General features: G+C 59.9%; 213 protein-coding genes and 4 pseudogenes (2 of these 217 only partly in view). 124 read left to right on the forward strand and 93 right to left on the reverse strand.

Translation table 11 applies throughout. The annotated features are described in order from the left end of the window. Positions 1-656: the 5' portion of a cardiolipin synthase gene (gene cls / locus D8U60_RS12960; protein WP_130900250.1), read on the reverse strand. Its footprint begins 784 nt before the window's first position; only the first 656 of its 1,440 coding nucleotides appear in the window; the start codon lies at positions 654-656; its stop codon lies off the left edge, out of view. Positions 657-787: 131 nt separating this feature from the next. Here cls and D8U60_RS12965 point away from each other — a divergent pair, with 131 nt between their 5' ends. Then, complete coding sequence (locus D8U60_RS12965) at positions 788-1,306, forward strand: DUF3617 domain-containing protein (RefSeq protein WP_016772436.1); 519 nt, start codon at positions 788-790, stop codon at positions 1,304-1,306. An 83-nt stretch (positions 1,307-1,389) separates the two neighbouring features. Here D8U60_RS12965 and D8U60_RS12970 read toward each other — a convergent pair whose 3' ends face one another. The 5 genes from D8U60_RS12970 to D8U60_RS12990 form a co-directional block, all read right to left on the reverse strand. After that, complete coding sequence (locus D8U60_RS12970; RefSeq protein WP_130900251.1) at positions 1,390-2,265, reverse strand: metal ABC transporter substrate-binding protein; 876 nt, start codon at positions 2,263-2,265, stop codon at positions 1,390-1,392. Between the two features lie 11 nt (positions 2,266-2,276). Then, entirely contained in the window at positions 2,277-3,146 is an 870-nt protein-coding gene (locus tag D8U60_RS12975; RefSeq protein ID WP_122751256.1) for a metal ABC transporter permease, read from the reverse strand. Continuing rightward, positions 3,146-3,814: an ATP-binding cassette domain-containing protein gene (locus tag D8U60_RS12980; RefSeq protein WP_122698756.1), complete on the reverse strand. Its 669-nt coding sequence runs from the start codon at positions 3,812-3,814 to the stop codon at positions 3,146-3,148. The genes D8U60_RS12975 and D8U60_RS12980 overlap by 1 nt, the downstream gene beginning before the upstream one ends. Beyond that, positions 3,811-4,707 carry a GTP cyclohydrolase FolE2 gene (gene folE2 / locus D8U60_RS12985; protein WP_130900252.1) on the reverse strand — a complete coding sequence of 299 codons (897 nt, stop codon included), beginning with the start codon at positions 4,705-4,707 and terminating at the stop codon, positions 3,811-3,813. The genes D8U60_RS12980 and folE2 overlap by 4 nt, the downstream gene beginning before the upstream one ends. 83 nt (positions 4,708-4,790) lie before the next feature. Then, positions 4,791-5,168, reverse strand: a complete 378-nt coding sequence (locus D8U60_RS12990) for a glutamine synthetase (RefSeq protein WP_073470857.1) — start codon at positions 5,166-5,168, stop codon at positions 4,791-4,793. Between the two features lie 209 nt (positions 5,169-5,377). Here D8U60_RS12990 and zigA point away from each other — a divergent pair, with 209 nt between their 5' ends. Next, positions 5,378-6,583, forward strand: coding sequence for a zinc metallochaperone GTPase ZigA (gene zigA / locus D8U60_RS12995; protein WP_130900253.1), 1,206 nt, complete (start codon positions 5,378-5,380; stop codon positions 6,581-6,583). Then, a complete protein-coding gene (locus tag D8U60_RS13000; RefSeq protein ID WP_130900254.1) occupies positions 6,583-7,233 on the forward strand; it encodes a DUF1826 domain-containing protein in 651 nt (216 codons plus the stop codon). The genes zigA and D8U60_RS13000 overlap by 1 nt, the downstream gene beginning before the upstream one ends. Positions 7,234-7,237: 4 nt before the next feature. Here the strand turns inward: D8U60_RS13000 and D8U60_RS13005 are convergent, their stop codons facing one another. Beyond that, entirely contained in the window at positions 7,238-7,594 is a 357-nt protein-coding gene (locus D8U60_RS13005) for a hypothetical protein (protein ID WP_016772443.1), read from the reverse strand. A gap of 40 nt (positions 7,595-7,634) precedes the next feature. On the opposite strand from D8U60_RS13005, the gene D8U60_RS13010 reads away from it, so the two are divergent. Next, positions 7,635-8,600 (forward strand): CobW-like GTP-binding protein, encoded by a 966-nt coding sequence (locus D8U60_RS13010; protein WP_130900255.1) that lies wholly within the window; start codon positions 7,635-7,637, stop codon positions 8,598-8,600. 6 nt (positions 8,601-8,606) lie between these two features. Here the strand turns inward: D8U60_RS13010 and D8U60_RS13015 are convergent, their stop codons facing one another. Further along, positions 8,607-9,020: a DUF3301 domain-containing protein gene (locus D8U60_RS13015; RefSeq protein ID WP_130900256.1), complete on the reverse strand. Its 414-nt coding sequence runs from the start codon at positions 9,018-9,020 to the stop codon at positions 8,607-8,609. A gap of 117 nt (positions 9,021-9,137) precedes the next feature. Between D8U60_RS13015 and pdxY the strand changes: the two genes are divergently transcribed. Then, a complete protein-coding gene (pdxY, locus tag D8U60_RS13020) occupies positions 9,138-10,010 on the forward strand; it encodes a pyridoxal kinase PdxY (protein ID WP_042608042.1) in 873 nt (290 codons plus the stop codon). A gap of 107 nt (positions 10,011-10,117) precedes the next feature. Here the strand turns inward: pdxY and D8U60_RS13025 are convergent, their stop codons facing one another. Continuing rightward, entirely contained in the window at positions 10,118-10,600 is a 483-nt protein-coding gene (locus tag D8U60_RS13025; RefSeq protein WP_016772447.1) for an acyl-CoA thioesterase, read from the reverse strand. 278 nt (positions 10,601-10,878) lie between these two features. Here D8U60_RS13025 and D8U60_RS13030 point away from each other — a divergent pair, with 278 nt between their 5' ends. Continuing rightward, positions 10,879-12,642 (forward strand): cation:proton antiporter, encoded by a 1,764-nt coding sequence (locus tag D8U60_RS13030; protein ID WP_130900257.1) that lies wholly within the window; start codon positions 10,879-10,881, stop codon positions 12,640-12,642. A gap of 21 nt (positions 12,643-12,663) precedes the next feature. Here the strand turns inward: D8U60_RS13030 and D8U60_RS13035 are convergent, their stop codons facing one another. From D8U60_RS13035 to uvrD, 3 genes are all read right to left on the reverse strand, one after another. After that, positions 12,664-13,071 carry an SMI1/KNR4 family protein gene (locus D8U60_RS13035; protein WP_038359443.1) on the reverse strand — a complete coding sequence of 136 codons (408 nt, stop codon included), beginning with the start codon at positions 13,069-13,071 and terminating at the stop codon, positions 12,664-12,666. A gap of 135 nt (positions 13,072-13,206) precedes the next feature. Beyond that, positions 13,207-14,082, reverse strand: coding sequence for a Tim44 domain-containing protein (locus D8U60_RS13040; protein ID WP_130900258.1), 876 nt, complete (start codon positions 14,080-14,082; stop codon positions 13,207-13,209). Between the two features lie 239 nt (positions 14,083-14,321). Then, complete coding sequence (uvrD, locus tag D8U60_RS13045; RefSeq protein WP_016772450.1) at positions 14,322-16,505, reverse strand: DNA helicase II; 2,184 nt, start codon at positions 16,503-16,505, stop codon at positions 14,322-14,324. Positions 16,506-16,761: 256 nt separating this feature from the next. On the opposite strand from uvrD, the gene D8U60_RS13050 reads away from it, so the two are divergent. The 3 genes from D8U60_RS13050 to D8U60_RS13060 all read left to right on the forward strand — a co-directional run bounded on the left by D8U60_RS13050 (position 16,762) and on the right by D8U60_RS13060 (position 21,008). Further along, positions 16,762-19,635, forward strand: a complete 2,874-nt coding sequence (locus D8U60_RS13050; protein ID WP_130900259.1) for a GGDEF domain-containing phosphodiesterase — start codon at positions 16,762-16,764, stop codon at positions 19,633-19,635. 127 nt (positions 19,636-19,762) lie between these two features. After that, positions 19,763-20,629, forward strand: a complete 867-nt coding sequence (gene hexR, locus D8U60_RS13055) for a transcriptional regulator HexR (protein WP_007962240.1) — start codon at positions 19,763-19,765, stop codon at positions 20,627-20,629. 175 nt (positions 20,630-20,804) lie between these two features. Continuing rightward, on the forward strand, positions 20,805-21,008 hold the full coding sequence (locus tag D8U60_RS13060; RefSeq protein ID WP_125916905.1) for a hypothetical protein: 204 nt from the start codon (positions 20,805-20,807) through the stop codon (positions 21,006-21,008). On the opposite strand, the gene D8U60_RS13065 is transcribed toward D8U60_RS13060, so the two are convergent. Continuing rightward, a complete protein-coding gene (locus D8U60_RS13065; protein ID WP_130900260.1) occupies positions 20,950-21,912 on the reverse strand; it encodes a LysR family transcriptional regulator in 963 nt (320 codons plus the stop codon). The genes D8U60_RS13060 and D8U60_RS13065 overlap by 59 nt on opposite strands. 190 nt (positions 21,913-22,102) lie before the next feature. On the opposite strand from D8U60_RS13065, the gene D8U60_RS13070 reads away from it, so the two are divergent. Together D8U60_RS13070 and oadA are read left to right on the forward strand one after the other, a co-directional pair. Continuing rightward, positions 22,103-23,518 (forward strand): acetyl-CoA carboxylase biotin carboxylase subunit, encoded by a 1,416-nt coding sequence (locus tag D8U60_RS13070; protein WP_024014853.1) that lies wholly within the window; start codon positions 22,103-22,105, stop codon positions 23,516-23,518. Between the two features lie 101 nt (positions 23,519-23,619). Then, positions 23,620-25,428, forward strand: a complete 1,809-nt coding sequence (oadA, locus tag D8U60_RS13075; protein ID WP_122506268.1) for a sodium-extruding oxaloacetate decarboxylase subunit alpha — start codon at positions 23,620-23,622, stop codon at positions 25,426-25,428. 210 nt (positions 25,429-25,638) lie between these two features. On the opposite strand, the gene D8U60_RS13080 is transcribed toward oadA, so the two are convergent. Next, complete coding sequence (locus tag D8U60_RS13080) at positions 25,639-27,858, reverse strand: autotransporter outer membrane beta-barrel domain-containing protein (protein WP_130900261.1); 2,220 nt, start codon at positions 27,856-27,858, stop codon at positions 25,639-25,641. Between the two features lie 56 nt (positions 27,859-27,914). Between D8U60_RS13080 and D8U60_RS13085 the strand changes: the two genes are divergently transcribed. From D8U60_RS13085 to D8U60_RS13095, 3 genes are read left to right on the forward strand one after another with little or no spacing between them, the layout of a single operon-like run. Further along, positions 27,915-28,199 (forward strand): hypothetical protein, encoded by a 285-nt coding sequence (locus D8U60_RS13085; RefSeq protein WP_130900262.1) that lies wholly within the window; start codon positions 27,915-27,917, stop codon positions 28,197-28,199. A gap of 28 nt (positions 28,200-28,227) precedes the next feature. After that, complete coding sequence (locus D8U60_RS13090; protein ID WP_130900263.1) at positions 28,228-29,577, forward strand: HipA domain-containing protein; 1,350 nt, start codon at positions 28,228-28,230, stop codon at positions 29,575-29,577. Then, entirely contained in the window at positions 29,574-29,852 is a 279-nt protein-coding gene (locus D8U60_RS13095) for a helix-turn-helix transcriptional regulator (protein WP_071171374.1), read from the forward strand. The genes D8U60_RS13090 and D8U60_RS13095 overlap by 4 nt, the downstream gene beginning before the upstream one ends. A gap of 7 nt (positions 29,853-29,859) precedes the next feature. On the opposite strand, the gene D8U60_RS13100 is transcribed toward D8U60_RS13095, so the two are convergent. Further along, entirely contained in the window at positions 29,860-30,696 is an 837-nt protein-coding gene (locus tag D8U60_RS13100) for an amino acid ABC transporter permease (protein WP_130900264.1), read from the reverse strand. Then, positions 30,693-31,511, reverse strand: a complete 819-nt coding sequence (locus D8U60_RS13105) for an ABC transporter substrate-binding protein (protein ID WP_016772458.1) — start codon at positions 31,509-31,511, stop codon at positions 30,693-30,695. The genes D8U60_RS13100 and D8U60_RS13105 overlap by 4 nt, the downstream gene beginning before the upstream one ends. 113 nt (positions 31,512-31,624) lie before the next feature. Between D8U60_RS13105 and D8U60_RS13110 the strand changes: the two genes are divergently transcribed. Then, complete coding sequence (locus tag D8U60_RS13110; protein WP_024014847.1) at positions 31,625-32,527, forward strand: homocysteine S-methyltransferase family protein; 903 nt, start codon at positions 31,625-31,627, stop codon at positions 32,525-32,527. Between the two features lie 119 nt (positions 32,528-32,646). On the opposite strand, the gene D8U60_RS13115 is transcribed toward D8U60_RS13110, so the two are convergent. The 3 genes from D8U60_RS13115 to D8U60_RS13125 are packed head-to-tail and all read right to left on the reverse strand — an operon-like array spanning position 32,647 to position 34,411. Beyond that, positions 32,647-33,318, reverse strand: coding sequence for a GNAT family protein (locus D8U60_RS13115; RefSeq protein WP_071171378.1), 672 nt, complete (start codon positions 33,316-33,318; stop codon positions 32,647-32,649). A gap of 12 nt (positions 33,319-33,330) precedes the next feature. Next, on the reverse strand, positions 33,331-33,777 hold the full coding sequence (locus D8U60_RS13120) for a GNAT family N-acetyltransferase (RefSeq protein WP_130900265.1): 447 nt from the start codon (positions 33,775-33,777) through the stop codon (positions 33,331-33,333). Between the two features lie 10 nt (positions 33,778-33,787). Next, the gene (locus tag D8U60_RS13125; RefSeq protein WP_122880335.1) at positions 33,788-34,411 is read right to left on the reverse strand and encodes an FMN-binding negative transcriptional regulator; all 624 of its coding nucleotides are present in this window, start codon (positions 34,409-34,411) and stop codon (positions 33,788-33,790) included. Positions 34,412-34,504: 93 nt separating this feature from the next. Here D8U60_RS13125 and D8U60_RS13130 point away from each other — a divergent pair, with 93 nt between their 5' ends. After that, entirely contained in the window at positions 34,505-36,055 is a 1,551-nt protein-coding gene (locus tag D8U60_RS13130) for a PLP-dependent aminotransferase family protein (RefSeq protein WP_130900266.1), read from the forward strand. On the opposite strand, the gene D8U60_RS13135 is transcribed toward D8U60_RS13130, so the two are convergent. The 7 genes from D8U60_RS13135 to aspA all read right to left on the reverse strand — a co-directional run bounded on the left by D8U60_RS13135 (position 36,012) and on the right by aspA (position 48,669). After that, positions 36,012-40,616: a DUF6543 domain-containing protein gene (locus tag D8U60_RS13135; RefSeq protein WP_130900267.1), complete on the reverse strand. Its 4,605-nt coding sequence runs from the start codon at positions 40,614-40,616 to the stop codon at positions 36,012-36,014. The two genes, D8U60_RS13130 and D8U60_RS13135, sit on opposite strands and share 44 nt — an antisense overlap. Before the next feature lie 141 nt (positions 40,617-40,757). Further along, positions 40,758-41,852 (reverse strand): polyamine ABC transporter substrate-binding protein, encoded by a 1,095-nt coding sequence (locus D8U60_RS13140; protein WP_122705509.1) that lies wholly within the window; start codon positions 41,850-41,852, stop codon positions 40,758-40,760. Next, positions 41,849-42,874 (reverse strand): histone deacetylase family protein, encoded by a 1,026-nt coding sequence (locus D8U60_RS13145; RefSeq protein WP_122612782.1) that lies wholly within the window; start codon positions 42,872-42,874, stop codon positions 41,849-41,851. Before D8U60_RS13145 ends, D8U60_RS13140 begins: the two co-directional genes overlap by 4 nt. A gap of 155 nt (positions 42,875-43,029) precedes the next feature. Further along, a complete protein-coding gene (locus tag D8U60_RS13150) occupies positions 43,030-44,025 on the reverse strand; it encodes an AraC family transcriptional regulator (RefSeq protein WP_130900268.1) in 996 nt (331 codons plus the stop codon). 172 nt (positions 44,026-44,197) lie between these two features. Beyond that, positions 44,198-45,202 (reverse strand): asparaginase, encoded by a 1,005-nt coding sequence (locus D8U60_RS13155; protein WP_122880275.1) that lies wholly within the window; start codon positions 45,200-45,202, stop codon positions 44,198-44,200. 109 nt (positions 45,203-45,311) lie between these two features. Beyond that, complete coding sequence (locus tag D8U60_RS13160; protein WP_016772471.1) at positions 45,312-46,760, reverse strand: alanine/glycine:cation symporter family protein; 1,449 nt, start codon at positions 46,758-46,760, stop codon at positions 45,312-45,314. Between the two features lie 484 nt (positions 46,761-47,244). After that, entirely contained in the window at positions 47,245-48,669 is a 1,425-nt protein-coding gene (gene aspA, locus D8U60_RS13165) for an aspartate ammonia-lyase (RefSeq protein ID WP_016772472.1), read from the reverse strand. A gap of 180 nt (positions 48,670-48,849) precedes the next feature. On the opposite strand from aspA, the gene D8U60_RS13170 reads away from it, so the two are divergent. From D8U60_RS13170 to D8U60_RS13195, 6 genes are all read left to right on the forward strand, one after another. Then, positions 48,850-49,758, forward strand: a complete 909-nt coding sequence (locus D8U60_RS13170; protein WP_016772473.1) for a LysR substrate-binding domain-containing protein — start codon at positions 48,850-48,852, stop codon at positions 49,756-49,758. Then, positions 49,730-50,011 carry a hypothetical protein gene (locus D8U60_RS13175; protein WP_130900269.1) on the forward strand — a complete coding sequence of 94 codons (282 nt, stop codon included), beginning with the start codon at positions 49,730-49,732 and terminating at the stop codon, positions 50,009-50,011. The genes D8U60_RS13170 and D8U60_RS13175 overlap by 29 nt, the downstream gene beginning before the upstream one ends. Before the next feature lie 37 nt (positions 50,012-50,048). Next, positions 50,049-50,540, forward strand: coding sequence for a 5-(carboxyamino)imidazole ribonucleotide mutase (gene purE, locus D8U60_RS13180; RefSeq protein ID WP_007920220.1), 492 nt, complete (start codon positions 50,049-50,051; stop codon positions 50,538-50,540). A 10-nt stretch (positions 50,541-50,550) separates the two neighbouring features. Continuing rightward, positions 50,551-51,633, forward strand: a complete 1,083-nt coding sequence (locus D8U60_RS13185) for a 5-(carboxyamino)imidazole ribonucleotide synthase (RefSeq protein ID WP_073470876.1) — start codon at positions 50,551-50,553, stop codon at positions 51,631-51,633. A 111-nt stretch (positions 51,634-51,744) separates the two neighbouring features. Then, positions 51,745-51,990, forward strand: coding sequence for a GlsB/YeaQ/YmgE family stress response membrane protein (locus tag D8U60_RS13190; RefSeq protein ID WP_016772475.1), 246 nt, complete (start codon positions 51,745-51,747; stop codon positions 51,988-51,990). 93 nt (positions 51,991-52,083) lie between these two features. After that, complete coding sequence (locus D8U60_RS13195) at positions 52,084-52,620, forward strand: DUF3299 domain-containing protein (protein ID WP_130900270.1); 537 nt, start codon at positions 52,084-52,086, stop codon at positions 52,618-52,620. Between the two features lie 85 nt (positions 52,621-52,705). Here D8U60_RS13195 and D8U60_RS13200 read toward each other — a convergent pair whose 3' ends face one another. Both D8U60_RS13200 and D8U60_RS13205 read right to left on the reverse strand, forming a co-directional pair. Next, a complete protein-coding gene (locus D8U60_RS13200) occupies positions 52,706-53,605 on the reverse strand; it encodes a D-hexose-6-phosphate mutarotase (RefSeq protein ID WP_130900271.1) in 900 nt (299 codons plus the stop codon). Positions 53,606-53,662: 57 nt separating this feature from the next. After that, positions 53,663-54,067, reverse strand: a complete 405-nt coding sequence (locus tag D8U60_RS13205) for an acyl-CoA thioesterase (RefSeq protein ID WP_003229628.1) — start codon at positions 54,065-54,067, stop codon at positions 53,663-53,665. 377 nt (positions 54,068-54,444) lie between these two features. On the opposite strand from D8U60_RS13205, the gene D8U60_RS13210 reads away from it, so the two are divergent. The 8 genes from D8U60_RS13210 to D8U60_RS13245 all read left to right on the forward strand — a co-directional run bounded on the left by D8U60_RS13210 (position 54,445) and on the right by D8U60_RS13245 (position 65,189). After that, positions 54,445-55,743, forward strand: a complete 1,299-nt coding sequence (locus D8U60_RS13210) for an MFS transporter (protein WP_016772479.1) — start codon at positions 54,445-54,447, stop codon at positions 55,741-55,743. Positions 55,744-55,994: 251 nt separating this feature from the next. Next, entirely contained in the window at positions 55,995-56,993 is a 999-nt protein-coding gene (locus tag D8U60_RS13215; RefSeq protein ID WP_016772480.1) for a phosphate ABC transporter substrate-binding protein PstS, read from the forward strand. Between the two features lie 472 nt (positions 56,994-57,465). Further along, positions 57,466-59,499 carry an ABC transporter permease subunit gene (locus tag D8U60_RS13220; protein WP_177435468.1) on the forward strand — a complete coding sequence of 678 codons (2,034 nt, stop codon included), beginning with the start codon at positions 57,466-57,468 and terminating at the stop codon, positions 59,497-59,499. A 16-nt stretch (positions 59,500-59,515) separates the two neighbouring features. Beyond that, a complete protein-coding gene (gene pstA / locus D8U60_RS13225) occupies positions 59,516-61,186 on the forward strand; it encodes a phosphate ABC transporter permease PstA (protein ID WP_016772481.1) in 1,671 nt (556 codons plus the stop codon). A 95-nt stretch (positions 61,187-61,281) separates the two neighbouring features. After that, the gene (gene pstB / locus D8U60_RS13230) at positions 61,282-62,115 is read left to right on the forward strand and encodes a phosphate ABC transporter ATP-binding protein PstB (RefSeq protein ID WP_016772482.1); all 834 of its coding nucleotides are present in this window, start codon (positions 61,282-61,284) and stop codon (positions 62,113-62,115) included. 119 nt (positions 62,116-62,234) lie between these two features. Further along, positions 62,235-62,996 (forward strand): phosphate signaling complex protein PhoU, encoded by a 762-nt coding sequence (phoU, locus tag D8U60_RS13235; protein WP_016772483.1) that lies wholly within the window; start codon positions 62,235-62,237, stop codon positions 62,994-62,996. A 176-nt stretch (positions 62,997-63,172) separates the two neighbouring features. Beyond that, positions 63,173-64,105: a response regulator gene (locus D8U60_RS13240; protein WP_041476598.1), complete on the forward strand. Its 933-nt coding sequence runs from the start codon at positions 63,173-63,175 to the stop codon at positions 64,103-64,105. A gap of 187 nt (positions 64,106-64,292) precedes the next feature. After that, complete coding sequence (locus D8U60_RS13245; RefSeq protein WP_016772485.1) at positions 64,293-65,189, forward strand: M23 family metallopeptidase; 897 nt, start codon at positions 64,293-64,295, stop codon at positions 65,187-65,189. Between the two features lie 102 nt (positions 65,190-65,291). Here D8U60_RS13245 and D8U60_RS13250 read toward each other — a convergent pair whose 3' ends face one another. From D8U60_RS13250 to phoB, 3 genes are all read right to left on the reverse strand, one after another. After that, positions 65,292-66,632 carry a hemolysin family protein gene (locus D8U60_RS13250; RefSeq protein ID WP_110644534.1) on the reverse strand — a complete coding sequence of 447 codons (1,341 nt, stop codon included), beginning with the start codon at positions 66,630-66,632 and terminating at the stop codon, positions 65,292-65,294. A gap of 123 nt (positions 66,633-66,755) precedes the next feature. Beyond that, complete coding sequence (phoR, locus tag D8U60_RS13255) at positions 66,756-68,042, reverse strand: phosphate regulon sensor histidine kinase PhoR (RefSeq protein ID WP_241149644.1); 1,287 nt, start codon at positions 68,040-68,042, stop codon at positions 66,756-66,758. Positions 68,043-68,180: 138 nt separating this feature from the next. Further along, positions 68,181-68,870 (reverse strand): phosphate regulon transcriptional regulator PhoB, encoded by a 690-nt coding sequence (gene phoB / locus D8U60_RS13260; RefSeq protein ID WP_007896474.1) that lies wholly within the window; start codon positions 68,868-68,870, stop codon positions 68,181-68,183. Between the two features lie 151 nt (positions 68,871-69,021). Here phoB and D8U60_RS13265 point away from each other — a divergent pair, with 151 nt between their 5' ends. Beyond that, positions 69,022-69,405 (forward strand): hypothetical protein, encoded by a 384-nt coding sequence (locus D8U60_RS13265; protein WP_071172081.1) that lies wholly within the window; start codon positions 69,022-69,024, stop codon positions 69,403-69,405. An 83-nt stretch (positions 69,406-69,488) separates the two neighbouring features. Here the strand turns inward: D8U60_RS13265 and ubiA are convergent, their stop codons facing one another. Next, entirely contained in the window at positions 69,489-70,379 is an 891-nt protein-coding gene (ubiA, locus tag D8U60_RS13270; RefSeq protein WP_024014831.1) for a 4-hydroxybenzoate octaprenyltransferase, read from the reverse strand. Next, complete coding sequence (locus D8U60_RS13275; RefSeq protein ID WP_122612777.1) at positions 70,379-70,939, reverse strand: chorismate lyase; 561 nt, start codon at positions 70,937-70,939, stop codon at positions 70,379-70,381. Before D8U60_RS13275 ends, ubiA begins: the two co-directional genes overlap by 1 nt. 201 nt (positions 70,940-71,140) lie before the next feature. Between D8U60_RS13275 and D8U60_RS13280 the strand changes: the two genes are divergently transcribed. The 3 genes from D8U60_RS13280 (at position 71,141) to D8U60_RS13290 (ending at position 72,943) form a co-directional block, all read left to right on the forward strand. Further along, a complete protein-coding gene (locus D8U60_RS13280) occupies positions 71,141-71,308 on the forward strand; it encodes a rubredoxin (RefSeq protein WP_053148867.1) in 168 nt (55 codons plus the stop codon). 20 nt (positions 71,309-71,328) lie between these two features. After that, positions 71,329-72,477: an FAD-dependent oxidoreductase gene (locus tag D8U60_RS13285; protein WP_130900272.1), complete on the forward strand. Its 1,149-nt coding sequence runs from the start codon at positions 71,329-71,331 to the stop codon at positions 72,475-72,477. Between the two features lie 190 nt (positions 72,478-72,667). Then, the gene (locus D8U60_RS13290; RefSeq protein WP_003213368.1) at positions 72,668-72,943 is read left to right on the forward strand and encodes an HU family DNA-binding protein; all 276 of its coding nucleotides are present in this window, start codon (positions 72,668-72,670) and stop codon (positions 72,941-72,943) included. A gap of 97 nt (positions 72,944-73,040) precedes the next feature. Here D8U60_RS13290 and D8U60_RS13295 read toward each other — a convergent pair whose 3' ends face one another. Next, entirely contained in the window at positions 73,041-73,397 is a 357-nt protein-coding gene (locus D8U60_RS13295; RefSeq protein WP_122612775.1) for a hypothetical protein, read from the reverse strand. A 672-nt stretch (positions 73,398-74,069) separates the two neighbouring features. Here D8U60_RS13295 and tssA point away from each other — a divergent pair. The 35 genes from tssA (at position 74,070) to D8U60_RS13475 (ending at position 112,790) form a co-directional block, all read left to right on the forward strand. Beyond that, positions 74,070-75,632, forward strand: coding sequence for a type VI secretion system protein TssA (gene tssA, locus D8U60_RS13300; protein ID WP_056790892.1), 1,563 nt, complete (start codon positions 74,070-74,072; stop codon positions 75,630-75,632). A gap of 32 nt (positions 75,633-75,664) precedes the next feature. Then, the gene (gene tssB, locus D8U60_RS13305) at positions 75,665-76,168 is read left to right on the forward strand and encodes a type VI secretion system contractile sheath small subunit (RefSeq protein WP_016772498.1); all 504 of its coding nucleotides are present in this window, start codon (positions 75,665-75,667) and stop codon (positions 76,166-76,168) included. A gap of 28 nt (positions 76,169-76,196) precedes the next feature. Beyond that, positions 76,197-77,672 (forward strand): type VI secretion system contractile sheath large subunit, encoded by a 1,476-nt coding sequence (tssC, locus tag D8U60_RS13310; RefSeq protein WP_016772499.1) that lies wholly within the window; start codon positions 76,197-76,199, stop codon positions 77,670-77,672. Positions 77,673-77,681: 9 nt separating this feature from the next. After that, positions 77,682-78,089, forward strand: coding sequence for a type VI secretion system baseplate subunit TssE (gene tssE / locus D8U60_RS13315; RefSeq protein WP_007920274.1), 408 nt, complete (start codon positions 77,682-77,684; stop codon positions 78,087-78,089). Between the two features lie 11 nt (positions 78,090-78,100). Then, complete coding sequence (locus D8U60_RS13320; protein WP_076564582.1) at positions 78,101-78,604, forward strand: PAAR domain-containing protein; 504 nt, start codon at positions 78,101-78,103, stop codon at positions 78,602-78,604. A 5-nt stretch (positions 78,605-78,609) separates the two neighbouring features. Beyond that, the gene (locus D8U60_RS13325; protein WP_130900273.1) at positions 78,610-79,461 is read left to right on the forward strand and encodes a hypothetical protein; all 852 of its coding nucleotides are present in this window, start codon (positions 78,610-78,612) and stop codon (positions 79,459-79,461) included. Then, positions 79,458-79,841: a hypothetical protein gene (locus D8U60_RS13330; RefSeq protein WP_110599800.1), complete on the forward strand. Its 384-nt coding sequence runs from the start codon at positions 79,458-79,460 to the stop codon at positions 79,839-79,841. Before D8U60_RS13325 ends, D8U60_RS13330 begins: the two co-directional genes overlap by 4 nt. 101 nt (positions 79,842-79,942) lie before the next feature. Then, positions 79,943-81,730 carry a type VI secretion system baseplate subunit TssF gene (gene tssF, locus D8U60_RS13335; RefSeq protein ID WP_130900274.1) on the forward strand — a complete coding sequence of 596 codons (1,788 nt, stop codon included), beginning with the start codon at positions 79,943-79,945 and terminating at the stop codon, positions 81,728-81,730. Beyond that, positions 81,694-82,701 carry a type VI secretion system baseplate subunit TssG gene (tssG, locus tag D8U60_RS13340; RefSeq protein WP_056790879.1) on the forward strand — a complete coding sequence of 336 codons (1,008 nt, stop codon included), beginning with the start codon at positions 81,694-81,696 and terminating at the stop codon, positions 82,699-82,701. The genes tssF and tssG overlap by 37 nt, the downstream gene beginning before the upstream one ends. 11 nt (positions 82,702-82,712) lie before the next feature. Beyond that, positions 82,713-85,370 (forward strand): type VI secretion system ATPase TssH, encoded by a 2,658-nt coding sequence (gene tssH, locus D8U60_RS13345; protein WP_073470892.1) that lies wholly within the window; start codon positions 82,713-82,715, stop codon positions 85,368-85,370. A 10-nt stretch (positions 85,371-85,380) separates the two neighbouring features. Further along, a complete protein-coding gene (locus D8U60_RS13350; RefSeq protein WP_130900275.1) occupies positions 85,381-86,901 on the forward strand; it encodes a sigma 54-interacting transcriptional regulator in 1,521 nt (506 codons plus the stop codon). Positions 86,902-87,198: 297 nt separating this feature from the next. After that, positions 87,199-87,339, forward strand: a complete 141-nt coding sequence (locus D8U60_RS13360; RefSeq protein WP_003229566.1) for a hypothetical protein — start codon at positions 87,199-87,201, stop codon at positions 87,337-87,339. A gap of 18 nt (positions 87,340-87,357) precedes the next feature. After that, entirely contained in the window at positions 87,358-88,554 is a 1,197-nt protein-coding gene (gene tagH / locus D8U60_RS13365; RefSeq protein ID WP_016772508.1) for a type VI secretion system-associated FHA domain protein TagH, read from the forward strand. 5 nt (positions 88,555-88,559) lie between these two features. Further along, positions 88,560-89,060, forward strand: coding sequence for a type VI secretion system lipoprotein TssJ (gene tssJ, locus D8U60_RS13370; RefSeq protein ID WP_016772509.1), 501 nt, complete (start codon positions 88,560-88,562; stop codon positions 89,058-89,060). A 2-nt stretch (positions 89,061-89,062) separates the two neighbouring features. After that, positions 89,063-90,394, forward strand: coding sequence for a type VI secretion system baseplate subunit TssK (gene tssK / locus D8U60_RS13375; RefSeq protein WP_016772510.1), 1,332 nt, complete (start codon positions 89,063-89,065; stop codon positions 90,392-90,394). Between the two features lie 5 nt (positions 90,395-90,399). Further along, entirely contained in the window at positions 90,400-91,275 is an 876-nt protein-coding gene (gene icmH, locus D8U60_RS13380; RefSeq protein WP_016772511.1) for a type IVB secretion system protein IcmH/DotU, read from the forward strand. Positions 91,276-91,289: 14 nt separating this feature from the next. Beyond that, on the forward strand, positions 91,290-94,829 hold the full coding sequence (tssM, locus tag D8U60_RS13385; RefSeq protein ID WP_016772512.1) for a type VI secretion system membrane subunit TssM: 3,540 nt from the start codon (positions 91,290-91,292) through the stop codon (positions 94,827-94,829). After that, positions 94,829-95,557 carry a PP2C family serine/threonine-protein phosphatase gene (locus tag D8U60_RS13390; protein WP_041476618.1) on the forward strand — a complete coding sequence of 243 codons (729 nt, stop codon included), beginning with the start codon at positions 94,829-94,831 and terminating at the stop codon, positions 95,555-95,557. Before tssM ends, D8U60_RS13390 begins: the two co-directional genes overlap by 1 nt. After that, a complete protein-coding gene (locus D8U60_RS13395; RefSeq protein ID WP_130900277.1) occupies positions 95,554-96,555 on the forward strand; it encodes a serine/threonine-protein kinase in 1,002 nt (333 codons plus the stop codon). Before D8U60_RS13390 ends, D8U60_RS13395 begins: the two co-directional genes overlap by 4 nt. Positions 96,556-96,583: 28 nt before the next feature. Further along, positions 96,584-98,620, forward strand: coding sequence for a type VI secretion system tip protein VgrG (locus tag D8U60_RS13400; RefSeq protein WP_130900278.1), 2,037 nt, complete (start codon positions 96,584-96,586; stop codon positions 98,618-98,620). Between the two features lie 40 nt (positions 98,621-98,660). Next, positions 98,661-101,051 carry a M23 family metallopeptidase gene (locus tag D8U60_RS13405; protein WP_130900279.1) on the forward strand — a complete coding sequence of 797 codons (2,391 nt, stop codon included), beginning with the start codon at positions 98,661-98,663 and terminating at the stop codon, positions 101,049-101,051. Next, positions 101,038-101,595 carry a hypothetical protein gene (locus tag D8U60_RS13410; RefSeq protein ID WP_130900280.1) on the forward strand — a complete coding sequence of 186 codons (558 nt, stop codon included), beginning with the start codon at positions 101,038-101,040 and terminating at the stop codon, positions 101,593-101,595. Before D8U60_RS13405 ends, D8U60_RS13410 begins: the two co-directional genes overlap by 14 nt. An 829-nt stretch (positions 101,596-102,424) precedes the next feature. After that, positions 102,425-102,949: a tetratricopeptide repeat protein gene (locus tag D8U60_RS27650; RefSeq protein WP_177435466.1), complete on the forward strand. Its 525-nt coding sequence runs from the start codon at positions 102,425-102,427 to the stop codon at positions 102,947-102,949. Next, on the forward strand, positions 102,949-103,539 hold the full coding sequence (locus tag D8U60_RS13420; protein ID WP_130900281.1) for a hypothetical protein: 591 nt from the start codon (positions 102,949-102,951) through the stop codon (positions 103,537-103,539). Before D8U60_RS27650 ends, D8U60_RS13420 begins: the two co-directional genes overlap by 1 nt. 177 nt (positions 103,540-103,716) lie before the next feature. Continuing rightward, positions 103,717-104,640: a hypothetical protein gene (locus tag D8U60_RS13425; RefSeq protein ID WP_177435467.1), complete on the forward strand. Its 924-nt coding sequence runs from the start codon at positions 103,717-103,719 to the stop codon at positions 104,638-104,640. Positions 104,641-104,678: 38 nt separating this feature from the next. After that, entirely contained in the window at positions 104,679-105,140 is a 462-nt protein-coding gene (locus tag D8U60_RS13430; RefSeq protein WP_130900283.1) for a hypothetical protein, read from the forward strand. A 20-nt stretch (positions 105,141-105,160) separates the two neighbouring features. Continuing rightward, the gene (locus D8U60_RS13435) at positions 105,161-106,525 is read left to right on the forward strand and encodes a lysozyme inhibitor LprI family protein (protein WP_130900354.1); all 1,365 of its coding nucleotides are present in this window, start codon (positions 105,161-105,163) and stop codon (positions 106,523-106,525) included. A gap of 140 nt (positions 106,526-106,665) precedes the next feature. After that, on the forward strand, positions 106,666-107,154 hold the full coding sequence (locus D8U60_RS13440) for a cell division protein (RefSeq protein WP_130900284.1): 489 nt from the start codon (positions 106,666-106,668) through the stop codon (positions 107,152-107,154). After that, on the forward strand, positions 107,147-107,899 hold the full coding sequence (locus tag D8U60_RS13445; RefSeq protein WP_241663540.1) for a hypothetical protein: 753 nt from the start codon (positions 107,147-107,149) through the stop codon (positions 107,897-107,899). Before D8U60_RS13440 ends, D8U60_RS13445 begins: the two co-directional genes overlap by 8 nt. An 88-nt stretch (positions 107,900-107,987) precedes the next feature. Beyond that, positions 107,988-108,443 (forward strand): hypothetical protein, encoded by a 456-nt coding sequence (locus D8U60_RS13450; RefSeq protein ID WP_130900356.1) that lies wholly within the window; start codon positions 107,988-107,990, stop codon positions 108,441-108,443. 4 nt (positions 108,444-108,447) lie between these two features. Continuing rightward, the gene (locus D8U60_RS13455) at positions 108,448-108,993 is read left to right on the forward strand and encodes a hypothetical protein (protein ID WP_130900285.1); all 546 of its coding nucleotides are present in this window, start codon (positions 108,448-108,450) and stop codon (positions 108,991-108,993) included. After that, positions 108,980-109,828: a tetratricopeptide repeat protein gene (locus D8U60_RS13460; RefSeq protein ID WP_130900286.1), complete on the forward strand. Its 849-nt coding sequence runs from the start codon at positions 108,980-108,982 to the stop codon at positions 109,826-109,828. The genes D8U60_RS13455 and D8U60_RS13460 overlap by 14 nt, the downstream gene beginning before the upstream one ends. Beyond that, a complete protein-coding gene (locus tag D8U60_RS13465) occupies positions 109,825-110,580 on the forward strand; it encodes a lysozyme inhibitor LprI family protein (RefSeq protein WP_130900287.1) in 756 nt (251 codons plus the stop codon). Before D8U60_RS13460 ends, D8U60_RS13465 begins: the two co-directional genes overlap by 4 nt. 71 nt (positions 110,581-110,651) lie before the next feature. Then, positions 110,652-111,623 (forward strand): hypothetical protein, encoded by a 972-nt coding sequence (locus D8U60_RS13470; RefSeq protein WP_223630434.1) that lies wholly within the window; start codon positions 110,652-110,654, stop codon positions 111,621-111,623. A gap of 78 nt (positions 111,624-111,701) precedes the next feature. Continuing rightward, entirely contained in the window at positions 111,702-112,790 is a 1,089-nt protein-coding gene (locus tag D8U60_RS13475) for a hypothetical protein (RefSeq protein WP_236248973.1), read from the forward strand. A gap of 62 nt (positions 112,791-112,852) precedes the next feature. Here the strand turns inward: D8U60_RS13475 and D8U60_RS13480 are convergent, their stop codons facing one another. Then, entirely contained in the window at positions 112,853-113,215 is a 363-nt protein-coding gene (locus tag D8U60_RS13480; RefSeq protein ID WP_130900288.1) for a DUF6124 family protein, read from the reverse strand. Between the two features lie 433 nt (positions 113,216-113,648). Here D8U60_RS13480 and D8U60_RS13485 point away from each other — a divergent pair, with 433 nt between their 5' ends. Together D8U60_RS13485 and D8U60_RS13490 are read left to right on the forward strand one after the other, a co-directional pair. Beyond that, positions 113,649-114,032, forward strand: a complete 384-nt coding sequence (locus tag D8U60_RS13485; protein ID WP_007920327.1) for a hypothetical protein — start codon at positions 113,649-113,651, stop codon at positions 114,030-114,032. Positions 114,033-114,219: 187 nt separating this feature from the next. Beyond that, complete coding sequence (locus tag D8U60_RS13490; RefSeq protein WP_130900289.1) at positions 114,220-116,787, forward strand: hypothetical protein; 2,568 nt, start codon at positions 114,220-114,222, stop codon at positions 116,785-116,787. 87 nt (positions 116,788-116,874) lie between these two features. Here D8U60_RS13490 and D8U60_RS13495 read toward each other — a convergent pair whose 3' ends face one another. The 6 genes from D8U60_RS13495 to exbB all read right to left on the reverse strand — a co-directional run bounded on the left by D8U60_RS13495 (position 116,875) and on the right by exbB (position 123,778). Then, complete coding sequence (locus D8U60_RS13495; protein WP_130900290.1) at positions 116,875-118,275, reverse strand: aminoacyl-tRNA deacylase and HDOD domain-containing protein; 1,401 nt, start codon at positions 118,273-118,275, stop codon at positions 116,875-116,877. A 79-nt stretch (positions 118,276-118,354) separates the two neighbouring features. Beyond that, complete coding sequence (gene recG, locus D8U60_RS13500; protein ID WP_024014806.1) at positions 118,355-120,430, reverse strand: ATP-dependent DNA helicase RecG; 2,076 nt, start codon at positions 120,428-120,430, stop codon at positions 118,355-118,357. A gap of 9 nt (positions 120,431-120,439) precedes the next feature. Then, complete coding sequence (locus D8U60_RS13505; RefSeq protein ID WP_016772533.1) at positions 120,440-121,369, reverse strand: hydrogen peroxide-inducible genes activator; 930 nt, start codon at positions 121,367-121,369, stop codon at positions 120,440-120,442. 277 nt (positions 121,370-121,646) lie between these two features. Continuing rightward, positions 121,647-122,393, reverse strand: a complete 747-nt coding sequence (locus D8U60_RS13515) for an energy transducer TonB (protein ID WP_042608108.1) — start codon at positions 122,391-122,393, stop codon at positions 121,647-121,649. After that, on the reverse strand, positions 122,390-122,818 hold the full coding sequence (exbD, locus tag D8U60_RS13520; RefSeq protein WP_016772535.1) for a TonB system transport protein ExbD: 429 nt from the start codon (positions 122,816-122,818) through the stop codon (positions 122,390-122,392). The genes D8U60_RS13515 and exbD overlap by 4 nt, the downstream gene beginning before the upstream one ends. A 6-nt stretch (positions 122,819-122,824) precedes the next feature. Next, positions 122,825-123,778, reverse strand: coding sequence for a tonB-system energizer ExbB (gene exbB, locus D8U60_RS13525; protein WP_130900291.1), 954 nt, complete (start codon positions 123,776-123,778; stop codon positions 122,825-122,827). A gap of 188 nt (positions 123,779-123,966) precedes the next feature. Here exbB and D8U60_RS13530 point away from each other — a divergent pair, with 188 nt between their 5' ends. Beyond that, positions 123,967-124,821, forward strand: coding sequence for an SDR family oxidoreductase (locus D8U60_RS13530; protein ID WP_130900292.1), 855 nt, complete (start codon positions 123,967-123,969; stop codon positions 124,819-124,821). 87 nt (positions 124,822-124,908) lie between these two features. Here the strand turns inward: D8U60_RS13530 and D8U60_RS13535 are convergent, their stop codons facing one another. The 6 genes from D8U60_RS13535 to D8U60_RS13560 all read right to left on the reverse strand — a co-directional run bounded on the left by D8U60_RS13535 (position 124,909) and on the right by D8U60_RS13560 (position 130,210). Next, the gene (locus D8U60_RS13535; RefSeq protein WP_071172109.1) at positions 124,909-125,649 is read right to left on the reverse strand and encodes a hypothetical protein; all 741 of its coding nucleotides are present in this window, start codon (positions 125,647-125,649) and stop codon (positions 124,909-124,911) included. Positions 125,650-125,714: 65 nt separating this feature from the next. Further along, on the reverse strand, positions 125,715-126,095 hold the full coding sequence (locus D8U60_RS13540; RefSeq protein ID WP_014340863.1) for a RidA family protein: 381 nt from the start codon (positions 126,093-126,095) through the stop codon (positions 125,715-125,717). 24 nt (positions 126,096-126,119) lie between these two features. After that, positions 126,120-128,225: a bifunctional GTP diphosphokinase/guanosine-3',5'-bis pyrophosphate 3'-pyrophosphohydrolase gene (spoT, locus tag D8U60_RS13545; RefSeq protein ID WP_007920338.1), complete on the reverse strand. Its 2,106-nt coding sequence runs from the start codon at positions 128,223-128,225 to the stop codon at positions 126,120-126,122. Positions 128,226-128,282: 57 nt separating this feature from the next. Further along, on the reverse strand, positions 128,283-128,546 hold the full coding sequence (rpoZ, locus tag D8U60_RS13550) for a DNA-directed RNA polymerase subunit omega (protein ID WP_008030604.1): 264 nt from the start codon (positions 128,544-128,546) through the stop codon (positions 128,283-128,285). Positions 128,547-128,714: 168 nt separating this feature from the next. Beyond that, on the reverse strand, positions 128,715-129,335 hold the full coding sequence (gmk, locus tag D8U60_RS13555) for a guanylate kinase (protein ID WP_039757364.1): 621 nt from the start codon (positions 129,333-129,335) through the stop codon (positions 128,715-128,717). A gap of 11 nt (positions 129,336-129,346) precedes the next feature. After that, positions 129,347-130,210, reverse strand: a complete 864-nt coding sequence (locus D8U60_RS13560; RefSeq protein WP_073470913.1) for a YicC/YloC family endoribonuclease — start codon at positions 130,208-130,210, stop codon at positions 129,347-129,349. Positions 130,211-130,478: 268 nt separating this feature from the next. Between D8U60_RS13560 and rph the strand changes: the two genes are divergently transcribed. The 3 genes from rph (at position 130,479) to gltS (ending at position 133,173) form a co-directional block, all read left to right on the forward strand. Next, positions 130,479-131,201: a ribonuclease PH gene (gene rph / locus D8U60_RS13565; protein ID WP_024014799.1), complete on the forward strand. Its 723-nt coding sequence runs from the start codon at positions 130,479-130,481 to the stop codon at positions 131,199-131,201. Positions 131,202-131,225: 24 nt separating this feature from the next. After that, positions 131,226-131,594, forward strand: coding sequence for a DUF4870 domain-containing protein (locus D8U60_RS13570; protein ID WP_016772541.1), 369 nt, complete (start codon positions 131,226-131,228; stop codon positions 131,592-131,594). Between the two features lie 370 nt (positions 131,595-131,964). Then, entirely contained in the window at positions 131,965-133,173 is a 1,209-nt protein-coding gene (gltS, locus tag D8U60_RS13575; protein WP_130900293.1) for a sodium/glutamate symporter, read from the forward strand. A 65-nt stretch (positions 133,174-133,238) separates the two neighbouring features. Here gltS and D8U60_RS13580 read toward each other — a convergent pair whose 3' ends face one another. Then, positions 133,239-134,018 carry an exodeoxyribonuclease III gene (locus D8U60_RS13580; protein WP_016772543.1) on the reverse strand — a complete coding sequence of 260 codons (780 nt, stop codon included), beginning with the start codon at positions 134,016-134,018 and terminating at the stop codon, positions 133,239-133,241. An 83-nt stretch (positions 134,019-134,101) separates the two neighbouring features. On the opposite strand from D8U60_RS13580, the gene pyrE reads away from it, so the two are divergent. Further along, positions 134,102-134,746, forward strand: coding sequence for an orotate phosphoribosyltransferase (pyrE, locus tag D8U60_RS13585; protein ID WP_027616815.1), 645 nt, complete (start codon positions 134,102-134,104; stop codon positions 134,744-134,746). Between the two features lie 102 nt (positions 134,747-134,848). Here the strand turns inward: pyrE and D8U60_RS13590 are convergent, their stop codons facing one another. The 7 genes and pseudogenes from D8U60_RS13590 to coaBC form a co-directional block, all read right to left on the reverse strand. Further along, positions 134,849-135,241: a hypothetical protein gene (locus D8U60_RS13590; protein ID WP_130900294.1), complete on the reverse strand. Its 393-nt coding sequence runs from the start codon at positions 135,239-135,241 to the stop codon at positions 134,849-134,851. Beyond that, a complete protein-coding gene (locus D8U60_RS13595) occupies positions 135,228-135,800 on the reverse strand; it encodes a hypothetical protein (RefSeq protein WP_130900295.1) in 573 nt (190 codons plus the stop codon). Before D8U60_RS13595 ends, D8U60_RS13590 begins: the two co-directional genes overlap by 14 nt. 18 nt (positions 135,801-135,818) lie before the next feature. Then, positions 135,819-136,049 carry a hypothetical protein gene (locus D8U60_RS13600; RefSeq protein WP_016772547.1) on the reverse strand — a complete coding sequence of 77 codons (231 nt, stop codon included), beginning with the start codon at positions 136,047-136,049 and terminating at the stop codon, positions 135,819-135,821. A 208-nt stretch (positions 136,050-136,257) separates the two neighbouring features. Beyond that, positions 136,258-137,163, reverse strand: coding sequence for an acetylglutamate kinase (gene argB / locus D8U60_RS13605; RefSeq protein ID WP_016772548.1), 906 nt, complete (start codon positions 137,161-137,163; stop codon positions 136,258-136,260). A 17-nt stretch (positions 137,164-137,180) separates the two neighbouring features. Continuing rightward, positions 137,181-138,584 (reverse strand): annotated as a pseudogene (locus D8U60_RS13610) (phosphomannomutase/phosphoglucomutase); the annotation flags it as partial. 240 nt (positions 138,585-138,824) lie between these two features. Beyond that, the gene (dut, locus tag D8U60_RS13615; RefSeq protein WP_016772550.1) at positions 138,825-139,280 is read right to left on the reverse strand and encodes a dUTP diphosphatase; all 456 of its coding nucleotides are present in this window, start codon (positions 139,278-139,280) and stop codon (positions 138,825-138,827) included. Positions 139,281-139,285: 5 nt separating this feature from the next. Beyond that, positions 139,286-140,494, reverse strand: coding sequence for a bifunctional phosphopantothenoylcysteine decarboxylase/phosphopantothenate--cysteine ligase CoaBC (gene coaBC / locus D8U60_RS13620; protein ID WP_016772551.1), 1,209 nt, complete (start codon positions 140,492-140,494; stop codon positions 139,286-139,288). 133 nt (positions 140,495-140,627) lie between these two features. Between coaBC and radC the strand changes: the two genes are divergently transcribed. Next, entirely contained in the window at positions 140,628-141,302 is a 675-nt protein-coding gene (radC, locus tag D8U60_RS13625; protein WP_130900296.1) for a DNA repair protein RadC, read from the forward strand. A gap of 91 nt (positions 141,303-141,393) precedes the next feature. On the opposite strand, the gene D8U60_RS13630 is transcribed toward radC, so the two are convergent. After that, a complete protein-coding gene (locus D8U60_RS13630; RefSeq protein WP_130900297.1) occupies positions 141,394-142,983 on the reverse strand; it encodes an ABC transporter substrate-binding protein in 1,590 nt (529 codons plus the stop codon). 446 nt (positions 142,984-143,429) lie between these two features. Here D8U60_RS13630 and rpmB point away from each other — a divergent pair, with 446 nt between their 5' ends. Beyond that, complete coding sequence (rpmB, locus tag D8U60_RS13635; protein ID WP_007920377.1) at positions 143,430-143,663, forward strand: 50S ribosomal protein L28; 234 nt, start codon at positions 143,430-143,432, stop codon at positions 143,661-143,663. An 11-nt stretch (positions 143,664-143,674) separates the two neighbouring features. Next, positions 143,675-143,830 carry a 50S ribosomal protein L33 gene (gene rpmG, locus D8U60_RS13640; protein ID WP_016772554.1) on the forward strand — a complete coding sequence of 52 codons (156 nt, stop codon included), beginning with the start codon at positions 143,675-143,677 and terminating at the stop codon, positions 143,828-143,830. 186 nt (positions 143,831-144,016) lie between these two features. Here the strand turns inward: rpmG and D8U60_RS13645 are convergent, their stop codons facing one another. Further along, positions 144,017-144,379 (reverse strand): cupin domain-containing protein, encoded by a 363-nt coding sequence (locus D8U60_RS13645; protein WP_073470919.1) that lies wholly within the window; start codon positions 144,377-144,379, stop codon positions 144,017-144,019. A gap of 236 nt (positions 144,380-144,615) precedes the next feature. Between D8U60_RS13645 and D8U60_RS13650 the strand changes: the two genes are divergently transcribed. After that, positions 144,616-146,109 (forward strand): aldehyde dehydrogenase, encoded by a 1,494-nt coding sequence (locus tag D8U60_RS13650; RefSeq protein WP_130900298.1) that lies wholly within the window; start codon positions 144,616-144,618, stop codon positions 146,107-146,109. A 260-nt stretch (positions 146,110-146,369) separates the two neighbouring features. Then, entirely contained in the window at positions 146,370-147,512 is a 1,143-nt protein-coding gene (locus D8U60_RS13655; RefSeq protein WP_130900299.1) for an MFS transporter, read from the forward strand. A gap of 87 nt (positions 147,513-147,599) precedes the next feature. Here D8U60_RS13655 and D8U60_RS13660 read toward each other — a convergent pair whose 3' ends face one another. Beyond that, positions 147,600-149,168 (reverse strand): phospholipase D family protein, encoded by a 1,569-nt coding sequence (locus D8U60_RS13660; RefSeq protein ID WP_024014795.1) that lies wholly within the window; start codon positions 149,166-149,168, stop codon positions 147,600-147,602. Positions 149,169-149,229: 61 nt separating this feature from the next. After that, the gene (locus D8U60_RS13665; protein ID WP_041476641.1) at positions 149,230-150,651 is read right to left on the reverse strand and encodes a PLP-dependent aminotransferase family protein; all 1,422 of its coding nucleotides are present in this window, start codon (positions 150,649-150,651) and stop codon (positions 149,230-149,232) included. Positions 150,652-150,826: 175 nt separating this feature from the next. Here D8U60_RS13665 and D8U60_RS13670 point away from each other — a divergent pair, with 175 nt between their 5' ends. Further along, the gene (locus D8U60_RS13670) at positions 150,827-151,069 is read left to right on the forward strand and encodes a DUF1127 domain-containing protein (protein WP_073470922.1); all 243 of its coding nucleotides are present in this window, start codon (positions 150,827-150,829) and stop codon (positions 151,067-151,069) included. A gap of 120 nt (positions 151,070-151,189) precedes the next feature. Here the strand turns inward: D8U60_RS13670 and D8U60_RS13675 are convergent, their stop codons facing one another. After that, entirely contained in the window at positions 151,190-152,500 is a 1,311-nt protein-coding gene (locus tag D8U60_RS13675) for an FAD-binding oxidoreductase (protein WP_130900300.1), read from the reverse strand. Between the two features lie 146 nt (positions 152,501-152,646). Between D8U60_RS13675 and D8U60_RS13680 the strand changes: the two genes are divergently transcribed. Then, positions 152,647-153,000: a YkgJ family cysteine cluster protein gene (locus tag D8U60_RS13680; RefSeq protein ID WP_071172244.1), complete on the forward strand. Its 354-nt coding sequence runs from the start codon at positions 152,647-152,649 to the stop codon at positions 152,998-153,000. 43 nt (positions 153,001-153,043) lie between these two features. On the opposite strand, the gene D8U60_RS13685 is transcribed toward D8U60_RS13680, so the two are convergent. Next, complete coding sequence (locus D8U60_RS13685; protein ID WP_010465173.1) at positions 153,044-153,532, reverse strand: Lrp/AsnC ligand binding domain-containing protein; 489 nt, start codon at positions 153,530-153,532, stop codon at positions 153,044-153,046. Between the two features lie 153 nt (positions 153,533-153,685). Between D8U60_RS13685 and dadA the strand changes: the two genes are divergently transcribed. The 5 genes from dadA to D8U60_RS13710 all read left to right on the forward strand — a co-directional run bounded on the left by dadA (position 153,686) and on the right by D8U60_RS13710 (position 157,714). Continuing rightward, entirely contained in the window at positions 153,686-154,990 is a 1,305-nt protein-coding gene (gene dadA, locus D8U60_RS13690; protein ID WP_130900301.1) for a D-amino acid dehydrogenase, read from the forward strand. Beyond that, positions 154,962-155,315, forward strand: coding sequence for a RidA family protein (locus tag D8U60_RS13695; protein WP_041476645.1), 354 nt, complete (start codon positions 154,962-154,964; stop codon positions 155,313-155,315). Before dadA ends, D8U60_RS13695 begins: the two co-directional genes overlap by 29 nt. A gap of 93 nt (positions 155,316-155,408) precedes the next feature. Continuing rightward, positions 155,409-156,482 (forward strand): alanine racemase, encoded by a 1,074-nt coding sequence (gene alr / locus D8U60_RS13700; protein WP_130900302.1) that lies wholly within the window; start codon positions 155,409-155,411, stop codon positions 156,480-156,482. A gap of 88 nt (positions 156,483-156,570) precedes the next feature. After that, positions 156,571-157,119, forward strand: a complete 549-nt coding sequence (locus D8U60_RS13705; protein ID WP_016772566.1) for a cupin domain-containing protein — start codon at positions 156,571-156,573, stop codon at positions 157,117-157,119. A gap of 181 nt (positions 157,120-157,300) precedes the next feature. Next, the gene (locus D8U60_RS13710; RefSeq protein WP_125925557.1) at positions 157,301-157,714 is read left to right on the forward strand and encodes a c-type cytochrome; all 414 of its coding nucleotides are present in this window, start codon (positions 157,301-157,303) and stop codon (positions 157,712-157,714) included. 55 nt (positions 157,715-157,769) lie between these two features. Here the strand turns inward: D8U60_RS13710 and D8U60_RS13715 are convergent, their stop codons facing one another. From D8U60_RS13715 to D8U60_RS13725, 3 genes are read right to left on the reverse strand one after another with little or no spacing between them, the layout of a single operon-like run. After that, positions 157,770-158,489, reverse strand: coding sequence for an AAA family ATPase (locus D8U60_RS13715; RefSeq protein ID WP_130900303.1), 720 nt, complete (start codon positions 158,487-158,489; stop codon positions 157,770-157,772). Continuing rightward, positions 158,482-159,363 carry an ABC transporter ATP-binding protein gene (locus D8U60_RS13720; protein ID WP_130900304.1) on the reverse strand — a complete coding sequence of 294 codons (882 nt, stop codon included), beginning with the start codon at positions 159,361-159,363 and terminating at the stop codon, positions 158,482-158,484. Before D8U60_RS13720 ends, D8U60_RS13715 begins: the two co-directional genes overlap by 8 nt. A 3-nt stretch (positions 159,364-159,366) precedes the next feature. Beyond that, complete coding sequence (locus D8U60_RS13725) at positions 159,367-160,245, reverse strand: ABC transporter transmembrane domain-containing protein (protein WP_130900305.1); 879 nt, start codon at positions 160,243-160,245, stop codon at positions 159,367-159,369. 305 nt (positions 160,246-160,550) lie between these two features. On the opposite strand from D8U60_RS13725, the gene D8U60_RS13730 reads away from it, so the two are divergent. Beyond that, positions 160,551-162,473 carry an acetyl-CoA hydrolase/transferase C-terminal domain-containing protein gene (locus D8U60_RS13730; RefSeq protein ID WP_130900306.1) on the forward strand — a complete coding sequence of 641 codons (1,923 nt, stop codon included), beginning with the start codon at positions 160,551-160,553 and terminating at the stop codon, positions 162,471-162,473. Positions 162,474-162,599: 126 nt separating this feature from the next. Here the strand turns inward: D8U60_RS13730 and D8U60_RS13735 are convergent, their stop codons facing one another. Further along, positions 162,600-163,172: a xanthine phosphoribosyltransferase gene (locus D8U60_RS13735; RefSeq protein ID WP_016772573.1), complete on the reverse strand. Its 573-nt coding sequence runs from the start codon at positions 163,170-163,172 to the stop codon at positions 162,600-162,602. A 57-nt stretch (positions 163,173-163,229) separates the two neighbouring features. Beyond that, complete coding sequence (gene rep, locus D8U60_RS13740; RefSeq protein ID WP_016772574.1) at positions 163,230-165,239, reverse strand: DNA helicase Rep; 2,010 nt, start codon at positions 165,237-165,239, stop codon at positions 163,230-163,232. Between the two features lie 272 nt (positions 165,240-165,511). Here rep and D8U60_RS13745 point away from each other — a divergent pair, with 272 nt between their 5' ends. Then, positions 165,512-167,182 (forward strand): bifunctional diguanylate cyclase/phosphodiesterase, encoded by a 1,671-nt coding sequence (locus D8U60_RS13745; RefSeq protein WP_130900307.1) that lies wholly within the window; start codon positions 165,512-165,514, stop codon positions 167,180-167,182. Between the two features lie 78 nt (positions 167,183-167,260). On the opposite strand, the gene D8U60_RS13750 is transcribed toward D8U60_RS13745, so the two are convergent. Beyond that, positions 167,261-168,655, reverse strand: a complete 1,395-nt coding sequence (locus D8U60_RS13750) for a NorM family multidrug efflux MATE transporter (RefSeq protein WP_125925375.1) — start codon at positions 168,653-168,655, stop codon at positions 167,261-167,263. A gap of 159 nt (positions 168,656-168,814) precedes the next feature. On the opposite strand from D8U60_RS13750, the gene D8U60_RS13755 reads away from it, so the two are divergent. From D8U60_RS13755 to D8U60_RS13765, 3 genes are all read left to right on the forward strand, one after another. Next, positions 168,815-169,735, forward strand: coding sequence for a LysR substrate-binding domain-containing protein (locus D8U60_RS13755; protein WP_071172126.1), 921 nt, complete (start codon positions 168,815-168,817; stop codon positions 169,733-169,735). Between the two features lie 188 nt (positions 169,736-169,923). Continuing rightward, the gene (locus tag D8U60_RS13760; RefSeq protein ID WP_016772578.1) at positions 169,924-171,900 is read left to right on the forward strand and encodes a methyl-accepting chemotaxis protein; all 1,977 of its coding nucleotides are present in this window, start codon (positions 169,924-169,926) and stop codon (positions 171,898-171,900) included. A 195-nt stretch (positions 171,901-172,095) separates the two neighbouring features. Next, positions 172,096-173,310, forward strand: coding sequence for an aldose 1-epimerase family protein (locus D8U60_RS13765; RefSeq protein ID WP_122612288.1), 1,215 nt, complete (start codon positions 172,096-172,098; stop codon positions 173,308-173,310). On the opposite strand, the gene D8U60_RS13770 is transcribed toward D8U60_RS13765, so the two are convergent. Then, positions 173,307-174,800 carry a YifB family Mg chelatase-like AAA ATPase gene (locus D8U60_RS13770; protein WP_016772579.1) on the reverse strand — a complete coding sequence of 498 codons (1,494 nt, stop codon included), beginning with the start codon at positions 174,798-174,800 and terminating at the stop codon, positions 173,307-173,309. The genes D8U60_RS13765 and D8U60_RS13770 overlap by 4 nt on opposite strands. A 325-nt stretch (positions 174,801-175,125) precedes the next feature. Here D8U60_RS13770 and D8U60_RS13775 point away from each other — a divergent pair, with 325 nt between their 5' ends. Then, the gene (locus D8U60_RS13775; protein WP_082228595.1) at positions 175,126-175,404 is read left to right on the forward strand and encodes a type II toxin-antitoxin system RelE/ParE family toxin; all 279 of its coding nucleotides are present in this window, start codon (positions 175,126-175,128) and stop codon (positions 175,402-175,404) included. Between the two features lie 7 nt (positions 175,405-175,411). Then, a complete protein-coding gene (locus D8U60_RS13780) occupies positions 175,412-175,717 on the forward strand; it encodes a HigA family addiction module antitoxin (protein WP_051600808.1) in 306 nt (101 codons plus the stop codon). A gap of 114 nt (positions 175,718-175,831) precedes the next feature. Here the strand turns inward: D8U60_RS13780 and D8U60_RS13785 are convergent, their stop codons facing one another. Further along, positions 175,832-176,092, reverse strand: a complete 261-nt coding sequence (locus D8U60_RS13785; protein ID WP_122603430.1) for an accessory factor UbiK family protein — start codon at positions 176,090-176,092, stop codon at positions 175,832-175,834. 394 nt (positions 176,093-176,486) lie between these two features. Between D8U60_RS13785 and glnK the strand changes: the two genes are divergently transcribed. From glnK to D8U60_RS27875, 5 genes and pseudogenes are all read left to right on the forward strand, one after another. Further along, a complete protein-coding gene (glnK, locus tag D8U60_RS13790; protein ID WP_002555808.1) occupies positions 176,487-176,825 on the forward strand; it encodes a P-II family nitrogen regulator in 339 nt (112 codons plus the stop codon). A 37-nt stretch (positions 176,826-176,862) separates the two neighbouring features. Beyond that, positions 176,863-178,200 carry an ammonium transporter gene (locus tag D8U60_RS13795; RefSeq protein WP_041476939.1) on the forward strand — a complete coding sequence of 446 codons (1,338 nt, stop codon included), beginning with the start codon at positions 176,863-176,865 and terminating at the stop codon, positions 178,198-178,200. 214 nt (positions 178,201-178,414) lie between these two features. Beyond that, on the forward strand, positions 178,415-178,840 hold the full coding sequence (locus D8U60_RS13800; protein WP_024014775.1) for a secondary thiamine-phosphate synthase enzyme YjbQ: 426 nt from the start codon (positions 178,415-178,417) through the stop codon (positions 178,838-178,840). 101 nt (positions 178,841-178,941) lie between these two features. Further along, complete coding sequence (sutA, locus tag D8U60_RS13805) at positions 178,942-179,268, forward strand: transcriptional regulator SutA (RefSeq protein WP_016772583.1); 327 nt, start codon at positions 178,942-178,944, stop codon at positions 179,266-179,268. 78 nt (positions 179,269-179,346) lie between these two features. Beyond that, positions 179,347-179,448 (forward strand): annotated as a pseudogene (locus tag D8U60_RS27875) (metal ABC transporter ATP-binding protein); the annotation flags it as partial. Positions 179,449-179,457: 9 nt separating this feature from the next. On the opposite strand, the gene D8U60_RS13815 reads toward D8U60_RS27875, so the two are convergent. From D8U60_RS13815 to D8U60_RS13840, 6 genes are read right to left on the reverse strand one after another with little or no spacing between them, the layout of a single operon-like run. Further along, positions 179,458-180,165, reverse strand: a complete 708-nt coding sequence (locus tag D8U60_RS13815; protein ID WP_130900308.1) for an HAD family hydrolase — start codon at positions 180,163-180,165, stop codon at positions 179,458-179,460. Continuing rightward, positions 180,162-181,061: a tyrosine recombinase XerC gene (xerC, locus tag D8U60_RS13820; RefSeq protein ID WP_130900309.1), complete on the reverse strand. Its 900-nt coding sequence runs from the start codon at positions 181,059-181,061 to the stop codon at positions 180,162-180,164. Before xerC ends, D8U60_RS13815 begins: the two co-directional genes overlap by 4 nt. Before the next feature lie 2 nt (positions 181,062-181,063). After that, positions 181,064-181,789: a DUF484 family protein gene (locus D8U60_RS13825; RefSeq protein ID WP_122612292.1), complete on the reverse strand. Its 726-nt coding sequence runs from the start codon at positions 181,787-181,789 to the stop codon at positions 181,064-181,066. Positions 181,790-181,802: 13 nt separating this feature from the next. Then, the gene (dapF, locus tag D8U60_RS13830; protein WP_016772587.1) at positions 181,803-182,633 is read right to left on the reverse strand and encodes a diaminopimelate epimerase; all 831 of its coding nucleotides are present in this window, start codon (positions 182,631-182,633) and stop codon (positions 181,803-181,805) included. Positions 182,634-182,636: 3 nt separating this feature from the next. Then, entirely contained in the window at positions 182,637-183,884 is a 1,248-nt protein-coding gene (gene lysA, locus D8U60_RS13835; protein ID WP_056791636.1) for a diaminopimelate decarboxylase, read from the reverse strand. A 9-nt stretch (positions 183,885-183,893) separates the two neighbouring features. Continuing rightward, positions 183,894-184,064: a lipoprotein gene (locus tag D8U60_RS13840; RefSeq protein ID WP_016772589.1), complete on the reverse strand. Its 171-nt coding sequence runs from the start codon at positions 184,062-184,064 to the stop codon at positions 183,894-183,896. Between the two features lie 324 nt (positions 184,065-184,388). Between D8U60_RS13840 and cyaY the strand changes: the two genes are divergently transcribed. The 3 genes from cyaY (at position 184,389) to rnk (ending at position 185,620) form a co-directional block, all read left to right on the forward strand. After that, positions 184,389-184,721 carry an iron donor protein CyaY gene (gene cyaY / locus D8U60_RS13845; RefSeq protein ID WP_024014770.1) on the forward strand — a complete coding sequence of 111 codons (333 nt, stop codon included), beginning with the start codon at positions 184,389-184,391 and terminating at the stop codon, positions 184,719-184,721. A 3-nt stretch (positions 184,722-184,724) separates the two neighbouring features. Beyond that, the gene (locus D8U60_RS13850; protein WP_110599860.1) at positions 184,725-184,946 is read left to right on the forward strand and encodes a DUF1289 domain-containing protein; all 222 of its coding nucleotides are present in this window, start codon (positions 184,725-184,727) and stop codon (positions 184,944-184,946) included. Between the two features lie 254 nt (positions 184,947-185,200). Then, complete coding sequence (gene rnk, locus D8U60_RS13855) at positions 185,201-185,620, forward strand: nucleoside diphosphate kinase regulator (protein ID WP_130900310.1); 420 nt, start codon at positions 185,201-185,203, stop codon at positions 185,618-185,620. A gap of 9 nt (positions 185,621-185,629) precedes the next feature. Here rnk and D8U60_RS13860 read toward each other — a convergent pair whose 3' ends face one another. From D8U60_RS13860 to D8U60_RS13870, 3 genes are all read right to left on the reverse strand, one after another. Beyond that, the gene (locus D8U60_RS13860; RefSeq protein ID WP_130900311.1) at positions 185,630-188,473 is read right to left on the reverse strand and encodes a class I adenylate cyclase; all 2,844 of its coding nucleotides are present in this window, start codon (positions 188,471-188,473) and stop codon (positions 185,630-185,632) included. Between the two features lie 182 nt (positions 188,474-188,655). Continuing rightward, positions 188,656-188,901 (reverse strand): TIGR02647 family protein, encoded by a 246-nt coding sequence (locus D8U60_RS13865; RefSeq protein WP_039757399.1) that lies wholly within the window; start codon positions 188,899-188,901, stop codon positions 188,656-188,658. Positions 188,902-189,098: 197 nt separating this feature from the next. Further along, positions 189,099-189,389, reverse strand: a complete 291-nt coding sequence (locus D8U60_RS13870) for a hypothetical protein (protein WP_122612295.1) — start codon at positions 189,387-189,389, stop codon at positions 189,099-189,101. Positions 189,390-189,512: 123 nt separating this feature from the next. On the opposite strand from D8U60_RS13870, the gene D8U60_RS13875 reads away from it, so the two are divergent. Next, positions 189,513-190,172, forward strand: a complete 660-nt coding sequence (locus tag D8U60_RS13875; RefSeq protein WP_122698689.1) for a glutathione S-transferase — start codon at positions 189,513-189,515, stop codon at positions 190,170-190,172. Between the two features lie 119 nt (positions 190,173-190,291). On the opposite strand, the gene argH is transcribed toward D8U60_RS13875, so the two are convergent. After that, on the reverse strand, positions 190,292-191,686 hold the full coding sequence (gene argH / locus D8U60_RS13880; protein ID WP_016772597.1) for an argininosuccinate lyase: 1,395 nt from the start codon (positions 191,684-191,686) through the stop codon (positions 190,292-190,294). A gap of 311 nt (positions 191,687-191,997) precedes the next feature. Here argH and D8U60_RS27880 point away from each other — a divergent pair. From D8U60_RS27880 to D8U60_RS13915, 8 genes and pseudogenes are all read left to right on the forward strand, one after another. Further along, positions 191,998-192,159, forward strand: a pseudogene (locus D8U60_RS27880) (sensor histidine kinase); the annotation flags it as partial. Continuing rightward, positions 192,156-192,902 (forward strand): LytTR family DNA-binding domain-containing protein, encoded by a 747-nt coding sequence (locus tag D8U60_RS13890; RefSeq protein WP_016772598.1) that lies wholly within the window; start codon positions 192,156-192,158, stop codon positions 192,900-192,902. The pseudogene D8U60_RS27880 and the gene D8U60_RS13890, both read left to right, overlap by 4 nt. Before the next feature lie 137 nt (positions 192,903-193,039). Continuing rightward, the gene (gene hemC / locus D8U60_RS13895) at positions 193,040-193,981 is read left to right on the forward strand and encodes a hydroxymethylbilane synthase (RefSeq protein WP_130900312.1); all 942 of its coding nucleotides are present in this window, start codon (positions 193,040-193,042) and stop codon (positions 193,979-193,981) included. Beyond that, positions 193,978-194,724, forward strand: a pseudogene (locus D8U60_RS27885) (uroporphyrinogen-III synthase); the annotation flags it as partial. The gene hemC and the pseudogene D8U60_RS27885, both read left to right, overlap by 4 nt. Positions 194,725-194,760: 36 nt before the next feature. Beyond that, positions 194,761-195,903, forward strand: coding sequence for a uroporphyrinogen-III C-methyltransferase (locus D8U60_RS27890; RefSeq protein WP_241663541.1), 1,143 nt, complete (start codon positions 194,761-194,763; stop codon positions 195,901-195,903). After that, positions 195,900-197,138, forward strand: a complete 1,239-nt coding sequence (locus D8U60_RS13905; RefSeq protein WP_130900314.1) for a heme biosynthesis protein HemY — start codon at positions 195,900-195,902, stop codon at positions 197,136-197,138. The genes D8U60_RS27890 and D8U60_RS13905 overlap by 4 nt, the downstream gene beginning before the upstream one ends. Before the next feature lie 216 nt (positions 197,139-197,354). After that, entirely contained in the window at positions 197,355-197,906 is a 552-nt protein-coding gene (locus tag D8U60_RS13910; protein WP_130900315.1) for a disulfide bond formation protein B, read from the forward strand. Between the two features lie 181 nt (positions 197,907-198,087). Beyond that, the gene (locus D8U60_RS13915) at positions 198,088-198,546 is read left to right on the forward strand and encodes an Rsd/AlgQ family anti-sigma factor (protein WP_016772602.1); all 459 of its coding nucleotides are present in this window, start codon (positions 198,088-198,090) and stop codon (positions 198,544-198,546) included. Positions 198,547-198,604: 58 nt separating this feature from the next. Here the strand turns inward: D8U60_RS13915 and D8U60_RS13920 are convergent, their stop codons facing one another. Then, a complete protein-coding gene (locus tag D8U60_RS13920) occupies positions 198,605-199,270 on the reverse strand; it encodes an FKBP-type peptidyl-prolyl cis-trans isomerase (protein ID WP_130900316.1) in 666 nt (221 codons plus the stop codon). Between the two features lie 192 nt (positions 199,271-199,462). On the opposite strand from D8U60_RS13920, the gene D8U60_RS13925 reads away from it, so the two are divergent. Further along, positions 199,463-200,641, forward strand: a complete 1,179-nt coding sequence (locus D8U60_RS13925) for an AlgP family protein (protein WP_130900317.1) — start codon at positions 199,463-199,465, stop codon at positions 200,639-200,641. Here D8U60_RS13925 and D8U60_RS13930 read toward each other — a convergent pair. Beyond that, on the reverse strand, positions 200,638-201,099 hold the full coding sequence (locus D8U60_RS13930) for a TIGR02444 family protein (RefSeq protein WP_110599882.1): 462 nt from the start codon (positions 201,097-201,099) through the stop codon (positions 200,638-200,640). The two genes, D8U60_RS13925 and D8U60_RS13930, sit on opposite strands and share 4 nt — an antisense overlap. Positions 201,100-201,149: 50 nt before the next feature. Here D8U60_RS13930 and D8U60_RS13935 point away from each other — a divergent pair, with 50 nt between their 5' ends. The 3 genes from D8U60_RS13935 to rhtB all read left to right on the forward strand — a co-directional run bounded on the left by D8U60_RS13935 (position 201,150) and on the right by rhtB (position 204,420). Continuing rightward, positions 201,150-203,060 (forward strand): ATP-binding cassette domain-containing protein, encoded by a 1,911-nt coding sequence (locus D8U60_RS13935; protein ID WP_122751198.1) that lies wholly within the window; start codon positions 201,150-201,152, stop codon positions 203,058-203,060. Further along, positions 203,060-203,641 (forward strand): mechanosensitive ion channel family protein, encoded by a 582-nt coding sequence (locus D8U60_RS13940; RefSeq protein ID WP_024014760.1) that lies wholly within the window; start codon positions 203,060-203,062, stop codon positions 203,639-203,641. Before D8U60_RS13935 ends, D8U60_RS13940 begins: the two co-directional genes overlap by 1 nt. Before the next feature lie 146 nt (positions 203,642-203,787). Continuing rightward, entirely contained in the window at positions 203,788-204,420 is a 633-nt protein-coding gene (gene rhtB / locus D8U60_RS13945) for a homoserine/homoserine lactone efflux protein (RefSeq protein WP_016772608.1), read from the forward strand. Between the two features lie 218 nt (positions 204,421-204,638). On the opposite strand, the gene D8U60_RS13950 is transcribed toward rhtB, so the two are convergent. From D8U60_RS13950 to D8U60_RS13970, 5 genes are all read right to left on the reverse strand, one after another. Further along, the gene (locus tag D8U60_RS13950; RefSeq protein ID WP_122698683.1) at positions 204,639-205,385 is read right to left on the reverse strand and encodes a penicillin-binding protein activator LpoB; all 747 of its coding nucleotides are present in this window, start codon (positions 205,383-205,385) and stop codon (positions 204,639-204,641) included. 3 nt (positions 205,386-205,388) lie between these two features. Beyond that, positions 205,389-205,976, reverse strand: a complete 588-nt coding sequence (gene lpoB, locus D8U60_RS13955; protein ID WP_016772610.1) for a penicillin-binding protein activator LpoB — start codon at positions 205,974-205,976, stop codon at positions 205,389-205,391. 36 nt (positions 205,977-206,012) lie between these two features. Next, a complete protein-coding gene (locus tag D8U60_RS13960; protein ID WP_016772611.1) occupies positions 206,013-206,384 on the reverse strand; it encodes a YcfL family protein in 372 nt (123 codons plus the stop codon). A 16-nt stretch (positions 206,385-206,400) separates the two neighbouring features. After that, positions 206,401-207,795, reverse strand: a complete 1,395-nt coding sequence (locus D8U60_RS13965; protein ID WP_016772612.1) for a hypothetical protein — start codon at positions 207,793-207,795, stop codon at positions 206,401-206,403. Between the two features lie 206 nt (positions 207,796-208,001). Continuing rightward, positions 208,002-209,408, reverse strand: coding sequence for a hypothetical protein (locus D8U60_RS13970; protein ID WP_016772613.1), 1,407 nt, complete (start codon positions 209,406-209,408; stop codon positions 208,002-208,004). Between the two features lie 242 nt (positions 209,409-209,650). Here D8U60_RS13970 and D8U60_RS13975 point away from each other — a divergent pair, with 242 nt between their 5' ends. Beyond that, positions 209,651-211,549, forward strand: coding sequence for an FTR1 family protein (locus tag D8U60_RS13975; protein ID WP_130900318.1), 1,899 nt, complete (start codon positions 209,651-209,653; stop codon positions 211,547-211,549). Between the two features lie 102 nt (positions 211,550-211,651). Continuing rightward, on the forward strand, positions 211,652-212,107 hold the full coding sequence (locus tag D8U60_RS13980; protein ID WP_042607095.1) for a YaiI/YqxD family protein: 456 nt from the start codon (positions 211,652-211,654) through the stop codon (positions 212,105-212,107). Positions 212,108-212,211: 104 nt separating this feature from the next. Here the strand turns inward: D8U60_RS13980 and elbB are convergent, their stop codons facing one another. Together elbB and D8U60_RS13990 are read right to left on the reverse strand one after the other, a co-directional pair. Next, positions 212,212-212,880 (reverse strand): isoprenoid biosynthesis glyoxalase ElbB, encoded by a 669-nt coding sequence (gene elbB / locus D8U60_RS13985; protein ID WP_101161526.1) that lies wholly within the window; start codon positions 212,878-212,880, stop codon positions 212,212-212,214. Positions 212,881-213,047: 167 nt separating this feature from the next. Continuing rightward, a complete protein-coding gene (locus D8U60_RS13990) occupies positions 213,048-213,707 on the reverse strand; it encodes a DedA family protein (RefSeq protein ID WP_110644478.1) in 660 nt (219 codons plus the stop codon). A gap of 207 nt (positions 213,708-213,914) precedes the next feature. On the opposite strand from D8U60_RS13990, the gene hemB reads away from it, so the two are divergent. Further along, entirely contained in the window at positions 213,915-214,928 is a 1,014-nt protein-coding gene (hemB, locus tag D8U60_RS13995) for a porphobilinogen synthase (protein WP_016772618.1), read from the forward strand. Positions 214,929-214,946: 18 nt separating this feature from the next. Beyond that, the gene (gene ppk1 / locus D8U60_RS14000; protein ID WP_016772619.1) at positions 214,947-217,172 is read left to right on the forward strand and encodes a polyphosphate kinase 1; all 2,226 of its coding nucleotides are present in this window, start codon (positions 214,947-214,949) and stop codon (positions 217,170-217,172) included. A gap of 170 nt (positions 217,173-217,342) precedes the next feature. Here ppk1 and ppx read toward each other — a convergent pair whose 3' ends face one another. The 5 genes from ppx to D8U60_RS14025 all read right to left on the reverse strand — a co-directional run bounded on the left by ppx (position 217,343) and on the right by D8U60_RS14025 (position 221,890). Further along, positions 217,343-218,845, reverse strand: coding sequence for an exopolyphosphatase (ppx, locus tag D8U60_RS14005; protein WP_130900319.1), 1,503 nt, complete (start codon positions 218,843-218,845; stop codon positions 217,343-217,345). Between the two features lie 198 nt (positions 218,846-219,043). Beyond that, entirely contained in the window at positions 219,044-219,781 is a 738-nt protein-coding gene (locus tag D8U60_RS14010; protein WP_007911148.1) for an amino acid ABC transporter ATP-binding protein, read from the reverse strand. Then, the gene (locus tag D8U60_RS14015; protein WP_130900320.1) at positions 219,768-220,418 is read right to left on the reverse strand and encodes an amino acid ABC transporter permease; all 651 of its coding nucleotides are present in this window, start codon (positions 220,416-220,418) and stop codon (positions 219,768-219,770) included. The genes D8U60_RS14010 and D8U60_RS14015 overlap by 14 nt, the downstream gene beginning before the upstream one ends. Next, positions 220,415-221,083, reverse strand: coding sequence for an amino acid ABC transporter permease (locus D8U60_RS14020; protein WP_110599892.1), 669 nt, complete (start codon positions 221,081-221,083; stop codon positions 220,415-220,417). The genes D8U60_RS14015 and D8U60_RS14020 overlap by 4 nt, the downstream gene beginning before the upstream one ends. A 21-nt stretch (positions 221,084-221,104) precedes the next feature. Next, positions 221,105-221,890, reverse strand: coding sequence for a transporter substrate-binding domain-containing protein (locus tag D8U60_RS14025; RefSeq protein ID WP_016772623.1), 786 nt, complete (start codon positions 221,888-221,890; stop codon positions 221,105-221,107). A 256-nt stretch (positions 221,891-222,146) separates the two neighbouring features. Here D8U60_RS14025 and D8U60_RS14030 point away from each other — a divergent pair, with 256 nt between their 5' ends. The 4 genes from D8U60_RS14030 to D8U60_RS14045 form a co-directional block, all read left to right on the forward strand. Beyond that, on the forward strand, positions 222,147-222,854 hold the full coding sequence (locus tag D8U60_RS14030; RefSeq protein ID WP_073471078.1) for a FadR/GntR family transcriptional regulator: 708 nt from the start codon (positions 222,147-222,149) through the stop codon (positions 222,852-222,854). Between the two features lie 120 nt (positions 222,855-222,974). Continuing rightward, positions 222,975-223,304, forward strand: coding sequence for a thioredoxin TrxA (gene trxA, locus D8U60_RS14035; RefSeq protein WP_003206727.1), 330 nt, complete (start codon positions 222,975-222,977; stop codon positions 223,302-223,304). A 248-nt stretch (positions 223,305-223,552) separates the two neighbouring features. Next, a complete protein-coding gene (gene rho, locus D8U60_RS14040) occupies positions 223,553-224,812 on the forward strand; it encodes a transcription termination factor Rho (protein ID WP_003229334.1) in 1,260 nt (419 codons plus the stop codon). A gap of 138 nt (positions 224,813-224,950) precedes the next feature. Beyond that, a protein-coding gene (locus tag D8U60_RS14045) for an acyltransferase family protein (protein ID WP_130900321.1) crosses the window boundary here: on the forward strand, positions 224,951-226,468 show its 5' portion. The gene runs 438 nt beyond the window's last position; only the first 1,518 of its 1,956 coding nucleotides appear in the window; the start codon lies at positions 224,951-224,953; the stop codon falls past the right edge of the window.

The raw sequence follows: 226,468 nt of genomic DNA on the forward strand, positions 1-226,468 counted from the left end.
TTGACCTGAAAGCGGTTGAGCCAGCCGCTGCGCGTGGCAAAGGCTTTGACCTCGACGCCGGCATCACGCAGCGCCTGCACGTAATGATGGGGCAGGGCATGGCTGCCGATGCGGTCGTAGAGCAAATGAATTGATACGCCTTCGGCGGCTTTCTTCAACAGCAAATCACGCAAGCGCTGGCCGAGCCGATCGTCGTGAATGATGAAGAACTGGATCAGCACGGCTGCCTTCGCTTGTGCGATCGCCTGAAAAATCGCATCGAAAGTCGCGGTGCCGTTCACCAGCAGTTGCACCTCGTTGTTCGCCAGGCACGGCATGCGCCCCAGTTTCGGCATTGCGCGCAGTGAGGCGTAGGCACTCGACGCGCGAGCGGCCAAGGCTTCTTCCACCCACGGGCGCCAGTTCAATTCGGAAATGGCCAGGCGCATCTGCTCGTTGGCCTGGCGCCGCGCCTTGATGTAGCCATCGAAGGTGCTGCGACCAAATACCAGATATGGAATAAGCGTGAGGTAGGGAATAAAGATCAGCGACAATGCCCAAGCGATCGAGCCTTGCGCTGTGCGCACGGTGAGCACCGCATGGATCGCAGCGATCGAACCGAGTGTGTGCAACAGGGCGATCAGGTAACCGAAAATGTGCGGTCCAAAAAAATCCATGGGGCAGCCTTGCTCCGCGAGATGCAATGCTTAACAGACCATGTTCTGCGCCGAATGTCTCTATTTAATCGGCGCATGAACCGACACAATCGGCCGGCGTCTAACGGCCACAACTGATCAGGAGTTTCTCGATGAACGTTCGTCTGCTGGGTTTGGCGCTGGGCCTGGGTTTGGCATTGCCGGTGGTTGCGCAGGCGCAAATGCTGCAGCCGGGGTTGTGGGAAATGTCTTCGAGCAATCTGAAGGTCGATGATCAGGCCATGGATGTGCAATCGATCCTTGGCCAGATTCAAGGCCAGATCACCCCGCAGCAGCGCGCGGCGCTGGAGAAGAACGGCATCAACATCGGCGGCAAAGGCATCCGCGCTTGCCTGACGCCGCAGCAGGTGGCGACCAACGACATCCCGTTGGCCGACCCGCAATCGGGCTGCAAGCAGCAGATCACCGAGCGCACCGGCAACCAGTGGAAATTCCGCTTCAGCTGCCCGAAAGCCCAGGGCACTGGCGTGGCGACATTCCTCAGTGACCGCGAATTCACCACCGTCGCCAATGGCACCTTCAACGCCATCGGCATCAACCAGAAGGGCAGCCTGGAAACCCGTGCGGTGTGGCTGGGTCAGGATTGCGGCACGGTAAAACCCCGCGCTTGAAACCTCTGTGACGCCCACAGTTGGAAGCCATTCCAACTGTGGGAGCGAGCCTGCTCGCGAATAGATCGAAAGCGCACCTCAGGTCATGGCTTACTCAACGCCTTGTACAGCGTATTAAGGTTGTACTCGAACAGCCCGGTAAAAGTGCTCGCAGGCCCGGTGGAAGCCAGTGCATCCGAGTACAGCGTGCCACCGATGTGTGCGCCGCTTTCATCCGCGATCTGCTTGAGCAGACGCGCGTCCTTGATGTTTTCCATGAACACCGCTTTGACCTTCGCCTGGCGAATCTGCGTGATCAGCGCAGCGACTTCAGCGGCGGAGGGTTCGCGTTCGGTGGACAAACCCTGTGGCGCGATAAAGTCGATGCCATAGGCCTGACCCAGATAGCCAAAGGCATCGTGGCTGGTGACGATCTTGCGATTGCCCGGCGGCAGCGCGCCGAGTTTGTTTTTGGCCTCGGCGAGCAGGGCATAGATCTGCTTGAGGTAAGTCTGGCTGTTGCGCTCGTAGTCAGCCTTGTTAGCCGGGTCGGCGGCGATCAGCGCCTTGGTGATGTTGGCGACGTACAACTCAGCGTTCGCCAGATTGTGCCAGGCGTGTGGATCCGGAACGGTTTCGCCATCTTCATCGAGCGAACGTGGAATCACCCCGCGACTGGCACTGATCACCGTTGCCTTGCTGTCGGTGCTGATCACCAGGCGATCCAGCCAAGGTTCGAAACCGAGGCCGTTCTTGATGATCACTTTGGCTTTGAGCAACGCCTTGGCATCGTCCGGGGTCGGCTCGTAGGTATGCGCATCGGCATCCGCGCCGACCATGTTGGTGATCTCAACGTGCTCGCCGCCGACCTGATGAACCATGTCGGCAAGGATGCTGAAGCTGGTGACCACCGGCAGTTTTTCGGCGGCTGACAATGACATCGACAGCATCAGGCTGAACAGCACGAGTAGAGCGCGCATCGGGAAACACCTCATTGGGATGTGAGCAAAGGCGGGCGGCGCAGCAAACCGTGAACCGGTCCGAACACCACCGACAGCAGATAGCCGACCCCCGCGACCAGCACAATGGCCGGGCCGCTGGGCAGCGAGTAGTAGAACGACAGCAGCAAACCCAGCCACACCGACAGGCAGCCCATGACGGCGGCGATGGCGATCAGTAGCGGTAGGCGGCGACTCCAAAATCTCGATGCAGCAGCCGGAAGCATCATCAGGCCGACTACCATCAGTGCGCCGATGGCCTGAAAGCCGATCACCAGATTCAGCACGACCAGAGTCAGGAACACGCCATGAGCCAGTGGTCCGAGACGACTGACCGTGCGCAAGAACAATGGGTCCAGTGTGTCCAGCAGCAGAGGTTTGTAGATCGCCGCCATCGCCATGAGGCTGACCGCCGAGACCCACAGCATGCCGGTCAGTGTCGGCCCGTCTACGGCCAACGCTGAGCCGAACAGCAAGTGCAGAAGGTCGAGGCGCTTGCCGGCGATGCCAAGGATCAAAACGCCGCTGGCCAGTGAGATCGGATAGATCGCGGCGAGGCTGGCATCTTCTCGCAACCCCGTTCGCCGGGTGATCCAGGCCGCGAGTCCGGCCATGCTCAGCCCGGCTCCCAAGCCACCGAGGGTGAGTGCGGGAAGACTCAAACCGGCAAACCAGAATCCCAGCGCTGCACCAGGGAGAATGCCGTGGGCGACAGCGTCGCCGATCAGGCTCATCCGTCTGAGAATCAGAAACACGCCCAAGGGCGCCGTGCTGCATGCCAGCACCAGGCCGCCGAGCAAGGCGCGGCGCATGAACACGAATTCGCTGAACGGCTGCCAGAAATGGCTGACGGTGGCGAGCATCAGGCGACCTGCATGTGCGGTGTTGGCTGGATCAGTTCTCGGCTGGTTCCGTACACGCAGTGGCCGTTTTTGATCAGCAGGGTATGCGGAATGTGTTGGCGGACAGCCGCCAGGTCATGGCAGACCACAAGCAGTGTCCGGCCCTCGGCGTGCCAGTGGTGAATGTGTTGCCAGAGCAATTGCTGGCCGAGTTCGTCGAGTGCGGCGTGCGGTTCGTCCAGCAACAGCACCGGGGCGTCAGCAAGGCTCAGTCGCGCGAGCAGGGCACGTTGTAGCTCACCGCCGGACAGGGCCATCAACGGGCGCTGTTCGAGTCCACTCAAATGCCAGTCTTCCAATGCGTTTTTCAGTCGCTGCGTGCGCAGCTGTGTCGAGAGCCGACGGCCCCAGAAACCTGCGGCGATGAGCTCTTCGAGGCTGATTGGAAACTGCCGATCCAAATGTTGCTGTTGCGGCAGAAAGGAAATGCCGCTTTGGCGTGGAACAGCCATTTCCACCTTGCCGGCCAAGGGCTTCTGCAAACCGGCGATGACTTTCAGCAGACTGCTTTTGCCGCAGCCGTTGGCGCCGATGATTGCGGTCAGGCTGGCGCTTTCGAACTCAAGACTCAGAGGCGTCGTCAGCGGTTGGCCGGGTGCGCCCCAGACCAAGGATTGGCAGCGGATCATTTTTGCTCCCGTCGCCAGCTGCTTTCGGCGACGGCGTCATGGGCATGCAGGCTTTCGGCATGGATCACGCGGATGTGGAATTGGTTGATGCCGGGTGTGCGTTGCAGTGCCAGGTTGAGGCGGCGGGCGGCGTCTTCACAGAACATCAGGTTCTGCCCATTGGCGAGAGCGAATGCTTGCTCGTCGGGTCGCTTTACTGCGGTCTGCACGGCGGTGCCGAGGGCTGCTTCAGCGTCATCGATGATCGCGGTCAGCGGTAGCTCGTCGATGAAACTGTCGAGATGCAGGTGCAATTGCGCATAGCTGCGTTGGCTGTGCGGCGTCGCTACGATCCCTTTGGTTGAGCCAAGCCATGCCAAAACATCTGCGTGTTGCAGAGCCTTGTTGGCGAAATCGTCGACGAATTGCTGCTGGATCAATTGCCTTGCCAAGGCTGCGGAGCATGGGCACGTCGAGGAATAGGGCAGTTCAATTTTTAGTTCCACGTGGAACATTTGCTGTTTCAGGCTCGCTGAAATGGACGCCGGATAGGATTTCCAGCCGGCCAAGGGGCTGACCAACGCGGGTCGTTTCAGCAACAATTCGGTGTGAATATTCAGATACGCGCAGGCGGATAGACCTTGATGGCTTGTCAGAAAACACTTGAGTACCTGATGCAGCAAAGCGGGAGAAAGGCCTCGCTGTACGAGGGTTTCGAGTGCCAGATACAAGCGCGACATGTGAATACCACGCGCTTCACCATCATCGAGACTCACGCCAGCGTCGACTCTGGCGCTGAGGCATTGGCCTTCAAGCACAACGGGTAGAGCAATCCCACGCATGCCTACCCAGTCGAGGGGCAGTGCCAAGCGTGCAGATTGAGCGGCGATATCCGGGAGAGTAAGAGCATTCATGGTTGAGACCGTCGTATTGATCTCTATTTACGTTACATTATAACAATCCATTCAGCGATGCTTTTTTCATGAAAAGGATTTCACTAGCAGCCCGTCATCCGGCTGCAAGTGAACCTTGCGCTGCTCCCTCCCGAGCTGGAGAAGCGGTTGATGGTTGTCCAACCGACACGGCGGGTATAGCCAACCCACGCCTCGCCATCGGAGGCAATGCCGGTAAAAAAGGTTAATTGGCCGAAGCGGCTGTTGGTCTGCGCCCAATAGCGATGGCCGTCCTTCTCGAATCCGCGCAGGTAAAGCGTAGTGCCTACCGTATTGACGCTATAGGCATTGCCGTCGACGTCTACACACGCCAGCAGATTAGCACTGCGTGTGCAGTGCGCCGGCCCCGGCATGTGCGCCTGTGCTTGGCTGGCCAGCGACATGGCAAAGCTCAAAAGCAGGCATTTCAACCCCTTGTTCATTGCGAGTTTCCACGATCGGTGGTGCAGCAATTTGCGAAATCTCCTGTGTCGGACTGGCAAACTCAAGTTGTTATACTATAACATAAATCGCAACCAGCCTGAGCTGCCGATCACAATCGTATGCCTTCTTTGACCCGGTTAAATGAAGCGCAACACGCCAAGCGCACACCTAAAAGCGTAAATCGGCTGCCATTTATGAGGATTATCCAATGTCAGCCAAATTGCCCGTCACCGTAATTTCAGGATTTCTTGGCGCCGGAAAAAGTACACTTTTGAATTACGTACTACGTAACCGAGACGGCTTGCGCGTAGCGGTGATCGTCAACGATATGAGCGAGATCAACATCGATGGTAGCGAAGTCCAGCGCGATGTCAGCCTGAACCGCGCTGAGGAAAAACTCATCGAAATGAGCAATGGCTGTATCTGCTGTACGTTACGTGAAGATTTACTGGAAGAAGTCAGCAAACTCGCCCGCGAGGATCGTTTTGATTACCTGCTGATCGAATCCACCGGCATTTCCGAACCGCTTCCGGTCGCTGAAACCTTCACCTTCCGCGATGAACAGGGGCAAAGCCTCGCCGACATTGCTCGCCTGGATACCATGGTCACCGTGGTCGACGGTGTGAATTTCCTGCTCGATTACCAGGCGGCCGAAAGCCTCGCCTCTCGCGGCGAGATTCTCGGTGAAGAAGACGAGCGCTCCATCACCGATCTGTTGATCGAGCAGATCGAGTTCGCCGACGTCCTGCTGATCAGCAAAATCGACCTGATCAGCCAGCACGAGCGTGAAGAACTCACCGCCATCCTCAAGCGCCTCAATGCCCAGGCTGAAATCATTCCAATGGTGATGGGCGAAATCCCCCTGGAGAAAATCCTCAATACCGGTCGTTTCGATTTCGATCAGGCCGCACAAGCGCCCGGATGGCTACAGGAATTGCGCGGTGAGCACGTCCCGGAAACACAGGAATACGGCATCGCCTCGACGGCCTACCGCGCGCGCCGGCCATTTCACCCGCAACGCTTCTTCAGCTTCATCGATCGGCCTTGGCTGAACGGCAAGCTGCTGCGCTCCAAAGGCTTCTTCTGGCTGGCCAGCAAACCCACCGATGCCGGTAGCTGGTCGCAGGCTGGTGGCCTGATGCGGCATGGATTCGCCGGTCGCTGGTGGCGTTTTGTGCCAAAGAATCAATGGCCGCAGGATCAGGAAAGTGTCCAGGCGATCATGGGAAACTGGATTCCAAGCGTAGGAGATTGCCGCCAGGAGCTGGTTTTCATCGGTCAGAACATAGATTTCCTACAGCTCTCCGCCGAACTCGATGCCTGTCTGCTGACCGACGAAGAAATGGCAACGGGTGTAGAAGGCTGGCGCTTGCTGCCTGATCCATTCGGTCCTTGGCACGAAGAGGCCGCCTGATGCTCGCACTCCAAGATCAGCCGCTGCTTACCCGTCATCAGCACCAGGGCGTGACCCCGCAAACGTTGACGCGAATCCTGGAAGACCAGACCAATCTCGCCGTCTGGCAACGTCAGCTGCCCGTGCACATTGCCGATTTTGCGCAATTGGTGCTGTCGCTCAACGAGCCCTTGGCCGAGTCGCTGTGTCTGGAATTGCCCGACGAAGATGCCGAACCGGATCTCGCCGGTCTGGCTGCAGGGCTGCGTGATCTGCAAGGTTTCGAAGGTTTCATGAGCGATCTTAAATGGCTGATCAGTGCCTTCGCCTGCCTGCTCGGTGCGCGGCGTATCGGCGTGCGTTTGCGTGTGCTGGACAAGGCCATGTGTCCGCGTTTCCACGTCGATCACGTGCCGGTGCGCTTGATCACTACTTACGCTGGCATTGGCAGCCAATGGCTTGAGGAGGGCGCGATGGATCGCCTGCAACTTGGCCAGGCCAATGCCGAACCGCAAGATCCAGCGTCGATTCGTCAGCTCAACAGCGGCGACGTCGCGCTGCTCAAAGGCGAAAAATGGCACGGCAATGAAGGCTTCGGCCTGATCCATCGTTCGCCGCAACCGGCACCCGGTGAACGCCGTCTGTTGCTGACCCTCGACTGGCTCGGCTGACACATCAGGGCTTGCGCCAGGCGCCCTGGCTCTGGCCTTCGCAATACGGCTTGAGATACGCCGCATCAGTGGCCACGCCGTAATAGTGGATATCCTGGCGATAGGGCATATTGGCGACTTGCGCGTTGCTGCACACGCCGAAAGCGCCGCTGGGGCACTGGTCGACGTATTGCACCTCGACCTTCTGCCCGGCCAGCGTCGGTTGGCAGAAGCCGTCATTGAACAATTTCTGCGGAATCGTCCGGTTCTGCTGACAGACTTTGACGTCGAGCCGTTCGCCCTGTGTGTGCACCACGCAGGCCTGAGCCCACGCTTCACTCGACAGCAGCGCCAACAGCAACGACCATCCCGACCAGCGCATCTTCGATCTCCTCAATAACTGTCCGCAGAAAGTACCCGCCATGTTGCAGAACATTCCGACCCACGTCATCGCCGGCCCGTTGGGCGCCGGCAAGACCAGCCTGATTCGCCAGTTGCTGGCGCAACGGCCTGCGGACGAACGCTGGGCGGTGCTGATCAACGAGTTCGGCCAGATCGGTCTGGATGCTGCATTGCTGACGAATGACGCCGATGGTATCGCACTGGGTGAGGTGGCCGGGGGCTGCCTGTGTTGCGTCAATGGTGCGCCATTCCAGATCGGCCTCGGCCGCCTGCTGCGCAAGGCCAGACCGGATCGACTGTTTATCGAGCCATCCGGGCTGGGCCATCCGGCGCAGTTGCTCAAGCAATTGAACGAGGCGCCGTGGCTGGGCGTGCTGGCGGTTCAGCCCTGTGTGCTGGTTCTGGACGCTCAGGCATTGCACGCGGGTAGAACCCTGCCGGACGCCCAGCAGCAAGCGTTGGCCAGCGCGGGTTTGCTGCTGTTGAACAAGGCGGAAAATCTCGATGAAGCGGTTCGAGAGACAATTGCCAGTCGGTTACCGCCCGTCAGACTGATCTGGACGCAGCAAGCCCAGCTATCTCTGAGCGAGCTTCCGGGGCTGGCAGTAAAAGCCAACGAAGGCGCAGGGCATCTGCCGCTGCCCACTGGATTGGCACAGCTGCCAGCGGTCTGGAGCGATCCGGCCGAACCGATTTGCCTGAGTCAGGCGCAGGAGGGTGGGTGGAGCATCGGTTGGCGCTGGCATCCGCGGCAGGTATTTGATCAAGCACGCATCGCCGATTGGCTGAGCGCGCTCGACTGGAAGCGGGCCAAACTGCTTATCCACAGCACGGATGGCTGGGTCTCGGCCAATGCGCTGGAGCATGCCGAGCTGAGTTGGCAAGCCAGCGAATGGCGAAAAGATTCAAGAATCGAGCTGATCTTCGCTGAACCGCAGAACATCGAACAGCTGCAAGCCGGTTTGGCGGAATACCGGATTCAGTGAGTCAGCTCAGGGCTTCCACTTGGTATGTTCCTGGCGCCACTGGCTCAGCTCGATGACTTCGGCGCGAGGCTTGTGGACTTCGACCACCGGCGGCGTATCGTCGAACGGCGCCGGGTAGGGTGCCAGTTCAATCTGCGCACTGTGCGCGCCGAACTGGGTGATGGTGCCGTTGTGGCGGCTTTCGCCGGTCACGGTGAACTCGAAGTTGTAGACCCGCGCCAGTCGTCGGCGACCGTTGGCATCCTTGATCAGACCGATCTTTTTCAGCGCGACGTTACCGTCCAGCAGCTCCACGCCGACGTTGGTGCAATGCTGTTTGACCCGCTCCAGCGCGCGCTCGCGCAAGCCGTGGTTGTGCCATAGCCAAGCACCAGCGGCGGCGAACAGCATCAGCACGAAGATGTTTTCCAGGGTCAGCATCTACATCGAACTCCAAATGATGGCGTCAGCTTAACTGTCTCGCCGGTCTGTCGTACAGGCTGTGTTTCGTCGCATACTGCGCGGCTTGAATTTCAATCGTTTTACGGAATGACCCGAATGAAACGTACGCCTCATCTGCTCGCCATCCAGTCCCACGTGGTGTTTGGCCACGCCGGCAACAGCGCTGCGGTTTTTCCGATGCAGCGCGTCGGGGTCAACGTCTGGCCGCTCAACACCGTGCAGTTCTCCAACCACACCCAGTATGGTCAGTGGGCCGGTGAAGTGCTGGCGCCGCAGCAGATTCCCGAGCTGATCGAAGGCATCGCCGCAATTGGCGAGCTGGGTAACTGCGACGCGGTGCTGTCCGGCTATCTCGGCAGCGCCGCGCAGGGACGGGCGATTCTCAGCGGTGTGGCGCGGATCAAAGCGGTCAATCCGAAGATGCTGTACCTGTGTGATCCGGTGATGGGCCATCCGGAGAAAGGCTGCAGCGTGCCCACCGAGGTCAGCGATTTCCTTCTTGATGAGGCCGCGGCCGTGGCGGACATCATGTGCCCGAACCAATTGGAGCTGGACAGTTTTTCCGGGCGCAAGCCGCAGTCGCTGTTCGATTGCCTGGCGATGGCACGAGCGCTGCTGGCGCGCGGACCGAAAGCGGTACTGGTCAAGCACCTGGATTACCCGGGCAAACCGGCGGATGGGTTTGAAATGCTGTTGGTGACCGCCGAGGGCAGCTGGCATCTGCGCCGTCCGTTGCTGGCGTTTCCGCGTCAGCCGGTGGGCGTCGGCGATCTGACCTCTGGTCTGTTCCTGGCGCGGGTACTGCTGGGCGACAGCCTGCTGGCGGCATTCGAATTCACCGCAGCAGCGGTGCATGAGGTGTTGCTGGAAACCCAGGCGTGCGCCAGTTATGAGCTGCAACTGGTGCGGGCGCAGGATCGCATTGCGCATCCGCGGGTGAAGTTCGAGGCTACAGCGATCAGTCTCTGAGACCGAGTCGTCTTTATTCGCGAGCAGGCTCGCTCCCACAGGAAGAATGCATTCCAGATGTGGGAGCGAGCCTGCTCGCGAAAGCGATCAATTGAGCGCTACCCGTTTCAGGCGTCGCCCTTGATCTCCTGATAACGCTTCTCCAGCTCCTGACGAATCTGCCGGCGCTGCTGCGCCTGCATGAAGCGGCGTTTGTCTTCGCTGTTCTGCGGTTGCAGCGGTGGCACGGCGGCCGGTTTGCGCTGATCATCCACCGCGACCATGGTGAAGAAGCAGCTGTTGGTGTGGCGCACCGAGCGTTCGCGGATATTTTCGGTGACCACTTTGATGCCAACTTCCATCGACGTGTTGCCGGTGTAGTTGACCGAGGCGAGGAACGTCACCAGTTCGCCGACATGAATCGGCTCGCGGAAAATCACCTGATCCACCGACAGGGTCACCACGTAGCGCCCGGCATAACGGCTGGCGCAGGCGTAAGCCACTTCGTCGAGGTATTTGAGCAGGGTGCCGCCGTGGACATTGCCAGAGAAGTTGGCCATGTCGGGGGTCATCAGTACCGTCATCGACAGCTGGGCGTTTCCGGGTTCCATAACGTTCTCACGGATCAAGGCTGATTGCAGGAAGCGCCTCTGCGGGCACCTGGTGGCTTTTCAAAAAGCACCGTTATCGGGACGCCGCGCGGCGGGCCGCCGTCACGCCGGTAGCGATCTGTTTCCATATATTGCACCGGCTTCCAGAGCGAAGTCGCGGTGTTAACCTGCAAAAGCCCTGCCCAAGGGCAATTCCTACATTAAAAGCGGATTTTTACCCTGCTCGCGCAGAACGTCTGACGTCTGTCCGCGCGCCTCGTCATCAAGGAGCCCACGCCATGCATGCCATCAGTTTCATTCAGGATCTGGCAGTGATCATGCTGGTCGCGGGCGTGGTAACCGTGCTGTTTCATCGTTTCAAGCAACCGGTGGTGCTCGGCTACATCGTCGCCGGCTTCATCATCGGCCCGCATACGCCGCCGTTCGGCCTGATTCACGACGAAGAAACCATCAAGACCCTGGCCGAACTCGGGGTGATCTTCCTGATGTTCTGCCTTGGTCTGGAGTTCAGCCTGCGCAAGTTGTTCAAGGTTGGGGCAACGGCGTTCATTGCCGCGTTTCTCGAGATCATCCTGATGATCTGGATCGGCTACGAAATCGGCCGCTGGTTCGACTGGAACACCATGGATTCGTTGTTCCTCGGCGCGATTCTGGCGATCTCTTCAACCACCATCATCGTCAAAGCGCTGAATGACCTGAAGATGAAGAACGAGCGCTTCGCGCAGTTGATCTTCGGTGTGCTCATTGTCGAGGACATCCTTGGCATCGGCATCATTGCGCTGCTGTCGAGCATCGCCGTCAGCGGCACGGTGAGCTCGGGCGAAGTGTTCTCCACGGTCGGCAAGCTGTCGCTGTTCATGATCGTTGCGCTGGTCATCGGCATTCTGTTGGTGCCGCGTCTGCTGGCTTATGTGGCGAAATTCGAAAGCAACGAGATGCTGCTGATCACCGTGCTCGGCCTGTGTTTCGGCTTCTGCCTGCTGGTGGTCAAGCTTGAATACAGCATGGTGCTCGGCGCTTTCCTGATCGGCGCGATCATGGCCGAGTCGCGGCAATTGCTGAAAATCGAACGGCTGGTCGAGCCGGTTCGCGACCTGTTCAGCGCAATCTTTTTCGTCGCCATCGGGCTGATGCTCGATCCGCTGATTCTCATCGGATACGCCTGGCCGATTGCGGTAATCACCGTGGCCGTGGTGCTGGGCAAGATGTTGTCCTGCGGCCTCGGTGCGTTTATCGCTGGCAATGACGGACGGACCTCACTGCGGGTCGGCATGGGTCTGTCACAGATTGGCGAATTTTCCTTCATCATCGCCGCGCTGGGCATGACCTTGCAGGTCACCAGCAACTTCCTCTATCCGGTCGCTGTAGCCGTGTCGGTGATCACCACGCTGCTGACGCCGTACCTGATTCGCGCGGCGGATCCGTTGTCGATCAAGCTCTCGGCCGCTGTGCCCAAGCGGCTCGGGCGGGTGCTGGGCATGTATGGCGAATGGTTGCGCAGTATTCAACCGCAGGGCGAGGGTGCGCTGCTGGCGTCGATGATCCGGCGGATCCTGTTGCAGGTCGGGGTCAATCTGGCGCTGGTGATTGCGATCTTCTTTGCCGGCGCATACTTCGCCGAGCGCATGTCGTTGTGGCTGCAGGACTGGATCAGCGATCCGAGCTGGCAGAAGGCATTGATCTGGGGCGGTGCGTTGCTGGTCTCGCTACCGTTCCTGATTGCGGCTTATCGCAAGCTCAAGGCGCTGTCGATGCTGCTGGCGGAGATGGGCGTCAAGCCGGAGATGGCCGGGCGTCACACGCAGCGAGTGCGCCGGGTGATCGCCGAAGTGATCCCGATTCTCTCGCTGCTGGTGATTTTCCTGCTGTTGGCAGCCTTGTCGGCCAGTATCCTGCCGACCAACAAGCTGCTGGTGCTGATCGCCGTCGTCGCGGCCGCCGTAGCGGCGCTGCTGTGGCGCTGGTTCATCCGCGTGCATACGCGGATGCAGGTAGCCTTGCTGGAAACCCTCGACAATCACAAGGAGTCGTCGGGGCATTGACCAGCCGGGGCGTGTGGCGGATCAGCTTTCCAGCCAGACGTCCCGCGCCCAGTGCCACACCGATTCCCAGGTTTCTTCGGCAATCAGTTCTTCTTCGGCCTGCCACAGCACCACGGTGCCGTCTTCTTCGACACAGTAGTAGTCATCGCCGTCCTGACAGATCGGGATCAGGCTGCGATCAACACCCACGTCCCATGCATTGGCCGCCACGTCCGGCAGATAGGTGTGCGATTGCGGATCAGTGACGGTCACCGGCTCGAGGCTGCCATAGACCACATCGCTGACGGTCAGCAAAAATTCTTTGAAGACGAATGGAATGTCGATGAACAGTTGTTCTTCGATTTCCACCAGCAGGTCTTCGTCAGGCAATTCCAAAGGAACCGGTACGGGTTCGTTGGCTTCGCGCAGTTGTTCGATGATTTCTTCCACGTCCGGGATCCTCTTGCTGAATGGCGCGGTTTATATGGGCCGGTTTATACAGTAGCTCGCCATAGATGCAACCGTGAAATGAAAAACCCCGGCCGAGGCCGGGGTTCTGTTACCGCAAGTGAAGCGCAGCAGGGATCAGCCGTTCTGGCGGATACCGGCGACCAGCCAAGGCTGGTTGTCGCCCTGCGGACGTTCCATGTTCCAGCTTTCGCTGAACACTTCGCCCTGGTCGAAACGCGAGGTTTTCGACACGCCGGTGAAGGTCAGGGTGGCGATGGTCTTGTCGGCACGATCGTCGACGCCGTCTAGCTGCACCTGCAGGTTGTCGATGTAGGTCGACTGGAAGCCGTCGCCCAGATCCGCACGCTCACGCTTGAGGAACTCAAGCATTTGCGGGGTCACGAACTCGGCGATCTTGTCCATTTCGTTGGCGTCCCAGTGCTGCTGCAGCGACTGGAAGTGGCTGCGCGCAGCTTCAAGGAAGCGCTCTTCGTTGAACCAGGCCGGTGCGTTGATCACTGGGCGGGCGGCAGCCGGAGCAGCCGAACCACCGAAGATCGAACCCATGGCGGCAGGCTTCTGCTCGAACACTTCACGCTGCATTGGCGCGCCGGCCGGAGCGAATTGCTCCTGCTGCTTGCGACGACGGGCGGCGATGAAGCGGAAGATCACGAACGCGATCAGGGCCATGATCAGGATGTCGAAGATCTGCATGCCCTGGAAGCCGTCGCCCATGAACATCGACGCGAGCAGGCCACCGGCGGCGATGCCCGCCAATGGGCCGAGCCAGCGCGACGCACCGCCGGCCTTGGCCGCGGCGCCAGTAGCACCGGCAGCGCCAGCGGTCGCTGCTGCGCCGCCCACGCCTGGAGAAGAAGGAGCCATCTGGCTGGTCTGGTGCGTCGGCGCAGCGCCGGCGCTTTTGCCACCACCAAAGCGCTTGGCGTTGGCGTCGAGGCTCATCGTCAGGCCGATGCACAACGCCATGGCGATGCTAAGAAAACGTTTCATAAAGGGTATTCCCGTTTTGTGGAGACACGCGCGCCATGTTGCACAGCTGAAGTGTTACTGGCTAGCGAGAGAGTGTTTCGGGCTTTTGCCTGACAGGTCGCGTTCAGCTTGGCGAGGCAATCAGCCGATGTACTTTTGTCTGTAGGAAAAGGCGATAGGTTCAGAGGGATTGATGTACTTGCGTCGCATAACCTGCGGGAGCGAGCAGGCTCGCTCCCACATGGGTTCAGTGCCGGTGGTTAGATCGCTTCCAGCTTGGCATAGCCGAGCATCAGCCACTTGCTGCCTTCGCTGAAGTTCACCTGCACCCGGGCCTGGGCGCCGGAGCCTTCGAAGTTGAGGATCACGCCCTCGCCGAAGATCGAGTGACGTACGGCCTGACCGAGTACAAAACCGGTTTCCGGAATCTCGCTGCCGCTGAACAGGCTGCTGCCGCTCATCGACTGGTTGCCGCCGAACGGTCGGCTGACGCTATTGGACAGGCGCACTTCCTGAATAAGGCCTTTGGGCACTTCGCGGACGAAACGCGACACCTTGTTATAGGTTTCGCTGCCGTACAGGCGCCGGGTTTCCGCGTAGGTCATGACCAGATTCTGCATCGCCCGGGTGATACCGACGTAAGCCAGACGCCGTTCCTCTTCAAGACGCCCCGGTTCTTCCAGGCTCATTTTGTGCGGGAACAGGCCTTCTTCCATGCCCACGAGGAACACGTAAGGGAATTCCAGGCCTTTGGCGCTGTGCAGGGTCATCAGCTGCACGCTGTCTTCGTGCTCGTCGGCCTGAGTGTCGCCGGCCTCCAGCGAAGCGTGGCCGAGGAACGCCGCCAGTGGCGTCAGTTCTTCGTCTTCTTCGGTGTTCTCGAAGTTGCGCGCGGCGCTGACCAGTTCCTCAAGGTTTTCCACCCGGGCCTGGCCTTTCTCGCCTTTTTCCGCTTCGTGATAAGCGATCAGACCGGACTGCTCGATGACGGTTTGCGTCATCAGGTGCAGCGGCATCTCGGCGCACTTGGCGGCGAGGTTCTCGATCAGCTCGATAAACGCACCGAGCGCACTCGCTGCACGGCCGGTCAGGCCTTTGTTGGCCACCAGTAGGCGCATCGCTTCCCACATCGACACGTCGCTGTGTCGCGCATGCTCGCGAATCGCTTCGACGGTTTTCTCGCCGATGCCCCGCGCCGGTACGTTGATCACTCGCTCCAACGCCGCGTCGTTGCCGCGACCCTCAAGCAAACGCAGGTATGCCATGGCGTTCTTGATTTCCGCGCGTTCGAAGAAGCGCTGACCGCCATAGATGCGGTACGGGATGCGCTCGCGCAGCAGGGCTTCTTCAAGCACCCGCGACTGGGCGTTGGAGCGGTACAGAATGGCGATATCGCTACGGGCCAGACCGGTTTTCAGCGCGCTTTCGATAGTTTCCACCACGTAACGCGCTTCGTCGTGCTCGTTGAACGCGGCGTACAGGTTGATCGCTTCGCCATCGCCACCGTCGGTCCACAGCTCTTTACCGAGACGCCCGGTGTTGTTGGCGATCAGCGCGTTGGCGGCTTTGAGGATGCCGGCAGTGGATCGGTAGTTCTGCTCCAGGCGAATCGTTTCGGAGTCCGGGAAGTCGGAAGAGTACTGATGGATGTTCTCGATCTTCGCCCCGCGCCAGCCGTAAATCGACTGGTCGTCGTCGCCGACCACCATCAGGCTGTCGCCGCCCTTGCCGAGCAGGCGCAACCAGGCGTACTGCACGGCGTTGGTGTCCTGGAACTCGTCGACCAGAATATGCCGGAAGCGCTTTTGGTAGTGCGCCAGCAGGCCGGGGTGATCGCGCCACAGATCGAGCGCGCGCAGCAGCAGTTCGGAGAAATCGATCACGCCAGCCCGCAGGCACGCCGCCTCGTAGGCTTCGTAGATGCCGCGCATGGTGGCCAGGAACAGGTCGCCGCTGGCCTGAATGTGTTGCGGCCGCAGACCTTCGTCTTTCTGGCCGTTGATGAACCACTGCGCCTGACGCGCCGGCCAGCGTTGCTCGTCCAGACCGAGCTCGCGGATCACCCGCTTGACCAGACGCTGCTGGTCATCGCTGTCGAGAATCTGGAAGGTCTGGCTCAGGCCCGCTTCCTGCCAGTGCGCCCGCAGCAAGCGGTGCGCGAGGCCGTGGAAGGTGCCGACCCACATGCCGGCCGGGTTGATGCCCAGCAACTGCTCGATGCGATGGCGCATCTCGGCAGCGGCCTTGTTGGTGAAGGTCACCGACAGGATGGAGTGAGGCGAGGCGTTTTCGACCTGGATCAACCAGGCGATACGGTGCACCAGCACTCGGGTTTTACCGGAACCGGCGCCGGCCAGGACCAACTGACGGCCAACGGGGGCTGCTACGGCCTGGCGTTGGGCATCGTTGAGGGAGTTCAGCAGAAGGGAGAGATCATCGCGCATCGGGGCATTCTAGGGTGCGCCGCAGGCCCGGGCAAACCGTGCGTTGCATTAGCCGATGAAAGTGCTGCCGATGACGACCGGTCGGTCACTGGCTGCAGGCTTCGGCCCGTCTCGCCTGAGGGGTTGCAGCGGTGCGCAAGCGGCGGAAAATTTCCCTGCAATAGTGATCCGTAGCAGTTTGGCATCGGGATCGGCTTGTGTATGCTCCGTGCACGTTTCGGGCGCACGCCCTCCTATAAGAACAAGAACGTTGCCCATGATCCTCAGCGCCGAACTGTCGGGGCCCTCCGTGGACCCCCGGGTGATCCGCAAGCACTATGCCGTCGAAATGGCGGTGGAGCGCACGCGTCTGCTGTATCAGGGCTCGTTGTTGCCCACGCTGTTCATGTTGATCAATGGTCTGGTCTGCGCCGCTTTGCTCTGGAGCCCGCAGCGCTACTTCGTGGTCAGCGTCTGGCTGGTGTGGCTGCTGTCGCTGGTCGCGCTGCGGGTGATTCAGGTAGCCGCGTTCGATTCGGCGATTCCTGATCGTCAGGCCCAGCCGATCTGGTTCCGCATGTTCCTGCTCGGTTCGACCATGACCGGCCTGACGCTGGCCGGAGCCGGCATCGCTCTGGTACCCGCTGACAACTTCATGCAGCAAGCCTGGGTGTTCGGCCTGATCGGCGCGGCAACGCTGTCGGCCAGCGTCGCCTACGCGGTGAGCCTGCCGGCGTTCCTCTCGTTTACCTTGCCGTGCCTGCTGCCAGCGATCGGCTACCTGTTCTGGGGCGGCGACGATCAGGCCCGGGGCTGGGGCTGGCTGGGTCTGATCCTGCTCGGTTCGTTGAGCGTGGTGGCGTGGCAGGTCAATCGGCTGATCGACCGTGGATTGCTTCGGCGTTTCCAGAATCAGCACCTGATCGAGCATTTGCAGCAAGCGCAGACGCGCAGCGAACAACTCAATCAGGAGCTGGGCAAAGAGATCGAACAGCGCCGCTGTGCCGAGGCGCAGTTGCGTGAAGCGCAGGTCGATCTCGAAGATCGCGTGGCCCAGCGCAGCCGCGAACTGGATGCCGCCAATCAGGCCCTGAGCAAAAGCGAAGCGCGCCTGGCGCTGGCACTCAAGGCCAGTGAACTCGGATTGTGGGACTGGAACCTGCAGACCGACGAAGTCCACCACACACAGATTCAGGAACTGTTCGGCCTCGCCCCGGAATACGTCACCGCGCTGCTGCGCGACCTCAAGCCACGACTGCACCCTGAAGATGTGCCGTCACTCAAGTTCGCCCTGGTCGAGCATTTGAAGGGGCGCACCGAGGATTATCAGGTCGAATATCGCCTGCGCCATGGCGACGGCCACTGGGTGTGGATCGAGGACCGTGGCCGCGCCGTAGAGCGCAGCGCCAGCGGCCGGGTGATCCGCATGGTCGGCACTCGCCGCGATATCAGCGCCAGCAAAAGCCTTGAAGAGCAGCAGCGGCTGGCGGCCACGGTGTTCGAAGCGGCCAGCGAAGGCATCGTGATTCTCGACCCGGATTACGCGCTGATCGCGATCAACCAGGCTTTCAGCCGGGTTACCGGTTACGAGATCGACGACATGCTCGGGCGCAACGTCGTCGAGTTGCCCTGCAGCCGCGATGCCCGTCGTCACTATGTGGCGATCCGTCATGCGCTGGAGCAGCACGGCAGTTGGCAGGGCGAGCTCGTGGAAACCCGCAAGAACGGCGAGCTGTATCCGCAGTGGCTGCAACTCAATGCCGTGCGTGATAGCCGTGGCAATGTCAGCCATATCGTCGGCTTCTTCGCCGATCTCTCGGCGCGGCGGGCCTCGGAAGAACGCCTGCGCTATTTGACCCATTACGACGAGCTCACCGGCCTGGCCAACCGTTCACTGTTCCGCGAACGCCTGCACGAAGCCCATCAGCGGGTGCGCCAGGGCGGGCGCCGCAGTCTGGCGTTGCTGCACATCAATCTCGATCGCTTCAAATTGCTCAATGACAGCCTTGGCCATGAAGTCGCCGATCAGCTCCTGCAGAAGATGGCCCGGCGGCTGGTCAATGCCTTGCCGGAAGCCGACACCATTGCGCGCTTGTCCGGTGACGAATTTGCCGTGCTGTTCGATGCCTACGGCAATCTGTCGAGCCTGGCACGGGTAGCGACGCGGTTGTCGGCCAAGCTGCGTTTGCCGCTGAGCGTTGACGGGCATGAACTGGTGGTCAGCGCTTCGATGGGCATCAGCCTGTTGCCGGACAACGCGCGTGAGATCTCGGCGCTGGTCAGCCAGTCGAACATGGCCATGCAGCATGCCAAGCATCTGGGCGGCAACAATTTCCAGTTCTTCACCGACAGTCTGCAAGCCAGCACACTCGAGCGTTTGCAGCTGGAAAACCACTTGCGCAGGGCCATTGAAGAACAGCAACTGACGGTGTTCTACCAACCGAAACTGTGCCTGCAAACCGGCCGCATGAATGCCGCTGAAGCGCTGGTGCGCTGGGATCATCCGAGCATGGGCCAGGTGCCGCCGGCGGATTTCATTGGCCTGGCTGAAGAGACCGGTCTGATCGGGCCGATCGGCGAATTCGTTTTGCGTCAGGCGTGCTGGCAAGCATGCGAATGGCAGCGCCAGGGCCTGGCGCCGATCCGCGTGTCGGTGAACCTGTCGGTGCATCAGCTGCGTCAGGGCAAGCTGGTCAGTCTGGTCCGGCAGGTGCTGGAAGAAACCGGGCTGGCGCCGCATTATCTCGAGCTGGAGCTGACCGAAAGTCATTTGCTCGACAGCGTCGAACACATCATTGCGACGTTCCAGCAACTGCGCGATCTGGGAGTGAAACTGGCGATCGATGATTTCGGTACCGGGTATTCGTCGTTGAGTTACCTCAAGCGCATTCCGGTGGATTACGTGAAAATCGATCAGGCGTTCATTCGCGGCTTGAGCGAGGGCAGTGCGGACGCGGCGATCACTCGCGCGATCATCGCCATGGCCCACGGGCTGGCCCTGAAAGTCGTGGCCGAGGGCGTCGAGCGTGAGGATCAACTGGCATTTCTGCGCGCCGAACACTGCGACGAAGTGCAGGGTTATCTGATCAGCCGGCCGGTAGACGCTGCTTGTCTGGCCGGCCTTTTGCGTGATCAGAAAAACCCGCAGTAAGGGCTACATGCTCCTCAGCGTGCCTGCCGCCGGGACATCGAGTTACGCATTGAGCAGGCAAAATGCCCATTCATGTAGTATAACTACAAGCTTGCTACATCCTTGCCCACAAGAAGAGTCCAGCCCCTTGAATCTGCTGCAACACATCGCCCAGTCACGTCACCTGTTACGCAAGTCGGAGCTCAAGGTCGCCGACCACGTGCTGCTTGACCCTGCGGCAGTGATGCACAGTTCCATGGCCGACCTGGCTCACAGCGTCGGCATCAGCGAGCCGACCATCGTGCGCTTCTGCCGCGCCATCGGTTGTTCCGGCTTTCAGGATCTCAAACTGAAACTGGCGCAAAGCCTGGCCGCCGGCGCCAGCTTCGGCCAGTTCGCGATCCACGAAGATGACTCCGTCGCCGACTACAGCCTGAAGATTTTCGACACCACGCTGCACACCCTGATGGAAGTGCGCGAGAAGCTCGACCCGGTGGAGTTGCAGCGTGCGGTGACGTTGATGTCCCAGGCGCAACGTGTCGAGTTCTACGGCTTCGGTGCCTCGGGCGCGGTGGCGGCGGATGCGCAGCACAAGTTCTTCCGGTTGCTGCTGACCGCGGCGGCGTACTCCGACCCGCACATGCAGGCCATGTCAGCCGTTACCTTGAAACCGACCGATGTGGCGATCTGTATTTCCCAGTCAGGGCGCTCCAAGGATTTGCTGATCACCGCTAACCTCGTTCGCGAGAGCGGGGCATCGCTGATCACCCTGTGCCCGAGCCAGACGCCGTTGGCCGAACTGTCGACCGTCAATCTGGCGATCGATGTGCACGAAGACACCGAAATCTACACGCCGCTGACCTCGCGAATCGCCCACCTGGTGGTGATCGACGTGCTGGCGATGGGCGTGGCCATGGCGCGCGGGCCGAGCCTGGTCAATCACCTCAAGAGCGTGAAGCGCAGTCTGCGCAGTTTGCGTTTGTCGCCCAAGGCCGTGAAAGCTCTGGACGATTAAGATCAAAAGATCGTCCGATCGCGGCCCGAGCCTTCGGCAGCTCCTACATTTGGAATGCGTTCCCGGTAGGAGCTGCCGAAGGCTGCGATCTTTTGCTTTTCGACGGAAACTTTCATCAAACCGTCATCCCCCACGCCTATCGTGAAACTCCCGTACTCGCCCTGGGAGACTCGAAATGGCTCAGCCCTACGAAGAACGCAACAGCGCCGCGAAAACCCGTCGTCAGCAGGAAGACCAGCGCCGCATGGAATTTCGCCGCGCAATCGAAGATCGCTTCGAACTTCGCCAGCTTCAGGCCGAGATCGGCGATTTTCCCGAGATCACGCACTGGCAGGCGACGCCCGCAGCTTCCCGTCGAAACGCTCAACCATCGCAATAATCTGCGCCCGCTCGCTGCGGATAAACGCCAGGAAGGCGTGCGCCACCGGTGACAGCCGCTTGGCTTTGGCCTGCACCAGACACCAGCTGCGCAGCAGCGGCAACTCTTCGACCGGCAGCTCGACCAGGCCGCCGGTCGCCAGCTCCAGGTTCAGGGCGTGGCGCGTCAACAGCGCCAGGCCCAGACCCGCCACCACGCATTCGCGCTGGGCTTCGGCGGACGCTACTTCCTGGGTCTGGGTGAAATGCACGCGCTTTTCCTTGAAGTATTCCTCGCAGGCCAGACGCGTGCCAGAACCCGGCTCGCGGACCAGCAGCGTATACGGCTCCAGATCCTGCAAGCGCAACGGGCCCATGTGCGCCAGCGGATGATCCGGGCGCGCCACGGCGACAATCGGATTGTTGAGAAACGGCAGAAATTCCAGGCCCATGTCCTGCGGCACCATCGACATGATCACCAGATCATCGCGGTTGTCCGAGAGGCGGCGGATGACCTGGCCACGGTTGACCACAGTCAGCTGCAAATTGACTTCCGGATGCTGGCGCTTGAACGCAGCAAACAGATGCGGCACGAAATATTTCGCGCTCGATTCCACTGCCAGTTTCAGCTGACCCTGCAGCGAACCCTGCATGTCCGACAGTTGCATATCGAGGTTTTCCAGTCGTCCGAAAATGTCGCGACTGGCACGTTGGAGCGCTTCCGCCGCCTCGGTCATGTAGAGTTTTTTGCCGACATAGTCGAACAGCGGCTGACCGATCAGCTCTTCAAGCTGACGAATCTGTAGGCTCACGGCCGGTTGTGTGAGGGACATTTCCTCGGCGGCGCGGCTGTAGGAGCGTAAATCACACACCTCATTGAAGATCTGCAACTGACGCAATGTCATACGCATCAATGACTTACGCATTCTATTCAGGCTCTCACGGCACACGGATGTTCCGACTATAAGTGTTTACTTATGCCTGACCCAATTTTTATTCATTTTTGTTAATCCCTCAGCAGCGCTAGTGTGGACCTGCGACTGAATTGAAACATTTGGTCACGCGTCGACCTGGGTCTAGCAGGTCGTGGTGCCACCGGCTCAAGGGAACCTCCAAGTGATAAAAAAGATCCTGATCGCCAACCGTGGTGAGATTGCCGTACGCATCGTACGAGCCTGCGCCGAAATGGGCATTCGCTCGGTTGCGATTTTCTCCGATGCCGATCGCCATGCCTTGCATGTGAAGCGTGCGGACGAGGCCCACAGCGTGGGTGCCGAGCCACTGGCCGGCTACCTGAACCCGCGCAAGCTGGTGAACCTCGCCGTGGAAACCGGCTGCGATGCGCTGCACCCCGGCTACGGTTTCCTGTCGGAAAACGCCGAGCTGGCGGAAATCTGCGCTGAGCGCGGTATCAAATTCATCGGCCCGTCGGCGGAAGTCATCCGGCGCATGGGCGACAAGACCGAAGCGCGGCGCAGCATGATCAAGGCCGGCGTACCGGTGACGCCCGGCACCGAGGGCAACGTCTCCGGCATCGAAGAAGCCTTGGTTGAGGGCGACCGCATCGGTTACCCGGTAATGCTCAAGGCCACCTCCGGTGGTGGCGGTCGCGGTATCCGTCGCTGCAACAGCCGCGAAGAACTCGAACAGAACTTCCCCCGGGTCATCTCCGAAGCCACCAAGGCGTTCGGTTCGGCGGAAGTGTTTCTGGAAAAATGCATCGTCAATCCCAAGCACATCGAAGCGCAGATCCTTGGCGACAGCTTCGGCAACGTCGTGCATCTGTTCGAGCGTGACTGCTCGATCCAGCGCCGCAATCAGAAGCTGATCGAGATCGCGCCGAGTCCGCAACTGACCCCGGAACAGCGCGCCTACATCGGCGACCTGTCGGTTCGTGCGGCCAAGGCAGTGGGTTACGAGAATGCCGGCACCGTGGAGTTTTTGCTCGCCGAGGGCGAGGTGTACTTCATGGAAATGAACACGCGGGTGCAGGTGGAACACACCATCACCGAAGAAATCACCGGCATCGACATCGTCCGCGAACAGATTCGCATCGCTTCCGGCCTGCCACTGTCGGTGAAGCAGGAAGACATTCAGCACCGTGGCTTTGCGTTGCAGTTCCGTATCAACGCCGAAGACCCGAAGAACAACTTCCTGCCGAGCTTCGGCAAGATCACCCGTTACTACGCCCCCGGCGGCCCGGGCGTGCGCACCGACACGGCGATTTACACCGGTTATACCATTCCACCGTTCTACGACTCGATGTGCCTGAAACTGGTGGTCTGGGCGCTGACTTGGGAAGAGGCGATGGACCGTGGTCTGCGGGCGCTGGACGACATGCGTCTGCAGGGCGTGAAGACCACCGCCGCGTACTACCAGGAAATCCTGCGCAACCCGGAATTCCGTAGCGGCCAGTTCAACACCAGCTTCGTTGAAAGCCACCCCGAACTGACCAACTACTCGATCAAGCGCAAACCCGAAGAGCTGGCCCTGGCCATCGCCGCCGCCATTGCCGCCCACGCAGGCCTATGAATGAAGCAGCTGCGAGCTTTCAGCTGCAAGCGGCAAGTAAAAGCAGATTGGCTTTTTCTTGCTGCTCGTAGCTTGAAGCTTGCCGCTATGAGGAGATACCAATGACTAAGAAGATCTTCGTTACCGACACCATCCTGCGCGACGCTCACCAATCGCTGCTCGCCACCCGCATGCGCACCGAAGACATGCTGCCGATCTGCGACAAGCTCGACAAGGTCGGCTACTGGTCGCTGGAATGCTGGGGCGGCGCGACGTTCGACGCCTGTGTGCGCTTTCTCAAGGAAGACCCGTGGGAGCGCCTGCGCCAACTGCGTGCGGCGTTGCCCAACACCCGTCTGCAAATGCTCCTGCGCGGGCAGAATCTGCTCGGCTATCGCCATTACAGCGACGACGTGGTTAAAGCTTTCGTCGCCAAGGCAGCGGTGAACGGCATCGACGTGTTCCGCATTTTCGATGCGATGAACGATGTGCGTAACCTGCGCGTGGCCATCGAAGCGGTGAAGGCTGCCGGCAAACACGCACAGGGCACCATCGCCTATACCACCAGTCCGGTGCACACCATCGAGGCCTTCGTCACCCAGGCCAAGCAAATGGAGTCCATGGGTTGCGACTCGGTGGCGATCAAGGACATGGCCGGTCTGCTGACTCCATACGCCACCGGTGAACTGGTGCGCGCGTTGAAAGCCGAGCAGTCGCTGCCGGTGTTCATCCACTCCCACGACACCGCTGGCCTGGCCGCCATGTGCCAGCTCAAGGCGATCGAAAACGGTGCCGACCACATCGACACCGCGATCTCCAGCTTCGCCTCGGGCACCAGCCACCCGGGCACCGAATCAATGGTCGCCGCGCTCAAGGGCACCGAGTACGACACCGGCCTGAATCTGGAGCTGCTCCAGGAAATCGGCCTGTACTTCTATGCCGTGCGCAAGAAGTACCACCAGTTCGAAAGCGAATTCACCGCCGTCGACACCCGTGTGCAGGTCAACCAGGTGCCGGGCGGGATGATCTCCAACCTCGCCAACCAGTTGAAAGAGCAGGGCGCTCTGAACCGCATGAGCGAAGTGCTCGCAGAAATCCCGCGCGTGCGTGAAGACCTTGGCTTCCCGCCGCTGGTGACTCCAACCTCGCAGATCGTCGGCACCCAGGCATTTTTCAACGTACTGGCCGGCGAGCGCTACAAGACCATCACCAATGAAGTGAAGCTGTATCTGCAGGGCGGCTACGGCAAGGCACCGGGCGTGGTCAATGAAAAACTGCGCCGTCAGGCGATCGGCAGCGAAGACGTCATCGACGTGCGCCCGGCCGATCTGCTCAAGCCGGAAATGACCAAGCTGCGTGCCGATATCGGTGCACTGGCCAAGTCCGAAGAAGACGTACTGACCTTCGCCATGTTCCCGGACATCGGCCGCAAGTTCCTCGAAGAGCGTGCCGCCGGCACCCTCACGCCGGAAGTGCTGTTGCCAATCCCGGAAGCGGGCGCCGTTGCTTCGGCGGGCGGCGAAGGCGTGCCGACCGAGTTCGTCATCGACGTCCACGGCGAAACCTATCGCGTCGACATCACCGGTGTCGGCGTCAAGGCTGAAGGCAAGCGCCACTTCTATCTGTCCATCGACGGCATGCCGGAAGAAGTGGTGTTCGAGCCGCTCAACGAATTCGTTGGCGGCGGCAGCAGCAAACGCAAACAGGCCTCGGCGCCGGGCCACGTGAGCACCACCATGCCCGGCAACATCGTCGATGTGCTGGTCAAGGAGGGCGACACCGTCAAGGCTGGCCAGGCGGTACTGATCACCGAAGCGATGAAGATGGAAACCGAAGTCCAGGCCGCCATTGCCGGCAAGGTCACCGCGATTCATGTGGCCAAGGGCGACCGGGTCAACCCGGGCGAAATCCTCATCGAGATCGAAGGCTGAGATAACAGTCGCGATCCAACGCTTTAAACCTCGGGGGAGCATGTGCTCCCCTTTTTTTTGCCTGTGATTTTCGACCTTGTCAGGTCATTGCCAAGGATCACATGTGGGAGCGAGCCTGCTCGCGAATGCGCCAGGTCAGCCAATAGTATCTTTGCATGATGCACCGCTTTCACGAGCAGGCTCGCTCCCACAGCAGGCGTGCTTGATCCATCAGAACGCCATGCACCATTGACCCGCCACGCCATACGATCGGCTGTCATTACCCAGCTCACCCGTTAAGCCCACGCCCAGTGTGTGCGCCGCCGAAAGACCAAGGTCGAGCCCCGCATCCACCGCGAGGCTGTTCCGATCCAGCGCCGCCCCGGTCACTTCAAAGCGCTTGCCGCCCTTGCGCAGTTGCTGGCGGGTGTCGCTGTCGATCTCGCCGAAGGTATGTTTCCAGCCTGCGCTCAAGCGCGGGGTCAAATGCATGCCGTTATCCAGCGTATTGACCTGCGCAAGCCGCAGGCCAAAGGTGCTGCTGAAGTTGTCGCGGGTCTGGCCGTAGACTTTCAACGCCGCGTCGCCGCCCTTTTCGTTGTAGTTGTCGCGTTGATAGCGCTGGTAGCCGAGGCTGGCGTAGGGCTCGAGTGTGACGCTATCCCGGCCCAGATTGAACCCGACTTCGGCGAATGCCTGTTGAGTATGGGCGTCGTAGTTGCCCTTGAGACGATCGCTGAAACCCTTGAACGCGACCCGCCGTGTGCTGCTGCCGTCATGGCTGGCGTAGGTCGCGCCGAGGCGCAGTGACAGCGGGCCATCCTGACGCATGGCGTAGGCGCCGAGGTGCCAGCTGTCGAGGTCGCCGTCGTACTGGCGGGCATCGAATTTCGTCTGCGATTTGCCGCCAATCAGGCCGACATGCCAGTGCTCGTCGAGTCGCCAGTCAGCGCCCACGACCAGCCCTTGCGTGGCATGTTGGAGGATACCGTCAGCGTCGCGATCAACCTTGCCGCCGAGGCCCAACGCCTGAATCCACACCCGCCCGGAGTCTTCGTTGCCTGCGGCCTGACGCGGTGAACTGCGCGAGCCGTCAGTAGCGCCGGAACGGTTGTCCAGTTGGCGCATCGCCGAGAGCATGCTCGTACTGACCGGCGTGATACTGCTCAGCGTGGCTTTGGCGAGGTTGGCATTGCTGCCTGCGGCAAGTTGATCGAGGGCGATGGGCGCGGTGGTTTTATCGCTGGTCAGCAGTGCGGCTACTGCCGCGTTAGCAGGTTTTGTAAGTTGAGGCACGGGCTGGGCGGCGGCTTCGCTGGTTTGCGCAGTCAAGATTTCGTTTGGTATCGATGAGGTCGCTGGCGCGGAGTCTTCAATCAGGGCTGCAACCGAGGTCAGGACTGGCACTGGCACTGGCACTGGCACTGCGATGACCGCTGCCGTAGGAGTTGAAGCGGGCATTGGCGAAGTGGGTGTTGAGGTCAGTGCAGTAGTAGCAATTAATGCTTCCTGCCCGGTAATACTGCCTGCAAGTGCAGCTGCGTTTTCCGTAGGTGCGAGGCTTTCAAGTGCTACATCATTGCGAGCGTAAGTCAGCCCAACCGATTTCTTGTTGTATTGAGCCGTGGCCGTCATATACGCCAGATCGTTCTCGATCCTGCCAAACTCGCCTTTCACCTCACGGGCTTCGATGATTTTGTATTGGCTGCTCTGCGGATATTCACCCGCCGCGACGACTTTCAGGGTGGCGCCGTCAAGCTGAGCTGTGCCATCGACCTTGATCGTCTGACCACCAGCGGGAGTGACCTCGTAAGCCAATTCGGCACCAGGCGCCAAGTGCAAATTACCTTTCACTCGCGGTGCGCCAAGCGCTGCATTGACGGTGAGCAGCCCACCCACCTCAAGATTTCCCACCGTGCCTTTACCGGCGAAACTGCCGCCATTCTGGACATACACATTACCCTTGATGCTGCCAAGGTTGGTCAGTGCCCCACCGCTGTTGACCAGAACGCCTTCATGAAAATCACCCTTTGAGCTCAGCGTCCAGTTGCCTTGGGCGACGAATAACCCATTGAAGTTGCGCGTGTCGTTCAACGCGCCGCCATCCGCAGCATTCAGAAACAACACGTTATCGCCCTTGCCGCCATCCAGCCGGCCAGTGAAGCTTGCGCCGTCTGTGAGGGTAATCAAGTCGTTGACGTCAGTCCCTTTGAACACGGTTTCCGGTGTCGTGAAGGTGATCGGTACCGTGCTCGCGTCAGTGAGAAAACCCTGGAGCCGTTCCATCGCCTGTTGCTTGGGGTTGGCTTCGGGCTGCTCCGTCGTTTCCATGCTTGGGGGCTGCTCAATTGCTTCAGTGGACTGCTCGGCGTTAGCCAGCGCTGCGCCACCCAGCGCCAGTGAAATAGCCAGAGCCAGGTGTTTTGGTGCGAATAGGTGTTGAGTGGGCATCAGGTTCGATTTCCGTATCGAGAAAATCCAACTCTATTGCTACCCGAAAAAAACCGATGTCGGCCGCTTCCCGCATCCACGCAGGCGACATCGGATCGTTCTGTGGAAAATCCTCACTGGATTTCGCAAACAATTCTTTTGCGCGGCGCCGCTTGTTCTTTTTCCTACAGCTTTCGCTTGAAGACGGCATTTTTATCAGCGTGAAGTTAAATGCTTATCTGCATTATTTTGCAGCTGGTAAGTTAGTGGCGAGGGCTGATGTGCATTTTGTTGCAGATTTGGGGCGTCTTCGGCTGCCAGAATGCACTATATTGCAATTATCGAAAATTTCTCTTTCTTGAAACGCATTAAAATGCGCACGGAATCAACATGTACAACCTGACAATCCAGATCTTCACCGCCGGGCAATGGCACGACGCGATGATTCTTGACTTCGATGATCCGGAAAAAGGCTTCGAAAGCCGCTGCAGTTTTGGCTATGAAGCGGACTATCTGGTGGAAAACATCGAGTTGATCGGGTCGCCTTTTTCCCAAGCCGTGAGTGCCCTGTATCCGCTGGATTGGGAAGGTCGGCGCGCGAAGACACCAGCCTTTGTCCACGACATCGCACCGGCAGGCGCAGCGAGGCGGTTTCTGCTCGCCCGCCTGGGTCAGGAAAGACCCGCCGAGATCAGCGCCGATCTGTTTCTGCTGGGTCGCAGTACACCGGCTCCCATTGGCAACATGCGAATAAAGGAATCGGCGGAAGCAGTCGATGAGAGGAAGCCGATCGGATTCATGCGCGAGGAGGTCATTGGCCGCGACAACCGCTTTCTTGAATATGCCTACGAGCTGGGCGCGGCCATCGGTGGCGCGACGGGGGCAGGTGGGGAAGCTCCGAAGCTGTTACTGGCAGAGAACAGCGCCGGGCTTCTGTATCCCGATGCGGTATTGGACGATGAAGAAGTGCGACAGCACTGGTTCGTGAAATTCGCCAGAAACAGGGGCGGGCAGACCGACCAGGACATCCTGCGCAGCGAATTCCATTACTACAAAGCGCTGCAGACATTGGGCATCGAAACGGTCGCGGCAGAAGGCCTGGCCTTGGAAGAGGCGAACAAACCGAGTTTGTGGATGCGGCGTTTTGATCGACAAGTGAAAGATGGGGCGGTGTCGCGTTTTGCCGTCGAATCGATTTATTCGCTGGCTGAAGTGACGACGCCTGGCAGCGCCATGAATCATCTGGACGTGATCCGCATGCTCGCCGGGCTCTGGCGCAAAGCGGGTCAGGCCAGCCAGATTGCCGGCCTCGTCGCCGATTATCTGCGTCGCGACCTGATCAATAAAATCCTCGGAAACTCAGATAACCATGGTCGTAACACGGCGATCATCCGGCAAGAGAACGCTTTCCAGCTCGCGCCGATTTATGACCTCGCCCCGATGGTCATGGATGACGAAGGCGTGACTCGTACGACCAAATGGCCAAGAGAATTGGAGCGGGCGGGCGATGTCGATTGGCGAGGTGTCTGCCGCGTATTGGCCGATAGCGCAGATCCGCACGATTCGTTGGCGGGGCTGGATGCCTCGGCGCTGTTCGAAGGCCTGCGCGCGGATGCCCGCCGTCTGGCCGCACTGCCGGATATTCTTGCGGCCAGCGGTTTGCCCGCCAGAACCATGAATCACCCGAGCGTTCATCTGAAAAACCTCGAGCAACGTTTGAAAGAGTGGGACCTGCAATGAGTCTGACCGTCCTCGAGCGCACGGCGCTCATCGAAAGCATTCAGCAATCACTGGCCGAAGGCACTCTGGAAATCGGTGACGCCGTGCGCCGTTTACGGGTCGAAGTCACCGGTCTGCATCAGTCCCAGTTCGCGAAGATGTGCAAGATTTCAGTGCGCACGCTGGTGCATATCGAACATGGCGAAGGCAATCAGACCCTGAAGTCGCTGAACGCGGTGTTCCGCCCCTTCGGCATGAAAATGGGCGTAGTGCGGATTCGCCGGGACACCATTTGAATGCACCTCAACTACGGCGTACATACGCCTTGCCGTAATGCCGCTCCATGCGTGCCTGAATCAGCTCCAGCCCGATCGACAGCAGCCAGTAGATGATCGCCGCCGTGGTGAGCATTTCGATGTAGCGATAGCTTGAGCGCCCGTAGGACTGGGCGAGAAACATCACTTCCCAGACGCCCATTACCGAGATCAGCGACGAGTCCTTGAGCATCGAGATGAACTGGTTGGTAGTCGGCGGGATAATCGTGCGCATGGCCTGGGGCAGGGTGATGCGCCAGAAGATCACGCTTTCGCGCAGGCCCAGTGCCAGGGATGCTTCGCGTTGGCCGTGATCGACGCCGAGGATGCCGGCGCGGAAGATTTCGCTCAGGTAGGCGCCATAGTTCAGCGACAGGGCAATGATGCCGGCGACGATGGCGCCGGGGACGATGCCCAGTTGCGGCAAGCCGAGGTAGATCAGCAGGATCTGGATCAGCAGTGGCGTGCCACGAAAGAACGAGGTGTAGAAACTGGCGATGCCAAATGCGACGGCGCTGTTCGACAGGCGCGCCAGCGCGGTGATGAAACCGAGCAGCGACGAGGCGATGATCGAGCAGGCGCAGAGAAACAGCGTCAGCGCTGCGCCTTGCAGGAAGCCGTTCGGCGCCAGCTTCAGGCCAACGAGGTTGGGCAGCTTGTCGAGGATGATCGCGAACTTCAGGTCGAAGCTGAGGAAGAATCCGGCAAACAGGCAGAACAGCGCCGCCCACGTCAGGTACAGGCGCGTACGGAAACCAAAGAGCTTTTGCAGGCGGGTTTCAGCCACCGGTTGCGGTGGCTGTGGCGGGATCGGAAAAGAAGTCATTGGCTGATATCGGCGCCGATCCATTTCTGCGACAGCTTGCTCAGGGTGCCGTCCTGTTTCAGTTGCGCGAACACCTCGCGTACCTTGGCGTCCCACTGCGGGTCACCCTTTTCGATGGCCACGGAGTTGGGTTCCGAGTACAGCGGTTCGCCGGCCAGTTTGAAACGCTGGTCCTGGTTCAGGCGCGGCTGCGCGGTGACCAGATTGGTGAGGATCGCATCCAGGCGCACGCCGGCGCCCAGGCCCAGATCCTGGAAGGCGACGTTGTCGGTGTCGTACGGAGCGATCTGCACATCCTCGAACGGATACTGCAACTGCGTATCCTCGGCGCCTTCGATGACCAGGTTCTTGTTCAGATAACTTTCGTAGCTGGAGGCGCTGGTGAGGCCAACCTTTTTGCCGCTCAGGTCCTTGGCGCTGTGAATGCGATCGTCCTTGGCGTTGACCACGATCACCGCTGGCGAAGCGTAATACTCGACCGGGAAGTCGAACACTTCGGCGCGGGCCTTGCTCGGGGTCATCGAGCAGATGCAGATGTCGTAGCGCCCGCTCCAGCGGCCGGCGGCGATCACGTCCCAGGACGGCGTTTCGAGACGCAGTTTTACGCCAAGCTTGTCCGCCACCGCTTTGGCAACGTCGACATCGAAACCGTCGAGTTGATTCTGCTCATTGAGAAACGAGAAGGGCGGATAGCTTTCCATGAGCACGCCGACCAGCTCTTTTTTCTGCTCGACGCGGTCCAGCGTCGCGCCGCCGAAGGCTTGGGTGGAGGCCAGAATGGTCAGGCCCAGGGCCAATAGCGGTTGGAGTTTCACAGTCGCTTCCTGTTGAAAAAAGAGGTTGTTATTAACTGAGTGGTGCGTATTAAATAGTTATAAGAACGACTCTGATAGTGAGTTATTTTCATAAGCATATGAGTGAAAAGCATATGGGCGCAGCGAACAGGGTCATTCTCGATGGCGGCATGGGCCGCGAGTTGCAACGCGCCGGCGCACCGTTTCGCCAACCGGAGTGGTCGGCACTGGCGCTGAGTGAAGCGCCGCAGGCGGTCGAGGCGGTGCATGCCGCGTACATCAACAGCGGCGCCGACGTGATCACCAGCAACAGTTACGCGGTGGTGCCGTTTCACATTGGCGAGGCGCGCTTTGCGGCTGAGGGCCAGGCGCTCGCGGCACTGGCGGGGGAGTTGGCGCGGCGGGCGGTGCAGGCATCCGGCAAGCCAGTGCGTGTTGCCGGGTCGTTGCCGCCGCTGTTTGGTTCGTATCGTCCGGATCTGTTCGAAGCGGATCGCGTGACCGAGCTGCTGACGCCGCTGGTCAATGGGTTGGCCCCGCATGTTGATCTGTGGCTGGCGGAAACCCAGAGTTCGATTATCGAGGCGCGGGCCATTCACGCCGGGTTGCCGAAGGACGGTAAACCGTTCTGGCTGTCGTTCACCCTCAAGGATGAAGACACCGATGAAGTGCCACGCCTGCGCTCCGGTGAGCCGGTAGCCGAAGCGGCTGCGGTGGCGGCTGAACTCGGCGTCGAAACCCTGCTGTTCAATTGCAGTCAGCCTGAAGTGATTGGCGCGGCTATCGATGCGGCGCGCGCAACCTTTGAGCGTCTCGGCGTCACGATCAACATCGGCGCGTATGCCAACGCGTTTCCTCCGCAACCGAAAGAAGCCACGGCCAACGACGGGCTCGACCCGTTGCGTGACGATCTCGATCCGCCGGGGTATCTGCACTGGGCGCTGGACTGGCAACAGCGCGGCGCCAGTCATCTGGGGGGTTGCTGCGGGATCGGCCCGGAGCACATTGCGGTGCTGGCGCAAGAACTGCGTCGTTAAGAAAGAACCGCCAATTGTGGGAGCGAGCCTGCTCGCGAAAGCGGTCAGTCAGTCAATATTTCAGTGACTGACACAGCGCCTTCGCGAGCAGGCTCGCTCCCACAGGGGCTTTGTGACGATCAGCTACGGCACTCGGCCAAGCCTTTCACCTGGCCATCAGGCGTCTGGTTTTCATCGCTCAGCCAGCGCTCGAATCCCGCACCGATCGCCGGCCATTCCGCATCCAGAATCGAATACCACGCGGTGTCGCGGTTCTGCCCCTTGACCACCATGTGCTGGCGGAACACCCCTTCGAAACTGAAGCCCAGACGCTCGGCTGCGTATTTGGAGCGGGCGTTGCCGTTGTTGCACTTCCATTCCAGGCGCCGGTAACCCAGCTCGAACGAATACTTGGCCAGCAGGTACACCGCCTCGGTGCTTTTCGGCGAGCGCTGCATTGGCGCACCGAAAGTGACGTGGCCGATTTCGATGCGGCCCTGCGCCGGGACGATCGACATCAGGCTGAGGATGCCTTGCACCTGACCAGTCGCGCGGTCGATGACGCTGAAGAAATACGGGTCGCTGTTGGCCGCATGATTGTTCAGCCAGTCGTTGAACGCACTGCGCTCGGGAAACGGACCGTAAGGCAAGTAATCCCAGAGCTTCGGATCGGCACCGGGCCCTTCGAGGGCGGCGTACAGTTGCTCGGCATGCCGCGCCGGGTCGAGTTTTTCCAGACGAATGAAACGGCCCTCGAGCAGGGTGGCGGAGGGGGCGGGGACGCCTTTCCAGTCAGCGAGTGAAGCGGTCATGTGCGCGTCTCCTTACAGTGCCTTGCGAAATTGGATGAAGCCCGGGCGTTCAGCGATGCGCTCGTAGAGCTGGATCGCGGTGGCGTTGGTTTCATGGGTCAGCCAGTGGACTTTGCAGCAACCATCAGCCTTGGCGGTAGCGTAGACATGCTCGATCAACAGCCGACCGACACCGGTGCCACGGGCTTCCGGCACCACCAGCAGATCCTGCAGATAGCAGGAATTTTCGATGCTCCAGTTCGAGCGATGATAGATGTAATGCACCATGCCCAGCGCTTTGCCTTCAGCCCAGGCGAGGGCGGCGTGGATCGGTTCGTTCGGGTCGAGAAAACGCTGCCAGGTGCTTTGGGTGACAGCGTCCGGCAGTTCCGTGTTGTAGAAGCGCAGGTACGCCTGCCACAGCGGCAGCCAAGCGGCGTGGTCATTGGCGCTGACCGGGCGAATGTCGATCTGGGTCATGGGTAGATCCTTAGCGCATCAGGCTGGCAAGGGTTTGGTCGTTGGCGTCGGGGCTTGCGGCGAGGCCTTCGCGCACCCCGGCAATATCTTCGGCGCTGCGGTTCTGGCTGAGCTTGCGTTTGCCTTCGAGGCGGTCGATGGGAATGGCAAAACCGACGATGGCTTTGAGCATGGTGTCGATGTAATCGGCTGGCGCATCGTCCACCGACCACGGCTGGGCACGGCCTGCCTCGTGACGGTCGGTGAGGGTGCTGACAATGTCGAGCAAGCGGCCGCCATCACTGAAGGTCTCAGCCTGGCCGTAGGCGTGCACGGCGATGTAGTTCCAGGTCGGCACGACCTTGCCGTGCTCGGCCTTGCTCGGATAGAAGCCCGGGCTGACGTAGGCGTCTGGTCCGGCGAAGATCAGCATCGCCTCGGCGCCGTCACGCAGGTCTTTCCATTGCGGATTGGCCTTGGCCAGATGGCCGTAGAGCGTGCCGTATTCGCCCTGTTCGCGATGCAGCAGCACCGGCACGTGGCTGGCTTGCAATCCGCTGTCACCGTGGCTGACCAGAATGGCCAGGCGCGTGGCGAGGATCAGTTCGTGCAGTTGGGACAAGTCTTCGATGGCAAAGGCGCGTGGCGTGTACATGGACAGATTTTCCTTGGCGAATGCCTGCATCCTAGGCAGGCTATTGGTCCGTTGTAAGAGCCATTGCTGAGCCATTTCATAGGTCCATTCGCCATGCCTGATCTGCCACCCTTGTCGATGCCTTTCAATCCGGCCGGAATCGAGCTTGATCGCCGTCAGGGCCTGAGCCGCCAGCTCTATCAGGCTCTGCGCCTGCGGGTGTTGGATGGACGTCTGGCCAGTGGCACGCGATTGCCGGCCAGCCGAGACCTGGCCTGGGCGCTGGGCATTTCCCGCAACAGCGTGGTGCGCGCCTACGATCAGTTGTATGCCGAGGGCTTTATCGAAGGACGCGTGGGCGACGGTACTTACGTGGCGCAATTGGCTCAGGCATCCACGCCTGAGAAAAAACTATCCACAAATTCATCCACAGGCTTGTCAACAGGCTTATCCACAGCCTTATCCACAAATTGGCTGGATTTACCTGTGAATTCATCCAGCAAAGTTATCCACAGCGACGGATTTTCCCGCATTGAAAAGCATCATTTGCCGCGACCACCGAGCGGTCCGCCGCGTGCTTTTCGGGTGGGTGTGCCGGCGTTCGATCTGTTTCCGTTCGAGGTCTGGGCCAAGCTCAACGCGGCTTTCTGGCGCAAACCGGATCTGCAGCAGCTGTGTTACGGCGACCCGGCCGGTGACGCGCGGCTGCGCGGCATGATTGCTGCGTATTTGCGCAGCTCGCGCGGTATGCAGTGCACGGCTGAGCAAATTGTGATCACCAGTGGCGCGCAGCAGGGCATCAGCCTTTGTGCACAGCTGCTGGTCGAGCCTGGGGACGGCGTGGCGATCGAGAATCCGGGCTATCGCGCCGCCGGACATGCCTTCGCTGTAGCGGGGGCGAAATTGCATGGGGTGGCGGTGGACAGCGACGGCATCGATTGTAGCGCCATGGCTCAGCTCAGCGATTGTCGAGTGGCTTACGTGACGCCGTCTCATCAGTACCCGACCGGCGTGGTGATGAGCCTGGCCCGGCGTCTGGAGCTGCTCGCCTGGGCCGAGCGTGTCGGCGGCTGGATCGTCGAGGATGATTACGACGGCGAGTATCGATACACCGGCGCACCGCTGGCACCGTTGGCGGCACTTGATCGTCAGGGGCGTGTGCTCTACGTCGGTACGTTCGGCAAGGTCGCTTTTCCGGCGTTGCGCCTGGGCTATCTGGTGCTGCCGCCCGCGCTGGTCGAGGCGTTCGCGCAACGCCGCGCCGTCGATGTGCGGCACTCGGAGGTCAGCACGCAAGCGGTGATGGCCGAATTCATGGCCGCCGGGCATTTCCAGCGGCATATCCGCCGCATGCGCCGGGCTGCGCTGAGCCGACGCAACTGCCTGCTCGAAGGCTGGCCGACGGTCGCCGGCGTCGGTCAACTGCCCGCCGTGCCGGCCGGGCTGCACTTGACCGTCGCCGTGGACAGCATCGAGCGCGAGCAGCAATTGATCGCTCAGGCCGCTGAGGTCGATGTCGAAATCAACGGCCTGAGCAGCTACTGGCTCCCCGATTCGACTACGCCCATGGATAAGCGCGCCGGCCTGGTGCTGGGTTTCGCTGCCGTACCAGAGCCAGCAATCAAAGCGGCGCTGTCGCGTCTGCGGCAGGCTTGGCGAGATTGAAGAACAGCGTTTCGGCGCTGCGACTGGAAATTTCGCTGCGATGGATTTCGATCAGTCTCTGATTATCCACATCGGTTATTTCAGAGGTGCCTCCCAGGCGGTGCTGGGCAACTGTCTTCATGTGTCCACGCAAAAATGCGCCATCGGGCGCGTCGGCGCTGCTGTAATGGAAATGCGCATAGCAGAGGACCTTGTCGGTATGCGCATCACGAATCTGATACTCGTCGAGGAAGTCATTCTTATGGCGCCTCAGGCGCCGTCGGGTCAGGGTTTTCGAAATGTTCACTTCGCCCTTGTCCTTGAGCCACTCGACCCCGGCGGCTGTAGGTAGTTGTTGCTTGACCAGACGGATTCGCGTGCTGGTGCCCTTTTCCTCCAGCGTCGTAGCCGCAGCGTCGAGCTTGTGGTTGAGCGTTTCGGACGGTTCATGCAGAGCAGCGGTTAGGTTACTCGCCGTCAACGCTTCATCGATGGCGGCACCGGCCTTGCGCAACAGGGCGGCGTGGTTGTGGTATTCCTCTTCGACTTCCACCGGAATGCGCGAGCCGCGTTTGAGGCGCGCCTCGATGCGTCGATGAAACGCCGCCAGCCCGTCGATCAAGGCCTGCCCTGCGCTGATGCTGTTGTTGAGGTTGGGCCGGGCTTTTGGCGACGGTGCCGGCCGTGCATTCTGTTCGACCCAGATACCTGGCGACTCCTCCTTGAATGTCGCGATGACTCTCGTCAGTGCTGTACTGACCTCGACCAGATCGGTGTCTTTGCCGTCGAGGCTTTTTTTCCGTTCGCCGACCAGGATGCCCTTGTTGCGCGTCTTGATGATCTGCCGATTCGAAGATGACGGGGAAGGTCTCGACGGACCGGCTTGCGGCACCAGTAAATGCCGGTAGCGCAACAGATCGGCGAGTCGATTGTCGGCGCTTTCCTTGAATGCGGCCACGCGCGCCTGCAACTGCTTGAGTCGCTCCGTGTGTATGTGTTCGGAATATTCACTCGCCAGGTCATCGAATCGCTTGTCCACGGAAGCAAACTGTTCGCTCACCTGGCTCAGGGCGTCGATGCGTATGCGCAGATCACTGAGGCTTTCATCGGCGCTCAGGTCCCGTGAACTTTGAACGTTCAGCGCAGCATCTTCGAACAGACCGGCCAGCGCTTGTTGTGCCTCGACATGAGCGGTGGAATCGCCGGGCTTGATGCAGGTGTACTGGCCGAGACTGATCTGCAGAGTCTTCAGATCATCCAGCGGGTAGGGCGCAAGGCTGATGTTGTATTTCTGCTTTACATCCAAGCCATCCGGTCCCAGCCTGGTGAGCTCCTTCATGCAGGCTTCAGCCGACTCCATTTTCTCGATAATGGTTTGAGTGACATCGTTCAACTGTTCGAACGCAGAGGTGGCTGCCTGCGATTCGCTGCGCAGTTCGTCGTCGAGTATCGCCTGCACCGCGAGTACCCGCTGCTGGTAATCCGAAGCGTTATTACTCAGCCACTCCTGTCCCAGAAACAACTGCATGTCCAACCGCTCCGGCATTACCGTGCGGTAGTTGGGGATCGACTGCTTGCAGTTGAGTTTCTTGATCAGCTTTATGTTTGCGGCATATTCGTTGTGCTGTGAATCGAGCGTGGCAAGGTACTGCGCAAGCGCTTGCTCGCGTGCCTGCGCAGGGGCATCGTGCAGGCTGTTGCGGTCTGCATCGAGACGGCTCCCTTTGCTCTCCATCGTCAAATCGAACGCAGTAATCTGCTCGGCCAATACGGCCACCTCCTTGGTTCTTATGCCTTGCGCGGCTTGGCGACCTTCTTCCAATCCGCCGCCGCGCAGACGCAAGCGCAGATCGATTACCCACTGGCCGTTGGCGGTATAGGCCAGCCTGGGTCCGGCAGGTCGGGTGGGCTGACGCGTATCGACGATGTGCACATCGCCATGCGCGTTGCGCGCGACTTCGAACCAGCGTTCACCGACGCGGGCGTACCATTTGTCTGCGTGGGCGTAGAGGCCTCGCTGCGCACCCTCTCTGGTGGCAGCGCCAAGCCCTTTGGGCTTGCCGACCTTGAACGTATCCAACAGCTTGGCGAGGGCCAACGGGGATCGTTTCAACGCCGTGATGCTGTCGATCGATGTGCCATGGACTTCGGTCAATTGCGGGCCGGTGATGTCCGGCTGGCGCAGCGCTTTGACGATTCTGGCGGCAGGTTTGCTCGTCGCTGTGTCCTCTTCGAGCGTTGTGGCCACGGGCGTCGATGGCGCATCACCCATTGCCGCACGATGGGCGAGCACCATGCCCAGCGCCAGGAGGATATCGGCGATGGCCGTCCAGGCGACTTTCGCCGATTGCTCGTTGGCGCCGTCGGTGATTTCCTGCAGATCATCCATGATCTGCCAGATCCACGCCGCTGTACCTACGCTGCGGCCCAGAAACGGCAGTGCGGCATTGAGCATCACCCAGCCACCCTGTTTCAGCGAGGCCCAGCGTGCTTCTGCATCGGAGACCGATTGCCGGTCGGCTTGGGTGACAAGCGCCTTGACGTTGCGTTCGTGCAGGGTGGCGAGGACATCGCTGGCGATCACCTGAGTGCCCAGCGCGACCGCGCCGGACATGTCCAGCGCCGTGGTCGGGTTGATCATCAGTTGCGGGATCGTCCACACCGAGGGCAGCCTGGCGGTGAAGACGAACTGGCTGTAATTGAAGCGCACATCGTCCGGCAACCAGGCCAGTACCGAATCGCGCAGATGTCGCGAATGCTGGATCGCAAAGAGCAGATTGGCAAATCCCGGATATTGCAGCAGAGCCTTGTCGAACAACGGTCGATACAGCACGCACGGCCCTTTGTCGGCATCGCGCGGGCCTATGACATACATGTTGTCGACAGTGTCTGCGGTGGAGCGGCTGCGATGAGCGACGAAGGCCAATGGGCGAATGACGATTTCCTCACCATCGACGTAGCGTTCTGCGTCAGTCGTGGCCAACGCGGCAACCACGTATCGATAACCCGATTCGTCAATGCCGGCTCTGCCCTGGATCTTGTGCTGCAACGCCAGCAATGGCAGCTCCACGCGTAGCTGACTGGTATAGAGCCTTTCCAACCGTGACGCTTGCACTGAGTCGTCTATCAGTACGGCCTTGAGATGCGCCGGGTAGGTCTTGCCGATGTCGACCGTGCTGACCAGTTTTTCCAGAAAAGCCGCGCTCATCCACTCGGGTACCGGGCTGCCATCCTTGTACCGCACAGTCTTGTTGCCCAAGGGCAGGCCGGCGAGATTTTGCAGGGCGAGCTCGGTCAGCGTCCATGTCTGAGTCTGAGTATTTCCCGGCAACACAAACGTGCCCCAGACCACGAGACTGGTGATGGTGATTTCGATGTTGTCGATGTCCAGGTCTTTGGCGTCGGGCTGCTCCTTGAGAATCTGTTTGATCAGCGCTGCCCGAGTGAACGCCTGCAGGCTGGTGATTTCGTTCTGAAAGGATTTGCCGTTGTTCTCGTGCTGCAGCGTCGTCAGGTCCAGCAGGTGCCGGCTGTAACGTGTCTGATCGATGGGCAAGGCGTCGTTCAGCCAGTCCGGAAGCATCGGCTGTAAACGCTCGAAGTGCGCTTCGAGGCGCGGTGTCGGTTGTGCCGGTTTGCCGGCCGTGCCGGTATGCGGATAGACGCGTTTATCAGGGGAGTCCTGAAAAAAACTGATTTTGCCCAAGGCATCCGCTTCCAGGGAAATCAGGGTGCAGGCCTGCTGGTCGAAGAAATTGCCCTGGGGTTCGACCAGCCGCCACTTGAGATCTTCGCCCGAGGCGTTTGCGCCATATATCCGCAGCAGAGCCTCGCCGAGTTCCTCCAGTGAATCGAAACGCTGAAAGCCCTGAGTAATCGCGTGGGTGAGAATCAACGTACGGTCTGCGATGCTGCCGACCAACACTGCGGCGTCGAGCAGGGTCAAGTGGCTTTGCGGGTCGGCGCTCCCTCGATCAAGATCAATCAGATATGCCTTTGCCGAGTACGGGGCGGGGGCCAGGCGTTGTTGCGGGTCGGGCTGTTTGAAAATCGCCTGGGCCATGGCGATTTCATCGGCATCCCAGCCGACGCTGGCATCGACGTTCCACAGGTTGCGCAGTGCCTCGGACAATTGCTGCCAGCGCGGTTGCCCGGGATAGGTGAACTCGTCCCAGTAGTCGACGTGCTGTTCCTTGTAGGCGATGAACAGCAGCGGTGCCAGTTCGTTGAGCAACAGGCCGATCGCATCGATCTTCACCGGCAGATGCGCAGGGGCGGGCACGCCGGGTTGCAGGGTCAGGTAATGCTCACCATCGAGGTACGTCACCGTGGTACCGGACAGGCCGAGCCGCACCAGGGCGTTGGTCAGCGATCCAGCCTGATACCCGTCGGGTATCACTCGACCATCCACAATGGTCCAGGTGGGTTGCACGACCATCGCCAGACGCGGGTCTATGTCGAGATTCGGATACAACGTCTTGAGGGCTTCGCGCAGCGTTTTTGATGCGACTTCTTGCAGCGAGGGGCCGGTAACCAGCTGAGTCACGATATCGACGGCACTGGCTTTGGGAATGGCGGTCATGGTGGTTTCCTGCTCTGTCGGGACGCCGCGAGGGCGGCGGAGCAGGGCAAGTTAAAAGGAGCGATAGCGACCCGTGCGGTAGATAAAGCTGCCAGGCAAAAAAAGACCCGCCTCGGCGGGTCTTCGGCAAACGAGCCGGTTTCAGGTCCCCGACTTGATTTTCGTCCAGGCTCGCGTGCGTGCGCGTTCGGCATCCCGAGGCAGCGGCTGCAAGGTGTAGAGCGTGCTCATTGCCGCATCGGTCGGGTACAGGTTCGGGTTGTTGCGAATGGCTGGATCGACCAGGCCGGTGGCGTCCTTGTTCGGGTTTGGATAACCGACAAAGTCGCTGACCGGGGCAATCACCGCCGGTTGCAGCAGATAGTTGATGAAGGTGTAGGCATCTTCGGTGTTCTTCGCGCCCTTGGGAATGGCGAGCATGTCGAACCAGATCGGCGCGCCTTCTTTGGGCAAGCGCATATCGACCACCACGCCGTTTTTCGCTTCCTTGGCGCGGTTGGCCGCTTGCGAGAAGCTGCCGGAATAACCGACGGCCACGCAGATGTCGCCGTTGGCAATGTCAGCCATGTACTTGGAGGAATGGAAGTACGTCACATAAGGGCGGATTTTCATCAGCAGCGCTTCGGCCTTGGCGTAATCCGCCGGCTTCTTGCTGTTGGGGTCGAGACCGAGGTGTTGCAGAGCCAGCGGCAGAATTTCCGACGGCGAGTCGAGCAGGGCGACGCCGCACTGCTTGAGCTTGCTGATGTTTTCCTCTTTGAAGATCAGATCCCAACTGTCCACGGGCGCGTTGTCGCCCAGCGCTGCCTTGATCTTGGCCGGGTTGAAACCAATCAGGATGGTGCCGTACATGTATGGCACGGCGAACTTGTTCCCCGGATCATTGGCCTCGATCAGCTTCATCAGTTTCGGATCGAGGTGATTCCAGTTCGGCAGTTTGCTGCGATCCAGCGGCTGGAACACCCCGGCTTCGATCTGCTTGGCGAGGAACACATTGGACGGCACCACCACGTCATAACCGGAATTGCCGGTGAGCAGCTTGGCTTCGAGTGCTTCGTTGGTGTCGAAGATGTCGTAGATCAGTTTGGTCTGGCTGTTCTGTGCCTTGAAGTCGTCCAGCGCCTTGGGCGTGATGTAGTCGAACCAGTTATAGACGCGCAGCGTGCGTTCTTCGGCGTGGGCGCCAGCGCTGAGCAGGGCCGCGCACAGCGCCGAGGCGATCAGTCGCTTTTTCATTGTTCGAAACCTTCCAGCACGTTCACTGCGTTGATGCCGATTTCTTCCACCGCGTAGCCACCTTCCATGACGAACAGGGTCGGCTTGCCGAGGGCGGCGATGCGCTTGCCCATGGCCAGGTAATCTGGGCTGTCGAGTTTGAACTGCGAGATCGGATCGTCCTTGAACGTGTCGACGCCGAGCGAGACGACGATGATGTCCGCGCCGTAACTGTCGATCTCGCCGCAGGCCTGATCCAGCGCCGCGCTCCACACATCCCAGCCGGAACCGGCCGGCAGTGGATAGTTGAAATTGAAACCTTCACCGGCACCTTCGCCGCGCTCGTCGTCATAGCCGAGGAAGAACGGAAACTCCGCTTCCGGGTGGCCGTGGATCGAAGTGAACAGGACATCGCTGCGTTCGTAGAAAATCGACTGAGTGCCGTTGCCATGGTGGTAGTCGACGTCAAGAATCGCGACTTTCTTGTGGCCCTGATCGAGAAAGGCCTGAGCGGCGATGGCGGCGTTGTTGAGGTAGCAATAACCGCCCATCAAGTCGCTGGCGGCGTGATGTCCCGGCGGACGGCACAGGGCGAAGGCCGCGCGTGCGCCACGCTGGATTTCAGCCTGCGCGGTAAGGGCCACTTGCGCTGCGCTGTAGGCCGCTTGCCAGGTGCCGGCGGTAATCGGCGCGCCGCCGTCGAAGCTGTAATAACCGAGCTGGCCATGCAGGCTGGTCGGTTTGATCGCACGCAGCGTGCGCGCCGGCCAGGTGTAAGGCAGCAAGTCGCCGTCAGTGTTGAACTCGGTCCAGCGCTGCCATGCACCTTTGAAAAACTCCAGATAGTCGCGGCTGTGAATGCGCGCGATCGGCTCCAGGCCGAAATCCTTCGGCGCTTCGACCGCACCGAGGTTTTGCTTGTGCACGCGTTGCAGCACATGGTCGGCACGCGACGGCATCTCGAAGCACGGCTTGAGCTGGCCATCGATGAGTTCGCAGCGGCCATGGTGCAAGTGGTGATCGTCTGAGTAGATCGTCAGCATTTGTTGCTCTCCGCAAGGCTGATTCGGTGGTCTTCAGTGTTGCGGCGCAAGTTGAATCGGAGAACGTCGGGAGCGGCCAAAAGGGGATCGATATGGCCAAAACCTCTGACCGAAATTCGCCCCTTGTTCATGCAGGCTCATGCCTGGAGCAGACATCAGTGCGGTCGGAACTGACTCGGCGCCACGCCGCTCCAGCGCACAAATGCATGACGGAAACTCGCGGTCTCGCTGAAGCCCAGCGTCTCGGCGATCCGATAGATTGGTAACTGGTCTTCACACAGCATCTGCTTGGCCCGTTCGAAGCGCAGTTCATCGAGCAGTTCCTGATAGCTGCTGCCCATGTCTTTCAGGTGGCGACGCAGGGTGCGCGGTGAGCATTTCATCTGTTGCGCCAGCCCCTCCAGCCCCGGCGCGGCATTCAATTGCGCGCTGAGCAACTGCCGAATCCGCCCCAGCCAGGCCTGGCGTCCGGTGAACTCCAGATTCTGTTTGCGGCAGCGCTCTGCCATCGCCTGATGGGTGATCGCGTCGGCCAGCGGCAGCGGCTGCTCGAGCCAGTGGCGGTCGAAGGCGAAGGCGTTGTCCTTGGCCGAAAAGTGCAGCGGCGAGTCGAAGGGTTCGGCGTAGCTGTCGCGATAGTCCGGCGCTGCATGTTCGAAGCGCGTGGCGCGCAGCGGCAGCGGATGGCCGAGCAAGTCGTCGCAGATGACTTTCAGTGACACCAGACAGAATTCGGCGTTGAACACCGCCATCGCCGGGCTTTCACGGTAATCAGCAGCGACGAACCAGACCTCCTCGCCATCGTCTTCCAGGCTCAGTTCGAACAACGTGCCCAACAGCGCCGGATAACGGATCGCCAGACGCAAAGCGTCACCGAAGGTGGCACAGGTCAGCAGGGCGTAACCGAGCATGCCGTAACAGGACACGTGCATGCGCCGGCCCAATTCGAGACCGATGTCACGCTTGAGCGCGACTGCGTTGGTGCAGACCTGCATCTCTTGATGGGTGGTGATGCGCGTATCGGCACGCTGCAGATCCGCCGCCACGATGCCGCTGCCAGCCAGCAGCGCCTCGCTCGACAGGCCTTCGGCCTTGAACGTGTTGAGGATCAGCGAGACCGCGTTGAGGGTGGTGAGGTGGGAGTGGAGCATGGGATCTTCCAGCCTGGAGGTGGCTGGAACGCAGCAATTTATATGCCGTACAAAAATCCCTGGTGGGAGCGAGCCTGCTCGCGAAAGCGGTGTGTCAGGCACACGAATGCCGAATGTGTCATGGCTTTCGCGAGCAGGCTCGCTCCCACAGGGGGATTTGCGTTGTGACAGATCAGCTCAGTTCGCCGCAGAGATCCAGCTCAATCAGTCGGCGCACTTCAGCCGTTTCCAGCCCGGCCCCCAGCAAGCCATGCAACTTGCCGAACGCCGCCTCGCGCGTCATGCCGCCACCGGACAGCACGCCAACACCCCGCAAGCGGCTGCCAGCCTCGTAGACATCCAGCTCGACCCCACCTTCATGGCATTGCGTCACTGCAACCACCACCACGCCGTTATCCCGTGCGCGGCCAAGGCTGGCGAGGAACTCGGGGTTGTCGCTCGGCCCGGTCCCGCTGCCGTAGCATTCCAGCACCAGACCTTGAATGCCGCTGTCGAGCAGGCCGTCGAGGACTTCGGCACTGATCCCGGGAAACAGCGGCAACACCGCCACTTTTGCCAGTTGCTTCGGCTGGTTGTAGTTCAGCGCGACTGGAATCGAAGGCGCCTTCACACCACCGCCCTGACGCTCCAGGCGTTTGAACGGATGGCGGCCGGAGCTGCGCACTTTCGCGCAGCGGGTCGGCGCCAGCAGTTCGCCGTGGAAGTACAAATGCACGCCCGGCGCCAGGCCCTGGCCGAGGGCGACCAGCGCGCCGCCGAGGTTTTCCCAGGCATCGCTGTCGGTCACACCCGCCGGCAGCATCGAGCCGGTGAAACACACGCGGGCATGCAGGCCGAGCAACTGAAAACTCATCGCCGCCGCGCTGTACGCCAGCGTGTCGGTGCCGTGCAGGATCAGCACGCTGTCGCAGCCTTGCACGTCCACGGCATCGACCACCGCTTCGCGCAGTTGCTGCCAGTAGGCCGGGGTCATGTTGGCGCTGTCGATCAGCGGCGACATTTCCCGAAACTGCCACTGCGGCACTACCAGCTCAGGCTGGCTGTGCAGGTAGTCGCGCATCCGCGCTTCGAAACCGGACGCCGGGGCCAGCCCGTTGGCGCTGGCCTGCATGCCGATGGTGCCACCGGTGTAGAGCACCATGACGTGTTGAGCGGCGGGGTAGGTCGACGAGCTCATAGGATTCTCCGAAACGATGAGGGCCTTGCAGGAGCGAGCAGGCTCAATCCTGCAGGTTATTGCATCACAATAACTGACGGGCGCAGGGGATGCGCCCGTCATTCACCTGTCAGCGTTGCGCTGCAGGTACGCCTTGCGGCGCAGTTTCAGTCTGGCCCGCCGCTGCTGGCGGGTTGACCGGCCAGGCGTTGCGATCCAGATCCAGGTCGGCGAATTTGCTCGAATCAAACACTGGCTGTTTGACGCCGGCGCGACGCTGCTCATCGTAGTCGCGCATCACCCGCAGGCCGACCTTGAACAGCATGGCCAGGGCCACGAGGTTGACGAAGGCCAGGCAGGTCATGGTGATGTCGGCGAAGGCGAATACCGTCGTCAGGTCCTGCATCGAACCCCACACCACCAGCGCCAGCACCAGGCCGCGGAACAGCATCAGCAGGGCGCGGTTGCGGCTGAGGAACTGCAAGCTGTTCTCGCCCAGGTAGTAGTTGTAGAGGATGCAGGTGAAGACGAACAGCGACAGTGCGACGCTGACGAACATGCGACCCCAGTCACCGACCACGGCAGCCAGCGAGTTCTGGGTCAGGACGATGCCGTCACCTTCGAAGCCCGGGGTGTAGAAGCCCGACAGCAGGATCAGCAGCGCGGTGCAGGTGCAGATCACGAAGGTGTCGAGGAACACGCTGAAAGCCTGGACCACGCCCTGCGCGCCCGGGTGCTTGACGGCGGCCACAGCGGCGACGTTAGGCGCACTGCCCAGGCCCGCTTCGTTGGCGAACACGCCACGCTTCACACCCATGACAATGGCGCTGCCGAGCAGCCCGGCAAAGGCCGGGTCGAGGCCGAAGGCGCTCTTGAAGATGGTTTCCAGCATGGCCGGCACGTGTTCGATCTGGGTGCCGATCACGTACAGGGTCACGCCGATGTAGGCCAGGGTCTTGATCGGCACCAGCAGGTCGGAGACCGAAGCGATGCGCTTGATCCCGCCGATAAAGGTGATGGCCAGCAGCACCGCCAGGACGATACCGGTGTGTTGTGGATTGAAGTCAAAGGCGTTCTGCAGCGAGTGGGTCACGGTGTAGGACTGCAGGCCGATGAAGGCGAAGCCGTAGGTGACCAGCAGCAGAACGGAGAAGACTATCGCCATGCCTTTGAGCTTGAGCCCGTGCTGGATGTAGTAGGCCGGACCGCCACGGTACAGGCCGTCGCCATCCGCGCGCTTGTAGACCTGGGCCAGGGTGCACTCGAAGAAGCTGCTGGACATGCCGACCAGTGCGGTTACCCACATCCAGAACACCGCACCCGGACCACCGAGGGTCACGGCGATGCCGACACCGGCAATGTTGCCTGCACCGACGCGGCCGGCGAGGCTGAGCATCAAGGCCTGAAACGAGCTGAGCTGCCCGGCGCTGCCTTTGAGGCTGTCGCGGAACACCGCGAACATGTGGAAGAAATGACGCAGTTGAACGAAACGCGAGCGAATCGTGAAGTAACTACCGAGCCCGACAATGAGCACGATCAGTACTTTCCCTGAGAGGAAGTCGTTGATGACTTCGAGCATGGATTTTTCCTCGCTGTTTTTTGTGGGTGCAAATGCTGGAGCGGAGAAACATCGTGTTACACCGGCCTGCGCGCGGCACGACGGGTGAGGCGAAGGTTTCGTCCCGGATCCATATCGCGGGTTTTGTTATTAGTTCGGGTTTCGCATGGGTGATGGCCTCGTTACCGACGACCGCTCACGCGAAGAGGGGCGGCACTATACCGATCAGTGGCGCGCCCGTCTGCACGGTAGTGGTGCAAGCGACGAAACGAGGTTGCTGCAAATCAAAAGATCGCAGCCTTCGGCAGCTCCTACAGGTGCACGTCAATCCTGTAGGAGCTGCCGAAGGCTGCGATCTTGGCGGTATCGAATACACAAAGCATCTAACGTCCTGCCCGCAAAGAAGTTAAAAAAAAGGGCTCGGGGACAAAATCCCCAAGCCCTCAAAAGGTGAGAGGTGTCTAGTCCCTCGACCTGGTGAGCGGTGCTACAAGTTCGCGTCGGCTCAGGCTTTGAGCGGAACCAGACGCGGGGCAATCATGTTTTCCGGGCGCAGGATGTCGGCGAGCATGGCTTCGTCGAGCAGACCTTCTTCGCGCACCAGTTCCAGCACGCCGCGGCCGCTTTCAAGGGCGATACGGGCGATGCGGGTGGCGTTTTTGTAGCCGATGTACGGGTTCAGTGCGGTGACCAGACCGATCGAATGCTCGACCAGTTCGCGGCAGCGCGCTTCGTTGGCGGTGATGCCGACGATGCAGTGCTCGCGCAGCATGTCCATGGCACGTTGCAGAAGGCGGATCGAATCGAGGATCTTGAAAGCGATCAGCGGCTCCATCACGTTCAGTTGCAGCTGGCCGCCTTCGGCTGCCATGGTCAGCGCCAAGTCGTTACCGATGACCTGGAACGCGACCTGGTTCACGGCTTCCGGGATCACCGGGTTGACCTTGCCGGGCATGATCGAGCTGCCTGGCTGACGCGCCGGCAGGTTGATTTCATTGATGCCGGTGCGTGGGCCGCTGGACAGCAGACGCAGGTCGTTGCAGATCTTCGACAGCTTGACCGCGGTGCGCTTGAGCATGCCGGAGAACAGCACGAAGGCGCCCATGTCGGAGGTCGCTTCGATCAGGTCGGCAGCCGGTACCAGCGGTTGGCCGCTGATCAAAGCCAGACGTTGAACAGCCAGTGCCTGATAACGCGGGTCGGCGTTGATGCCAGTGCCGATCGCGGTGCCGCCGAGGTTGACTTCGGTCAGCAGTTCCGGGGCCAGCGTCTTCAGACGCGCGAGGTCTTCGCCCATGGTGGTGGCGAACGCGCGGAATTCCTGGCCGAGGGTCATCGGCACGGCGTCTTGCAGCTGGGTACGGCCCATTTTCAGGACGTGGTCGAACTCTTTGCCCTTGGCCGCGAACGCCTGGATCAGGCTGTCGAGACTGGCCAGCAGCGCGTCGTGACCCAGCAGCAGACCCAGACGGATCGCCGTCGGGTAGGCGTCGTTGGTCGACTGCGCCATGTTCACGTCGTCGTTCGGGTGCAGGTACTGGTATTCGCCTTTCTCGTGGCCCATCGCTTCCAGAGCAATGTTGGCGATCACTTCGTTGGCATTCATGTTGGTGGACGTGCCGGCGCCACCTTGAATCATGTCGACCACGAACTCTTCGTGGTAATCGCCGCGGATCAATCGGGCACAGGCTTCGCTGATGGCAGCGTGCTTGGCTTCGCTCAGGTGACCCAGCTCGCGGTTGGCGTCAGCGGCGGCCTGTTTGACCATCGCCAGGCCCACAACCAGTTTCGGGTAATGCGAAATCGGAACGCCCGAGAGGCGGAAGTTGTTCACCGCTCGCAGGGTCTGGATGCCGTAATACGCATGGGCCGGTACTTCGAGGGCGCCAAGCAGGTCGGTTTCTGTGCGGAAAGATGCAGCGGAGGACATGATAGAAATCATCTCGATAAGGACCCGGTCTGTGCCGGAACGCTGCGAATGCTAGGCTTGTGGGGATTTTTGGGCCAATGCTGTTCAGCACTGCCCTATGCACATTCGGCATAATGCCCATGTGACGCCGCCTGTGCGGCAGACGTGTGACCTGTTTTGGTGCGTGTCCCGGAGGACGTGATGAATCTGGAAAGCAAATGGCTCGAGGACTTCAGTGCCCTGGCCGCCACCCGCAGCTTCTCGCAGGCGGCCGAACGGCGCTTCGTGACTCAGCCGGCATTCAGTCGGCGGATCCGCAGCCTCGAAGCGGCGCTGGGGCTGACCTTGGTCAATCGCTCGCGCACGCCGGTCGAACTGACGGCGGCGGGGCAGTTGTTTCTGGTGACTGCGCGCACCGTGGTCGAACAACTCGGTGAAGTCCTGCGCCACCTGCATCATCTGGAAGGCGGGCAGGGCGAGGTCATGCAAGTCGCAGCGGCGCACTCGCTGGCGCTGGGCTTTTTCCCGCGCTGGATCGCCCAGTTGCGCAACGAAGGGCTGAATATCGCCACCCGGCTGGTGGCGACCAACGTTGGCGACGCCGTGCACGCTTTGCGTGAAGGTGGCTGCGATCTGATGCTGGCGTTCTACGACCCGGATTCGGCGATGCAGATGGACCCGGAAATCTTCCCGTCGCTGCATTTGGGCCAGACCGAGATGCTGCCGGTGTGCGCGGCCGATCTGGATGGCAAACCGCTGTTCGATCTGGAAGGCGAGGCGAGCGTGCCGTTGCTGGCGTACAGCGCCGGGGCGTTTCTCGGCCGTTCGGTGAATGGATTGTTGCGCCAGCGCCAGTTGCGCTTCACCACGATCTACGAAACCGCGATGGCCGACAGCCTGAAAAGCATGGCGCTGGAAGGCCTCGGCATCGCCTGGGTGCCGCAACTGAGCGTACGCGCAGAGCTGGCCCGCGGTGAACTGGTGGTGTGCGGCGGCCCGCAATGGCATGTGCCGCTGGAGATTCGTTTGTACCGCTGCGCCCTGGTACGCAAGGCCAACGTGCGGTTGCTGTGGCGCAAGCTTGAAGGCGGTGCTGCGCAAGCCTCCTGAAAAAATCGCAGCCTTCGGCAGCTCCTACATTGGAATGCATATCCCTGTAGGAGCTGCCGAAGGCTGCGATCTTTTGATCTTTTTGGCTGACCTTCAGGTCAATAAAACCGGGCTTTTGCGGCAGATGACAGATGGTCGCGCAGGGGGCTGTTTATTGCTTTCTTTGCGGTATACTGCGCGGCCTTCGGCCGGCACGTCCGGCCATTTTTCGTACAATCAAGCCACGCAACCTGCGTGGCTTGTTGTTTTATGACGCGCCTGCGGGCGCTCCAGAGAGAAGAGGCGCGACGATGAGTGCACTGGTTGGCGTGATCATGGGCTCCAAGTCCGATTGGTCCACCCTTAGCCACACCGCCGATATGCTGGAAAAGCTCGGCATCCCGTACGAGGTCAAGGTGGTTTCCGCCCACCGCACCCCGGATCTGCTGTTCCAGTACGCCGAAGAGGCTGAAAGCCGCGGCATCGAGGTGATCATCGCCGGTGCCGGTGGCGCAGCCCACCTGCCAGGCATGTGTGCGGCCAAGACCCACCTGCCGGTGCTGGGCGTGCCGGTGCAGTCGGCCATGCTCTCGGGCGTCGATTCGCTGCTGTCGATCGTGCAGATGCCGGCCGGCATTCCGGTTGCCACCCTGGCCATCGGCAAGGCTGGCGCGATCAACGCCGCCCTGCTCTCGGCGAGCATCCTCGGCGCCAAGCACCCGCAATTTCACGCGGTACTGAAAACCTTCCGTGCCGAGCAGACAGACAGCGTCCTGGACAATCCAGACCCACGTATTGCCTGAGGTTGTTGAGATGAAGATCGGTGTAATCGGTGGCGGCCAGTTGGGTCGCATGTTGGCCCTGGCGGGCACTCCGCTGGGGATGAACTTCGCTTTTCTCGACCCTGCGCCGGACGCCTGTGCGGCCGCGCTGGGCGAACACCTGCGGGCCGATTACGGCGATCAGGATCATCTGCGCCAACTGGCCGATGAAGTCGATCTGGTGACCTTCGAATTCGAAAGCGTCCCGGCTGAAACCGTGGCGTTTCTTTCGCAATTCGTGCCGGTCTACCCGAGCGCCGAAGCCTTGCGCATCGCTCGTGATCGCTGGTTCGAAAAGAGCATGTTCAAGGACCTCGGCATTCCGACCCCGGCCTTCGCCGACATCCAGTCGCAAGCCGACCTGGACGCCGCCGTCGCTTCCATCGGTCTGCCGGCCGTGCTGAAAACCCGCACCCTGGGTTATGACGGCAAGGGCCAGAAAGTCCTGCGCAAGCCGGAAGATGTTGCCGGTACGTTCGCCGAACTGGGCAGCGTTGCCTGCCTGCTGGAAGGCTTCGTGCCATTCACCGGCGAAGTGTCGCTGATCGCCGTGCGTGCCCGCGATGGTGAAACGAAGTTCTATCCACTGGTGCACAACACCCACGACAGCGGCATCCTCAAGCTGTCGGTGGCCAGCACCGATCACCCGTTGCAGGCGCTGGCCGAAGATTATTCCAGCCGTGTGCTCAAGCACCTCGACTACGTCGGCGTGATGGCTTTCGAGTTCTTCGAAGTCGACGGTGGCCTGAAAGCCAACGAAATCGCCCCGCGCGTGCACAACTCCGGGCACTGGACCACCGAAGGTGCCGAGTGCAGCCAGTTCGAAAACCACCTGCGTGCCGTGGCCGGCCTGCCGCTGGGTTCGACCGCCAAGGTCGGCGAGAGCGCGATGCTCAACTTCATCGGCGTAGTGCCGCCGGTGGAAAAAGTCATCGCCATCGAAGACTGCCATCTGCATCACTACGGCAAAGCTTTCAAGGCCGGACGCAAGGTCGGCCATGCCAACCTGCGCTGCGCCGACATGGCCACGCTGCAGGCGCAGATCATCAAGGTCCAAGCGCTGATCGCCGAGTAAACCAGTTTCATGTGGCCGCGGCGGAACCATTCAGGGGCCGCCGTTCTCTCATGGCAGGATGCGAAACACTGGCTAGTCTTTCGCATATCTTCCAAATCAGAGGGAAATGCCATGGGAATTATCGGAACCATCTTTATCGGCTTGATCGTCGGCCTGCTGGCTCGGTTCCTGAAACCGGGCGATGACAGCATGGGCTGGATCATGACCATCCTGCTCGGTATCGGCGGTTCGCTGGCAGCCACCTACGGCGGCCAGGCTCTGGGCATCTATCAGGCGGGCGAGGGCGCGGGTTTCCTCGGCGCACTGGTCGGCGCTGTCGTGTTGCTGGTGATCTACGGTCTGATCAAAAAGAACTGATCGAAAGCGACAAAGCCCTCTCGGCCAGCGCGGCCGGGAGGGCTAGAATGCGCGGCGACTCACCGTCCATTCCTTTGCCTGCCGAGCACCTTCATGCGCCGTCTTCTGTTGACTCTCCTCTTGCTGGGCAGCTATCTCGCCCACGCCGGCGAACTGCCGGAAACCGACTGGCTGGAACTGATGCCCAAGTCGGATCAAAAGGCCCTCGAGGCCATGCCGGAAATCGACCACAACTCCCCCGAAGCCACCGGCACCTTCACCGAGAAGGGCGGGATGAAGCAGGCCAAAGGTCTGCCGGCGGTGATGTATTCGACGAAAACCGTGGCGTCGATGAATGGCAAACACATCCGCATCGGTGGTTACCCGGTGCCGCTGGAGTCCGATGCCAAGGGCCGCAGCACGTTGTTCTTCCTCGTGCCGTATCCGGGCGCCTGCATCCACGTACCGCCACCGCCGCCCAATCAATTGGTGCTGGTGCGATATCCGAAGGGTTTGAAGCTGGACGATATCTACACACCGCTGTGGGTGACCGGCACGCTGAAAATCGAGAAGGTCAGCAATGACCTGGCGGATGCGGCGTATGCGCTGGAGGCGGAGAAAGTGCGGGTGGTGCAGGAGGCTGACCTTTAAAGCAAAAGATCGCAGCCTTCGGCAGCTCCTAGAGGGAAAATGCATTCCAAATGTAGGAGCTGCCGAAGGCTGCGATCTTTTGATCTTAAAGCGGTTTGCTGGCCACGCTGACACCCATCGTATGGCGCGCACCCGGCGCCAGGGTCACCAGATCATCCATCACATTCGCCGTTTCGATGCACAGCATGCGCTGCCAGCCATCGTTGTCCATGTCCGGCAGGGCGGCGGCGCGGTCGATCCATGGGTTCCAGATCACCGCAGTGCGCGAGCCGGTAGAGGTCAGCACGATGCGTCGTTCCCACGTCGGATCAACGATGCTCAATTGCGGCGGAACGTCGAGGTAGATGCGGTCGGTCTCGCCGGCGAAATGCAGATCGCCGCTCTGGCTGGCCGTGTTCCAGTCATCCAGGGTCTCGATATAATTCAGCCCGGCCACGCCGTCGACATGCACATTGCGCACGTCACTCACGGCGAAATAGGTGTGCAGCGCCTGACTCAGCGTGACGGTGTCATTACCACGGTTATGGCTGGTCAGGCTGTAGTGCAGTTGATCCGCCAGATGCAGGGTCAGGGTCAGATCGACCTCGTGGGGCCAGCCCGGCAGGCCACCTTCCGGGTAGGGCAGCTTGAATTCGACCTTGATGCCGTCAGCCTCTGATTCGATGTTGCCCAACTGCCAATCCATCGCCCGCACCAGACCGTGCGCGGAGGCCGGTTGCTCGCCGGTGTACATGGCCTGCACGCTGCTCGGATTGCGTTCGAATTTGCCGAACCACGGCCAGCACACCGGCACGCCGGCGCGGATGCTCTTGCCGGTCTTGAACTCGGCCTTGTCGTTGAGCCAGATGATCGGCGGCTGGCCGTCGATCTGATAACTGAGGATGTGCGCGCCTTGCTGGGCCACCAGCACTTCGGCCTTGCCGTGGCGGATGCGCCAGCAGTTCAGTTCATCCTGTTTCACGGCTTCAACGTTGGGCGTGTTCATGGGCAACTCTCGATCAGACACTGGGGACGACTATCGACCGCAAAACGGCCGCGAGGTTTAACGCGCGCGTGGCGGCACCGAACGGGTGCGACCGCTGCCGTCGATGGCGACGAAAACGAAAACCGCTTCGGTGACCTTGCGCCATTCGCTGGACAGTGGGTCATCGCTCCACACTTCGACCATCATCTGGATCGAGCTGCGGCCGATTTCCAGGGTCTGGGTATAAAAGGACAACTGCGCGCCGACCGCGACCGGGACGAGGAACGCCATGCGGTCGATGGCGACAGTGGCAACGCGGCCGCCGGCCACCCGGCTGGCCATGGCAGTGCCGGCCAGATCCATCTGCGCGACCAGCCAGCCGCCGAAAATATCGCCAAAGCCGTTGGTTTCGCGGGGAAGTGCGGTGATTTGCAGGGCCAGGTCGCCCTGTGGGATCGGATCTTCTTGTTCGAGCTCTATCATGCCGAGGGGCCTCTGACCCGTGACTCTTCGTGGGTATTGCGGGTGGTAGCCGTCTTCAAGAAAAACGATTCAACACCGAACACACTGCGTTCGTCACGTTTTCCATCAGGCGCCTAAAGGGAAACTCTGCGAAAAAGGCTAAATCCCGAGCAAAGGACGGGCCAACAACGTTTTCGCACAGCAACCTCTTACAAATCCTGCGCAGGTGGCGAGTATATCGGTCGATAGACCCCGCGACGACCACCCGGTTCTGATTTCGACCGTCAATTACGCGCCTCTATGTGCTTTTTCGAACAATTTGCTATGGTGCCGAACCTGTCCGAGCCACCGCCAGCGTTGTTGTGGCGACAGATTCGACTATAAGAGAAGCCCTTGCCATGACCACAGCGCCTTCGAGCCTCGCGCAGCCCGAGCAACCCGCACGACCGTTGACCCGCAATGACTACAAGACTCTGTCGCTGTCCGCCCTCGGCGGGGCGCTGGAGTTCTACGATTTCATCATCTTCGTCTTCTTCGCCACCGTCGTCGGCAAGCTGTTCTTCCCGGCCGACATGCCCGAGTGGCTGCGCTTGATGCAGACCTTCGGCATCTTCGCCGCCGGCTATCTGGCGCGTCCTTTGGGCGGCATCGTCATGGCGCATTTCGGTGACCTGCTGGGACGCAAGAAAATGTTCACCCTGAGCATTTTCATGATGGCCGTGCCGACGCTGATCATGGGCCTGCTGCCGACCTACGCGCAGATCGGCATCTGGGCGCCGATCCTGTTGCTGCTGATGCGGGTGATCCAGGGCGCGGCGATTGGCGGCGAGGTGCCGGGAGCGTGGGTCTTCGTTTCCGAACACGTACCGCAAAAGCACATCGGTTATGCCTGCGGCACGCTCACCAGTGGCCTGACTGCCGGCATCCTCCTCGGCTCGCTGGTCGCCACGGCGATCAACAGCATTTATACGCCAGCCGAAGTGTCGGATTACGCCTGGCGGATCCCGTTCCTGCTCGGCGGCGTGTTCGGCCTGTTCTCGGTATACCTGCGTCGCTGGCTGCACGAAACTCCGGTGTTCGCCGAACTGCAATTGCGCAAGGCACTGGCCGAAGAAGTGCCGTTGCGCGCGGTGCTGCGTGATCATCGCGGCGCCATCGCCATCTCGATGCTGCTGACCTGGCTGCTGTCGGCCGGCGTCGTCGTAGTGATCCTGATGACCCCGACCGTGCTGCAAACGGTCTACCACTTCTCGCCGACCACGGCGCTGCAAGCCAACAGCCTGGCCATCGTCTTCCTCAGCCTTGGCTGCATTGGCGCCGGCGCGCTGGCCGATCGTTTTGGCGCCGGCCGTGTATTCGTGTTCGGTTGCCTGGGCCTGCTGATCAGCTCCTGGACCTTCTACCACAGCCTCGCCGACCACCCGGACTGGCTGTTCCCGCTGTACGCATTGACCGGTTTGCTGGTCGGCACCATCGGCGCGGTGCCGTACGTGATGGTCAAGGCGTTCCCGCCGGTGGTTCGCTTCAGTGGCTTGTCGTTCTCGTACAACGTCGCGTACGCGATCTTCGGTGGCTTGACGCCGATGGTGGTGAGCCTGCTGCTGAAGGAAAGCGCGATGGGGCCTGCCTACTATGTGGCAGTGCTGTGCGGGATGGGGATTCTGGTCGGGGCGTGGCTCTGGAAGAAGGGGCGTTGATTTTCTCTCCCGCCTGATCGTTCCCACGCTCCGCGTGGGAATGCATCCTGTGACGCTCCGCGTCACGTCTCAAATGCGGACGCAGAGCGTCCATGGCGGCGTTCCCACGCAGAGCGTGGGAACGATCTGTTCATCCAGCAAAACCCGATGCTGGCCTTTCATCCAATTGTCATATTTCAGCCATAGAGTGTTCACATGGCCTGCTGATACTTGGCCCCGACTTAACACACCCTATCTGCTAGGAGTAAGGCATGAAACTGAAGCGTTTGATGGCGGCAATGACTTTTGTCGCTGCTGGCGTTGCGACTGCCAACGCGTTCGCCGCTGTTGACCCTGCTATCCCGAGCTACACCAAGACCACTGGTGTGTCGGGCAACCTGTCCAGCGTCGGTTCCGATACCCTGGCCAACCTCATGACCCTGTGGGCTGAGAACTACAAAAAAGAATACCCGAACGTCAACATCCAGATTCAGGCTGCCGGTTCTTCCACCGCGCCACCTGCACTCACCGAAGGCACCGCCAACCTGGGCCCGATGAGCCGCAAGATGAAGGACAACGAGCTGCAGGCTTTCGAACAGAAGTACGGCTACAAGCCGACCGCAATCCCGGTTGCCGTCGATGCCCTGGCGGTGTTCGTGCACAAGGACAACCCGATCAAGCACCTGACCATGGCTCAGGTCGATGCGATCTTCTCCTCGACGCGCCTGTGCGGTGCCAAAGCTGACGTCAAGACCTGGGGCGACCTGGGCGTGACCGGTGACCTGGCCAACAAGCCAGTCCAGCTGTTCGGTCGTAACTCGGTGTCCGGCACCTACGGCTACTTCAAGGAAGAAGCCCTGTGCAAAGGCGACTACAAGCCTAACGTCAACGAACAACCAGGTTCGGCGTCGGTGGTGCAGTCGATCAGCAGCTCGCTTAACGGCGTCGGCTACTCGGGCATCGGCTACAAGACCGCCAGCGTGAAAACCGTCGCCCTGGCCAAGAAAGAAGGCGGCGAGTTCATCGAAGACACCGAAGAAAACGCCCTGAACGGCAAGTATCCGCTGTCGCGCTTCCTCTACGTTTACGTCAACAAAGCCCCGAACAAGCCTCTGGCCCCGCTGGAAGCCGAGTTCGTGAAACTGGTGCTGTCGAAGCAGGGCCAGGAAGTGGTAGTGAAAGACGGCTACATCCCGCTGCCAGCCAAGGTTGCCGCCAAGGCACTGGCTGACCTCGGTCTGCAGGAAGGCGGCGCTGTCGCCAAGAAGTAACACCCTGAGGCCGGCCTGAAGCCGGACTCCTGTGGGAGCGAGCCTGCTCGCGAAGGGGTGATCACATGCTCTATCGATGTGACTGACCCGACGCCTTGGCGAGCAGACGCGCTCCTGCAACCACCAAATTTTCGACTCCGCTGCCGGACTTCCGGCTGGCGGATTTGCTGCGTCACTGCACTGTCATCTTTCTGTCATACAGGATCGCTAGGGTGTGCGCATGAATGATCTGGCCAATTCCCCAATGACTACGTCTTCCCCTCCCAAGCGCATTGATTTCAATACGCCTGAGCTGCAACGCAAGCGCCGCATCCGCGCGCTCAAGGATCGCTTCACCCGTTGGTACGTCCTCGTTGGCGGCCTGGCGGTGCTCGCGGCCATCACCCTGATCTTCTTCTTCCTCGCTTACGTTGTAGCGCCGTTGTTTCAAGGCGCCGACCTGACCGCGAAAGACTCGATCACCCCGGCCTGGATGCAGGACGCGGGCAAGCCGCTGATGATCTCGCTCGAAGAGCAGAATCAGGTGGCCATGCGTGTATCCGACAAGGGCCAGGCGCTGTTCTTCGATCTCGACAGTGGCGTTGAATTGAGGCGTGTCGATCTGCCGCTGCCTGCGGGCGCTACCGTGACGTCTATTGGCGAAGACCAGCCGGGTCATCCGCTGGTGGCCGTGGGTCTGTCCAACGGTCAGGCGCTGGTGTTCCGTCATACCTATAAAGTCAGCTACCCCGATGGCAAGAAAACCATCAGCCCGGCCATCGAATATCCCTATGGCGAGGCACCGATCGCGCTGAACGAAAGCGGCGGCGCGCTGGAGCATGTCAGCCTCAATGCCACCGACTCGACGCTGATGCTGGTCGGCTCCACTGGCTCGCAACTCAACGTGCTTTCGCTGACCAGCGAAGAAAACATGATGACCGGCGAAGTCACCAACGAGCAGACGCGCATCGATCTGCCGCAGATGACCGAGCCGGTGAAAAACATCTTCGTCGACCCGCGCCAGCAGTGGCTGTACGTGGTCAACGGGCGAGCTCAGGCCGACGTGTTCAGCCTGCGCGACAAGAGCCTCAACGGGCGCTACAAACTGCTGGAAAATGCCGACGCCCAAGTCACCGCCACCGCGCAGCTGGTCGGCGGTATCTCGCTGATCGTCGGCGATTCCAAGGGCGGTCTGGCCCAGTGGTTCATGGCCCGCGATACCGATGGCGAGCAGCGTCTGAAGCAGATCCGCACCTTCCAGATGGGCACCACGCCGATCGTTGAAATCGCTGCCGAAGAGCGCCGCAAAGGCTTCCTCGCCCTTGATGCCAGCGGCAAGCTCGGCGTGTTCCACAGCACTGCACACCGCACGTTGCTGGTCGATCAGGTGGTTGAAGGCCAGGGCCTGTTCGGTCTGTCGCCGCGCGCCAACCGAGTGATCGTCGAAGCCGGCGGCAAGCTGCAGCCGTTGCTGCTCGACAATCCGCATCCGGAAGTATCGTGGAGCGCGCTGTGGAGCAAGGTCTGGTACGAGAACTACGACGAGCCTAAATACGTCTGGCAATCGACCGCCGCCAACACCGATTTCGAACCGAAACTGAGCCTCTCGCCACTGACCTTCGGCACTCTGAAGGCCGCGTTCTACGCCATGCTGCTGGCCGCACCACTGGCCGTCGCTGCGGCGATCTACACCGCGTACTTCATGGCCCCGGGCATGCGCCGCAAGGTCAAACCGGTGATCGAACTGATGGAAGCGATGCCGACGGTGATCCTCGGTTTCTTCGCCGGCCTGTTCCTCGCGCCGTACGTAGAAGGCCATCTGCCGGGCATCTTCAGCCTGCTGATGTTGCTGCCGATCGGCATTCTGGTCGCCGGCTTCACCTTCAGCCGCCTGCCTGAATCGATCCGCCTGAAAGTCCCGGACGGTTGGGAAAGTGCGCTGCTGATTCCGGTGATCCTGTTTGTGGGCTGGCTGTCGCTGTACATGAGTCCGTTCATGGAGAACTGGTTCTTCGGTGGCGACATGCGCATGTGGATCTCCCACGACCTGGGCATCACCTACGACCAGCGCAACGCTCTGGTGGTCGGTCTGGCCATGGGTTTCGCGGTGATCCCGAACATCTACTCGATCGCCGAAGACGCCGTGTTCAGTGTGCCGCGCGGCCTGACCCTGGGTTCGCTGGCCCTGGGTGCCACGCCATGGCAGACCATGACCCGCGTGGTGATCCTGACCGCCAGCCCGGGGATTTTTTCGGCGCTGATGATCGGCATGGGCCGTGCGGTCGGCGAAACCATGATCGTGCTGATGGCCACCGGCAACACCCCGGTGATGGAGATGAACCTGTTCGAAGGCCTGCGCACCCTGGCCGCCAACGTCGCGGTGGAAATGCCCGAGTCGGAGGTCGGTGGCAGCCACTACCGCGTGCTGTTCCTCTCGGCGCTGGTGCTGCTGCTGTTCACCTTCGTCATGAACACCCTGGCAGAACTGATTCGTCAGCGTCTGCGCAAGAAATACTCGTCGCTTTAAGCAAAGGTAGAAGTCTGTGAAACAGAACTCCCTGAAAGGATGGTTCAAGAGCGGCGCCCCGGGCGTCTGGATCAGCGGTGGCGCGGTGTCCATCGCGGTCATCATGACCATTGGCCTGTTGGCGGTGATTGCCGTGCGCGGTCTCGGTCACTTCTGGCCGGCGGACCTGATCCACGCCCATTACGACGTACCGGGCCAGGCCAATCACCTGGTGATCGGCGAAGTGGTGCAGAAAGAAGAAGTGCCGCGCGCGCGTCTGAAGAGCGCCGGCCTGCCGGTGCCTGACGAAGGTCCGGAATTCATGACCCGCGAGCTGATCAAGGTCGGCAACCGTGACCTGAACGGCAACGACTTCACGTGGATCGTCGGCGAGTGGCTGACCAAGCAGACCACACCGCCAGAATTGATGGCGATCGAGCGTCGCGAGTGGGGCAACTTCTACGGCTACCTGGTCAACGTCAAACAGGATGGCAAGGTCATCGCCGAAGGCGAGGCCGCATGGCCCGAACTGCAAGCGCGCATCGATCGGGTGAACGATCTTGCTGCTCAGCTGAAGACGCTGGAAAAAACCGACATCGGCGCGATCAACGCCGGCCTCGAGCGAATCCGTCTGCACGGGCGCAAACTGGAGCTGGAAGGCAAACTCGACGCCACCGCACAAGCGGACATGGAATCCGAGCGCGCCGAGCTGGACGCTCGCTACAAAGATATCGAAGCACGTCTGTCTGATTTGCATGCACAGTTCAACCGCGACGCCTTGACCGCCCGTGACGCCAACGGCAAGGAAATCGAAATCGGTCTGGGCAAAGTCGTGCATGCCTACCAGCCAAACGGCATGAGCACCTTGACCAAGGTTGGTTTCTACTTCAGCAAGATCTGGGAATTCCTCTCCGACGACCCGCGTGAAGCGAACACCGAAGGCGGGATCTTCCCGGCGATTTTCGGCACCGTGATGATGACCCTGATCATGGCGATGATCGTGACCCCGTTCGGCGTGCTGGCAGCGGTGTACCTGCGCGAATACGCCAAGCAGAACACCCTGACCCGGGTCATTCGCATTGCGGTGAACAACCTCGCCGGCGTACCGGCGATCGTTTACGGCGTGTTCGGTCTGGGCTTCTTCGTTTACGTGCTGGGTGGCTCGGTCGACCGCTTGTTCTTCCCTGAAGCTCTGCCGGCGCCGACGTTCGGTACGCCGGGCCTGCTCTGGGCTTCGCTGACCCTCGCGCTGCTGGCCGTGCCGGTGGTGATCGTGGCGACCGAAGAAGGTCTGGCGCGGATTCCCCGCACTGTGCGTGAAGGTTCGTTGGCTCTCGGTGCGACCAAAGCGGAAACGCTGTGGAAAATCGTTATCCCGATGGCCAGCCCGGCCATGATGACCGGGATGATCCTCGCCGTGGCCCGCGCCGCCGGTGAAGTGGCGCCGCTGATGCTGGTGGGTGTGGTGAAACTGGCGCCGTCGCTGCCGGTGGACGGCAACTACCCGTACCTGCACCTGGACCAGAAGATCATGCACCTGGGCTTCCACATCTATGACGTCGGCTTCCAGAGCCCCAACGTCGAAGCAGCCCGCCCGCTGGTGTACGCCACCGCGCTGCTGCTGGTGCTGGTGATCGCGACGCTGAACCTGTCGGCGGTGTATATCCGCAACCACCTGCGCGAAAAATACAAAGCACTGGATAGCTAAAGCCATTAGCCACAAGCGGCAAGCTACAAGCCGCTTTTGCTCAAACTTGCAGCTTGCAGCCAGAAGCTTGCAGCTACGAACGGAGTGAGAACCCCATGCAGCACGAAACACACAGCCACGGCATCAACATGTCTGCCCTGGGCCGCGACAAGCAGAGCCTGGACCTGGCGCAGGAAACCGTTGCCATCGAAGTGCCGGGCCTGAGCCTGTACTACGGCGAGAAACAGGCACTGTTCGACGTCAGCATGAACATCCCGAAACAGCGCGTGACCGCGTTCATCGGCCCGTCGGGCTGCGGTAAGTCGACGCTGCTGCGTACCTTCAACCGGATGAACGATCTGGTCGACGGCTGCCGTGTCGAGGGCGCGATCAACCTGTACGGCAACAACATCTATCGCAAGGGCGAAGACGTTGCCGAACTGCGTCGTCGCGTCGGCATGGTATTCCAGAAGCCCAACCCGTTCCCGAAGACCATCTACGAAAACGTGGTCTATGGCCTGCGCATCCAGGGCATCAACAAGAAGCGTATCCTCGACGAGGCCGTTGAGTGGGCGTTGAAAGGCGCAGCACTGTGGGACGAGGTCAAAGACCGCCTGCACGACTCGGCGCTAGGCCTGTCCGGTGGTCAGCAGCAGCGTCTGGTGATCGCGCGCACCATCGCGGTTGAGCCGGAAGTGCTGCTGCTCGACGAACCGTGCTCGGCTCTCGACCCGATCTCGACGCTGAAAGTCGAAGAGCTGATCTACGAGCTGAAGTCCAAGTTCACCATCGTCATCGTTACCCACAACATGCAACAGGCGGCACGGGTGTCCGACTACACCGCGTTCATGTACATGGGCAAACTGGTGGAATTCGGCGACACCGATACCCTGTTCACCAATCCGGCGAAGAAGCAGACCGAAGACTACATCACCGGTCGCTATGGCTGATTGGGGCAGCTGCAAGCCGCAAGCTTCAAGCGGCAAGAAAGAATTGGTGCGATATCAGGACTTACACATAACTGCTTGAAGCTTGCAGCTTGAAGCTTGCAACTTTCGCGGAGCGAACAATGATTTCCAAAGAAGGCCTTACCCATCACATTTCCGCGCAGTTCAACGCTGAACTGGAGGAAGTGCGCAGCCACCTCCTTGCCATGGGCGGGCTGGTCGAGAAGCAGGTCAACGACGCGGTCACGGCGCTGATCGAGGCCGATTCCGGCCTGGCTCAGCAGGTGCGTGAGATCGACGACCAGATCAACCAGATGGAACGCAACATCGACGAAGAATGCCTGCGCATTCTCGCCCGTCGTCAGCCGGCAGCCTCCGACCTGCGTTTGATCATCAGCATTTCCAAGTCGGTGATCGACCTTGAGCGTATCGGCGACGAAGCCACCAAGATCGCCCGTCGTGCCATCCAGTTGTGCGAAGAAGGCGAAGCGCCGCGCGGTTACGTCGAGGTTCGTCACATTGGCGACCAGGTTCGCAACATGGTGCGCGATGCGCTGGACGCCTTCGCCCGTTTCGACGCCGATCTGGCCTTGTCGGTGGCGCAGTACGACAAGATCATCGACCGCGAATACAAAACCGCCCTGCGTGAGCTGGCCACCTACATGATGGAAGACCCGCGCTCTATCTCGCGCGTGCTGAGCATCATCTGGGTCCTGCGTTCACTGGAGCGCATCGGCGATCATGCGCGCAACATCTCCGAACTGGTGATCTACCTGGTGCGCGGCACCGACGTGCGCCACATGGGCCTCAAGCGCATGAAAGAAGAAGTTGAAGGCACAAGCGCTGAAACCGCTAATGTTCCGGGCGAAGCTGACGATAAGTAAGATTGCCTGAGAAAAGCGCCCGGCCCTCTGGCCGGGCGTTTTTGTTTCTGCTTTTCAGAAGCGGATTCGTATCAAAAGCAGCACCCGCGAACGAAAAGTCCCGGCGTGACTGAAGAGTTTTGGCAATGTGCCATCAGCCAGCGTTATGCTTGCCGGGATTTTAATAGGGGTGTTGGATGAGCAAGATCAGTGTGTTGGTCGTGGACGATGCTTCGTTCATTCGTGACCTGGTGAAAAAGTGCCTGCGTAATTACTTCCCGGGGATCCGCACCGAGGACGCCATCAACGGCAAAAAGGCCCAGGCGATGCTGGCCAAAGAGGCTTTCGACCTGGTGCTGTGCGACTGGGAAATGCCGGAAATGTCCGGCCTCGAACTGCTGACCTGGTGCCGCGAGCAGGACAACCTCAAGACCATGCCGTTCGTCATGGTCACCAGCCGTGGTGACAAGGAAAACGTCGTGCAGGCGATTCAGGCCGGCGTATCCGGCTACGTCAGCAAGCCGTTCACCAACGAGCAGCTGCTGACCAAGGTCAAGCAGGCACTGAACAAGGTCGGCAAGCTCGACACCTTGATGAACAGCGCGCCGACCAAAATGAATTCGGCATTCGGCAACGATTCCCTGAGCGCACTGACCGGCGGCAAGCCGGCCGTGGTCGGCGGCGCTGCGGCCAGGCCTGCCGCTGCTGCCCCCGCTCCAGCCGCTGCACCGTCGCGCGGTTTGCTCAACAGCCCGCCAGTTCAGGCGCCCGGTGCATCCAAGGCGCCGGTGGGCGGTCGTGGTCAGGGCCAGTTGCGCCTGCCGAGCGGTACTCAGCAATGCGTGATCAAGGCCCTGAGCATCAAGGAAGCGCTGCTGGTAGTAAAGCGCACTGAAACCCTGCCGCAGATCCTCGACAGCGCCGTGCTCGATCTGGAGCAGGGCGACAACGCCGAGATCGCGCGGCTCAACGGTTATCTGCACGCCATCGTCGCCCACGAGCAAAAAGCTGACAGCGACTGGCTGCAACTGACCTTCCGCTTTGTCGACCAGGATGCGCAAAAGCTCGACTACATCTCGCGCCTGATCGCCCGGGGCACTGCGCAGAAGCACTTCGTACCCGGCGCGTAACCGCAGCGGCCCAAAAAGATCGCAGCCTTCGGCAGCTCCTACAGGGGAACGCATTCTCATGTAGGAGCTGCCGAAGGCTGCGATCTTTTGCTTTGTGTGCTGGCCAATTTGAAACATCTGTCGACTAGCCTGGTCTGTCTCAGCTGCTAGGCTGATTCCCAGGCCTTCCTTCGACAGACTTTTGCCCATGCTCGCGCGCCTGCTGTTTTTCTGCGGTCTCTGCCTGGCCTCCCAGCTGGCGATGGCCATGACCATCTACAAATCCACCGACGCCAACGGCGTGGTCTCGTACAGCGACCGCCCAAGCAAAGGCGCGAAAGTGTTCGTGTTTCAGGACCGCATGGTCGAGCGCCTCGACCGCCAGGTGTACCTGGACATCAAGAAGCAGAAGGGCGTTGATGTGGTATTTGCGCGCAACGATCTGTACGCGCCGGTCGAGGTTGCCCTTGCCTTCATCGGCACGAGCAATGTGCGTGGCGCGCCGTCGCGAGCGATCCGTCGTGTGCTGCCACCGCGCAGCAACACGCGGCTGGCGCTGCTGACGGCGATCAGTCGTGACCAGCCGCTGGTGTATTCGCCGCAGTTCCAGTATTCGCTGGGCGACCCCGCAGGCACCGCGCAGAGCTATCGCTATCCGCTGCCCTGGCGTGGCGGGCCGTTTCGCCTGAGCCAGGGCGCCAACGGCCAATACAGCCACTACGGGCCGAAAAACCGCTACGCCATGGACATTGCCATGCCGGTGGGCACGCCGATCATCGCCGCGCGAGCGGGTGTGGTAGTCAAGACCGAGAACTCCCAGAGCGGGCGCGGTACCGATGCCTCCGGCAATTTCGTCCGAGTGCTGCACGACGACGGCACCATGGGCGTGTACCTGCATTTGAAACAAGGTTCGGTGAGCGTGCGCGAAGGCCAGCGGGTCAAGGTCGGCAGCCCGCTGGCGCTGTCGGGCAACACCGGCAACAGCAGCGGCCCGCACCTGCATTTCGTGGTGCAGCGCAATACCGGCGAAGGGCTGGTGTCGATTCCCTATCAGTTCAACCAGCCGCTGGGGGCGTTGCCCAACTTTGCGTTGGGCAAGCAGTAGGCGCGATAGGGTGTTGAGGGTTTTTGTGGCGAGGGGATTTATCCCCGTTGGGCCGCGAAGCGGCCCCAAATATTGCAACCACAAGAGCCCCCCAAACTCCCATCAATCCAGCATCAACACCTTGGCCAGGACAATCTTCGGCCCTTTCATCTTCTTGATGATGATGCGCAGGCCTTCGACTTCCAGCACTTCTTCCTCTTCCGGCACCCGTTTCAGGGTTTCGTAAACCAGCCCGGCGAGGGTTTCCGCTTCGATGTGATCAAGATCGATGCCGAGCAGACGCTCGACCTTGAACAACGGCGTATCGCCACGCACCAGCAACTTGCCCGGCTGATAGGCGAGGATGCCGCGCTCAGCCTTGCGGTGTTCGTCCTGAATATCGCCGACCAGCACTTCCAGCACGTCTTCCATGGTCAGGTAGCCGATGATGTTGCCGTCAGCCTCCTCGACCACGGCGAAGTGCGAGCCACCCTTGCGGAACTGCTCCAGCAGCTGCGACAGCGGCATGTGCCGCGATACGCGCTCCAGCGGGCGGGTCAGCTCGGCGAGGTTGAACGACTCGGGAATGTGGTCCAGCGCGGCCAGTTCCAGCAGCAGATCCTTGATGTGCAGCAGGCCGACGAACTCCTGGCGCTCGCTGTCGTACACCGGATAACGGCTGAACTTGTGGCGACGGAACATCGCCAGGATTTCCTTCAGCGGCGCGTTGAATTCCAGGGTGATCAGGTCTTCGCGGGAGTTGGCCCAGTCGACCACTTCCAGCTCGCCCATTTCCACGGCCGAGGCCAATACGCGCATGCCCTGATCGCTCGGATCCTGGCCACGGCTGGAGTGCAGGATCAGTTTCAGTTCTTCGCGGCTGTAATGGTGTTCATGGTGCGGGCCGGGTTCACCTTGCCCGGCGATACGCAGAATCGCGTTGGCGCTGGCGTTGAGCAGGTAGATCGCCGGGTACATCGCCCAGTAGAACAGGTACAGCGGCACCGCCGTCCACAGCGACAGCAGCTCGGGTTTGCGGATCGCCCACGACTTGGGCGCCAGCTCGCCGACCACGATGTGCAGGTACGAAATGATGAAGAACGCGGTGAAGAACGACACGCCTTTGATGATCTCGGGCGATTCGACGCCGACCGCGCTCAGCAGCGGTTCGAGAATATGCGCGAACGCCGGCTCACCGACCCAGCCCAGACCGAGAGAGGCGAGGGTGATGCCGAGCTGGCACGCCGACAGGTAGGCATCGAGCTGACTGTGCACGGTGCGCAGGATGTGCCCGCGCCAGCCGTGTTGTTCAGCGATGGCCTCGACCCGGGTCGAGCGCAGTTTGACCATGGCGAATTCCGCCGCAACGAAAAAGCCGTTGAGCAAAACCAGGATCAGAGCAAAAAGGATCATGCCGAAGTCGGCAAAAATGGTCGCGAGGGACAAGCCAGGGGAAGGGTCCATGATGGAGTTTTGCGGGTTCCGTGTGATTCGAAAGTGGGGAGAAACAGCGCCTGAAAGGCAGGCACAAGTCAGCCAATGTAGCGGCTGACCGTGCGATTGCCTAGTGGCGTGTGCCGGGCGGCATCACTCGGCGGCGCTGATCGCCCGTGCGCTGGCCACCTGGGCCGGGGCGAAATGGCAGGTGAACGTGCTGCCGTGGCCGGGCACGCTGCTGATCTCCATGCGCGCGCGGTGGCGCAGCAGCACGTGCTTGACGATGGCCAGGCCGAGGCCGGTGCCGCCAGTGTTGGAGTTGCGGCTGGAATCGACGCGGTAGAAACGTTCGGTCAGGCGCGGCAAGTGTTTGCTGTCGATGCCGATGCCGGAATCCTGCACGCTCAGGTGCGCGCCCTGATCGTCGCCCCACCAGCGAATGCGGATGTTGCCCTCGGCCGGGGTGTACTTGACCGCGTTGAACACCAGATTGGAAAACGCACTGCGCAGCTCGGCCTCGCTGCCCTTGAGCAGCACTGCGGCATTGGCCTCGAGGCTGATGCGCTGGTTCTTCGCCCCGGACAACTGCTGCGCATCGCTGGTAATCGATTGCAGCAATGTGTCGATCTGCACTGGCTGGTTGTCCGACGGATAGTCGGTGGCTTCCAGCTTGGCCAGCAGCAACAGGTCGTTGAGCAGTGTCTGCATGCGCCCGCCCTGTTGCTGCATCTGTTGCAGGGCTCGGCTCCAGCGCGGGTTCACTTCCTCGACATTGTCGAGCAGGGTTTCCAGATAGCCGCAGATCACCGTCAGCGGTGTACGCAGTTCGTGGGAGACGTTGGCGATGAAGTCCTTGCGCATCTGTTCCAGCTGATGAATGCGCGTCACGTCGCGGACCAGCATCAGGTGTTCATTGTTGCCGTAGCGGGTCAGGTACAGCTGAATGCGCACGCGATCGTTGGTCGGCGAAGGGATTTCCAATGGCTCGGCGAAGCTGTCCTGCTCGAAGTATTCCTTGAAGCGCGGATGGCGCACCAGGTTGGTCACCGGTTGGCCGCTGTCCTGCGGAGTCTTCAGGCCGAGCAGGGTTTCGGCGGCGCGGTTCCACCATTCGAGGTTGCCGTCGCTGTCGAGCATGATGACTGCATCTTTCAGCGCGGCGGTGGATTCCTGCACCCGGTCGATCACCGCTTGCAGACGCCCGCGCACCCGTTGGTCGCGGCGTTGCAGGTGATAGATGCTGTCGAACACCTCGCCCCACAGACCATAGCCATCGGGCGGGGCTTCGTCGGGTTGATGCTGGCGCAGCCATTCGTGCAGACGCAGCAGTTGCTTGAGCGTCCAGGCCAGATAAAGCCCCAGACCCGCCGCGAGGCTCCAGCCGTAATAGCCGGTGATCAGGCCGATCACCAGGCAGGCGGTGACCAGCAACAGCATGTGGCGAATCAGGGTGCCATGCCAGTTTTGATTCACAGAGGCGTCCTTAGCCGCAGCTTCAAGTTTCAAGCCGCAAGCTCCAAGCTAAAACGGAGCGGCTTTCACTTGCCGCTTGTAGCTGGAAACTTGCAGCTGCTTTTACGCTTTTGTGGAGAACCGATAACCGGTGCCGCGCACGGTTTGTACCAGATTTTCGTAAGCGTCGCCGAGGGCCTTGCGCAGGCGGCGGATGTGCACGTCGACGGTGCGCTCTTCGACATAGACGTTGCCGCCCCAGACCTGGTCGAGCAACTGGCCACGGGTGTAGGCGCGTTCCTGATGGGTCATGAAGAATTGCAGCAGGCGGTATTCGGTCGGGCCCATCTCGGCGGGTTTGCCGTCGATGGTCACGCGATGGCTGATCGGGTCGAGCAGCAGGCCGCCGACTTCGATCGGCGCTTCGCCATCGGTCGGTCCGGCGCGGCGCAGCACAGCCTTGAGGCGGGCGACCAGTTCACGCGGGGAAAACGGTTTGGTGATGTAGTCGTCGGCGCCGACTTCCAGGCCCTGGATCTTGTTGTCCTCCTCGCCCTTGGCGGTGAGCATGATGATCGGGATGTCCCCGGTCAGCTCGTCACGCTTGAGGCGCCGGGCCAGTTCGATGCCCGAGGTGCCGGGCAGCATCCAGTCGAGCAGGATCAGGTCCGGTTTGCGGTCGACAATGATGGCGTGAGCCTGCTGCGAGTTCTCTGCCTCGAGGCAGTCATAGCCGGCCATTTCCAACGCCACGGCGATCATCTCGCGAATGGGCGCTTCGTCGTCGACGATCAGAATGCTCCTGCCAACCATGCCTTAGTCCTCTTGTCATTTAACTGTCTTGCGCCGCATTAGATAACGGAATTATTGCAGTCGTGTGACAGTATTTCAGGCGCGCAACATTTGCACCCATCCTCGACTAAGCTCTAAGTCCGAATCCTGACAACCACAAAAGAAGGTTTCCATGACTCAGATGACTGCTTCGTTCAAAGCCCTGCTGATGGCTGCCGCCCTGACATTGCCGGGGCTGGCCATGGCGGCCGATCCGGCGATGGAAAAGGACGGCATGTACACCGATCAAAAGGGCATGACCCTGTACACCTTTGCCAAGGACTCCGCTGGCAAGTCCGCGTGCAATGACAAGTGCGCGGCAAACTGGCCGCCGCTAATGGCGACAGCGAATGACAAGTCGATGGGGGACTGGACGGTAATCACTCGTGATGATGGCAGCAAGCAGTGGGCCTACCAGGGCATGCCGCTGTACACCTTTGTGATGGACAAGAAGGCCGGCGACATGACCGGCGACGGCAAAATGGACGGCGCCTGGAAAGTCGCCAAGGCCAAATAACGCAAAAGATCGCAGCCTTCGGCAGCTCCTACACTGGAATGTGTACGACCTGTAGGAGCTGCCGCAGGCTGCGATCTTTTCAGTCAGCGCAGTGCGTAATCCAGCACGATCCCGACAAATATCGCCAACCCTGCCCAATGGTTGTGCAAGAAGGCCTGGAAGCAACGCATACGGTCCTTGCTGCGCGTGTACCAGAACTCCCACGCATAACACCCGGCAGCCACCAGCAAACCGAGGTGGAACCAGATCCCCAGCTCGAACTTCGACCCGGCCAGAATCAGGCAGGCCAGCGACAATGCCTGCAAGCTGAGGATGATCACCCGATCCGCCTCGCCAAACAGAATCGCCGTGGATTTCACGCCGATCTTCAGGTCGTCATCGCGATCGGTCATTGCGTAATAAGTGTCATAACCCACCGTCCACAGCAGGTTGGCGATCCACAGCAGCCACGCCGCCGCCGGCAATTCTCCGGTCTCGGCGGTAAAGGCCATTGGCATGCCCCAGGAAAACGCCGCACCCAGCACCACTTGCGGGTAGTACGTGTAGCGCTTCATGAACGGATAAGTGAACGCCAGCGCCAGACCGCCCAATGACAGCCAGATCGTCGGCGCATTGGTGCACAGCACCAGCAGAAAACTGATGCCCATCAGCACGGCAAAGAACACCAGCGCTTCCTTCGAGCTGATGCGGCCAGCAGCGAGCGGCCGTTGCGCGGTGCGTTTGACATGGCCGTCGACCTTGCGGTCGGCCCAGTCGTTGATCACGCAACCACCGGCGCGGGTCAGCACTACGCCAAGAACAAAAATCACCACGTTGGCCAGCGACGGCGAGCCCTTGCCGGCAATCCACAATGCCCACAGCGTCGGCCACAGCAGCAGGTAAATGCCGATCGGCTTGTCCATGCGCGTCAACTGAACGAAATCCCAGGCGCGCGGGTTCAGACGGTTGAGGGACTTGAGCAGGCTCTGATACATCAGCAGTTCTCCGGATGGGCGCGGGCGGCGTCCCACAGGCTCGGCAGGAAGATTTCCGCGACCAGCACACTCAGCGCGCCACGATCGAAACGCGAACGCCGGCCCCACAATTCAGGGGCTTGCACCGCTGGCGGCAACCATTGTTCAGGGTAGTGGCAGACTTCAATGGCGCGGCGCTGAAATGCCCGATCACAAAATAGCAATTCGCCCAGCGAGCGGCTGCCCAGTTCATCCATGTGCAAACCATCACCTTGCAGGGCCGCCCGCGAGGCAACGCTGCGGGCAAACACCCAGGCCTCGCCGTGGCCGCGCAAATAAACCTCACGCACCCAGCCTTCGCTGCCCTCGGCCAGCTCCAGTGCCGCGCATTCATCAGCGCGCAAGGTGTCCCAGCCTTCGAACAGCGGCGACACGCTGAAGCCGTCCTCGGACAAACGGGTCAAACGGCGGGTCAGCGAGCCTTCGTCGAACAACCAGTCGAGGGTCAACGGATCGGGGCGGGGCGTCAGGCGGTCTTGGGTCAGCCAGAGCGGGGCGGGGCAGGCATTTGAATGTTGCACAATGAGTCATTATTGGCCGCAAATGAGGCGGCGAGCTTAACATGGCGGGCGACAGGATTGAGCGGCGCCGGCCGCCGTTGCGCCGAACAGGCTTGCATCTGCGCGGCACCCTCAGTACAAAACGCCCTGAGCAGGATGGCAGCGCAACACCCATCGACCGTCCGCGCCGGCACTACGCCTGAACCCTGAGGAAGTACCTGAATGAAGAAGTGGCAATGTATCGTCTGTGGCCTGATCTATAACGAAGCCGAGGGCTGGCCGGATGACGGCATCGCGCCGGGCACCCGCTGGGAAGACGTACCGGCAGACTGGCTGTGCCCCGACTGCGGCGTCGGCAAAATGGACTTCGAAATGATTGAAATCAACTAAGCAAATCAGAGGAGTAAGGCATGAGCGCACCAGTCGTCATCATCGGCACCGGGCTTGCGGGCTACAACCTGGCCCGCGAGTTTCGCAAGCTCGACAGCGAAACCCCGCTGCTGCTGATCACCGCCGATGACGGCCGCTCTTACTCCAAGCCGATGCTCTCCACCGGTTTCGGCAAGAACAAGGACGCCGACGGCCTGAGCATGGCCGAACCCGGCGTCATGGCCGAGCAGTTGAAGGCCGAAGTGCGCACCCACACGCGCATCAGCGGTATCGACGCCGGCCACAAACGCTTGTGGATCGGTGAAGAAGCCGTGCCCTATCGCGACCTGATTCTGGCCTGGGGCGCGGAAACCGTGCGCGTGCCGATCGAAGGCGACGGCGGGGAACTGGTGTTCCCGATCAACGATCTCGAAGACTACGCGCGCTTCCGTGCCGCAGCGGCGGGCAAGCGTCGGGTGTTGTTGCTCGGCGCCGGGTTGATCGGCTGCGAATTCGCCAATGACCTGATTCTCGGCGGCTACGAAGTGCAACTGGTCGCGCCGTGCGAACAGGTCATGCCGATGCTCTTGCATCCCGCCGCTGCGGCGGCCGTGCAGGCCGGGCTGGAAAGTATCGGGGCGAAGTTTCACCTCGGCCCGGTGCTGACCCGGCTGGAGAAAGTCGCCGATGGCCTCGAAGCGCACCTGTCCGATGGTCAGATCATCCCGTGCGATGTAGTAGTCTCGGCGATCGGCCTGCGCCCGCGCATCGATCTGGCGGCGGCTGCCGGCGTGCAGGTCAATCGCGGCGTGATGGTCGATCGTTACCTGAAGACCTCTCACGCCAACATCTACGCCTTGGGCGACTGCGCTGAAGTCGATGGGCTCAATCTGCTCTACGTGATGCCGCTGATGAGCTGCGCACGCGCGTTGGCGCAAACCCTCGCAGGAAACCCGACCGCGGTCAGCTACGGGCCGATGCCGATCACCGTGAAAACCCCGGTGTGCCCGCTGGTGGTTTCGCCGCCGCCACGGGGCAGCGAAGGCATTTGGAGCGTCGAAGGGCAGGGCGCCGACATCAAAGCGCTGTGCCACAGTGCCGACGGTCAGTTGCTCGGTTACGCCCTGACCGGCGGGGCAGTCATGGAAAAACTGGCCCTGAACAAACAGCTGCCGCCGCTGCTGGCGTAAATGCCGGTCGTTCTGTCGTAAACACCGCTCTTTTGCCCCGACAAAGGTCTTGGGGAGACTGGCGCCGCCGTTGGCGGCGTGCCATTCTCACTCCCGTCTGCCGCAGAGTAGAGCCTGCGGCGCCTTGGGCGCTGTTCCAACGAGAACAGCACGGACATAACAACAAAAAACCGTCAAAGGGGCTTCACTAATGCGTAAACCAGAACTCGCCGCTGCAATCGCCGAAAAGGCCGACCTGACCAAAGAACAGGCCAACCGCGTCCTCAACGCCGTCCTCGAAGAAATCACCGGCGCCCTGCACCGCAAGGACAGCGTGACGCTGGTCGGCTTCGGCACCTTCCTGCAACGCCACCGCGGCGCCCGCACCGGCAAAAACCCGCAGACCGGCGAACCGGTCAAGATCAAGGCCAGCAACACTGTGGCATTCAAGCCAGGCAAATCGTTGAAAGACAGCGTCAATCCTTGATGGCAGCGTGCTCCCCCGAATAACGGGGAGAACCGCAAATGAGAAATGGGCACACCGATTGCGGTCGGGTGCCCATTTTTTGTGGCTGTCTGTTGGCTTACTGGCGTCGGAAGCAGGCCTTGCCGTTGCCGAAATCCACGGCCAGGCAGTTTGGCTCGATCGCCAGTTGCAGGTCCTGGAACAGTCCGCCCAGATCGCTGTTGGAGGCAGGCTTGGTTTTGCTTTCCAGCACTACTGTCTGGTTCTCGACTTTCCAGGTGCCTTTGGCAAAGCCATCGGCGCTGCCATACGCCACACCGGCATCAAAGGTGCCGTCCTTGCGCAAGAGCAACTCGGCGCCCATTTCCATTGCGCCGGTCAGGTAGTAATGGCCGTCCAATGGTTGGGTTTCCGCTGACGCGTGGGTGATGGGCAGCCACATGAGCGCGGCGAACAACAGTGGTTTCAGTTCCATGAAGTAAAGCTCCAGACCTGCGTTTCAAGGGGATTTGCTTGGGCTCGGATCTTTAACCAAGCCTGCAGGATATGAATTATGTAAGAAGTATCCCTGAGTTTTGTCAGAGTATTTTCTGGCATGAGGTGTAGGCATTGCCGGGGAAAAGTACATCAATAACTATCGAGTTCGCTGTGGAGCGGCGTATATGTTGAACATACAAGTTTCAATTATGTGAAATGCCATCATTTTGCTAGCACTTTTTTCGTTGCTCGTTGTCGTCTGCGAAAGGTTAAAAGATGCCGGTCTTTATTCAGAAGTGTCCTACTTCTATTTTTTTCCGGATTTGTCATGCTGCACGCCGCTCGAGGACATGAGCGTCCGGTAAACTCGCTCGTCTGCAACGGGAGGCTCTGGATCAATGGTTTCGCAGGACCATGGTGAATGCGCTGTATATCAATCGGCCTCAGGGAAACCCCTGCGACATATAGGGCGATCTCCTACAGACCGCAATGAACAGTTCGTCTTGTTGTTTAATCAGATGCTTGCTAGTGGCCATCATAGTGATTACGATGCGCCCACTTGAAAGAGCACATCTCAATTGGATGAGTCGCTGAACTGCTCTTCGATACTGTCCCGCGTTGCTGAAACTCCATTCGCGCGCATGACTGTAATCCTTAATAAAGGCCATGGATGTCCTACTCAAGCAAACTTTCCGCCCATTACCTCGAACTCGCAAAAGTCTCTGTTTCCAAAGAGAATTTCGCGGGCGAAGACGTTCGTTTTTCGAGCGAGTTCGAGGCGCTGGAAAGTGAGCTGGCCAAGGCTTCGTCGATGCACGAAAGCGGGCAGATCGACTGGCTGAAAATCCGCGAAAACAGCGAAAATCTGTTGCGTACCCAATCCAAGGATCTGCGTGTCGGCGCCTGGCTGACCTGGTCGCTGTACCAGCGCGAATCCTTCCCCGGGCTGCTCGCCGGCCTCGGTCTGCTGCACCATCTGTCGGAAAACAACTGGGCCGACGTTCACCCGCTCAAACCCCGCACCCGTGCCGCCGCGATCGGCTGGCTGGTGCCGCGTCTCGAGCAGGTCATCACCGAAAACATTGCGATCAAAGAGCAGTTGCCGATGTTCCGGCAGCTTTCCGAGCACCTGGCCGGCCTTGAGGCCGCGTGCACTGAGCATCTGGGCGATGACGCGCCGCTGCTGCTGCCGATCTCCCGCCGCCTGAAAACCATGATTCAGCGCGCCGCCGACAACCAGCCGGCGCCCGGCGTGGTGGGCGCGGCGGTGGCGCAGGTCAAGCAGGCCGCGACCCAACTGCTCACCCCTGGCGCGCCGATCGACAACGAGCGGGATGCGCACAAAGCCCTGCGCGCCCAGCAGGACAGCGCCCGGCCATTGTGTGCCTGGTGGCTGAAACAGAAAGCCACCGACCTGCGTGCCCTGCGCCTCAATCGCACGCTGTTGTGGATGACCATCGACGCGGTGCCCGAGCGCAACGCGGAGCAGATCACCGTGCTGCGCGGTCTGCCGCTGGAAAAGCTCAAGCTCTATCAGGACCGTTTCGATCAGGGCAAATACGCCGACCTGCTGGTGGAACTGGAGGCGAGCCTGGCGAAGGCGCCGTTCTGGTTCGATGGCCAGAGGATGGTCTGGGAATGTCTCCAGAACCTCAACGCCGAATTGGCAATGCGCGAAGTGGAAATCCACTTCGCGCTTTTGATTCAGCGCCTGCCGGGCATCATCGAGTTGCGCTTCCATGACGGCGCGCCGTTTGCCGATCCGTCCACCCGGGCGTGGATCGCTGCCAACGTCATGCCGCACCTGCAAAGCGCCAGCGCGCCGCGCAAGGTCGAAAGCGAGAACGTCGAAACCCAGCCGGCCTGGGAAAAAGCCCTCGAGGAAGTCCAGCCGATTCTGCGCAAGGAAGGTTTGAAGCCGGCCGTGCAGATTCTCAAGCAGGGTCTGCAATCGGCCCACGGTGGCCGCGAACGCTTCTTCTGGCAGTTCACCCTCGCGCGGCTGTGTTTCCTGGCCAAGAAATATGAACTGGCCAAGAACCAGCTCGAAACCCTCGATCAGACATTACAGGACTCAGGCCTGCACGCCTGGGAGCCCGATCTTGCATTGCAAGTGCTGCACCTGCTGCACAGTTGCTGCGAGTTGTTGCCGCAGAACCACGCCGTACGTGAAAGCAAGGAAGAGATTTATCGCAGGCTGTGCCACCTCGACCTCGAAGTGGTACTCGAATAGGCCCCAGGGCCACAACCGCAAGGAGAAAAGCCATGGCCAAAGAAGGCTCGGTAGCCCCCAAGGAACGCATCAACGTCACCTTCAAACCCGCCACCGGCGGAGCTCAGGAAGAGATTGAACTGCCGCTGAAGCTGCTGGCAATCGGTGACTACACCCACCGCAAGGACGATCGCAAAATCGAAGATCGCAAGCCGATCAGCATCGACAAGATGACCTTCGACGAAGTGTTGGCCAAGCAAGAGCTGGGTCTGACGCTGAGCGTGCCGAACCGTCTGCAGGAAGATGGCGAGGCTGAAGAGCTGGCCGTGCAATTGCGCGTCAATTCGATGAAGGACTTCAACCCGGCCAGCCTGGTCGAGCAAGTGCCTGAGCTGAAAAAACTGATGGAACTGCGCGATGCGCTGGTGGCCCTCAAAGGCCCGCTGGGTAACGCACCTGCGTTCCGTAAAGCGATCGAAGGCGTGCTCGCCGACGACGAATCCCGCGGTCGCGTACTCGGTGAGCTGGGCCTGAACGCCGCAGCCCCGGACGCCTGAGACCCCAGTAGCCAAGGAAGCCAACACAATGAGCACTAGCGCAGCACAAGAGAAGAGCGCCGCCAGCGGCGAATACAGCATTCTCGACAGCATCATCGCCGAAACCCGTCTGACCCCGGACGACGAAGCCTACGACATCGCCAAGCGTGGCGTGTCGGCGTTCATCGAAGAGCTGCTCAAGCCGCAGAACAACGGTGAGCCGGTCAAGAAAGCCATGGTTGACCGCATGATCGCCGAGATCGATGCCAAGCTCAGCCGTCAGATGGACGAGATCCTGCACCACCCGGATTTCCAGGCGCTGGAATCGTCGTGGCGTGGTCTGCAGTTGCTGGTCGATCGCACCAACTTCCGCGAAAACATCAAGATCGAAATCCTCAACGTCTCCAAAGAAGACCTGCTGGACGATTTCGAAGATTCGCCGGAAGTCATGCAGTCGGGCCTGTACAAGCACATCTACACCGCTGAATACGGCCAGTTCGGTGGTCAGCCGGTGGGCGCGATCATCGCCAACTACTACATGTCGCCAAGCTCGCCAGACGTCAAGCTGATGCAGTACGTGGCCAGCGTTTCGTGCATGTCCCACGCGCCGTTCATCGCTGCTGCCGGCCCGAAATTCTTCGGCCTGGAAAGCTTCACCGGCCTGCCGGATCTGAAAGATCTGAAAGACCACTTCGAAGGCCCGCAATTCGCCAAATGGCAGAGCTTCCGTACTTCGGAAGACTCCCGCTACGTTGGCCTGACCGTGCCACGTTTCCTGCTGCGCAACCCGTACGATCCGGAAGAAAACCCGGTCAAGTCGTTCGTGTACAAGGAAACCGTTGCCAACAGCCACGAGCACTACCTGTGGGGCAACACCGCTTACGCGTTCGGCACCAAGCTGACCGACAGCTTCGCCAAATTCCGCTGGTGCCCGAACATCATCGGCCCGCAGAGCGGTGGCGCGGTTGAAGACTTGCCTCTGCACCATTTCGAAAGCATGGGCGAAATCGAAACCAAGATCCCTACCGAAGTATTGGTTTCCGACCGTCGTGAATACGAACTGGCCGAGGAAGGCTTCATCTCCCTGACCATGCGCAAAGGCTCCGACAACGCGGCGTTCTTCTCCGCAAGCTCGGTGCAAAAGCCGAAGTTCTTCGGCATCAGCGCAGAAGGCAAGGCGGCAGAGCTGAACTACAAGCTCGGCACCCAACTGCCTTACATGATGATCGTCAACCGTCTGGCTCACTACTTGAAAGTGCTGCAACGCGAGCAACTCGGTTCGTGGAAAGAGCGTACCGACCTCGAGCTGGAACTGAACAAGTGGATCCGTCAGTACGTTGCCGACCAGGAAAACCCGAGCGCCGAAGTCCGTGGCCGTCGTCCGCTGCGCGCTGCGCAAGTGATCGTCAGCGACGTTGAAGGCGAGCCGGGCTGGTACCGCGTGAGCTTGAATGTGCGTCCTCACTTCAAGTACATGGGTGCCGATTTCACCCTGTCGCTGGTTGGCAAGCTGGACAAAGAGTAAGAGCGACTCATGGACGGATACGGCAGCCTGTTCGAACGCCTCAACGGCGACGCACAACTACGCAAGGGCAACAGCCTTGAAGCTTGCGCCATGGCGTCAGTGGCTGCCCATCTGGCCAAAATGCTCAGCACCCGGGCCGGCAGCGTGCAAACGCTGGCCGACTACGGGTTGCCCGATCTCAATGACATGCGCCTGAGCCTGCACGACTCCCTGAGTCAGGCACGTCTGGCTATCGAAAACTTCATCGAAGCCTACGAGCCGCGCCTGAGCAACGTGCGTGTCATTTCCCTGCCGCGTGACCACGACCAACTTCGCCTGGCCTTCAGTATCGAAGGCCTGCTGGAAGTCGAGGGTTTCAAGCGTCAGGTCAGTTTCTCCGCGCGCCTGGATGGCAGCGGTCAAGTCAAGGTCACCTAAGGAGATCCCCGATGTCTGGCAAACCCGCAGCACGCGTATCCGACCCCACCGCTTGCCCGCTCCCCGGCCACGGCACCAACCCGATCGCCGCCGGTTCCGGCGACGTGTTCTTCGACGGCCTCGCGGCCGCCCGCCAAGGCGATGTCTCGGCGTGTGGTGGTGCGATGGTCGGCGATCTTGCGACAACCGTGTTGATCAACGGCAAACCGGCTGCGACCGTAGGTTCGGTTGGATCTCACGGCAATAAGGTCACGGCCGGATCCGGGACGGTGATTATTGGCAATTCGCATACGCCGGCGCCGTTTGTGCCGCCGGAGCCGGTCATCATTCCTGGAATATTCAATCGTGTCTTTGAATTCAAAACCGCAGATGGAAGAACGGTTGAAAATTTAAACTACATCATGCGCTCTGATAGCGGGATTGAGAAAACAGGCTCAACGTCAACAGGCATGTCAGGTGGTTTTTCAACTGGAAAGACGGCAGAGCCTGTAACTATATATATTTCGGCGGACTAGTAGGTATGGAGACCGTAATCAACATCGATGGTGTCGCTTACACGTTTGTGACTCAGGACGAGGTGACTACACTTAAAGTTCTTACCGAAACAACTGAGAGCAAGGATACAAAGCCTAAGAAAGTTGACCTTCCGTTGGCCTGGATTATTACGCGAAAAAGTGGTGTGCCGCTCTTCGCCTTGAAACCGGGTAAGGATGACTCTCCATTCAGAATTATCACTGCGGAGAAACTATACGCAGAAAAGGGTCAGTGGTTCGAACCGTTGGCCAGATATTATAGAGAGCTTGTCTGGATCAACCCGGAAACAACGCAGGCCGGATCAGAATCGCATGCGGCTTATAAACATGTTACTTGGCAGGAGCTGATCGACTTCGCAATCGTCGACCGGTTTTCATTCACTTTTCACTCTGGAATGCCGGGTGACTGGAAATTCCGTGCCGTGGGCGGTGCTGAGTTCTTGATGGTGTTCATGGAGGATAAACCGTATTGGACTGATGGCATTGGCCAGGTGCCGTTTGCGGTTAACACCTATAGAAAATATCTGCGAGAAACAAAGCAGGTAGAACTCGCAATAAAGCTGGCTGGTGAAACGGGTGTGACCTGGGGCGACGGCAAAGCCTATACCGGAGCAGAGCGAGGACCGAAAGACGTTTACGATAACTTCATCATATTGCGAGGGATGTTGTGGGCAAAAGAAAACTGCAAGTTGGTTGTGAAAAAAGACACGGTATACGATAAAGGTATCCCGCACACAATTGAACTTACTGACGCACCTTATGTGCCTGTATCGAATGCGAAGTTAATAAATCCAATTTCGCAAGGCGATATGGATCAGTACGGGGCATGGAATAAATGAAAGCTCGTCGCTTAGTTGCCTGTATTCCACACCTGATAGTATGTGCCCTGTATATTCCTTTGCATAACTACGGTGTCGACGTATATATCGATATGTATGGCGGGTTGACATCGAGAGGTATCGGCATCGGTATGACGCCGGATCTAATGGTTCAGTATTTTGTGGTGATGAACGCTATAGCGTTTTTTGTCCCCAAGCTGAAATTAAAGGTCCTGTCTGTCTCATTAATGCTGGGACTTATTTTGTACTATTTTTTGCCTCACTACCCCGTCCGTGCGATGGCTTACACCTCGATGGGTGGTGTCCTGACTTTTGCGGCGATATTTGCTGGCCAATTGATTGATCGCGTTTTTTTTTCAAATCGAGAAGTTAAAGCATGACTGTTGGGCGTTATGGCCGACATTGCCCGCGGGGAGTTTCTTACCCGCATGAACTGTTCTGCTGTTTTTTTAAATGAGTTCCACTACCAGGCAGGTACCCCGTGTCCTTTAACCACTACTACCAAAGCGAACTCACCGCACTGCGCCAACTCGGTCGCCGTTTCGCCGAGCGTAGTCCGGCGTTGGCACCGTATCTGGGGCAGGCCGGGCGGGATCCGGATGTAGAGCGGTTGCTCGAAGGCTTTGCATTCCTCACCGGGCGCCTGCGCCAGAAGCTCGATGACGAACTGCCGGAGCTCAGCCATTCGCTGATGCAACTGCTGTGGCCGAACTACATGCGCCCGCTGCCGGCGTTCAGCATTCTGCAGTTTGATCCGCTCAAGCGTTCCGGGCCGGCGCTGTTGGTTGAGCGCGATACGCCGATCGAGAGCAAGCCGATCGAAGACGTGCGCTGCCGTTTCCGCACCTGCTATCCGACCGAAGTCTTGCCGCTGGATCTGGCTGCGCTGAATTACTCGGTGAAGGGCGATGGCTCGCTGCTCAGCCTGCGCCTGGAGATGAGCGCTGACGGCCACCTCGGCGAACTGGAGCTGAGCAAATTGCGCCTGTACTTTGCCGGCGAGCGCTACATCAGCCAGATGCTCTACCTGAGCCTGCTGCGCAACCTCGACGGCATCGAACTGATTCCGCTCGACGCCGCCGGCAAGCCGATTGATGGCGTCAGCGGCAAGCCGATGGCGTTCAAGATTCCCGGCGACCGGGTGAAACCGGTGGGTTTTGCCGAAGAAGAAGCGTTGATCCCGTATCCGCTGAACACCTTCCGTGGCTATCGCTACCTGCAGGAATATTTCGCCTTCCAGGACAAGTTCCTGTTCGTCGACGTCAACGGTCTGGACATTCTCAAGGCGCTGCCGGAAGACACCCTCAAGCAGATGCGCGGCCTCGAATTGCGTTTCGACATTCGCAAGAGCGGCATCATGCGCATGCGCCCGACGCTTGATAACGTGAAGCTGTTCTGCACGCCGATTGTCAATCTGTTCGAGCACGACGCGCTGCCGATCCGTCTCGATGGCAAGCAGGATGAGTACCTGTTGCTGCCGGCGGAATACGACCTGGAAAACTGCGGTGTGTTCTCGGTGGAAACCGTCACTGGCTGGAAGCCCGGCGGTCTCGGTTATCAGGAATACGTGCCGTTCGAGTCCTTCGAGCACGACCCGAGTTTCGACGTGCCCAACAGCCGTCCGCATTACAGCATTCGCCAGCGTTCGTCCTTGCTGCATGACGGCCTCGACACTTACCTGAGCTTCGGCATCCGCCACACCGAAGCCCACGAAACCCTGTCGATCGAGCTGATGTGCACCAACCAGAACCTGCCGAAAAAGCTCAAGCTCGGCGACATCTGCATGGCCAGCGAGCAGACCCCGGAGTTCCTCAGTTTCCGCAACATCACCCCGGCCACGTCGAGCTTCGCGCCGCCGCTGAACCGTGACTTCCTGTGGAAGCTGATCAGCAACATGTCGCTTAACTATCTGTCGCTGGCGGACGTCAATGCGTTGAAGGTGATTCTGGAAACCTACGACCTGCCGCGCTACTACGACCAGCACGCGGAAAAGGTCAGCAAGCGCCTGCTCGGCGGCCTCAAGCACATCAAGCATCATCACGTCGACCGCCTGCATCGCGGCCTGCCGGTGCGCGGTTTGCGCACCGAACTGACCATCGACCCGGAAGGCTATATCGGCGAAGGCGACCTGTTCGTCTTCGCTTCGGTTCTCAACGAGTTTTTCGCGCTTTACGCCAGTCTCAATTCATTCCATGAGCTGCGGGTAAAAAGCACACAGGGAGAGGTGTACCAATGGACACCACGTATGGGCCTGCAGCCCCTGCTTTAAGCGGGCTGACCAAGGTAATACGCGAGTACTCGCTGTTTCAGGCCGTGCTGTTGGTGATCGACCGGCTGCGCGAGGCACACCCGCATCTGAGCGAAGACGATCTGTATGACCAGGTCGAGTTCCAGGCCAACCCGAGCCTGGGCTTTCCGCGCAGCGACGTCGATCGCGTCGAGTTTTTCGAAGAGCACGGCAAGATGCGCGCGCGCATGCGCTTCAACCTGATCGGTCTGGTCGGCTCCGGTTCGCCGCTGCCGGCGTTCTATGGCGAACAGGCCTTGGGCGACAGCGAGGACGGCAACCCGACGCGCAATTTCCTCGACCTGTTCCACCATCGCCTGCAACGACTGATGCTGCCGATCTGGCGCAAGTACCGCTACCGCGCGAGCTTCCAGAGCGGCGCGATCGACCCGTTCTCGGCGCAGCTGTTTGCGCTGATCGGCCTGGGCGGCGACGAGATCCGCAAGGCCAAGGAACTCAACTGGAAACGCCTGCTGCCGTACCTCGGTCTGCTCAGCTTGCGGGCGCACTCGGCGGCGCTGATCGAAGCCGTGCTGCGTTACTACTTCAAGCACGAAGACCTGGTCATCGAGCAGTGCATCGAGCGCCGCGTGGAAATCCTCGACGAGCAGCGCAATCGTTTGGGCCGCGCCAACAGCGTACTCGGCGAAGACCTGGTGCTGGGCGAGCACGTGCGCGATCGCAGTGGCAAATTCCGCATTCACATCACCGAACTCGACTGGCAGCGATTCCATGAATTCCTGCCGATCGGTTTCGGCTACCAGCCGCTCTGCGCGCTGGTGCGGTTCACCTTGCGTGACCCGCTCGATTACGACATTCGCCTGGTCCTGCGCCAGGAAGAAATCCGCGAACTGCGCATCGGTGAGCAGAACGCCTGTCGCCTCGGTTGGACCAGTTGGCTGGGCCGCGAAAAAGCGGACGGCGTGGTGACCCTGGGCAGCAAAATTCATTAAGGACGTGAGCCATGATCAACGTAGACCTGCAACAACTCATCCAGGCGCTGGACGCCGAAACCCGTCGTGATCTGGAACGTTCGGCCGAGCGTTGCGTCGCCCGTGGCGGCAGCAAGATCCTCGTCGAAGACTTGCTGCTGGGCTTGCTCGAGCGCCCGAACGGCTTGCTGTCGCGCGCGCTGCAAGATGCTGACGTCGACGCCGGTGAACTGACCGCTGCATTGCAATCGCGGGTCGAACACAGCGCTTCGCGCAACCCGGTATTCGCTCCGGAACTGGTGCAATGGCTGCAAGACGCGCTGCTGGTGGCCAACCTCGAGCTGGGCCAGACCCAGGTCGAAGACGCCGCGCTGATCCTGGCGTTGCTGCGCAATCCGATGCGCTACGCCGGCAGCCGTTACCAGCCGCTGCTCGCCAAGTTGAACATCGATCGTCTGAAGGAATTTGCTTTGTCGCAACAGGAGCAACCGGCGGCCAACGGCAAGCCGGCGGCGCAAGGCGAGTCGCTGTTGCAGCGCTTCACCCACAACCTGACCCAACAGGCCCGCGACGGCAAACTCGACCCGGTGTTGTGCCGTGACGGCGCGATCCGGCAGATGGTCGACATCCTCGCTCGTCGGCGCAAGAACAACCCGATCGTCGTCGGTGAGGCCGGTGTCGGTAAGACCGCCATCGTCGAAGGCCTCGCCTCGCGCATCGCTGCCGGTGAAGTGCCGCAGGTGCTCAAGGGCGTTGAATTGCTCTCGCTGGACATGGGCCTGTTGCAGGCCGGCGCCAGCGTCAAAGGTGAATTCGAGCGTCGTCTGAAAGGCGTGATCGACGAGGTCAAAGCCTCGCCGAAACCGATCATCCTGTTCATCGACGAAGCCCATACGCTGATCGGCGCCGGCGGCAATGCCGGCGGTTCCGATGCGGCCAACCTGCTGAAGCCGGCGCTGGCCCGTGGCGAACTGCGCACGATCGCCGCGACCACCTGGGCCGAGTACAAGAAATACTTCGAGAAAGACCCGGCGCTGGCCCGTCGTTTCCAGCCTGTGCAATTGCACGAACCGACCGTCAGCGAAGCAGTGACCATCCTGCGTGGCCTGGCTCAGGTCTACGAGAAGAGCCACGGCATCTACCTGCGCGATGACGCGGTGGTGTCCGCTGCTGAATTGTCCGCGCGTTACCTGGCCGGTCGGCAACTGCCGGACAAGGCTGTCGACGTCCTCGACACCGCGTGCGCCCGCGTGCGCATCAGCCTCGCTGCTGCCCCGGAAAGTCTGGAGCGCCTGCGTGGCGAACTGGCTGAAGGCGGCCGTCAGCGTCAGGCGCTGCGTCGCGATGCCGAAGCCGGTCTGCTGATCGACCACGAAGCGCTGGAAGCACTGGAAGCGCGTCTGGACGAAGCCGAAAGCGAAATGCTCGCGCTGGAATCTCTGTGGACTGAGCAGAAAGAGCTCGCCGAGCGTCTGCTGGAACTGCGTCAGCAACTGGCCAAGGCTCGCGAAGCCGCAGCCGTCGAGCCGACCGTCAGCGTCGAAGAAGACGCCGAAGGCACCGTGATTGAAACTGTGGTCGCCGAAGTCGAAGAAGGCCAAAGCGTCGAAGCGCTGGAAGCCCAGTTGCATGAAACCCACGCCGCGTTGACCGCTGCGCAAGTCAAAGAACGCCTGGTCAGCTTCGAAGTGTGCCCGCGTCTGGTCGCCGAAGTGATCAGCGCCTGGACCGGCGTGCCATTGGCGCAACTGGCCCGCGAGCACAACGCCAAGGTCGCCAGTTTCGCCACCGATTTGCGCACCCGCATCCGTGGTCAGGAACAAGCCGTGCACGCGCTGGATCGTTCGATGCGCGCCACCGCTGCCGGCCTGAACAAGCCTGATGCACCGGTCGGTGTGTTCCTGCTGGTCGGGCCGAGCGGCGTCGGCAAGACCGAAACCGCGCTGGCCCTGGCTGACCTGTTGTACGGCGGCGACCGCTTCATCACCACCATCAACATGTCCGAGTTCCAGGAAAAGCACACCGTCTCGCGCCTGATCGGTGCGCCACCGGGCTACGTCGGTTACGGCGAGGGCGGCATGCTCACCGAAGCCGTGCGTCAGAAGCCGTATTCGGTGGTGTTGCTCGATGAAGTCGAGAAGGCCGACCCGGACGTGCTCAACCTGTTCTACCAAATCTTCGACAAAGGCGTGGCCAACGATGGCGAAGGTCGCGAGATCGACTTCCGCAACACGTTGATCCTCATGACCTCGAACCTTGGCAGCGACAAGATCAGCGAACTCTGCGAAGACGGCGCGCGGCCGACCGCCGAAGTGCTCGAAGAAACCATTCGCCCGGTACTCAGCAAACACTTCAAACCGGCGCTGCTGGCGCGGATGAAAGTGGTGCCGTACTACCCGGTGGGCGGCCCGGTGCTGCGCGAGCTGATCGAGATCAAACTCGGCCGTCTCGGCGAGCGCCTGAACCGCCGTCAGCTGGAGTTCAGCTGGTGCCAGAACCTCGTCGATCACCTGTCCGAGCGCTGCACGCAAAGCGAAAGCGGCGCGCGCCTGATCGATCATTTGCTCGATCAGCATGTGCTGCCGCTGGTGGCTGATCGTCTGCTCGACGCGATGGCGACCGGCGAGAGCCTCAAGCGTGTGCATGCCACGCTCGACGGCAATTCCAGCGTGACCTGCGAGTTCGTCTGAGGTGGGCGTGATGTTCACTCAAGTGCCGCAGCCACTGGTCTATGCCGAAGCGTTGCTGGCGCAGTTCGCCAGTCTTTCGCGCGCGGCGGACAGTGCTGCGCTGCTGGGTGAATTCGTCCGTGGCCTGGCCGAACTGAGTGGCTGCGAACTGACGCAGCTGTATCTGCTCGACGCCACTCACACCTGCCTGGGGATGAACGCCGAGTGCCTCGACGGCGCGCTGCAACCGCGTCAGGCGGCGAGCCTGCCAGCGGATTACAACGGCGAGCAACTGCTGCAATTCGCCCTGTGCCAGAACCGCGTGGTGTGCCTCGACGACCTGACCGGCAGCCTGCACGAAACCAGTTTTCTGCCGGCGACGAGCACGCCGTGGCAGTCGCTGTTGTGCGTGCCGCTGGTCAATCAGCACAAGTCGGTTGAGGGCTTGTTGCTGTGTGCCAGTCGTCGTCGCACTGACTTGCAGGGTTTCGCCGACTCCCTTGGCCAGCTCGGCTCGTTCGTGCTCGGCCAACTGCATCTGCTGCAACGCCTGCGTCAGCCAGCCGCCGAATCGGCCACCGCCACTCGCAGTGTGCCGAGCATCAGCGGCTACGGCCTGATCGGCAAAAGCGCGGCGATGCGCCAGACCTACTCGCTGATCAGCAAGATCCTCCACAGCCCGTACACCGTGCTGTTGCGTGGCGAGACCGGCACCGGCAAGGAAGTGGTGGCGCGGGCGATCCACGATTGCGGCCCGCGTCGCTCCCGGGCGTTCATCGTGCAGAACTGCGCGGCGTTCCCGGAAAACCTGCTGGAAAGCGAACTGTTCGGCTACCGCAAAGGCGCCTTCACCGGCGCCGATCGCGATCGCGCCGGGCTGTTCGACGCGGCCAATGGCGGCACGTTGCTGCTCGATGAAATCGGCGACATGCCGTTGTCGCTGCAAGCGAAGATTCTGCGCGTGTTGCAGGAAGGCGAGATTCGTCCGCTGGGTTCCAACGACACGCACAAGATCGACGTGCGCATCATCGCCGCGACGCACCGTGATCTGGCGGCGCTGGTCAGCGAAGGCAAGTTCCGCGAGGACTTGTACTACCGCCTCGCGCAGTTCCCGATCGAGCTGCCGGCCCTGCGTCAGCGCGAAGGCGACATCCTCGATCTGGCCCGGCACTTTGCGGAAAAGACTTGCACGTTTTTGCAGCGTGATCCGGTGCGCTGGTCGGATTCGGCGCTGGAGCATCTGTGCGGCTACAACTTCCCCGGCAACGTTCGCGAACTCAAGGCACTGGTCGAGCGCGCGGTGTTGCTCTGCGAGGGCGGCGAGTTGCTCGCCGAGCATTTTTCTCTGCGCCTGGAAGCGATGCCGGAAGACAACAGCGGCCTGAATCTGCGCGAACGCCTGGAACAGGTCGAGCGCACATTGCTCCTCGATTGCCTGCGCAAGAACGACGGCAACCAGACCCTCGCGGCCCGCGAACTGGGCCTGCCACGGCGCACGCTGCTGTACCGCCTCGGGCGCCTGAATATCAATTTGGGTGATTTTGATGGTTGAGCTACAGCGCTTCTTCGAACCCAACACATACCCTGTGGCGAGGGGATTTATCCCCGTCCGGCTGCGCAGCAGTCGCAGTCCGGTACATACGGTTTCACTGAGAAATCGCGCTGGCAGGTTATGGGGGCGCTGCGCACCCCAACGGGGACAAGTCCCCTCGCCACGGGAGGTCGCCGTACCTCCAGGCTATGGCTCAAGGCCTCGATCTAGAGGCTTCGAGCCCACCTCAAAAACTTATTTCAGCGCCGCCCGCAAGGGTCGGCGCTTTGTGCTTTGTCTACACCTGGAGACCCTCTGATGTCTGTTCGTCACTGGCACGCTGTCCTGCTGACCCTCGTCGTTCTATGCGGCCTTGGCGGCTGTAGCGGCAATTACAAATTCAACGACAACGACTATCGCCCGTTGGGTGATCCGCAAGCGGTCAATCGCGGCAAGTGACCGCAAGGAGCATCAAACATGGAATTGGTTTTCGAAATGCTGAACACCAAGCAGTTCGTGCCCACCGAGCTGTGCCAGCGGACCTTCAAACAGGCCGGTGGCGTGATCGGGCGCGGCGAGGACTGCGACTGGATCATCCCTGACCGCAAGCGGCACCTGTCCAACCACCACGCGATTGTCAGCTACCGCGAGGGCTCGTTCTTCCTCACCGACACCAGCAGCAACGGTGTCCAGGACGGCAGCAGTGGCGCACGCCTGCACAAGGGCGAGCCGGTGCGCATCGAGCACGGCAGCACCTACATTCTCGGCGACTTCGAGATCCGCGCGCGGCTGGTTCGTGACCCGGCGACCTTCGACGGCGAAGTCGGCCGTCCGCGCGCCGCTGGCAGCATCATTCCGGATGACGCGTTCCTCGACCTCGACCCGCTCAATGCGCTCGAACAGCAAGAGCGCGTGTACTCGGAAATCGACGAACTGCTGTCGCCTACCGCCAAGCCGGAAGACTCCCGTCAACGTGCCGACTACGCGCGCATCGACATGGAAAGCCTGATGGTCCCGGAGCTGATCGCCGCCCCGGTCGAGCCTGAGCCGGCGCCTGCACCGAAAGCCGTCGAGCGTCAGAGCGAAGGTTTCTGGGAACACTTCGGCGCGGCGCTGGGCGTCGACGTCAAAGGCCTCAGCCACGACGAACGCGAAGCGCTGGCGCTCAACGCTGCGCGCCTGCTGCGCCAGAGCATCGGCGGTTTGCAGCAGAGCCTGCGCACCCGCTCCGAGCTGAAAAACGAACTGCGTCTGGCGCAGACCACCGTGCAAGGCACCAACAAGAACCCGCTGAAATTCGCCGTCGATCCGAGCGAAGCACTGCAGATTCTGTTGCAGCCAAGCAAGCCCGGCCATCTGCCGGCCGAGCAAGCGATCTCCCGTGCATTCCGTGATTTGCAGGCGCACCAAGTGGCTCTGCTGACCGCCAGTCGCGCCGCTGTGCGTGGCACGCTGGAGCACTTCTCGCCGGAGCAGCTGACCCTGCGTTTCGAGCGCGACAGCAAGCCATTGATCGCCACTTCGGGCGGGCGCTGGAGAGCATTCGGCCGCTACCACCAGGCCCTGCGTCAGGACGATGACTGGAGCGAGCGTCTGCTGGCCCGCGACTTTGCCCAGGCTTACGAAGAACAGATTCGCCTGATCTCCACCCTCCACACCGACCACCAAGGATGATGCGCATGTCTCGCCGCTCGACCGCTTTTTTCAAGACGCTGACTGCGCTCACCGTGCTGGTGCTGCTCGCCGGTTGCTCGTCGCTGTCGCCATACTCGAAAGTGACCAAGATCAACCTCAAGCTGACCGGCAGCGATCAGCTCAACCCGGACCTCAATGGTCGGCCGTCGCCGATCGTCGTGCGCCTGTTCGAACTCAAGCACCCGGTGACCTTCGAGAACGCTGATTTCTTCAGCCTCTACGAACGCGCCAAGGAATCCCTCAACCCGGATCTGGTGGCCAGCGAAGAACTGGAACTGCGCCCGGGTGAAACCGTGGAACTGAAACTCAGCGTGGAGGAGGGCAGCCGTTACGTGGGCATCCTCGCTGCCTATCGCGACCTGCCGGATACCCAGTGGCGCCACACCGTGCAGATCACTCCGCTGGAACTCACCGAGGCTGATCTGACCCTCGATCAGGCCGGTATCCGCAATACCCAACAAGTGCTCGCCAAGGCGGATGACTGATCATGAACACCCACAAAGTCATTTGGCAGGAAGGCATGTTGCTGCGACCGCAGCACTTCCAGCACAACGATCGCTATTACGATCACCAGATGAAGACCCGCACGCAATTGCTGGGTGGCTACACCTGGGGTTTTCTCAATCTGGAAATCGACTTGCAGTTCCTCAACATGGGCAAACTGGTGATCAGTGAAGCCTCGGGGATTCTGCCGGACGGCAGCCTGTTCGAACTCGGTGGCAACACCGAGCCGCTGGCGCTGGACGTGCCGCCGAACACCGGCAACACGCCGATCTATCTGGCGCTGCCGCTGGTCACCGGCAACCACATCGAGGCCCGGCGCCCGGAGCAATCCGACGTGCTCGCGCGCTACACCGCGTATGACGCCGAAGTCGCCGACTCCAACGCCGGCGACGATTCCGCCAGTCAGGTCAGCTGCGGTCGCCCGGATTTCAAACTGTTGCTCGGCGAGCAGCAGAGCGATCAGGCCTACGTGAAGCTGAAAATCTGCGACGTGCTCGACACCACGCCCGACGGCGTCATCAGCCTCGACCCGGATTTCGTCCCGACCTACATTCAGGCCCACGCCTCCAGCTACCTGCTGTCGTGCCTGAAAGAAGTCATCAGCATGCTCAGCCACCGTGGCGACACGATTGCCGAGCGGATTCGCTCCAATGGCAAAGTCGGCGGCGCTGAAGTCGGCGACTTCATGATGCTGCAACTGATCAACCGTACCGAACTGCTGCTGCGCCATTACCTCGGTCTGGAACAAGTGCACCCGGAAGAGTTGTACCGCACGCTGCTGACCATGCTCGGCGATCTGGCGACCTTCTCCGGCGAGAGCAAACGCCCGCGTCTGGACAGCCGCTATTCCCACGCCGATCAGGGCGCAAGCTTCCGCAAACTGATGGAAGCGATCCGTCAGGTGCTGTCGATGGTGCTCGAACAGCACGCCATCGAGTTGATCCTGCAGGCGCGTCAGTACGGCATCATCGTCTCGCCGTTGCACGATCACAAACTGCTCGGCTCGGCTTCGTTCGTGCTGGCAGCCAGTGCCAACTGCGACTCCGAAGAACTGCGTCAGCGTTTGCCGCAGCACCTCAAGGTCGGCCCGGTGGAGCGCATCCGCCAACTGGTCAACCTGCACTTGCCGGGGATCAAGGTCAAACCGTTGCCGGTGGCCCCACGGCAGATCGCGTTCCACTCGAACAAAACCTATTTCATTCTCGAACTCAGTTCCGAAGACCTGGCACAACTCGAACGCTCCGGCGGTTTCGCGTTCCACGTGTCCGGCGAATTCGCCGAGCTTGAACTGAAATTCTGGGCCATCAGGAACTGACCGACATGATCAAGGAAACGGATTACAACCAGGACGACAAAACCGTCCTGCTCGACCGTCAGGGCCACGGACCGGCATCGAGTCCGCTGACCGACTTCGCCGCGCCGCCGCGTTTCGAGCAACTGGAAGAACGCATGATCTACGCCGCGCGCCTGCGTCCGGCGGAGGCGTTCAACATCAGCCTCAACTCGCTGGTCGCGGCCTCGTCCGATCTGCTCTCGGAAGTGGTGCGCCTCAAGCACAGCGAAACCCGCGAAGACCTGTACGCGCTGAATGAGCGGCTGACCGCCGGGCTGAAATTGTTTGAAGTACGCGCCCTGCACAACGGCGCCGAAAGCAGCCAGGTGATGGCCGCGCGTTACGTGCTCTGCACCGTGGTCGACGAAGCTGTCGTGACCACGCCGTGGGGCAACGAAAGCGAGTGGTCGCAGATGAGCCTGCTGAGCAGCTTCCACAACGAAACCTTCGGCGGCGAGAAGTTTTTCCAGCTGCTTGATCGGCTGTCGAAAAACCCGGTCAAGCACCTGCCGATGCTCGAACTGATGTACCTGTGCCTGTCCCTCGGTTTCGAGGGCAAGTACCGCGTCCAGGCGCGCGGCATGCTTGAGCTTGAAGGCATCCGCGACGCCTTGTACCGGCAGATCCGTCAGTTGCGAGGCGACGTGCCGCGCGAGTTGTCGCCGCACTGGGAAGGCCTCAACGACCAGCGCCGCAACCTGGTGCGTATCGTGCCGGCGTGGATGGTGGTGCTCTTTACTCTGGTCTGCCTGGTGGTGATGTATTCGGGCTTCGCCTGGGTCCTGAGCGAACAACGCGACACCGTTCTGCATCCTTATCAGCCGCTTGATCCAGCCGCGGTGCAACCGCAGGCGCAGCCGTAAAACAGGGACGTGTGATGAAAAAGTTTTTCAAGAAAGTCGGCGCCTTCCTGCGCCAGACCTGGGTCTGGACTCTGCTGCTGGTGCTGTTCGTGGCGCTGCTGGTGTGGTTCGTCGGCCCGTTGTTGGCGGTCGATGATTACAAGTTCTGGGAAAGTGCGACCTCGCGCCTGCTGACCATCAGCGTGCTGTTCCTGATCTGGGGCCTGACCATGGTCTTCGTCAGCTGGCGCGCCGGTATCCGCAAGAAAGCCGAGGAAGAAAGCGAGGACGGTCAGGACCGTATCCGCCGCGAAGAGCTGATCGACGAAGAACAGAAAGAGTTGAAGGCGCGTTTCAAGGACGCGCTGAAAACCCTGAAGACGTCGAGCCTGTATCGCGGTCGCAGCGAGCGCTGGCGCAGTGACTTGCCGTGGTACCTGCTGATCGGTCCGCAGGCCTCCGGCAAGACCAGCCTGCTGGATTTTTCCGGTCTGGAATTCCCGATCAACAAGATCGACCGCAAGCTGACCCGCGACACCCTCGGCACCCGTCATTGCGACTGGTATTTCGCTGATCACGGTGTACTGATCGACACCGCCGGGCGTTACACCACTCAACCGGACGCGGAAGTCGACGGCAACGCCTGGACAACCCTGCTGGAGCTGCTGCGCAAGCGTCGTCGCGGTCGTCCGTTGAACGGCGTGCTGGTGACCATTCCGGTGGAAACCCTCACCGGCGGCAGCGAGCAGGACATCGAGACCCTCGCGCGCCAGGTGCGCAGCCGTTTGCAGGACGTGCATCAGAAACTGCACGTCGACGTGCCGGTGTATCTGGTCCTGAGCAAGGCGGACAAGCTGCTCGGCTTCGACGAGTTCTTCGATCAACTGACCCGCGAAGAAAGCGATCAGGTACTCGGCACCAGTTTCCGCAAGGATCAGGTCGGCACCGACGTCACGGTCCTGCGCAACGAATTCGAAGAGCTGCTGCGCCGCCTCAACAGCCAAGTGATCATGCGCATGCACTCCGAGCGCGACACTCAGCGCCGTGGCCGCATCCTCGACTTCCCGCATCAGTTGGGGCAGATCGGCGAGCGCCTGTGCCTGTTTGTTGACATGGCGTTCACCGGCAACCGCTATCAGCGCGCCACGCAACTGCGCGGTTTCTACCTGACCAGCGCGCCGCACCTGACCCAGGAAATGGATTCGACCACCGCCGGCATCGGCGCCAGCCTGGGCATGAACGCCGGCGTGCTGCCGACTCTGCGCAGCGGCCGTTCGCGGTTCATCCACCACTTGCTCAGCCAAGTGATTTTCCCCGAGGCCGATCTGGCCGGTCTGGACAAGCGCGAGCGCAGCCGCATTCATTGGGGCCAGCGTGCGCTGTACGTCGGCGCACTGGCAGCACTGGCACTGTTCGGCATGCTCTGGGCCGGTGGTTTTTCGGCCAACTACGAGCGTCTGGAAAACCTGCGCACGCTGGCACAGAACTGGACCCAGCAACGTTCGGCCGTAACGCCGCGCGATGACGCCATGGGTGTGCTGAAAGTGCTCGACACCAGCTACGCCGCGACCCAGGTGTTCCCGAGCAAGGGGGACGTCTCGTACCACGAGCGTGGCGGCCTGTATCAGGGCGAAGAGATCAACCCGGTGGTGAAAACCGCCTACGAGCGTGAGCTGGAAGCGCAGTTGCTGCCACGGGTCGCGACCATGCTCGAAGGGCAGATCCGCGCCAACATGAAGGATCGCGATCGCCTGCTCAACAGCCTGCGCGCGTACCTGATGCTGAACATGAAGGATCGTCGCGACGCGGCGTGGCTCAAGGACTGGGTCGCCACTGACTGGTCGCAGCGCTACACCGGCAACACCGCGGTGCAGAACGGTCTGAATACGCACCTCGAGCGTTTGCTCAAGCAGCCGTTCATCTACCCGCTGAACGATCAACTGGTGACGCAGGCGCGTCAGGTCCTGCGCAGCGAATCGCTGGCCAACGTGGTTTACCGCATGCTCCGCGAGCAGGCGCGCAACCTGCCGGACTATCGCTTCAGCCAACACCTCGGCCCGCAAGGCTCGTTGTTCATCGGCACTGAATACGTGATCCCGGGTTTCTACACCCAACAGGGTTATCAGCAGTATTTCTCGGTGCAGGGCGCCGCGCTGGTCACCGATATCCTGCGCGACAACTGGGTGCTGGGCGAAGGCGCGGGCATCAGCGACATGGATTTGCGTCGCCTGATGGTCGAGCTTGAGCAGCTGTACTTCCGCGACTACGCCAACTACTGGAGCGAAGCCGTTGGCCAGGTCGCACTGCCACCCATCAGCGACGCTGGCGAAGGCGCCGAGCAACTGGCGGGCCTGACTTCGGCTAACTCGCCGGTACTCGCGCTGCTCACCGAAGTGCGTGAAAACACCCGCTTCGAAGCCGCGGCTGATCCGGTCGATGAAGCCGGCGAAGCCGCCGATGCGCTGGCCGGGCAGAAAGGCAAACTGGGCAAGGTCGGCAAACTCGCCGCCGCTGCCGCCGACAAGGCTTCGGCGCTGAACGTGGCGAAGAACCTGCCGGACACCGCGAAGAAATCCCTGCAACGCCGCTTCGAACCGCTGCATCGTCTGCTCGACGACAACAACGGCCCGGGCGCTGACCTGACGCCAGCGTTCAGCGCGCTCAACGACCTGCAACTGCAACTGGCCGGTCTGGCCCGTTCCAGCACGCCGGAGCAAGCCGCATTCGAGATGGCCAAGACGCGCATGAGCGGCCAGCGTGATGCGCTGACCAACCTGCGCAATGCCTCCGGTCGTCTGCCACGTCCACTGAGCGTGTGGTTCAACGTGCTGGCTGAAGACTCATGGCGCCTGGTGCTCAACGATGCCTACCAATACCTGAACGGCCGTTATCAGAACGAGCTGTACAGCGTGTACGGCAAAACCATCAGCAAGCGCTATCCGTTCAGCGCCAGCAGCACCAGCGATGTGGCGATCAGCGACTTCCGCGAGTTCTTCCGTGCTCAAGGTACCGTCGACCGCTTCTTCGACAGCTACATGCGTCCGTTCGTCAGCGGCGATCCGGGCAACTACCGCATGCGCAGCGTCGACGGCCACAGCCTGCCGGTATCGAAGGTCTACCTCGATCAGATGGCGGCGGCGCAGACCATTCGCCAAAGCTTCTTCTCGATCAACCCGGCCGAGCCGACCGTGCAGTTCAAGCTTGAGCCGTACACCCTCGATCCGGCGGTCAGCCGCTCCGAATTCAAGTTCGGCGACAAGACCATGGAATACCGCCACGGCCCGATCCTGCCAATGACCTTCAAGTGGCCGACCGATGCTGAAGACGGTCGCACCAGTCTGGTCATGGACAAGATGGCCGGACGCCCGATCGGGATCGAGAAGAATTCCGGCCCATGGTCGCTGTTCCGTTTGTTCGACCTGATGCAGACCGAGTACCTGAACGGTCGTGACGTGCTGGTACTGAAAGCCGACGTGGGCGGCCTGCGCGCCAACTACCTGCTCACCAGCCAGCGCACGCCGAACCCGTTCGACATGGGCGTGCTGCGCACCTTCCGTATGCCGGTGCAGCTCTGATGCTGGTGGCCAGTCCCTGGCGCAGCGCGGCGCGTACCGACCCGGGCAAGGTGCGGGCGCGCAACGAAGATGCCTTCCTCGACTCGCCGCAGCATGGTCTGTGGGTGGTCGCGGACGGCATGGGCGGTCATCAGGGTGGCGACATCGCCAGCCAGTTGATCGTCGCCAGCCTGGCTGAGTTGCCGCAACACGAGGACTTCGACGAACGCCTCAAAGCCATCCGCCAGTGCCTGCACTGGCTGAACCGGCGTTTGGGGCAGGAGTTGACCGTCACTGCCGGACGCCACGACAGCATCATGGGCAGCACCGTCGTCGCGCTGCTGGTGGAAGGCAATCGCGCGGCCTGCATCTGGGCCGGCGACAGCCGTTGCTACATGTGGCGCGGGCAGCGGCTGTATCAACTGTCCAAGGACCATTCGCTGCAACAGCAACTGATCGACGAGCAGCAAATGAGCGTCGAACAGGCGGCAGCGCACCCGGCGGCTCAGGCACTCACCCGAGCCGTCGGCGCCGCCGACACACTGACCCTGGATGTGCTTGAACTCGAGGTCTATCCGGGCGATGTGTTCTTGCTCTGCAGCGATGGTTTGTATCAGGGCCTGAGCAGCGACGCCCTCGGCAACGCCCTCAGCCTCAGCGCGCCGCACGTGGCGCTGGAACGTTTGTTCGACGGCGCTCTGCGGGGCGCCGCGCGGGACAACCTGACTGCCGTGGTGATCCGCCAATGAGTGAACTCGAATCGCCCATCGATGACCTGCTGATCAGCGAAGAGCAGGCCAGCAACCTGACCTACTTTGCCTTCGCCAAGGGCAACCAGGCCGAACCGCTGCTGGCGCCGACCAAGGCCAGCATCGGTGCGCTGCCGGATGTACTCGCCGGTCGCTACCACCTCGAGCGTCTGCTCGGGGCCGGTGGCATGGGCGCCGTTTACCGGGCGCGAGATCTGCTGCATGAGCAGTTCGGCGATCCCGACCCTTACATTGCGCTGAAAATCCTCAGCGAAGAATTTGCCGAATCGCCGGACGCCAGTGCCTTGCTCTACAGCGAGTTCGCCCTGACCCGACGCCTGCGCCACGACAACGTCGTGCGTGCACACACGTTTGAAGTCGACACCGACTGCCAGCGGGCCTTCATCACCATGGAATACATGCGTGGCCTGACCCTGGACAAATTGCTCTGCGAGCGGCCCCTCGGCCTGCCGTGGCAAGAGTTGCGCGACATCGTCCTGCCGCTGCTCGACACGTTGGCCTACGCCCACCGTCGCGGCGTGCTGCACGGTGATCTGAAACCGAGCAACGTCATGCTCAGCGAAGACGGCCTGCGCCTGTTCGACTTCGGTCTGGGGCAGGCAGAGGAGGGCACCTTGCCCGGTCTGCCGCACCTGAGCCGCGAGCGCTTCCACGCCTGGACCCCAGGCTACGCCGCCCCCGAACTGCTTGAGGGCCAACCATTGTCGGCCAGCGCGGACGTGTACGGGGTGGCCTGCGTGATCTATGAACTGGCGGGCGGCAAACACCCGTTCCGCCGCTTACCCTCGACCCAGGCCCGTGACGAGCACCTGGAGCGCGAGCTGCGCGCCCCAGCGAATCTACCCCAGCACGGCTGGCAAGCGCTGCGAACCGCGCTGAGCTTCAACCCGGCAGAACGCACCATCACTGCCCAACAATTGCGTGACGCCTTGGGCGCCACTTCGTCCTGGCTGCAACGTCTGCGACTTCGGGCGTAACGGATGACATTCGAACAGGGAGCACACGATGTTCAACTCAGCTAACGAAACCCACTTCAGCCTCAAGGTCGAAGACTACGTCGGCGACCTGCAAGTGCTGTCGTTCACCGGCACCGAAGGCATCAGCCAGGCGTATCGCTTCGACCTCGAACTGGTCAGCGAAAACCCCGATCTGGATCTCGAACAACTGCTGCACAAGCAGGCGTTCCTGGCATTCGATCCACAGGGCTCGGGCATTCACGGGCAGATCTACCGCGTCGCCCAGGGCGATGCCGGCAAGCGCCTGACCCGCTACAAAGTCTCGATCGTGCCGCAACTGCAATACCTGCATCACCGCACCAACCAGCGCATCTACCAGCAGATGTCAGCGCCGAAAATCATCGCGCTGATCCTCGAAGAACACGGCATCAAAGGCAACGCCTACAGCTTCCAGCTCAGCCAGCCGTGCCCGGATCGCGACTACTGCGTGCAGTACGACGAAACCGACCTGCATTTCGTCCAGCGCCTGTGCGAAGAAGAAGGCATCCACTACCACTTCCAGCACAGCGAAAAGGCCCACCTGCTGGTGTTCGGCGACGACCAGACCGTGTTCCAGAACTTGGGGCAGCCAACTGCTTATGTGCAGGGCAGCGGTATGGTCGCCGACGAGCCGGTAATCAAAGCCTTCAAACTGCGTCTGGAAACCCGCACCACGCGCACCACGCGCCGCGACTACGACTTCGAAAAACCGCGCCTGCGAATGGAAGCCGCGTACAAACCCGACGGCGACAGCACCGAGCCGGATCTCGAAGATTACGACTACCCCGGCCGCTTCATCGACCGCGCACGCGGCAAGTTCCTCAGCCAGCGCGCCCTCGAACGCCACCGCGCCGACTACCGCCAGGCCGAAGGTCGCGGCGACCAGACCCGACTGGTCAGCGGCCACTTCATGGAAATGTCCGACCACCCGCGCAGCGAGTGGAACGACCTGTGGCTGCTCACCGAAATCTTCCACGAGGGCAAGCAGCCGCAAGTCCTCGAAGAAGGTGTGACCAGCGACACCACCGACAACAAGGACGACTTCCACCAGGGCTACCGCAACACCTTCCTCGCCACCCCGTGGGACGTGTTCTACCGCCCGGCCCTCGAACACCCGAAACCACGCGTCCTCGGCAGCCAGACCGCCATGGTCACCGGCCCGAAAGGCGAAGAAATCCACTGCGACCAATACGGCCGCATCAAAGTCCAGTTCCACTGGGACCGCGAAGGCCTCGCCGATGACAACACCAGCTGCTGGCTACGCGTCTCCAGCTCCTGGGCCGGCGACCGCTACGGCGCCATCAGCATCCCGCGCATCGGCATGGAAGTCCTCGTCACCTTCCTCGAAGGCGACCCCGACCAACCGCTGGTGACCGGCTGCCTGTACCACAAGGAAAACCCGGTGCCGTATGCCTTGCCGGCGAACAAGACTCGCAGCGTGTTCAAAACGCTTAGCTCGCCGGGTGGCGGTGGGTACAACGAACTGCGCATTGAAGACAAGAAAGGTGCGGAGCAGATCTACATTCATGCGCAGCGGGATTGGGATGAAAACGTTGAGCATGACCAGAAGATTCGGGTCGGTAATGAACGTCACGACACAGTGGTGAAGAACACCTACACCGAGCTGAAAGCCGAGGAACACCGCACCACGATTTCCGATCGCAAGGTTGAAGCGAAGCTGGATGATCACCTGACGATTGGGCAGAACCAGCATGTGAAGCTGGGGACTGCGCAACTGACCAGCGTGGGGAAAGAAATTCACCTCAAGGCTGGGGACAAGATTGTTATTGAGGCGGGGACAGAGCTGACCATTCTTGGGGGTGGGAGCTTTATCAAGCTTGATGGCGGTGGGGTTACGGTGGTTGGGCCGGTGATCAAGATCAATGCGGGTGGCTCGGCTGGTTCCGGCACAGGGATCGGGATTAAGCCGCCGGTGCTGCCGGGGGCGGCGGATAAGGATAAGGCGGGGAGTTTGATGGATCAGGCGTTGGGGAATGCGGTGCCTGAGAAGGTTAAGCCGACAGTTGATTACCCTTTCTCGCTTTGAGCGGACGGACAAGCGTCAATATGAACAAGGAATTTTTTGAATGATCATTAGCCCTCCTTTTATTCCTGCTCCGGTGGCGGGTGAAACCGACGATGCTTATCTGGCACGTGCCATGGTGGGTGGCATCCCTGGTGATGGTGGTTATCCGCTGAGTTTTGACCTTAATTGGCATGGTGGCATTCACTTAACAGCTCCCCAGGAGGGGGGGCGTACATTGCCAGTAAGAGCAATCTGCGATGGGACATTGGTTTACTTTCGTGATTCCGCTCCAGAAAACGACGATCTAACTAATCCGCTAAATTTTCGGGGCGGATGGACTGATAAGGGTTGCGTAGTATTGCGTCATGAGACGGAAATTGGTGAAGAGGCAGAGTCGAAAGTTATTTTCTATTCGATCTACATGCATTTATCGAAAATTAATCTGACCAGTCCTCAGATAGGGAAAGTAGTCAGTAGGAAAGAGTCTCTTGGCGAGGCTGGCAGTATCTATGGGGCTAAAGGCAGAATTCATTTCGAGATCATTGCTGATCAAAGTCAGATAACGAACATAACAGGTAGAAATACAAGAGAGCTAAGTTATCAGGCGCAGAATGGACGGAAAAATAGTTGCTGGGGTGATATGTATTTTTTCGTGCCTCCAGAAGTTTTAATTTATGGCGCGCCACCAAACGATCGCCGCGAATCGTTGAACAACGCATCGGTCGTTTATCGTCCTCCTGCCATGCCACCAACCGTGCCAGTCCAAGAAGGTGGCAGCACCACGTCATCCGTAGGCAATCCCGCTACGGTTGGAGGATATGAACCGGCGGTAGCGTCGTTATTGCAAAACGGAATTTTTGTGCGCATGCGTTACGAAAAAGGCGAGTGCCAGTTAACTTCTTTTTATCTGACTGGCCAAGAAATCGGAACTCAGGTGGAGGAGCCCGGATATGCATACAAACTTTATGATAAAGCTAAGCAATATTACCCACAATCACCTAGTGCGGGATATGAAATCCTAAGATTCGGACGTGTACTAGGGCCGGATAATCTCCAGCCCACCAACGCCGCGCATTGGCGCCAAATTAAATTCCCTGGTAAGTCCGGAGAAGAGAGCAAATCTGGTTGGGTGAACCTTAACGCTGATAGTGTTACAAGATTCAGCGATGCAGATTTTCCTCAATGGCAGGGTTGGCACCTGGTCGATGATGATACGGACACGGATAGTCATTGTCAGTCAGACTTTGTAAAAGGCATTTTGGGGTTGGGAACGGGTACGGTTGAACACGAAAATGGTGATGCGGTGAGTGTTGCCAACTCCGTTGGATATTCAACTCTTTCAGATGAACAGAAGAAAAACTTATCAGAGCGTTATACAAATGAGCGTGAGCTAAGTATGTCTCGGCTTCGTTCTGATGATACCCAGCAATCGCTAAAGCGGCTTGTATGTAAATTTCCGACGGAATGGACGGCAGACGATTTTGATACTCGCTATGGTTGGTTGTTGAAAGTTGCAGATGGTGGTCCGATGCCTCAAGAGCAATACGAAAAAATAAAAAATCACCAAAACGTTCTTGCTTTCTGGGAGCAAGCCAATCTAGTTGGTGTCGAAAAAAAACATTGGCATTTCCCCCCCGTAGAGTTTATTCGCTTATTCAGGAAATGCGGTTGGCTAAGTGGTGACGAACTAAGGAAGGTTCTTTGGCCGGCGCCCGCTGCTGGAAAGGAACGGGCAAGCAGTTTACGAGTGCAGACTAATAAAATGCTGTCTAAATATCAGATTTCTAATTCAAAACTTCGGATTGCCCATTTTTTTGCACAAGTTGGTATTGAAACCGGCTGGTGGCGTACTCGAGAAGAAGACGGGAATGAAGCCTATTTCCGAAAAAATTATGAAATTATGACACCGGCTGAAGCAGGTGCTGAATATGATAGGTGTGTTACTCTAAATCGAGATCTACCCTCAGGTCGTCGCCCGGTTGAGCTACCTAATCCAGGGTCACATCCTAAGCCCACCATCAATCGACCCGATTACGTAGCAACACGGCCTGGACAAATAGCAACAAAAGCTGCAGGGATGGATAATGGTGCCGCTAACTCGTCACATGGTGGGATGTTGGGAGACGGTAATAGATTTCATGGTCGAGGATTTCTGCAAATAACGGGTCGAAGAAACTATAAAAGTTACGAGGGATACCGAGGAAAAAATTTCACTACGGACCCCAATCCACCACTTTTGGCTTCAGATGATTACAATGCGTGTGATGCATCTGGTTTCTTTTGGTCGAGAGAGAAGATCAATTCACGTGCTGATAAAGATGCTACACCAGAGACTTGTAGAATAGTGGGCTCAATAATAAATAGAGGAAGCCCAAATAAAATACCTTTGCATGATATAGAAAGGAAGGACGCACTAAAATCTATATGGGGTGTGCTTAATGATGAAGTCTAAATTTTATTCCCTGCTGAGTGTCATCGGCTCTATATTGTTCGTTGGTGCTGTTTTTGCGGGTGAGTCAGAATGTTCGTTTGACTTTAAGGGATCGAATTTTGTAGTTTCAAGCTGTGCTAAAAATGACAAGGCGTTGCTTGTGAGTTTAAGTCCTACTGATTTATCTGCTAACGCTAATACCTTCGACAAGATTCCTACTATTTTAGTGATAGGAGTGAACCCTGAAGCGGCGCTAAAAAAAGATGATCTGCAATCTGCTGGTTCTTACAATGGTCTGATTGACCTGCCTGATCCGGAAGGCATAGAGCAAATTTCAGACGCTCCGGAATCAGCGAAAATTAAGCTTGCAGGGAGTGGTTGGAAAGTCCTAGATATGAAAGTGGTTGAGTATGAAGGAGTTCAGGGTGGTGAAGGTTTTTTATTTGTATGTAGTACGCTCGAAAAATTAATAAAAAAAGATGTAGCAGTCGTCGCTCAGTGTAATAGTTTTTATGATGAGGACATAACCGAGTTGAATGCGCTATTGAAGTCATTAGGTGGATGATTCGCATAATGCAGCAGGGAGATGGTGAGAGTGCGGCGGTCTGCATTTAGGTGAAAATGTGGACAGACTACGTTTTAGTAATGATCAGAATGTGGACTGTCCCATGTATTTCCAGTAGTTATACCAAGCCGAAGCAAGTCACTTTGCACTTAAGGGACCTTAGGATGAGGGTGGTAGCTTTTTTTGTGTTCGCGCTGATGGCGTCAGTGGTCAATGCGAACTGCGAACTGTAGCTGCGGGACTGATTTAAACGGGGATGGAGTCCGCGATCCATATAGAGTTAGCCCACTCGAGGATGACGGCACAGTTTCGCGAATCACTATCGATATAGGCGGGAGCGACAAGTCAGTTACGGGAAGTTTTGAACTTGGAGATGGGGGGCTGTCTGTAGGTTATCTACCAATCGAATTTTCGTTGTTACTGGATTTTTACAATCGTAATACTGAACTTACGCAGTATAGCTTTAGATGGAACTCTGCGCAGAAAGATTGGATTCTATATAAAAAATCCACATGGGTTGAACCTAGTAGAGATGAGAAATATACCTTGGGTGGTGAGAAGGTACCAATTGAAGCATTGTTTCCGCATCAGTTTGATGTTCAGCGTATAGCGTGTCGCACGCTGTTTTCTCAGTTCTCTGAAAATGGGCCTAATTTTAGCTCTTTGAATGATGAGGGTCAGCTTTAAGAAGTCAGGAAAGGTTTTAAATATATCCTTGGTAAGCTTCCTCAGGGCGAAAAAGGAGAGTTGTTTTATGGGGTCGATGATGGCGGCAATAAAGTAAGAGCGAGCATTCCCCAAGAGCTGGTTTTATGAGCTGACTTTGATAGTGTCCGATGAAAATGTCGGGCCGCTAAATGATTATGTCTATTATTTGTGTCGTAACAAAAATAGCGTTTTAGCTGCTATGCTTTTGAAGGAGGTTCATAAAAAATTCCCGGAGAGAGTCGTTGCAATATTGAATTTGGCAGATGCGTATTGGGATATAGGTATGAAGTCCGACGCGTGTCCGATTTATAAAGAATATATCGCTAAAATGACAAAAAACGGAAAGGATGGACGCATTCCACAGTCGGCTAAATCTCGAGAAAATGTAGTTGATACGACCCATAATAGGGGTGGGAACAGATCACGTTTTAGTAATTCTCAGAAAAACGTGGTTTGTCCCGTTTTTTTCATGAATTTTGGTAGTCCAATTCATGATGTAACTAAAATCAACAAAGTAAACGGAATAATTGCCCGCAACCAAGCGTATACCAACGCTTTGGTGGTTTTAACTGAGCAGATGAACTTTCCAGACGCTACTGGAAAAATTAGTGAGCTCCCAGATCCGTTTAAGGCGAGGAGACAGTGATGAAGGTTTGGTTGATTGTTTTGGTTCTTTCATTTTCGTCTATCTCGTTCGCTAATGAAGCAAATGTGAAATCGTCGGTCATATTTGCAGATCTCGATGTGTGCAAATTTAAAATGAATAATTTGTACGGAGGTGATTATGAGGTGGATAAGGAAGAAGTGCCTGCGCTCTTATTTTATTCGAAAGTTATTAAGCCTAATTCTAGGCGGCCGATAGAAGTCGATTTGAAATTTCGATGTGTGGATCCCGCCGATGCCCAAACTTTTGCTAACTTTTCGGGTGGGAAAATGACTGACAAAGGATGGGTCATGAGTTTGGATCCAGATGTTGCGGCTGACACGTCCATGCATAATACTTTTTATGTATTAAAAGGGAAGAACTGGGAAGGTCCAGCGATATCTCAGGACGTTACAAATGGTGAAGAGGAGGACCGAACGCGTGGGTTTGGATTTTGCATCCCCCATGGATCTGCTGCACTTTGTGGAGGTGGAAATGTGGCCTACTTGAATGATCTAAATGGCTCTGCGTTGAAGGAGGTCATTAAGATGGTTGAAACTATTGAGTTTGTTGAGGGAGGCTCTAAGGTATAGGAAGGATGTGTTTTCATCTGAGTTTATTAATAATCAAAGGGGGCGGATTTATTTATCCGTTTGCTTTATCGTTGAGCCAAAATAAATCTGTCCCCTTTGTTGTCCATTTTTATTTTCAGCGGCTAAACAATACGCCGAAGCGCGAATAGTTGCACTTGAGGGGACCTTGGAATGAGGGTGGGAGCTTTTTTAGTTTTCGCGCTCCTAGCGTCAGTGGTCAATGCGAGCTCTAGCTGCGAGGCTGACCTGAATGGGGATGGAATCTGCGATCCGTATGGTGTTAGACCACTTGAGGATGACGGTACAATTTCGCGAATTACTATAGATATTGGTGGGGGTAACAAGTCAGTTTCGGGGATTTTTGAACTTGGAGACGGTGGGTTATCTGTAGGTTATCTACCAGGTGAGTTTTCGTTGTTGCTGGATTTTTATACTCGTGATACTGATCTTACGCAGTATAGTTTTAAATGGAATTCTGCGCGGAAAGACTGGGTTCTCTATAAAAAATCTACTTGGGCGGAACCTAGTAGAAATGAAAAATATACCTTGGGTGGTGAGAAGGTACCAGTTGAAGCACTATTTTCGCAAAAGTTTAATGTTCAGCGTGTGGCGTGTTGCACCCTGTTTTCTCAGTTCTCCGAAAATGGGCCCGATTTTAGCTATTTGAGTAATGAGGATCAGCTTGCAGAAATCAGGAAAGACTTCAAATATATTCTTGGTAAGCTTCCTCAGGGCGAAAAAGGAGAATTGTTTTATGGGCTCGATGATAGCGGTAACAAGGTAAGGAGGAGTATTCCTCAAGAGCTGGTGTATGAGCTAACGTTGATAATTTCCAATGATAATGTAGGGCCTCTAAATGACTATGCTTATTATTTGTATCGTAGCAAAAACAATGTTTTAGCTGCTTTGCTTTTGAGGGGGATTCATAAAAAGTTTCCGAAGAGAGTCGTTGCAATATTGAATTTGGCAGATGCTTATTGGGATATCGGAATGAAGTCCGACGCATGTCCGCTTTATAAGGAATACATCGCTAAAATGACAACGAACGGAAAGGGTGAACGTATTCCACAGGCAGCGAAATCTCGAGAAAACTGCAATTGAGACGAGCCGCGTTTCACGGGGAGGAGTAGGGCGAGCACATGCAATTCAAAACTCTAGCGGTATCACTGCTCGGCCTGATGTGGACGATCCCGGCGTTAGCCCAAACCACCACGTTCAGTCCAACCAAAGGCGTTGAAGCGACGCTGATTCTCGAAAGCTCCAAGCTGAACATCGCGGTTAAAAGCGAAACGCACAGCGAGTCGCGGACAATCGATTTCGAAGCCGAAAACGAACTCCACATGCAGTTCGATGACTTCAATTTCGACGGCGCCCAGGATTTCGCGATCTGGCAGCTCGATGACGGCATGGGCACTTACGACTACTACCGAGTGTTTGTTTACCAAGCCAAAACCGGCACGTTCGAAGAGTTGCACCCGGACTGCGGCGATGGCTTCGTTAACCTGCGCGTCGACAAAAAACGTAAAGCGTTGCTCAGCACTTACTGGGGCATGAACGGACCAGATCAATGCATCACCCGATTCACCAAACGCAAGGCCTGAATGACTCAAGGATGAACACAGTGAACCATTTTGTTTTAACCCTGCTGGCCGTTCTGCTGCCTGTTTCAGCGGTCTATGCGCAGGATGACTGCAGCCAGGTCACCTCAAGCCTGGAAATGGTGCCCTGCTCGGAGGCGGCGAAGAAGGCTGCTGATGCGCAGTTGAATGTCAGCTACAAGCAGTTGATGTCGCGGCTTGAGTCTGACTATCGAGCAGATTCGGCGTGGGGTGCGGAGTACGCGGCGAAGGTTAAAGAATCGCAACGTGCGTGGCTGAAATTGCGCGATGCGAATTGCCCTTTGGAGGCATTCGAAATCGAGACGGGGATGCCGGCGCATGTGTTCGCCGTTAACTCATGCATCGCCAGAATGAGTCGTGAGCGTTCGGCGTACCTGGACAAGATTGTCCCTGCTCTTGCATCCGACAAGAACGCTTCGGCGGCTTCCACTAGCGACGCTTGCCCCTCGAAGGAGTTCGCGCCTTTCCTGACTACGTTTTCCGCCAACAGCGAATCACAACGCCGCCTCACTGCAATGACGGTCAAGTCCTTGGTGTTGAAACCGATGGCGGGAAAGGATCGAAGTACCTTTGAGCCTTCGACCTCGGGTGTTAGTGGAACAACGTTCACCTATCCGCTGATGGCTGCAATCACACCCGGCAAGACACCTGGGGTCGAGATCGAAGAGGTCGACGACAGTCACGTCAACGTGGTGGATAAGCGAGCGGGCAACAGCAATATCAAGATCTTCAACTTCTCTCGTCAGGCGTGCTGGGTGCTTGAGGGGATTGAGGATTGGTCGATCAGTGAGAAAGATCTTGTCGCAACAGAGAACCCGGGAATGAGCCGCGCTGAGAACTTCTGTTATCAGCGTGCAGAAGCGTTGGGCGGGCTAGGGTCTCTTGAGCAATACCGGCTGACTGCGGAGTTGATTGAGGCGTCCCTGGAGAATTTTGTGTGTGCTGCAGAGTCGGGTGATGCACAGGCGAGCCTGTCGGCGGCAAGCCTGAGTCTTTCGCAAATGGCATCTCAGTTGGAAACCCCTAAGGTTGAGGCTTTATTCAAAGCGGCTTCGAAAATACCAAAGGGTGCGATGGGCTATGCGACGTTTCTTTGTTCAGGAAACTCCACTGACTATAACGGCCCTTGCCTTCATCCCAAGCAGGCAGAAGAGCAGGTTATTCGGGCGATTACCATGGGCTCCACGGACGCTATGAACTACCTGGCCTCTACCTTTGAGGGTGGGGAGTTAGGAACGAAGGATATATCGCAGGCGTTAGCCTGTTATCAAATGGCGGCTGACAAAGGTGACCAGTTGGGCGTCTTCAACGTGGGGCGATTGGGATCGTCAGCCACGGCGCCGATCAAAGCCAGCCACTGCATTTGAGTTTTGAGGGGCTGTTTGAGGCGGGTTTTGCAAAAGTTTTGTCTGAATCCCTCACGCTAAAACGTTTAACGCTTGAGCATCTGACGACCCCGATTTTCCTTTAAACTCCCCACCCCCAAGGAACGCGCTCAGGACACGGAATGCCAGCCTCTTCTTCCTCGCTTCGTCCAGCGTTGGTGCTTTGGCTATATGCCGCTGCGATCACGCATATCCTCGCCGGTCTTACCCTGACCTGGGCCGGTGACTCCGGCTTGCTCGATGGCTACCTGCAAGTCCTCGAACTGTCGTTCTGGGGTGCCGATGCGGTGCCTGCGGCCGGACACGATCTACAGGTCTGGTGGCTCGCGCTGTTCGGCGCGACGTTGCAAAGTTATTCGCTGTACATGCTCGCACTGGTGCATCTGGGCAATCGCTTGAAAGTCCCGGCAATCTGGGGCTGGTTGATCGCCGGCATCCTGTTATGGGCGCCGCAGGACATGTGGCTCTCGGCGCAACAGCAGGTCTGGTCGCACGTGTGGCTGGATGGTTTTGCGCTGCTCGTATTGTTGCCGCCGCTATTTTGGCTCTATCGACATGACTGTCGGAAAGGCTATCGCGCGACCGAATCGAGCGACCAGAGCCGTGGCTGATGTATCACCGTTGAGTTTCATACAGCCTCGATATCTACGCGGACTGCTCTTTGGTTTTGCCCTCACGCAGGTTAGTCATGCCGTTGCCGACAAGACCGTGTTGATCGGTGATGCTCTCGGTCAATCGCAGGCCGCTCAAGGGCCAGTTACCGCCTTGGTGGTTATGACACCCTGCCGGTTTTCGATGACGCTTACGCAAGATCAATGGCTGCAGTTCAATTCGCCTGATCTGGTATTCGTTGCGACAAAACAACTTCCCAACACATTGAACGCGCCGCACTTGTGGCAGGCACCAAGCTCAAACAGCGCTGAGTGGAATTTCGAAAAGTCAGCGGGTCTGAGCGAGCCATGGTTTGGTGTTATGTGTGAAAGCGCGGGAAGTTTTTCCGCTCTCACTAGTCAGCAGTTGCCGTCCGATGGCGCGATTGAGTTGCAGCTGTTGCGTGAAGCCAACGACCGCAAGTGTCCGGCGACTCTGACTGATCACGGCTGGGGGCCAACGTTGTTGGCGGGGCATCCGCAAACCTACACGTTTGAGTCGCTGAAGGGGGCAAAGTCGTCAGGATTCATCATCGGTTATCACGATGAGAGTCGACGTCTGTTCAGTCGCATCACCTTCTGCCTTATGCATAACGAACAGGTACTGATTGGGTCCGCGGAGTCGGGCTCATCCGCCCCGTTGGCGATAAGCGTTGAAGGATTTGAAGAAATCAAAACAGCAGTGCGGAGCATCGCCTTCGAGTGAGGATGTTGACGATGCATTGCATAGATGGAGCTACAGCGTGAAAGGATTTTCGGTTCTTCTCGGCAGCTTGATATTGGCTGCCGCGTCCATGGCATTCGCTGCCGATCCAGCCTTCAAGGATTACACCGTCACGCCAGTTTTCACCGGCCCCAATCATAAACTGGTGCCGCAAGAAAACAGCAGCCCAATGATGGATCAGGCACGGGTGCAAGCCCTGAAAGGCAAGGTCAACTTCGCCGGCCATTACATCCTGCACAGGCTCGGTTGTGGCGGTAGCGCCATTTGTGGCGAAGTGCTGGAAGCCCAGACCGGTGAAGTGGTTGGCGGTCTGCCGAATGCTTACGACGGCAGCACGTTCGGCATGGTTTACCAGCCCGATAGTCGCTTGATCATCGTGTCCGGCATCACGCTCGACGGCGAAGAAGATGCCCAAGGGAATGCGTTGGAAAGTGGTAACCGGGATCGTTACTACGAGTTTGTGAACAATGAGTTTCGGCTGCTAAGCATGACCGATGTGGAATCGTCGCCGATGGATGAGGAGTGAGTGGATGATCCGTCTTCTCGCGGGCAGTCTTTCTCTGCTGCTCTCTCTGCCAGTTCTCGCCGCGCCTTCGGACGCCTTGACTCAGCGCGATGTCATGCAGTGTGGCGGTGTTGAAGTGGTGTTGGTTTCGTCCTGTCGATCCGTGACAGTGGATGATGCGGAAACCCACGTCATCCCGGTCTGCTCCGACCAGACCATCAATATCGGCGGCAAGGTGCTTCGGCGTGATATCAGCAAAGTTTCACAACTCACTTCCGACGGTGCGAAGACGGAAATGTTGAGCAATGTTGTTGTGGCGGTGGATTGCGTGGAAGGCACCCAGGGCAGCCTTGTTTCGATAGGCGGATATGGCGGCTGCGGTGCCTGTGCGGAGTGGCATGGGTATTACTCGACAGCAGGGCGATTGGAGCAATACAGCTTCGATAATAACCAACGCTTGTTTGGCTCGAAGGGATCTTGGGAAGAGTTGATCAAGGCCTATGGCGTTACGAAGAGACAGCTAATGTCAGAAAGCCCGGCGGCGAAGAGGATCGTCTATGGTCAGCCTTAAGTGGGTAGTGATGATCAGCTGCCTTTTTGCCGCCACAAGCGCTCTTGCCGAGGACCCGCCCATAGTCGGTATCGACGGACACACCGTGACGTTTCGAGCGACAAAATGGACGATGCCCGGTGTGAATTCAGCGACCGCATGGTTCACCGCCAACGGCAAAACCTTCCCGCTCTTCAGTGCCGATGTTGGCGCCGATGGACACCCGGACTGGCTCAGCCCTGACAAGAAAACCTTGTTGCTCGACCCGGTGGTCTTCGGCATGTTGTCGGATGAGAATCAAGAAGAAAAACTCGTGTCGCAACAGCATTGCGATGTGATCTCCATGGAAACCGGTTGCGTGCTGGCCGAGCGTTCCCCTCGTTTTTGTCTCGGCAAATGGGTGGGTAATCAGTGGTTTTCGGAAGATGGCGAAGTCCTCACACCTAGCCTGGAAACGGAGTCCCCGAAGGACTGGTTGAAATATATCTCGACCATCAAAGCTGCGCAGTCCCGCGCAGAGTCCATCGAATCGGGCCTGAACTTTCTAAGTCCAGAGTCCTACATGGCGTGCCATCCCCCGGCGCAAAATGTTCGGGTCTACAACGACCTCGGTTTTTATCTGGCCGAGGGCGGTAGAGATGAGTTGGCGCTGAAGTTTTATCGCGGCGTTGAGGCCGTTGGTAAACGCACAGTGCTGATGCTGAACATGGCTGATTCGCTATGGCGACTTGATCGGCAAGAAGAAGCGCAGCGTTATTACCGCGAGTACCGCGACGCGATGAGTGCCGACGGCAAGGCGCAGAAAATTCCGCAAAGAGTGATTGAGCGAACTGCACATCAGGGAATGAAAAATTGAACAGGATTGTCCGTTTTATCGCATTGCCTCTTGGAACGCTGTGCGCATCAATCGCGCATGCCGAGGACACCTGCAAAGTCATCAACGTGAGCTGGCAATACGATGAGTGCTTGGAGGCCGACCGTAAGAATGCCGACGCACGACTCAATGCCAGCTACAAAAAACTGATGTCGCGTTTTGAGTCCAGCCCCGAACCGGAACTGACCAAGACAAATATGGCCGCTGCCAAAGAGTCGCAACGTGCCTGGATCAAATTGCGTGACACCACCTGCCCCCTTGAAACCACGGCTGTCGCACCCGGTTCGCAGGCTTATTCCCAAGCACTCAATAAGTGCATCACCAGAATGAGTCTGGAGCGTGCCGCCTACCTGGACGCGATTGCGCCTGATGGCCCGAGTGATGTGGTCGATGTGGCCAAGGTTTCTGCATCGGCCTCGCAACGTTTCGGCGATGTGGTAGCTCGCTACGTCACTACGTTTGGCAACCCTTGCCTCAATGTCCAGCTTCTCGCGCCCGATGGCAATTGGCGAGTGCTGGCGTCCAAGCGGTTCTGCAGCTTCGAGGGCAAGTCGTTTTGGGATGGCTATGCCAGTGCGGTGTTTGAGGATCATGCGTTCGCTACTGATTGTTTACACCTGACGCTCAGCTTGTTCGAGCTTCGTGGGGAAAGAGAGAAGCGGCTCGCTTGTGTGATACCGATCCAGAATGAGCAAATCAAAGAGCTGAAGTGCGGCGCACCTGAGTCATCGTAAAACCCTCAGCCTAAACATTTGAAGATTGATTAACAGGGAAGTGAGTGGAATTGGCCAGGCTCTTAAGTTGTATGAGTGCGTTCGGATTCATGGTTGCCTTGTTGGCTCAGCAGGCAATAGCGAGTGACCCACAAACCATCGGTGAGCTGCATCCGCCTGTGATTGCATCGCTCGGTGATCAAAAGATCACAGTGTTCTTTTTGAAGAACAACCTCAAAGGTCAGGTAAAGGAAGGGCATGTTCCTTATGCTGAGATCTTCTACACCTCAATGAACGCCGTGAAGCCTTCGCTGAATTATGTGTGGAAGGTCGAAGGTGAGCAGATCGCCTCGGTGTTCTTCTTCGAGCGCAAATTCCCGGAGCAAGCGGGGAAGTCCATGTTTGTTCTGACAAAACAAAAAGTCTCGCACAGTCAATTCGAAGGTGATTCCTATTCGGTGCTGGAATTGCCTTTGGTGAAGGACGGCGATCAGTTGGCTTTGCGGTTTTTTAGCGGCGACCCGCCAGATCCCGAGCTTCAGAACTGCCTGGACGGTCTGAATCTGGAAGACGATGTTGCGGTCGAGTGTGCTTACAAGGATGCAGCGAGCATTAAGAAACGCCTGGCGGAACTCGATGCGAAGATGATTGCGAATTCAAAACGGGATCAGGGCAATCGCCAGCAGCCAATCAAAACCGATGATGACACGGCCAATGCCACTTGCCCTTCGACCGACTTTTCCGAGTTTCTCACCGCTTTCTCCGAGCGCGCCGACGTGCAGAAAACTTTCGTCCAGCAGCCGCTGAAGATGGTCACGACTGTAGCCGGCGATCCCGAGCCCGAGATGGAAAAGCGCAGCCTCAGCGGCGATCAGCTCAAGTTTCCAATCATTCCGGATCAAGCAAAGCGCGAGGCCCAGGGCCTGACGTTGACCGTCAAGGAACAGCGGGGTGACAAGGCGATCGCGATCCTGCAGAAGCCAGATACCGACTACGTCTTCGAGTATCGGTTTGTCCGTGGACAATGCTGGCAGTTGGAAGAAGTGATGGATTACTCGCTTTAAGACGCAGAAATCTGCGGTGAGGAAAGTTTAATCAGCCCCGTAAATCATAAGCAGGGAGGCAAGTTGAAAAGATTAGTCTTGATCGCGTTATTGCTGTGTTCTTTCTCTGTGGCGGCGGGGCCAATGTTCCCGTCCCTTAAGTCCTGCATGGACGCGGACAGCGGCTGTGCGTTGGCGTTGAAAGAAAACCTTCTGGTGGACGCAAAATCCGGGCAACGTCTCTCCGACGAGGCGGAATCGGCCGGAGCAATGAGTGGTTTCTGGCTGTATCGAGATGGCGAGCGCTACATTCTGGAGAACGAAAACTACTCTCAGGCAAAGACGCGTCGTTGGCTGGTTTTTACTTACAACGGCGGAAAAGTAGTACTCGACGGCGCCTATATTTTTTCCATAGACGTTAATCCGGAGACTGGTCCCTACTGGCACGGTTACGACTGCCGGGGTGATGCTCAGCCGTTGGCAGTACCCACAAAAGAACCCTTCAGTGACGTCGCTTTGGAGGCGTTGTGCGGTGGCGCTGAAGGTTGGGTCGTCTCAGGAAAAGATAAGGCAGTGCCCGTTTCAGCCAAGGGGCTGGCTGTCAGTGTTCCCGTTTACCACGCTCGCAACCGTGATGGTTCAGCGACGTACCTGTTTACTGAAAGCGATGTTCCGGATCTTTCGAAGCTGGTGTGTTTGTCCAATTGCGCCGATGTCACTCAAATATCAGAACGCGTCTCGCAAGAAACAGCGCCATTGAAGGGCAGGCAGGATGGAACGTTGTGTTCAGATGACGAAGACATTTACTTCAGTTGCCCGTTGGAGGGTGGTAAGACGGTTTCCGTTTGTGCACGGGGAAACAGCAAGCCCACGGCCGGTTTTGTTCAGTACCGTTACGGCGTGCCGAGCAAAATAGAGATGATCTATCCGAAGACGGCTTTGCCGCCCAATGGCAAATTCTTTGTCGTGAACGCTTCGGAAGGCAGCGTGAACTTGAACATCATCAAGTTCAAAAACGGTGCTTATACCTACCTCGTTAATCAAGCCTTTCTGAGTTATCTGACGGTGCTCAGGGACGACAAGGCGGTGTTCCGGCAGTATTGCGGTGAGGGAGGGAATGCCTACATAAACCGGGCGGCGCTCCAGGGCTTGGAAGCGCGCCCAAAAAGCGCGGAGGACTTTCGCTAGTTTTTGTTATCGAGATTTAGAAAAGGGGACTTAACGTCCCCTTTTTTCATCCGCTAATCTCGCTAAGGCTTCGCCGCCACGCTTCGCACTTCAATCTGGTCGAGCGTCCCTTCCACCATCAATCTGACCCCGTCCGCCATTCTACTCAATGCCAGTGCCACCGAGCGGCGTGAGCCATCTATGTCGTCCGCAAGGTCCGCAGCGATGACGCTGATGGACAGCAGATCTTCCGAGGCGTTGGCCAAGAGGGCTTCCGCGTCGATGTCCGGGTTCAGGCTGAACAAGCCTTCGCGGCGTGGGGCCGGTGGATCGCCGGGGTTGCCCAAATGGTGATCAAGGGCGCGTTCGGCGGCTTCATGTAGTTTTCTTGAATCGAAGGATTCGTAGGGGGAGGTGTCCTCGGTGCTGGTAGTTGAATTGGTCATCGGTGTAAATCCCTTGGAGTAAGAAGAAATTGCTCCCGAATTCGGACTTGCACATCCGGTCACCGAATAGCCGATGACGCAGAAAGCCTATCGGTGATCTTCAAGCTCGCCTAGTTCACGGACAGCCCCGCACTTCGCAGGAAATTTCCCATGGATTCGCGGGCCGGAAGATCAAAAGATCGCAGGCTTCGCCGGCTCCTACAGGGATGTGTTTCAACAGGTATAGGAAAGGTGAGCGGTGAGACGCGGAGCGTCTCGGGATGCGTTTCCACGCGGAGCGGGGGAACGATCAGGGGTGAACGTAGAATCGTGACTTGGCAGTCATCGTGCGGGAAATGGTCTGCATCCTCTTCCAACAGCTTCAAATACTGGCGTTATCGTCCGAATCCCTTACACTGCCCCGGCCGTTCATTTTCCTTTTGAGGCTGTGCGCATGAAATTTCGTTTTCTTCTGTGGATGATGGGTTTGTTGATGGGTAAGGCCAGCCGGACCAATCCTGCGTTCCAGCAACAGTTGGGCGACAAGGATCTGGTGTTTCAGCTGCAGACGCTGGATGGGAAAGTGGCGCGGCATTTCGTGGTCAAGGATCAGCGCATCACCAGCAAGTCTGGGGTGGTCGCAGAACCGGCGTTTGCGATTGCGTTTAAAGATGCCGGTTATGGCTTTGCGACGATGCAGGCGAAGAACAAGCAGTTGGCGTTTATGCAGGGGATTCAGGACAAGTCGATCCAGCTCAAGGGCAATCCGGCGCTGGTGATGTGGTTTCAGGGGTTGATGAAGTATTTGAAGCCGAGGAAGGCAAAGGCCAAGGCTTGAGATTCTCCTGGTTGGCTCCAAGCGAAGCGCATCGAAGAATGGTGTGCTCGCTGGCTCGCAAGGTTGCTGTTTAGGCCTGTAAAGACAGTCGAACTGTCATTTCTGTCAGGTGCTTCGCTCATCTTCACGATGCTCTACTCAAGTTCTGGTCCCATAAAGGACGCAACGCACTTGATGGAGCAAGAACATGACTCAGGCTCAAGTCTTAACCACCCCAGGTACCCCTGATCCATCTTTCGCCCTGAATGGTTTATTGAAGTTGCCGATACCGGGCATCGCGACCCATGAGGCTGCGGCCGTTTTGGCACTCCCCGACAGGAAGTTGCTGGTCGCCCTTCCTCAGGAAGGAAATGATGCGCCGCTTGCCATCGCACGATTGAACGAAGACGGGACGCTCGACAAGTCCTTCGGAAGTCATGAGACAGGTTTCGTCGAGATATCTTTAGTCAACGCTCGCATCAGCGCCGTGTTTGGGCTCGATGCGTTGCAGGACGGCGGTTGGCTGGTGCGCGTCCAATACTTCACACAGAAGGCCGTCGACGCTGGCCAGGCAATGATCCGCTTGAAAGGCAACGGTGAGCTGGACGATTCGTTCGGCGATAAAGGCGTGAGTTTATTTTCTTTCTACACAATCCCGGGCTCCACGCTTGCGTCGTCGGCAGGGGCGAAGTCAAGTCAAAAGTCCCCCGCTACAAATGCCTCTACCGGCTCTGCAGTTCAGCAGGCCGATGGCAAAATCGTCCTGCTCCATTTCCTCCTGATCGATGAGCCATGGCCATCGCCCGTCGTGATGCGTCTTTTGGCAAACGGCTCGCTCGATCCATCATTTGACGGTGCGGGGTACGTCTTGGTGGATGTTGGTGCCACCTCGAGCACCGCCGGCGCTATCGCTGTTCAAGCCGATGGCAAGGTGCTGGTTTGCGGATCCTTTCAGAATGGTGAGACAGGCTCCGGAGTTTTTCTGGCACGTTTGGACGCAGCGGGGAAGTTGGATAAGGAATTCAACAACGGACAAGCGAAGCTGCTTTTCAACGAGGATGGTGAGCGCTCTCTGAAAGCCATTTCGGTGCGCGAAAGTGATGGCCGGATCGTTGCGGTCGGTGATGCCTGGCAAGAAAACGTCCACGGCGGGTTAGTGGTTGTGCTGACCGCCAGTGGAACGGCCAATCTTGTATTCAATAATGGCCAGCCTCTGTTTTCCCCGTTACTGCCAGACGGGTTGACGTGGTGGCATACATCACAGCTCGACGGTTCGATCATTGTCGTTGGTGCCGGGGATTCAGCGGTAATGACCGCGCGCTTTCTTGCTGACGGCAAACTGGACACGGCCTTCAACGGTATTGGCTATACGCTCTTCGATGACGTCGCGGGGCCAGTGTTTCCTCGGGATCTGGCAATCATGGAGGACGGCCGAATAGTGGTGTCCATGACCCACACCAGCCTTTCTGATCCTTCACGGGTGGATGGCTGGATCACTCGCTATCTCAGCGCAAACCTGACGGGTGGCACGCTTGATTTTGATCCGTCTTTTGGTGACAGCGGCATCGTCAGATTCCCCCTTGGAGGACTGTCTGAGTTTGACGTAAGAGCGCTGCTGGCGCTGCCCGACAACAAGTTGCTGGTGGCTGTCCGTCGACGCAAGGATGGCCTGGAAACGCTGATCGCCCGGCTTCTGGAGAACGGCCAACTGGACCTTGAGTTTGGTGAAGAAAGGACAGGATTCGTCGAAATCTCACTCAAGGACGGTCTATATATGCACTCGATGCTCGAGCTGACGCCGTTCCCGGATGGTGGTTGGCTCGTTCGCGCCGAGTACCAGAGCAATGGGCCTGTTGTTTCTGCTGGGCTGGTTGTTGTGAAACAAGACCAAGACGGGCGGCTGGATCAGGACTTTGCTGACCAGGGTGTGCGTTACCTTCCTTATGCGCAGATGGGCAGCGCGGGACCTACCGGCGACGCTGTTTTGCAGCTGGGCGACAAAATCCTGCTGGTCAGCTCCGTCGAAGACAGCACTGGCCGTTTGAGTGGCATCGTCATGCGGCTCAATCCGGATGGCTTCAACGACATCACATTCAATGGTGCGGGGTTCGCGTTTGTCGAACTCGCTGGCATTGCACACCAGCACAGTTCTGCGCAGGTGGTCGCGCATCAACCTGACGGCGGTGTAGTGGTTGGTGGCAGCTACAGCGGACCCTCTTCGGGCGCTTACGTCATTCGATTCGACGCTAACGGCAAGATCGACAGGTCATTCGGCGAGAGCGGTAACGGCGTCGTGATCATCTCTGGAGAGGACGATATCCACCTGTCCGCCATTTCAATTGTGGATGGCAAAATTGTTCTTGCAGGGTCTGCCGTAAGGGACGGTGCCATGCGTGGAGTGCTTGCGGTCCTCACCTCCAAAGGCTCCCACAATCTCGTATTCAATAACGGTAAACCGTTGTTCTCCGACTTCGTCCCGCAAGGCTTGAGGTGGTTGCACTGTGTGGCGCGACTTGACGGTTCAATCGTCGTCAGCGGCGATACCGGGATCGGAGTCACTGACGATGATCCGAGTGCGATTACGGCGAAGTTTTTGGCGGACGGAACACCAGACCTGTCATTCAACGGCACAGGGTTCAGTATTTTCGACGAGGACGGCGTCCTGGAAGCTCTTCATGACATGGCGGTATTGGCGGACGGCCGAATTGTAGTGGGAGGGTATTTCATTGGAAGCTTCCCGAACCCGCAGGGCTGGGTGATTCGGTACCGCGGTTGATTACGCCAATAATCAACAGTTGGCCGCAACGCACCCGCTCCTGGGGATCGCATCGATCTTGTGGGAGCGGGCTTGCCCGCGAGCTTTTCAGCCCTGGCTGAATTGCGAAGCCAGTTCACGCAGCAGCACTTCAGCCTCAAGCACTTTACTGACGACATCGTTGGCTTTGTCACGGCTCAAACCAACGCGTTCGAGCAACGCATCCGGAATGTCTTCATCCGGCCCGGAGCCGATCCCGCGGCTGCGCAGCAGGCGTACGGCCAGGCAGACGAGGTTCGGGTATTCGGCGTAGGCGCCGTCGTAGCTTGGGTCGTGCTGGAAGCGCAGGGCGGTGGCCAGTTCATCGGGCATGTCCCAGTAGCGCATCAGCCACGAGCCGATCTGTTCGCGGCTGATACCCAGCAGGTGTTGCTCGATATAGCTGTGGCACAGATGCGGATTGACCTCCAGGTGGCGGCAGATCAGTGAGAAGTGCGGCGGAAAGACGTGGGCCAGCAACAGGTAACCGAAGTTGTGCAGCAGACCGGCGAGGTAGGTCAGGCCGGCTTCCGGGCGCTGGGCGCGGGGCATGGCGCGGGTCAGGCCTTCGATGACGGCGGCGGTGTAGATCGACTGCTGCCAGTACGGCGTGGTGTGTTGCGGGTGGTCTTTTGGCAGGCTCAGGGTCTTGCCGAGGGCCAGGCCCAGCGCGAGGTTGATCACCAGATCGAAGCCCAGTACGCGGACGATCGCGTCTTCCACCGAACGGATCTTGCCCGGCGAGGCGTAATACGGCGACGCCGCCCAGCTCACCACTTGCGCGGCCAACGCCGGGTCGGTTTCGACCACGCCGGTGATGTCGTCGATGGTGGCGTTGGGGTCGACGCGCAGCTTGATGATTTTTTGCGCGGTTTCGGCCAGCGGCGGAATCTCGATGGTCGCTTCCAGACGTTGCTGAATGCGCCGCGCGGTGAACGCCTGCACGGCCTGGGTGATTTCCTCACGGTCATCGTCCGGGCGGTCGAGGTTGGGGCGGATGCTGCTCAGGGCTTCGCCGAAATTGGCGGCGCTGGCTTTGGTCAGCATCGATTTGAAGTCATCGCTGCTGATTTCCAGCAGCAGGCCCGGCTCGCCGGAGTTGATCAGCAACTTCGGCTCGCGCAGCAGGCTTTCTTCGTAGAGGCACGGCGAACTGGTCAGCGCCGGCAGGCCCGGGAGCAGGCTCAGATTGTGTTTGCCGAGCATCTTTTCCAGGCGCTCGGTGGACACGGCTGTAAGGCGGCGACCAGTGAGTTCGGCGAGGCGGTTGAGATCCAGCAACTGGCTCTGTGGAAACAGCACCATCAACGCGCCCACGGCGTCGTCCAGCAGCACGGCCTGCACTTTGCGCGAGGCATTGAGGCCGTGGTGGTCGAGCACTTCTTCGTAGGCAACGCCCAGCTTGTTGAGCAGCAGCCGAATAACAGACGGAGCTTGCGGAGATTCGGGGACGAGAGCAGCTTCGGTCATGGTCTGTATCCGTTTTTGAAACAATGGCAGGAGTATAACCAGCTCTGTAGGAACGATCCTGCACAAACTGCGACGGTGCTCACACTTGGCCGTATTGCTGCCCATGGCGCAGCCAGCGGTCAAGCAATGGGCTGACGTGCGTCGGCCAGCGCTCCAGCAAAGCCTGGGCAGCATCGCGCACGGCAGGCAATAAATCGGCGTCGCGCATCAGGTCGGCGACCTTGAATTGCAGCAGGCCGGTCTGGCGAGTGCCGAGCATTTCCCCAGGGCCACGCAGTTCGAGGTCTTTTTCGGCGATGACGAAACCGTCGTTGGTCTCGCGCATGATGCCCAAACGCTGACGGCCGATCTGCGACAGCGGCGGGTGGTAGAGCAGCACGCAGTGGCTGGCCGCGCTGCCCCGACCAACCCGACCGCGCAACTGGTGCAGTTGCGCGAGGCCGAGCCGCTCGGGGTTTTCAATGATCATCAGGCTGGCGTTGGGCACGTCGACACCGACTTCGATCACCGTGGTCGCGACCAGCAGTTGCAGGTTGCCGGCCTTGAACTCGGCCATCACTGCGGCTTTCTCGACCGGCTTCATGCGGCCGTGAATCAGCCCGACTTTCAATTCGCCGAGGGCGGCGGTGAGGTCCTCGAACGTGGTTTCGGCGGCCTGGCAAGTCAGCTCTTCGGATTCTTCAATCAGCGTACACACCCAATAGGCCTGCCGCCCTTCGGCGCAGGCGCTGCGTACTCGCTCGATGACTTCGACGCGGCGGGTGTCGGTGACCAGCACGGTGTTGACCGGCGTTCGCCCGGGCGGCAATTCATCGAGGATCGAGGTGTCGAGGTCGGCGTAGGCACTCATTGCAAGAGTGCGCGGAATCGGTGTGGCGGTCATGATCAGTTGATGCGGGCACATGCGCCCGCCGACGCCTTTCTGGCGCAGCGCCAGACGCTGTTGCACGCCGAAGCGGTGCTGTTCGTCGATGATCACCAGTGCGAGGTTCTTGAACTGCACTTCGTCCTGGAACAGCGCGTGGGTGCCGACCACCATCGGCGTGCCGCTGGCGATCTGCTCCAGCGCGGCGACGCGGTTTTTGCCTTTGAGCTTGCCGGCCAGCCACGCGACTTCAATGCCCAGCGGTTCGAGCCAGCGCTTGAAGGTGATGAAGTGCTGTTCGGCGAGGATCTCGGTCGGTGCCATCAGCGCGACTTGATAACCGGCCTCCAGCGCTTGCAGTGCGGCGAGGGCGGCGACCACGGTTTTCCCCGCGCCAACGTCACCCTGAATCAGGCGCAACATCGGTTCGTGCTGGCTGAGGTCGTAGGCAATTTCATTGCCGACGCGCTGCTGAGCACCGGTTGGGCTGAAGCCGAGGTTCTTCAGGTATTTCGGCGGCAGCCTGGTGGCTTTCGGCATCGCTGGCGCGCGCAGCGAGCGCATGCTTTCGCGCAGACGCTGCTGCGACAGTTGATGGGTGAGCAGTTCTTCGAAAGCCAGGCGATGCTGCGCCCAGTGATGGCCAAGGGCGAGTTCATCGACATCGGCATCGGCGGGCGGGTTGTGCAGGTAACGGATCGCGTCGGCCAGCGGCGCCAGTTGGTAGTCGCGGGCCAGTTCGGTCGGCAGCCAGTCGGGCAGGGTGCTCGGCTTGAGCAGCGTCAGGGTCTGCATGCACAACTGGCGCAGGCGCTGTTGGGTCAGGCCTTCGGTGAGCGGGTAGACCGGGGTCAGGGTTTCATCGACTGGCGGCGGTTCATCGCCGGTGATCGCGCGGTATTCCGGATGATAGATTTCCAGGCCTGAGGCGCCGGGTCGGGCTTCACCGTAGCAGCGAACCCGCGTGCCACGCTTGAGCCCTTCCTTCTGCGCGTTGCTGAAATGGTAGAAACGCAGACTCAGCCCGCCGGTGCCGTCCTGCAAGCGCACGACCAGACTGCGCCGGCGACCCATGACCACGTCGGCACCGCTGACGGTGCCTTCGACCACGGCGTCCTGTCCCGGCCGCAATGCACCGATCGGCACCACGCGGGTGCGATCCTGATAACGCAGCGGCAGGTGGAACAGCACGTCCTGCAGATTCTCCAGGCCGACCTTGGCCAGTTTCTCGGCCATGGCCTCGCCGACACCCTTGAGTGCCGTCACCGACACTTGCGACAGCTCAGTCATGACGCTCGCTTAACCGGCCGTAACCGGCGCCGTTGGCTTGGCCACCGAGCACAGGCGAATGGAGTCGGCGAGGATCTCGATGGCTTTCGGCCGTGGGAAGCTGGCGCGCCAGGCGATCGCCACGGTGCGGAACGGCACCGGCGCGGTCAGTGGACGCACTTCGATCACGCCGGGGGCGTAGTGATGGCTGTCCACTGCCGACAGCGGCAGGATCGAGATGCCCAGGCCGGACGCGACCATATGGCGAATGGTTTCCAGCGAGCTGGATTCCACCGTGGTGTGCTTGGCGCCGTCGTTGCCCTTGGTCAGCGTCGGGCAGGCCTCGAGCACCTGATCGCGGAAGCAGTGGCCTTCACCGAGCAGCAGCAGGCTCTTGTCGTTGAGCAGGCCGGCGTCGATGGATTCTTTTTTGGTCCACGGGTGCTGGGCCGGCATCAGGACGTAGAACGGTTCATCGTACAGCGGCAGGGTCAGCACGTCGGCTTCGTTGAACGGCAGGGCGATGATGATCGCGTCGAGCTCGCCGTTGCGCAGTTTGTCGCGCAGCACGTGGGTGAAGTTTTCTTCGATGTACAACGGCATCTGCGGGGCGACCCGGTGCAGTTGTGGGATCAGGTGCGGGAACAGGTACGGGCCGACGGTGTAGATGGCGCCGACTTTCAGCGGCGCGGTCAGCTGATTCTTGCCGGCCTGGGCCAGTTCGCGAATGCCTTGGGCCTGTTCCAGGACCTTCTGCGCCTGGGCGACGATGCCTTCGCCGACCGGGGTCAGGCGCACGGCGCTTTTGCTGCGCTCGAAAATCAGCACACCGAGTTCGTCTTCAAGTTTCTTCACGCCCACCGACAGCGTCGGCTGACTGACGTGGCAACGCTCGGCGGCATGGCCGAAGTGCTGCTCTTGGGCGAGGGTAACGATGTAGCGTAATTCTGTGAGGGTCATAGCAAGCGTCCATGAAGATGCGCGCCAAGCATACCGGCTGCAATCGATAGACGCACGTTATCAGACTGCGGGCTGAGTGCGACACCGGTCGAGGACGGTTTGCCGCTGGCAGATACGCAAAAGGCACCTTTCGGTGCCTCTTGGCTTGGTTCTCTCGGCTGGCGGAGAACCTTGTGGGAGCTGGCTTGCCAGCGATTGCGGTGGGTCAGCTATTAAATCCTTCTCTGACACACCGCTATCGCTGGCAAGCCAGCTCCCACAGGTATTGCGGTGTTGCTTAGCGACGGCGTTCGAGCGAATAAACAAACGGCGCAACAATTTCGATCGAGCCGTTGTTGAGCATGTCGGCCGGTGGCTTAGGCAGCGGTTGGGCGCGGCGGATCATGTCAAGGGTGGCCCGGTCCAGATCAGCATTGCCGGAGCGGCCAACCAGCTCGAACGACAGCACATTACCTTCGCCATCAACCACGAAGCGCAGACGATTCAAACCCTCCTTGCCACGCGACTGTGCACTCTGCGGGTACTTCTTGTACTTCTGCAGATGCGCGAGCAGGGTGCCTTGCCAACTGGCCTTGGCCGCCAACTGGGCCGGCGACGGACCTGGTGCAGGCTGGGCGGATTTCTCCGTCGGTGCCTGGGTCGGCTGGGTATCGGCCGGTTTTTCCTCGGAAGGTTTTTCCTTCGGCGGCTCGGGCAGCTTTTTCTCGACCGGCTTCGGCGGTTTCGGCTTGGGCTTCGGCTTGGGTTTGGGTACCGCGATTTCCGCTTTCGGTGCTTCAGCCAGTTTCGGAATCGGCAATTCTTCCACCGGAGCCGGTGGCTGCGGCGGTGTGACGACTTTCGGCGGAGCCGGCGGTGGCGGGGCAGGCAACGGGGCCAGCTCGACCATCATTGCCTGCGGCGGCAATTCGATGGGCGGGCGGGCAGTCCAGTTCAGCGCCAGCGCGATGGCCAGCGCATGCACGCCCAGCACCACGGCCAGGCTACCGCTGTAACGCGTCAGCTTATGGCGCGTCGTGATCATTTCTTGGCTGCCGTCTCGAGACCTACCAGACCGACCTTCAGGTAACCGGCGGCGCGCAGGCTGTCCATCACGCTCATCAGGTCACCGTAATCCACGCCTTTGTCAGCCTGGAAGAAGATGGTGGTGTCTTTCTTGCCCTGGGTCTTGGCGTCGAGGGTAGCGCCGAGGGTTTCGGCTTTCACTTCGTCGTCACCGAGGAACAGGCGCTGGTCAGCTTTCACACTGAGGAACACCGGTTTCTCTGGCCGCGGCGCCGGTTTGGCGGTCGAGGCGGGCAGGTCGACTTTGATGTCCACAGTGGCCAACGGCGCGGCCACCATGAAGATGATCAACAGCACCAGCATCACGTCGATGAACGGCGTGACGTTGATTTCGTGGTTCTCGGCCAGATCGTCGTCTGCGCCTTCTTTCAAATGCAGGCCCATGGCCGATTACCCCACTTTAACCATGTGCGGCTGCGAGCTGCGCTCAGGCTGGTGGTCGAGATCGCGGCTGACCAGCAGCAGGACTTCTGCCGAGGCATCGGAGACCTGCGCCTTGTAACCGGCGATGGAGCGGGCGAAGACGTTGTAGATCACTACCGCAGGAATCGCCGCAACCAGACCCAGTGCAGTGGCCAGCAGGGCTTCAGCGATACCCGGTGCGACAACGGCGAGGTTGGTGGTCTGGGTTTTGGCGATGCCGATGAACGAGTTCATGATGCCCCACACGGTACCGAACAGACCGACGAACGGTGCGGTCGAACCGATGGTGGCGAGGACGCCGGTGCCGCTGCTCATGTTGCGACCGCAGGCCGCTACGAGGCGCTCAAGGCGGAAGCTGACGCGTTCCTTGATACCCTCTTTCTCGCGGCTGTTGACCGACAGGCGCATCTCTTCGAGCGCGTCGTGCACCAGCAGGTTGGCGAGGGTGCCCTCTTTACCAGCGGTGGCGCTGGCTTCCTTGAGGGTGGTGGCTTTTTTCAGTGCGGCAATTTCGCCACGCAGACGACGCTTGGCGCCCATCAGCTCGAAGCCTTTGGCGATCCAGATAGTCCAGGTGATGATCGATGCGATGGCCAGACCGATCATCACGATTTTCACGATGGTGTCGGCGTTCTGGTACATGCCCCACGGCGACAGGTCGTGGGCCATGCCCAAGGTGTTGTCGGCTTCGAGGACTTCAGGTGCGTCGGCCGCGTCGACAGCCTGCACCGGATCGGTGGCGGCCGGTGCAGCCGGAGCGGCAGCGGGTGCGCTCTGCTCGGTGGCGGCTGGGGTGGCGGGCGCTTGAGCGTCGGCGAAGGCGGCGGTCGGTGCCAGCATCAGGCTGAGCAACAGAGCCGCGACAGCGCTCCAGGCGCGAGGTCGAGTGGTTGGCGAAGCGGGAGTTTGATTACGTGTCATGCTGGCCGGACCTGAGATAGAAAAACGTTGTTGCTCTTCCAGGCCTCGTGAGGCCGAGAACAAAAGTGGCGTGCATTATTGCAAGTAATTCTTGTTAACAAAAGTAATAGAGTAACTTTTTTTCCTTCATTGCTAGCCGTTCGTCCTGTGCCAGAGCTAGTCTGTGCCTTTCCGATGGGAGTTTTCTGATGTCCGCGCCTTCTGTTTTGATTGCCGGTTGTGGTGATGTCGGCAGTCGTCTGGCCACGCAATTGCTGGCGGCTGGCTGGCAAGTCCATGGCCTGCGCCGGGATGTTTCCAAACTGCCGGAGGGTGTCATCGGCGTCGCCGGCGACCTGTTCAGCGAAGAATGCCCGGCGACCTGGCCGGTGGGTGCCGTGGATTATCTGGTGTATTGCGCAGCGGCCACCGATCACGATGAAGAGGGCTATCGCAAGGCCTACGTGCAAGGCTTGCAGAACGTGCTGAGCTGGCTGAACGACTATGGGCAAGTGCCCGAGCGACTGATCTTTGTGTCGAGCAGCAGCGTGTACGGCCAGCAGGATGGAGCATGGGTGGATGAGACCTCCGAGACTGTCGCGGCCGGATATTCAGGTCGCTTGATGCTCGAAGCCGAGCAGGTCGCGCTCAATAGCGGCATCCCGGCAAGTGTGCTGCGCCTGACCGGCATTTACGGCCCGGGTCGCGAGTGGCTGCTGACTCAGGTGCGTCGCGGCTATCGCGTGGCAGTCGAGCCGCCGCTGTATGGCAATCGGATTCATGCCGATGATGCAGCGGGGCTGCTGGCGTTCTTGCTGGAAAAAGACCGCGAGGGCGTCAAGCTGGACCAGTTCTATATCGGTGTGGATGACGCGCCGGCGCCGTTGGCTGAGGTGGTGGGCTGGTTGCGCGAGTACCTGGGTGTGACTGAATGGGCGGACGACGCCAGTGTGCGGCGCACTGGCAGCAAGCGTTGCAGCAATGCGCGGGCGAAGGCGTTGGGTTGGGTGCCGAAGTATCCGAGTTACCGCGAAGGCTATGCAGCGATCCTGGAAGGTCGCTAAAAGCAAAAGATCGCAGCCTTCGGCAGCTCCTACAGGAAAATGCATTCCAAAGTAGGAGCTGCCGAAGGCTGCGATCTTTTCAGCGGGTTACTGCTTTTCCAGCAACCACTTGCGCTCACCTGCGGCGAACTGCGGTTGCTCATCCGCTAGCGCAGCGTTCACTGCCTGCAGAATCTCCAGCTCCTTGCCCTTGCGCACAAAGATCCAGTTGTTGCCCTGGCCATTGAGTTGCAGCCACATGCTGTCGTTGCCATTACTCATCGATGCGCAATCGCCCGCCAGACACAAGGCATAACGATCAACGCCCGGCAGGCCGGTCACCTGGCCGTCGGCCTGGAACTGCACGGTGCCGCCTTCACCCTGGCCGCTGGCGATGATCCAGTTACCGCCCAGATATGCCGAATACAGCGCGCGTTCGAAGCTGGCCCCGATTGGCGCGCCTTCCGGCACCGGGATCTGTGCGCGATCGAAAAGCTGTTCGGGTTCGTTGTCGCTGGCAGCTTGCTGCAGGCGCCCGCCATCGCGTTTCAGTTCGCTGGCGGAGCTGCCGTAGAAGTCGACTTTCCAGGCGCCGGACTCTTCGCCCAGCAGCCGTCCTTCGACGTTCTCAAAACCGTTGGTGTAGCGGGCCTGACCGGCCTTGGTGTTGACGTCCCATTCCAGATTCGGGCCGTAAGCCTGCAGCGCTTCACGCAGGGGACCGCCCTTGGCGGCGGCATCGATCGCCACCTGGTTGATCCAGGTGCCGCTGATGTCACGGTCGGCAGGGTCGCTGGCGCAGCCGCCGAGAAACAGGGCGAGCAGCGAGAGAGCTAGCGCTTTGCGCATGGTGGAATCCTTTCAAAACCTTTTCTTGCGGCAGTCGGCGCGGCGTGGAGGCCGCGCCGTGCGCATCACTCGATGACCAGAATGGCATCCATTTCAACCTGCGCACCCTTCGGCAGGGCGGCCACGCCAATGGCGGCGCGGGCAGGGTATGGCTGGTCGAAGTACTTGCCCATGATCTCGTTGACCTTGGCGAAGTGGCTCAGGTCGGTGAGGAAGATGTTCAGTTTGACGATGTCCTTGAACGAACCGCCGGCGGCTTCGGCCACGGCTTTGAGGTTCTCGAAGACCTGGACGGTCTGGGCTTCGAAGCCCTCAACCAGTTCCATGGTTTTCGGGTCCAGAGGAATCTGGCCCGACATGTAAACGGTGTTGCCTGCCTTGATCGCCTGGGAGTAAGTGCCGATGGCGGCCGGGGCCTTGTCGCTGGTGATGACGGTTTTGGTCATGTAGGACTCCTTGTAATAGGCAGGTTATGCACGCATGCGGGTGATGCGGATCACCCCGGTCAAAGCGCGCAGTTTCTTGATCACGCGGGCCAGGTGCACACGGTCGTGGACGCTGACCACCAACTGCACGACGCTGATGCGACCATCGCGTTCGTCCATGCTGATTTTCTCGATATTGCCGTCGGCCGCGTTGACGCTGCTGGCCAGCAGGGCGATCAGACCGCGCTGGTGTTCCAGCTCGACGCGCAGCTCGACGTTGAATTCGCCGGTGACATCCTTGGCCCACGAGAGCTGGATGCATTTTTCCGGGTTGTGCCTGATTTCACTGATGTTGCGGCAGTTATCCAGGTGCACGACCATGCCTTTGCCCGCCGACAGGTGCCCGACAATCGGGTCGCCGGGGATCGGCGTGCAGCACTTGGCGTAGCTGAGCACCAGGCCTTCGGTGCCGCGAATTGCCAGCGGACCTTCCGGGCTCGGCAGCTGCTCACCTTCGCCAAGCAGGCGACGGGCAACGACATAGGCCATGCGGTTGCCCAGGCCGATGTCTTCGAGCAGGTCTTCGATCAGTTCGAGGCGGTACTCGGTAAGCATTGCCTTGACGCGCTCTGCCGGGATCTTCTCCAGCGAGCTGTCGAAACCGTTGAGCACCTTGTTCAGCAGGCGTTCGCCGAGGCTGATGGACTCGGAGCGGCGTTGTAGCTTCAGCGCATGACGAATGTGCGTGCGCGCCTTGCCGGTAACGACGAAGTTGAGCCATGCCGGATTTGGCCGTGCGCCGGGGGCGCTGACGATCTCGACCGTGGAGCCGCTTTGCAGCGGTTCCGACAGCGGCGCGAGACGACGATTGATGCGGCAGGCGATGCAGCTGTTGCCGACGTCGGTGTGTACTGCGTAGGCAAAGTCGACCGCCGTGGAGCCTTTTGGCAGCTCCATGATCCGGCCTTTGGGCGTGAACACGTAGACCTCGTCCGGGAACAGGTCGATCTTCACGCTTTCGATGAATTCCAGCGAGTTGCCGGCACGTTGCTGCATTTCCAGCACGCCTTTGACCCACTGGCGGGCGCGGGCGTGCGTGCCTTTGGGCTGCTCGTCGCCGCTGGATTTGTACAGCCAATGGGCGGCGATGCCGTTGTTGGCCATCTCTTCCATTTCGCGGGTGCGGATCTGGATCTCGATCGGTACACCGTGCATGCCGAACAGCGTGGTATGCAGCGACTGGTAGCCGTTGGCCTTGGGGATCGCGATGTAATCCTTGAAGCGTCCTGGCAACGGTTTGTACAAATTATGCACAGCACCCAGTACGCGGTAGCAGGTATCGACCTTGTCGACGATGATCCGGAACGCGTAGACGTCCATGATTTCGTTGAAGGCCCGACGCTTGCCGCGCATTTTCTTGTAGATGCCGTAGAGGTGTTTCTGCCGACCGCTGACTTCGCCCTGGATGCCGTCGATGGCGAGGCAGTGACCGAGGGACTCTTCGATCTTGTTGACGATTTCCTTGCGGTTGCCCCGGGCGCGTTTGACCGCCTGGTAGATCCGCGCGGAACGCATCGGGTGCATGGCCTTGAAGCCGAGGTCTTCGAATTCGATGCGGATCGCGTGCATGCCCAGCCGGTTGGCGATGGGTGCGTAGATCTCGAGGGTTTCCTTGGCGATGCGCCGGCGCTTTTCGCCGGACAGCACTTCCAGCGTGCGCATGTTGTGCAGACGGTCGGCGAGCTTGACCAGGATCACCCGGATGTCGCGCGCCATGGCCATGGCCATTTTCTGGAAGTTTTCCGCTTGGGCTTCGGCCTTGGTCTCGAAATTCATCTGGGTCAGTTTGCTGACCCCGTCGACCAGTTCGGCCACGGTTTCACCGAACTGCGCTTGCAGCGCTTCCTTGGCGATACCGGTGTCTTCGATCACGTCATGCAGCATCGCGGCCATCAGGCTCTGATGGTCCATGTGCATGTCGGCAAGAATATTGGCCACGGCAAGAGGATGCGTGACATACGCCTCGCCGCTGCGACGGCGTTGACCGTCATGGGCTTGTTCGGCGTAGAAATACGCTCGGCGGACCAGGTTGACCTGGTCGTTGCCGAGGTAGGTCGATAAGCGATCGGCGAGGGCGTCTATGCTCGGCATGATGATTCCTGCCGAAAGCTGTGACCCCGCGCCGTGCTACGTCGACCAGGCATAGGCTTAGACGGCCTCGTTCGACTCGTCCTCGAACGCTGCGAACAGCGGTTCATCCTGGACGATTTCCTGCTCGGCGATGAACTCGTAGCTCATCAGGCCTTCAGCAATTTCACGCAGCGCGACGACAGTCGGCTTGTCGTTTTCCCACTGCACCAATGGCTCTTTGCCGCCGGTGGCCAGTTGACGGGCACGCTTGGTAGAGAGCATGACCAGCTCAAAGCGGTTTTCCACGTGTTCTAGGCAGTCTTCAACGGTTACGCGGGCCATGGTATTCCTCGGAGCGAATGCAATATGCGCGCTGCCCGGTTGGGCGAGCGGACTGAGCAGTTTAAAAAATCACCAGCGATTAGGGAAGCGCTGATTTTTTGACCAGACCCTTCAACGCGCTGCAAGCACCAATGTAAAGCGCTTGCAGGCGTTTTGGGAAGTGCTGTTTCAGCCGAGCAATTCAGCCAGTAATTTGCCGAAACGCACTTGCTGGCGCTTCTGTTGCAGCTGATTGGCGCGGAAAATCGCTTTCAGATCGTCCAGCGCGTGAGCGAAATCGTCGTTGATGATCAGGTAATCGTAGTCGACGTAATGGCTCATCTCGCTGACCGCCTCGCGCATGCGGCCGTCGATGATCTCGTCGCTGTCCTGGCCACGGTTGGTCAGGCGCTGGTGCAGGGCTTGCAGCGACGGCGGCAGGATGAAGATCGAGCGCGCCTGCGGCATCAGCTTGCGCACTTGCTCGGCGCCTTGCCAGTCGATTTCCAGAATCAGGTCGTGACCTTCGTCCAGGGTCTGCTGCAAACGGCTTTGCGAGGTGCCGTAGAAGTTGCCGAAGACTTCGGCGCGCTCAAGAAAGTCGCCGTGCTCGCCCATCTTCACGAACTCTTCGCGGGTCACGAAATGGTAGTTCACGCCATCCACTTCGCCCGGGCGCATGGCGCGGGTGGTGTGCGAAACGGAAACGCGAATCTCCGGGTCGGCGTCGGTCAAGGCCTTGACCAGACTACTCTTGCCCGCGCCCGATGGCGCGGAAATGATGTACAGGGTGCCGGTGTGTTGGGTCATGTCAGGTAGCCTTACTCAATATTCTGCACTTGTTCGCGCATCTGCTCGATCAACACCTTGAGGTTGACGGCGGCCTGGGTGCTGCGCGGGTCGAAGGCTTTGGAGCCCAGTGTGTTGGCCTCGCGGTTGAGCTCCTGCATCAGGAAGTCCAGACGCCGCCCGGCGGCACCACCGGACTTGAGCACCCGGCGAACTTCGATGATGTGAGTGCTCAGGCGATCCAGTTCTTCGGCCACGTCGCTTTTTTGCGCGAGGATGACCATTTCCTGTTCCAGGCGCTGCGGGTCGAGCTCGGCCTTCATGTCGGCGAAGCGGTCGAGGACCTTCTGGCGCTGGGTGGCGAGCATCTGCGGCACCAGTTCTCGCAGGGTCACCACGTCTTCTTCGATGGACGTCAGGCGGTCATTGATCAAGCGAGCCAGCTCCGCGCCTTCGCGCTCGCGGCCAGCCTTCAGATCTTTCAAACCCTGATTGAACAGCGCCAGCGCTTCGGCGTTCAGCGCCTGCGGGTCGGTCGCATCGGCCACCAGCACGCCGGGCCAGGCCAGCACTTCCAGCGGATTCAGCGCAGCTGGATTCTTGATCAGCCCGGCCACGGTTTCCGCAGCAGCCACCAGTTGCGCGGCGCGCTCGCGGTCCACTTGCAGCTGTTTGCCGGTGCTTTCTTCGGTGAAGCGCAGCGTGCATTCCAGTTTGCCCCGCGACAGGCCCTGACGCAGCGCTTCACGCACGGCGCCTTCGAGGTCGCGAAACGATTCGGGCAAGCGCAGGTGCGGTTCCAGATAGCGGCTGTTGACCGAGCGCAGTTCCCAGCTCAGGGTGCCCTGAACGCCGGCTTTCTCGACGCGGGCGAAGGCGGTCATGCTGTGCACCATGGCGGTGACCTCGCAATGCAGATCGGCGCGAAACGCTGTTTCGCAGGCGCGATTTCAATGAATTTAAGCCGACTGGCAGCAAAGGCGCAGGATTGTAGCGCAGTGCGGCGAATGCGCCCAAACACACGGTGTGACAAACCGCTGCAGCCCGTCGGTTATGCGCGCTTGAGGGGCTTCGGTCGTCGGCCGGCGGTTTTAACCAGTGCCCACTCGCGGTGCAGCGCTCTATAATGCTCGGCAGTTTTCCGTCCTCAGTACAGGTATCCCTATGAAACGTCCAAGTGGTCGCGCTGCCGATCAGCTCCGCTCGATCCGCATCACCCGCAACTACACCAAACACGCCGAGGGATCCGTACTGGTCGAATTCGGTGATACCAAAGTCATCTGCACCGTCAGCGTCGAAAATGGCGTGCCGCGTTTCCTCAAAGGTCAGGGCCAGGGCTGGTTGACTGCCGAGTACGGCATGCTGCCGCGCGCCACCGGCGAGCGTAACCAGCGTGAAGCCAGTCGTGGCAAGCAGGGCGGTCGTACTCTCGAAATCCAGCGTCTGATCGGCCGTTCCCTGCGCGCAGCGCTGGACATGTCCAAGCTCGGCGACGTGACCCTGTACGTCGATTGCGACGTGATCCAGGCCGATGGCGGTACTCGCACCGCGTCCATCACCGGCGCCATGGTTGCGCTGGTCGATGCCTTGAAAGTGATCAAGAAGCGCGGCGGCCTGAAAGGCGGTGACCCGCTCAAGCAGATGATCGGTGCAGTCTCGGTGGGCATGTACCAGGGCGAGCCGGTGCTGGATCTGGACTATCTTGAAGATTCCGCTGCTGAAACCGACCTGAACGTAGTAATGACCAGCACCGGCGGTTTCATCGAAGTGCAGGGCACCGCAGAAGGCGCGCCGTTCCAGCCTGACGAGCTCAATGCCATGCTGGAACTGGCCAAGCAGGGCATGAACGAAATCTTCGAATTGCAGAAGGCTGCGCTGGCCGACTGAGATTTTGACCACAAGGAGGACGTGATGAGTGACGAGCAAGAGTTGTTGCCCAAACCGAGCCAGGAGGTTCGCCAGTGGGCGATGTTCTGTCACTTGTCCGCCTTGCTGGGGATCTGGATTCCGTTCGGCAATCTGATCGGGCCGCTGATCCTTTGGCAGATGAAGCGCGAGAAGGACCCGTTCATCGATGCACAGGGTAAAGAGGCGCTGAATTTTCAGATCACTGTCGCCATTGCCTCGATGATCTGCTTCCTGCTCATGCTGCTGATCATTGGTTTCTTCCTGTTTGGCTTGCTGGCGATCGCGGCACTGGTCCTGACGATCATTGCAGGGGTCAAAGCCAACGAAGGTTTCCCATACAGATATCCGTTCACTTGGCGACTGATCAAGTAACAGTCTGTTGTATCGCTATATGGAAATGCCACGGCTTATCGGGGCATTTTTATTTGTGCAACTCAATAATTGTTTTTTGTTGTAGGACTAGTCTGTTGTCGATGTGCGGTTTGGCATTTATTTGCTGATATTTCTCTATTACATCTTTGGTCACAACTAATCGACCGCGTGCTTATTCTCGTTCTTGTTATTGGCGCGAGCTGGTTGTTAAAGTTGCCCGATGTAATGTTTCGGTTGAAAAATTCCGATATGTTCAAGCCATCGATGGCACTTGAATTCCCCAGTAATCAGTGTTGATAAAATCAGCCGGTTCACCCGTCGAGCCCAGGTAAACGCTCGCCTCGTGAATACTTAGCCAAGAATAATCCACATGATTGAGCTCGATTTCTACGGCACGCTCGTGGCCGCTTCTTTAGTACTACTGCTCGGACGCGGGCTTGTTACGCGTGTCGGCTTTCTGCGAAGTTACAATATTCCTGAACCGGTAGCGGGCGGCCTGGTGGTTGCCTTGCTCTTGTTGATATTGCGCACTTTCGATATTGAAGTCCGCTTCGATACATCATTGCAAACCCCCCTGATGTTGGCTTTCTTTGCCACGATTGGCTTGAGTGCCGACCTTGCCAGTCTGAAAAAGGGCGGGCGCATCGTCGGCATCTTCCTGTTGGCGGTCATTGGCTTGCTGGTGGTGCAGAACGCCATGGGCATCGGATTGGCAACCTTGCTCGGACTCGATCCTTTGATGGGCTTGCTGACGGGTTCGATCACATTGGCCGGCGGCCACGGTACTGGCGCCGCATGGGGCGCGGTATTCAGCGAGAAATATGGCCTGGCGTCGGCTTCAGAGCTGGCGCTGGCCTCAGCGACGTTCGGTCTGGTGCTGGGCGGGTTGATCGGTGGGCCCGTCGCCCGGTTGCTGATCAAGCGCGTGGAAGTGCCGGGCTGCAGTCCCCAGCAAGCGCCGCGACTGCCGAAAGGTTTTGAACAGCCGAACAAGGAACGTTCGATCACGCCGTTTTCGTTCGTCGAGACGCTGGCGCTTATTGCCGTCAGCCTGCTCGCAGGCAACCTTCTGAATGGCTTGCTGCATGGCACTGCATTCGAACTGCCGACGTTTGTTTGCGTGCTGTTTGTGGGTGTGGTGTTGCGCAACAGTCTGTCAGCGCTTGGCTTGTATCAGGTATTCGAGCGCGAAGTTTCCGTGCTCGGCAATGTCAGCCTCTCGCTGTTTCTGGCAATCGCTTTGATGTCGCTGAAGCTTTGGGATCTGGCGGCGTTGGCATTGCCGATCTTCATCATCCTGGCCGTGCAGGCGCTGGTCATGGCGCTGTTCGCTATTTTCGTGACGTTCCGGGTGATGGGCAGCAACTACGATGCCGCAGTGCTGGCTGCGGGACATTGCGGCTTCGGTCTGGGCGCCACGCCGACGGCGATTGCCAACATGCAAGCGGTGACGCAGCGCTATGGGCCATCGCAGATCGCGTTTCTGGTAGTGCCGATGGTAGGAGCGTTCTTCATCGATATCGTTAACGTCATCGTGATCAAGCTGTACCTGGCCTTGCCATTCTTCGCTGCCGTCTAGAAAGCATGGCGCATAAAAAATGCCCGCATCTCACGATGCGGGCATTTTTTTGGCTGCGAGGACGCTTAGATGGTCAGCGTCCAGTCGTAGTCGACGATCAGCGGCGCGTGCTGCGAGAACCGTGGCTGACGCGGCAGGCGTGCACTGCGCACCGAGCGACGCAGGCCCGGGGTCAGGATCTGGTAATCGAAACGCCAGCCCAGATTGAGCATCTCGGCCTGTTCGTTATCCGGCCACCAGCTGTACTGATCGCCTTCGCGGCTGACTTCGCGCAGCGCATCGACATAGCCCATGTTGCCGACAATCTCGTCCATCCAGGCGCGTTCCGGCGCCAGGAAGCCGGGAGATTGCTGGCTGTCGCGCCAGTTCTTGATGTCGAGTTTCTGCTGCGCAACGTACAGCGAGCCACAATAAATGTACTCGCGACGTTTGCGTCGCTGTTTGTCCAGGTACTTGCCGAAATCGTCCATGAGCTTGAACTTCTGGTTCAAGTCCTCATCGCCGTTCATCCCCGAAGGAAACAGCAAGGTGGCAATACTGACTTTGTCGAAATCTGCTTGCAGGTAGCGCCCGTAGCGGTCGGCCGTCTCGAAACCGAGACCGCTGATGACAGCCTTCGGTTGCAACCGCGAATACAAAGCCACGCCGCCTTGGGCAGGGACTTCAGCATCGCAGGCATAAAGGAAGTAGCCATCCAGTTGGAAGGCTGGGTCATCCAGTTCAAAGGCGGAGGCACGGGTGTCCTGCAGGCAGATGACGTCGGCATTCTGGGCTTGCAGCCAACTGAGCAAACCGCGCTCGACTGCCGCCTGAATACCATTGACGTTCACACTGATGATCCGCATAAATGGCCCCAAAAATCGCGTGCGTGTATGATACACGGCGTCAAGCTAATTAGCTAAATCCGTGGTATTTGGGGTTTTTTTTCATGCAAGCGTATCAGCGCGATTTCATTCGTTTTGCCATCGATCGCGGCGTTTTGCGCTTCGGTGAGTTCACCCTGAAGTCCGGGCGCACCAGTCCCTACTTCTTCAATGCCGGCCTGTTCAACTCCGGTTCGGCCCTGGCGCAGCTGGGGCGTTTCTACGCCGCCGCCATCGCCGAAAGCGGCATCTCCTTCGACGTCCTGTTTGGCCCAGCTTATAAAGGCATTCCGCTGGCGGCCACGACCGCCGTTGCGCTGGCCGAGCATCACGACCGTGACCTGCCATGGTGCTTCAACCGCAAGGAAGCCAAGGCCCACGGCGAGGGCGGCAGCCTGGTTGGCGCACCGCTGACTGGCGAAGTCTTGATCATCGACGACGTAATCACCGCCGGCACCGCGATTCGTGAAGTGATGCAGATCATCGCTTCCCAGGACGGCGCCAAGGCCGCCGGTGTGCTGATCGCACTGAACCGCCAGGAGCGTGGCAACGGCGAGTTGTCGGCAATCCAGGAAGTCGAGCGCGACTTCGGCATCCCGGTGATCAGCATTGTCTCGCTGAATCAGGTGCTGGAGTTCCTCGCCGACGATCCGCAGCTCAAACAACACCTCCCAGCCGTGGAAGCGTACCGCGCCCAATTTGGCGTGTGATACGCACCTGTAGGAGCTGCCGAAGGCTGCGATCTTTTGATCTTGTTTTTCAGGATCAAGATCAAAAGATCGTCCGATCGCGGCCCGAGCCTTCGGCAGCTCCTACAGTGGTCTACGCAGTTTTTGCCATTTGATCAGCAGTCTCAGCGCCAGTCCCGCATTGACCAGCGCAAACACCAGCAGCGCTACAACCACCATCACGTACAACGTGCGATCCACATCGAAATCCCAAAGGTCCAGCGTGCTGCTGCGCATGATCCCGACTGCTGCCGGCAAGTTAACGTAAAACAGCGCCACAAACGCGCACGTCAATGGCAATGCTCGCCAGTAGAAAGCAGCCATCACCTTGTCTCGACTGCGCTTGCGGGCCTGCGAACCTTTTTGAAATTCATCTTCAGCCAGCGCTTCATTGAGCGCCGGCCACGCCAGATTGAACATGAACGTGGTCAGGGTCAGCAGCAAGCCACTGACCGCGACGATGTCACTGAACGGCATTCAGACCCAGCGTTGCACAGAGCAATGCGTGGGAATCTTCGCTGATCTCGAACTGCCCGGCGCTGCCCTTGCGTTTGGTGATGGGTTTGAAGGTCGGCTCGTTCTGGGTGATGAGCATGTTCAATTCATCGCGGATCACGTCCGAGCTGATCACCACCAGAAACACGTTTTGCGCATGCTCGGCGGACTGGATTACGCCGCGCATGCTGTGCTGCAGGATGTCGTCGAGCTGGTTGCGAAAACGCGAAACGGTGTTTTTCAGCAGGGTTTTGCTTTGGCTCTGGGTCAGCTGAAAGATTGTCGAGATCTGCGATTCGGTCGGCAGGGTTTGCCCGAAGTAACTCTGAATCAGATACAGCAGGCGATCCTGCTTGGCTTCGTCGGCCCGGCTGGGCATGCCGCCCTCGACCAGCATTTTCAGGTATTCGGTCAGGCTGGCCTTGGCGATGCGCTCCAGCGCATGGGCGATTTCAGCGTCGCCGATGCGCAAAGTCTTTTTTACCGGTTCCTTTTGTTCCTGCTCGAAAGCATCGGCGTCGATCGTGAACGAGATCTGCATGGCTCAGGCGCTCCGGGATTATTTTTTGCTGGCAGCCGGCTTTTCGGATTTTTCCGGGTACGGATCTTGTGGGGCGTCACCTTGGCCGGTGAGGGTTTTCCAACCGTTCAGGACATGCGCCGTTTTCCTGAACTGCGGGCAGGGCGGCATAGAGGTTTTGGCTTGATTGGAATAACGATGTCCGCAGTCCACGCATTCGTAGGTGCCTGCTGAAACATCGCTGCCGTAGGGAACGTAATCTTTCTGCATGAGTGAATCTCCGTTGGATGAGAGGAAGATCCTAGGGAGATTTATTCTGAAGGGATGTCGGACGTTTCGCTGTGTCGAGTCAGGCTTTTCCTGCGCGCATAAAAAGATCGCAGCCTTCGTCAGTTCCTACAAAAGCGGATTCTCGCGTGTGCGAAATCCCTGTAGGAGCTGTTGAAGGCTGCGATCTTTTGCTTTCAGCTATTAGCGATCAAGGACGCTTGCGATTACTGATCAGCGTGCCCACGCCGGTATCAGTGAAGATTTCCAGCAGGATCGCGTTCGGCACACGACCGTCGATGATCAACGAACTGCCAACCCCACCCTGAACCGCTTCCAGTGCGCAGCGGATCTTCGGCAGCATACCGCCGTAGATCGTGCCATCGGCGATCAGGTCGTCGACCTGCTGCGTGCTCAGGCCGGTCAACACGGTGCCCGACTTGTCCATCAGGCCGGCAATGTTGGTCAGCAGCATCAGCTTTTCAGCTTTCAGCGCTTCGGCAACCTTGCCCGCCACCAGATCGGCGTTGATGTTGTACGACTCACCGTTCTCACCGACGCCAATCGGTGCGATGACCGGGATGAAGTTGCCTTTGACCAGCAGGTTCAGCAGTTCGGTGTTGATGCCGACGACTTCGCCAACGTGGCCGATGTCGATGATTTCCGGCTGAGTCATCTCCGGGGTCTGGCGGGAAACGGTGAGCTTCTTCGCGCGGATCAGCCCGGCATCTTTACCGGTCAGGCCGATGGCGCTGCCGCCATGGCGGTTGATCAGGTTGACGATGCTTTTGTTGACCTGACCGCCAAGGACCATTTCCACCACGTCCATGGTCGCCGCGTCGGTGACGCGCATGCCGTCGACGAAATGGCTTTCGATCGACAGGCGCTTGAGCAGGTCACCGATCTGCGGGCCGCCACCGTGCACGACCACCGGGTTGATGCCCACGGCTTTCATCAGCACGATGTCGCGGGCGAAGCCGGTTTTCAGCTCCTCGCTTTCCATCGCGTTGCCGCCGTATTTGATCACCAGGGTCTTGCCGACATAGCGTCGGATGTAAGGCAGCGCTTCGGACAGGACCTTGGCAGTGTTGGCGGCGGCTTCGCGTTCGAGGGTCATTCAGGGCTCCGGGTGGATCAGAACGGTAGTTGGAGATCAGGTGCAACGCGTTTCAGTTGGGCGTGGAACACATCCTTGATGCGCTGCAATTCAGCCTCGTCATCGGCCTCGAAGCGCAGCACCAGCACCGGTGTGGTGTTGGACGCGCGCACCAGGCCCCAGCCTTTGGCGTAATCGACCCGCACGCCGTCGATGGTGGTCAGGTCGGCGCCTTCGCCCCACTGAGCATCGTGCAGTGCATCAATGATGCTGAATTTGCTCTCTTCGGTCACATGGATATTGATTTCCGGCGTGGAAATATCGTTCGGGAAGGTCGCAAACAGCTCTTCCGCGGTGGATTTTTCCTTGCTGAGGATCTCCAGCAGACGTGCGGCGCTGTAGATGCCGTCGTCGAAACCGAACCAGCGCTCCTTGAAGAAGATGTGCCCGCTCATTTCGCCGGCCAACAGCGCGCCGGATTGCTTCATTTTCTTTTTGATCAACGAGTGACCGGTCTTCCACATTAGCGGCCGACCGCCGTATTCCTTGATCAACGGCACCAAACGGCGAGTGCATTTAACGTCGAAGATGATTTCCGCGTCCGGGTTACGCGCCACTACGTCGCGAGCGAACAGCATCAGCAGACGGTCCGGGTAGACGATACTGCCGGTGTTGGTCACCACGCCGACGCGGTCGCCGTCACCGTCGAAGGCCAGGCCGATATCGGCGTTGGTCTCTTTGACTTTGGCAATCAGGTCTACGAGGTTTTCCGGTTTGCCCGGATCCGGGTGATGGTTCGGGAAGTTGCCGTCGACTTCGCAGAACAGCGGGATGACTTCGCAGTTCAGCGCTTCGATCAGTTGCGGGGCGATCACGCCGGCCGCGCCGTTGCCGCAGTCGACCACGACTTTCAGGCGACGAGCGAGTTTGATGTCCTGGACGATTTCGGTGTTGTAGCGGTCGAGAATTTCGACCTGGGTGACGCTGCCCTGGCCAGTGCTCAGGTCGTTGTTCTTGATGCGTTCGTGCAGCACCTGAATCTGTTCGTTGGCGAGGGTGTCGCCGGCGATGACGATTTTGAAACCGTTGTAGTTCGACGGATTGTGGCTACCGGTGAGCATCACCCCGGACTTGCCGGCCAGCACGTTGGCGGCGTAATACAGCGCTGGCGTTGGCACCAGACCGACATCGCTGACGTGGCAACCGCTCTCGGCGATGCCGCGAATGAGTTCCGCGACCAGCTCCGGGCCGGACAGGCGGCCGTCGCGACCGACCGAAACATTCGGTTCGCCCTGGGCCAGGCTCTGCGAGCCGATGGCACGGCCGATCCAGTAAGCGGTTTCACCGTTGAGGTATTCCGGCACAGTGCCGCGAATGTCGTAGGCGCGGAAAATACTGTCAGGCAGCTTCGGGGCGATCTTGGCGGGGGTGCTCATCTGTGGACATGCTCCATCTCGAAAAGGGCGGGACAGACCGGCGAAATGTTCGACGGCAGGCTCAAACTGAAGGGTATGACGGCGTTTTCCACAGAGAGTTCGTGCTATGAAAGGGCCATGACGCCTCGGCTGGCGTGGCTTTCGGCCGGCAAAACCTTGAATTACGGTGTTAAAACCTGTTGCCGATGTAGCGCATTTTTTGTGGTGAGAGGATAACCCCCCCTCACCACAATAATTTCTATCCGGTTATTTGGTGCCGGTATGGCCAAAACCACCGGTACCGCGCTCGGTCTCGACAAACTCTTCAACCATTTCGAAATGCGCCTGCACCACCGGTACCAGCACCAATTGCGCCAGGCGTTCGCCGACGGTCATGGTGAAGTCGCTCTGGCCGCGGTTCCAGCAGGAGACCATCAGCGGGCCCTGGTAATCGGAGTCGATCAGGCCGACCAGATTGCCCAGCACGATGCCGTGTTTGTGGCCCATGCCCGAGCGCGGCAGGATCAGCGCGGCGAGATTCGGGTCACCGATGTACACCGACAGGCCGGTGGGAATCAGCACGGTTTCACCCGGTTTGATCACGATGTCCTGTTCCAGCATGGCGCGCAGGTCGAGGCCGGCGGAGCCCGGCGTGGCGTATTGCGGCAGCGGGAATTCGGTACCGATGCGTGGATCGAGGATCTTGGCTTGCAAAGCGTGCATGTAAATTAAACCTGGTTCAGACGTTCGGCGATAAAAGTGACCAGTTGGCGAGCGATCTTGCTCTTGCTGGTCTGGGCGAAAACCGTGGCGTGCAGCTCACGGTCGATGACGCTGCAGGCGTTTTCTTCGCTGTTGAAACCGATGCTCGGGTTGGCGACGTCGTTGGCGACGATCAGATCGAGATTCTTGTCCTTCAGCTTGCGTGCAGCGTAGTCGAGCAGGTGTTCGGTTTCGGCGGCGAAGCCGACACTGAACGGACGGTCGGGACGGGTCGCGATGGTGGCAAGGATGTCCGGGTTGCGCACCATTTGCAGGACGAAGCCGTCACCGCTCGTAGGATCTTTCTTGAGTTTATGCGGAGCTACTACTTCCGGGCGGTAGTCCGCCACCGCTGCCGACGAGATGAACACGTCGCAAGGCATGGCCGATTCGCAGGCGGCGAGCATGTCGCGGGCGCTGACCACATCGATCCGCGTCACGCGATCAGGCGTCGGCAAGTGCACCGGGCCGCTGATCAAAGTGACACGGGCGCCGGCTTCCACGGCTGCTTCGGCGAGGGCAAAACCCATTTTGCCGGAGCTGTGGTTGGTGATGTAGCGCACCGGGTCGATGTTTTCCTGAGTCGGGCCGGCGGTGATCACCACATGCTTGCCGGTCAGGGCCTGGCGCTGGAAGCAATCGGCGGCGAGCAGCGCCAGATCGGTGGCCTCCATCATGCGGCCCATGCCGACGTCGCCGCAGGCCTGGCTGCCCGAGGCCGGGCCGAAAGTCTTCAGGCCACGGCTCTCCAACAGTTGCAGGTTGGCCTGGGTCGCCGGGTCGCGCCACATCGCCTGGTTCATCGCTGGCGCGACAGCAACCACAGCGTCGGTGGCCAGCACCAGCGTGGTCAGCAGATCGTTGGCAATGCCTTGGGCCAGACGGGCGATCAGGTCGGCGGTGGCCGGGGCGATCAGTACCAGATCGGCCCATTTCGCCAGCTCGATATGGCCCATGGCGGCTTCGGCGGCAGGGTCGAGCAAGTCGAGGTGAACCGGGTGGCCCGACAGGGCCTGCATGGTCAGCGGGGTAATGAATTCGGCGCCGCCATGGGTCATGACCACGCGCACTTCGGCACCCTGGTCGATCAGGCGGCGAACCAGATCGGCGCTCTTGTAGGCCGCAATGCCGCCGCCGACGCCCAGAACGATGCGTTTCCGATACAGCCGCTGCATAGGTCTGCCTTTCATTTCGTTGATGACTGCGGTGCGATGCCCCTCCCCAGGGTTGAATCGACCGCCAAAAAGATGGGCTACGATATCACAGCGACCGCTACGGAACAGCGGCGCCCACAGACAAGGAGGTGCTATGAGTATTCGCGATTGGCCGGCGGCGGAACGGCCGCGGGAAAGGCTGTTGGAACACGGCGCAGGGAGTCTTTCGGACGCTGAGCTGTTGGCGATTTTTCTGCGCACCGGATTGCCCGGAAAAAGCGCAGTCGACCTTGCCAGACATCTGCTGAAGCAATTCGGTGGCCTGCGTTTACTGCTTGAGGCCGATCAGGACGCATTCAGCAAACAAATGGGCCTCGGCCCGGCCAAGTTCGCCCAGCTGCAAGCCGCGCAGGAAATGAGCAAGCGCCATCTGGCCGAGCGCTCACGACAGAAGCCGGCACTGGAGAGCCCCCAGGTCGTCCGCGATTACCTCAAGGCGATGCTGCGGCATGAGCCGCACGAGGTGTTCGGCTGCCTGTTTCTCGATTCAAAGCATCAGGTGCTGAATTTCGAGGCGCTGTTTCGCGGCTCGATCGACAACACCAGCGTGCACCCACGGGAGGTGGTGAAGCGGGCGCTGGCCAATAACGCCGCAGCGGTGATCCTGTGTCACAACCATCCGTCCGGCAACACCGATCCGAGTCAGGCCGATCGGCTGCTGACCAAGCGCCTGCAGAAAGCGCTGGAGCTGATTGACGTGCGAGTGCTCGATCACTTCATCGTCGGAGACGGCGAACCGCTGTCGATGGCGGAGTGTGGCTGGATGTAAAAGAGCAGCGGCAAGCCTCTAGCTGCAAGCGGCAAGCTTGAGCTGCGCGCGGAGTGCTCTAGCTTGCCGCTTGCCGCTTGCCGCTTGCCGCTTAGGGCTTGAGGCTGATCGTGGAATAATCCTGCCGGCCAAACGGGCTGACGGAATAACCCTGAACATCCTTGCGCGTCAAAGCGTAGGCCGTCGGGTGCGCCAGTGGCAGCCACAACGCCTGCTGCTGGATCTGCGCCTGTGCCTGTTCATACAGCTTGGTGCGCACGCCTTGCTCGCTGGTGGTCTTGCCGGCGCTGATCAGCTTGTCCAGATCGGCGTTGCAGTACCGCGCGAAGTTGGTCCCGGATTTCACCGCCGCGCAGGAAAACTGCGGGGTGAGGAAGTTGTCCGGGTCGCCGTTGTCGCCGGCCCAGCCCATGAACAGCAGGTCGTGTTCGCCGGCCTTGGCGCGGCGAATCAGTTCGCCCCACTCGATCACGCGGATCTCCGCCTGGATGCCGATCTCGGCCAGATCCGACTGCAGCATCTGCGCGCCGAGACTTGGGTTCGGGTTGAGCAGGCTGCCTGATGGACGCGTCCAGATTGTGGTCTGGAAGCCATCCTTCAAGCCGGCCTTGGCCAGCAGCGCCTTGGCTTTGGCCACGTCGTGTGGATAGCCCGGCAGGTTCTTGGCATAGCTCCAGGTGTTCGGCGGGTACGGGCCGTTGGCCGCTTCGGCGGTGTCTTCGAACACGGCTTTGATGTAGTTGGCCTTGTCGAAAGCGAGGTTGATCGCCTGGCGCACTTCCGGTTTGTCCAGTGGCGGATGCTGGCTGTTGATGCCCACGAAAGCGGTCATGAACGCGTCAGTCTTTTCGACTTTCAGCGTCGGCTCCTTCAGCGCAGCCTGTACGTCCAGTGGTTTTGGCGACAGGGCGATCTGGCATTCATTGCGCCGCAGCTTTTGCAGGCGCACGTTGGCGTCCGGCGTGATGGCGAAGATCAACGGGTCGACCGCAGGCTTGCCACGGAAATAGTCCGGATTGGCCTTGTAGCGAATCGCCGCGTCTTTCTGGAAGCGATTGAACACGAACGGGCCGGTGCCGATCGGCTGGCTGTTGAGTTTGTCAGTGGCGCCGGCCTTCATCAGTTTGTCGGCATATTCGGCGGAATAGATTGAAGCGAAACCCATGCTCAGCGTGGCGAGGAAGGTCGAATCCGGATGGTCGAGGGTAAAACGCACGGTCAGCGGGTCGAGGGCGTCGATCTTCTTGATCAGGGTCGGCAGTTGCATCGACTGCGCATGGGGGAAGCCGCTCTGGGCGACTTTGTGCCAGGGGTTGGCCGGGTCGAGCATGCGGTCGAAGCTGAACTTGACGTCTTCAGCGCTCAGCTCGCGGCTCGGCTTGAAATAATCGGTTGTATGAAATTTCACCTGCGGGTGCAGCTTGAACACGTAGGTCAGGCCGTCGGTGCTGACTTCCCAGCTGTCGGCCAGGCTCGGGATGACCTTGCCACTGGCGGTGTCGAAATCCACCAAGCGGTTCATCAGTACGTCAGCCGAAGCATTGGTGGTGGTCAGCGAGTTGTACTGCACCACGTCGAACCCTTCGGGACTGGCCTCGGTACACACGCTCAACGCGGCGGCCTGGGCGAGGGGGCTCAGCAACAGCGGAGCGAGTAACAGGGGTAGGGCAGCGAGGCGCATGGTCGGTTTCCTTTACAGATCGAAGGCCCATCTGCAAGTGCAGTCTGGAAAAGTCCTACCCTAGAGCTCTGAATTGCAAATGACTATCCCCTTTTTGCATTTTCAGGCGCACTCTTGCGCGGTTTCGAGCGTGGGCAGCCAGATGAAAAGTCTGAATCGCCTGTAGGACGGGATTTCTGCGACGAGTGGTCAAAACTGGCCGCAGCCTTTGTCCAAGGCGTCTGCGGCGGAAAAAATCGCCCTTTTGCCGATTGATTGCACACCGATTGTTGTTGCACCCCGGTCTTTCTGGTATAAAGCAGCGCTCTTTTCTAGGGGCCCGGTTCCTTCACTGTAGGTGTAGCCGGTAAGACCTCTAAAGAAACGCGGCGCCTGGCGCCAAATGACTGAGAGATTAAGCGGCCAACCCATGCCGGGTTGGGCATGTGGTTTTAGAGGGCTGAGGCATGTCGAGAGTATGTCAAGTTACCGGTAAGGGTCCGGTGACTGGGAATAACATTTCCCACGCAAACAACAAAACCCGTCGTCGTTTCCTGCCGAACCTGCAGCATCACCGCTTCTGGGTTGAAGAAGAGAAACGTTTTGTGCGTCTGCGCGTATCTGCCAAAGGCATGCGTATCATCGACAAGCGTGGCATCACTGTCGTGCTCGCCGAACTTCGCCGCGATGGCAAGATTTAAGGGAGCTAATCATGCGTGAATTGATTCGTTTGATCTCGAGCGCCGGTACTGGTCACTTCTACACTACCGACAAGAACAAGCGTACTACCCCGGACAAAATCGAGATCAAGAAATATGATCCGGTTGTTCGCAAGCACGTGATGTACAAGGAAGGCAAAATCAAGTAATTGATTTTTCCTGACTGCGAAAAAGGCCCGTATCGTGAGATACGGGCCTTTTTTTTTGCCTTGGATTCTGCGGTGACCGGTTGGGCCTTATCGCTTGCAAGCCAGCTCCCACATTGATTGCCGGTCTTCACAGAACCTGTGGGAGCTGGCTTGCCAGCGATGAGGGCCGATCAGCCAGCAAACATCTCAAGCCTTCTGTTCAAAGATCACATAAACCTTGCGGCAAGCCTCCAGCACTTCCCAGGTGCCGCGAAACCCCGCCGGAATCACGAAGCGATCACCAGCGCGCAAGGTCTTGGCATTGCCATCGCTGTCACGCAATACCGAAACCCCCTGCAGAATCTCGCAGTACTCATGCTCGGTGTAATTCACCGTCCACTGACCCACCGCGCCTTCCCACACACCCACGCCCATTTGCCCACAAGGGCTTTCGTATTGGTGAAACACCGCCTGCTCAGGATCGCCCTTTAGCACTTTCGCCGGGTCCGGCCGATAGCGCTCGGCTTCGCTGCTGGCGAGGCTGATGTCGACGACGTTCTGGATGTTCATTGTTGTTTTCTCCGCTAGTGACGGCGCATTGGCTGGAATGGGCCAAAGTCTATGTTTATTAAAATGAACACCGCAAGGCCGTATGGCCAGCTTATGTCAAATATATTGAAACAAACCCGGTCGCTGGTTTAGGGTGGCGGGTGCCTCGGGCCGAAAGTGCAGGCTGGCCGGGCAGAATTCTTGAACAGCGCCGCAGCGCTTGCGGTGCTCGTATTCAATAAGAGGAGGACACCCGAATGACCACCCTGACTCGTGCCGACTGGGAACAACGCGCCCGCGATCTGAAAATCGAAGGCCGCGCCTTCCTGAATGGCGAATACACTGACGCCGTCTCCGGCGAAACCTTCGAATGCATCAGCCCGGTCGATGGCCACCTGCTCGGCAAGATCGCCAGCTGTGACGCCGCCGACGCCGACCGTGCTGTAGAAAACGCCCGCGCTACTTTCAATTCCGGCGTCTGGTCGCGCCTGGCGCCGACCAAACGCAAAGCCACCATGATCCGCTTCGCCAGCCTCCTGAAACAGCACGCTGAAGAACTGGCGCTGCTGGAAACCCTCGACATGGGCAAGCCGATCAGCGATTCGCTGTACATCGACGTACCGGGCGCGGCGCAGGCGTTGAGCTGGAGCGGTGAAGCGATCGACAAGATCTACGACGAAGTCGCCGCGACTCCACATGATCAACTGGGGCTGGTAACCCGTGAGCCGGTGGGCGTGGTCGGCGCTATCGTGCCGTGGAACTTCCCACTGATGATGGCCTGCTGGAAACTCGGCCCGGCGCTGTCGACCGGTAACTCGGTGATCCTCAAGCCGTCGGAAAAGTCGCCGCTGACCGCCATCCGCATCGCTGCGCTGGCCATTGAAGCCGGAATTCCGAAAGGCGTGCTCAACGTGCTGCCGGGCTATGGCCACACCGTCGGCAAGGCGCTGGGTCTGCACAATGACGTCGACACGCTGGTGTTCACTGGTTCGACCAAGATTGCCAAGCAACTCATGGTCTATGCCGGCGAATCGAACATGAAGCGCGTCTGGCTGGAAGCCGGTGGCAAGAGCCCGAACATCGTCTTCGCCGATGCGCCGGATCTGCAGGCCGCGGCTGAATCCGCCGCCAGCGCCATCGCCTTCAACCAGGGCGAAGTGTGTACCGCCGGTTCGCGCCTGCTGGTCGAGCGTTCGATCAAGGACAAATTCCTGCCAATGGTGATCGAGGCGCTGAAAGCCTGGAAGCCGGGCAATCCGCTGGATCCGGCGACCAACGTCGGTGCGCTGGTCGATACCCAGCAGATGAACACCGTGCTGTCGTACATCGAATCCGGCCATAGCGATGGCGCCAAACTGGTCGCCGGCGGCAAGCGCATCCTCCAGGAGACCGGTGGCACTTACGTCGAGCCAACCATTTTCGATGGTGTGAGCAACGCGATGAAGATTGCCCAGGAAGAGATTTTCGGCCCGGTGTTGTCGGTGATCGCTTTCGACAGCGCCGAAGAAGCCATCCAGATCGCCAACGACACGCCATACGGTCTGGCCGCAGCGGTGTGGACCCAGGACATCTCCAAGGCGCACCTGACCGCCAAAGCCTTGCGCGCCGGTAGCGTGTGGGTCAACCAGTACGATGGCGGCGACATGACCGCGCCGTTCGGTGGCTTCAAACAGTCGGGCAACGGTCGCGACAAATCGCTGCATGCCTTCGACAAGTACACCGAGCTGAAGGCCACGTGGATCAAGCTGTGATTCATTAAGAGAGCCTGAGTTAATCAGGCTCTCGAACCTACAGAGATCCCCTGTGGGAGCGAGCCTCTGTGGTGAGGGGATTTATCCCCGTTCGGCTGCGAAGCAGTCGCTAAACCATTGCACGCGGTGTACCTGGTACATCGTGGATGCAGGTTTTGGGGCCGCTGCGCGACCCAACGGGGATAAATCCCCTCGCCACAGGGGCTCGCTCCCACAGTGATTTTGTGGTGCATATAAAAATATCCACAGGAGCGTGGAACATGCGTTGGGCGACGTATTTCGCCGTGTTGGCGTCTGTCTTGAGTGTCGGCCTGGCCCTGGGGGTCAGCATGCCGCTGGTGTCGTTGCGTCTGGAGGGCTGGGGCTACGGCTCGTTCGCCATCGGTGTGATGGCAGCCATGCCGGCAATCGGCGTGCTGCTGGGGGCGAAGATTTCCAGCCACCTCGCCGCGTATTTCGGCACGGCGAACCTGATGCGTCTGTGCCTGTGGGCCGGGGCATTGTCGATCGGCCTGCTGGCGCTGTTGCCGAGTTACCCGATCTGGTTGCTGCTGCGGTTGCTGATCGGGGTGATCCTGACCATCGTGTTCATCCTCGGCGAGAGCTGGATCAATCAACTGGTGGTCGAGCAGTGGCGCGGACGTCTGGTCGCGCTGTATGGCAGCAGCTATGCGCTGAGCCAACTGTCCGGTCCGTTGCTGCTGGGGGCGCTCGGTACCGAGCATGATTACGGTTTCTGGGTCGGGGTCGGCCTGCTGACGCTCTCGCCCCTTCTGCTGCTGGGGCGCAGCGGTGCGCCAAGCAGTGAGGCCAACAGCGTCACGTTTGGCGATCTATGGGGCTTCGCCCGTGAGTTGCCGGCGATTGCCTGGGCGGTGTCGTTGTTCGCCGCGTTCGAGGCGATGATTCTGACGCTGCTGCCGGTGTACTGCCTGCAACAAGGGTTCACCGCCGAAATCGCGCTGGCCATGGTCAGCACCGTGGTGGTCGGCGATGCGCTGCTGCAATTACCGATCGGCGCGTTGGCCGATTACCTGTCGCGGCGCACGCTGTTCGCCGGATGCGCGGTGGTGTTGATGCTGTCGAGTCTGGCCATTCCGCTGTTGCTCGACACGCTGCTGATCTGGCCGTTGTGGGTGCTGTTCGGCGCCAGTGCCGGCGGCTTGTTCACCCTGTCGCTGATTCTGATTGGCGAGCGTTATCGAGACGATGCGCTGGTTCGCGCCAATGCGCATATCGCGCAGTTGTGGGGTGTCGGTTGTCTGGTCGGGCCGTTGGCGGCGGGGGCGGGCAGTCAGTGGATCAATGGGCATGCGTTGCCACTGTTGATGGCGGCTGGGGCTTTCGGGTTGGTTATCCTGTTGTTGCGCCAGGGCGCCTTCGGCAAAATCCAGACTGCTTGAGATAAAAAGATCGCAGCCTTCGGCAGCTCCTACAGGGCAAACGCATTGCCAACTGTAGGAGCTGCCGAAGGCTGCGATCTTTGCTTTTTACAGCATCCGCTCCAGGCCGACGCTGGTGCTGAACCATGAGTTGAAGCGCCGCCACCAGCTCCCCGGTTCCTTGGTCAGGGTGTGCATCTGGCCGTTGTCCTCGGTGACCCAGACGACCTTGCCGTCCTCGAGTTTCGCCTGATAACTCAAGGTCGGCGCCATGCCTTGCAATGCCAGTGCGCGCACATGCTCGGCCAGTTCCGGGCTGTCCACCAGGACGCCGACTTCGGTGTTCCACAGCACCGAGCGCGGGTCGAAGTTGAACGAACCGATAAACGATTTGCGCCGGTCGAAGATCATCGCCTTGCTGTGCAAACTCGAATCCGAACCGCGAAACGACTTGCTGTAGAACACCCGCGGCCCGCTGCCATAGTTATCCCCAGGCTGGCGGCGCAGTTCATAGAGTTTCACCCCGTGTTCAAGCAACGCCTTGCGATAAGGCGCGTAACCGCCATGCACCGCCGGCACGTCAGTGGCCTCCAGTGAATTGGTCAGCAGGCTCACGGAGACCCCGGCATCGGCGCGCCCGGTCAGGTAGACCAGCCCCGGCTGGCCGGGCACGAAGTAGGCGGAAATCATGATCAGCTCTTTGCTGACGCCGGTCAGTTCCGGCGCCAGCTGCGTGGTCAGCAGCAGATGCGGATCCGGTTCGCCCTTGGACAGGACCTTGCTCGGCGCGTCCCACAAGGCCTGGTTCCAGGCCCAGATCAGCTCTTTACGCCAGATGTCCATGCGCGGGTCGGTTGTGAACTTCATCAACTGTTGATAGAGCGCGTGGTTCTGCTTGCGAGTTTCTTCCAGTGATTCTTCCAGGCGCGTGCGCGTGTTTTCCAGGTCAGCGGCGGTCGGCTGGCTGGAGAGGAATTCGTCGATCGGCTTGCTCAGCGCGCTGTTCCAGTACTGGTCGAAACTGTGTCCGAGCTGTTCGGCCACCGGGCCGATGCTGAGCATGTCGATGTCGGTGAAATTCAGGTTGGGTTCGGCGTCGAAATATTCATCGCCCAGATTGCGCCCGCCGACGATGGCCGCGCTGTTGTCCGCCAGCCACAACTTGTTGTGCATGCGCCGATGCTGCACGGACAGATTGAACAGTCGCCCGGCCGCGCGCGTTACGCCGGTGCTGCGCCCCAGGTGCAACGGATTGAACAAACGAATCTGGATCTGCGGATGTGCCGCCAGGGTGGCGATGATCTGGTCGAGGCCGTCGCTGGTGGTGTCGTCGAGCAGGATGCGCACGCGCACGCCACGGTCGGCCGCCTTGAGCACTTCCTCCACCAACATCCGCGTGCTGATGCCGTCGTGGACGATGTAGTACTGCAAATCGAGGCTGACCTGGGCATGGCGAATCAGCTCGGCCCGGGCGGTAAAGGCCTCACCGCTGTCCGAGAGCAGACGAAACCCCGATTGCCCTTTGTAGGGTGCGGCCTGAGCCTGGATCGAGCGGCCGAAGCTGGAGTCCGACGCCGGCAGGGCCTGGCTTGGTTCGCGCGGCACATCGAGGCTGGCGCAGCCGCTGAGGAACGAGGCGAGTATCAGTGAAGCGAGTAAGGGCTGTCTGAAGCTCACGTAGGGTCGTTCCGGTTGGCGGCTGAGGTCGGCAATTTGGACGCCGGGCGCGCAAAAAAGGTCAGTCGGTCTCAGCGAGTAGTTTGATTGCCGCAGCGCCGACTTTACGCACCGCTTCTTCGATCTGCGCTGTTGGTTTGGCAGCGTAGTTCATCCGTAAACAATTGCGGTACTTGCCCGAGGCGGAAAAGATGCTGCCAACGGCAATCTGTACGCCCTGATCGTGCAGCGCGCGATTCAGTTTCAGCGTGTCGAAACCTTCCGGCAGCTCCACCCAGAGCATGAAGCTGCCCTGCGGGCGACTGGCGCGGGTGCCGGCGGGAAAGTAGCGCGTCACCCAGTCGATCATCGCGTCACGATTGCGTTGGTACTGCATGCGCATACGCCGCAAGTGCGGCTCGAAATGGCCGGCCTTGATGAATTCGGCGATGGCGATCTGCGGTTGTGGTGCGGTGGAGCCGGTGCTGATGTATTTCATGTGCAGCACTCGCTCCAGATATCGGCCCGGCGCCACCCAGCCGATGCGCAGCCCCGGCGCCAAGGTTTTGGAGAACGAGCTGCAGAGCAACACGCGGCCGTCTTCGTCGAAGGATTTGATCGTGCGCGGGCGTGGGTAGGTGTAGGCAAGTTCGCCATACACATCGTCTTCAATGATCGCCACGTCGAAACGCTGGGCCAGGGTCAACAGCGCGCGTTTGCGCGACTCGGGCATGACGTAGCCGAGCGGGTTGTTGCAGTTGGGCGTGAGCTGAATGGCCTTGATCGGCCACTGTTCCAAGGCCAGTTCCAAGGCGTCGAGGCTGATCCCGGTGAGCGGGTCGGTGGGGATTTCCAGGGCTTTCATGCCCAGGCCTTTGAGGGTCTGCATGGCGCCGTGGAAGCTCGGCGAATCCACCGCGACGATGTCACCCGGCTCGCAGATCGCGTGGATGCTGGTGGACAGCGCTTCGTGGCAGCCAGTGGTGATCACCAGATCGCTGGCGCTCAACTGGCAGCCGGAATCGAGCATCAGCCGTGCGATCTGTTCGCGCAGTTCGAGGTTGCCGTGGATGTTGTCGTAATACAGACCGGGCATGTCCTGCCGCCGGCTGATTCGCGCGAGTCCGCGCAGCAGCGGCTTCATGGTCGGCGAGCCGACATCGGGCATGCCACGGCCCAATTGCACGACGTCCTTGCGCGGTACCGCGCGAATGAGTTCCAGCACCTGATCCCATTGCGAAATCTCCACTGGCCGTTGCGCGGGGCGGCCTACTGCGGGTAGCTCCGGCAACTCGCGGCCGACTGGAACAAAGTAGCCAGACTTGGGTTTCGGCGTGGCGAGGCCGCTGTCTTCAAGCACGCGATAGGCCTGCTGCACCGTGCTCAAACTGACTCCGTGCTCGACGCTCAAGGCTCGCACCGACGGCAAGCGATCGCCAGGACGATAGAAGCCTTGTTCGATGCGGGTGCCGAGCAATTCGGCGAGATTTACATACAGAGTCATGGTGGCCTCGGTGCGTCTTGGTGGAAACCAGTACAGATGCGGCAAAAATCAGTCATTCAGTCGGTGAATCGGCAAATCTGTATGGAGTTAATACAGGTTCTTTGAGTCTGTAATGGTTTTGCTCGCCCGCGCATCATGGAATCTCTGGCTACCCAAGTAAACAGGAGCAACGAAAATGAACGGCTTGAGCGATGTGCGGCTGACATTACACAGTCAGGAACTGGCGGCAGGGCAGAAGGACAGCGCGCGCAATCTGCTGCGTAACGCACCGTCCGGCCTCAGTCGCTGGGGTCTGTTCTGGCATCGTCTGCACACGCGCAAGGCGTTGCTAGGCCTGACACCGGAGCAACTCAGGGATGTCGGGTTGACGCTGGAGCAGGCAAGGGAGGAGGGATTGAAGCCGTTTTGGCGGATATGAATACCACAGAGCGTTCCCACGCTCTGCGTGGGAACGCCGCCCCGGACGCTCTGCGTCCGCTGTGACGCAGAGCGTCACTGGATGCATTCCCACGCGGAGCGTGGGAACGATCCTGATTCGTCAGACCAACTCTTTCAGCCGATGCCACAACATCCCCAACGCCAACAACGGCGAGCGCAAGTGCTTGCCGCCCGGGAAGGTGATGTGCGGCACCTTGGCGAACAGATCAAAGCCGCCGCTGTGCCGCCCGCTGATTGCTTCGGCAAGCAGCTTGCCGGCCAGGTGGGTGGCATTCACGCCATGTCCGGAATACGCCTGGGCGTAATACACGTTCGGCTGCTCGGCGAGCCGGCCAATCTGCGGCAGGCGGTTGGCACCGATGCCGATCATTCCGCCCCACTGATAATCGATTTTCACCCCGGCCAGTTGCGGGAACACTTCAAGCATCTTCGGCTGCATATAGGCGCCGATGTCTTTCGGATCGCGTCCCGAGTAATGACACGCGCCGCCGAACAGCAAACGTCGATCCGCCGAGAGCCGGTAGTAATCGAGCGCCACCCGCTGGTCGCAGACCGCCATGTTCTGCGGCAGCAGGTTGTGCGCCTGCTCTGCGCTCAGCGGTTCGGTGGCGATGATGTAACTGCCGGCGGGCAGGACCTTGCCGCTCAGTTGCGGGTTCAAGTCATTGAGATAGGCATTGCAGCCCAGCACCAGGGTCTTCGCCCGCACCGAGCCTTGCGCGGTGTGCACCTTCACTTCGGGGCCGTAATCGATGCGCGTCACGGCCGAACGCTCGAACAACTGCACGCCCAGTTGCTGCGCCGCTGCCGCTTCGCCCAGCGCCAGATTCAGCGGATGCAGATGTCCGGAGCCCATGTCGATCAAGCCGCCGACATAGCGCTTGGAACCGACCACGGTGTGCATTTCACTGGCCTGCAACAGACGGGTTTCGTAGCGGTAACCGAGGCCGCGCAACTCTTCGGCATCTTCGGCAAAACCGTCGAGATCGGAAGGCTTGTTGGCGAGGTCGCAGTAGCCCCAGGTCAGGTCGCAGGCAATGCCGAAACGCTCGACGCGCCGGCGGACAATCTCCACCGCTTCCAGGCCCATGAGTTTCATCTCGCGCACGCCTTCGGCACCGATGACATTGGCGAACTGATCAAGGCCGTGACCGACACCGCGAATCAACTGCCCGCCGTTGCGACCGCTGGCGCCCCAGCCGATCCTGTGCGCTTCCAGCAGCACCACGCTGAAACCGCGCTCGGCGAGTTCCAGCGCCGTGTTCAGCCCGGAAAAGCCACCGCCGACCACGCAGACATCCGCCACCACCTCGCCTTGCAGCACGGGATGGTCAGGCTGCGGCAGGCTGCTGGCGGCGTAATAAGAGGCAACGTGGGGTTGGCTCGCGGTGGTCTGGGCGCGGGCGGTCATGGGCATCATCCAACGGCTGAGTGTCGAGAAAATTTGACGGAGCATAAGCCGCACGCCCGAACGTGGGCAACATCGGTCGGCCTGCGGTGTCTGGATCCGGGCTTTTGCGGCACAATCATCAGCCCGCCACTTTGGTCACCGTTTCGATGAGCTGCAACAGCCAGAAAATCCGCAACCTGCGTCAGCAGATCCCCACGTTCGACTGCGTGCCGGGCTGCCACGACTGCTGCGGGCCGGTGACCACGTCGCCCGAGGAAATGGCCCGGCTGCCGCGCAAGACCCGCGCCGAGCAGGATGCCGCGCTGGAAGAACTCAATTGTGTGCACCTGGGGCCGAATGGCTGCACGGTGTATGAAGAGCGACCGCTGATCTGTCGATTGTTTGGTACGACCAAGACGCTGCCATGCCCGAACGAGCGGCGGCCGGTGGAGCTGATTCATCCGCGGGTGGAAAAGCATATATTCGAGTACATGGCGGCGAATCGGCAGGTGTTGGTGTAAGCGATCGTTCCCACGCAGAGCGTGGGAACGATCATTACGGTGATCAATCCGGAATCGGCAGGCACAGGCTCTCTTTCACCTCTTCCATGACGATATAGCTCTTCGATTCACGCACATGCGGCAGCTTCAACAGAATGTCGCCGAGCAGTTTGCGATACGAGGCCATCTCGGAAATCCGTGCCTTCACCAGATAGTCGAAATCCCCTGACACCAAATGACACTCCAGCACATGCGGCAGCTTCAGCACCGCGCGTCTGAATTCTTCGAATGTGTCGCCGGATTTGTAGTCGAGGCTGATCTCGACGAACACCAGCAGGCTACCCTTCAAATGCTGCGGATTGAGCCGGGCGTTGTAGCCCATGATGATCCCCTCGCGCTCCAGACGCCGCACACGCTCGGTGCACGGCGTGGTCGAGAGGCCGACCTTTTCCCCCAGTTCGGTGAAGGAAATCCGCCCGTCCGCTTGCAGGATGCGCAAGATGTTGCGGTCGATCTTGTCCAGCTCACGTTTGGTCTGAGTGTTGGTACGCATAGGGGATGCGCCTCCGTGAAAAGGGTTTTTGCCGAGAATTGTCGCCAAATATAGGCGCTTATATAGTGAAAAGCACTGGCATTTCTTTTTTACACTGCGCCCATCATTGCTCTAACAAACAGTTCGGCGAAAAGCCGCGATGAGGGATTGAAAATGCGCGTCATGGTCTTGGGTAGCGGCGTCATCGGTACCGCCAGTGCTTACTATCTGGCCCGTGCCGGGTTTGAAGTGGTGGTGGTCGACCGGCAGCCTGCTGCGGCCATGGAGACCAGTTTCGCCAACGCCGGCCAGGTCTCGCCGGGTTACGCCTCGCCGTGGGCCGCGCCGGGCGTGCCGCTCAAGGCCATCAAGTGGCTGCTGCAACGCCACGCGCCGCTGGCGATCAAAGCCACTGCCGACATCGAACAGTACCTGTGGATGGCGCAAATGCTGCGCAACTGCACCGCCAGCCGTTACGCGGTGAACAAGGAGCGCATGGTGCGTCTGTCCGAGTACAGCCGCGACTGCCTCGATGAATTGCGCGCCGAAACCGGTATCGCCTACGAAGGCCGCAGCCTCGGCACCACGCAGTTGTTCCGCACTCAGGCGCAGCTGGATAACGCCGCCAAAGACATCGCCGTACTGAAAGAATCCGGCGTGCCGTTTGAAGTCCTCGACCGCGCCGGTATTGCCCGCGTCGAGCCGGCGCTGGCAGGCGTGACTGACATTCTCGCTGGCGCGCTGCGTCTGCCCAATGACCAGACCGGCGACTGCCAGATGTTCACCACCCGTCTCGCCGAAATGGCGCGCAAGCTCGGCGTGGAATTCCGTTTCGGCCAGGACATCCAGAAACTCGACTACGCCGGGGATCGCATCAACGGTGTGTGGATCGACGGCAAGCTGGAAACCGCTGACCGCTACGTGCTGGCGCTCGGCAGCTACTCGCCGCAACTGCTCAAGCCGCTGGGCATCAAGGCCCCGGTGTATCCGCTCAAGGGCTACTCGCTGACTGTGCCGATCACCAACCCGGACATGGCGCCGACGTCGACCATTCTCGACGAGACCTACAAGGTCGCGATCACCCGTTTCGACAACCGCATCCGCGTCGGCGGCATGGCCGAGATCGCCGGTTTTGACCTGTCGCTGAACCCGCGTCGGCGCGAAACCCTGGAGATGATCGTCAACGACCTTTATCCTCAGGGCGGCAATCTGGCCGAAGCGAGTTTCTGGACCGGCCTGCGTCCGACCACGCCGGACGGTACGCCGATCGTTGGCGCCACGCCGTTCAAGAATCTGTTCCTCAACACCGGTCACGGTACGCTCGGCTGGACCATGGCCTGCGGTTCCGGCCGTTTGCTCGCCGACCTGATGGCGAAGAAAAAGCCGCAGATCAGCGCCGAAGGCCTCGATATTTCCCGTTACGGCAACCAGACCCAGGAGTCCGCAAAACATGTCAATCCAGCGCCAGCTCACCAATGAGCGCATGAGTCAGATCGTCAGCCACAACGGCACCGTGTATCTGGCCGGGCAGGTCGGCGACGACTTCGACGCCGGAATTGAACAGCAGACCCGCGAGGTGCTAGCCAACATCGAGCGCCTGCTCGATCTGGCCGGGACGGACAAGCAGCATCTGTTGTCGGCGACGATCTACCTGAACGACATTGAAGCGCACTTCGCCGGGATGAACGCGGTGTGGGACCAGTGGCTGCCAAAAGGCGCCGCACCGGCCCGTGCCACCGTCGAAGCGAAGATGGCCAAGCCAAGCATTCTGGTGGAGATCTCCATCGTCGCCGCGCTGCCATAACGTTTTACAGATCCCTCTCCCGGTGCTGTTGGCGGTTCACGTCGTCAGTCAACGCCGGTTTTTCTTCCCATGACCGCCCAGAAGTCTGCCGCCATGCGTCCTGCCCGTGCCCTGATCGACCTTGAAGCCCTGCGCCACAACTACCGAATTGCCCGCGAAGTCACCGGCGCCAAGGCGCTCGCCGTGATCAAGGCGGACGCCTATGGCCATGGCGCGGTGCGTTGCGCCCAGGCGCTGGAAGCCGAGGCTGACGGGTTTGCGGTGGCCTGCATTGAAGAAGCATTGGAGCTGCGTTCCGCCGGGATTCGCGCGCCGGTATTGCTGCTGGAAGGCTTCTTCGAAGCTGACGAGCTGGCGTTGATCGTCGAGCATGATTTCTGGTGCGTGGTGCATTCGCTGTGGCAACTCGAAGCGATCGAGCAGGTAGTCCTGAGCAAACCGATCACGGTATGGCTCAAGCTCGATTCCGGCATGCACCGCGTCGGCCTGCATCCGAAAGACTACCCAGCGGCCTATCAGCGTCTGCTGGCCAGCGGCAAAGTGGCGAAAATCGTGCTGATGAGCCACTTCGCCCGCGCTGATGAACTGCATGCGCAAAGCAGTGCCGAGCAGGTCGCGGTGTTCGAAGCGGCGCGTCAGGGGCTGGCGGCGGAAGTCAGCTTGCGCAACTCGCCAGCGGTGCTCGGATGGCCACAAATCCAAAGCGACTGGGTACGTCCGGGCATCATGCTCTACGGCGCGACCCCGTTCGAAGAAGCCAACGCCGTCGCTGAACGCCTGCAACCGGTGATGACTCTCGAATCGAAAGTCATCAGTGTGCGTGAATTGCCGGCCGGCGAACCGATCGGCTATGGCGCCAGATTCATCACCGACAAGCCAATGCGCATCGGCGTGGTCGCCATGGGCTACGCCGACGGTTACCCGCGTCAGGCGCCGACCGGCACACCCGTGCTGGTGGCGGGCAAACCCAGCCGCCTGCTGGGGCGCGTGTCGATGGACATGCTCTGCATCGATCTGACCGACGTAGCGGAAGCGGGGCTTGGTTCAACTGTCGAGCTGTGGGGTAAAAACATCCTCGCCAGCGACGTGGCAAAGTGGGCCGATACCATCCCGTATCAGATCTTCTGCAACCTGAAACGGGTGCCAAGGCTCTATTCCGAGGGTTGACGCCGCTGCGGGGGCCAGCTGTTGTAAATACTGAACGCTGTCGCCATGATAACGCTCAATATTCTTACAACATCAGGAGGCTCCCGCCTTGGACGTCGGTGAACGACTGCAATCGATCCGCAAGCTCAAAGGGCTTTCCCAGCGTGAACTCGCCAAACGCGCGGGCGTCACCAACAGCACCATTTCGATGATCGAAAAGAACAGCGTCAGCCCTTCGATCAGTTCGCTGAGAAAGGTGCTCGGCGGCATTCCCATGTCGATGGTCGAGTTCTTTTCCGAAGAGATCCTGCAGGACCAACCGACCCAGATCGTCTACAAGGCCAATGAGCTGATCGACATCTCCGACGGCGCCGTGACCATGAAACTGGTCGGCCGCGCCCACCCGAGCCGCGCCATCGCCTTCCTCAACGAAATCTACCCGCCGGGCGCCGACACCGGCGAAGAAATGCTCACCCACGAGGGCGAGGAAACCGGAATTCTGGTTGAAGGTCGCCTGGAGCTGGTGGTGGGGCTGGAAACTTTTATCCTCGAAGCCGGCGACAGCTACTATTTTGAAAGTACCAAGCCGCATCGTTTCCGTAACCCGTTCGACGTGCCGGCGCGACTAATCAGCGCAGCCACGCCGGCGAATTTTTAAGCAGAAGGCGCCAGGCCGATATGGCAAAGGCCCCCGAACCGATTTACCGATGGGCAACAAGACCCCTCTAACCATGGGGTTGTTTCAGTACAGCGGCCTACCCGCTATACTTGCGCCCGCCTGCGAACCGTGGCCGCAGGCGTGAATAGCCACCATTGAGGGTGAACGCGTGAACCTAATTATGAAAATGCTGGCTGCACCAGCAACCGTACTGGCCCTCTGGGCTGTCAGCGCTCAAGCTGCGACAAATGACGACATCGCCAAACGCCTTGAGCCCGTCGGCCAGGTGTGTGTTCAAGGGCAGGAATGCAAGGGTATGGAAGTGGCTGCTACCGCTGGCGGTGGCGGCGGAGCAAAGGCCCCTAAAGACGTGATCGCCAAGCACTGCAACGCTTGTCACGGCACGGGCCTGCTCGGCGCGCCGAAGATCGGTGACACCGCAGCCTGGAAGGAGCGGGCCGATCACCAGGGTGGTCTGGATGGCATCCTTGCCAAGGCCATCACCGGCATCAACGCCATGCCGCCAAAAGGCACCTGCGCCGATTGCTCCGATGAAGAGCTCAAGGGCGCGATCAAAGAGATGTCCGGTCTGTAATCAGCGGCGCCTTTGAAAAAAACCGTCTTCGGACGGTTTTTTTGCGCCTGCAATCTCACTGCATGTTTTTCGTGATGTAGGCGCCGGCAGAATTGAGCACCGCTTTGTACACGGCGTAAGCATCGGTATCTTCAGGCGCTATTTGCTCGCAGCGCCCTCCTGATATCTGCCTGAGATCACATCCTGGGATCGACATGATGAGGGGAGAGTGAGTAGCGATGATGAACTGCGCGCCGCCGCGCGACAGCTCCATTATCCGGTTGATAAAAACCAATTGCCTCAACGGGGATAACGATGCTTCCGGCTCGTCGAGCACATACAGACCTTGGGCTTTGAATCGATGTTGAAACAACGCCTCCATGGCTTCACCGTGCGACAGGCAATGCATATCCACGCCGCCGTAGTAGCTCTTTATTTCGGGATCAAAGCTCGCCTCTGCATCAAGCTTGCGAATTGCAGTATTCAAGTTGTAGAAGGTTTCTGCCCTGTAGAAAAAAACGTCCTTCTCCCTTCGGTAGCCTTTTGAGAGCGTCAGGCTTTCGTACAGTTTTGAATGAGTATTCTCAGTCGAGAAATTGAAATTCTTCCCACCGCCTTCTGGATTGCAGCCTGACTTGATGGCAATAGCTTCAAGTAATGTGGATTTCCCAGCACCATTTTCGCCAATAAAAACCGTTATCGAGTTGCGCAGTTCAACGGGGAAGAGGTTTTGCAGCCGGTCACCCACCGTCATGTCTGGCTTCAGGCGTATTTGCTGGATAAACAGATCATTCATATCGATGCCCTCTGAAGATTCTATCGACGGATACCTTCACGCCAATCACCGTTATGCCGAGTCTTATCGAACCAGTGCTGGCCATGGTAAAAATTCCGATATAACCGAGACAGGCAATAAGACGCTCGCCAAATAATTCCGGCGTGGCAGCGGCGCTGAAGAAAATAACCGATACCGTCCCCGCCGATATAGCCATTTCCGGCCAGAAGGATTGTATGGCGCTTGCTTTCAGATACTTGTAGCGTGCTCTTACCGTGTCCTTCAAATATCCATAGCTTCTGATGAGTTGCATTTTACTTTGCTTGCCATCGCTGGAAGCGTTGAAAGCGCTGATAAGCGACTCCTTGTACAAATCTTCCTTCGACATTTCCGCTGCATATAGCCGCTGAATTACAGGCTTGGCAAATCTCAACTGCACGCACGTCAACACAATAATTAAAGCGATGGGCAGGAAGAAATAGATGTTTTCCCGGAGCAGAATATAGGCTGCGGAAACCGTCAAAATGCAAGAGCCCATGAGATGGATTGTGTCATGAATGACGGAAGCAATTTTTTCCGCGTCTTCTTTTATCAATGTCACCCGAGAACATAATGGAGAGGGGCGTTTATCATGCACAATGAAGTTGATAAGTAGAAAGCGGGATCTTGCTTCTATGAGCGTTGCCAAGGAATTGCCCAGAGCTTGGCTTGATAGCTTGGTTAGAAAAACAGCGATAAGAGTGAAATAAAATTCAGCGTTAATGGAGCCAGTAGTAAGAGCCGACAGGCTCTTTGCGATGACTGATGGTATTAACAATTGACATATACTTGCTACGGTAAGGCAAATAACCGAAAGCAGAAAAACGGTCAGGTTATTTCGCAAGCATATAAACATAGTTCAATGCCCCTCGTGCTGCAGTTCGTAGCTACGAATTCGACTACGTCTATAAGATGCCTCTCTGCTCGAGTAGTAGATAGATATCAGTGACATCGTGGGGCTCAGAACGAGTTCAAGATAGATGGCTGAGGCAAAAATTGAGCCTATATTCGTTTCGCCAACGCTTAGCAGATGGGCCGATACCAATAATAAAAACACTATCGCTACCGGATAACATGTGCTTGACATTGATTCGAATGTTGTGGCTTTGAGACTTGAGCGAAAAGCGAGGCGCTCGATATTTTTTATATCGATCTTGATCCTGTTGGTGTATGGCTTCGCATTAAGCAAAAGCTCACAGATGGCGCCTATTGTTACGGTGTTTTCTTGAACGTACTCAGCAAACAGTGAGTTGCTATTTTTTCGAGTTATAAGGTATGCCGCAATAGCATAAACGAGGCCTATAAGTGGTGCGAGTGCCAGAAGTGGATGATAGTGGGCAGTCACCAGGAGAGCAGCGATAATGATGCTGCAGTTCAGCGATACATCCAGATAAATTGAGTGATACAAATATATCGAGCCATCAACGTCGCCATCGATGAGTTCGATCCGCTCGCCTGGTTTTTGCGTATGCTCGAAGCTTCTGTCTAGTAGGTGATTCAGGATTGCCTTCTTCAGAATAAATCTTGTTTTGGACGCGGTTTTTTGTAGATAGATGTTGGCTGCCAGCTTTAATGGGGGCGTGGCGATGAGGAGGAACGAAGCGCCCGCGAGCGCGTACAAATAAAAGCTGTCGCTTGCCAGATACAGATTGATTGAGGCGCCAATTAAATAGGGGGGTGCGCTCGTTAAAATCGCAATGCCTACACCAAAGCAGCAGAGTATCAGGTTGCTTTTCATTAGAGGTCAGCGCTTCCGAAGCGAGAGGTCCTTTTTTGCAAAGCGTTTGAATCTTGCGTCCAATGCTAGCTATGTATGAAATAAGTACAATTGAGACGCGTCTGGTAGTTGCGCGTGATTGAATTACAGGTGATGTAGGAAAAAAGCTGTGCGCTTGTGAGGCAGTTCGTCTTGCTGACTCAACAGAGGCGATTCGCCCTATGTCGAAACTTTGGCCATTTTTTCGCACCAATCACCTTCCCTCGGAAGTAATTCCCCGGCAATCTCGGTCTACCCCTATCAACGGAACGGGCGGGAGGCTTCAGATGGTGCAGTTGTGTTCGATCGAACAGGCGGTGGACGACGTATTGGCGCGTTTGCCTGCGCACATCCACATGGGCCTGCCGCTGGGGTTGGGCAAGCCGAATCACTTCGTCAACGCGCTGTACCAGCGCATCAAGAACCTGCCCGAGCGGCAGCTGACGATCTATACCGCGTTGTGCCTCGGTCGGCCGAATCTGGGCGATGGCTTGCAGAAGCGCTTTATCGAGCCCTTTGTCGAGCGCGTGTTTGGTGATTATCCGGAGTTCGATTTCCTCGCCGATCTGCAGCGCGACAGCCTGCCCGCCAACATCCGCATCCAGCAGTTCTTCATGCAACCCGGTAGTCTGCTCAACAGCGCGCCGGCGCAGCAGGATTACGTCAGCAGCAATTACAGCCATGCCGCCCGCGACATCAACGCAGCGGGTCTCAATCTGGTGGCGCAATTGCTCGCCAGCAGCAGCGAACACCCTGATCGCTTAAGCCTGAGCTGCAACCCGGACATCACCCTCGACCTGTTGCCGATGATCGCCAAGCGTCGCGAAGCGGGGGAGACCATTGTGCTGGTCGGCCAGGTGCATACGGATCTGCCGTACATGCCCGGCGATGCGGAAGTCGACATCGACACGTTTGATCTTCTGATCGACGAGAAGGACAGCAGCACGCTGTTTTCAACGCCGAACATGCCCGTGGGCTTTCAGGATCATTTCATTGGCTTGCACGCCAGTACGCTGGTGCGCGATGGCGGCACATTGCAAATTGGTATCGGCTCGATGGGGGATGCGTTGACTGCTGCGCTACTTGCCCGTCAGGCCGATAACGCCGGTTATCAGGCGTTGCTCGGTGACATCAACCTCAGTCAATGGGCGCAATTGATCCAGCGCGAGGGCGGCACCACGCCATTTGCCAAAGGCCTTTACGGTTGCAGCGAGATGTTCGTCAACGGGCTGTTGGTATTGGCGGATGCCGGGATCATTCGGCGCAAGGTCTATCCGGATGTGCCGACTCAGGAGCAGGCCAACGCCGGTACCCTCGACGAAGCCGCGCAGCCCGACGGTATCTCGGTGCACGGCGGCTTCTTCCTTGGCCCGCGCAGTTTTTATGAGCGGCTGCGCGAGTTGCCGCAAAGCAAGCTGCTGGAATTCAACATGACCCGCATCAGCTACATCAACGAGCTGTACGGCCAGGAAGAGCTCAAGCGCTTGCAGCGCATCGATGCGCGCTTCATCAACACCGTGTTCACCATGACACTGCTCGGCGCCGGCGTGGCTGATCAATTGGCGGACGGACGCGTGCTCAGCGGGGTAGGCGGCCAGTACAACTTTGTTGCTCAGGGCCACGCGCTGGAGGGCGCGCGATCGATGTTGATCCTGCGCAGCTGGCGCGAGTCCGGCGGCGAAGTCAGCTCCAATATCGTCTGGGACTACGGCCACTGCACGATCCCGCGGCACCTGCGCGACATCGTCGTCACCGAGTACGGCATCGCTGATCTGCGCGGCAAACCCGACGCGGCGGTGATCGAAGCGTTGCTCAATATCAGCGACTCGCGGTTTCAGCCGGGGTTGATCGAACAGGCGCAGACAGTCGGCAAGCTGCCGAAGGACTTCCGTCTCGATCCACGATTTGCCGACAACACACCGCAACGTTTGCAGGCGATTGCCGCACGGCATCCGAACCTGTTTCCGGAGTATCCGCTGGGCTGTGATTTCACCGCCATCGAACGGGATCTGCTGCGGGCGCTGAACTGGCTGAAGAGCAAGTTCAAGCTGACGGAGATTCTGGAATTGGGCAAGGCAGCGCTGGATGCGCCGGAGGCCTCGCAATTTCCGGAACACTTGGAGCGCATGCAGCTCACCAATCCGGAAGGCCTCAAGGAAGACCTGTTCCAGCGCTTGCTGCTCACCGGCCTGAAAGCCACCGCGCAGTAACGGCTCACCGCAAAACCTGTAGGAGCTGCCGAAGGCTGCGATCTTTTGATCTGTTTCAAGATCAGGATCAAAAGATCGCAGCCTCGTTTCACTCGACAGCTCCTACAGGGGAGCGGTGGTGTGGCGTTACTCGATGAAGGTGACGACGCCATCCTTCAGCGATTGCACGCGAGCCAGCGACTCGACGCGGTAACCCTGCGAGTCCAGTTCGGCGCGGCCGCCCTGGAACGACTTTTCGATGACGATGCCCAGACCGGCAACGGTGGCGCCGGCCTGTTTGATGATCGAGATCAGCGCTTGCGAGGCCTTACCGTTGGCCAGGAAGTCGTCGATGATCAGCACGCGGTCGCTGCTGGTCAGGTGGCGCGGGGAGATGGCCACGGTGCTTTCGGTCTTCTTGGTGAACGAGTAGACGGTCGCCGAGAGCAGGTTTTCAGTCAGGGTCAGCGACTGTTGCTTGCGGGCGAAGATCACCGGCACGCCGAGGTTCAGACCGGTCATGATCGCCGGGGCGATGCCCGAGGCTTCGATGGTGACGATCTTGGTGATTCCCGAATCCTTGAACAGCGCGGCGAATTCGTCACCGATCAGCTTCATCAGGGCCGGGTCGATCTGGTGGTTCAGGAAAGCGTCGACTTTCAGGACCTGATCGGAAAGCACGATGCCTTCTTCGCGGATTTTTTTGTGCAGTGCTTCCACAACAGCTTCCTCTGTTGGCGCGATGGGCGCCGAAGGTAGATTAAAAAGTAGTCGATTCTAGCGCTTTAACATCGCGCGTATGTCAGCCAATGCGCTATTGCCACGCACGGCTTTGACTTCAGTCGGGGTGTCGTCGTTGCCTTCCCAGGCCAGATCGTCCGGCGGCAGTTCATCGAGGAAGCGGCTCGGCGCGCAGTCGATGATCTCGCCGTACTGCTTGCGCTTGGCGGCGAAGGTGAATGCCAGGGTCTGGCGGGCGCGGGTGATGCCCACGTAGGCCAGGCGGCGTTCTTCTTCGATGGTGTCGGCTTCGATGCTGGAGCGGTGCGGGAGGATTTCCTCTTCCATGCCCATGATGAACACGTAGGGAAATTCCAGCCCTTTGGAGGCGTGCAGCGTCATCATTTGCACACCTTCGGCGCCGTCCTCTTCTTCCTGCTGGCGCTCGAGCATGTCGCGCAGCACCAGTTTGCCGATGGCGTCCTCGACGGTCATTTCGCCGTCTTCGTCTTTTTCGAGGGTGTTTTTCAACGCCTCGATCAGGAACCAGACGTTGCCCATGCGGTAGTCCGCAGCCTTGTCGCTGGAGCTGTTGGTGCGCAGCCAATTCTCGTAATCGATGTCCATGACCATGCTGCGCAGCGCCGAGATCGGATCTTCGCCGGCGCACTGCTCGCGGACCTTGTCCATGAAGCGCTTGAAGCGCGCCAGGCGATCAGTGAAGCGGCTGTCGAGATGTTCGCCGAGGCCAATTTCGTCGGTGGCGGCGTACATCGAGATCTTGCGCTCGGTGGCGTAGTTGCCGAGCTTTTCCAGGGTGGTCGAGCCGATCTCGCGACGCGGCACGTTGATCACGCGCAGGAAGGCGTTGTCGTCATCCGGGTTGACGATCAGGCGGAAGTAGGCCATCAGGTCCTTCACTTCCTGGCGACCGAAGAAGCTGTTGCCGCCGCTCAGGCGATACGGCACCTGATGGTGTTGCAGCTTCAATTCGATCAGCTTGGCCTGGTAGTTACCGCGATAGAGAATCGCAAAATCGCTGTACGGGCGGTCGGTGCGCAAGTGCAGGCTGAGGATTTCCATGGCCACGCGCTCGGCTTCGGCGTCCTCGTTGCGGCAGCGAATCACGCGGATCTCGTCGCCGTGGCCCATCTCGCTCCACAGCTGTTTTTCGAATTCGTGCGGGTTGTTCGAGATCAGCACGTTGGCGCAGCGCAGGATGCGGCTGGTGGAGCGGTAGTTCTGCTCCAGCATCACCACTTTCAAGGACGGATAGTCGTCCTTGAGCAGCATCAGGTTTTCCGGGCGCGCGCCACGCCAGGCGTAGATCGACTGGTCATCGTCGCCGACCACGGTGAACTGGTTGCGCTTGCCGATGAGCATCTTCACCAACAGGTACTGGCTGGCGTTGGTGTCCTGGTATTCGTCGACGAGCAGGTAACGGACCTTGTTCTGCCATTTTTCGAGAATGTCGGCGTGTTCTTCGAAGAGCTTTACCGGCAGCAGGATCAGGTCATCGAAGTCCACCGCGTTGAACGCCTTGAGCGTGCGCTGATAGTGGGTGTAGACGATGGCAGCGGTCTGTTCCTTGGGGTTGCGCGCGTTTTCCAGGGCCTGGGCGGGCAGGATCAGGTCGTTTTTCCAGGCGCCGATCATGTTCTTGATCTCGTCGACGCCATCATCGCCCGCGTATTCCTTCTGCATGATGTCGGTCATCAGGGCTTTGACGTCGGTCTCGTCGAAGATCGAGAAACCGGGTTTGTAGCCCAGCCGCGCATGCTCCTTGCGGATGATGTTCAGGCCCAGGTTGTGGAAGGTGCAGACGGTCAGGCCACGCCCTTCGCCGGCACGCAACAGGGTACCGACCCGCTCTTTCATCTCGCGCGCGGCCTTGTTGGTAAAGGTCATGGCGACGATGTACTGGGCGCGGATGCCGCAGTTCTGGATCAGGTGCGCGATCTTGCGCGTGATCACGCTGGTCTTGCCGGAGCCAGCACCGGCGAGCACCAATAGAGGGCCGCCGACGTAGTTCACGGCTTCTTGCTGCCGGGGATTGAGTCGGGACATACGAAAATTCGGGAGTCGTTGACGAAATGGGCCGGCATTTTAACAGGCTCAGCGATTTCTGCTGCTCTGTCCGACTTGTGACGCAGCACGCGATTCAGATTTGCCGCTTTTGTTACTTTCACGCAGGATACGCGGGGATTTTGCGGCTAATGTTCTCATTCGTGACACAAAATAACGTTTAGAGGTCGTTGTCATCAGACAACGCATTGGTCATTGTTCAGCACACCGGCATAATGCCCCGCCTACATCATTGCAGAGTCTAGGGAGTCAGCTTGTCTACGCCTGTCGAACCCTTGCGTTTGCTGCTACTGGCCGAAGAGCCAGCGTGGACAGCGTTGTTGCGTGAGTGTCTGGCTCCGATGGGGAGCGCGGCGGTGCTGATCAGCGCGCCGAACTGGGATTCGGTCAGCCGCCTGTTCGAGGACAACCGCCACGCGGTACTGCTGACCCTGCCAGCGTTGCAACCGGCGCCCGGGCGCTGCAGCCTGCCGACCGTTCTGCTGCTGGAGCACGAGCCGGCCACCGCGCCGGTCGGTGTCAGCGACTGGCTGGTGTTCGACGCCCTCGACGCCGGCATGCTCCAGCGTTGCCTGCGCCATGTGCGCGAGCGCGGCGTGCTGGAAAACACTCTTCAGCGCCTCGCCGAACAGGACCCGCTGACCGGTATCGCCAACCGTCAGGGCTTCCAGACTCTGCTCACGGCGCGCCTTGCCGAAGGCGACGGTCGCGGTCTCGCCCTCGGCCATCTCGATCTCGACAATTTTCGCCATGCCAACGACGCCCTCGGGCATCAGGCCGGGGATCGTCTGATTCTGCAGGTCGTCGCGCGGCTGAAAAGTCAGCTGGAGGCCGGCGATCAACTGGCACGGCTGGGCAGCGATGAATTCGCTCTGCTGATCGATACCCGCCGCGCGCCGCAACGCGCCGAGTGGATGGCCGAACGCATCACTGAGGCGTTGGCCGAACCTTATTGGATCGACGGCGAGAGCCTGCTGATCGGCTCCAGCCTTGGCATCGCCCATGCCCGTGCCAACGGCGGTGCCGATCCACTGATGTGGCACGCGCATATCGCCATGCAGCAGGCCAAGAGCACGCAGGGCTGCACCTTTCATATCTTCAACGAACGCATCAACCGCAACGCGCGCAGCATGGCCGACCTCGAAAGTGAACTGCGCCGGGCCTTGCGCCGCGATGAGCTGGAACTGCATTACCAGCCACGCCTGAATCTTGAAGACGGCCAGATTGTCGGCCTCGAAGCGCTGGTGCGCTGGCGTCATGGCGAGCGCGGTCTGTTGCCACCGAGCGAGTTCGTCCCGCTGGCCGAGCAGAGCGGTCTGATCGTGCCGTTGGGCTACTGGGTCATTTCCCGCGCCTTGCGCGATATGCAGGCGTTGCGCGAGCAGGGGCTGCCGGCGCTGCACATGGCGATCAATCTGTCGTTCCGCCAGTTTCAGGACAGCCAGTTGCTGCCGACACTCAGCCGCCTGATCGCCGAGCGCGGCGTCGAGGCGCAGTGGCTGGAATTCGAACTGACCGAAACCGCCGTGATGCGGCGCAGCGATCTGGTCAAACAGACCATGGATGCGCTCGGCCGCCTCGGTGTGCGCTTCTCGCTGGACGATTTCGGCACCGGGTTTTCGTCGTTCGTGCACCTCAACAGCCTGCCGATCACCTTGCTGAAGATCGACAAGAGTTTTGTCGGCGGCATGGAACAGCGCGAAGAGAATCGCAAACTGGTGCACGCGATGATCAACCTTGCGCACAACCTGCACCTGGAAGTAGTTGCCGAAGGGGTCGAGACGCCGGAGCAACTGGAGTTGCTGCGCGGGTTCGGCTGCGATCAGGTGCAGGGTTACCTGATCAGCCGACCGCTGCCGCTGGATGAGTTGGTGGAATATCTGACCTTTGGAGCCAGTCAGCAGGCTTCGGTGGAAGCCATTTAAAAGATCGCAGCCTTCGGCAGCTCCTACCTTGGAATGTGTTCCCTTGTAGGAGCCGCCGAAGGCTGCGATCTTTTGATCTTAATCCGCGCCGATGGCCTCGAACCTCTCTGCAACTGGCTCGCGCCGAATCATCCGCTGCATCTTCCATTCGAACGCCAGCGTCAGGCTCACCGCCGCGCACGCCAAGCCCAGCGCCAGACCCCACCAGACACCCGTCGGCCCCCAATTGAGATGGAACGCCATCCACCACGCCGCCGGCGCGCCAATCAGCCAATAGCAAGCGAGCCCCACCAGAAACGTAGTCTTGGCATCCTTGAGCCCACGAATACAGCCCATGGCAATCGTCTGCGTGCCGTCGAACAGCTCGAACCACGCCGCTACTGCCAACAGGCTCACCGCCAGACGGATCACCTCGGCAAACGCCGGATCGTTGTGGTCAAGGAACAGGCCGACCAACTGGTTCGGCCACAGCCAGAACACCAGGGCAAAACCGAGCATCACCACGGCGCCGAAGGCGATGCCGACACGCCCGGACATGCGCGCATCCACCAGTTGCCCGGCGCCGTAGTGTTGGCCGACGCGCATGGTGATGGCGTAAGACATCCCGGCCGGGACCATGAAGGCCACCGACACGATCTGCAGGGCGATCTGATGCGCACCCATTTGCGTGCTGCCCATTGTGCCCATGCACAACGCGGCAAAGGCAAACAGCCCGACTTCCACCGCATAGGTGCCGCCAATCGGCAGGCCCAGACGCCACAGTTCTTTCAGGTATTGCCGGTTCGGCCGCGACAGGCCGGCGCGCAACGGATAAGCGTCATACGCCGGATGCCGACGGATATGCCAGGCCAGCGCCAGTGCCATGCAGTTGGCGACAATCGCCGTGACCAGACCGATACCGGTCAGGCCCAGTTGTGGCAGGCCGAACATGCCGGTGATCAGCGCGTAGTTGAGCAGGAAGTTGGCCACCGTACCGGCGAGGCTGATGACCATCACTGGCGTCGCCCGGCCAATCGCACTGGTAAAACCGCGCAGGGCCATGAAGCTCAGGTAACCGGGCAGGGCGAAGGGCAGGGCGATGAGAAATTGCCCGGCGGCGTTGACGTTGGTTTCGGTTTGGCCGAACAGCAGCAACACCGGTTTGAGGTTCCACAACAACAGCCCGGCGCCGAGGGCCATCAGCCAGGCCAGCCACAGTCCGGCCTGGGTCAGGCGCGCGGCACCGATGATGTCGCCGGCACCCTGACGGATTGCCACCAGTGTGCCGACCGCTGCAATCACGCCGATGCAGAAAATCGACACGAACGAGTAGCTCGCGGCACCGAGGCCGCCACCGGCCAGCGCTTCGGGGCTGAGGCGCGCCATCATCAGGGTGTCGGTCAGCACCATCAGCATGTGCGCCAACTGCGAAGCAATCAGCGGCCCCGCCAGCCGCAGAATGGCCCAGAGTTCGGTACGCACAGGATGCTGCATGGTCATCACCACCCAAATTTCAGAGGGAACAGAAGAGCGTCGATTCTCGGCGCTTGGCAGGCTTTGCACAAAGGGATAAAAAGGATGGGTGGCATGATTAATACTCATCCTGAATCGTCCTGCCGAATTGGCTGTATCCCCGCTATTGGAGCTTTGTGTATGTCCCGACGCCTTCCGCCGTTGTATGCCCTGCGCGCATTCGAAGCGGCAGCGCGACACAGCTCGTTCACCCGCGCGGCGGAAGAACTGTCGATCACCCAGAGCGCGGTCAGTCGGCACATGCGCACTCTTGAAGAACACTTCGCCTGCCGGCTGTTTCATCGCAGCGGGCGCAACCTGCAACTGACCGAATCGGCGCGTCTGCTGCTACCCGGTATCCGCGAAGGCTTCGCCGCCCTTGAGCGCGCCTGCAACACCTTGCGCGCCGAGGACGACATCCTGCGCATGAAAGCGCCATCGACCCTGACCATGCGTTGGCTACTGGCGCGGTTGAGTCGCTTCCGCCATTTGCAGCCGGGCAATGAGGTGCAACTGACCAGCGCATGGATGGATATCGATTCGGTGGACTTCAACAACGAACCATTTGATTGCGCAGTTTTGCTCAGTGACGGGCATTTCCCGCCGGACTGGGAAGCGAGCCTGCTGTTTCCCGAGGAATTGATTCCGGTCGGCGCGCCGAACCTGCTCAATGATCAACCTTGGGATGTAGCGCGTCTGGCGGCTGCTGAGCTGCTGCACCCGACCCCGGATCGCCGTGACTGGCGCAGTTGGCTGGAGCGCATGGGTCTGTCCGAGCAGGTTTCGCTCAAGGGCGGGCAAGTGTTCGATACGCTGGAGCTGGGCATGATCGCCGCGGCGCGTGGCTACGGCGTTTCGATGGGTGATCTGTTGATGGTTGCCGAAGATGTTGCGCAGGGGCGCTTGAGCCTGCCGTGGCCAACGGCCGTCGCCAGTGGCCTGAATTATTACCTGGTCTGGCCGAAACCGCGTCCGGGAGGTGAACGTTTGCGCCGTCTCAGCGATTTTCTCCAAGGCGAAGTCCGCGCCATGCAATTGCCGGCGGTAGAGCGCTTGAGCTGAAACGTTAGAGCCGGCACAATGCCATCACTGCGATATACCCACGCAATGCGCTCAAGTATTCGGTTTTACCGCCGACTACGAGCTTGTGGAACCGTCGTGCCGGTTTCGCGCTACACCCCACTATTAGAATATTTTCCGGGCAATTACCGCGATCAAGGAGGATTCGGTGGCTCGGCCAGGAGCTGTTCATGTCTCAACCTCGTGCTCGGATCGCCTCGCAGCTGGGCCTTGCCCTTGCTGTGATACTGGCGATAGTCATCAGCGGCAGTACGGTGTTCGCCTTGCGTTCGCTGGATTCCGCCAACCTCGCCACCCGTGAAGAGCATCTGGCCAGTGAGGCCCGGCTGCTGGCCGATCAGCTGAGTACCTTCCACGGTACGTTGCGTGAAAGCACCCTGCGCCTGAGCGGGCTGTTCGAAAAGCGCTTCGGCAGTGGTTTGAGTGTGCACCCCGATCAGCCAGTGACCGTGGCCGGCGTGCAGACCCCGGGCCTGCATCTGGGCAACGAGGTGCTGAACAACAACTTCAAGGAAGTTGACGAGTTCAAGCAGATGACCGCTGGTGTGGCCACGGTATTCGTGCGCAGCGGCGAAGACTTCATTCGCGTCAGCACCAACGTCAGCAAGCAGGACGGCACCCGTGCCATCGGCACCGTGCTCGATCATGCCAACCCGGCGTACGCGAAGTTGATGGCGGGGCAGAGTTATGTCGGCCGTTCGTTGCTGTTCGAGCGCTACTACATGTCGCAGTACACCCCGGTGCGCGATGCGGGCGGCAAGATCATCGCCGTGCTGTACGTCGGCTTCGACTACACCGATGCGCAGAACGCGCAGTTCGCCAATCTCAAGCGCTTCCGCATTGGCAAGACCGGCTCGCTGGCGCTGCTCGACGAGCAGAACAAATGGCTGGTGCCGATTGCCGGTGTCGAAAACCTGGATCAAGCCGCCCCGACCATCAACAACCTGGTGAAAACCCCGGGCAAGGGTGAGTTCTGGAGCGACAAGGGTGAGGACTTCTACAGCATCGCCGTGCCGTTCGAAGGTGGCCCGTGGTCGGTGGTGGCGAGCATGCCGAAAGCCGAGATCCGCGCGGTGACCTGGAGTGTCGGTACGCAACTGGCGATCGGCAGCCTGCTGGCGATGTTGCTCGCGGTCGGTTCCGTGGTCTGGCTGCTGCGCAGCAAACTCGCACCGCTGGGCGATCTGGTGCGTCAGGCCGAAGCCTTGGGCGCGGGTGATCTGAGTGTGCGGCTGAACGTATCGAGCCACGATGAAATCGGTCAGCTGTCCCGCGCGTTCAACCAGATGAGCCAGGCGCTGTCGACCATGGTCGAGCACATCCGCCGCGCTTCGGAAGAGGTCAACAGCCGTGCGCAGGCGCTGTCCGGTTTGTCCGGTGGTGCTTACGAAGGCATGGAGCAGCAGTCGGGCGAAATCACCAGCATGGCCGGCGCCGTGGAAGAGTTCAGCGCCACCTCGCTGAACATTGCCGACAACATGGGTGCGACCCAGCGCCTGGCGCAGGAAAACGCTCAGCAGACCCAGATCGGCCGCAGCTCGATGGAAGAAGCGTCGTCGTCGCTGGAGCAGATCGCTGGCGCGCTGAACAGCACCGCCAGCGTGATCAACACGCTGGGGCAGCGCTCGCAGGAAATCGGCGGGATTGTCGGCGTGATCACCTCGATCGCCGAGCAGACCAACCTGTTGGCACTTAACGCTGCCATCGAAGCCGCGCGTGCCGGTGAGCAGGGTCGCGGTTTTGCCGTGGTCGCGGACGAAGTGCGCAGCCTCGCCTCGCGTACCCGTCAGGCGACCGATGAAATCTCCAGCATGATCCACAGCATCCAACAGGAGACCGGCAACGCGATCAGCACCATGGAGCAGGGCAATGTGCTGATGCAGGAAGGCCTGTCGCGCAACGCCAATGTCGCCTCGGCACTGGCGCGGATCGATGAGCAGAGCCGTTCGGCAGGCCAGCAGTTCGCCGCGATCACCACCGCCACTCAGGAGCAGAGCAGCACTGCTACGTTGCTGAGCAGCAATTTGCAGAGCATCGCCTTGGCCAACAGCGAGCAGCGTGAGGTGGTGTCGAACCTGGCTGTCACCGCTAAAGAGCTGGAGAAGCTGGCGGCGGATCTGCGTTCCGAGGTTGACCGCTTCCGTTGATGCGTCTCTGAAACAGCTACCGCGAGCAGGCTCGCTCCCACAATTTCCGGGGTAGTTCACAAATGGTGTGAACACCCGAAAAACCTGTGGGAGCGAGCTTACTCGCGAATGCTCTTGAAGAAACCGACCTTTGCACTTGCTGAAACGTTTCCGCAGCGCTATAAAAATGGCACAACTCCAATAAAGGCTGCTGCCATGACCCCGCTCAAACTCCTCGTCGCCCTCGGCGCATTCTCTGCCGCTTCTCATGCCATGGCTTGGGACTATGTCCTGCTCGACGCCAGCACTCCGGCAAAAAACTGGACGATCACCAGTGAGCAACTCGGCGTAAAAACCGCCAAACCGTTTTCCGTGACCCTGCGTACCCTGCATGGCGGTCGTCAGGAGGGCGTCAGCATTGTCGATATCGATAACGGCACGATGAAGCTGTCGGTCGTGCCGACCCGTGGCATGAATGTGTTGCAGGCTTCGGTGGGCGACGTGCGGATGGGCTGGGATTCGCCGGTCAAGGACGTGGTCAACCCGGCGTTCATCGAACTCAACGGTCGCGGTGGCCTGGGCTGGCTCGAAGGTTTCAATGAACTGGTCACCCGTTGCGGTTACGAGTGGGTTGGCCATCCCGGCATGGACAACGGCGAATTGCTGACCTTGCACGGTCGCGCCGCCAACATCCCGGCCAGCACCGTCACTTTGCACATCGACGAGAAGCCGCCGTATGCCATCACGCTGCGTGGCGAGCTGAAAGAGCAGGCATTCAAGAAAGTCGATTTCTCGGTAGCGACCGAACTGGTCACCGAACCGGGAACCGCCAGCTTCGCCCTCAACGACACCCTGACCAACAACGGCGACTATGCGAAGGAATATCAGGCGCTGTATCACAGCAACTTCAGCACGCCGTTTCTTGAGCAAGGGGCAAAATTCGCTGCGCCGGTGAAGCAGGTGTCGCCGTTCAACGAGAAGGCCAAGGGTGATCTGCCCGACTGGCAGACCTATCGCGGGCCAACCAAGGACTACGACGAAACCGTCTACAACGTCGTGCCTTACGCCGACGCCAAGGGCGACACCTTGACCGTGTTGCACAACAAGGCCGGTAGCCTCGGCGTATCCGTTGGCTTCAACACTCAGCAGTTGCCAGTGTTTTCGCTGTGGAAAAACACCGACACCCAAGGGCAGGGCTACGTCACCGGGCTGGAGCCGGGAACCAGTTTTTCCTACAACCGTCGCTATCAGCGGCCGTTGAATCTGGTGCCGACCATTGCCCCAAAAGAACATAAACAGTTCCAGATCAGCTACAGCCTGCTGGCCGACAAAGGGGCGGTGGACAAGGCCCTCAAGCGCGTGACCGAGATTCAGGCCGGTCGCGACACTGAAGTGCGTCAGGCACCGCTGGTTGATCTGACTGAGCATTAAGGTGTCGCCGGCCGGTATTGCAGTGCCTCGGCCAGATGCTCGCGGGTAATCGCATCGGCCTGTTCAAGATCCGCCAGCGTGCGCGCGACCTTGAGCAGGCGATGCGCCGAGCGCAGCGACAGGATCAGTCGCTCGCAGGCCGCCTCCAGCCATTTCTCGTCAGCTGTGGATAACTTGCAGTGACGCTTGAGCCCCGGCAGATCGAGAAACGCATTGGCACAGCCCTGACGTTTCTGCTGACGCTCCCGCGCTTCGGCCACCAACGCCGCAGCGCTGGCGCTGTTTTCGCCGGGCTTGGCTGCTGGATTCAATGCGGTTGCCTCCCGCGCCACGGTCAGGTGCAGATCGATCCGATCCAGCAGCGGCCCTGACAGCTTGTTGCGATAGCGCTGGACCATGTCCGGTGTGCACGAGCATTTGCCGCTGGGTTCGCCAAGATATCCACAGGGACACGGATTCATCGCTGCCACCAATTGAAACCGTGCGGGGAAACGCACGCGATCCTTGGCCCGAGCGATGACGATATGCCCGGACTCCAAGGGCTCGCGCAGCACTTCCAGAACCTTGCGATCAAACTCCGGCAACTCATCGAGAAACAGTACGCCATGGTGGGCGAGGGTGATTTCGCCGGGTTGCGGTTTCGAGCTGCCACCGACCAATGCCGGCCCTGAAGCCGAATGGTGCGGTTGCCTGAACGGCCGCTGCGGCCAGTGAGTCAAGGGAACCCCGCTGGCGACCGATTGAATCGCTGCCACTTCCAGCGCTTCGCATTCGGATAGCGGCGGCAATAATCCTGGCAGACGACTGGCCAGCAGCGTCTTGCCGGTTCCCGGAGGCCCGCTGAACAACAAGTTGTGCGCCCCCGCTGCGGCAATCAGCAGTGCGCGTTTGGCGGCTGTCTGCCCCTGCACCTCGTTGAGGTCGGGATAGGGTTTGGCGGCATGCATCAAGCCATCTGATGTGTACGGCTCGACCGGCGTGTGCCCATTGAAATGCGCCACCGCTTCCAGCAAGTGATCGACTGCGAACACTTTCAGCCCCGAAGCCAGGCACGCCTCTTCCGCATTCGCTCGAGGCACCACCAACGCCCGCCCGGCCTTGCGCGCCGCCAGTGCCGCCGGCAGCACGCCACGCACTGGTCGCACGGCACCGGACAATGCCAATTCACCCAGACATTCCACCTCGTCCAGCGTCAGACACGGCACCTGCACGCTGGCCGACAAAATCCCCAAGGCAATCGCCAGATCGAAGCGCCCGCCATCCTTGGGCAGATCCGCCGGCGCCAGATTCAAGGTGATCCGCCGCGCCGGAAATTGCAGCCCGGAATTGATGATCGCACTGCGCACCCGATCCTTGCTCTCCTTCACCGCCGCTTCAGGCAGGCCGACCATGGTCAGCGAGGGAAGACCGTTGGCCAGATGAACTTCGACGGTAACAGCGGGGGCTTCCACGCCAATCTGGGCGCGACTGTGGACAATGGAGAGGGACATGGTCGTTCCTTGAGCTGAATCGGGGAGCCGCTTCCTGCGGGTTTTTGAAGGGTAGTAGGGCGAAGCCATTTTAGTGGGGTGAGTGGAGCGCAAAAATTTCGCAGGATGTTGCCGCAAGAAATGCCAGGAACTCGCCAGGCCATGGCAAACGGGAATAGGGGAGAGTTTGTGTAGGAGATAGCAACGGGTTCAGTAAGAACCAGCAAGCATGCGTAGTCCGTTTCTGAAAGTCCTGAGAGAACACCCAAATCGCAAGATCATCTGTTTGCGCTAATGATTTTCACGAATTAACTCAGCGTTAATGCATAACGTTAAGCTTTAAACTATGATCGTTAGCTTCAGATGTCCTGAAACCGAATACCTGTTCCGAAGTGGTAAAACCCGTTTCTGGTCAGCCATATTGAGTGTCGCGGAACGTAAGCTGACGATGCTTGATGCGGCAGCTGCGTTGGCTGATCTCCGATCTCCTCCCGGAAATCGGCTCGAGTCTCTGGGAGGCGATCGGAAGGGGCAATGCAGTATTCGTATCAACGCCCAATGGCGAATTTGCTTCGTCTGGGGCCTGAATGGGCCCGAGGATGTTGAAATCGTCGATTATCACTGAGGTGAATATGACCAAGAATGGTATGCGTCCGGTCCATCCCGGCGAGATCCTCAAAGAGGAGTATCTGGAGCCTTTGAGCCTTACAGCCGCTGCGTTGGCGAGAGCATTGAGCGTGTCTACTCCGACGGTGAACGATATCGTGCTACAGCGCCGGGGCATCAGCGCTGACATGGCTATAAGACTTTCAATCTGTCTGGACACCACTCCTGAGTTTTGGCTGAACCTCCAATCGACCTACGATCTGCGAAAAGCCGAAATTGAAAGAGGAGCTGCAATCCGTGATCAGGTCGAGCGGCTGGCACATTGCGCTTGATAGTGAATCTAGGCAGTGGAGCTGAAGGCTGCTTGAAGGAAAACGCTTGAAGGTTTTTTTTTCGACGCCTTCAAAGCTGAAGAGCGTGCCCAACCTTCACTGTCAGTAGTGGTGCTATTCAGCCGGCGGATTCAGTTTCGCCTCCATCTCCGCCACCTTCGCTTCAAGACTCTCAAGCCGTGCCCGCGTGCGAGCCAACACCACCATCTGACTATCAAACTCTTCCCGGCTGACCAGATCGAGTTTGCTGAAGGCACTTTGCAGGAGCATTTTGAACTGGCTTTCGATTTCGGCTTTCGGCAGCGGGGTGTCGCCGTTGAACAGGCGGGAGGCGGTGCCGCTCAGGGCGTCGAGGAAGTCTTTGGGCGCGAGCATGGGAAATGTCCTGGAAACAATGGCCGGCAGTGTATCACGCAGTGTCTATAGTCAATCCCGTTGCACGGATGCACGCTTTTCGCGCAGGGGGACGGACGGTGGCGCACCGTTGTTGTGCGTATCGGCAAAAGCTTTTCTGCCCGAGCGCGTGCAACAGGGGCCAAGCGATTGAAATGCAGGGTTTTTGCCGAGCTGGCAAGGTTTCTGCTTAGTCACCCTCGACCCATGCACTGATGCAGTCGCTGTGACGAATGCAGTGCGGCAGACGAAGCGGGGAGTTTCGTCTGATGCGGTTAGCTGGCGTCAACGATGCGTTACAAAGCCAGGCACTGCGCTTAGACTTGAGACGGGTTTGTTTTCCTGGGGCAAGTCCACCAATTCGGGAGAGAGTTTCATGAAGCTAGTCACTGCCATCATCAAGCCGTTCAAGTTGGACGACGTGCGCGAGTCGCTGTCCGAAATCGGCGTGCAGGGCATTACCGTTACTGAAGTCAAAGGCTTCGGCCGGCAGAAGGGTCACACCGAGCTGTATCGCGGCGCGGAATATGTGGTCGATTTTCTGCCCAAGGTGAAAATCGACGTGGCCATCGACGACAAGGATCTGGATCGGGTTATCGAGGCGATAACCAAAGCGGCCAACACCGGCAAGATCGGTGACGGCAAGATCTTCGTGGTCAATCTGGAACAGGCGATCCGCATCCGTACCGGCGAAACCGATACCGACGCGATCTAAGCGCCGCCACAAACCCAACGCCCCAGGAGAAAACAATATGACTCTGCGTAAATTCGCAGGGCTAGGCGCCCTGTTGTCCATCGTAATGCCCGGCATCGCCATGGCGGCAGACGAAGTGGCAGCGCCAGTCCTCAATTCCGGCGACACCGCCTGGATGCTCACCTCGACAGCGCTCGTGCTGTTCATGACCATTCCCGGCCTGGCGCTGTTCTACGGCGGTATGGTTCGCTCGAAAAACATTCTTTCCGTGCTGATGCAGTGCTTCGCCATTACCGGTCTGATCAGCATCCTGTGGGTCATTTATGGCTACAGCATTGCCTTCGACACTACCGGCATGGAGCAGGGCGTCGTCAACTTCAATTCGTTCTTCGGCGGCATGGGCAAGGCGTTCCTCGCCGGTGTCACGCCTTCGAGCATCACCGGCCCGGCGGCGCTGTTCCCTGAGGCGGTGTTCATCACCTTCCAGATGACCTTCGCGATCATCACCCCGGCGCTGATCGTCGGTGCGTTCGCCGAGCGCATGAAGTTCTCCGCGATGCTGATCTTCATGGGCATCTGGTTCACTCTGGTTTATGCACCGATCGCGCACATGGTCTGGTCCGGTAACGGCGGCCTGATGTGGGACTGGGGCGTGCTCGACTTCGCTGGCGGCACCGTGGTGCACATCAACGCCGGTATCGCCGGTCTGGTCGCGTGCCTGGTACTGGGCAAGCGCAAAGGCTTCCCGACCACACCAATGGCTCCGCATAACCTCGGCTACACCCTGATGGGCGCGGCGATGCTGTGGGTCGGCTGGTTCGGCTTCAACGCCGGTTCCGCTGCTGCTGCCAACGGCACTGCCGGTATGGCCATGCTGGTTACCCAGATCGCCACTGCCGCTGCGGCACTGGGCTGGATGTTTGCCGAGTGGGTCACCCACGGCAAGCCAAGCGCACTGGGTATTGCTTCGGGTGTGGTCGCCGGTCTGGTCGCGATCACTCCGGCCGCTGGCACCGTGGGCCCGATGGGTGCACTGGTGATCGGTCTGGCCGCAGGCGTGGTGTGCTTCTTCTGCGCCACCACCCTGAAACGCAAACTCGGCTATGACGATTCCCTGGATGCCTTCGGCGTGCACGGTATCGGCGGTATCCTCGGCGCGATCCTCACCGGTGTGTTTGCCGCACCGGCACTGGGCGGCTTCGGCACCGTGACTGACATCGGCGCGCAGGTCTGGATTCAGATCAAAGGCGTCGGCTTCACGGTGATCTACACCGCGATCGTCACCTTCATCATCCTCAAGGTGCTGGACGCCGTCATGGGTCTGCGCGTAACCGAGGAAGAAGAGTCGGTCGGCCTCGATCTGGCACAACACAACGAACGCGGCTACAACCTGTAAGTACGCGCGATAAAAAACTGCCCGGTTCGCCGGGCATTTTTTTGTCCGGGATTTGTCATTCAAGGTGCGGCTGAAAGGATTTTTCTTACGGCTTTGGTCGTCTTTACGACGAGGCTTTTTCTGCGGGCAATCGCTTACATCGCTGCAGGAATATTAGGGCCTTTGTTTTTTTTCAGAGCACGCTAGAATGCGCCCCGAACGAGCGGAGAACTGTATGTGGCAACAGACTCTGATAACCCTGCGGGCAAGGCCCCGGGGCTTTCATCTGGTGACGGACGAGTTGCTCGCAGGCTTGCCTGAACTCAAGACCTGTCGGGTCGGTCTGTTGCATTTGTGGCTGCAGCACACGTCGGCGTCGTTGACCATCAACGAGAACGCCGATCCGGCAGTTCGTCGCGACTTCGAACGATTTTTCAATCGCCTGATCCCACAAGGAACAGACGGCTACGAGCACAACGACGAAGGCCCGGATGATCTCCCGGCGCACTTCAAGGCCAGCGTGCTTGGTTGCCAGATCAGTCTGCCGGTTGCGGCAGGGCGGCTGGCCCTGGGTACCTGGCAAGGGATTTATCTGGGCGAGCACCGTGATCATGGCGGTGCCCGTAAAGTCCTCGCCACCTTGCACGGTGAACAGGCATGAGCCGCTGCCGGGCAGCGGCAGAAGATTTTTCAACGGCGGCTTCGACAGTCGCCAAAGCTGGTCTATAACTAATCTGCTTTTGGCAAGTCATGAGGTAGAACATGAGCGACGATGATCTGGAAAACGACGACCTCGAAGTAGGCGACGAAGACGAGGCCGAGGAAGGCCTGGAAGCGGCAGCGGAAGACGTTGCCGAAGACGATGGCGGTGACGACACGCCGGCCCCGGCTGCCAAAGGCAAAGCCAAGGCTGCGGTCTCGGTCGACGAGTTGCCGAGCATCGAAGCCAAGAACAAGGAGCGTGACGCCCTGGCCAAGGCCATGGAAGAATTCCTTGCGCGCGGCGGCAAGGTGCAGGAAGTGGAGGCCAACGTGGTCGCCGATCCGCCCAAGAAGCCGGACAACAAGTACGGCAGCCGTCCTATCTGAGGCGCGTCGCTCGCTTGCTGAAAAAGCCCGCCGTCGCTGCGGGCTTTTTCATGCCTGAAATAAATCCGTTGAAAACAAATGCAGTCCCCTGTGGGAGCGAGCCTGCTCGCGAAGGGGGCATGTCAGCCGACATACATGTTGAATGACACACCGCATTCGCGAGCAGGCTCGCTCCCACAGGGCTGTAGATCAGTTCGAGGAAGCATTCCAGCGGGAGAGGACGGCTGGCAGTTCAGTGAGGCTGCGAATTTCCGCATCCGGCAAGCGCTCCGCTTCCCAGACCTTGCCCGTCGGGTTGAACCACACCGCGCGCAAGCCTGCCTGCTGTGCCCCGGCAATGTCATCGCCCGGATGATCGCCGACATGCACCGCCGCTGCGGGGCTTACACCGCCGCGCTGCAACGCTTCATGAAACAGCCGCGCATCCGGTTTGGCGATGCCGATGTCTTCGGCGCACAAGGCGAACTTGAAGTAATCCGCCAGCCCCAGCCGACGCACGTCGGCATTGCCATTGGTGACCACGCCGAGGGCATAGTGATTGGCGAGCAGCTCCAGCAGCGGCTCGACTTCCGGGAACACCTCGATCTGATGCCGCGCATGCAGGAACACTTCAAAAGCCTTGTCAGCCAGCTCCGACGCCTCGCCGTGGGCATACCCGGCTTCTTCCAGCGCGTGGAACAGCACACGTCGACGCAGCGCGCTGATGCGGTGCTTGAGGCCCGGTTCGCCCGCCAGCACTCGCTTGCGAATCGACCACAAATGCTCCACCGGCACCGCGCCCAGGTTCGACGCATGCTCGCTCAGCCATTCGCGCAACACGGTTTCGGCGCTGGCGATCACTGGAGCGGTGTCCCACAGGGTGTCGTCGAGGTCGAAGGTGATCAACCGAATACTCATGAATCATCGCCTTTCATGCGTTTGGCCCGGGGATGGGCGCTGTCGTAGACCGCCGCCAGATGCTGGAAGTCGAGGTGGGTATAGATCTGCGTGGTTTTGATATCGGAGTGGCCGAGCAATTCCTGCACCGCGCGCAGATCCTGTGAAGACTCTAGCAAATGGCTGGCGAACGAGTGCCGGAGCATGTGCGGATGCAGGTTCTGCCCCAGTTCGCGCTCGCCAGCCAGTTTGACCCGCACCTGAATCGCCCGCGGGCCGAGACGCCGACCTTGCTGGCTGACAAATACCGCATCGTCCGCAGGATTGGTCATGGCTCTAAGCGGCAACCACTGTTCCAAGGCTTCGCGAGCCTTGGTGCCAACCGGCAACAGCCGGGTCTTGCTGCCCTTGCCGAGCACCTGAACCATGCCGTCGGCGAGGTCGAGTTGATCGAGATTGAGCCCGGTCAGCTCGGACAGGCGCAGGCCAGAGGAATAGAACAGCTCGAGAATCGCCTGATCACGCCGGGCGAGAAAATCGTCCTCGACCGCACCTTCAAGCAGCTGCAATGCGCGATCGGTATCAAGGGTCTTCGGCAGGCGCCGTTCGCCTTTCGGCGGGGCCAGGCCAGTGGCCGGGTCGTGGTCGCACAGGCCTTCGCGATTCAAGTAGTGATAGAGCCCGCGCACCGCTGAGAGCAGGCGGGCGAGGCTGCGCGAGGACTGGCCTTGCGCATGCAACCGGGCGATCAGGCTGCGCAGGCGCTGGATGTCCAGCGCGGCCCAGCTGCCGATGTTCTGCTTCATGCACCAGCCGAGGACTTTATCGAGGTCGCGGCGATAAGCCGACAGGGTGTGCGGCGACACCTGTCGCTCACTGCGCAGATGTTCGCAGTAAGCGTCCAGTTGTCGTTCCATGGTCAGCGTACCGAGCGCAGCGAGCTGTTGACCCGTGGCAGCACGCGGCCCATGACCTCGGCGATGTAACTGAGGAACAGGGTGCCGACCGAACTCTTGTAATGCTGCGGGTCGCGGCTGGCGATGGCCAGAATACCGTGAATGCCCTGATGGCTGACGGCAACCACGGCGGTCGAGCCGATCTGCTGGCGCTGTTCTTCGCCAAAGAGGAAGTCCAGCTCATGTTCACGCAGGCTGCCGCTGACGCTTTTGCCTTCGGTGAGCAGGCCGCCGATCGCGGTTTGCGCATCGGCGTGGGTAACCCAGCGGCCGACCGGGGCCGGGTTGTCGCCGAGCAGGATCAGGCTGACGAAGGGCACCTGGAAATCCTGACGCAGGCTGTCTTCAACGCTGATGACCACGTCTTCCAGGGTCGATGCATCCATCAGCGCGAGGATCAGTCGGCGGGTCTTTTCGAACAGGCGATCGTTGTCGCGGGCTACGTCCATCAGATGCGAAAGGCGATGGCGCATCTCGATATTGCGGTCGCGCAGGATGGTCATCTGCCGCTCGACCAGCGACACGGTGTCGCCACGTCGGTGCGGAATGCGCAGCGACGGCAGCAGCTCTTCGTGCTCGACGAAGAAGTCCGGATGAGCCTCCAGGTAGGCGGCAACCGCGGCTGCCTCAAGGCTCTCGGACGCTGATTCGTCGGCTGGTAGGGCGGGTACCTGTGGCTTGTCGGTCATGATTTCTGCTCGCTCAAAGACGCACTTGTCCTTCGTATACACGCACTGCCGGACCGGTCATCAACACCGGTTCGCCCGGGCCGGCCCACTCGATGGACAGACGCCCGCCGGGCAGGTCGATCAACAGCGGCGAATCCATCCACCCCTGACTGATGGCTGCCACCGCCGCCGCACAGGCGCCGGTGCCGCAGGCCTGGGTTTCCCCGGCGCCGCGTTCCCAAACACGCAGTTGCGCGCGATGGCGGTCGATGACCTGAAGGAAGCCGACATTGACCCGCGCCGGGAAGCGCGGATGGTGCTCGATCTTCGGCCCCAGCTCATGCACCGGTGCGCTGTTGATGTCGTCCACGCGAATGACCGCATGGGGATTGCCCATCGACACGGCGGCCAGTTCGACCGTGGTGCCATCGACGTCCAGCGAATAGCTGCTGGCCTGGGCTGGCGCCTGGAATGGAATGTCCGCCGGCACCAGGCGCGGCGCGCCCATGTTCACGCCGATCTGGCCGTCGTTACGCACGTCCAGTTCGATAATGCCGCCCTTGGTCTCGACGCGGATCTGCCGCTTGGCGGTCAGACGCTTGTCGAGCACGAAGCGGGCGAAGCAGCGCGCACCGTTGCCGCACTGCTCCACTTCCGAACCGTCGGAGTTGAAGATCCGGTAGCGGAAATCCACATCCGGGTTACTCGGTGCTTCGACGATCAGCAACTGGTCGAAACCGATCCCGGTGTGGCGGTCGCCCCATTGCTTGGCGTGTTTGGGCTGAATGTGCGCGTGCTGGCTGACCAGGTCGAGGACCATGAAGTCGTTGCCCAGGCCGTGCATTTTGGTAAAACGCAGCAGCATGGGTTACTCCGGCAGCAGGCTTTCGCCGGCAAACAGCTCGGCCACGGTTTCGCGGCGACGCACTTCAAAAACCTGATCACCATCCACCAGCACCTCGGCAGCACGGCCACGGGTGTTGTAGTTGGAACTCATGACAAAACCGTAGGCACCGGCCGAATGCACTGCCAGCAAGTCGCCTTCTTCCAGCGCCAGCTCGCGGTCCTTGGCGAGGAAGTCGCCGGTTTCGCAGATCGGGCCGACGATGTCGTACTTGCGTGCAGCGCTGTCGCGCGGTTTCACCGCGGTGACGTCCATCCACGCCTGATACAGCGCCGGGCGGATCAGGTCGTTCATCGCCGCGTCGACGATGGCGAAATCCTTGTGCTCGGTGTGCTTGAGGTATTCGACCTGGGTCAGCAACACGCCGCCATTGGCAACGATGAAGCGACCCGGTTCGAACACCAGCGCCAGATCACGCCCGTCGAGACGCTCGCGCACGGCTTTGATGTAGTCGGCAGCCAGGGGCGGCTCTTCATCGCGATAACGCACGCCCAAGCCGCCACCGAGATCGATGTGGCGCAGGTGAATGCCGCAATCGCCCAGACGGTCGACCAGATCGAGCAAGCGATCGAGTGCATCAATGAACGGCGGCAGGGTGGTCAGTTGCGAGCCGATGTGGCAGTCGACACCGACCACTTCCAGGTTCGGCAGATGCGCGGCGCGCACGTACACGTCTTCGGCGTCGGCAATGGCGATGCCGAACTTGTTCTCTTTCAGACCGGTGGAAATGTACGGGTGGGTGCCGGCATCGACGTCCGGGTTCACGCGCAGCGAAACCGGGGCGCGAACACCCAGCTCGGCGGCGACCACTTGCAGGCGCTCGAGCTCGTCGGTGGATTCGACGTTGAAGCAGTGCACGCCGACTTCGAGGGCGCGACGCATGTCGTCACGGGTCTTGCCGACGCCGGAGAAAACGATCTTGTCGGCGCTGCCACCAGCGGCCAGTACACGTTCCAGCTCGCCACGGGAAACGATGTCGAAACCGGCGCCGAGACGGGCCAGGACATTCAGTACACCGAGGTTGGAGTTGGCTTTGACCGCGAAGCAGACCAGATGCGGCATGCCGGCCAGCGCATCGGCGTAGGCCAGATACTGCGCTTCGATGTGGGCGCGCGAGTAGACATAGGTGGGCGTGCCGAAGCGGTCGGCGATGGCGGACAGCGCCACACCTTCCGCGAACAGCTCCCCGCCACGGTAGTTAAAAGCGTCCATGGCGATCCCTTAGTAAACGTCGTGCTTGTGAGCCTTGGATGGCTGCTTCTGCGAAGACTGGGCTTGTTCGGCCGGGTCCTGGTCGTCATCGGGCAGGTACAGCGGGCCTTTTTGACCACAGGCCGAAACCAGGCAGGCAACCGCGACGAGCGCAGCAAGGGAAGAGATCAGGCGCTTCATGGCGAAATCCTTGAAAATGCATTAATTGCGCCGGAGTATACCGGCCACCCGGCAGCTTGCCTATGCGAGGGGGTTCCCGTCCGGCGGGGCTTGCTGGATACCGGATGGATACCTGCAATACCTGTGGGAGCGAGCTTGCTCGCGAAGAGGTCGTCACATTCGATATGTTTGTTGCCTGACACACCGCTTTCGCGAGCAAGCTCGCTCCCACAGAGTGCGATGTTGGATGGAAACTGGTGCTTGGTCGTTAATCTTTGCAATCGGTCGGCAGCGTCCGTATCTTTCGGCGCTTGAGCCTGATCAGACATTTTTGAGGTTGCCGCAATGAGTTTGTCCGAAGCCCGTTTCCACGATCTGGTCGATGAAACCCAGGAAAAACTGGAAGACATATTTGACGAAAGCGATCTGGACATCGATCTGGAAAGCTCGGCTGGCGTGCTGACGGTCAAATTCGAAAACGGCAGCCAGTTGATCTTCAGCCGCCAGGAGCCATTGCGTCAGCTGTGGCTGGCCGCTGTGTCCGGTGGTTTCCACTTCGACTATGACGAAGAAAGCGAGCGCTGGATGTGCGACAAGAGCGAAGAGCAATTGGGCGAAATGCTTCAGCGCCTCGTCAAGCAGCAGGCTGACGCCGAATTCGATTTCGAAGGTCTGTGATTCGTGACGGATGCCGCGCCTGTTCGCCCGCCGAAACCGCTCTACAGCAACGTCAGCCCGGCGGTGCCTTCGCCCTGCACGGGCGTATGCCGATTGGACGAACAGAAAGTCTGTCTCGGCTGCGCGCGTCACGTCGAAGACATTCGCGAATGGCGCTCGGCCGATGATCAACGGCGCCGGGTGATTTGCCAGCAGGCTGCCGCACGAAAATCCCAAGCCTGTTGATATCGTGGCGAGGGGATTTATCCCCGTTGGGTCGCGTAGCGGCCCCAGAATCTATACGGCTGCTGCGCAGCCGAACGGGGATAAATCCCCTCGCCACAAGGGTTTCACCCAGGCAAAAAAGGGCGTGACTTGTATATTTTTTGAGCTGTGATAGTGTCCGCGAACGCCTCAAACCACCGAGGCACGGTGAAAACCCCGTCTTTTTTGGCGGGGTTTTGCTTTTTTTGTGCAGAAGAAAGGAGTCTGCCTGGATCATGACCGCACCTTCCATCACCCTTACCCGTCTGGACGTGCAACGTCTGCAGCGCCTGATCGACAACCTGATCGATAAAGACCAGGCAGCGCCGGGCGTGATTGCGCTGCAAACCGAGCTGGACCGCGCCGATACCGTGGTCGGCCACGATGAAGTGCCCGCCGATGTCGTGACCATGAATTCCCGCGTGCATTGCCGCGAAGAAGGCAGCGGCAAGGATTACCACCTGACGCTGGTCTATCCCAAGCACGCCAACGCCGATGAAGGCAAGATTTCCATTCTGGCGCCGGTCGGCAGTGCGCTGCTGGGTCTGAAGGTCGGTCAGCACATCGATTGGCCGGCCCCGGGTGGCAAGTCGCTGAAACTGACCTTGCTGGAAGTGGAATCGCAACCGGTCAATGGCGGCGCCTTCCCCGAATAAATCCCCGCTTCAAACCTGTTCGAGCGCTTCATTCAACGAGCGCTCCAGGTCTGCCTTGTAGCGCAGATACAGATTGCTTGAACTGTGCCCGTCACCGAGCAGCCCCGACAGGTCGAGGTCGGTGATGTAGCAGCGATAGCGTTCGGTCTCGCGGCGCTGCTCGACGATCTCTCGGGCGACCACGCTGAACAACTGGTCGCCATGCTCCAGCTCGCTGAATTCGCGCTGATTGCAGTACAGGGTGACCTGCACTTCGCCGGGCGCGGCTTTACCGATGATCGCCTGTACGTCATAGAACGGTTTGTTCACCGGGGTCTGCGGTGCCGGCCGGGTTTCGACCCTGCGCGAGCGCCCCGGGCCTGACGGCAACAGCTGGTAATACAAAGTCTCGGGGCTGCCTGCAGGGCCACCGTCCATCGGCAATTGCGCTTCACGGCGGTACTGGATCGATTGCAGAAAACGCTGCAGCGGTACCAGCAGACTCTGCTCGTCGTGGTACGGCAGTTGCTGCTGCCACAGCGCATTGAATTCATCCAGCACGTACAGCTCGGCCTGCTGTTCGCTGATGCGGTAGAACACCTGAATGCACTCCGGCTGACCCATCGGCAGGATCAGCGCGAGGTCATGGTCCTCCAGTGCCATCGGGTCGAGGTGCAGCGGGCTGTAGCGCGGTTGTTCTTCGCCCAGATAATCGAGCAGTGCCGGCAGAGTGGCGAGGGCGACATGGTTGACCTGACCCGGCACCAGCTCCAGCACGTGATAGTGCTGCTGCACCTGAATCAGGTAGCGGTGATTCAACTCGCTGAGCAACAGGGTCTGCGCGGTGTCGACGATTTCCTCGACGCGGCGGGCAATGAATTGCGCGCGGTTGTGGCAGAAACAGCGCACCTTCAGCGACGGCTGCACCGGGCCGCGCGGCAGGTTGTTGAGGTAATCGCGCAGGCAGTCGAGCAGCGCATGGGGGCCGTCGAAACGATTGACCAGCACTTCGTTCCAGCTGTTGAGCGTGACCTGATCGAGGGTCAGCACCAGGTTCTCGCGCACGCCGGCATAGCTCAGCGAGTCGGTGCGTTCGGTGGTCATCAGGATGTTCAGATCACGGTGATGCTTGAGCGGGTCGACGCCGACGTTGATCAGCAGCAGCACTTCGCTGGGCACAGCGGCACGCAGCAAGGGCTCTTCGGCGACGGTGGACAAGGGCAGGGCGATGCACTGCTGCAAGCTGCCGAGCAGGTTGAACAGCTCGAACTCGCTCAAGTCGCTGGTGCCCGGATGCAGGGCCAGACGTGTGCTGCTGTCGATCACGCCGTTGCGGTGGCACCAGGTCAGCAGTTCAAGCAGCTCGCGACTGCGCTTGATCGGCGCGAAGTGTTCCCACTCCAGTGCCGTCAGGCTGCCGTTGTACAGGCCCCACTGGGTCTGCCCCGGCTCCTTTTTGTTCGGCGACTGCACCAGGGTCAGGGTGTCTTCCGCCAAGTCCGGGGCGATGCCCGGATTGATGAATTCGACCTTGTCGGCCTTGCGCTCGAACGCTGCGTACAGGCGCCTGCCGAGGACATTGAGGTCGCGCTTGTTGATCAGGCTGACAGTCTGTTCGCTGCGGGCGAACTGTGTCAGGAAGCGATAGCTGTAATTGAGTTCGTTGACCAGCGCGCGGCGCTCGGCGCTGACCTGGCGGACTTTCCACTGACTGCGGCTGTCGAGCAGCGCCAGTTGCCGTTGATCCCAGTGCCACTCGCCGGCCAGGCGTTCAAGCAGTGTGCGTTGCCAGCCCTGGCTGCGGCTGTTGCCGGTGAGCTTGCGGTTGACCTTCAGATACAGCGCGCGGCGCACCAGCTCAAGACGTTCCGGTTCGTTGCGGGCGATCAGGTATTCCTCGATACGCCGGTACACCACCATGTACGGGTCCAGCTCATCGAGATCGAGCTGATTGGCGAACACGGCTCTCTTGAAGCGCAGGCTCAGGCACTGCACGTGCGGATGTTCGCTGGCGTACACCTCGGTCAACAGCAGTTTGAGCACCGATTTGTAGGGCGACTCGATGCCTTTGAACAACTGCCACAACCCGGCGCCGATGAATTCTCCGGGCGGAATGGTCGCCATCGGCCCGAGGTCGAGGGTCTCGTCGGCGCGAATAAAGCGTTTGGACAGCAGGGTGTGGGTGTAGGCGTCGTAGGCCGTTTCTTCATAGACCGGCACCAGCCACCAGATCGGCGTGCGCCCGGCCAGCCAGATCGCCGTGCGATAAAACTCGTCTAGCAGCAGATAGTGCTGGGTGCTGCCGCAGTTGTCCGAACTGAGCTTTGAATCGCGTTCGCCTTTGACGAAGCGCGCCGGGTCGATCAGGAAGAAATGCGCTTCGGCACCCTGGCTTGCAGCCCAGGCTTCCAGCAATTGGCACTTCTTGCTCAGCTCGGCGAGCTCGCTTTCGCTCAGATCCGGCCCATGGCAGACCCACACGTCCATGTCGCTCTGATCGGCCTGGGCCAGTGTGCCGAGGCTGCCCATCAGGAACAGGCCGTGGATCGGTCGCGGCGGGTTGCTGCCATGGCGCGGCCTGTAAGAGAACGAGCGAGTCAGGCGCTGCGCCTCGGTCAGCGCATTGGCGTCCGGCTCATAATTCGAGAGCCCGGCCGGCGTACTGCCCGAGACATAGCCGGGCAGCAACGGATGATTGACGTGAAAGAACAGCGGCAACAGCGTCAACACGCTTTGCTGGCGCGTCGACAAGCCTTCGAGGGCGCGGCCGAGGCGGCCGTCATTGAGTTTGAGAAAACGTGCGCGCAGTTGGCTGAGAACCTTGCGGTCGATGCCTTCGTCCAGGTCGGGGCGGATTTCGTGGGTGCGGGTCATGTCAGCTCAAACCGGCTTGCAGGCTCGGACGTAGAGGGTCTCGGAATGGCCGCAGTTTAGCCGCTGCGCGGCAGGACGTTTAAGCTGAATTTGTTTTTTGACGTCAGATTTTCATCGGCAGTGATCAGGCTGGCCCGCGGAAATCCCGTGGCAGGAGTTTCCGTGGGCAAAGTCGGAAATAATCAGGCGGTTTCCTGCTCTCTCAGAATCGTCAGTACGGTCTGCACGTTTTGCGCGGCATCGCGGCCGAGGCTGGTCAGATAACCGCCATCGGGCTGGTCGGTGAGTTCTTTTTCAAAGAGGCGCTGGGCAGCAGCGATGTGTTTCGGGGCAGCGGTCTGGTGAATTTTCAGACCTTCCTGGGAACTGTCCAGGTTGAAGAGTGCAAGGACTTCCAGTTCGGCAACCAACTCAGGGGTAAGCGACATAAGGACTCCAGACTTTCTAGGAATTGGACGACAGCGCCTCTAAGGTGAACCCGCTGGTGCAGCATGTCCAGTGCTCGGATCAGGGGATTTTGTCTTGAGGCGAATTCCAGTGTAGTCCGCATAAAAAAGATCGCAGCCTTCGGCAGCTCCTACAGGAGATCGGTGTAGGAGCTGCCGAAGGCTGCGATCTTTTGATCTTAGAGCTTTTCCGGTGGCAGCTCTGGCAAAGCGCGCAGTGCCGCTTCGTACCACTGGGTGTCGAACGGGCGATCTTCATCGAGCATCGCGTCAATTTCGAAAGCCAGCACGTGGGCCATCAGATTGAGGATCTCCTCACGGTCCATGCCGACCAAAGTCAGCTTGTTCAACGTCGCCTTGGCCGCCGGCGGGTTGTCGCTTTCAATCTGGTTCTCGATGGCTTCGATCAGCGTCGCTTCGGTGAATGCTTCTTCGTCGTCATCGTTGACGATATCTGTCGGCTCGCTCATGGCAGGCTCCTCAGGGAAAGGCGCCAGTTTACCCGCATTCAGCGGCGTGATGCTGCTGGCGGGAAACGCCGCGGCGATCTATAAACAGGCACTGCCCACCCCGCACGGCCTGGAGGCTCTGTGATGTTCAAGCTCTACGGATTTGCTGTCAGCAACTACTACAACATGGTCAAACTGGCGCTGTTGGAAAAAGGCCTGCCCTTCGAAGAGGTGACCTTCTACCCGGCGCAAACCCCGGAGTCACTGGCGATCAGCCCGCGCGGCAAGGTCCCGGTGCTGGGTGTCGACGCCGGCTATATCAACGAAACCGCGATCATCCTCGAATACCTCGAACAAGCACAAAAGGGCACGCCGCTCCTGCCCAGCGACCCGTTCGAGCGCGCGCAGGTATTGGCAATTGCCAAGGAGATCGAGTTGTACATCGAGTTGCCGGGGCGTGCCTGCTATGGCGAGGCGTTTTTCGGTATGACATTGCCGGAGGCGATCAAAGAGAAGACCCGGACCGAGCTGCTGCTGGGCTTCGCGGCGCTGGGCCGTCATGGCAAGTTCGCCCCGTACGTGGCGGGTGACAGTCTGAGCATTGCCGATTTGTATTTCCTCTACAGCGTGCCGCTGGCCTGTGCGGTCGGGCAGAAGCTGTTCGGGATTGATCTGCTGGCCGAGATGCCGCAGGCGAAAGCGCTGCTGGAGCGGCTTGAGCAGAATCCGCACGTGCAGAAGATTGCGGCGGATAAAGACGCGGCGATGCCGGCGTTTTTGGCGATGATTGCTGCCAAGAAGTGAATTTTGTAGCGCTCTGAAGTCAGTCATCGCTGGCAAGCCAGCTCCCACAGGGCTATGGGGCGAACGCAAAATTGTGTTCCACAAAGAACCCTGTGGGAGCGGGCTTGCCCGCGATGCTTCTAGCGGCTGGCCAGCAGGGCCTGGCCGCGCGCCACCGCAGCCTTGACCTGCGCCGGCGCAGTCCCGCCAATATGGTCGCGGGCATTCACCGAGCCTTCGAGGGTCAGCACGGCAAACACGTCCTGCTCGATCTGATCGCTGAACTGACGCAGTTCTTCCAGGCTCATCTCGGCCAGATCCTTACCCGTGTCGACGCCGTATTTCACCGCGTGGCCAACGATTTCATGGCAGTCGCGGAACGGCAGGCCACGGCGCACCAGGTAATCCGCCAGGTCAGTCGCGGTGGAGAAACCGCGCAGTGCCGCTTCACGCATGATCGCGTGTTTCGGCTTGATCGCCGGGATCATGTCGGCGAACGCGCGCAGCGAATCGCGCAGGGTGTCGGCGGCGTCGAACAGCGGCTCCTTGTCTTCCTGATTGTCCTTGTTGTAGGCCAGCGGCTGGCCTTTCATCAGGGTCAACAGGCCCATCAGCGCGCCGAACACACGGCCGGTCTTGCCGCGCACCAGTTCGGGCACGTCGGGGTTTTTCTTTTGCGGCATGATCGAGCTGCCGGTGCAGAAACGGTCCGGCAGATCGATGAACTGGAACTGCGCGCTGGTCCACAGCACCAGCTCTTCTGAGAAGCGCGACAGGTGCATCATCGCGATGCTTGCGGCCGAGCAGAATTCGATGGCGAAGTCGCGATCGGAAACGTTGTCCAGCGAGTTGCCGCCGACGGCGTCGAAGCCCAGCAGTTGCGCGGTGTATTCGCGATCGATCGGGTAAGTGGTGCCGGCCAGCGCGGCGCTGCCCAGCGGCATGCGGTTGGTGCGCTTGCGGCAGTCGACCAGACGCTCGTAGTCGCGGCTGAGCATTTCGAACCAGGCCAGCATGTGGTGCCCGAAGGTCACAGGCTGCGCGGTCTGCAAGTGGGTGAAGCCGGGCATGATGCTCGCCGCTTCACGCTCGGCCTGCTCCAGCAGGCCTTTTTGCAGGCGGGTGATCTCGGCGAGGATCAGGTCGATTTCATCGCGCAGCCACAGGCGGATATCGGTGGCGACCTGGTCGTTGCGGCTGCGCCCGGTGTGGAGCTTTTTACCGGTGACGCCGATGCGGTCGGTCAGGCGTGCTTCGATGTTCATGTGCACGTCTTCGAGGTCGACGCGCCAGTCGAACTGGCCGGCCTCGATTTCGCCCTGAATGGTCTTCAGGCCATCGATGATGCTGTCGCGCTCGGCATCGGTCAGCACGCCGACCTTGGCCAGCATGGTGGCGTGGGCGATCGAGCCCATGATGTCGTGGCGATACAGGCGCTGGTCGAAAGTGACGGAGGCGGTGAAGCGGGCGACGAAGGCGTCGACGGGTTCACTGAAGCGGCCGCCCCAGGACTGATTGGTCTTGTCAGTGCTCATGAATTCGCTCGTATCGGCTTGAAGAAATGGCGTGAAACGCTGGCGCGGATAATAACAGGGTTGCCAATCCTGTCGCTGACACCGGTCGATACGTTTTTTCGCGGATGTGTCAGGCGTGTCCGGCGCGGTCTGCAAGGAATTTACAAAAGGATATTTTTTGATTGAGCAATATCGTTCCGACGAACGTCTACAGTGGACATAAGGGTCGGTGCGAATGCGGATCATGCAAAGGTCCGGCCACTGGCTATAAGAAGAGGGGGCGGGTGAGTTGTACAACGGTCACCCACCGTGAGAAACGCAGGAAACACTGGGCTCCGAGCGGTACGACCCGGACGCTGGCAAATATTGCTGGCCGACGTACGGCACTTTTTGGCGCTCGGGCTAGTCTTAGCGTGGATCGCGGTGACGGAGGTCACTACACCTGTCTACGCTATCCTTGTGCGAGACTCACGCAGGAATCCAGCGCAATATGAATGTCCTGATCGTTGATGACGAACCCCTGGCTCGCGAGCGCCTAAGCCGTATGGTGAGCGAGCTCGAGGGTTACACAGTCCTGGAGCCCAGTGCCACGAATGGCGAGGAGGCGTTAGCGCTGATCGACAGCCACAAGCCGGATATCGTGCTGCTCGATATCCGCATGCCGGGCCTCGATGGCCTGCAGGTTGCTGCCCGACTGTGCGAACGAGAGACGCCGCCGGCCGTGGTGTTTTGCACCAGTCCCGATGAATTTGCCGTGGAAGCCCTGCAGGCCAGCGCCGTGGGCTATGTGGTGAAACCTGTGCGAACCGAACACTTGAATGAAGCCCTGAAGCGGGCTGAACGTCCCAACCGGGCGCAACTCTCGGCCCTGACCCGTCCCGCTGCCGAAAGTGGCAACGGCCCACGCAGCCACATCAGCGCACGGACCCGTAAAGGCATCGAGCTGATTCCGCTGGATCAGGTGGTCTACTTCATCGCCGACCACAAATACGTGACCCTGCGTCACGAAGCCGGCGAGGTGCTGCTCGACGAACCCCTCAAAGCCCTTGAAGACGAATTCGGCGAACGCTTTGTGCGTATCCACCGCAATGCGCTGGTCGCTCGCGACCGCATCGAGCGCTTGCAACGCACGCCACTGGGACATTTCCAGTTGTTCCTCAAAGGCCTCAATGGCGATGCACTGATTGTCAGCCGGCGGCATGTTGCCGGTGTGCGCAAGATGATGCAGGGGCTTTGACCTGGTCCTCACCGGGCTTTTCGTGTTCTTTTATCCGGCATGGCAGGCCAGGGAGGCCGCGCCGGTTCTGATTCAGGTCAAAGTGAAATTGACTGAGCTGTTATTATCCGCCGTATCTATTCAGTACGGATTGTTCCATGTCCCCTCGCGAAATCCGCATCGCCACCCGTAAAAGTGCGCTGGCCCTCTGGCAGGCCGAATACGTCAAAGCCCGTCTCGAGGCGGCCCACCCGGGCCTGCTGGTGACGCTGGTGCCCATGGTCAGTCGCGGCGACAAGCTGCTCGACTCGCCACTGTCGAAGATCGGCGGCAAGGGTCTGTTCGTCAAGGAACTGGAAACCGCGCTGCTGGAAAACCAAGCCGACATCGCTGTGCATTCGATGAAAGACGTGCCGATGGACTTCCCGCAAGGCCTGGGTCTGTTCTGCATCTGTGAGCGTGAAGACCCGCGCGATGCATTCGTCTCCAACACCTACGCCAGTCTTGAAGCGCTGCCTGCCGGGGCCATCGTCGGCACTTCGAGCCTGCGTCGGCAAACGCAATTGCTGGCGCGGCGTCCCGACCTGCAGATCCGTTTCCTGCGCGGCAACGTCAACACCCGTCTGGCCAAACTCGACGCCGGCGAGTACGACGCGATCATCCTCGCCGCGGCCGGTCTGATCCGCCTGGGTTTCGAAGAGCGCATCACATCGGCGATCAGTGTCGATGACAGCCTGCCGGCCGGTGGCCAGGGCGCGGTCGGCATCGAATGCCGCAGCGCCGACCACGAAATTCACGCCTTGCTCGCGCCTTTGCATCACGCCGATACCGCTTCGCGGGTGACCGCCGAACGCGCCCTCAACAAACATTTGAACGGCGGCTGCCAAGTGCCGATCGCCTGCTACGCCGTGCTTGAAGGCGAGCAGTTGTGGTTGCGCGGTCTGGTCGGCGAGCCGAGTGGTGGCAAGCTGCTCAGTGCCGAAGCCCGGGCGCCGCGCGCGGACGCGGAAACCTTGGGTGTGCAGGTCGCTGAAGACCTGCTCACGCAAGGCGCCGATGACATTCTCAAAGCGGTGTACGGCGAGGCGGGGCACGAGTGACGGCCTGGCGCCTGCTGCTGACGCGCCCGGCAGACGACTGCGCGGCGCTGGCCGAACAGTTGGCCGGGCACGGGATTTTCAGCAGTTGCCTGCCGCTTTTGGACATTGTTCCGCTGCCGCTCTCTGACACTATTCGCCAGGCGATTTCGCGATTGCCCGCTTGCAGCGCAGTAATCGTGGTCAGCAAACCGGCGGCGCGGATCGCGGTGGATCTGCTCAAGTCCCAAGGCACGGCGCCGTTGAGCATGCCGTGGTTCAGCGTCGGCGCGGCGACCGCAGGCATTCTTCGCGAGCATGGTCTCGATGTCAGCTTCCCGGCTGACGGCGATGACAGTGAAGCCTTGCTGCAATTGCCGCGTCTGCGCGAGGCGCTCGACCAGTCCGGCGCGAAGGTGATGATCCTGCGCGGCGAGGGCGGTCGTGAACTGCTCGCCGAGCGCCTGCGCGCGCTTGGTGCTAGTGTCGAGTATCTGGAGTTGTATCGCCGCGACCTGCCAGCCTACCCGCCAAACGAGCTGCCACGGCGGATCGAAGCGGAACGCTTGAACGGGCTGGTGGTCAGCAGTGGACAGGGTTTCGAGCACCTGCGGCAGATGGCCGGCGATGCCTGGCCGAAGATCGCGCAGTTGCCGTTGTTTGTTCCAAGCCCGAGGGTCGCCGAGCTGGCACGTGCCGCCGGGGCTCAAACAGTTGTGGATTGCCGCGGCGCAAGTGCCGCGGCTTTGCTGACGGCGTTACGGGAATGTCCCGTGCCGTTTTCTAATGCAAAGGATGGATACGTGAGCGAAACAGCCTTGCCAAAAGATGACGTCCAGCCTGCGCTTGATGCCCAGGTTGAAACTCCACCACCGGCCAAAGAGCCGCGCCGAGGCAATGGACTGGCAATTGTCGCCCTGCTGCTCGGCGCCGCCGGTGTCGCCATCGGTGGTTGGGGTGTCTGGCAGGTGCGCCACCTGCAGAGCAACACGCAGCAACAGTCGGGTCAGGTGCAGGCGCTGAACGATCAGGCGCAGAGTCTGAAGCTCAACGAACAGCGTCTGACCGAGCGTCTTGCACAGTTGCCCGGTGCGGACGAACTCGCCGAGCGCCAGCGTCTGGTCACGCAACTGCAGGGCGATCAGCAGCGCCTCAATCAACGTCTGGAAACCGTCCTTGGCGCCAGCCGCAAGGACTGGCGTCTGGCCGAGGCCGAACACTTGCTGCGTCTGGCCAGCCTGCGCCTTTCAGCGTTGCAGGACATCAGCAGCGCCCAGGCACTGGTGCAGGGCGCCGATGAGATTCTCCGTGAACAGAACGATCCGGGCTCCTTCGCCGCGCGCGAGCAAGTGGCGAAAACCCTGGTCGCCTTGCGCAGCACCGAACAGCCGGATCGCACCGGGCTGTTCCTGCGTCTCGGCGCGCTGCGCGATCAGGTCATCGACCTCACCGAGCTGGCGCCGGAGTACAAGGACCGCGGCGAGTCGCTGCTGGGCCTGACCAACGATGGCGATGGCGCCAGTCGCTGGGCGCAATGGTGGGACAAGGTATCGCGCTATATCCGCATCGATTTCAACGCTGACAAAAACGTCAAACCGCTGCTGGCCGGACAGAGCCTGAGCCAGGTGCGCCTGGCCCTGAGCCTGGCGCTGGAGCAGGCGCAGTGGGCCGCGCTCAACGGTCAGGCGGCGGTGTACACCCAGGCGCTGGCCGAGGCACGCGATGTGCTCAAGGGCAATTTCAACCCGGACAATCCGCAAAGCAAAGTCATGCTGGAACAGGTCGCCGAGCTGAGCAAGGAACCGGTCACCGTCAAGACGCCGGATCTGGCCGGCACCTTGAGTGCGGTGCAGGGGTATCTGGAGCGACGTAACGTCAATGCCGAGGAATCGGTGAAACCGTTCGCCAAGCCTGCCGCCAATGCTGCGCAGGAGGCGACCCCATGAAGCGCCTCTATGTAATCGTGTTTCTGGTCATCGCCGCGACGGCAGCGCTGGGCCTGGCGATTGCCGAGCATTCCGGTTACGTGCTGATGGCGTACAAGAGCTTCCGCTACGAATCGAGCCTGTGGGCGACCCTGGCGGTGATCGCGGTGCTGTGGCTGCTGTTCTGGGGGATCAAGGTGCTGGTCGAGCTGGTGATGACCTCCACCGGCGTGGTCAATCCGTGGTCGCGACGCAATCGCAGCCGCCGCGTGCAAGTGGCGATCGAGCACGGCCAACTGGATCTGGCTGAAGGTCGCTGGGCCAGCGCGCAGCGGCATTTGACCCGCGCAGCGGAAGCCGAGCGTCAGCCACTGCTGTATTACCTTGGCGCCGCCCGTGCGGCGAACGAGCAAGGTCAGTACGAAGAAAGTGATCGTTTGCTCGAACGTGCGCTGGAGCGTCAGCCGCAAGCCGAATTGGCGATCGCCCTCAGTCACGCGCAACTGCAAACCGATCGTGGCGACACCGACGGTGCGCTGGTGACCTTGCAGGCAATGCATGAACGGCATCCGCGCAGCGCGCAGACATTGCGTCAATTGCAACGTCTGCATCAGCAGCGTGGCGAATGGCCGGCGGTGATTCGTCTGCTGCCGGAGCTGCGCAAGGACAAGGTCCTGCCGCCGGCGGAACTGGCCGAACTCGAGCGCCGCGCCTGGGGTGAGAACCTGTCCTTGGCAGCGCATCGCGAAGAAGACGGTACGGTGGGTCTGCAATCGCTCAAGCGGGCGTGGGAACAGCTGACTTCGGCGCAGCGTCAGGAAGCACCCTTGGTACTGGCCTATGCCGAGCAATTGCGTCAGCTTGGCGCTCAGGTCGAGGCCGAAGAAGTGCTGCGCACAGCGCTCAAGCGCAATTACGACAGCCATCTGGCGCGGCTTTATGGACTGGTTCGTGGCAGTGATCCTGCGCGTCAGTTGCAGACGGCCGAAGGCTGGCTCAAGGAGCACCCGGCCGATCCGAGCCTGCTGCTGACCCTTGGACGTCTGTGTCTGCAAACCAGCCTGTGGGGCAAGGCTCGCGACTATCTGGAAAGCAGTCTGCGCGTGCAGCGCAATCCGGAGACCTGTGCGGAGTTGGCCCGTCTGCTTGCACAGCTTGGCGATACCGAGCGCAGCAATCAGTTGTTCCAGGAGGGTCTGGGGCTGCTGGATGAACGCCTGCTCGCGGCGCCTTTGCCGGTTGCGGCGAAGGTCTGAATGGCGAGGGAGGTTGCTCCCTCGTGCACTTCGATGTCCGAAAATTCCCCTTCTTTGCGCTCTAGAGACAAAGTCCTACAGAGCGCTTCACCGTTTCCTATCGAGCCTGTCGGGTTTTCCCTACACCTGCGGTGAACTGTCGGCAGGCCCTTGCCTTGAAAGGCTGACACGCTTTCCTCTACCGTAACCGTCTGTCTCTACTGTTACGGAAAAGCCATGTCGTTGGCCTGCTCACGCTCCTTGTTCTTCATGGCTTTCATTGCGGGGGCCTTTGCTCTGGGAGCTTCCTATTACCTCGAATATGCGGTCGGACTGACGCCTTGCAGTCTGTGCCTAGTGCAGCGATTGTTCCTCACATTGCTGTGCATCGGCTGCGGCGTGGCGGCGGTGCATGGCCCCCGGCGCGTTGGCTTATGGTGGTACTGGCTGTTTGCACTCGGCGCCAGTCTGGGGGGAACCACCGCTGCGTGGCGGCAGGTGTTGATCCAGAGTGACTCGATGCTGCAACTGGTCAAATGCTCGCCAACCGTGGAGTCGCTGTTCAGCGACCTGCCGTGGATCTGCGCCTTGCAACGGATGTTCAACGGCGGCGCCGATTGTGCGGACATCTCCTGGACACTGTTCGATTTGAGCATCCCGGAATGGAGCCTGCTGTTTTTTGTCGGCGTGTCGATCCTTGCGGTTTATCAGTTGTTGCGTCTGATCTGGAGCGCTCTGCAACGACCGGTCAGCGACGAAGCGTCGCACCACCAGCTGGTCAGGGATTAAACACTTGTATGAACTTTATCTCCTGCGTACCTTGAAGCCATAGGCGTGCGGGCATAATCTGGCCGGCACGTGTCATTGGATTTATGTTGCTCGATGACGCTCTGCCCGATCGTCCTCCAGTCAAATCAGAACAGGGGCGCGGGTGTAGAGCAGCATGACCCACAAGGGAAGAGAGATCGCCATGCTCGAAAGTTGTCAGAATGCTCAGGAACGTTGGGGTGGGGTTCATCTGCTGATCGACCGCTGGTTGCAGGAGCGTGAAGAGCTGATCGGCGCCTACGACAAGCTCGGTGCGCAGCCTGAGTCGCTGTCCGAGAGCCGCAAGCCTTTGCAGGAATTCTGCGGCGTGCTGGTCGATTACGTATCGGCGGGGCACTTCGAAATCTATGAACAGCTGACTGGCGAAGCCAAGGCGTTCAACGACAAGCGCGGTCTGGAACTCGCCGAGACCATCTACCCGCGCATCGACGTCATTACCGAGAAGCTGCTCGCGTTCAACGACCTGTGCGATGAAGGCAAATGCGTTGCGGAGAAATTCAAGGAATTGGGCGGCTTGCTGCATGAGCGCTTCGAACTTGAAGACTGCCTGATCGAAGTGCTGCACACGGCACACAAGGCAGAAGATCCGGTTCAGGCCTGATCCACGTCCTTCATGAAAAAACGGTGCGCCCGAAAGCGCACCGTTTTTTTATGCCTGATCAGCTCGTCGCGCCACGCAATTCCACTTCGAAAACCAGAGGCGTGAACGGCGCGATCAGGTCGCCGGCACCGTCGGCGCCATAGGCTTGATCCGATGGAATCACCAGCCGCCATTTCGCCCCCACCGGCATGTTCTGCAAGGCGGTGCGCCAACCGGCGATCACGCTGTCGAGGTTGAACCATTGCGGCTGGGTGTTCTGATCGAACACGGTGCCATCCGGCAGCTTGCCGACATACAGCACCTGCACTTTGCCGTCCGGGCCGGCCTTGGCGCCAGTGCCCGGAACCAGTTCAGTCAGAAGGATGCCGTCGGCCAGTTCCTTCACCCCCGGTTTGGCTTTTTCCGCACTGAGAAAGCGTTGCTCGTTTTCCATCGCCGCGTCGCTCGATTGCCGTGATGCCTGCTCGGCATTGCGCGATTCGTGGTCGGCCAGAATCTGTTCGATACGCGCTTCACTCAGCGCCAGCGGCTTGCCCTGATACGCCTGTTGCAGACCTTCGATCAGCGCCTGGATCTGCAACTGCGGCACCTCTTGGCGCAGCCGTTCGCCGAGGCTGGCACCGAGGCTGTAAGCCAGATCATGAGCATCGTTGGCCGTGGTTTTTTCATCGGCATGCGCCGCCGAAAAAAACACGCAGAGGGACAAAATAAGGTAGCGCGACATGGGCACTCTCCGACCTGGGATGCGGGGGATTATGCCAGTGCAAACGTCTGCATCGGTGAACTGCTTTTTCCCGCGCGCAGAACATTTCGGCTTCGGTGCAACGCAACGGTGCAGATACTGTCAACATGCCCTAGCGGCGGTATCAGCAGAGGTCTAGTATGAGCCGCACTCACGTCAGCCAGGAGGTAAACCATGTCGGCCACCAAGAAGCCTGTAAATACTCCGTTGCACTTACTCCAACAGTTGTCGGGCAGCCTGCTCGAGCATTTGGAAAACGCTTGCTCGCAAGCCTTGGCTGATGCTGAAAAACTGCTCGCCAAGCTGGAAAAGCAACGCGGCAAGGCGCAGGAAAAACTGCATAAATCGCGCACCAAATTGCAGGACGCCGCCACCGCCGGCAAAGCCAAGGCACAGAACAAGGCCAAGGCTGCCGTGAAAGAACTCGAAGACTTGCTCGACGCTTTGAAAGATCGTCAGTCCGAAACCCGCAGCTACATTTTGCAACTCAAGCGCGATGCCCAGGAAAGCCTGAAACTGGCCCAGGGTGTTGGCCGCGTGCAGGAAGCAGTGGGCAAGGTTCTGTCGTCGCGTTCGGCCAAACCGGCAGCAGCACCAGCGAAGAAAGTCGCTGCCAAGCCTGCTGCAAGCAAAGCCCCGGCGAAGACCGCTGCGGCGAAACCTGCTGTCGCGAAAACCGCCGCCAAACCAGCGGCCAAGGCGCCAGTGAAAGCGGCTGCCAAACCAGCGGCGAAAACTGCAGCGAAGAAGCCGGCGGCGAGCGCGGCAAAACCGGCGGCTAAAACCACCGCAGCCAAACCTGCTGCAGCCAAGCCAGCAGTGAAAGCCACCCCTGCCAAAGCCGCTGCAAAACCGGCCGCGAGCAAAGCTGCACCGGCGAAAACCGCAGCCGCCAGACCTGCTGCCAAAGCAGCAGCGAAACCAGCAGCGAAACCAGCAGCAAAACCTGCTGCGAAGACCGCCGCTGCGAAGCCTGCTGCCAAGCCGGCCGCCGCCAAACCTGCTGCGAAAGTGGCGGTAAAACCGGCTGCCAAACCAGCCGCAACATCGGCAGCAAAACCTGCGGCAAAAACCGCTGCGAAACCGGCCGCCAAGCCAGCTGCTGCCAAGCCTGCCGCTGCTGCAAAACCGGCCGCCAAGCCAGCCGCAAAACCAGCGGTGAAAAAGCCTGCAGCTGCCAAGCCGGCCGCGACCAAACCGGCTGCCGCTCCAGCAGCCAAGCCTGCCGCTGCCGTTACCCCGGCTGCTCCAGCTGCGTCGGCACCGTCGTCCGCCACTCACTCGACCCCTTCGACTGCGCCAGCGCCAGCCGCTTCGTCGAACGTCAGCAGCACCCCGACCAGCGCTTCCTAAGTGCCGGTTGCCGCGACGCGCAGCACTTGCAGCGCGTCGCGGTTCAGGCTGGCGGCATTGCCGGCCAAGCCCTCAAGCCAGGTCACCGAACCTGCATCGTTGCGCGTCCACTCCTGCGCCACACCTTCGAGCCGTGACAGCAAGGTGCGCTCAGCTTCAAGCTCCAGTGATTTGATCTGCTCGCGCATGCCGGCCACCACCGCATCGTCGACGGCCCGCGCTTTCCATTGCATGCGCAGGGTTCGCAGCGGCTGCACCACTTCGATATCCCACGGCGCGGTCAAGGCCTTGAGCAGACGTACGCGCGGTTCATCGCACGCCACCGCGCGCTGCTCCAGCCATAAACCGCAGAGCAGCAGGCAGACATTGGCGCCCGCCGTTTGCAATTGCAGGCAGGCATCTTCCACGCCCGGCCGGGCGTAGACATCAAGGGCAAAGCTCCACAGGTCAGAGGACATCGTGCTACTCGCGCCAGTTGTGAGCGAAGCTGGTAGACTCCGCCGCCATTATGATCCGACTTCAGAACCTGACTTTACAGCGTGGCCCGCAACGTCTGCTAGAAGACGCCGAGCTGACCCTGCACGCCGGCCACAAAGCCGGCCTCATCGGCGCCAACGGTGCCGGCAAATCCAGCCTGTTCGCGTTGCTGCGCGGCGAGTTGCACCCGGATTCGGGCGACTGCCTGCTGCCGGCTGACTGGCGCATCGCGCACATGCGTCAGGAGGTCGACACCCTCGAGCGCCTGGCGGTCGATTATGTGCTCGATGGCGACCTGCGTCTGCGCGAGGTGCAACGCGAGCTTGCCGCCGCCGAGGAGGCCCATGACGGCACCGCACTGGCGCGCCTGCATGCCGAACTCGACAGCGCCGACGGTTACACCGCCGATGCGCGGGCGCGCAAGCTGCTCGCCGGTCTTGGGTTCACCAATGAGCAGATGGACCGTCAGGTGGGCGATTTCTCCGGTGGCTGGCGGATGCGTCTGAATCTGGCGCAGGCACTGATGTGCCCGTCGGATCTGCTGCTGCTCGATGAACCGACCAACCACTTGGATCTCGACGCGATCATCTGGCTCGAAGAGTGGCTGAAAAGTTATCCGGGCACCTTGTTGCTGATTTCCCACGACCGGGATTTCCTCGACGAAGTGGTCGATCACGTCGCCCATGTCGATCAGCGCAAACTGACCCTCTACCGGGGCGGCTACACCGCGTTCGAACGCGCCCGCGCCGAGCGTCTGGCCCAGCAGCAACAGGCCTACGAGAAGCAGCAGGCGCAGCGTGCGCACATGGAAAGCTACATCGCCCGCTTCAAGGCGCAAGCGACCAAGGCCCGTCAGGCGCAGAGCCGGATCAAGGCGCTGGAGCGCATGGAAGAATTGTCGGCGGCCCACGTCGATTCGCCGTTCGACTTTGTTTTCCGCGAGTCGACCAAGATCTCCAGCCCACTGATCGACTTGTCCGATGCGCGCCTGGGTTATGGCGACAAGACCATCCTCGAGAAGGTCAAGCTGCAACTGACCCCGGGTGCGCGGATCGGTCTGCTTGGGCCGAACGGTGCGGGTAAATCGACGCTGATCAAGAACCTCGCCGGCGAGCTCGAACCGCTGGCCGGGCGCCTGACCCGTGGCGAAAATACCGTGGTCGGCTACTTCGCTCAGCATCAGCTCGACTCGCTCGACTCCAAGGCCAGCCCATTGCTGCATTTGCAGCGTCTGGCGCCGGGTGAGCGCGAGCAGACCCTGCGCGACTTCCTCGGCGGCTTCGACTTCCGGGGCGCACGCATCGATGAGCCGGTGCTGAATTTCTCCGGTGGCGAGAAGGCCCGTCTGGCCCTCGCGCTGATCGCCTGGGAGCGGCCGAACCTGTTGCTGCTCGACGAACCGACCAACCACCTCGACCTGGAAATGCGTCTGGCGCTGACCATGGCCCTGCAGGAATTCAGCGGTGCGGTGCTGGTGGTTTCTCACGATCGGCACTTGCTCAAGAGCACCACCGATAACTTCTATCTGGTCGCCGACGGCAAGGTCGAAGAGTTCGACGGCGATCTCGAAGACTACGCACGTTGGCTGGTGGAATACCGTCAGCGCAATGCGCCGGTCAGCAACACGCCGGTCAACCCGGACAAGACCGACAAGAAAGCTCAGCGCCAAGCGGCTGCAGCGTTGCGTCAGCAACTGGCGCCGCACAAGCGCGAGGCGGACAAGCTTGAAGCCGAACTGGGCAAGCTGCACGAGAAACTGGCCAAGGTCGATGCCAGCCTGGGTGACAGCGATGTCTACGAGCCGGCGCGCAAGAATGAATTGCGTGATCTGCTCGCCGAACAGGCGAAATTGAAGGTGCGTGAAGCCGAGCTGGAAGAAGCCTGGATGGAAGCGCTGGAAACCCTGGAAAGCATGCAGGCGGAGCTGGAGGCGTTGTCCTGATGGAAGCCTTCAAGCTGCCCTTTGCGGCGGTGTGGGTCGAACCGCTGTGGTTCACCGCGCAGATTCTGCTGATTCTGCTGGCCGGTTACCTGACCCAGCGTTTCGTCGCCAAAGGCCTAACTCGCCTGGGTGAGCGCTATCCGTTCCCACCGCAGTTGCTGATGCCGCTGCGTGGCGTGTTGCGCTGGCTGATCATGGGCAGCGCGCTGCTCTTCGTGCTCGAGCGCCTCGGCGTTTCGGCCACGGTGCTGTGGACGGCGCTGTCGGGATTTGTCGCGGTGGCGGCGGTGGCGTTCTTCGCCATGTGGAGCGTGCTGTCGAACCTGCTCTGCGCCATTCTGATCTTCACCGTCGGGCCGTTCCGCCTCGGCGACGTGGTCGAGCTGGTCGACACCACCGACAAGCCTGGCGTCAAAGGCCGGGTGATCGCAATCAATCTGCTCTACACCACGCTGGTCGAGGCCGAAGAACTCGGCACCGGCAGCGCCATGGTGCAGGTGCCGAACAGCCTGTTCTTCCAGCGATCGGTGCGGCGTTGGCGCGGGACCGATGTGTTTCCTTCCAGCGGGTTCGAGAAGTAGCTTTTTCAGCAAGATCGCAGTCTTCGGCAGCTCCTACATTTGGAATACGATCCCTGTAGGAGCTGCCGAAGGCTGCGATCTTTTGCTTTTAGCCCCAAACAGCATTAGTTTTGACGACTTGTCACAAGCATCAGCCGAGGTGTGCGATGGAGCTTCAAACATGGCTGGCATTTTTTGCCGCCTGCTGGGTGATCAGCCTGTCCCCGGGCGCGGGCGCCATCGCGTCGATGTCCAGCGGTCTGCAATACGGGTTCTGGCGCGGTTATTGGAACGCGTTGGGCCTGCAGATCGGTCTGGCGGTGCAGATCGCGATTGTCGGCGCGGGGGTTGGCGCTGTGCTCACCGCTTCGGCCACGGCATTCCATGCGATCAAATGGTTCGGCGTTGCCTATCTGGTTTATTTGGCAATCAAGCAATGGCGGGCGCTGCCCATGGACATGAGCGATGACGCCGCGGTTCGGCCGATCGGCAAGCCACTGGCCCTGGTGTTTCGCGGCTTTCTGGTAAACATCAGCAACCCCAAAGCGTTGGTGTTCATGCTCGCGGTGTTGCCGCAGTTCATCAATCCCCATGCGCCGCTGCTGATTCAGTATCTGGTGATCGGCGTGACCATGGTATTCGTCGACCTGATTGTCATGGCCGGCTACACCGGGCTGGCGTCGAAGGTGCTGCGCCTGTTGCGCACGCCCAAGCAGCAGAAACGCATGAACCGCACCTTTGCCGGGCTGTTCATCGGCGCAGCGGCGTTTATGGCGACGTTGCGCAAAGCGGCGGCGTAAAACGCTCGGGCACAAAAAAGGCGACCTCAAGAGGTCGCCTTTTTCATTTCTACCGAGACATCGGGGCAAGCGAGCTTTTGTGGCGAGGGAATCTATCCCCGTTGGACTGCGCAGCAGTCCCAATCGTCTTGAATCAATAGCGAGGGCCGCTTCGCGACCCAACGGGGATAAATCCCCTCGCCACAGAGCCCTTCGCCACAAAAGTCCTCAGATCCGGCTCAGCGTAAGATCACCGGTGCCGTATCACGCGGCAGATTGTTGCGCTGCGGCGCTTCACGCGGCTGCTCATAACCGTCACCACCTCCGAGCTGCATGCTCAGTTGCCCGGCCACGTCTTCGCCCAAGGCCTTGGACACCTCACGCACCACCCGCGGACGGTTCAGCGAGATCTTGATGTCGCGATGGTTAACCAGTTTGGTGTCCTGCGCTTCACCCATCGCCGTGAAGGCCGAGGTGATCTCGTAGGTCCTGGTGTTGATCAGACTGAAATCCGCCACCAGCGTCAGGCCCAGTACCGCCGAGTAGCTGTCGGTGTGCGCCAGCTCGTTGATGTCCTGGGTGAAGTCGATATCGGACACGGTGCCGAACAGCACGTAGTCGGCGCCTTTGAAGTTGCCGGCCTTGATGCGCCTGATCACGTCATACACATCGCCTTTGGATGAGGCGGTATACGGCGTGCCCTGCACCAGCTGGAACATGCCGGTACGCAGGATTTCACCCTTGATGTCGCCGGTGAATTTGCGCAACTCGCCCTGTTCGATATAGCTGGTGGTCGCTTCGATCTCGTTGTAGCTCGAAGAACCACTGGCGCTGTAGTAACTCTCGCGGTGATTGCTCTGCGCCGAAACGATGTGGATGTATTGCTCCACGCGCTCCTGATACGCCAGATCCGTCACCGCCACTTTCGGGGCCGCCTGCGCGCTGAACGCGCAAGCCAGGGCCATCATGCCAATCCATGTGCGCATCGATCAACGCTCCGTGGTCTTGCGGATCTCTTTTTCGTCCATCCACTCGGCCAGACCGCTTTCGACGTCGATCAACTGCAGGCTGAATTTGTAGAAGACGTCCTTGTAGTCGCTGCTGCGCTTGACGATCGAGCTGATCGAGCCTTCGATGCGGTACTTGGCGGCAACCATGTTGCCGGTCTTGGCCACGGTGCTTTTCTTGTACAGGCCGCTCTGGTTTTGCAGCTTGAGCTGGTCAACCTGGCTCTGCATCGCATTGTTGTCGCTGGCGAAGCGCGCAACACCGGTCTTCATCAACTGAGTCTTGATGCTGGTGGTGATTTCGCGGGTGTCGATGTACTCGCTGGTCTTGTTCTTCACATCGTAGACCTGAACTACCGGACGACCCTGCAGGATGCCGGACTGGGCCAGCGAGCGGGTCATCGACTCGGCGATCATTTGCAGGTCGGTCGAACCGAATTCGTTGGTCACGGTTTCAACCGCTTTGGTGTCGCCGTAGCTGATGTTCTTGCTGCCCAGGGTCGGCGAGGTGTTGGCGCAACCGGAGGCGAGCAGGGCGATGACGGCGATGCAGGAAAAGCGTGCAAACATGAGAAAGCTCTCTCAATCAGAAATAGGGTGGCGGGCTTAAGGCGTCTTGATTTCCAGACGGAAATCCACGGCTTTCGGGGTCGGCGCGATGGCCTGAATGAAGCTGGTCTGGGCGCCGTACATCATCTGGCTTTTCCACACTTCTTCTTCGGCAACCGGGAAACCTTCGGCGCCAAGCCAGGCGAAGCGGTAGTAGAAAATCTTGTTGCTGTTGAGGGTGTTGCTCAACTGCACGTTGACGGTCATGAAGCCGTTTTCACGAGCCACGCGCATGGCGCCGACGACGATGTGTTTCTGCGGGCCCATGGCCACGACTTTGCTCGCGGCGCTGCCCGGCTCCGGCGGTGGCGGGGTGGCGCAGCCTGCCAGCAAGGCGAGGGCGGCGACGGCGATGATCTTCAAGCGCATTGCAAAGACTCCGTTCTTAAGGTTGTTTGAGGCTGGCGACGTTGGTCGCGGCAGCGCTCGGCATTACGTGAGCAGCGATGCCGCCAGCGAATACCTGGTTGCCCACGGCACGCAGGCTGATCACTTGGTAGCGCTGGTCGACAGTGACCTTGACCACCGAGCCGCCGACGGCGCTCGGCAGGGTAACCTGATGCTCACCTTTTTTCAGGCGCAGACGCACCACTTGGGTGTTGTCCGGCAGGGTGCGCCATGTGCGGGTATCGGCACCTTCAAGCACCGCTGAAGAAATACCCACGGCGAGACCGGCCAGCGGATTGGTTTCGTTGATCTGCTTCTGCGCCACGCCTTTGGTGATCGCGCGCACGGTGGTGCGCACGATGATCCCCGGCATGTCATCACGCAGAGCGCGGCGGGACATGGCTGTGGTGCTGTTCAGCGCGGTCAGGTCGACTTGCTTGCCGTCGACGCCGATCTGCGCAAACGGCGCTGTGGAGGTGTCCGGTTTGATGATCGGGAACGACAGCGGAGTGATCACCACGTTGTTGGAAATCGGCAGCGGCAGCGGCACACGAATCGAGTCGCGGGCCGGGGCCAGACCGCTCTGCACGACGATGAGAATGTCGCTGTCATCGGATTTGGAAGGCTTGTCGAGATTGACCAGCGCCTGCTCGAGCAGCGGCGTGTTCGGACGCAGTTCGGCAGCCTTGCGATAACCCGGCGCGGCCAGATCCTTCTCGCCCAGGGCTTCGTAAACGAAACCGGCCAGGTAATGGCTGAACGCACTCTGGTAGCTGTTCTTCAGGCCGACCACTTCCGGCGCGTCGAGGCTGGCCACCGGATAACCCTGCAAATCCTTGTACTGGGTCTTGATGCCTTCTTTCTCGGCCTCTTCTTCGCTCTTGAGGTATTCCTTGTCGCGCAGATCGGCGATCACTGCTTCGCGTTCGTGGGTCTTTTTGATCGCCGTGCGGGCGCCATCGAAATCGTTGACCGCCAACAGGTTCAGGGCCATCTGCGTGGTCAGCATGACTTTTTCGTAGTCATAGCCTTCGTAGCGACGCACCTTGTCGTTGACGATGAAGCTGCCGAACTGTGCCAGGTACTTGGCCGAGTCGAGCTTGACCGCGTCTTCCCACTGGCCGACCACCTGATCGGCACTGCCCCAGGCGTTCTGGCTGCCCGACAGGTCGCCCTTGGCGCGCAGCAGTTCACCTTTCTCGAAGTAATAGAGCAGGTCTTTGTCGGTGCCGGTGTTGTTCTTTTCCAGCAGGGTCAGCGCCGCGTCGACGTTGCCGGATGCCAGTTGCTGATTGGTCTGGGCCAGTTCGGAATCGTAGTTGCGAAACGCTGCGCAGCCGGACAACAGCGTGACAGCGCTGAGCGCGAGCAGCATGGGAGCGCGGAATGCCATGGGTACTTCTTCCCTGAGTAACAAAACTTGCAGCCGCGTGTGCTGGTCGGGCTGGTGTGACCTATCGACGGCGGCGCTGGCCTCCTGCCAATTCCTCATGGGTGAGGAGCTTTTGATGCCGGCTCGCTGGGCGAGGGCGCGGCATTATAAACGTGGCGTGATGGCTATGTAATAGCTTTTTGGGTGCATTTTCAGATGTGGTGCCATCACTTCTCCGCAGAAGCGGGTTTATCCGAAGCGGGTTTTTGATTCGGTACAAAGGCTGATCCGACGGTATAGACCTGATCCCGGAATACCCGCAGGTGCAGAATCTGGCGGTCTTGGTCGACGCGCATTTCAAAAGGGTGGTCGATGGACGCAGGCGCAAAACGGAAGGTATGCAGGCCTTTCTTCAAGCGCAGGCGGGCGACCAGAGTCTTGTCCGGCAACGCTCGCCATGTGCGGGTGTCGGCTTCTTCGAACGGATCATGCTGAGTGACGATCAACGAGGCTTTCGCCGGGTTGCGCTCGTTTTCCTGCGCTTGACCGATGGCGGCCATGTTGGCGCGGAACATCGCCCGCGAGATGATTTGCGGCATGTCGTCGCGCAGTGTGCGCATGGACATATCGGTCACGCTATTAATCACCACCAGCGGCTGTTTGCGACCGTCTACGGTGATATGGCTGAAGTTGGGCGTAACTGCGTCCGGCACCATCACCGGGAATGAAATGGGCGCGATGATGACCAGCGTTTCGTTCAGACGAACCGGGATCGGCACTTGCACTGAGCTGCGAGCCGGAGCCAGGCCACTCTGGATAATCAGCAACACATCGCTTTCATCGGCTTTCGCTGGCGGTTTGTCGAGATTGCTCAGGGCCTTTTGCAGCAAGGGCATGTCCGGCCGCAGTTCGATCGCCTGACGATAACCGGCCGCCGCGAGGGCGCGCTCGCCGAGGGCTTCATAGGTGAATCCGGCCAGATAGTGGCTGAACGCACTTTGGTAGCCGTTTTTCAGCTCAACGACGTGCGGCGCATCAAGCAAGGCGACCGGGTAGCCTTCCAGTTCTTTGTAATGGAGAATTTTGCCCTGAGCTTTTGCCTGTTCCTCGGCCGCTTCGTATTGCTTTTCACGCTGGCGGGCGATCAATGCTTCGCGTTCGTGGGTTTTCCTGATGTCTGCGCGGGCGCCGGCAAAGTCATTGACGGATAGCTGGTTCAAGGCCATTTGCGTAGTCAACATGACCTTTTCGTAATCGTAGCCTTCATAGCGCCGCAGCTTGTCGTTGACCAGCATCGTGCCCATTTCATCGCCGAAACGCGCCAGTAATTTCATCGCGCCGGACGGGTTGGCTTCCTCGCGCTGGAAGATCATCCGGTCGGCATTGCGCCAGGCGTCCTGGCTGTCGGGCAGGGCACTGCCAGCGCTGAGGATCGCGCCTTTTTCCAGGTAATACAGCAGATCCTTGTCTTCCCACGGGTTGTTCATTTCCACCAGTGCCAGAGCCCCGGTCAGATTGCCCCGGGTCATTTGCTCGGTGGTCTGCTGCATTTCAAGATCGTAGTTGCGATAGGCGGCACAACCGCTCAACTGAACAGCGACGCAAAGCAGCAAAACGAACGGAAGACTCCGCATTGAGGTTGATTCCTTGCGCGCAAATGCTCTGGGGCGGGCAGTATAAAGTGGATGGTGGCAAATGGCTGCGATCTTGATCGAGCGTCAATCGGCAGCGGGCAGTGCGGCAATAGTCGGCGACAAACGCTGCTGCCGTCTGCCGGGTATTTCCTGCCAATCAAAGCGAAACGCCGACAAAGCTTGAGAGAAATGTCTTCGAAGTGAACAATATGTAACTTCGCATTTCCATTTGAGATTCGTTCATGACTGCCTCGTCCCGATTGCTGGCCTGGCTGCTGTTCCCGTTATTGTCCCTGAGCAGCCTGCCGCTGCTGGCCGATACCGTGGAAGGCGCGCCGCAAGCGTTGCACCTGCTCGATTACATCAGTGCCGATTACCCGCCAACGGTCGCGGCAGGCAAAGTCATCGACGATGGCGAATACCGCGAGCAGCTGGAATTCACCCAGGTTCTGCAAGGCTTGATCACTGCATTACCGGCCAAAGCGGAAAAAGCCGCGCTGGAACAGGGCGTCGAATCTTTGCACGCCGCCATCACTGCGAAGCAGGACGGCGCTGATGTCGCCCGTCAGGCCCGACAGCTGGGGGCGAAACTGGCGGTGGCTTATGAAGTCAGTCAGGCACCGATCATCACCCCGGACCCGACACGCGGCGCGCCGTTGTATGCGCAGAACTGCTCGGTGTGCCACGGCGACACTGGCGCTGGCGACGGCCCGGCCGGCCTAGGTCTGACTCCCGCGCCAGCCAACCTGCGCGACGCTGCGCGCATGGATCACTTGAGCCTGTACGCGATCTACAGCACCCTCGGCCAGGGCGTCGAAGGCACCGACATGCCGGCGTTTGCCGATCAGCTCGATGATCGCCAGCGCTGGGATCTGGCCACCTACATCGCTGGCTTCAGTGCCGATGCGGCGGCCGCCAAGTCCGACAAGGTCTACAACATCGCCGACCTGGCCCGGCAGACCCCGGCCGAGGTGCAGGCTGCCGAGGGCGCAGAGGTCGCGGAGACGTTCCGTGCCCAGCGCGCACAACCACCGCAGGTCAAACGCGGGCCGGCGCAGTTGCTCGATTACACCGCCGCCACGCTGGACAAGAGCCTCGCGGCCTACCGCGCCGGGGAACATGATCAGGCCTATGACCTGTCGGTAGCGGCGTATCTGGAAGGCTTCGAGCTGGTGGAAAGCTCGCTGGACAACGTCGATGCCAACGTGCGCAAGGACACCGAAAAATCGCTGATGGCTTACCGGCAGTCGCTGCAGGACGGTCTGCCGGTCGAGCAGGCCGAGCAGCGTCTGGACGCGGCCAAGGCCAAGCTCAAGGAATCCGCCGGCCTGCTGGGCAGCGATGGTCTGAGCTGGTCGCTGAGCTACATCTCTGGTCTGTTGATTCTTTTGCGTGAAGGCCTGGAAGCGATTCTGGTGCTGGCGGCGATCCTCGCCTTCTTGCGCAACACCGGCCAGCAATCGGCCGTTCGCAGTGTCAACGTTGGCTGGGGCCTGGCCTTGCTGGCGGGCTTGGGCACCTGGGCGCTGGCGGCGTATGTGATCGACGTCAGCGGTTCGCAGCGTGAGTTGCTGGAAGGCGCCACCGCACTGTTTGCCAGCGTCATGGTGTTGTGGCTCGGCGTGTGGATGCATGACCGCCGTCACGCGGCGGCCTGGCAGGATTACATCAAGAGCAGCCTGGTCGGTGGCGGTGGTCGTTTCGGTTTTGCGATCCTGGCGTTCTTCTCGGTCTATCGCGAGTTGTTTGAAGTGATCCTGTTCTACGAAACCCTGTGGCTGCAGGCCGGGCCTTCTGGGCACAACGCCGTGTTGGCCGGCGGTGCGACGGCGCTGGTCCTGCTGGTCGGTCTGGCCTGGGTGATCCTGCGCGGCTCGGCGAAACTGCCGCTGACGCTGTTCTTCAGCATCAACGCCGCGCTGTTGTGCGCGTTGTCGGTGGTGTTTGCCGGGCATGGCGTCAAGGCCTTGCAGGAAGCCGGGATTTTCGGCACACGGCCGGTGGCGTTCTTTGAATTCGACTGGCTGGGAATCCATGCCGATGCCTATTCGCTGACCGCGCAGGTGGTGGCGATTGTGGCGATTGCTGTGCTGTATGGGCGTAGTTGGGTGGCGGAGAAGCGTCGGGTTTCGGCTGCATAAAGGCATTCGCTGCGCTCATATTCGCGAGCAGGCTCGCTCCCACAGGTTCGGTCTGTATCCTGTGGGAGCGAGCCTGCTCGCGAATTTTTTGGAGGCAAGAACATGCGTGTATGGATCGATGCCGACGCCTGTCCGCGGGCGGCGAAGGATCTGGTGGTGAAGTTCGCGTTAAAGCGCCAGTTCGAAGTGGTGCTGGTAGCCGGGCAGCCGCAGATCAAACCGGGGCTGGCGATCGTCAAATTGATTGTGGTGCCGAGCGGGCCGGATGCGGCGGATGATTATCTGGTCGAGCACGCCGTGCCGGGCGAACTGGTGATCTGCAGCGATATTCCGCTGGCCGATCGGCTGGTGAAGAAGGGCGTGGCGGCACTGGATCCGCGCGGCAAGGAGTTCGATGCGCAGAACATGGGCGAGCGGCTGGCGGTGCGTAACCTGTTTACCGATCTCAGGGAGCAGGGCCAGATGAGCGGCGGGCCGGCGCCGTTTGGCGAGCGTGAAAAGCAGGCGTTTGCCAATGCGCTGGACCGGATTCTCACCCGGCTCACCCGCAAGCCCTGAAAAGATCGCAGCCTGCGGCAGCTCCTACAGGGGCGGTGTATGCCGCAATATCACGGCGCGACACGAAACCTGTAGGAGCTGCCGAAGGCTGCGATCTTTTGATTTCAAGCGTCGTTTTCGTGAGTCAGTTCGAGCACGCGGTCGACCAGTTTGTTGATCCCCGAAGCCGCTTCACTGATGGTCTGCGCCAGCATGTACGCCGGGGTGGTGACCAGTTTGCGCGCCTTGTCTTCGACGATTTCGGTGACGGCGCATTCTTCGTGGGTGGCGCCCATCTTGCTCATGGCCGCAGCGGTGTCGGCGTCGTTGCCGATGGTGCAGGTCACGCCCGGGCCATAGATTTTCGCTGCCAGCGCCGGGGAGATGCAGATCAGCCCGACCGGTTTGCCCGCTTCGGCAAATGCTTCGGCCAGGGCCAGCACTTCAGGTTGCACGGTGCAGCCGGCGCCTTCGATGGCGAAGTTCGACAGGTTCTTCGCCGCGCCGAAACCGCCGGGCACGATCAGCGCATCGAAGTCTTCGACGTCGGCGTCGCGGATATCCTTGACGTTGCCCCGGGCAATGCGCGCCGATTCCACCAGCACGTTGCGCGATTCCGGCATTTCTTCGCCGGTCAGGTGGTTGATCACATGCAATTGCGCGATGTTCGGCGCGAAGCACTGCACCTGTGCGCCGCGCTGGTCGAGGCGCAGCAGGGTGATGACACTTTCCTGGATTTCGGCGCCGTCGTACACGCCACTGCCGGACAGGATCACTGCAACTTTTTTGCTCATGGGCTTCTCTCCAGATTCATGGCGCTCAATGTCCCTCAAATCGTCGCGCGTGGCCATAGGGGCATGGCTGACGCGCGCGGGGGCAGAGCGCTCTCTCAATGGATCGCAACGGAGGCGGGGTGTTCATTATTTGCCTGGGCTGCGCGTGGCAGCCGCCAGCGAATGGCTTATTCGGCTGGCGTTTTCGGCCCGGCAGGAGGGGTCGCTTCGGCCTGGCGCAACTGCTCTGCCTCGGCGGCCTTGGCGAGCAGCTCGTCCTGATAGATTTTCTTCGCCAGTTGCGCATTCTTGAAGCGGCGCCGCAGCCACAGGCCCAGCCCGAGGATCAGCAATGCGCCGAGCACCCACAGCTCGTACTTCTTGATGCTGCCGAGCATGCCTTCCAGCACTGCGCCGAAGTGGTAAGCCGCCGCAGCCAATGCGGTGGCCCAGATCGCCGCGCCGATGCCGTTGAGCAGCAGGTAACGTCCCGGTGGATAACCGGACAGGCCGATCGCCACCGGCATCACGGTGCGCAGGCCATAAACGAAGCGGAAGCTCAGGACCCAGATGTCCGGATGTTTGCGGATGTGCTCCAGCGCGCGGTCGCCCATCATCTGCCAGCGCGGTTTGCGCGCAAGCAATTTGCGCCCGTGCTTGCGCCCCAGGAAGTACCACAGCTGATCGCCGGCATAACTGCCGAAGAATGCCACGACCACCACCAGGTTGATGTCCATGTATCCACGGAACGCAAGGAAGCCTGCGAGCACCAGAATGGTTTCGCCTTCGAAGAACGTGCCGAGAAACAAGGCAAAGTAGCCAAAGTCGTGCAGAAATTGTTGGAGCATTGTCTGGGTGCTGGCGAAATGAACGCGCAGCCTAACCCTTCGGGCACATTCATGAAAGTGTCCAAATGTGTCTCGACGTGAACATTTCCTACATCGACAATGGATTGCGGCTACCTGTCACAGAGCACACATAACTGTCATCTGTTAGTCATAATGGCCGTCTATAACTGTCACGCTCGCCCGTTTGCCCGGGCTCAGGAGTCTGCCGTGAGCTTTACCCCCGCCAATCGTCTGTTCCCTGCCACTCGTCTGCGCCGCAATCGTCGTGATGATTTTTCGCGGCGCCTGGTGCGTGAAAACGTATTGACGGTCGATGATCTGATTCTGCCGGTGTTCGTGCTCGACGGTGAAAACCGCCGCGAAGCCGTGGCCTCGATGCCGGGCGTCGAGCGACTGAGCATTGATCTGCTGCTTGAAGAAGCGGCGAAATGGGTCGAGCTGGGCATTCCGGCGTTGGCGCTGTTCCCGGTCACCCCGCCTGAGCTGAAATCCCTCGATGCCGCCGAAGCGTGGAATCCCGAAGGCATCGCCCAGCGCGCCACTCGCGCCCTGCGTGAGCGGTTCCCGGAGCTGGGGGTGATCACTGACGTCGCGCTGGATCCGTTCACCACCCACGGCCAGGACGGCATTCTCGACGAAGACGGCTACGTGCAGAACGACATCACTGTCGATGCGCTGGTGCGTCAGGCGCTGTCCCATGCCGAAGCCGGCGCGCAGGTGGTGGCGCCGTCGGACATGATGGACGGTCGCATCCAGGCGATTCGTGAGGCCCTGGAAATTGCCGGTCACGTCAACGTGCGCATCATGGCCTACTCGGCCAAGTATGCCAGCGCCTACTACGGGCCTTTCCGCGATGCTGTGGGTTCGGCGTCGAACCTGGGCAAGGCCAACAAGGCTTCTTATCAGATGGACCCGGCCAACAGCGACGAAGCGCTGCACGAAGTCGGTGCCGACTTGTCCGAAGGTGCGGACATGGTCATGGTCAAGCCGGGCATGCCCTACCTGGACATTCTTTTTCGCGTCAAAGATGCCTTCAAGGTGCCGACCTTCGTCTATCAGGTCAGTGGCGAATACGCCATGCACATGGCCGCTATCCAGAATGGCTGGTTGAGCGAAGCGGTGATCCTCGAGTCACTGACCGCCTTTAAACGTGCCGGTGCAGATGGCATCCTGACTTACTTTGCCGTTCGTGCCGCTCAATTGTTACGAGAGCAGAAATAGCCCTCCCAGGAACATTCCATGAATACCGAAGGACTCACTGAAGTTGCCGTAAAAGAAGCTCAGCCGGTGGTCGAGCAAATCACCGAAACCCCGCCGGAACTGGAGCCTGCGCCACCCGCGCCGGTTGCCGAAACCGCTGTGGCGGTACCGGCGATCGCCATTCCCGGCCTGGATGACAGCAGCCTGTACATCCACCGCGAGCTTTCGCAATTGCAGTTCAACATCCGCGTGCTGGAACAGGCGCTGGACGAGTCCTACCCGTTGCTGGAGCGGCTGAAGTTCCTGCTGATCTTCTCCAGCAACCTCGACGAATTCTTCGAAATTCGCGTCGCCGGGCTGAAAAAGCAGATCACTTTTGCCCGCGAACAGGCCGGCGCTGACGGCTTGCAGCCGCATCAGGCGCTGGCGCGGATCAGCGAACTGGTTCACGGTCACGTTGACCGCCAGTACGCGATCCTCAACGACATCCTCCTGCCGGAGCTGGAAAAGCATCAGGTGCGCTTCATCCGTCGGCGCAACTGGACGACCAAGCTCAAGACCTGGGTCCGCCGCTATTTCCGCGACGAGATCGCGCCGATCATCACCCCGATCGGCCTCGACCCGACGCACCCGTTCCCGCTGCTGGTGAACAAGAGTCTGAACTTCATCGTCGAGCTCGAAGGCATCGACGCCTTCGGGCGCGACTCCGGTCTGGCGATCATCCCGGCGCCGCGTCTGCTGCCGCGGATCATCAAGGTCCCGGAAGAAGTCGGCGGCGCTGGCGACAACTATGTATTCCTGTCGTCGATGATCCACGCCCACGCCGATGACCTGTTCCAGGGCATGAAGGTGAAAGGCTGCTACCAGTTCCGTCTGACCCGAAATGCCGACCTGGCGCTCGATTCCGAAGACGTCGAAGACCTTGCTCGCGCCCTGCGTGGCGAGCTGTTCTCGCGGCGTTACGGTGACGCGGTGCGTCTGGAAGTTGCCGACACCTGCCCGAAACACCTCTCGGACTATCTGCTCAAGCAGTTCAACCTGAGCGAGACCGAGCTGTATCAGGTCAACGGCCCGGTCAACCTGACGCGGCTGTTCAGCATCACCGGTCTGGACAGCCATCCGGAGCTGCAATACACGCCGTTCACCCCGCAGATCCCGAAACTGCTGCAAAACAGCGAAAACATCTTCAGTGTGGTCAGCAAGCAGGACATCCTCCTGCTGCACCCGTTCGAGTCGTTCACCCCGGTGGTCGACTTGCTGCGTCAGGCCGCGAAAGACCCGCACGTGCTCGCCGTTCGCCAGACCCTGTACCGCTCCGGCGCCAACTCCGAGATCGTCGATGCGCTGGTCGACGCCGCGCGTAACGGCAAGGAAGTCACTGCGGTGATCGAGCTGCGCGCGCGCTTCGACGAGGAATCCAACCTGCAACTGGCCAGCCGTCTGCAAGCGGCCGGTGCGGTGGTGATCTACGGCGTGGTCGGCTTCAAGACCCACGCCAAGATGATGCTGATCCTGCGCCGTGAGGCTGGCGAGATCGTCCGTTATGCGCATCTCGGTACCGGCAACTACCACGCCGGTAATGCCAAGCTCTACACCGACTACAGCCTGCTGACCTCCGACGACGCCTTGTGCGAAGACGTCGGCAAACTGTTCAGCCAGTTGATCGGCATGGGCAAGACGCTGCGCATGAAAAAGCTGCTGCATGCGCCGTTCACCCTGAAGAAGGGCATGCTCGACATGATTGCCCGCGAAACCCAGTTCGCCCTCGAAGGCAAACCGGCGCACATCATCGCCAAGTTCAACTCGCTGACCGATCCGAAGATCATCCGCGCGCTGTACAAGGCCAGCCAGTCCGGCGTGCGCATCGATCTGGTGGTGCGCGGCATGTGCTGCCTGCGTCCGGGCATCGCCGGGGTTTCGCACAACATTCATGTGCGCTCGATCATTGGCCGCTTCCTCGAGCACACGCGAGTGTTCTACTTCCTCAACGGCGGCGACGAGCAGATGTTCCTCTCCAGCGCCGACTGGATGGAGCGCAACCTCGACAAGCGCGTCGAGACTTGCTTCCCGGTGGAAGGCAAGAAGCTGCTGACTCGGGTCAAGAAGGAGCTGGAGCTGTACCTGACCGACAACACCCACAGCTGGAGTTTGCAATCGGACGGCCGCTACATTCGCAACACGCCCACCGGAAACCAGAACCCGCGCAGTGCGCAGGCGACGTTGCTGGAGCGGTTGGGCAGCCCGATATTGCCGGTGAGCAGCTGACCTTCAGCCCAATAAAAAGGCGATCCCTCGGGATCGCCTTTTTTGTACCTACACTGATTCCGACCTGTGGCGAGGGGATTTATCCCCGTTGGGCGCGAAGCGACCCCTTGAGTCAAAATCGGGCCTGCTGCGCAGGCCAGCGGGGATAAATCCCCTCGCCACAATCAGTGTCAGTGCACCGTGAGAACAATCCCCACCCGCGTCAACCAGTCCGCCTCAAGCCCGAAATCCGCCTGGGTCAGCTGATTTTCATCCAGCCAGTTCTCCGGGAATTCCACATCGAGATGATCGCCACTCGCATGCAGCGCCACCTGCGGCATCGCCTGGGTTCCGCGAATGTGATGGAACAGAATGGCGAACCGCAGCAGCACGCACAGGCGAATCAGCTTGATGCCGTCATCGCCGAATTCGGCGAACTTGTCCTTGGGAATATTGCGCCGGTGCCCGCGCACCAATAGCGCGAGCATCTGCTGATCTTCTCGCGAGAAGCCGGCCAGATCGGAGTGCTCGATCAGGTAGGCACCGTGCTTGTGGTAGTGATAGTGAGCGATGTCGAGGCCGACTTCGTGCACTTTCGCCGCCCAGCCGAGCAGTTCGCGCCAGATGCCGTCATCCAGCTCCCAGTCGACGGCGACCTGATCGAACGCGTGCAGGGCCTTGCGTTCGACCCGCGCCGCCTGTTCCAGGTCGACGTGATAGCGCTCCATCAGCGAGGTCAGGGTGCGTTCGCGCACGTCTTCGTGATGATGGCGGCCGAGCAGGTCGTAGAGCACGCCTTCACGCAGCGCGCCTTCACAATGATCCATGCGTTGCAGTTCGAGGGCGTCGAAGATCGCTTCGAGAATCGCCAGGCCCGCCGGGAAGATCGCCCGGCGGTCAGGCTTGATGCCTTCAAAATCGATCTTGTCGGCGTCGCCGAGCTTGAACAGTTTGCGCTTGAGCCACGCCAGGCCTTCGGCGTTGACCTCGCCGCTGCCGTGGCCGCCGGCCTTCAGGGCCAGACCGATGGCGCGAATCGTACCGGAGGAGCCAATGGCTTCATCCCAGGTCAGGCGATGCAGGGCGTGCTCGATGCTCATGATCTCCAGGCGCGCCGCCGTGTAGGCCTGGGCGTAGCGGGCCGGGGTGATCTTGCCGTCCTTGAAGTAGCGCTGGGTGAAACTGACGCAGCCCATTTGCAGGCTTTCGCGCAGCAACGGCTCGAAGCGCTGGCCGATGATGAATTCAGTACTGCCGCCGCCGATGTCGGCGACCAAACGTTTGCCTGGGGTATCGGCGAGTGTGTGCGAAACGCCGAGATAGATCAGGCGCGCTTCTTCACGGCCGGAGATGACTTCTACCGTGTGGCCGAGGCTTTCCTCGGCGCGGCGGATGAATTCGCCACGGTTGCGCGCTTCACGCAGGGCGTTGGTGCCGACGATGCGCACGGCGCCGAGCGGCATGCCGTTGATCAGTTGGGCAAAGCGCTTGAGGCAATCGAGGCCGCGCTGCATCGATTCTTCGTTGAGCTGGCGCGCGTCGTCGATGCCGGCGGCCAGTTGCACCTTCTCGCCGAGGCGCTCGAGGATGCGGATTTCGCCGTTCTGGGCCTTGGCCACGACCATGTGAAAGCTGTTGGAGCCCAGGTCGATTGCGGCGATCAGGGACAGATTCTTGGCTTGGGATTGCGGCATGGTCAGGGGGTCTCGGTCGATAACCCCGACATCGTGCCACGATCAAACGCTGGCGCCAACGCGCATGGTTCAAACCTGATCGTTCCTACGCTCTGCGTGGGAATGCAGCCCGGGACGCTCCGCGTCCCAAAAGCGGACGCAGAGCGTCCGGTGAGGCATTCCGACGCGGAGCGTGGGAACGATCAGGATGAGGCTGCTTCAGGCTGTCGCTTCCACCGTGCCAATAAAGTTCGCCAGCTCGGCCGTCTGCGGATTGGCAAACAACACCTTCGGATCGCCCACCTCATGCACCTTGCCATGGTGCATGAACACCAGTTTGTCGCCCACCTCTCGGGCAAAGCGCATCTCGTGGGTGACCATGATCAGCGTCATGCCTTCCTTGGCCAACTGCCGCACCACGCTGAGCACTTCATTGACCAGTTCCGGGTCCAGTGCCGAAGTGATTTCATCGCACAGCAGCACCTTCGGCGACATCGCCAAAGCCCGGGCAATCGCCACCCGCTGTTGCTGCCCGCCGGACAGACGATCCGGAAAGGCATCGAATTTCTCCCCGAGCCCGACTCGCTCGAGCATTTCCCGCGCCAGTTCGGCAGCCTTGGCCTTGGGTACTTTCTGCACCACTTGCGGCGCGAGCATGACGTTCTCCCCGACGGTCAGGTGCGGGAACAGGTTGAACTGCTGGAAGACCATGCCGACCTTCTGTCGCAGGCTGCGCAGATCAGCGCGGGCGGCGTCGAGGTATTCGCCGTCGACTTCGATCACGCCGTCGTTGATCGACTCCAGGCCGTTGAGTGTGCGCAACAGAGTCGATTTGCCCGAGCCGCTGCGGCCGATGATCGCCACGACCTGGCCTTCCTCGACGCTGAGGTCGATGCCTTTGAGTACGTGGTGATCGCCGTAATATTTATGCAGGGCGGAAATTCTAAGCAGAGGCATGCAGTCTCCTTTCCAGGTAGCGCGCACTGAGGGACAAGGGGTAGCAGAGCAGGAAGTAGCCGAGGGCGACGAGGCCGTAGACCATGAACGGTTCGAACGTGGCGTTGGCGAGCATGCCGCCGGTCTTGGTCAGTTCGGTGAAGCCGATGATCGAGGTCACCGCTGTGCCTTTGACCACTTGCACCGAGAAGCCCACGGTCGGCGCCACGGCGATGCGCAGCGCTTGCGGCAGAATCACGTAGCGCAACTGCTCCAGCGGATTGAGCGCCAGGCTCGACGAAGCTTCCCACTGACCGTGGGGAATGGCCTCGACGCAACCGCGCCAGATCTCCGCCAGATAGGCGCTGGTGAACAAGGTCAAAGCGATCGCGGCGGCCATCCACGGCGAAATCTCGATCCCGGCCAGCGCCACACCGAAGAACACCAGAAACAGCTGCATCAACAGCGGCGTGCCCTGGAACAGCTCGATCCAGGTGCGGGCGATGCTGCTGGGCAGCGTGTTCTTGGAGATGCGCATCACCAGAATCAGCAGGCCGACGAGGCCGGCGCCAATGAACGCCACCAGCGACAGCGCCAGCGTCCATTGCAGGCCGGTGAGCAGGTTGCGCAGGATGTCCCAGAAAGTGAAATCGCTCATTGGCTGCTCCTCGAAATGAACCGCCGGCCGAACCAGTTGAGCAATTGGCGGATCAGCAGCGCCATGCACAGGTAGATCAGGGTGGTCAGCGCGTAGGTTTCAAAGGCGCGGAAGTTGCGTGACTGAATGAAGTTGGCGGCGAAGCTCAATTCTTCCGTGGCGATCTGCGAACACACCGCCGAACCGAGCATGACAATGATGATCTGGCTGCTCAGCGCCGGCCAGACCTTGCCCAGCGCCGGCAGCAGGACGACGTGGCGGAACGCTTCGAAGCGGGTCATCGCCAATGCCGCAGCCGCTTCCAGCTGCCCGCGCGGAATCGCCTGGATGCCGGCGCGGATGATTTCGGTCGAATAGGCGCCAAGGTTGATCACCATCGCCAGCACCGCCGCCTGCCACTCGGAAATCTGCACGCCGAGCGACGGCAGGCCGAAGAAGATGAAGAACAGTTGCACCAGAAACGGCGTGTTGCGGATCAACTCGACGTAGACGCCGAAGATCGCCGAGAACGGGCGGATCTGCCACGCCCGCACCAGCGCCCCGACAATCCCGACGCCGACCCCGAGCAGCGCGCCGATGGCGGTCAGCTCAAGGGTGAACAGTGCGCCGCGCAGCAGTAGGTCGGTGTTTTCTACCACCGGCATAAAATCGAACTGATAAGCCATGAACGTCTCCCGCGCAGTCGATCAGAGATCGGCCGGCAGCGGCTCTTTCAGCCAGGTCTGCGAGTTCTTTTCCAGCGCGCCGTCAGCCTTGGCGGTATTGAGGATGTCGTTGACCTTGGCCAGCAGCGCCGCTTCGTTCTTGTTCACACCGACGTAGACCGGCGAATCCTTGAGCTTCACTTTCAGCGCCGGCACGCGCTTGGGGTTCTTCTCGCTGATGGCCACCATCACTACGTTGCCGCTGGCGATCAGATCGACCTGGCCTGCCAGATAAGCGGCGATGGTCGAATTGTTGTCTTCGAAACGTTTGATGGTCACGCCTTCGGGGGCGACTTTGCTCAGCTCGATGTCTTCGATGGCGCCACGGGTGACGCTGATGGTCTTGCCCTTGAGGTCGTCGAGGCTGGTGATCGCAGCGTCTGGCGGGCCGAACACGGCGAGGTAGAACGGCGCATAGGCGCGGGAGAAGTCGATGACTTTCTCGCGCTCGGCGTTTTTGCCGAGGCTGGAAATCACCAGATCAACCTTGCCGGTGGTGAGGAACGGGATGCGGTTGGTGCTGTTGACCGGGGTCAGTTCGAGTTTGACCTTGAGTTGGTCAGCGAGCAGTTTCGCCGTGTCGATATCCAGGCCGCGCGGTTTCATGTCCGGGCCGACCGAGCCGAACGGCGGGAAGTCCTGGGGCACGGCAACTTTCAGCGTGCCGCGTTTGACCACGTCGTCCAGACCGTCGGCGTGAGCGGGGGCCTGGCACAGCAGCAGGCCGGCAAACAGGGAAGCGAGGAGGGCGCTGTAACGCTGGGTCATGGACAATCTCCGGATCGGCGGGAAGTGGTTGCTGCGATCGGACAGAGCATGGGCCGTGCCAACAGGCGGATTTCGCCCCGGCAGGCCGCGGCACCAGCGGCTTCGTTCGGTCTTACTGGTCTGAACAGTCAACTCGGTTTTCGCACTGCGATGGCGCATCGGCTGCACGCGCCGAACCCCGCTGGGGCACGACTTGCCGGACTCGGCGAATAGCTTTACAACTAGCCGCACCTTGGCCCTGACGCGTCCGCACATCATGAATTCGATCTCCCGCGCCGTACCCGAAGTGGCGCTGCAAGCGATCCGCAAACTGATTACCGAACAGGGCTTCGGTGCCGGCGACGCGTTGCCTTCGCAACGGGATCTGGCGCTGCAACTGGGCGTCAGCCGGGCATCGTTGCGTGAAGCGCTGTCGTCGCTCAGTGCACTGGGCGTGGTCAGCATTCAGCCGGGCAAAGGCGTGTTCGTGCAGTCGCCGGTCGAATTGTCGCGCGGCGACAACGCGCCAGGCTGGTCGTTTGCGGCGCAGGCATCACCGCTGGATATCTTTCAATTGCGCTATGCGCTCGAAGGGTTTGCAGCAGGGTTGGCGGCGGTGACGTTGAGCACGTTCGATCTGGATGCGCTGGAAGACAACGTTGCGGCCATGCGCGAGCAATTGAAGCTCGGCGACTTTGAGGCAGCGGCGAAACTCGACTTCGAATTCCACCGGCGCATCCTTCTCGCCAGCGGCAATCAGGCGATGCTGAGCATCCTCACCGCCAGCGCCGAGATCTTTCTCGAGAGCCAGAAACTGCCGTTCATCCGCGCCGAGCGCGCCATGGAAACCTGGCAGGAACACCGCAAGATCCTCCGTGCCCTGGCCCGCCGTGCGTCGGGAGCAGCGCAAAAAGCCATGCAGGAACATGTGCGCAACGCCGCCCTGCGTACCGGAATCGCCTTTATCGCTCCCGCCACGGCGTGACTTGAGCTATACCCAAACTCATCAAGGGCCATAGCAACACTCAATCATCTGCGGCTTCCTGAACAAGGGAAGGGCGGCTATGATGGGCCACGTTTTTTTGCTTACAACCTGGAGAATTCCATGAGCAGCGATCTGATCAAACACGTTAGCGACGCTAGCTTCGAAGCCGACGTACTCAAGGCCGAAGGCGCTGTCCTGGTCGACTACTGGGCTGAATGGTGCGGCCCTTGCAAAATGATCGCACCGGTTCTGGACGAGATTGCCGAGACTTACAAAGGCAAGCTGACCGTCGCCAAACTGAACATCGACGAAAACCAGGAAACCCCGGCCAAGCATGGCGTGCGTGGTATCCCGACGCTGATGCTGTTCAAGAACGGCAACGTTGAAGCGACCAAGGTCGGCGCACTGTCGAAGTCGCAGCTGGCGGCGTTCCTCGACGCCAACATCTGAGCGTCGCAGTAAAACGCTGAAAAAAAGCCCCGCAAATCGCGGGGCTTTTTGCGTATTCAGGGCTAGACGCTCCGAAACTCAGGTGGTACATTCGGCCCCGCACTGGTTTCTCCAATGCCCCCTGCTAGCCGTCGCCGACGCACTCCTTTTCGAATTAGTTCGCGATCCTGTCGCCTTCTCCGCGGCGCGGCCTCATTAAGCCAAAAGCTTAATTTCCCCCCCTCCATAAATGATTACGTCATTCCTATATGAATCTGACTGAACTCAAGCAAAAGCCGATTACCGAACTGCTCGAATTGGCCGAACAGATGGGCATAGAAAATATGGCCCGTTCGCGCAAGCAGGACGTGATTTTCTCCCTGCTGAAAAAGCACGCGAAAAGCGGCGAGGAAATCTCCGGTGATGGCGTGCTGGAGATTCTCCAGGACGGCTTCGGCTTCCTGCGCTCCGCAGACGCTTCCTACCTCGCCGGCCCTGACGACATCTACGTCTCGCCGAGCCAGATCCGCCGCTTCAACTTGCGCACCGGTGACACCATCGTTGGCAAGATCCGCCCTCCGAAGGAAGGCGAGCGGTATTTCGCCCTGCTCAAGGTCGACACGATCAACTTCGATCGTCCGGAGAACGCGAAAAACAAGATTCTCTTCGAGAACCTGACGCCGCTGTTCCCGACCGTGCGCATGAAGATGGAAGCCGGCAACGGTTCCACCGAAGATTTGACCGGTCGCGTGATCGACCTGTGCGCACCGATCGGCAAAGGCCAGCGTGGTCTGATCGTCGCACCGCCGAAAGCCGGTAAAACGATCATGCTGCAGAACATCGCAGCGAACATCGCCCGTAACAATCCTGAAGTTCACCTGATCGTGCTGTTGATCGACGAGCGTCCGGAAGAAGTGACCGAAATGCAGCGCACCGTGCGCGGCGAAGTGGTTGCCTCGACCTTTGACGAGCCGCCGACCCGTCACGTGCAGGTTGCTGAAATGGTGATCGAGAAGGCCAAGCGCCTGGTCGAGCACAAGAAAGACGTGGTGATCCTGCTCGATTCCATCACCCGTCTGGCCCGTGCCTACAACACCGTGATCCCGAGCTCCGGCAAGGTATTGACCGGTGGTGTCGATGCCCACGCTCTGGAGAAGCCGAAGCGTTTCTTCGGCGCCGCGCGTAACATCGAAGAAGGCGGCTCGCTGACCATTATCGCCACCGCGCTGGTTGAAACCGGCTCGAAGATGGACGAAGTGATCTACGAAGAGTTCAAGGGTACCGGCAACATGGAACTGCCTCTGGATCGCAAGATCGCCGAGAAGCGTGTGTTCCCGGCCATCAACATCAACCGCTCCGGCACCCGCCGCGAAGAGTTGCTGACCGCCGACGACGAACTGCAGCGCATGTGGATTCTGCGCAAGCTGCTGCACCCGATGGACGAAGTCGCCGCCATCGAGTTCCTGGTCGACAAGCTGAAAACGACCAAGACCAACGACGAGTTCTTCTTGTCGATGAAACGCAAATAGTACGCAGCTGATAAAAGGAGCGCTCCGCGAGGGGCGCTTTTTTTTGTCCGCGATTTATTTGTATCTGGATTGAAATTTGCGCGGCTGCTAACGTCGCGCCTTCAAGGGATTCTGTACCCAGAACAGGTAAGGTTTTTAATGCACACGTTTGGCAATCGCCGTGATATTGACGGCTTACGGGCACTGGCGGTACTTCCCGTCGTGCTGTTTCATTTCGGATTCAATACATTCAGCGGCGGCTTTGTCGGCGTGGATGTTTTCTTCGTCATCTCCGGATTCCTGATCACCTCGATCCTGTTTCGTGAAATCAGCGCCAAGCGATTCAGCTTTGTCGATTTCTGGGCGCGCCGTGCCCGCCGCATCATTCCTGCCTTGACGGTGGTCATGCTGGTGACGCTGGCGCTGGGTTGGCTGCTGCTGACGGCGAAGGATTTCTCCGAACTTGGCCGAACGGTGCGTTATCAGTCGCTGTTCATCTCCAATATTCTTTTCATGCGCGAGGACGGCTACTTTCAGCCGGCCTCCGATCTGAAGCCGTTATTGCACACCTGGTCGCTGGCGGTTGAAGAGCAGTACTACATTTTCTTCCCGTTACTGATGGCGGTGCTGGTTCGCTATTTCAGACACTGGCGCTGGATGTTGCTGGGATTGCTGCTGATTTCCTTTGGCCTGAACATCGCCTGGATTGAGCACAAGCCGGAATTCACTTTTTTTGCCTTGCCGACTCGTGCCTGGGAATTGTTGTGCGGGGCGATGCTCGCGGTAATGCCTGCGCCGAGACAGGCCGTACGACCGTGGCTGTACCAGATGGTCGGCATTGCCGGTCTGGCGGCGGTGCTGGTCGCCGTATTCACGTTTGACCGCTCAACAGTGTTTCCTGGATGGGCGGCGTTGCTGCCGGTATTGGGCACCACTGCACTGATCTGGTCAGGCGCTCAGGGCCCGAGCTGGGCCGCACGACTGTTGAGTCTGCGGCCGCTGGTCTGGATCGGCCTGCTGTCCTATTCGCTGTACCTGTGGCACTGGCCGATTTACGTGTACGCCAACGCCATTTCCATCGACGGTATCCAGCCGCTGGAGGCGCTCGCCTGGATTGCGCTGGCGCTAGCCCTGGCGTGGCTGAGCCTGCGCTACGTCGAATTGCCATTTCGGGAAAAGCGTTTGCTGGGTGAACGTAAATCGATACTGGCGGGGGCAGTGGTGGCGATTGCTGTACTGGTCGCGGTCGGTTCAGCGATTCGCTCGGCCGATGGTATTCCCGGGCGCCTGAGCGGTAAGGCTCTGGAATATGCCCAGGCCCGCGAGTGGCGCGCCGGGCAAATGAAATGCATGGTGGTGACGCAAGACAAATCGATCGACAAGGCCTGTCTGGTCGGCGGCGAACAGGACACGCCGCCGACCCAGGCGTTCTGGGGTGACAGCCATGCTGCTGCGTTGATGCCGGCCATCGAGGCCAATGCCCGCCGCGACGGTCGTTCGGTGTGGCTGTTCAGTATGAGCGCCTGTCCGCCGATTCTCAGCCACGAGCCGCGCCAGCGGTGCAAGGACTTCAATCAGCAGACCATGGACAAAGTGCTCAGCCTTGGCATCAAGGACGTGGTATTGGCGTCCAATTGGAGTCTTTACGTCTATGGTCGCGAGGATGGCGACAAGAAG

The organism is Pseudomonas sp. Sample_11 (assembly GCF_004307505.1).
Lineage (GTDB): Bacteria > Pseudomonadota > Gammaproteobacteria > Pseudomonadales > Pseudomonadaceae > Aquipseudomonas > Aquipseudomonas atacamensis.

Excerpts from the sequence above, each read along its gene's own strand:
- D8U60_RS13665 (WP_041476641.1), bottom strand. The coding sequence starts at position 150,651 with ATGACTCTGTATGTAAATCTCGCCGAATTGCTCGGCACCCGCATCGAA.
- D8U60_RS13560 (WP_073470913.1), bottom strand. The coding sequence starts at position 130,210 with ATGGTGCACAGCATGACCGCCTTCGCCCGCGTCGAGAAAGCCGGCGTT.
- D8U60_RS13015 (WP_130900256.1), bottom strand. The coding sequence starts at position 9,020 with ATGCTGACCCTGGAAAACATCTTCGTGCTGATGCTGTTCGCCGCCGCT.
- D8U60_RS13865 (WP_039757399.1), bottom strand. The coding sequence starts at position 188,901 with ATGTCGCTTACCCCTGAGTTGGTTGCCGAACTGGAAGTCCTTGCACTC.
- D8U60_RS13725 (WP_130900305.1), bottom strand. The coding sequence starts at position 160,245 with ATGAAAAGCAACCTGATACTCTGCTGCTTTGGTGTAGGCATTGCGATT.
- D8U60_RS13650 (WP_130900298.1), top strand. The coding sequence starts at position 144,616 with ATGACCACCCTGACTCGTGCCGACTGGGAACAACGCGCCCGCGATCTG.
- D8U60_RS13290 (WP_003213368.1), top strand. The coding sequence starts at position 72,668 with ATGCGTAAACCAGAACTCGCCGCTGCAATCGCCGAAAAGGCCGACCTG.
- D8U60_RS13580 (WP_016772543.1), bottom strand. The coding sequence starts at position 134,018 with ATGCGGATCATCAGTGTGAACGTCAATGGTATTCAGGCGGCAGTCGAG.
- zigA (WP_130900253.1), top strand. The coding sequence starts at position 5,378 with ATGTCAGCCAAATTGCCCGTCACCGTAATTTCAGGATTTCTTGGCGCC.
- D8U60_RS13285 (WP_130900272.1), top strand. The coding sequence starts at position 71,329 with ATGAGCGCACCAGTCGTCATCATCGGCACCGGGCTTGCGGGCTACAAC.
- D8U60_RS13480 (WP_130900288.1), bottom strand. The coding sequence starts at position 113,215 with ATGACCAATTCAACTACCAGCACCGAGGACACCTCCCCCTACGAATCC.
- D8U60_RS13200 (WP_130900271.1), bottom strand. The coding sequence starts at position 53,605 with ATGAACACGCCCAACGTTGAAGCCGTGAAACAGGATGAACTGAACTGC.
- D8U60_RS13485 (WP_007920327.1), top strand. The coding sequence starts at position 113,649 with ATGAAATTTCGTTTTCTTCTGTGGATGATGGGTTTGTTGATGGGTAAG.
- D8U60_RS13470 (WP_223630434.1), top strand. The coding sequence starts at position 110,652 with ATGAGTGCGTTCGGATTCATGGTTGCCTTGTTGGCTCAGCAGGCAATA.
- D8U60_RS13330 (WP_110599800.1), top strand. The coding sequence starts at position 79,458 with ATGAAAGCTCGTCGCTTAGTTGCCTGTATTCCACACCTGATAGTATGT.
- D8U60_RS13390 (WP_041476618.1), top strand. The coding sequence starts at position 94,829 with ATGCTGGTGGCCAGTCCCTGGCGCAGCGCGGCGCGTACCGACCCGGGC.
- purE (WP_007920220.1), top strand. The coding sequence starts at position 50,049 with ATGAGTGCACTGGTTGGCGTGATCATGGGCTCCAAGTCCGATTGGTCC.
- D8U60_RS13010 (WP_130900255.1), top strand. The coding sequence starts at position 7,635 with ATGTTGCAGAACATTCCGACCCACGTCATCGCCGGCCCGTTGGGCGCC.
- D8U60_RS13775 (WP_082228595.1), top strand. The coding sequence starts at position 175,126 with ATGATCGTTAGCTTCAGATGTCCTGAAACCGAATACCTGTTCCGAAGT.
- D8U60_RS13815 (WP_130900308.1), bottom strand. The coding sequence starts at position 180,165 with ATGAGTATTCGGTTGATCACCTTCGACCTCGACGACACCCTGTGGGAC.
- D8U60_RS13395 (WP_130900277.1), top strand. The coding sequence starts at position 95,554 with ATGAGTGAACTCGAATCGCCCATCGATGACCTGCTGATCAGCGAAGAG.
- D8U60_RS13800 (WP_024014775.1), top strand. The coding sequence starts at position 178,415 with ATGTGGCAACAGACTCTGATAACCCTGCGGGCAAGGCCCCGGGGCTTT.
- D8U60_RS13670 (WP_073470922.1), top strand. The coding sequence starts at position 150,827 with ATGAACGGCTTGAGCGATGTGCGGCTGACATTACACAGTCAGGAACTG.
- tssE (WP_007920274.1), top strand. The coding sequence starts at position 77,682 with ATGGACGGATACGGCAGCCTGTTCGAACGCCTCAACGGCGACGCACAA.
- D8U60_RS13090 (WP_130900263.1), top strand. The coding sequence starts at position 28,228 with ATGTACAACCTGACAATCCAGATCTTCACCGCCGGGCAATGGCACGAC.
- D8U60_RS13065 (WP_130900260.1), bottom strand. The coding sequence starts at position 21,912 with ATGCGTAAGTCATTGATGCGTATGACATTGCGTCAGTTGCAGATCTTC.
- D8U60_RS13120 (WP_130900265.1), bottom strand. The coding sequence starts at position 33,777 with ATGACCCAGATCGACATTCGCCCGGTCAGCGCCAATGACCACGCCGCT.
- D8U60_RS13280 (WP_053148867.1), top strand. The coding sequence starts at position 71,141 with ATGAAGAAGTGGCAATGTATCGTCTGTGGCCTGATCTATAACGAAGCC.
- D8U60_RS14015 (WP_130900320.1), bottom strand. The coding sequence starts at position 220,418 with ATGAGCGATTTCACTTTCTGGGACATCCTGCGCAACCTGCTCACCGGC.
- D8U60_RS13005 (WP_016772443.1), bottom strand. The coding sequence starts at position 7,594 with ATGCGCTGGTCGGGATGGTCGTTGCTGTTGGCGCTGCTGTCGAGTGAA.
- D8U60_RS13780 (WP_051600808.1), top strand. The coding sequence starts at position 175,412 with ATGACCAAGAATGGTATGCGTCCGGTCCATCCCGGCGAGATCCTCAAA.
- D8U60_RS12965 (WP_016772436.1), top strand. The coding sequence starts at position 788 with ATGAACGTTCGTCTGCTGGGTTTGGCGCTGGGCCTGGGTTTGGCATTG.
- D8U60_RS13655 (WP_130900299.1), top strand. The coding sequence starts at position 146,370 with ATGCGTTGGGCGACGTATTTCGCCGTGTTGGCGTCTGTCTTGAGTGTC.
- argB (WP_016772548.1), bottom strand. The coding sequence starts at position 137,163 with ATGACCCTCGAACGCGAAGCCGCCGCCAACACTGCCAAGGTCCTGTCC.
- rhtB (WP_016772608.1), top strand. The coding sequence starts at position 203,788 with ATGGAGCTTCAAACATGGCTGGCATTTTTTGCCGCCTGCTGGGTGATC.
- D8U60_RS13095 (WP_071171374.1), top strand. The coding sequence starts at position 29,574 with ATGAGTCTGACCGTCCTCGAGCGCACGGCGCTCATCGAAAGCATTCAG.
- ppx (WP_130900319.1), bottom strand. The coding sequence starts at position 218,845 with ATGCCGCAATCCCAAGCCAAGAATCTGTCCCTGATCGCCGCAATCGAC.
- D8U60_RS13420 (WP_130900281.1), top strand. The coding sequence starts at position 102,949 with ATGAAGGTTTGGTTGATTGTTTTGGTTCTTTCATTTTCGTCTATCTCG.
- D8U60_RS13160 (WP_016772471.1), bottom strand. The coding sequence starts at position 46,760 with ATGCTCGAAGTCATCAACGACTTCCTCTCAGGGAAAGTACTGATCGTG.
- D8U60_RS13140 (WP_122705509.1), bottom strand. The coding sequence starts at position 41,852 with ATGAAAAAGCGACTGATCGCCTCGGCGCTGTGCGCGGCCCTGCTCAGC.
- D8U60_RS13675 (WP_130900300.1), bottom strand. The coding sequence starts at position 152,500 with ATGACCGCCCGCGCCCAGACCACCGCGAGCCAACCCCACGTTGCCTCT.
- D8U60_RS13990 (WP_110644478.1), bottom strand. The coding sequence starts at position 213,707 with ATGCTCCAACAATTTCTGCACGACTTTGGCTACTTTGCCTTGTTTCTC.
- exbD (WP_016772535.1), bottom strand. The coding sequence starts at position 122,818 with ATGGGCCTGCATTTGAAAGAAGGCGCAGACGACGATCTGGCCGAGAAC.
- D8U60_RS13645 (WP_073470919.1), bottom strand. The coding sequence starts at position 144,379 with ATGAACATCCAGAACGTCGTCGACATCAGCCTCGCCAGCAGCGAAGCC.
- D8U60_RS13975 (WP_130900318.1), top strand. The coding sequence starts at position 209,651 with ATGACTGCCTCGTCCCGATTGCTGGCCTGGCTGCTGTTCCCGTTATTG.
- D8U60_RS12980 (WP_122698756.1), bottom strand. The coding sequence starts at position 3,814 with ATGATCCGCTGCCAATCCTTGGTCTGGGGCGCACCCGGCCAACCGCTG.
- D8U60_RS13135 (WP_130900267.1), bottom strand. The coding sequence starts at position 40,616 with ATGACCGCCATTCCCAAAGCCAGTGCCGTCGATATCGTGACTCAGCTG.
- D8U60_RS13295 (WP_122612775.1), bottom strand. The coding sequence starts at position 73,397 with ATGGAACTGAAACCACTGTTGTTCGCCGCGCTCATGTGGCTGCCCATC.
- D8U60_RS13965 (WP_016772612.1), bottom strand. The coding sequence starts at position 207,795 with ATGGCATTCCGCGCTCCCATGCTGCTCGCGCTCAGCGCTGTCACGCTG.
- D8U60_RS13205 (WP_003229628.1), bottom strand. The coding sequence starts at position 54,067 with ATGATAGAGCTCGAACAAGAAGATCCGATCCCACAGGGCGACCTGGCC.
- D8U60_RS14020 (WP_110599892.1), bottom strand. The coding sequence starts at position 221,083 with ATGGCTTATCAGTTCGATTTTATGCCGGTGGTAGAAAACACCGACCTA.
- D8U60_RS13680 (WP_071172244.1), top strand. The coding sequence starts at position 152,647 with ATGAGCTGCAACAGCCAGAAAATCCGCAACCTGCGTCAGCAGATCCCC.
- D8U60_RS13155 (WP_122880275.1), bottom strand. The coding sequence starts at position 45,202 with ATGAGCTCGTCGACCTACCCCGCCGCTCAACACGTCATGGTGCTCTAC.
- D8U60_RS13185 (WP_073470876.1), top strand. The coding sequence starts at position 50,551 with ATGAAGATCGGTGTAATCGGTGGCGGCCAGTTGGGTCGCATGTTGGCC.
- D8U60_RS13825 (WP_122612292.1), bottom strand. The coding sequence starts at position 181,789 with ATGACCGACAAGCCACAGGTACCCGCCCTACCAGCCGACGAATCAGCG.
- alr (WP_130900302.1), top strand. The coding sequence starts at position 155,409 with ATGCGTCCTGCCCGTGCCCTGATCGACCTTGAAGCCCTGCGCCACAAC.
- D8U60_RS13490 (WP_130900289.1), top strand. The coding sequence starts at position 114,220 with ATGACTCAGGCTCAAGTCTTAACCACCCCAGGTACCCCTGATCCATCT.
- spoT (WP_007920338.1), bottom strand. The coding sequence starts at position 128,225 with ATGCCGAGCATAGACGCCCTCGCCGATCGCTTATCGACCTACCTCGGC.
- D8U60_RS13125 (WP_122880335.1), bottom strand. The coding sequence starts at position 34,411 with ATGTACACGCCACGCGCCTTTGCCATCGAAGACTTGTCCCAACTGCAC.
- rpmG (WP_016772554.1), top strand. The coding sequence starts at position 143,675 with ATGCGTGAATTGATTCGTTTGATCTCGAGCGCCGGTACTGGTCACTTC.
- D8U60_RS13765 (WP_122612288.1), top strand. The coding sequence starts at position 172,096 with ATGACCCCGCTCAAACTCCTCGTCGCCCTCGGCGCATTCTCTGCCGCT.
- D8U60_RS13785 (WP_122603430.1), bottom strand. The coding sequence starts at position 176,092 with ATGCTCGCGCCCAAAGACTTCCTCGACGCCCTGAGCGGCACCGCCTCC.
- D8U60_RS13915 (WP_016772602.1), top strand. The coding sequence starts at position 198,088 with ATGCTCGAAAGTTGTCAGAATGCTCAGGAACGTTGGGGTGGGGTTCAT.
- rpmB (WP_007920377.1), top strand. The coding sequence starts at position 143,430 with ATGTCGAGAGTATGTCAAGTTACCGGTAAGGGTCCGGTGACTGGGAAT.
- trxA (WP_003206727.1), top strand. The coding sequence starts at position 222,975 with ATGAGCAGCGATCTGATCAAACACGTTAGCGACGCTAGCTTCGAAGCC.
- argH (WP_016772597.1), bottom strand. The coding sequence starts at position 191,686 with ATGAGCACTGACAAGACCAATCAGTCCTGGGGCGGCCGCTTCAGTGAA.
- D8U60_RS13455 (WP_130900285.1), top strand. The coding sequence starts at position 108,448 with ATGATCCGTCTTCTCGCGGGCAGTCTTTCTCTGCTGCTCTCTCTGCCA.
- D8U60_RS13530 (WP_130900292.1), top strand. The coding sequence starts at position 123,967 with ATGTCCGCGCCTTCTGTTTTGATTGCCGGTTGTGGTGATGTCGGCAGT.
- D8U60_RS13060 (WP_125916905.1), top strand. The coding sequence starts at position 20,805 with ATGGCTCAGCCCTACGAAGAACGCAACAGCGCCGCGAAAACCCGTCGT.
- D8U60_RS13795 (WP_041476939.1), top strand. The coding sequence starts at position 176,863 with ATGACTCTGCGTAAATTCGCAGGGCTAGGCGCCCTGTTGTCCATCGTA.
- ppk1 (WP_016772619.1), top strand. The coding sequence starts at position 214,947 with ATGAATACCGAAGGACTCACTGAAGTTGCCGTAAAAGAAGCTCAGCCG.
- D8U60_RS13145 (WP_122612782.1), bottom strand. The coding sequence starts at position 42,874 with ATGCTGACGATCTACTCAGACGATCACCACTTGCACCATGGCCGCTGC.
- D8U60_RS13000 (WP_130900254.1), top strand. The coding sequence starts at position 6,583 with ATGCTCGCACTCCAAGATCAGCCGCTGCTTACCCGTCATCAGCACCAG.
- D8U60_RS13450 (WP_130900356.1), top strand. The coding sequence starts at position 107,988 with ATGGCATTCGCTGCCGATCCAGCCTTCAAGGATTACACCGTCACGCCA.
- D8U60_RS13250 (WP_110644534.1), bottom strand. The coding sequence starts at position 66,632 with ATGGACCCTTCCCCTGGCTTGTCCCTCGCGACCATTTTTGCCGACTTC.
- D8U60_RS13600 (WP_016772547.1), bottom strand. The coding sequence starts at position 136,049 with ATGCAGAAAGATTACGTTCCCTACGGCAGCGATGTTTCAGCAGGCACC.
- D8U60_RS13685 (WP_010465173.1), bottom strand. The coding sequence starts at position 153,532 with ATGCGTACCAACACTCAGACCAAACGTGAGCTGGACAAGATCGACCGC.
- D8U60_RS13170 (WP_016772473.1), top strand. The coding sequence starts at position 48,850 with ATGAATCTGGAAAGCAAATGGCTCGAGGACTTCAGTGCCCTGGCCGCC.
- gmk (WP_039757364.1), bottom strand. The coding sequence starts at position 129,335 with ATGACCCAACACACCGGCACCCTGTACATCATTTCCGCGCCATCGGGC.
- D8U60_RS13195 (WP_130900270.1), top strand. The coding sequence starts at position 52,084 with ATGCGCCGTCTTCTGTTGACTCTCCTCTTGCTGGGCAGCTATCTCGCC.
- D8U60_RS13970 (WP_016772613.1), bottom strand. The coding sequence starts at position 209,408 with ATGCGGAGTCTTCCGTTCGTTTTGCTGCTTTGCGTCGCTGTTCAGTTG.
- D8U60_RS12975 (WP_122751256.1), bottom strand. The coding sequence starts at position 3,146 with ATGCTCGCCACCGTCAGCCATTTCTGGCAGCCGTTCAGCGAATTCGTG.
- D8U60_RS13890 (WP_016772598.1), top strand. The coding sequence starts at position 192,156 with ATGAATGTCCTGATCGTTGATGACGAACCCCTGGCTCGCGAGCGCCTA.
- D8U60_RS13760 (WP_016772578.1), top strand. The coding sequence starts at position 169,924 with ATGTCTCAACCTCGTGCTCGGATCGCCTCGCAGCTGGGCCTTGCCCTT.
- cyaY (WP_024014770.1), top strand. The coding sequence starts at position 184,389 with ATGAGTTTGTCCGAAGCCCGTTTCCACGATCTGGTCGATGAAACCCAG.
- D8U60_RS14010 (WP_007911148.1), bottom strand. The coding sequence starts at position 219,781 with ATGCCTCTGCTTAGAATTTCCGCCCTGCATAAATATTACGGCGATCAC.
- radC (WP_130900296.1), top strand. The coding sequence starts at position 140,628 with ATGAGTATTCGCGATTGGCCGGCGGCGGAACGGCCGCGGGAAAGGCTG.
- folE2 (WP_130900252.1), bottom strand. The coding sequence starts at position 4,707 with ATGAATGCTCTTACTCTCCCGGATATCGCCGCTCAATCTGCACGCTTG.
- D8U60_RS13220 (WP_177435468.1), top strand. The coding sequence starts at position 57,466 with ATGCAGGACGCGGGCAAGCCGCTGATGATCTCGCTCGAAGAGCAGAAT.
- D8U60_RS13495 (WP_130900290.1), bottom strand. The coding sequence starts at position 118,275 with ATGACCGAAGCTGCTCTCGTCCCCGAATCTCCGCAAGCTCCGTCTGTT.
- tssK (WP_016772510.1), top strand. The coding sequence starts at position 89,063 with ATGAACACCCACAAAGTCATTTGGCAGGAAGGCATGTTGCTGCGACCG.
- D8U60_RS13875 (WP_122698689.1), top strand. The coding sequence starts at position 189,513 with ATGTTCAAGCTCTACGGATTTGCTGTCAGCAACTACTACAACATGGTC.
- D8U60_RS13570 (WP_016772541.1), top strand. The coding sequence starts at position 131,226 with ATGAGTGACGAGCAAGAGTTGTTGCCCAAACCGAGCCAGGAGGTTCGC.
- D8U60_RS13325 (WP_130900273.1), top strand. The coding sequence starts at position 78,610 with ATGGAGACCGTAATCAACATCGATGGTGTCGCTTACACGTTTGTGACT.
- D8U60_RS13910 (WP_130900315.1), top strand. The coding sequence starts at position 197,355 with ATGTCGTTGGCCTGCTCACGCTCCTTGTTCTTCATGGCTTTCATTGCG.
- D8U60_RS13840 (WP_016772589.1), bottom strand. The coding sequence starts at position 184,064 with ATGAAGCGCCTGATCTCTTCCCTTGCTGCGCTCGTCGCGGTTGCCTGC.
- D8U60_RS13130 (WP_130900266.1), top strand. The coding sequence starts at position 34,505 with ATGCCTGATCTGCCACCCTTGTCGATGCCTTTCAATCCGGCCGGAATC.
- hemC (WP_130900312.1), top strand. The coding sequence starts at position 193,040 with ATGTCCCCTCGCGAAATCCGCATCGCCACCCGTAAAAGTGCGCTGGCC.
- tssH (WP_073470892.1), top strand. The coding sequence starts at position 82,713 with ATGATCAACGTAGACCTGCAACAACTCATCCAGGCGCTGGACGCCGAA.
- D8U60_RS13240 (WP_041476598.1), top strand. The coding sequence starts at position 63,173 with ATGAGCAAGATCAGTGTGTTGGTCGTGGACGATGCTTCGTTCATTCGT.
- ubiA (WP_024014831.1), bottom strand. The coding sequence starts at position 70,379 with ATGTATCAGAGCCTGCTCAAGTCCCTCAACCGTCTGAACCCGCGCGCC.
- tssJ (WP_016772509.1), top strand. The coding sequence starts at position 88,560 with ATGTCTCGCCGCTCGACCGCTTTTTTCAAGACGCTGACTGCGCTCACC.
- D8U60_RS13930 (WP_110599882.1), bottom strand. The coding sequence starts at position 201,099 with ATGTCCTCTGACCTGTGGAGCTTTGCCCTTGATGTCTACGCCCGGCCG.
- D8U60_RS13410 (WP_130900280.1), top strand. The coding sequence starts at position 101,038 with ATGATGAAGTCTAAATTTTATTCCCTGCTGAGTGTCATCGGCTCTATA.
- D8U60_RS13860 (WP_130900311.1), bottom strand. The coding sequence starts at position 188,473 with ATGACCCGCACCCACGAAATCCGCCCCGACCTGGACGAAGGCATCGAC.
- D8U60_RS13460 (WP_130900286.1), top strand. The coding sequence starts at position 108,980 with ATGGTCAGCCTTAAGTGGGTAGTGATGATCAGCTGCCTTTTTGCCGCC.
- D8U60_RS13515 (WP_042608108.1), bottom strand. The coding sequence starts at position 122,393 with ATGATCACGACGCGCCATAAGCTGACGCGTTACAGCGGTAGCCTGGCC.
- D8U60_RS14030 (WP_073471078.1), top strand. The coding sequence starts at position 222,147 with ATGAATTCGATCTCCCGCGCCGTACCCGAAGTGGCGCTGCAAGCGATC.
- gltS (WP_130900293.1), top strand. The coding sequence starts at position 131,965 with ATGATTGAGCTCGATTTCTACGGCACGCTCGTGGCCGCTTCTTTAGTA.
- pdxY (WP_042608042.1), top strand. The coding sequence starts at position 9,138 with ATGAAACGTACGCCTCATCTGCTCGCCATCCAGTCCCACGTGGTGTTT.
- D8U60_RS13940 (WP_024014760.1), top strand. The coding sequence starts at position 203,060 with ATGGAAGCCTTCAAGCTGCCCTTTGCGGCGGTGTGGGTCGAACCGCTG.
- sutA (WP_016772583.1), top strand. The coding sequence starts at position 178,942 with ATGAGCGACGATGATCTGGAAAACGACGACCTCGAAGTAGGCGACGAA.
- elbB (WP_101161526.1), bottom strand. The coding sequence starts at position 212,880 with ATGAGCAAAAAAGTTGCAGTGATCCTGTCCGGCAGTGGCGTGTACGAC.
- D8U60_RS13505 (WP_016772533.1), bottom strand. The coding sequence starts at position 121,369 with ATGACCCTCACAGAATTACGCTACATCGTTACCCTCGCCCAAGAGCAG.
- pstB (WP_016772482.1), top strand. The coding sequence starts at position 61,282 with ATGCAGCACGAAACACACAGCCACGGCATCAACATGTCTGCCCTGGGC.
- D8U60_RS13080 (WP_130900261.1), bottom strand. The coding sequence starts at position 27,858 with ATGCCCACTCAACACCTATTCGCACCAAAACACCTGGCTCTGGCTATT.
- D8U60_RS13085 (WP_130900262.1), top strand. The coding sequence starts at position 27,915 with ATGTCGGCCGCTTCCCGCATCCACGCAGGCGACATCGGATCGTTCTGT.
- D8U60_RS13590 (WP_130900294.1), bottom strand. The coding sequence starts at position 135,241 with ATGCCGTTCAGTGACATCGTCGCGGTCAGTGGCTTGCTGCTGACCCTG.
- D8U60_RS13215 (WP_016772480.1), top strand. The coding sequence starts at position 55,995 with ATGAAACTGAAGCGTTTGATGGCGGCAATGACTTTTGTCGCTGCTGGC.
- D8U60_RS13320 (WP_076564582.1), top strand. The coding sequence starts at position 78,101 with ATGTCTGGCAAACCCGCAGCACGCGTATCCGACCCCACCGCTTGCCCG.
- rep (WP_016772574.1), bottom strand. The coding sequence starts at position 165,239 with ATGTCCCGACTCAATCCCCGGCAGCAAGAAGCCGTGAACTACGTCGGC.
- D8U60_RS13150 (WP_130900268.1), bottom strand. The coding sequence starts at position 44,025 with ATGCTCCACTCCCACCTCACCACCCTCAACGCGGTCTCGCTGATCCTC.
- D8U60_RS13540 (WP_014340863.1), bottom strand. The coding sequence starts at position 126,095 with ATGACCAAAACCGTCATCACCAGCGACAAGGCCCCGGCCGCCATCGGC.
- D8U60_RS13405 (WP_130900279.1), top strand. The coding sequence starts at position 98,661 with ATGATCATTAGCCCTCCTTTTATTCCTGCTCCGGTGGCGGGTGAAACC.
- D8U60_RS13360 (WP_003229566.1), top strand. The coding sequence starts at position 87,199 with ATGTCTGTTCGTCACTGGCACGCTGTCCTGCTGACCCTCGTCGTTCTA.
- D8U60_RS13535 (WP_071172109.1), bottom strand. The coding sequence starts at position 125,649 with ATGCGCAAAGCGCTAGCTCTCTCGCTGCTCGCCCTGTTTCTCGGCGGC.
- D8U60_RS13935 (WP_122751198.1), top strand. The coding sequence starts at position 201,150 with ATGATCCGACTTCAGAACCTGACTTTACAGCGTGGCCCGCAACGTCTG.
- D8U60_RS13350 (WP_130900275.1), top strand. The coding sequence starts at position 85,381 with ATGTTCACTCAAGTGCCGCAGCCACTGGTCTATGCCGAAGCGTTGCTG.
- phoB (WP_007896474.1), bottom strand. The coding sequence starts at position 68,870 with ATGGTTGGCAGGAGCATTCTGATCGTCGACGACGAAGCGCCCATTCGC.
- D8U60_RS13115 (WP_071171378.1), bottom strand. The coding sequence starts at position 33,318 with ATGACCGCTTCACTCGCTGACTGGAAAGGCGTCCCCGCCCCCTCCGCC.
- D8U60_RS13025 (WP_016772447.1), bottom strand. The coding sequence starts at position 10,600 with ATGGAACCCGGAAACGCCCAGCTGTCGATGACGGTACTGATGACCCCC.
- exbB (WP_130900291.1), bottom strand. The coding sequence starts at position 123,778 with ATGACACGTAATCAAACTCCCGCTTCGCCAACCACTCGACCTCGCGCC.
- D8U60_RS13630 (WP_130900297.1), bottom strand. The coding sequence starts at position 142,983 with ATGCGCCTCGCTGCCCTACCCCTGTTACTCGCTCCGCTGTTGCTGAGC.
- dadA (WP_130900301.1), top strand. The coding sequence starts at position 153,686 with ATGCGCGTCATGGTCTTGGGTAGCGGCGTCATCGGTACCGCCAGTGCT.
- D8U60_RS13770 (WP_016772579.1), bottom strand. The coding sequence starts at position 174,800 with ATGTCCCTCTCCATTGTCCACAGTCGCGCCCAGATTGGCGTGGAAGCC.
- pyrE (WP_027616815.1), top strand. The coding sequence starts at position 134,102 with ATGCAAGCGTATCAGCGCGATTTCATTCGTTTTGCCATCGATCGCGGC.
- tssA (WP_056790892.1), top strand. The coding sequence starts at position 74,070 with ATGTCCTACTCAAGCAAACTTTCCGCCCATTACCTCGAACTCGCAAAA.
- oadA (WP_122506268.1), top strand. The coding sequence starts at position 23,620 with ATGACTAAGAAGATCTTCGTTACCGACACCATCCTGCGCGACGCTCAC.
- D8U60_RS13050 (WP_130900259.1), top strand. The coding sequence starts at position 16,762 with ATGATCCTCAGCGCCGAACTGTCGGGGCCCTCCGTGGACCCCCGGGTG.
- D8U60_RS13905 (WP_130900314.1), top strand. The coding sequence starts at position 195,900 with ATGAAGCGCCTCTATGTAATCGTGTTTCTGGTCATCGCCGCGACGGCA.
- D8U60_RS13710 (WP_125925557.1), top strand. The coding sequence starts at position 157,301 with ATGAAAATGCTGGCTGCACCAGCAACCGTACTGGCCCTCTGGGCTGTC.
- recG (WP_024014806.1), bottom strand. The coding sequence starts at position 120,430 with ATGACTGAGCTGTCGCAAGTGTCGGTGACGGCACTCAAGGGTGTCGGC.
- dapF (WP_016772587.1), bottom strand. The coding sequence starts at position 182,633 with ATGCTGCTGCGTTTTACCAAAATGCACGGCCTGGGCAACGACTTCATG.
- D8U60_RS13950 (WP_122698683.1), bottom strand. The coding sequence starts at position 205,385 with ATGCGCACATGGATTGGCATGATGGCCCTGGCTTGCGCGTTCAGCGCG.
- phoU (WP_016772483.1), top strand. The coding sequence starts at position 62,235 with ATGATTTCCAAAGAAGGCCTTACCCATCACATTTCCGCGCAGTTCAAC.
- aspA (WP_016772472.1), bottom strand. The coding sequence starts at position 48,669 with ATGTCCTCCGCTGCATCTTTCCGCACAGAAACCGACCTGCTTGGCGCC.
- D8U60_RS13695 (WP_041476645.1), top strand. The coding sequence starts at position 154,962 with ATGTCAATCCAGCGCCAGCTCACCAATGAGCGCATGAGTCAGATCGTC.
- phoR (WP_241149644.1), bottom strand. The coding sequence starts at position 68,042 with ATGCTGTTGCTGGTCACCGCCTGCCTGGTGATCGGCCTGATCACCGGC.
- tssC (WP_016772499.1), top strand. The coding sequence starts at position 76,197 with ATGAGCACTAGCGCAGCACAAGAGAAGAGCGCCGCCAGCGGCGAATAC.
- rph (WP_024014799.1), top strand. The coding sequence starts at position 130,479 with ATGAAACGTCCAAGTGGTCGCGCTGCCGATCAGCTCCGCTCGATCCGC.
- lysA (WP_056791636.1), bottom strand. The coding sequence starts at position 183,884 with ATGGACGCTTTTAACTACCGTGGCGGGGAGCTGTTCGCGGAAGGTGTG.
- uvrD (WP_016772450.1), bottom strand. The coding sequence starts at position 16,505 with ATGCGCGATGATCTCTCCCTTCTGCTGAACTCCCTCAACGATGCCCAA.
- D8U60_RS13440 (WP_130900284.1), top strand. The coding sequence starts at position 106,666 with ATGCCAGCCTCTTCTTCCTCGCTTCGTCCAGCGTTGGTGCTTTGGCTA.
- D8U60_RS13755 (WP_071172126.1), top strand. The coding sequence starts at position 168,815 with ATGTCCCGACGCCTTCCGCCGTTGTATGCCCTGCGCGCATTCGAAGCG.
- D8U60_RS13430 (WP_130900283.1), top strand. The coding sequence starts at position 104,679 with ATGCAATTCAAAACTCTAGCGGTATCACTGCTCGGCCTGATGTGGACG.
- D8U60_RS13210 (WP_016772479.1), top strand. The coding sequence starts at position 54,445 with ATGACCACAGCGCCTTCGAGCCTCGCGCAGCCCGAGCAACCCGCACGA.
- D8U60_RS13720 (WP_130900304.1), bottom strand. The coding sequence starts at position 159,363 with ATGTTTATATGCTTGCGAAATAACCTGACCGTTTTTCTGCTTTCGGTT.
- tssM (WP_016772512.1), top strand. The coding sequence starts at position 91,290 with ATGAAAAAGTTTTTCAAGAAAGTCGGCGCCTTCCTGCGCCAGACCTGG.
- D8U60_RS13100 (WP_130900264.1), bottom strand. The coding sequence starts at position 30,696 with ATGACTTCTTTTCCGATCCCGCCACAGCCACCGCAACCGGTGGCTGAA.
- tssB (WP_016772498.1), top strand. The coding sequence starts at position 75,665 with ATGGCCAAAGAAGGCTCGGTAGCCCCCAAGGAACGCATCAACGTCACC.
- D8U60_RS13730 (WP_130900306.1), top strand. The coding sequence starts at position 160,551 with ATGGTGCAGTTGTGTTCGATCGAACAGGCGGTGGACGACGTATTGGCG.
- D8U60_RS13190 (WP_016772475.1), top strand. The coding sequence starts at position 51,745 with ATGGGAATTATCGGAACCATCTTTATCGGCTTGATCGTCGGCCTGCTG.
- rho (WP_003229334.1), top strand. The coding sequence starts at position 223,553 with ATGAATCTGACTGAACTCAAGCAAAAGCCGATTACCGAACTGCTCGAA.
- D8U60_RS13245 (WP_016772485.1), top strand. The coding sequence starts at position 64,293 with ATGCTCGCGCGCCTGCTGTTTTTCTGCGGTCTCTGCCTGGCCTCCCAG.
- icmH (WP_016772511.1), top strand. The coding sequence starts at position 90,400 with ATGATCAAGGAAACGGATTACAACCAGGACGACAAAACCGTCCTGCTC.
- D8U60_RS13030 (WP_130900257.1), top strand. The coding sequence starts at position 10,879 with ATGCATGCCATCAGTTTCATTCAGGATCTGGCAGTGATCATGCTGGTC.
- D8U60_RS13960 (WP_016772611.1), bottom strand. The coding sequence starts at position 206,384 with ATGCGCTTGAAGATCATCGCCGTCGCCGCCCTCGCCTTGCTGGCAGGC.
- D8U60_RS13265 (WP_071172081.1), top strand. The coding sequence starts at position 69,022 with ATGACTCAGATGACTGCTTCGTTCAAAGCCCTGCTGATGGCTGCCGCC.
- lpoB (WP_016772610.1), bottom strand. The coding sequence starts at position 205,976 with ATGTTTGCACGCTTTTCCTGCATCGCCGTCATCGCCCTGCTCGCCTCC.
- D8U60_RS14025 (WP_016772623.1), bottom strand. The coding sequence starts at position 221,890 with ATGACCCAGCGTTACAGCGCCCTCCTCGCTTCCCTGTTTGCCGGCCTG.
- D8U60_RS12990 (WP_073470857.1), bottom strand. The coding sequence starts at position 5,168 with ATGAACAAGGGGTTGAAATGCCTGCTTTTGAGCTTTGCCATGTCGCTG.
- rnk (WP_130900310.1), top strand. The coding sequence starts at position 185,201 with ATGACCGCACCTTCCATCACCCTTACCCGTCTGGACGTGCAACGTCTG.
- D8U60_RS13925 (WP_130900317.1), top strand. The coding sequence starts at position 199,463 with ATGTCGGCCACCAAGAAGCCTGTAAATACTCCGTTGCACTTACTCCAA.
- D8U60_RS13920 (WP_130900316.1), bottom strand. The coding sequence starts at position 199,270 with ATGTCGCGCTACCTTATTTTGTCCCTCTGCGTGTTTTTTTCGGCGGCG.
- D8U60_RS13870 (WP_122612295.1), bottom strand. The coding sequence starts at position 189,389 with ATGAGCGAGCCGACAGATATCGTCAACGATGACGACGAAGAAGCATTC.
- tagH (WP_016772508.1), top strand. The coding sequence starts at position 87,358 with ATGGAATTGGTTTTCGAAATGCTGAACACCAAGCAGTTCGTGCCCACC.
- D8U60_RS13750 (WP_125925375.1), bottom strand. The coding sequence starts at position 168,655 with ATGCAGCATCCTGTGCGTACCGAACTCTGGGCCATTCTGCGGCTGGCG.
- dut (WP_016772550.1), bottom strand. The coding sequence starts at position 139,280 with ATGCACGCTTTGCAAGCCAAGATCCTCGATCCACGCATCGGTACCGAA.
- tssG (WP_056790879.1), top strand. The coding sequence starts at position 81,694 with ATGGACACCACGTATGGGCCTGCAGCCCCTGCTTTAAGCGGGCTGACC.
- D8U60_RS13400 (WP_130900278.1), top strand. The coding sequence starts at position 96,584 with ATGTTCAACTCAGCTAACGAAACCCACTTCAGCCTCAAGGTCGAAGAC.
- glnK (WP_002555808.1), top strand. The coding sequence starts at position 176,487 with ATGAAGCTAGTCACTGCCATCATCAAGCCGTTCAAGTTGGACGACGTG.
- D8U60_RS13715 (WP_130900303.1), bottom strand. The coding sequence starts at position 158,489 with ATGAATGATCTGTTTATCCAGCAAATACGCCTGAAGCCAGACATGACG.
- xerC (WP_130900309.1), bottom strand. The coding sequence starts at position 181,061 with ATGGAACGACAACTGGACGCTTACTGCGAACATCTGCGCAGTGAGCGA.
- coaBC (WP_016772551.1), bottom strand. The coding sequence starts at position 140,494 with ATGCAGCGGCTGTATCGGAAACGCATCGTTCTGGGCGTCGGCGGCGGC.
- D8U60_RS13595 (WP_130900295.1), bottom strand. The coding sequence starts at position 135,800 with ATGCAGATCTCGTTCACGATCGACGCCGATGCTTTCGAGCAGGAACAA.
- D8U60_RS13040 (WP_130900258.1), bottom strand. The coding sequence starts at position 14,082 with ATGAAACGTTTTCTTAGCATCGCCATGGCGTTGTGCATCGGCCTGACG.
- rpoZ (WP_008030604.1), bottom strand. The coding sequence starts at position 128,546 with ATGGCCCGCGTAACCGTTGAAGACTGCCTAGAACACGTGGAAAACCGC.
- D8U60_RS12970 (WP_130900251.1), bottom strand. The coding sequence starts at position 2,265 with ATGCGCGCTCTACTCGTGCTGTTCAGCCTGATGCTGTCGATGTCATTG.
- D8U60_RS13980 (WP_042607095.1), top strand. The coding sequence starts at position 211,652 with ATGCGTGTATGGATCGATGCCGACGCCTGTCCGCGGGCGGCGAAGGAT.
- D8U60_RS13110 (WP_024014847.1), top strand. The coding sequence starts at position 31,625 with ATGGGCGCAGCGAACAGGGTCATTCTCGATGGCGGCATGGGCCGCGAG.